The organism is Pseudomonas sp. MIS38, from assembly GCF_019891575.1.
GTDB classification, from domain to species: domain Bacteria; phylum Pseudomonadota; class Gammaproteobacteria; order Pseudomonadales; family Pseudomonadaceae; genus Aquipseudomonas; species Aquipseudomonas putida_A.
Genome location: NZ_JAFLXF010000009.1, coordinates 1 through 211000, shown reverse-complemented (window position 1 = coordinate 211000; position 211000 = coordinate 1). Strand labels below are relative to the sequence as shown.

Genomic DNA, 211000 nt, shown 5'->3' with positions numbered 1-211000 from the left:
CCTGTGGGAGCGGGCTTGCTCGCGAAGGCGTCAGATCAGTCAACATCGATGCTGAATGGGCCGGCCTCTTCGTGGGCAAGCCCACTCCCACCCTGGATCGCGACCAGCCCCGAATACTTCACCCACCGCCCACCCCTGTGGGAGCGGGCTTGCTCGCGAAGGCGTCAGATCAGTCAACATCGATGCTGAATGGGCCGGCCTCTTCGTGGGCAAGCCCACTCCCACAGTTTGATTTGTGTCAGGCATTAGAGAGTGGAACGGATGACATCGCCCAACCACTCCATGAACACCCGCACCCGCAGCGGCAAATGCCGTTGCCGTGCATACAGGATTGAAATCGCCATCGCCGGCGCGGTGAACTGCGGCAGCACAGTCAGCAGCTCACCGGTGTCCAGATGGGGCTGCATGCCGGTGCGCGGCACCTGAATCAGGCCGAAGCCGCCCAGGCACGCCGACTCATAGGCATCAGTGCTGTTGACCGTGACACTGCCGGCCATCGGCAGGCGCCGCACCTGTCCGTCCTGTTCATACACAAACCCTTCCGAGCGCGAACCGAGCACACCGACGTAATGCACCAGCCGATGCTGCGCCAGATCCTCCAGCGTCTGCGGCACGCCGTAGCGTTCGAGGTACGCGGGGCTGGCGCAGTTGATCATCGGGAAGTCGCCCAAGTGCCGAGCCACCACCGATTGATCCGGCTGCGCGCCGATGCGCACCACGCAATCGAAACCCTCGCTGAGCAGATCGACACGGCGGTCGGTGCTGCTGATTTCCAGCTCCAGATTCGGGTGCCGCGCCGTGAACTCCGGCAGCAACGGCATGATCAGGCGCCGCGCGAGGATGTTCGGCATGTCGACACGAATCCGCCCGCTCAGCGACGCCGGATCCTGCCGAAACAGACCCTCGATCTCGTCCATGTGCGACAGCAGATCCTTGCTGCGTTCGTACAGCACCAGGCCGTCCTGAGTCGCCTGCACCTTGCGCGTGGTGCGTTGCAGCAGGCGGGTGCCGAGCAGGGTTTCCAGGGCCTGCACATGTTCGGAAACCGTCGAGCGCGGCAACCCGAGACTCTCGCCGGCCAGGGTGAAACTCGACAGTTCGCTGACCCGGACGAAGGTGCGCAGCAGTTCCAGTTTGTTCATGAGGACACCCGTTGATTGTTCGGCTGAGTCGATCAGTGATTCCGGTTTCAGTCTGTTTATCACCCCATGGCGGATAAATAAACTTTGCTCATCACCACTCAACGCAATCGAGGATTTCACATGAGCCGCAAAATCGCATTGATCACCGGTGCCAGCCGTGGCCTGGGCAAGAACGCCGCCCTGCACCTCGCCGCCGAAGGCGTGGACATCATCGGCACCTACAACAGCCGCGCCGATGAAGCCCAGGCGCTGGTGGCTGAACTGGAACAACGCGGCGCCAAAGCCGTGATGCTGCAACTGGATGTCGGCCGCAGCGAAACCTTTGCCGATTTCGCCTCGCGGGTTGCGCAAGCGCTGCAGCAACTGGAGCGTCCGCGCTTCGACTTCCTGATCAACAACGCCGGGATCGGTGTGCACGCGGCGTTCGCCGAGACCACCCCGGAACAGTTCGACCTGCTGATGAATATCCAGCTCAAAGGGCCGTTCTTCCTGACTCAGCAACTGCTGCCGCTGATCAATGACGGCGGGCGCATCATCAACATCTCCAGCGGCCTGACCCGCTTCAGCCTGCCGGGTTATGCCGCCTACGCGGCGATGAAAGGCGCGATGGAAGTGCTGACCCGCTATCAGGCCAAGGAACTGGGCGCGCGGCAGATCGGCGTGAATATACTGGCGCCGGGCGCCATCGAGACTGATTTTGGTGGCGGTGCGGTGCGCGACAACGCGGCGTTGAACGCGATGGTCGCGAGCAATACCGCACTGGGTCGCGCCGGGCAGCCGGATGATATTGGGGGTGCGCTGTCGATGCTGCTGGCGCCGGGTGCGCAGTGGATCAACGGGCAGCGGGTCGAGGCATCGGGCGGGATGTTCCTCTAACCCCCCCATTCACTAAAAACTTTCTTGGTAAGAGCCTCTGTGGCGAGGGGATTTATCCCCGATGGACTGCGCAGCAGGCCCTTCTTTTCTGGATAAAAAGAGGGGCCGCTACGCGCCCCATCGGGGATAAATCCCCTCGCCACAGGTTTTGCATTCGCCACAGGTTGTGCTTATCCCGCGCATACCCGGCGGGTCACGAGGCGCTCGCGCACCACGTCATACCCCCAGTGATACACATAGGTGTACGGCAGGAAGAACAGCAACACGCCGATGTCGAGCAAGAACGCCTGCCACAGGCTGACCGACAACCACCAGGCGATCAGCGGCACGCCCATCACGATCAATCCGCCCTCAAACAGCAGCGCATGGACCACCCGCGTCCAGGCGTTGTGCGCGACGTTCAGGCGCTTGAGCATGCGGTCGAAAAAGCCGTTGAACAGCACGTTCCACGCCAGCGCCAGCAGAGCGATCAGCACGGTCACCGCGCCCATGTCCAGCAGCGGTTTGTCCATGATCCACGCCAGTAACGGGGTACAGATCAGGATCGCCAGAAACTCGAAACCGATGGCCTGGAAAATACGTTCAGTGATGGATTTGTTGGCAGTCATGGCCTGACTCCTTGAGTGAAGAGGGTTGCCATAATCCGCCCTCATACCGATACTTCATAACCAATAACCATCGATCAAGGCGATAGTTCATGGCTTCGCAAGAAGTGCTGTTGGCGTTCGTGCAAGCGGCCACTCAGGGTTCGTTTTCGGCAGCGGCGCGCAAGCTGGGGCGCAGTCAGTCGACCATCAGTGCGGCAGTGGCGAGTCTTGAGATCGATCTGGATCTGGTGCTGTTCGACCGCAGCAGCCGCAAACCGACGCTGACCCCGGCCGGTCATGTGATGCTGCAACGGGCCGAGGCGATTCTGGCGGCCACCAGTCGTATGGAAATGAGCGCCCGGCAACTGGCACAAGGCGTCGAGCCGAAGCTGACCGTGGCGATTTCCGACACCTACCAGTCAGCGCGATTTGAAGCGGCACTGGTCGGCTTCGAGCAGCGTTATCCGGACCTGGAACTGGAATGCTTGATCGCCGAGTGTGACGACCTGATCGAGTTGGTCCAGCGTGGCCGCGCACACTTGGCGTTTGCCGAAATGCAGGACACCTATCCACCGGATCTGGTGACCTCGACCGTCGCCGAGCGCACTGACCTGGCGCTGTTCGTCAAAGATGATCATGTGCTGACCCGTGTCGAACGGGTCGACCAGCAGGTGCTGGAGCAGCATCGCGAGTTGCGCCTGGCGACCATCGTCAATCCCTACGACAGCCGGGCAAAGGGCCGGGTGTGGTCGGCGCCGAGTTACCTGATGCTGATGGAAATGGCGGAGATGGGCTTTGGCTGGGCGGCGCTGCCGCGCTGGCTGGTGGCGCGTTTCGGTAATGGCTCGCTGGTGGAACTGACGGTGCGCGGCTGGCCGCGGCCGGTGTATGTCGATGCGTTGTGGTCGCGGATTTATCCGCCGGGGCCGGCGGGGAGCTGGTTACTGAGCAAGATGCTGGAATAGCGGCGCGCCCATTCGCGAGCAGGCTCGCTCCCACAGTTGGAATGCGATCGCCTGTGGGAGCGGGCTTGCTCGCGAAGGGGCCGGCACTGCCAATGAATTCCTGGGATCAATCCAGTTCGCTCAGCCGCCCCTCGATAAACCGCCGCTCCGGCTCTTGCCGGGTCAGTTCCAGTGCTCGCCGATACGCCGCCCGCGCCTGCTCCACCCGGCCCAACTGCCGACAAAACTCCGCCCGCGCCGAATGCGCCAGGTGGTAATCCTGCAACTCACCGCGATCCAGAATCCCCTCGATCAGCGTCAGCCCGGCCAGCGCCCCATCGCGCTTGGCCACTGCCACCGCGCGGTTCAACTCGATCACCGGCGACGGCACCGCCCGCAACAGCACGTCATACAGCCCGACGATCTGCTGCCAATCGGTTTCTGCCGGTGACGGCGCTTCGGCATGCACCGCGGCAATCGCCGCTTGCAGGCAATACGGCCCGAACCTTCGGGTGGTCAGCGCCCGCTCCACCAGCGCACAACCTTCAGCAATCAACCCGGCATCCCAGCGCGAGCGATCCTGGTCATCCAGCAGCACCAGTTCACCACTGGGTGACGTGCGCGCCGGCCGACGTGATTCGTGCAACAGCATCAACGCCAGCAGGCCCATGACCTCCGGTTCCGGCAGCAGCTCCATCAGCAACCGCCCAAGCCGAATCGCCTCGCGGGTCAGATCCTCACGGGTCAGCTCGGCGCCCATCGATGCCGAATAGCCTTCGTTGAACACCAGATAAATCACCCGCAACACGCTGTCGAGGCGCTCGGGCAGTTCGCTCAGGCTCGGCACTTGGTAAGGGATTTTTGCATCGCGAATCTTCGCCTTGGCACGGACGATGCGCTGGGCAATCGCCGCCGGTGCCGAGAGAAACGCGCGGGCGATTTCCTCGGTGGTCAGGTCACAGACTTCACGCAGGGTCAGCGGCACTTGCGCATCCGCCGCCAGCGCCGGGTGACAGCAGGTGAAGATCAGCCGCAGGCGGTCGTCTTCCACGTCTTCGCCACTCCAGTCGGCCTGTTCCAGTTCTTCGAGCTGCGCCAGCAACAGCGGCTGCGAGGCCTTGAACCGGGCGCGCCGGCGCAATACATCGATGGCCTTGAAACGCCCAGTGGACACCAGCCAGGTACGCGGATTGTCCGGTACACCGTCGCGCTGCCAGCGCTCGACCGCGACGAAGAACGCCTCGTGCAAGGCTTCTTCGGCGAGGTCGAAATCCCCGAGCAGACGAATCAGGGTCGCCAGAATCCGCCGCGAGTCTTCGCGATAGACCTGCTCGACCCGCGCCCGGACTTCAGACATTCAACTGCCGCACCGGACGCACTTCAACGCTGCCGACCCGGGCCGCCGGAATATTGCCGGCGACCTGAATCGCTTCGTTGAGATCCTTGGCATCGATCAGGTAGAAACCGGCCAGTTGCTCCTTGGTTTCAGCGAACGGGCCGTCGGTGATCGACAGCTTGCCGTTGCGCATCCGGACGGTGGTTGCGGTCTGCACCGACTCCAGCGCTTCGGCCGCGACCATCCGCCCGCTGCCCTGAATCGACTCGGCGTAGGCCCAGCACTCGGCGTCTTCCGGGCTGTCGGGCGAGTTGTGCAGCAGGCGCTCATCGCTGTAGACCAGGCATAAATACTTCATGGTTTTCTCCTGATTCGAACGGATCAACTATGGCTGAAGATCAGGGTTGTACATCGAACAGCGTGCTGCCGCTCATCGGATCGAACGGTGCCGACCAGTGCTCGTGAGCGATTTTCCACGTCCCGCCGACCTGCCGATAGCACGCGGTGGCGCGCATCCAGCAGCTCTGGGTTTCGCCCTTGTCGTTTGTGCCGCCGCAATGCGTTACCCAATGGGCGAAGGCGAGGTTGTCGGCGGTCTCGATGGCGATCTCGTGAAACTCGAAAACGTGCGGGCCGGAACACATCTCCATGCAGGCTTCCCAGTGGGCACGGTAGGCCGCTTTGCCCTTGAATTGCAGGGCCTTGATCGCATCGAAGGAGACGATGTCGTCGGTGTACAACGTCATGACCTTGTCGACGTTCTTGGTCATTACCGCGTCGCGGTAGGTGTTGATCAGGGTCTGGATTTCAGTCTGTGCGCTCATGGTGTTCTCCGTGGTTTTTGTGCTGAAGACACCCTTAGTCGTTCGGCCATCGTACGGATCGACAGACGAAACAAAAAATTTCCGCCGAACACAAAATCGCTAGAATCCGAGGCTCATCTTTGTAGGAAAAAGGAAATTCCCGTGTCAGCCCAACTCGTGCCGTACGACAGCCTGAACGCCTTGCAGCGTCAGCAGGTCGAGGCGATTGAAATCCATCCCGAGCAGATCAAATTTTCCGGCGACATTCACGGCGCGTTGCACACGCTGCTGTCCAGACCCGGCCCCGGCGTCAAAGGTTTCGCGCTGCTGGCCGATCAGGTGCCGGTGGCTTTTCTGCTGCTCAAGCGCCCACCGGTGTTGCCGGACTGGGCCGATGAACACAGCGCCACCCTGCACGCCTTGCAGGTCGATCACCGCGCCCAGGGCAAAGGTTACGGCAAGGCTTGCCTGCAAGCGTTGCCCGAGGTGGCGCGTGAAGCATGGCCGGAGATCAAGGGGCTGGAACTGTCGGTGGATGCCGATAACGATGCCGCCATCGCGCTGTACGCCAAACACGGTTTCGTCGACAGCGGCGAAGCGTACAAGGGCCGGATCGGTTACGAGCGGCGTATGGGACTGTTTTTCTAAGTCATCGAGGGATGCACGATGATCGATTCAATCGAAGCACTGGAAGCTATTTACGGCCTGCCCCACGACCGCGCGGTGCGCAAGCAGATCGGTTTTCTCAACGAGGATTATCAGGCGATGGTGCGCCTGTCGCCGCTGGTGATCATCAGCTCGGTGGGCGCCGACGGTCTCGACAATTCGCCGCGCGGTGACAAAGCCGGGTTCGTGCGGATCATTGACCAAAAAACCCTGGCCCTGCCGGACCGCCCGGGCAACAACCGCATCGATACCCTGCGCAATGTGCTGCACGATCCTCGGGTGTCGTTGCTGTTCATCATTCCGGGGATCGGCGAGACGTTGCGGGTCAATGGCACCGCGACCATCAGCGCCGATCCTGAGCTGCTGGAAAGCTTTGCGGTGAACGGCAAACCGGCGAAAACGGTGTTGCTGGTGACGGTAGAGGCGGCGTTTTTCCACTGCTCGAAAGCCTTTGTGCGCTCTGACGCCTGGAACCCGGAAACCCACCTGCCGCGCTCGGCCCTGCCCTCTGCGGGCGCGTTTCACAAGCGTTTGAACGACGGGCAGTTCGATGCCGAAACTTATGACCGCGAAGCACCGAAAAGAGTAAGCGACACTCTCTACTGACACCTATCAACGAGTCACCACTGCTCCCCTGTGGGAGCGGGCTTGCCCGCGAAGGCGTCGTGTCAGATAAATCATTGGCAACTGACACACCGCCTTCGCGAGCAAGCCCGCTCCCACATTGGGCTTGTAGCGATTTTCAGAGGGTCAGGATCATCTCGTGCCACGCCATCCCGCCATGGTCGGACTCCGACGGCTTGATGTAGGCAAAGCCGAACCCGGCATACAGCGCAATGTGCTTCTCCTTGCACATCAGATGAATCGTCGCCTTGTCCATCCCGCGCATGCGCTCGATGAACTCGGCCATCAGTCGCTTGGCCAGGCCCTGCCCCTGATAGTCCGGGTGCACCACCACCGACATGATCACCACGTTCGGCCCTTGCGGATCGTGACCGATCAGCTCCTTGAACGCCTCGTCGGACATCTGCACATCAAACGCCGCGCCCGAGTTGATGAACCCGGCGACTACGCCGTCTACTTCGGCGACGATGAAACCCTCGGGCCAGGTGGCGATGCGCGTGGCGATCTTCTCGCGAGTGGCGGCTTCATCGCCTTCGTAGGCAACGGTTTCGATGGCGTAGCAGCGATCCAGGTCGGTGGCGGTGACGTTGCGGATGACGGTGTTCATGGCAGCTCGAAAATCAACGGAGAAAAGTGCGCAAAGCATAAAGGAATAAGGTGTTCATATCGATCCGCGCGGGGGGCGTAAAGCCTGCGTATAAGCGCTTTTCTTCGTGCCGCTGACGGGCTATTCCTGCGCTGTGTCTCTGATCACCCTTGGGGGTAACCGCTTATGAGCAGCGTTGAAATCGGCCTGTTGATGGTGTTGGGCATCAGTACGTTCGGCTTTATCACCCTGGGCATCGACCTGTTGCGGGCGCGACGGCTGGGCAAGGGCAAGCGCGGTTGAACAACATGAGGCGGATCAGTGATCCGCCTCATCGTCATGGACTCAGGCTTTGCTGTCGACCGGTACGCAGATTTCCAGTTTGCCGGTGTGCTGTCGCGGATTGAAATCGGCGCTGTAGCGCTCCAGCTCCGGTGCATTCAGGTACACGTAGTGAGAGGTCGGCAGCCAGGTCTTGTAGATGTATTGCAGGGTTTGCGGCAACTGGTCGAGCGGGCCCTTGTGCTCGAACACCGCGTACTGCCGGGGCAGCACTTCGACCCACTGGTAGACCTTCTGGTCGAGGTCATCGAGCTTGCTGATTTCCACCCCGGCGATGTAGTCGAAGCCACCCTTGTCGTCGAAATTGCTGCAGACGCCGTAGGTCACTTCGTTTTTTTGTCCCTGTATCTTTCCCAGGTGCGGCAAGAACTTTTCCCACAGCGCGGGGATGTCCTTGGCCGTGTCCTGGGTAAATCGACCACGAAATCCCGCGATCAGCAGGAAGTGTCCATGTTCGAAGCGAGGTTCCGCCACTTCGACGCGTTTTTGCTCATCCATGACTCGACTCCTGGAACAAAATTAGGGGTTCGGCTGCTGAGTATAGAAGCCAAACCCGATTCACAATGTCACAAGGCGTGCAACTGGTCGGCAGCGCCGGAGCCAACGAACTCGTTATAACCGGATACGATCACGTAAACCGCGAAATAGCAGAAGATCGCCGCCGACGCCATGTAGGAATAGCGCAACAGCTTGTCGCCGAGCAACTTGCCGCCGTGGCTCGCGGCAAAGCACAGACCGGCCGACCACAGCAGGCCGGCGCAGAGAAAACCGCCGAGAAACAGCGCCGAGCTGAGCGGACCACCGCCACCGGAACGGGCGATCAGGGTGCCGCCAACCGCGGCGAACCACAGAATCGCGCTAGGCGAGGACATAGCGAGGAAGATCCCGCGGAAGAATTCCTTGCGATGCGAGTTCTGCCCGACATCCGCGGTCGCTGCCAACTGCGCTTCGTGGTGAATCGCCGAATAGATCATCTTCGCCGCAAAGTAGATCAGCAGCGCCGACCCGCCGATCCACAGCACCCAGCGCACGCTTTCGTACTGCAGCAGCACGGTCATCCCGGCCAGCGCCAGCACTGCGTAGATCAGGTCGCCGACGCAAGTGCCGAGGCCCAGCGCGAAGCCCTGAAAGTAACCGCGCTGCATCGCCAGGGTGATCATCGCGATGTTGGCTACGCCGATGTCCAGGCACAGCGAAAGGCTCAGCAAGAAGCCGCTGGTGAATTCCATTAAGCATTTCCTTGGAAAAAATTATTGTCGTGCACGCTGGACAGTCTGCCATCGCTGCCCTTATCTTCCGCCACAGGTCACCGCAGTGACCAGCGTCGCTCGGACGGTTCCGGGCGCTTACGTTATCCGAGGCAACAATGGCTGAACAAGGTTCGCCGCGCCGCTTTGCGCGCATAGATCGACTCCCCCCTTACGTTTTCAACATCACCGCCGAGCTGAAGATGGCCGCGCGGCGTCGTGGTGAAGACATCATCGACTTGAGCATGGGCAATCCCGACGGGGCCACACCGCCGCACATCGTCGAAAAACTCGTACAAGTTGCCCAACGTGAAGACACCCACGGTTACTCCACGTCCAAGGGCATTCCGCGCCTGCGCCGGGCGATTTCCAACTGGTACAAGGAACGCTACGCGGTCGATATCGACCCGGAAAGCGAAGCCATTGTCACCATCGGTTCCAAGGAAGGCCTGGCGCATTTGATGCTGGCCACCCTGGATCAGGGCGACACGGTGCTGGTGCCGAACCCGAGCTACCCGATTCACATCTACGGCGCAGTGATTGCCGGCGCCCAGGTGCGTTCGGTACCGCTGGTGCCGGGCGTGGACTTCTTCGATGAACTGGAGCGGGCGATTCGCGGTTCGATCCCCAAGCCGAAAATGATGATCCTCGGTTTCCCGTCCAACCCCACCGCGCAGTGCGTGGAGCTGGATTTCTTCGAACGGGTGATCGCCCTCGCCAAGCAGTACGACGTACTGGTGATTCACGACCTGGCTTACGCCGATATCGTCTACGACGGCTGGAAAGCCCCGTCGATCATGCAGGTGCCCGGCGCCAAGGACATCGCAGTGGAGTTTTTCACCCTGTCCAAGAGCTACAACATGGCGGGCTGGCGCATTGGTTTCATGGTCGGCAACCCGGAGCTGGTCAACGCCTTGGCCCGGATCAAGAGCTACCACGACTACGGCACCTTTACTCCGCTGCAAGTGGCGGCGATTGCCGCGCTGGAAGGCGATCAGCAATGCGTGCGCGACATCGCCGAGCAGTATCGCCAGCGCCGTAACGTGCTGGTCAAAGGCCTGCATGAACTGGGCTGGATGGTCGAGAATCCGAAAGCGTCGATGTACGTCTGGGCGAAGATTCCCGAGGCGTACGCGCATCTGGGTTCGCTGGAATTCGCCAAGAAGCTGCTGGCCGAGGCCAAGGTCTGCGTCTCGCCGGGGGTGGGTTTTGGTGAGTATGGCGATGATCACGTGCGCTTCGCGCTGATCGAAAACCAGGACCGGATTCGTCAGGCGGTGCGCGGGATTCGCGGGATGTTCCGGGCGGATGGCCTGGCCCCGAAAACCACTGCCTGACACCTACCCCCCCCCTGTGGGAGCGGGCTTGCTCGCGAAGACGTCGTGTCAGTCAACATTTTCAGCGACTGATACACCGCTTTCGCGAGCAAGCCCGCTCCCACAGGGGTAATGCATTCATCCTGATATCGTCGTGCACAAAAAAACCGCATCGCTGCGGTTTTTTTGTGTCTGCAAGAAGCTGCTTAGACGAACAGCGACAACAGCAGGATAAAGCCCAGGCCCACCACCGACAGAATGGTTTCCATCGCGGTCCAGGTCTTGAAGGTTTCGGCCACGGTCATGTTGAAGTACTGCTTCACCAGCCAGAAGCCGGCGTCGTTCACATGAGACAGGATCAACGAACCGGCACCGGTGGCCAGCACCAGCAGCTCACGGTTGACGCCCGGGATCATCCCCACCACCGGCACCACGATGCCCGCGCCCGTGATAGTCGCCACGGTGGCCGAACCGGTAGCAATACGAATCACCGCCGCCACCAGCCACGCCAGCAGGATCGGCGAAATCTGCGCGCTGACCGCCATGTGGCCGATCACGTCGCCCACACCACTGGTCACCAGCATCTGCTTGAAGCCACCACCGGCACCGATGATCAGGATGATCGCGGCGGTCGGCGCCAGGCTCGCGTCCAGCCACTTGAGCATCTGCTGCGAACCGATGCCCTGCTTGTGACCGAAGGTGTACAGCGACAGCAGCAAGGCCAGCAGCAGGGCCGAGATCGGGTGACCGATCATGTCCATCCAGGTGCGGAAGAAGTGACCGTCCGGCAGCGCCACGTCAGCGAAGGTTTTCAGCAGCATCAGGAACACCGGCAGCAGCACGGTGATCAGGGTGATGCTGAAGCTCGGCAACTTGGTTGAGTCGTCGCTTTCACGGGCCAGTTGATCGACCAGCTCCTGATTCGGCGTGCCGGGAATGTGCTTGGCGATGAAGGTACCGAAGATCGGACCGGCAATGATGGCGGTCGGCAGCGCAACGATCAGACCGTAGAGGATGGTCTTGCCGATGTCGGCGCCGAACACGCCGATCGCCAGCAGCGGGCCCGGGTGCGGCGGCACCAGACCGTGTACCGCGGACAGGCCGGCGAGCAGCGGGATACCGATCTTGATGATCGACACACCGGTGCGGCGGGCAACGATGAACACCAGCGGAATCAGCAGCACGAAGCCGATTTCGAAGAACAGCGGGATACCGACGAGGAACGCGGCGAACATCATTGCCCACTGCACCTTGTCCTTGCCGAAGGCGCGGATCAGGGTCTGCGCGATCTGATCGGCACCACCGGATTCGGCCATCATTTTGCCGAGCATGGTGCCCAGCGCGAGGATGATGCCGACGAAACCGAGTACACCACCGAAGCCGTCCTGGAACGCCTTGATGATGGTGCCGATCGGCATGCCGGACGTCAGGCCGAGGAACGCGGCCGCGATGGTCAGCGAGATAAAGGGGTGAATCTTGAATTTGGTGATCAGGATAATCAGGCCGATTACCGTGACCACTGCATCGAGCAGCAGGTAGGCGTCGTGGGACATGCCAAACATTGGGGGTGTCTCCTGGCTTGTTGTTGTTATTAAAGCGGGTTAAACAGAATTCGTGAGGACAGCGCTAGCTCTTTCAACACACTCATACCGCCTGTTTCAGACCATGGGCCTGCCACCAGACGTGCGCCTGGGCCGCCAGTTCTTCAACGCTGTGGATCGAAGCATTCAGTGCCAGGGTCAACGGCTCGCCGACTGGTGATTCGAGGGTGGCGAACTGGCTTTCGATCAACGTTGCCGGCATAAAGTGGCCTGGGCGATGCGATACGCGGTCGGCGGCGACTTCAGGGGTCAGCTCAAGAAACACGAAGCCCAGGCCCGGCAAAGCACTGCGCAGCACTTCGCGATAACTGTGTTTAAGGGCCGAGCAGGTCAGCACCGGGCGTTTACCCGATGCATCGACCCGACGCAGTTCATCGCACAGGCTGTCGAGCCAGCCGGCACGGTCGTCGTCGTTCAGGGGGATCCCCGCGCTCATCTTTTCGATGTTGGCGGCCGGATGAAAAGTATCGCCTTCAATGGCAGTGGCGCCGCTCAATTGGCACAGGGCCTCGCTGACGCACGTCTTGCCGCAACCGGCAACGCCCATGATGACCAGGGCGGTGATGGGATGACTCATATAACACCTCAGCGCGCAGACAGCGCTACCTTTGCTAGCTATGACTCTAGTGCACAGGCAGAAGTTGCCGACGCCTTCTTGTCGTTTTTTTGGGTTGCAGCAGGTTTGTTCCCAACGCCAAAAAGCGAAGATCAGGCAGGACCTCGCTTACGCATTTGCAGCTGCATCAGGACAGCGCTACCTTAGTGCCTTGATTTTTGTTTGGCAAGCCGCCCGATGACCACCCCTAAGAACGATAAAAATACCCGCACCACCGGCCGTCCCACCCTTAATGAAGTTGCCCGCCTCGCCGGCGTGAGCCCGATTACCGCCTCCCGCGCCTTGCGCGGGGTCAGCACGGTCGCCACGGAACTGGTGGAAAAAGTGCAGAAAGCCGCGCTTGAACTCAACTACGTGGTCAACCCTGCCGCCCGCGCATTGGCCTCGGCGCAGAGCCATTCAGTGGTGGTGCTGGTGCCATCGCTGTCCAACCTGTTGTTCATCGATACGCTGGAAGCCATTCATCGGGTGCTGACACCCAAGGGCTTCGAAGTGCTGATCGGCAACTTCCACTATTCGCGCGATGAAGAAGAGAACCTGCTGCGCAACTACATGGCTTATCAGCCGCGTGGTTTGCTGCTGACCGGGTTTGATCGCACGGAAAGTTCGCGGCGGATGATCGAGGCCAGCAATATTCCCTGCGTGTACATGATGGAACTGGACAGCGCTGCCGGCGTGAATTGTGTGGGTTTCTCGCAGCTCAATGCCGGCGAAACTGCTGCCGAACATTTGCTCTCGCGCGGTCGCAAGCGTCTGGCCTACATCGGTGCGCAACTGGATCAGCGCACCTTGTTGCGCGGTGAAGGTTTCCGCAAAGCCCTGCAAAAGGCCGGTCGCTACGACCCGGATCTGGAAGTGCTGACCCCGCGCGCCTCGTCCGTGGGCCTGGGCGGTGAGCTGTTCCTGCAACTGCTGGCAGCGCATCCGGATGTGGATGCAATCTTCTTCGGCAACGACGACCTGGCGCAGGGTGCGCTGCTGGAGGCGCTGCGCAACGGGATCAAGATCCCCGAGCAGGTGGCGATTCTCGGCTTCAACGATTTGCCGATGTCCGAACACATGGTGCCGCGCCTGAGCAGCATCAACACCCCACGCGAGGCGATCGGCCGGCGTGCGGCGGAGCAGATGTTGACGTTGATGGCGGGCAACAGCGTGGCGCGACCGGTTGAGGATATGGGTTTTGAATTGAAGATTCGCGAGAGCACCTGAAACCTCCTACAAGGATCGCCTGCACACTGCAAAATCCTGTGGGAGCGGGCTTGCTCGCGAAAGCGGTGGATCAGTCAGCACATACTTTTCTGACACACCGCCTTCGCGAGCAAGCCCGCTCCCACAGGAGATCTGTGTCGGGTTCAGTGGCCGAGCAATTCGACGAGGGCCAACGCGCCCTTTTGCAACGGCTGGCTCTTGAGCCACACCGCGTGCACCGGCAGTACCAGGCCGTTTTCGATGTTGCGAAAATTCAGTCGCTTCAAGCGCCCGCTGTCCAGCCACGGCTGCACCACCGACAACGGGAAATTGCCCCAGCCCAGCCCTGCCTCGACCATCTCCAGCGCAGTCTCCAGGGTGTCGGTGCGCCAATGCGATTCGGCCACCAGCGGCCGGGTTTCGCTGATCGGCAAGTCGCGACTGGCGACGAAGATCTGCCGCACATGCACCAGGTCTTCGAGAAACAGATCCTGCCCCTGCAACAACGGACTGTCCGCCGCCAGCGTGGCGATCATCCGTTCGCTGCCGACAAACTGAAAACGCTCCAGCACGTTCATGCTCAACCCGGCAAACGCCAGACACACGCTGACGCGGCCACTGTGCAGCATCGCCAGCACATCGTCCTGCGGCGCGGTCAGCACTTCGATGTCGAGCAAAGGATGACGCTCGGCAATCACCTTGATCGCGGCGAGCAAGCGGCGCCGGTCAATGTCCGCGACCACGCCAATCGACAGCTTGCTCTCCAGCCCCAGGGACAACTCCACCGCGTGCACCTGCAGTTGCTTAAGCTGCTCGGCAATCAGCCGCGCGTGGGGCACCAGTGACAGCGCCATCGCTGTCGGCTGCGGTTCGCGGTGGCTGCGATCGAACAAGGCATAGCCAAGCTCCGCCTCAAGGTTGCCGATGCCCATGCTGACCGCGGAAGGTACCCGGCCCAAAGCGCGGGCGGCTGCAGAGAAGGAGCCGCGCTCAATCACGGCGAGGAACAATTCGATGCTGTCGCTGTTGAAATTCAAACCACCACCTATCACCAAAACTGAAAGCTACTGACTTTTTCTGTCACGCCTATTGAAGCTATCTTTTGCCGTCTCCGCCAGTCTCGCTGGCCAACACGTTGCAAGAAAGAGGCAAATCTCCATGCAAGGCGTCAAACGCAAACTGGTCTACGTGTCGCTCTACGAAGTGATCGGCATGACCTTCTCCGCCCTCGGCCTAGCGCTGTTGTCCGGCACGTCGCCCGGCAGCACAGGCCCGCTGGCGGTGATCATCACCACCATCGCGGTGACCTGGAATTTCATCTACACCTCGCTGTTCGAGCACTGGGAAAGCCGCCAGCAGTCACGCACCCGCACGGTCAAACGGCGCATCGCCCACGCCGTAGGTTTCCAACTGACGCTGATCGTGTTCCTGATTCCGCTGATCGCCTGGTGGATGAACATCAGTCTGGTGCAGGCGTTCCTGTTGGATCTGGCGCTGATCATCTTCATCCCGTGCTACACGTTCGCCTTTAACTGGCTGTTCGATCGCCTCTTCGGCTTGCCGGCGTCGGCGCTGCCCGATTCGACTGCTGCGGCATAAATCGTTAATTGGTAAGCAGTTATTGCAAGAAATCGGCGGTTCTCCGAGGCTAACCGCCGAAATTCACAATCCATCAACTCCGATAGCAGGCTAAGCTTTTCCATCAATAAAAAATGGATCCGCAGATGACTGCTCACGCCCCCGCCGCCGCGCAAAACGACGGCATCGACCCGATACGCGCCGCCGAGATTTCCGCCCGCATCGACCGCCTGCCCGCCGTCGCCACCATCTGGCGATTGGTCGCGTTGTTGTCGATTGGCGGTTTCTTCGAACTCTACGATTTGTTCCAGACCGCCTACATCAGTCCGGGGCTGATCCGTGACGGGATATTCGCCACCGGCAATCAGGGCGTGTTCGGCTTCTCCGATCAGGCGGCGTTCGCGTCGGCGACCTTCCTCGGCCTGTTCCTCGGCGCGAGCCTGCTCAGTCCGTTGGCCGATCGATTCGGCCGTCGCGCGATCTTCACCTTTGCGCTGGTCTGGTACACCGTGGCCACGGTGCTGATGGGCATTCAAAGCTCGGCGTTGGGCATCATCTGCATGCGCTTTCTGGTGGGCATCGGCCTCGGTATCGAGCTGGTGACCATCGACGCCTACCTCTCGGAACTGGTGCCCAAACGCATGCGCAGTTCGGCGTTTGCCTTCGCGTTTTTCGTACAGTTTCTCTCGGTGCCGGCAGTGGCACTCATGTCCTGGTGGCTGGTGCCGCAGGCGCCGTTCGGTGTGTCCGGCTGGCGTTGGGTGGTGTTGGCGAGCGCGGTGTTTGCACTGTTCATCTGGTGGCTGCGCAAGCGTCTTCCCGAGTCGCCACGCTGGCTGGCGCAACATGGGCGTTTCGATGAAGCGAACAGGATTCTCGACGACATCGAAGCCCGCTGCGAGAAGGATTACCGCCAACCGCTGGACGCTCCAGAAACGGTGCCCGTCGATGTCGAGGGCAAGGGTCGCTTCGCCGACATCTGGCAGCCGCCATATCGGCGTCGCGCATTGATGCTGATCGTGTTTCACGTGTTCCAGGCGATCGGTTTCTTCGGTTTTGGTAACTGGCTGCCGGCGTTGCTTTCCGGCCAGGGTGTGAGCGTCACCCACAGCCTGATGTACGCGTTTATCATCACCCTCGCCTACCCGCTCGGGCCGTTGCTGTTCGTCAAGTTCGCCAACCGTTTCGAGAACAAATGGCAGATCGTCGGCTCAGCCCTCGGCGCGATGACCTTCGGCACTCTGTTCGCGTTGCAGACCAGCGCCTTCGGCCTGATCGTCTGCGGAGTGATGATCACCTTTTGCAATGCGTGGCTGAGCTTCAGTTATCACTCGTACCAGAGCGAACTGTTCCCGACCAACATCCGCGCCCGGGCGGTGGGCTTCTGTTATTCGTTCAGTCGCTTGTCGACGGTGTTCAGCAGCCTGTTGATCGGGCTGTTCCTCGACAACTTCGGCACGCCCGGGGTGCTCGCGTTCATTGTCAGCAGCATGCTGATCGTGATGCTGACCATCGGCTGGTTCGGCCCGCGCACGCGCAATCTGGCGCTAGAAAACATTGCCCACCGCTGAGGCTACACGGTCATCCTCTGCCGCCCGACGGCAAGGGATGACCGCTTTGTTGCACATGCCAGATCACTAACACGTTGAAATAAAAGAACTTTCTTTAAAGGCACGATAATTGCTAGGATATGCCCGTCAGCAATTATCCAAAGGTCTCCATCATGATGTTGGTCAGTGCCAAACAGCAGCAGCTCATCCACCTGCCCAAGCGGCTGGCGGATGACGCGACCACGACCGCCGCTGCCGGTCTGCAAAGCGGCCTGCACGGCGCCATGCTGCAATCGCTGCAGAACCAGGCCCAGTCGCAGGCGACCGACGCGACCTCCAAGGTTGAGGATTCGGCCACGCAGATCGCCACCCAGCAAGTGGCCGCCGCCACGCGCATCAGCGATAACGTCGACGAAGCCTTCGCCAAGACCCGTGTCGGCCTGCAAACCACCGACGCCACGGCGGCCGGCACCACCACCGGGACCTCGGCCACTGACGCGTTCAAGGACTACATGAGCAAGTCGCCGGAACAGCGCCTGCGCGACAGTATCCTTCAGAGCATGGGCATCACCGAAGACGACATCAAAGCCATGCCGCCGGAGAAACAACTGGCCATCGGCAAAGAGATCGCCGAGCGTCTGCAGGACAAGATGAAGCTGGCGCAAGCGGAAAAAGACAACGGCAATGACGTCAAGGACAGCGACAAACTGGCGAACAAGTTTCTCGCTTCGCTGTGACCTGAAGGTTGCTTAGAAACCAATGTAGGAGTGAGCCTGCTCGCGATTGCGGTGTGTCAGTCACTGGATCAGTAACTGACGCACCGCAATCGCGAGCAGGCTCACTCCTACCGTTGTTGATGGGTGTCAGTTCAGCTGCAACGTCGCATTGAACTGCCCGATCGCATCCACCACATGCCGTGATCCCTGCTGAATCTCCAGAATCACCTCCCCCGCCTCGTTCGCCAGTTCCACACCCAGCCCGGTGCGGCTCAGGCTTGACTGCATGCTCGACACCGCGCTCAGCGACAGGTCATGGTTTTTGCGCACCACTTCGACAATCTCCAGGGTCGCCTGACTGGTCCGTGCCGCGAGACTGCGCACCTCGTCCGCCACCACCGCAAAACCGCGTCCGTGTTCACCGGCTCGCGCCGCTTCGATGGCCGCGTTGAGCGCCAGCAGGTTGGTCTGGTCGGCGATGCCGCGGATGGTCTGGACGATGGTGCCGATGATGTCCGACTGCTTGCTGACCGCATCGATGCTCAGCGCCGCCTCATTTAGGTCGCGGGAAATGTCCTGAATGATCTGCACCGTCTGCTGCACCACCTGTGAGCCCTTTTGCGCGCAGGCGTCGTTTTGTACCGAGGTGCTGTGGGCCGATTCCGCGGCGTTCTGCAAGGTAGTCATCTGCTGGGTGATGTCGCTGGCGAACTTCACCACTTTGTACAAACGGCCCTTGGTGTCGAACAGCGGGTTGTACGAGGCTTCGAGATAAACCATCTGTCCGGACTTGTTCTTGCGCTCGAAACGGTGCGAGTGATATTCGCCGCGATTGAGCGATGCCCAGAATGCCTTGTATTGCGCCGACTCGGATTCGGAACGGTGACAGAACATGCTGTGGTGATGGCCAACGATTTCGTTGAGCGAGTACTGCATGGTTTTCAGAAAGTTGTCGTTGGCGGTAATCACGTTGCCGTCCGGGGTGAACTCGATCACCGCCATCGAACGGCTGATCGCCGCCAGCATGCTTTCTTCTTCGTGCTCTTTGTTGACCCGGGCGGTGATATCCGACGCGACCTTGATGACACTTTTGACTTGTTTGTCCGGGCCGTACACCGGCATGTAACTGGCTTCGAGCCAGATCTCCTTGCCGGACTTGTTCAAGCGCAGAAACGTGCCACTGATCGGCTCACCCCGGGCCAGGTCGCGCCACAATCTGGCGTACTCCTCGCTGCGGTAAAACGCTTCTTCGCAAAACACCCGGTGATGTTTTCCCCGCACTTCCTCAGCGCTGTAACCCATGGTCTTGCAGAAGTTTTCGTTGGCATCCAGAACAATGCCTTCGGGGGTAAATTCGATCATCGCCATCGAACGGCTGATCGCTTCGAGCTTGGCGTTGGCTTCGGTCAAGGCGCAGCTGAAACGCTCGATTTCCTGCAGGTCAGCCTTGTGATGTAGGTTGAACATGGTTGTATCACCTTCCGCGCGGTCTTTTGATTTGATGAAAGTCAGGTCTTTCAGCATCCACCACTACGTTCCACAGAACAGGCACACGCATTCCTCCACGGGAGGAAGTTGTCAGGTGATAAATGATGTTTTAATCCGAGGGTCCATGCAGCAACGCTCTAATCAAGACATCCTTCTCTTGATAGCCCAGCAGCGGGCCAGCCCTAACGTGCAGAAAACTTCCATGTACAACTTGCTCCTTGTTGGTTCAGTGTCCGGTGCCTTGGGTTGCGCACTCTGGCAGCGTTGAAATCACGGCTAACAGATGACGGTCGACATAGTTAGTTACAGCTAGCATAGCCAGCGCCATGCCGTGCGCAAGGCCACTAGTCGGCCAGTATCTGGCACTTTTTGCACAAGAAACGGTTCAGCGAGCTGTCGCGACTGCCGTCTCCGCCACCAGATCCAGCAATGCCTGCACCGTCGCTGACGGCGTCTGCCCCGAAGGCAGCACCAGCGAAAACACCCGTTCGATACGTGGCTGCAAGGCAATCACGCGCAAGCCCTGACGCTCGGCCGGCAAGGTCATTTCCGGCACCAGGGTCACGCCGAGATTTTCCCGCACCAACGTGAAGGCGCTGCTCCATTCGCGCACCTCGACCCGCACGTCCTGCAACTGCAACCCGGCTTCAGCGGCGAGGCTGCGGGCGTTGGTCGAGCAACCGCCGGTGGCCAGCACAAAGGGCAGCGCCGTCAGTTCTTGCAGGCTGACGCCCTGCTCGATCCCCCGCAGCGCCAAAGGGTGCCCTGCCGGCACGACCGCCACCCATTCATCACGGCCCAACGGCCCGGCATTGCGCTCGGGCGCCGGGTTGAGCACCACACCAACATCCACCAGACCGGCCGCCAGCAAGGTTTCCACCTCGTCGTCGCTGACCTCCAGCGCCACCACTTCGATCCCCGGATACAGCCGATTGAACTGGCGCAACAGCGGCGGCAGAAAACTCGCCAGCACCATGGGAAAACTCGCCAGACGAATTGTCCCGCGCAGCATCGGGCGCACGCTGTCGACGGTCTGGCGAATGGTCTCTAGGGCGCCGAGCATCAGCCGCGCCTGCTCGATCACCGGCAGGCCGATGGCGGTGGGCAAGGTCTGTCGGCTTTCGCGGCTGAACAGTTGCACGCCGAGGGTTTCCTCCATCAACGCCAAAGCCTGGCTCGCGCCGGACTGGGTCATGCCGACCCGCTCGGCCGCGCGGGTGATGTTGCCGTGATCGGCGACGGCGACCACCAGCCGCCAATGCATCAGGTTCATCATGGCAGTAGCTGTCCTTATGGCTGCTTTCTGAAAGATTAATTTTATCGAAGGTGCGGCGCACTATGACACTGGCGCCAAATCCCCACCAGAGAGCTGCCGATGAAGCTGTATTACGCCCCGCAAGCCTGTTCACTGGCGCCGCACATTGTGCTGCGCGAACTGAAACTGCCCTTCGTGCTGATCCGCGTCGACAATCGCAGCAAGCGCACGGCCAGCGGCGAAGACTTTCTCGCGATCAATCCCAAGGGCTACGTCGCGGCCCTGCAACTGGACGACGGCGCGGTGCTGACCGAAGGCCCGGTGATCCTGCAATATCTGGCGGATCTTCAACCACAGTCAGGGCTGGCGCCGGCGCCCGGCAGTTTCGAACGGCTGCGTTTGCAGGAGTGGCTGAATTTCATTTCCAGCGAGATTCACGGCAGCCTCGGCGCGCTGTTCGATGAGCGGTTGCCGGCCGAGGTGATCAAGGAGAAGTTGTTCAAGCGTTTTGCGGTGTTGGTCAGGGTGCTGGAGCAGCAGGAGTATCTGTTGCCGAGCGGCTTCAGCGTCGCGGATGCTTTGTTGTTTGTGGTGCTGCGCTGGGCCGGGTTGTTCGGGATCGAACTGGCGCAGTGGCCGGCACTGGCGCGGTTTCAGGCGCGCGTCGAGCAGCGGCCGACCGTGATCGCGGCGTTGGCGGCGGAAGCGGCGTAAGTCTTTAGATCATTCGCGAGCAAGCCCGCTCCCACACTGGATTTGTGGCGTGCACGATCCCCCTGTGGGAGCGGGCTTGCTCGCGAAGGCGTCCGTTCAAACAACGCAGATCAACCGGGAGAAACTCAAAGCCCCGCCGTCACCTTGCTCGCCACCTCACCCGGCACCCACGCCCTCCACACCTGCGGCTGATCGCGTAAAAATGCTTCGGCTACCTGCCGTGGTGGCTGGCGTTTTTCGCTCATCCCGGCCAGCGTCTGGTTCAGCAGATCAATCGGCAAATCGACTTTCTCGAAGAACGACACCAGCTCCGGGTATTGCGCCTTGAACGGCGCCGACACGCCAATCGCCAGGCTGGCCGGCATCGAGCGGGTGCCCTTGGGATTCGGGTTGTTGGCATCGGCCAGGGTTTTCCAGGCTTCAGCATCGAACGGTGGCTCTTCGAGCTTCACCAGTTTGAAGCGCCCGAGCAGCGGCGTCGGCGACCAGTAATAGAACAGCACCGGTTTGCCGCGTTTGATCGACGACGCCACCTCGGCATCCAGCGCCGCGCCGGAGCCGGTGCGGAAGTTGACGTAGCTGTCGGTCAGCGCATAGGCCTTGAGCTTCTGGCTGTTGACGATCTCCGAAGTCCAGCCGGTCGGGCTGTTGAGGAAGCGTCCACGGCGCGGGTCTTCCGGGTCGCGGAACACGTCCTTGTAGCGCGGCAGGTCGGCCACCGATTTCAGCTCCGGTGCCAATGGTTTGATCCCGCGCTCGGGGTCACCCTTGATCACGTATTCCGGCACCCACCAGCCCTCGGTCGCGCCCTTGACCGTGTCGCCGAGGCCGAACACCTTGCCTTCATTGGCAGCCTTGACCCACGCCGGACTGCGCCCGGCCCATTCCTCGCCGATCACCTGAATATCGTTTTTCGCCAGCGCCGCTTCCAGGCTGACGGTGCTGCCCGGCAGCGTGTCGGTCGGGTAGCCGTAACCTTTTTCGACGATCAGGCGCAGCACTTCGGTGATGAAACTGCCGCTTTCCCAAGTGATGTCACCGAAGTGGATCGGTGCGGTTTTTTCCGCCGCCGAAACAGCGCCGACGCTCAGGCTCAGCGCCAGTAACGAACGGCCGAGCAGGGTTTTGATTGATCTCATGCGGACCTCTTGTCTGTCAGGATTTGGTTGGCGCTGTGGCGGTCGCACAGGGCTTGGGAGCGGCTCATGTAAACGCTGACCGAACGCTGAGAGATGCCCAGTTCGGCGGCGATTTGCGGATAGGTCAGGCCATCGATCCGTGCCAGCAGGAAGGTCGAACGGACCTTGCCGGGCAGGCGTTGCAGGCTGTGATCGAGGCGTTTGAGGGTCTGGCTCAGTTGCGCGAGGTCTTCAGGCGAGATAGCGACCTCGACGTCGATCTGCTGCGCATGCCGGCGCTCCAGATCCGCCCGGCGCCAGCGCTGATAAAGCAAGCGCTGAGCAATCGTGGTGAGCATGGCGCGCGGTTCGCGAATCGCCGTGATACTGGGCGCCTGAAGCAATTGCGCGAAGGTTTCGGCAGCGATGTCTTCCGCGCCTGCGGAGTCGTGCAGATGTCGGCTCAGGTAAGTGCACAGCCAGCGGTAGTGGGCGCGGAACAGAGCGTCGAGATGATTGCGGTGAGCGGTGTCGGCGCCGGACATAAGGGCTCCTGGGTAAGGGTCGCTGAATGTCCGGTGATCCGGTGGCGCGATCGTAGCAAGGCGCCTTATGCATTAATAATATTTATATTTCATTTTTATATTCTTTTTGGAGATATAAGGCTGTTCAGCGCAAGCGGCCGTAGCCCAGCTCTTCAGCCTCACGTTGATAGTCGAGCAAGATCTGATAATCGCTTTCGCTGGCGGGCAAAACTTCAGGCAAGCCGAGGATCTGCGCCACATCAGGCAATTCGCGCAACGCCTGATTCATTACCCGGCGCAACTGTTCGATCTGCTCATCCGTAGCAGTCGCGGCGGTGATAAAAGGCAAGGTCGGGCTGAGCGCAGTGCGTGCCACAACTCGCAATCCAGTGACGTCTTCAGGCGCATGCCGAGCGAGGTACGCATAGGTCACGCTGTCGATCGCCGCCAGATCAGCGCGCCCCTCACGCACCCAACGCAGACTCTCGCGGTGCGCGCCACTGATGCCGAGCGCGCCGAAGAACTGCCCGTCGCGGTGCAGCGGCGCCAGACAATGGCGCAACAGGTTCATGCCGCTGTTGGAGTCGTCACTGTTGATCACCCCGCGACTGCCGCGAAAGTCCGCCAGGGTTTCGCGCGAATCGTCAGCACGGCTGAGGATCAGGCTGCAGTGATTGCCGGCAGTGGCGTCGGGCAATTCGTAGCGCGGGCGACCGACGATGCGTACTTGACCGCGCAGCAGGGTCATCAAGGGATAGCCGCAGGTCTGGGTCAGCAGCAGATCCGGCGATAACCAAAGCTCGGGGAGCGACAGGCTTGCGGCGTTCAGGCGGGAGTGGCCGAGATGTTCGAGAATGCGTGAGATCCAGCGTTCGTTGGCCAAGCGGATGGGCTCGGGGGCGGTGTACATCAGCAGTTCGAGATGGTGTTGGGTCATACACGTTATTTCCCTGCAAATACTTACCCCTGTGGGAGCGGCGGTGCGACGATTCGACTTGCTCGCGAAAGCGGTGTGTCAGACACCAGACATGTCACTGTTCTACCGCATTCGCGAGCAAGCTCGCTCCCACAGGGGTTTTGTGGTGTTTTTGAAGTCAGTGGAAAGGATGCTGCGGACTGTCGATCGGCCTGAATCCATGCTGCCGCCACAATTGCCCATAACCCTGCACCAGAAACCCGCCACTGCGCGCCACCCACTGCTCGCGGCGCATCCGGTAGGCCGCCGGCAAGTCGTACCACGCCAGCCCCGGCAGGTCGTGATGCACCAGATGGAAGTTCAGATTCAGAAACAGCCAGCGCCACGGCCAACCGGCCTCGTTGAGCACGGTGCGCTGCTCCGGCTGAACGTGCGGGCGGTGTTCATAGTAGGAGCGGATCATCGCGATCGACAGTGCCGGCACACTGATCAGCAGCAGGTAATGCCAGACCGGCAACACGCTGAAGCGCGCGATAAACCACAGCATCAACACGCTGAACGCACCGTGGGTCAGCCACATCAACCAGGCCTGACGCTCGCGTTTTTTCAGGCGTTGCAGTTCTTCGGCGGCCAACGCCAGTAAGGCCAGCGGCGCACCAAGCGCAAAACGCCCGAGTACGGTTTTGTTCAGCCAGTGCAGGCTGCGTTCGAATAGCGAACTGCCCTGCCAACGCGACGCTGTCAGGTAACGGCTTTCCGGGTCAACGCCGGGCACGGTCAGATGTTCATCGCGGTGATGCAGCAGATGGCTGTCGCGATACAAGGTGTACGGGTACCACACCGCAAAGGGTGCATAGCCGAGGATTTTATTGAAAAGCACCGAGCGGGTCGGATGCCCATGCAGCAATTCATGCTGAACCGACAGCCACAGCACCAACAGCGGAATCAGCAGCAATGTGCTCAAGCCGCGACCGAGCCACTGACTGTTGAGGATGATCGCGAACCAGCCGCCATACACGCCGATCAGCAGCAGCCACGTCGGCCACTCGGTGCGGGCGGTGAAGCGCTGGCGCAGGTTTTCGATCTGCTGGCGATGGTCGGCGTCGAAGTAATTCGGCATGGCGTGGCTCGGAACAGGAATCTTCCCCTTCTGTGCAACGAAGCCGAGCAATCTTGCAGATTATTTTTGCGCTGAAGCGGGAGCCCGGGGGACGGGCTCCCGAAGGACGTGATCAATGACCGAAAATATCGACCTTCTTGGCTTTCTTCTCTGCACGCTTTTCAATCGCCGTCTTCACCGGTTTCTTCTTCGCGGCTTTCTTTGAATCCATACCTTTGGACATGATGCGTACTCCACTCACAGGGATGTAGGCTCAGGTATACACCTATCGCGCGGCGCGCGTTCTTTTATAATCGGCGCTTTGCCCGCCGCCAGTCCGATCCCATGCCCGATACCCGATACGTCCTGCTCGACGAGCCTTTGTGGCCGTTGATGAACAAGTTTTACCGCCGCCACCAATCGTCGATGAAGGCGGTGCGCGATGCGCAGTTATGGGTGGCCCATCGAGAGGACATCGTTGCCGCATTGTGCTTGCGGCCGGTGGCGGGCGGGTACTGGTTGACCGGATTGTTTGTTGATCCGGGTTGCCGTGAGCAAGGGATCGCCGGAGAGTTGATCACGGCGGCGGTGAAGTATTTGCAGGAGCCGGTGTGGCTGTTCTGTCATCCGGACTTGCGCGGGTTTTACGAGCGGCGCGGTTTCAGTTTCGATCCCGCCCTGCCCTACGCACTGGCCGAGCGGTTGAGCCGGTATGCGCGGAGCAAGCCGATGATTGCGATGGGGCTGGAACCATAAAAATCAATTGTGGGATAGAGGTGTTCTCAGGATCAGTCGTCAGCCGTTGGATCGAGATCCGGGAACATCACTTCGGTAAAGCCGAACTTGCTGAAATCGGTAATCCGCGACGGATACAAGCGGCCGATCAGATGATCGCACTCGTGCTGCACTACCCGCGCATGGAAGCCTGACGCCACGCGTACGATCGGCTCGCCCTTGGGATCAAAGCCTTCGTAGCGAATCTGCTGAAACCGATCCACCGCGCCGCGCAGGCCGGGCACCGACAGACAGCCCTCAAAGCCCTCCTCGGTCAGCGGACTCAGCGGCGTGATCAGCGGATTGATCAGGATCGTCTGCGGTACCGCCTCAGCGTCCGGGTAGCGTTCGCTGTGCTCGAAACCGAAGATCACCAATTGCAGGTCGACGCCGATCTGCGGCGCGGCGAGGCCGACGCCACCGACACTTTCCATGGTCTGGAACATGTCATCGATCAGTTGCCACAGCTCGGGGCTGTCGAACATTTCCGGCGGCACCGGTGGAGCAATGCGCAGCAGGCGTTCGTCGCCCATTTTGAGGATTTCACGGATCATGGTCAGGCTTCGTCAGTGTCCGGCTTGAGCGAGTGGTCGCGCCCCAGGCCAGAGACATGTTGTTTGGGATGTTCATCGAGTTCGCCGGGGACTTTCTCGCCCTCGTCCTTGCCCTCGCTGGACATGTGTTCGATCACCGCATTCATCTCGGCGCCGAGCAGCAGCACCGCCGAGGAAATGTAGAAATACAGCAACAGCACGATGATCGCCCCGATGCTGCCATACATCGCGTTGTAGTTGGCGAAGGTTTTGACGTAGAACGCAAAGCCCAGTGAGGCGATGATCCACACCACCACGGCAAGTACCGAGCCGGGGGTGATGAAACGGAATTCCTGTTTGACGTCGGGCATCACGTAATAGATCAGCGCCACGGCGACCATCATCAGGATCACGATCACCGGCCAGCGCGCAATCGTCCACACAGTGACGATGAAATCTTCCAACCCTACCTGCGCGGCAATCCAGCCCATCACTTGCGGCCCGAGCACCATCAGTGCGGCCGCCACCAGCAACATGCCGGCAATGCCGACGGTGTAGAACACCGACAGCGGAAAACGCTTCCAGATCGGCCGGCCCTCGACCACGTCGTAAGCGGCGTTCATCGCACTCATCATCAGCCGCACACCGGCAGACGCGGTGTACAGGGCGATGACGATACCGACCGAAAGCAAGCCGCCCTTGGACTGCTGCAACTGATCGATCACCGGGTTGACCTGTTCCAGCGCCTGCGGCGGCAACACCAGTTCCGACTGCAGGCGCAGCCAGGTGAAGAAGTCCGGCAGATGCAGGAAACCGATCAGCGCAATCAGGAACAGAATGAACGGGAACAGCGAGAACAGCATCTGGTAGGCCAGTGCCGAGGCGTAGGTCGACATCTCGTCGTCGACGAATTCAGTGACCGTGCGCACCATCACCCGGTGCAGTGGCAGACCTTTCATGTCTGGAAAAATCATTCGCGTCTCCTTTCGCCGCATTACAGGTTGAAGTCGTGGCGACTCAGGGGCCGTTTTCTACATCACGGTAGCCTACTTGGCGACCTTCGTGGATGGCTGTCGGGTTTTGACACAAAAACGGCCATCCTTGGATGGCCGCTCGTGTGTTTCGTTCAAGGCGGAATTACGCCTTGTCGACACCTTTCTTGATGGCGTCTTTGGCTTTGCCGACAGCTTGCTGGGCTTCACCTTTTTTCTCTTGCAGTTTGCCTTCGGCTTGCAGCTTGGTGTTGTCGGTGGCTTTGCCGACGCCTTGCTTGACGTTGCCGACTGCTTCGTTGGCCATGCCTTTTACTTTATCGCCAGTGCTACTCATGGTGTTTCTCCTTGGTGCATTGAAGGGGAAAAGTCAGTACGTAATGATTGACTGGCCGGGTTTGCCACGAGTTTCATTTATTTTTGCCCTTCATTTCGTCGTGCCATGCAGGTTGGGCTTTATGTTTGCCCCGCAAGCCCCGAGAATGCGCACCTATGGGCGCCGTGCGCCAACGATCAGATCCCGCAGGAATGTTATGAAACTCGATAAAAAGCAGGCCATTGCCCGTCGCAACCAGGAACTGGGCGGCGCTGTGCTCGGCACCAACAACTGCCACTTCGCCGAATTGAACCGCAACCGCAACATCTGGTGGTTCGACCTGCCGGTGACGCGCCTCGCCGTCGGTCAGTACGAGTGGATTCACCTGCTGATGCACACCCCGGCCACCGACGAACTGCTGCACCTGAAAGTGCCGACGGTGTTCCTGCGCGAAAAGCTCGAAGGCCTGGTGATTCGCAACGAAGGCAAGCGCAAGGCGGCGTTGAGCCTGGAATTGAGTGCGGACAAGGATTCGTATCTGCAGGACATGCGTCCGGCGGGAACCAATGTGAATTTCGCGCCGTTCCGCCAGTAACCGAAAAGCTTCGCGAGCAAGCCCGCTCCCACATTTGACTGTATTCCAACTGGAGGAACGCGGTTGAATGTGGGAGCGGGCTTGCTCGCGAAGGCGCCATCACAGTCACTACAGATCCACCACCTACTCCAACAAAAAGCCCCGCATCTGCGGGGCTTTTTGCTTCAGGCGGCGGACTTGGCCTTGATCTTCTTCAGCTCTTCATCACGCAACTCACGACGCAGGATCTTGCCGACGTTGGTGGTCGGCAGCGCATCGCGGAATTCCACCGAACGCGGCACCTTGTAACCGGTTACGTTGGCGCGCATGTGCTCCATCACGGTTTCCTTGGTCAGGGTCACGCCCGGCTTGGCCACGATGAAAATCTTGATCGCCTCGCCCGACTTCTCGTCCGGCACGCCGATGGCCGCGCACTGCAACACACCCGGCAGGGTCGCCAGCACGTCTTCCAGTTCGTTCGGGTAAACGTTGAAACCGGAGACCAGAATCATGTCTTTCTTGCGATCAACGATGCGCATGTAGCCATCGGGCTGGATCAGCGCGATATCACCGGTCTTCAGCCAGCCTTCGCTGTCGAGGATTTCGTCGGTGGCTTCCTGACGCTGCCAGTAGCCCTTCATCACTTGCGGGCCCTTGACGCACAGCTCGCCGATTTCGCCCATGGGCTGCTCGACACCCGCATCGTCGATGACTTTGCACAGGGTCGACGGCACCGGAATGCCGATGGTGCCGATCTGAATGTTCTGGATCGGGTTGACCGTGGCCACCGGGCTGGTTTCGGTCATGCCGTAACCTTCGCAGATCGAGCAACCGGTCACCGCTTTCCAGCGCTCGGCCGCGGCCAGTTGCAGGGCCATGCCGCCGGACAGGGTGACTTTCAGGTTGGAGAAATCCAGCTTGCGGAAACCTTCGTTGTTGCACAGCGCGACGAACAGCGTGTTGAGGCCAACGAAGCCGCTGAACTTCCACTTCGACAGTTCCTTGACCATCGCCGGCAGGTCGCGCGGGTTGCTGATCAGGATGTTGTGGTTGCCGATCAGCATCATCGCCATGCAATGAAAGGTGAACGCATAGATGTGGTACAGCGGCAGCGGGGTGATCAGGATCTCGCAACCTTCATTGAGGTTGGAGCCCATCAGCGCCTTGCACTGCAGCATGTTGGCGACGAGGTTGCGATGGGTCAGCATCGCGCCCTTGGCCACGCCAGTGGTGCCGCCGGTGTACTGCAACACCGCGACATCGCTGCTGTGCGGATTGGCTTCGGCCACAGGCTGGCCCTGGCCCTTGCTCAGCACATCGTTGAACTTGACGGCTTTGGGCAGGTGATAAGCCGGGACCATCTTCTTCACGTACTTGATCACGCTGTTGATCAGCAGGCGCTTGACCGGCGGCAGCAGGTCGGCGACTTCGGTGACGATGACGTGCTTGACCCCGGTTTTTGGCACCACGGCTTCCGCCAGGTGCGCCATGTTGGCCAGGCAGACCAGCGCTTTGGCGCCGGAGTCATTGAATTGGTGTTCCATTTCCCGCGCGGTGTACAGCGGGTTGGTGTTGACCACGATCAGCCCGGCGCGGATCGCACCGAAGACGGCCACCGGGTACTGCAGAACGTTGGGCAGTTGCACGGCGATTCGATCACCGGGCTGCAAGTCGGTATGCTGTTGCAGATACGCGGCAAACGCACCGGACAATTCGTACAGTTCACCGTAGGTGATTGTCTTGCCCAGGTTGCTGAAAGCCGGCTTGTTGGCGAAGCGTTGGCAGGATTGCTTCAACACTGCCTGAATATTCGGGTACTCGTCTGGATTGATGTCGGCAGCAATTCCAGCCGGGTATTTATCCTTCCAAAAGTCTTCGATCATGGAAGCCCACTCCTCAGCAACGCGAATTCTTCACCGCATTTGATGCGATTATTATTGGTGTGTGTTTTGTATTGGTGAATCTGGCTTTTCTACAGGCCGAGAAGTCACAAAGCGCGCCGAGAGTAGCAGCTTTGCCGAGGGCCGACTAGAGCCAAAAGCGGCCTCCATGGTCACTTTAGTGACTCAAGACTTTCCAGCAGTCATTTTAGAGCAAAAATCCTATACCTCCCTGAAAGCCCCGGTTTTCCAGGCCTTGAAAGCAAAAGATCGCAGCCTTCGGCAGCTCCAACAGGGAATACATTTCCCAGGTAGGAGCTGCCGCAGGCTGCGATCTTTTCGCTTCTGCTCTTTAAGCGATATCGCGCAACTCCCGCCGCAGAATCTTCCCGACCGGCGTCATCGGCAACGACTCACGCAGTACGATGTGTTTCGGCACTTTGTAAGCGGTGAAATTCTCTTTGCAGTACGCCTTCAGTTCCTCGAGGCTGATCCCGGTTTCCCGCGCCACCACAAACAGTTTCACCGCCTCGCCCGAACGCTCGTCCGGCACGCCGATCACCGCGCAGTTGGCGACTTTCGGGTGGGCCATGACCACATCTTCGATCTCGTTGGGGTACACGTTGAAACCGGAGACGATGATCATGTCCTTCTTGCGATCGACGATGCGTACGAAGCCGTCCGGGTCGATCACCGCGATATCACCGGACTTGAACCAGCCCTCGGCATCCAGCACTTCGGCGGTGGCTTCGGGTTTGTGCCAGTAGCCTTTCATGATCTGCGGGCCCTTGATGCACAACTCGCCGCGCTCGCCCATCGGCTGCTCGACACCCTCGTCATCGATGACCTTCAGCAGCGTACCCGGCACCGGCAGACCGACCGTGCCCAGGCGCGACTGGTCGCCATACGGGTTGGTGCAGGCCACCGGCGAGGTTTCCGTGAGGCCGTAACCCTCGGTGATGCGGCAACCGGTGATCTGCTCCCAGCGCTCGGCGGTGGCCTTGACCAGCGCGGTACCGCCGGAGTTGGTCAGCTTGAGGCTGGAGAAATCCAGGGTCTTGAAGTCCGGGTGCTCCATCAGCGCGACGAACAACGTATTCAGTCCGAGCAACGCCGAGAAGCGCCAGTTCTTCAGCTCTTTGATGAAGCCTGCGATGTCGCGCGGATTGGTGATCAGCACGTTGTGGTTGCCCGATACCATCATGCACATGCAATTCGCGGTGAAGGCATAGATGTGGTACAGCGGCAGTGGCGCCACCATCACCTCCTGCCCTTCGCGCAGCAGCGGCTGACCGTCCGGCCCCAACTGTGCAAGACAGGCGCGCACTTGCTGCATGTTCGCCACGAGGTTGCCGTGGGTCAGCATCGCGCCCTTGGCCAGGCCGGTGGTGCCGCCGGTGTATTGCAACACGGCGATGTCGTCGAGACCGACTTTCAACGGCTTGATCCCCAGACCACGGCCCAGGCGCAGCGCACTCTTGAACGAGATCGCCTGCGGCAGCGAATAGTCCGGGACCATTTTCTTCACTTTGCTGACCACGGTGTTGATCAGCCAGCCCTTGGCGGTGGGCATCATGTCGCCCATCTTCGCTTCGATCAGGTACTGGATGTCAGTGTCCGGCAGCACTTCCTGGACCTTCTGCCCGAACATGTTCAGGTACACCAGCGCGCGGGCACCGGAATCCTTGAACTGGTGGCGCATCTCGCGCGCGGTGTACAGCGGGTTGGTGTTGACCACGATCAGCCCGGCGCGCAAGGCACCGAACACGGCAATCGGATATTGCAGCATGTTGGGCATCTGCACCGCGATGCGATCCCCCGGCACCAGATCGGTGTGGGCTTGCAGGTAACCGGCGAACGCCGCGCTGTAGCGCTCGAGTTCAGCGTAGGTCAGGGTCACGCCCATATTGCTGAAGGCCGGACGGTCCGCGAATTTCTTGCAGGAACGCTCAAACACCTCGATCACCGACTTGAACTCGCCCATGTCGATGTCCAGTGGTACGCCGGCGGGGCGTTTGTCATTCCAGAAATCAGGTTGCATTGTTCTTGTCCTCTTTACCTGAATCGATCCGGGAGCCGCTTTTCTGTGGTTTCGCGCTGATCCCTGAGGGCACAAAGCAAAAAGCGGAGCTTCACGGACACTAGCAGTTATGGCCATTGAGGCAAATATGGGCGATGGCGACATTGATCGTATGAATCTTCCTGCCGTGGCGTGAGCTGATCGGACGCGCTATACAATGCTACGACTGCGGGCCGATACCGCTCGATAAAAAAGGAATTGCCATGATCCACCGAGGCTTTTGGCTGGACGCGAGTGACCGCAGCCGCCTGTTCGTCAACCAGTGGTTGCCTGCCGCGCCCTTGAAAGCGCTGATCCTGCTGGCCCACGGCATGGCCGAACACAGCGCCCGCTACGAGCGGCTGGCGAATGCGTTCTGTGCTCAAGGCTATGGTGTGTACGCCCCGGATCTGCGCGGCCATGGCAAAACCGCCGAACACGGGACGCTCGGGCATTTCGCCGATGACGACGGCTGGTGCAAGGTGATCGGCGATCTGGCCAGCCTCAATCAGCACATCGGCCAGCAGCATCCCGACGTGCCAATCATCCTGCTCGGGCACAGCATGGGCAGCTACCTCGCTCAGGGTTACCTGCTGCATCACAGCGCCAGCCTGCATGGGGCGATTCTCAGCGGTTCGAACTTCCAGCCGGTGGCGCTTTACGGCGCGGCGCGACAAATCGCCCGTTTCGAAAAACTGCGCCAGGGCGGCAAGGGCCGCAGTGCGCTGATCGAGTGGTTGTCGTTCGGCTCGTTCAACAAAAAATTCAAACCGGCGCGCACGCCGTTCGACTGGCTGAGCCGCGACCCGGTCGAGGTCGATCTGTATGCCAACGACCCGTTGTGTGGCTTCCGCTGCACCAATCAATTGTGGATCGACTTGCTCGGCGGCTTGCAGCAGATCAGCAAAGCGTCCAATCTCGCCCAGATCGACCCGGGCCTGCCGCTGCTGGTGATCGGCGGTGAATGTGATCCGGTGAGCGAAGGCAAGCGTCTGACAGATCTGGCCGAAGCGTTGCGCTCGGCCGGCAGCCAGAACCTGCAACTGAAGATCTACCCGCAGGCGCGGCACGAATTGTTCAATGAAACCAATCGCGACGAAGTGGTTGCCGATGTGCTGACCTGGATCGACCAGGCGCTGAGCCATCGCCGCCCCCATCGCAGCGAATAATTTTTTGTGGATTCACTTTAATCCGTCACAGGAATCAAGACCGATGACCCAGGTTACCAACATCCCTTACGAAGCCCTCGAAGTCGGCCAGACCGCCAGCTACAGCAAGACTGTCGAAGAGCGCGACATTCAGCTGTTCGCCGCGATGTCGGGCGACCACAACCCGGTGCACCTGGATGCCGAGTTCGCCGCCGCCAGCATGTTCAAGGAACGCATCGCCCACGGCATGTTCAGCGGTGCACTGATCAGCGCCGCCGTAGCGTGCGAGCTGCCTGGGCCGGGCACTATCTACATCGGTCAGCAGATGAGCTTTCAGAAGCCGGTGAAGATTGGCGACACCCTGACCGTGCGCCTGGAAATCCTCGAGAAGCTGCCGAAGTTTCGCGTGCGCATCGCCACTCGCGTGTTCAACCAGCGCGATGAGCTGGTGGTGGATGGCGAGGCCGAAATTCTGGCGCCGCGTAAACAACAGACCGTGACCCTGCCGACTCTGCCGGCGATCAGCATCGGCTGATCATCAGGTACACAAAAAACAAAAGTGGGAGCGGGCTTGCTCGCGAAGGGGTCGTGTCAGCAACAGCATCGTTGCATGACACACCGCTTCGCGAGCAAGCCCGCTCCCACAGTTTTTTAGCGTGGCTTACGAACGAGCGCGAGCCTGGTTACGCAGGGCTTTCACCTGGTCGTGATTGCGTTGTACGCCGTGGTACTGACGCTCAACCAGGTCACGAATGCCGACCAGGCCGTGCTTGTTGATTTTCTCGATGGCTTCACGGTAAGCCTTCAGGGCGTGGTCTTCACCGCGCTCGGCCTCGTTCAGCACTGCCTCTTCGTCCTTGCCGGTGAACATGGCTTTGACGTCGACCCAGCGACGGTGCAGGTCACCGCTGACGCTGGTAGAGGTTTCCGGATCACCGCCCAGTTTACGCACTTCAGCCTGCAGTTCAGCGGCGGCAGTCGCGCAATCGGCAGAACGGGTCACGAACAGGGTTTTGAGTTCTGGATGCTTGATGTCTTCAGCGCAAGTCTTGAACCCTTCCTGGCCGTCCTTGCAGGTTTCGATCAGGTCGTTGAGTACAGAGATGGCTTCTTTATTCATGTCAGTCATTTTTCAATTCCTTGCGGTTGGTTGAAGATGCAAGGGTTATTGCAGTGTGCGTGCCAGCTTTTCACTCAAAAATAAATCGTTATTTTTCAATAAGTTAAAGATATTTGAACTATCTGTATCACGGTTATTTGCATGATCTGTCATTTGGCCTGCATGCAGAATGCCTGTATTTTCCTGACTGATTGAATCCAGATGACTGCCACTGATGAATCCTGAAAAGCTTGAGCTGTTGATCACCCGTGAAATGCCCTTCGGCAAGTACAAGGGCCGGATCATTGCCGACCTGCCGGGGCCTTACCTCAACTGGTTCGCCCGCGAGGGTTTTCCTCACGGCGAACTCGGCGGACTGCTGGCGCTGATGCAGGAAATCGACCATAACGGCCTGTCGGATCTGCTCGAACCACTACGCGCCAAACACGGCAAACCTGCCCCGCGCCACTGAAGCGCCCTCCTCCCTAGAGCCTCGACCATGCCTGATAACACCCGCCGTGCCCGTGACGAAGCGTTCTGGCAAACCTTCGCCGATCGTTACGAAGCGCAAACCGGCCCGCTGAACCTGGAGAACGGTTACTTCGGGCGCATGTCGCGCACAGTGATCGAGGACTATCAGCGCAATATCGAGCTGATCAACACCAGCAACTCGGTGTATGTACGCCAGCGTTTCGAACAGCACGACAGCCTGGAGATTCGTGCGCAACTGGCCGAGACCATCGGTGTGCGCGCGCAGAGCGTGGCTTTCACGCGCAACGCCAGTGATGCGCTGCAATCGCTGATCCGCAATTACAATCGCCTGCTTCCGGGCGATCAGGTGCTGATCAGCGACCTGGAATACGACACGGTCAAAGGTGCCATGCGCTGGCTGTCACGCCATCGCGGCGTCGACGTGATCGAGATCAACCACACTCACCCGGCCAGTTTCGACAGCCTGCTGGACAGTTACCGCGAAGCCTTCATCCGCTATCCGAAACTCAAACTGATGGCCCTGACCCATGTTACCCACCGCACCGGTCTGGTGATGCCGGTGCAGGCCATCGCCGAACTGGCGAAACAGCATGGCGTGGACATCATCCTCGACGGCGCTCACGCCCTTGGCCAGATCGAGTTCAATCTGGAAGCGATGGGCATCGCCTTCGCCGGTTTTAACCTGCACAAGTGGATTGGCGCGCCATTGACCCTGGGCTTTCTGTACATCGCCCCGCAGCGCCTGGCCGACATCGATCCGGACATGGGCGAAATGCACTTTCCGGCCACCGACATCCGCGCCCGCACGCCGTACAGCACGCCGAACATTCCGGCGCTGATGTCGCTGCCGCTGGCGCTCGAGGAGCACCGCTCGCTCGGCGGCGCTGCGGCCAAAAGCGCCCGGCTCAATTACCTGCGCAATCTGTGGGTCAGCGCGGTGCGGCACCTGCCGGGGATCGAGGTGATGACCCCGGACGATCCGCGCCTGTATTGCGGGATCACCTCGATGCGTTTCACTCGCCACGCCGATCAACAGGCAATGGTCGAGCGCCTGCTCAACGAGTACAACCTGTTCACCGTGGTACGCAACGGCGCAGCGAGCGGGCCGAGAATTCGCATCACGCCGGGGCTGACCACCACGGCGGCTGACATGCAGTTGCTGACCCGTGCACTCAACGAGCTGCGTTGATCGGTTCACACGGTGTACTTGTCGAAGTCCTCGGGTTTGATCTGCGACGAGGCGGCAAAGGTGTCGATGCCGATGGTCAAATGGCCGAAAAAGCCGTCCTCGTGAGAGTCGCGGCCGATCGGCCACACGGTCAGGGTCGAATCTTCGCCGCGCATGTTGCTGTAGTAGCTGTCATCGGCATTGTTCAAGGGTGTCGAGGCTCGCCCGCGATAGTCACGGGCATTGAGCACCGCGCGTGACACCACTTCGGGGAAATACAGCTGACCGACCCAGGCCACGTTGCGCTCCTCCAGATATTCACTGCCGCTGACCATGCGCACCGCCACATGAATGTGCAGCGCCCGACCGGCATAGAACCCCGGATAGATGGTGGTGAAGCGCACCCGCCCCTGCTGATCGCAGAACTGGCTGCCACGCAGATAGGTGTCATCGTCGGTGCGCGGCACCGAGCCGATGGCATCGGAGTCGACCTCCAGATCCGGATTGATCCGGCTCCACCCCGAATAGGCGCCTCGTGCATTGCAGTGCCAGATGTCCACCAGTGCCCCGCTTACCGGCTGGCCGGTCATCGCGTCGACGATGCTCAGGCGCAGCAGCAAGGGTAGCCCTTCGGCGCCTTCGCTGATGTTGCGCCGCAGCAATTTGGGATTGCGAAAGTACGGCCCGGCGATCTGCTCGGGGGCCAACTGATAGATCGATGGTGACGGTGCGGTTGAAGTGTCTCGTTCCATGACGCGTTCTCTTTTCCATAAGATGAACGCAGATTAACGGCGCACGAGCCCCGCGGTGCGGTAACTATGTGTCGCGCCGTTTCCATGAGTATTTTTGCCGGGCAAAAAAAAACGGTGCACCGACCAAGCGCACCGTAAAGCCGTAGAACACACAACGAAGTGTCAGGTAAAACGTTTAGTCCAGCAGCGCCAGGGCCTCGGCGGTGCATTCCTGAATGCGCGCCCAGTCGCCGTTCTTGATCCATTCGGGATCGAGCATCCAGCTACCGCCCACGCACATGACGTTTTTCAGCGCCATGTAGCTCTTGATGTTGGCCGGGCCGACGCCACCGGTCGGGCAGAATTTCACTTCGCCGAACGGGCCGCCGAGGGCCTTGATCGCTGCCACGCCACCGCTGACTTCCGCCGGGAACAGCTTGAAGCGGCGATAGCCCAGGCCATAGCCTTCCATGATGCCGGAGGCATTGCTGATGCCCGGCAGCAGCGGAATCGGGCTGTCGACGCTGGCTTCGAGCAGGTCACGGGTGATGCCCGGGGTGACGATGAATTGCGAACCCGCCGCTTCCGCCGCCGCGAGCATGTTGCGATCGAGCACGGTGCCGGCACCGGTCACCAGTTCCGGACGCTGCTCACGCAGGATCTGGATCGCCTTGAGCCCGAACTGCGAACGTAGGGTCACTTCCAGCGCGGTCAGGCCACCGGCGGCCAGAGCGTCGGCCAGTGGCAGCACGTCCTGTTCACGGGCGATGGTGATCACTGGCAGGATCCGCGCCTTGGCGCAGAGGCTGTCGATCAGGGCAACTTTGTCCGCCATGGAAACGGTCGGGGATGGATTTTTCATAGCGGCTGATCCTTGGCTCATGGGCACCAGTAAATCTCTAACGTAGGTTGCAGAAACGCGCGCACCGGCATGGCCGCGACGTCGTCGGATGCCAGTGCGGCATTCAGAGTGGTCAGTTTCGACTGACCGGAAATCGACAGAATCTTGTGCTTCGCCGAAGCCAGCAGCGCGCGGCTCATGGTCAGGCGTTGACGCGGCACACTCGGCGCCAGCATCGGCCAGCAGCGACGGCTGCCGTCAGCCTGCAAGGCTTCAGTCAGGTTCGGGCTGTCGGGGAACAGCGACGCGGTGTGACCGTCATCGCCCATGCCCAGCACCAGCACGTCGATCGGCGGCAATTCCGCGAGCAGACGGTCGGCCTGTTCCGCAGCCTGCTCGACGTTGGCCGCCGCGCTGTAGAGGCTGAGGAACTGCGCCTTGGCGGCCGGGCCTTTGAGCAGGTACTGCTTGAGCAGGCCGGCGTTGCTGTCGGCGTGTTCGACCGGTACCCAGCGTTCGTCGGCGAGGGTCACGACGACCTTCGACCAGTCCAGCTCCTGCTTGGCCAGGTGCTGAAAAAACGCCACCGGGCTGCGACCGCCTGAGACCACCAGCACCGCGTTGCCGCGTGCGGCGATGGCATCGCTCAACTGCTTGGCGACGTTCAGCGCCAGACCTTCGGTCAACAGCACCGGGCTCTTGAATTGGTGGGCATTCACGCCCGCGGGCAGTTTCACATCAGATATCGCCATACCACGACCTCCCGTCCCGCGTGATCAGTGCAATCGAGCTCATCGGCCCCCACGACCCGGCCGCATACGGCTTGGGCGCGTCACCGGACTTCTTCCAGCCGGCGATCAACTGGTCACACCACTTCCACGCGGCTTCGATTTCATCTTTACGGACAAACAGGTTCTGATTGCCGTTCATCACTTCCAGCAACAACCGCTCGTAGGCATCGGGGATCCGTGCGCTGCGCCAGGTGTCGGAGAAATTCAGTTGCAGCGGACCGCTGCGCAACTGCATGCCCTTGTCCAGGCCCTGCTCCTTGGTCATCACCCGCAAGGAAATGCCTTCGTCCGGTTGCAGACGGATGATCAGTTTGTTGCTGATCTGCAGGCGCTGTTCCGGCGCGAAAATGTAGTGCGACGGTTCCTTGAAGTGGATGACGATCTGCGACAGTTTCTGCGGCATGCGCTTGCCGGTGCGCAGGTAGAACGGCACACCGGCCCAACGCCAGTTGCGGATGTCGGCACGCAGGGCGACGAAGGTTTCGGTGTCGCTCTGGGTGTTGGAATTCGGCTCTTCGAGGTAGCCCGGCACGGACTTGCCTTCGCTGTGCCCGGCGATGTACTGGCCGCGCACCACCTGAGTGGTCAGGCCTTCCGGGCTGATCGGTGCCAGCGCCTTGAGCACTTTTACCTTTTCGTCACGGATGCTGTCGGCGGACAGGTCGGCCGGCGGGTCCATGGCGATCAGGCACAGCAGCTGCAGCAGATGGTTCTGGATCATGTCGCGCAGCTGGCCGGCCTTGTCGAAGTAGCCCCAACGGCCCTCGATACCGACCTTCTCGGCCACGGTGATTTCCACGTGGGAGATGTAATTCTGGTTCCACTGGGTTTCGAACAGACTGTTGGCGAAACGCAGGGCGATCAGGTTCTGGACGGTCTCTTTGCCCAGGTAGTGGTCGATGCGGTAGGTGCGGTTCTCCGGGAAGAACTGCGCCACGGCGTCATTCACCTTGCGCGAGGATTCCAGATCGGAGCCGATCGGCTTTTCCAGGACCACGCGGGTGTTTTCTGCCAGACCGACTTTCGCCAGGTTCTCGCAGATCGCGCCATACACCGCTGCCGGTGTGGCGAAGTAGGCAATCATGCGTTGCGCGCTGCCGGCCGCTTCGGCCAGCGCCACATAGTCTTCAGCCTTGAGGAAGTCGACGTGCAGGTAGCTCAGGCGCGCCAGAAAGCGCTCGGCCACGGCCTCGTCCAGCTCTTTGCCGACGTAACGGCGCAATTCGGCGGCGATGAACGCCAGGTGCTGCTGCTCGGAGCCGGGTTCACGGGCCAGCGCGATGATGCGCGTGTCCTCGTGCAACAGGTCGGCGCCATCGAGGTGATAAAGGGCAGGAAACAGCTTGCGCAGGGCCAGATCGCCCAGAGCGCCGAACAAGGCAAAGGTGCACGGTTCAACCGTAATCGAAGGCATGATGTTTGTTCTTTTATCAAGTTAAGCTACAAATACCTTTTTTCAAGGCATCACTCAAGGGAAAATGTAGTAATAACCACAACATTTTCGCAAAATACAGATTCCGAGTGGTGGTCGGTCGGAGCCACCAGTAGGATAGGCCACCGTTACGGGCCACATCAAAGGCCCAATTTGCATAGCCCGGCGCACCTTTGCGCAGGTGAATTAGGAATTCCATATGGACCGCGTGCGAAATTTACTGGAACAGATCCAGAGTCGCCTTGAAGAGCTGAACAAGGCCGAACGCAAAGTCGCCGAGGTGATCCTGCTCAACCCGCAGCAGGCCACCCGCTTCAGCATCGCCGCCCTCGCCCAGGCCGCATCGGTGAGCGAGCCGACGGTCAACCGCTTCTGCCGTTCGTTCGGTGTCAGCGGCTACCCTGAACTCAAGCTGCAACTGGCGCAAAGCCTGGCCAGTGGCGCGGCGTATGTCAGCCGCGCGGTGGAGGCCGATGACAATCCCGAGGCGTACACGCAGAAGATTTTCGGCAGCGCCATCGCCTCGCTGGACAGCGCTTGCCAGGCGCTCGATCCGAACCTGATCAGCCGCGCCGTCGACCTGTTGATTCAGGCCCGGCAGATCCACTTCTTCGGCCTCGGTGCGTCAGCGCCTGTGGCTTTGGATGCGCAGCACAAATTCTTCCGTTTCAACCTCGCCGTCACCGCCCATGCGGATGTGCTGATGCAGCGAATGATTGCTTCGGTGGCGCATACCGGTGAGCTGTTCGTGATCATTTCCTACACCGGCCGCACCCGCGAACTGGTGGAAGTGGCGCGCATCGCCCGGGAGAACGGCGCTTCGGTGCTGGGCCTGACCGCCGAGAATTCACCGCTGGCCAAGGCCAGTACCCTGAGCCTGAACATTCCGCTGCCGGAAGACACCGACATCTATATGCCGATGACCTCGCGGATCATTCAGTTGACGGTGCTGGATGTGCTGGCGACCGGCATGACGCTGCGTCGCGGGGTGGACTTCCAGCCGCATCTGCGCAAGATCAAAGAGAGCTTGAATGCCAGTCGGTATCCGGTGGGTGACGAGTTCAACTGAGTCATTGAAAGCTTAAAAGCCAACCCTCACCCCAGCCCTCTCCCCGAGGGAGAGGGAGCTGACCGAGGTGTCTTGCGCTATACATCGACCTGAAATATCCAGTCGATTATGGATTCAGCACCGCTCTTTCATTTCGGCGTAATTCTTCAGCATCCCCCGATCGGTCCCCTCTCCCTCCGGGAGAGGGCTAGGGTGAGGGTAGCGGTGAACTTGACGCACTCAAGCCGCCGCCCACGCCTGCAAACTCAAATGCGCCTTCTCCCCCGGCGCCAGATGCAGGCTGTCGGTACCGCCCGCCGCCGCTTCGACACAGACAAACTCCGTCACTTCATCCCAGCTCACGCCCAGCAACGGGCGCGAGCCCGGATGCCAGACCACCGTGTCGCCGCTGTCGCCGGTATCGATGCACAACTCGCGCTGCCAGGCGTGATCCTTGAGCTGTAATTCGCCGTCGTGCTGGAACACCCGCTGACAGCCGCCATCGACGCGCAACTCGCCTTCCTGCTGACACGACCGGCGGCTCAGTTGGTCATAACCCTGCGCACCTTCGAGCCCAGACAGCGCTATCTCACCGACATCACCAATACGCCAGTAAGCGTGCAAAGCCTGGCTCAATTGGCACGGCATGTCGTCCTGATGCTCGGTGCTCAGGCGTAATTCCATGCGCTCACCGAGGTGCGCATGCAGGTCAACCTGCCAATCGCACAACTGCAATTGCCAATGCAGTCGCACGCCATCTTCGGCGCTGCTGCTGTCGAGCAACTTCCAGTCGAGCAGTCGTGCCCAGCCATGGGATGGCCAGGCATTTTCGCTCGGATGGCGGCCATACCACGGCCAGCACACCGGCACGCCGCCACGAATGGCGCCAACGTGCGGCCACTTCGCCGCACACCACAACCACGGTTTCTGCCCGCGCGGCTGAAAGTGCAGCAACTGCGCGCCCTGCCGACTGAACACCGCCTGACACAGCGGATGGTCGATCACCAGCACATCGCGCATCTGATAGCGCTCCCAGGCAAACACCGGTCGTTCGCGCAGGGATTTGAAGAAGCGTTGCAGCGGATGCTCATGCATTGGCCACGGTCCTGAAAATCATGGGGGTACTCAATTACCTTTGTGCCCAGTGAGAGTGAACACTGTGGCGAGGGGATTTATCCCCGATGGGTTGCGAAGCAAACCCAAACCTGCAACCGTTTTCCCACTGACATATCGTATGCAATGGGTTCAGGGCCGCTTCGCGCCCCATCGGGGATAAATCCCCTCGCCACAGGTATAACATCGGACGTCTATCGCAAAAAAAAGCGGACAGCCTTGGCTGTCCGCAAATATGCGCACATAGAGAGGAGCTTATCGCAACAGCGTTAGAACGTAGACTGAATTTTCAGACCGGCGACCAATGCGTTGTCCACTTCATCCACACCACCCGGGTGAGTGATGTACTGCAGGTTAGGACGCACCGTCAGCCAGTTGGTGACGTGGAAGCCGTAGTTGATCTCGTAGTTGTATTCGGTTTCACGAATCGGCGAGAACACCGGATTGTCGTAGTCCGAAACACCGTTGGACGCATTCAGGAACTCGGCGTTTTTCTTCACGTCATCGTTGACATGAATACGCGCCGCACCGATACCCACGTCATCTTTAGGACGCGCGTCGAACGGGCCCTTGTAGACAAACATCACCGACTGGTAGTTGTCGATGAAGTTGGTGTCCTTGTCGTGGAAGGTCGCGTTGGCGGCGATGTTCAGACCGCGCGAAGCATCACCGTTGTGGCTGGTGAGTTGCTGCTGCGCGACGAACCAGTAGCCGTGTTTGCTGCTGTGGGTCTTGTACGCGTCGCCAGTGGTTGCAGCGTCGAAGCCGTTGACGTCTTCACGGACGTCATTGGCGTCAGCCGTGCTCTTGTAGTAACCGACGCGGTATTCGCCCGGCAGGCTGTTGACCTTCGGCGACCAGACCAGTTCGACTGGCAGAACAGTCCCTTTGGTGCCGCTGCCGCTGAGCTTGAAGCCGTTGCCGTGTTCCAGTTGCGACGGGTTCTGGTTGTAAGCACCGATCTGCGCGTAGAGCTCGTCGTTGATGTTGTACTTCACACGGATCGCGGCCTGGCTGACGGGCCAGTTGTACCAGATGTTGGTCGCCCAGTTACCCACTTGCGAGCCGCAGAACGCCAGGTTCTGGAAGTCGCACGGGAAGGTGTTGAAGTCTTCGCCTTCACCGAAGTAACCGGCCTTGACGTCCAGCTTGTTGTCGAAGAACTGGTGCTGAATCCACAACTGGGTCAGACGCACCATGTGGCCACGACCGTAGACTTCCTGCGAAGACGACAGAGTGCCAGCACGCGGATCGCCAACGCGGTCGTTGGAGATGTTTTGCCCGTTACGGTTGGTCAACTGGATCTTGGCCTGAGTGTTGTCCCAGCCCCAGAGTTTTTGCAGATCCAGCGCCACGCCCAGACCGAACTGATCGCTGTAGCGACCGGTCTTGTCGTCGTTGTAGCCGCCATGCAGGTTGGCGCCCATTTCCCCAACGTAGTCAGCCTTGATGTCGATACCCTGCTCGATCAGCTTGGTCCGCTCGCCACCCCAGTCACCGGTCATCCATTTCGAGTCGGAGCTGAAGGCATCCGCCGCCATGGCGTTACCGGCCAGCACCAATGCCGCCGCAGCTGAGACTTGGCAGATCAACCGGGCATTGACGTGTTTCTTTTTCATCCCTACATCCTCGTCTTTATTGTTATTAACTGTTTTTTTCCAACGCGGTTTACATAAATTGCGATGCTCGACAGGCCGAACACCACTTTTCCCCTGTGGGAGCGGGCTTGCTCGCGAAGGCGTCATGTCAGTCGCCATGTGTGCTGCCTGACACTCCGTTTTCGCGAGCAAGCCCGCTCCCACATTTTTGATCTTCAGCGCCCCTTGAACTGGGCGACGTTGGCGCCGTGCGCTTCGGTCTTCGGTTGCCCCGCAGTCCCCAGACGCTCGCCAGTCCTGGCATCGAACAACAACACTTTCGACGGATCGAATTGCAGGGTCAGGGTCTCGCCCACCTGCGGTGCCACGTCCGGCGCCAGGCGGCAGCAGACCTTGGTCTCATTCAGGTTGACGAACACCAGGGTGTCCGGACCGGTCGGCTCGGTGACCTGCACTTCGGCCTTGATGCTCGGCAGACCATTGCCCTCGCCGTTCGCCAGAACGATCTGTTCCGGGCGCAGGCCGAGGATCACTTCGCGATCTTCCAGCCCTGCATCCTGCATGCTCATCGGCAATTCGCAACGGGCCTGGCCGCTGTCAAGCAGTGCCAGCAGACGACCGTCCTTGCGTTGCAGACGCAGCGGAATGAAGTTCATCGGCGGCGAACCGATAAAGCTTGCGACAAACAGGTTGGCCGGATCGTTGTAGATCTCTTTCGGCGTGCCGAACTGCTGAATGATCCCGTCCTTCATCACCGCCACTTTGTCGCCCAGGGTCATCGCTTCGATCTGGTCGTGGGTCACGTAGACCGTGGTGGTTTTCAGGCGCTGGTGCATCAGTTTCATTTCGGTACGCATCTCGACGCGCAGCTTGGCGTCGAGGTTGGACAGCGGTTCGTCGAACAGATAGATCTTCGGCCGACGCGCCAGTGCACGGCCCATCGCCACACGCTGTTGCTGACCACCGGAGAGCTGACCCGGCTTGCGGTTGAGCAGGTGTTCGATCTGCAGCAGCTTGGCCACGCGCGCGACTTCTTCGTCGATCGCCGACTGGCTCATCTTGCGGATCTTCAGACCGAACTCGATGTTCTCGCGCACGCTCATGGTCGGGTACAGCGCGTAGGACTGGAACACCATGGCGATGTCACGATCCTTCGGGCTCATGCCGCTGACGTCCTGATCGCCGATCATGATCGCGCCACCGGTGATGGTCTCGAGGCCGGCGATGCAGTTCATCAGGGTCGATTTGCCGCAGCCCGACGGACCGACCAGGATCAGGAACTCACCGTCCTTGATCGACAGTTCGATGTTCTTCAGGGTGTCCGGCAGGCCGGCACCGTAGGTCTTGTTGACGTTGCGAAGTTCGAGCGTTGCCATGATTACCCCTTGACTGCGCCGGCCGTCAGCCCGCGCACGAAATACTTGCCTGCGACCACATAGACCAGCAGGGTCGGCAGGCCGGCGATCATCGCCGCTGCCATATCAACGTTGTATTCCTTGGCGCCGGTGCTGGTGTTGACCAGGTTGTTCAACGCCACCGTGATCGGTTGCGAATCACCGCTGGAGAACACCACACCGAACAGGAAGTCGTTCCAGATCTGGGTGAACTGCCAGATCAGGCAAACCATGATGATCGGGGTCGACATCGGCAGAATGATCTGCCGGAAGATCGTGAAGAAACCCGCGCCATCCAGCCGTGCAGCCTTGATCAGCGCATCGGGAATGCTCACGTAGTAGTTACGGAAAAACAGCGTGGTAAACGCCAGACCATAGACCACGTGCACGAATACCAGTCCGGTGGTGGTGCTCGCCAGGCCCATCTTGCCGAGCGTGAACGAGGCTGGCAGCAGCACGGTCTGGAACGGCAGGAAGCAGCCAAACAGCAGCAGACCGAAGAACAGCTGCGAACCGCGGAAGCGCCAGAACGACAGCACGTAGCCGTTCAACGCGCCGATGGCAGTGGAGATGACCACGGCCGGCACGGTGATCTTGATCGAGTTCCAGAAGTAACCGTCAACCGTGGCCCAGGCCTTGACCCAGCCGATGCCGCTGACCACGGTCGGCCAACTGAGCAGGTTGCCGGTGCTGATGTCTTCCGGGGTCTTGAAACTGGTCAGCAGCATCACCACCAGCGGAATCAGGTACAGCAGGACCGCGAGGATCAGCACCGCGTAGATCGCGACGCGACTCAGGCTGAAAGCGGGTTTGGCAGCGAGACTAGTCATTACGCTTGGTCCTCAGCTCGGAGTACAGGTAAGGCACGATGATCGCGAGAATCGCACCGAGCATCAGAATCGCACTGGCCGAGCCCATGCCCATCTGGCCGCGACTGAAGGTGAAGGAATACATGAACATCGCCGGCAGGTCGGAGGAATAACCCGGGCCACCCGCCGTCATCGCCGCGACCAGGTCGAAGCTCTTGATCGCGATGTGCGCCAGAATCATTACCGCACTGAAGAACACCGGACGCAGGCTTGGCAGCACGACTTTCCAGTAGATGGTCGGCATGCTCGCGCCATCGATCTGCGCGGCACGGATGATCGACTGATCAACGCCACGCAGGCCGGCGAGGAACATCGCCATGATGAAGCCCGAGGCTTGCCACACGGCGGCGATCACCAGGCAGTAGACCACGCGATCCGGGTCGATCAGCCAGTCCAGACGGAAGCCTTCCCAGCCCCAGTCACGCAACAATTTGTCCAGGCCCATGCCCGGGTTGAGCAGCCATTTCCACGCGGTACCGGTGACGATCATCGAGAGCGCCATCGGATACAGGTAAATGGTGCGGATAAAGCCTTCGCGACGGATGCGCTGGTCGAGGAACACCGCCAGCAGCACCCCGATCACCAGCGTAATGCCGATGAACATGCCACCGAACACCGCGAGGTTCTTGCTCGCCACCCACCAGCGATCGTTGTCGAACAGCCGCGCGTATTGCGCCAGGCCGGCCCACTTGTAGTTGGGCAGGAACGTCGAGGTGGTGAACGACAGCACGAACGTCCACAGGATGTAGCCATAGAAGCCCACCAGCACGATGAACATGCTCGGCGCCAGCACCAGTTTCGGTAGCCAGCGCTGCAGTGCATCGAACGGCGAGGCCTTGCTGAACACAGCAACAGAACTCATGGGGAAATCCAGTACGAGGGTAGAAAATTCACACGCTTTCCCCTTGTGGGAGCGAGCTCTGTGGCGAGGGGATTTATCCCCGATCGGCTGCGAAGCAGTCGCAAAACCTTTGCACGCGGTCTTTCTGGTACTCCACCGCTGCAACTTTCTGGGGCCGCTGCGCGAACCATCGGGGATAAATCCCCTCACCACAAAGCCCGCTCCCACAAAGAGGGGCCTACGCTACTGAGGGTTATTTGGCCGACTGAACCGCCGCGCCCAGTTTCTTGGCCGCATCGGCCGGGTCGGCTTTCGGGTCGTTGATGTAGTTGGTCACGACATCAAAGAACGCGCCCTGCACCGCCAGCGTGGTCGCCATGTTGTGCGCCATGCTCGGCTGCAGGCCACCGGACTTGGCGTCTGCCAGGAAGTCCTTGGCAGCGGTCTGCGCGCAAGAGTCGAAACCGAGTTTGTCCATGTTGTTCAACATGTCGTTACGTACCGGGATCGAGCCTTTGTTGATGCTGAAGACTTTCTGGAAGTTTTCACCCAGCACGACTTTGGCGATGTCCTGCTGACCGGCCGCAGTGCCTTTGTCTTTCTGCTTGAACACCGCGAGGGAGTCGATGTTGTAGGTGAATGCCTTGTCGGTGCCAGGGAACGCTACGCACTCGTAGTCCTTGCCGGCGACTTTCTTGGCGGCGGTCCATTCGGACTTGGCCCAGTCACCCATGATCTGCATGCCGGCCTTGCCGTTGATGACCTTGGCCGCTTCCAGGTTCCAGTCCTGACCCTTGCCGTCCTGGTCCATGTAGGTCGCGACTTTCTTCAGCTCGGTCAGCGCCTTGACCATTTCCGGACCGGTCAGCGCTTTGTTGTCCAGATCGACCAGGGCTTTTTTGTAGCCATCAACGCCCATGACCGAGAGCACCACGGCTTCGAACACGGTGCTGTCCTGCCAAGGCTGACCGCCGTGGGCCAGCGGGATGAAGCCCGCAGCCTTGAGCTTGTCGCCGGCGGCGTAGAATTCTTCGAGGGTGGTCGGGTTCTTGGTGATCCCGGCTTTCTTGAAGACTTCCGGGTTGATCCACAGCCAGTTCACCCGGTGAATGTTCACCGGTACGGCCACGTAATCACCGTCGTACTTCACGGTATCGGAGACTTTCTTGTCGAGCAGGCTGTCCCACTTCTCTTCTTTGGCCACGTCCTTCAGGACGTCGGTGTCGAGCAGACCGGTGGAAGCCCACTCCTGGATGTCCGGGCCCTTGATCTGGGCGACACCTGGTGGGTTGCCGGCAACGGCGCGGCTTTTCAGCACGGTCATGGCCGTGGCACCGCCACCGCCGGCGACAGCGCCGTCTTTCCAGGTGAAACCGTCTTTTTCAACTTGCGCCTTGAGCACATCGACAGCGGCTTTTTCGCCACCGGACGTCCACCAGTGCACGACTTCGACCGAACCTTTGGATTCGGCAGCGGAAACACTGAGAGGCAGAATTGCGAGCGGGAACAGGGAGGCGACAGAAATGACAGTAGCGAGGCGAGAAATCGCATTCATCTGAGATGTACCTTTCTTGTTGTTATGCATGCAAGTCTGGTGCTTGCGCTGCACAGGAGTTTAAACAGGGCGATTCCCTTCGCAGGTAACGAAGGGACGCGCAAATGTCACCACATGGTTACACAGGAACAGGCCGGGATATTTGCGCCAGAGCTGTCGCCATACTCGGTGACAAGGGTAGACGAGGGATCAATACCGCCTGCCAGGCATGATACAGATCGGGTTTGCCCGGCCAGATATCGGCGCTCGGACGGTTTTGCGGATCGAGTTCGTGATGCCAGCTGCCGTCGCAGCGATCGATGAAATGGCCTTCACAGAATTCCCAGAACCGCCGGTACCAGGTTTCGTATTGCGCATCACCGGTGCGTTTGAGCAAGGCGCTGGCCGCCGCGCTGGCTTCAGCATGGGTCCAGTGCAAGCGATGACGCACCACGGCTTTGTTGCCCCAGTCGAGGGTGTAAACGATCCCCGGCGCGCCATCGACGTCCCAGCCGTTGCGGCAGTTCTGTTCGAAGAGTTTTTGCGCATCGGTCGCCAGCCAGCCCGGCGTAAGCATCCCGGCCTGGACCCGCGCCGCTTCCAGATGCAACAGCAGCCGCGCCCACTCGAAACCGTGGCCCGGGGTGGTGCCGTAAGGGCGGAAGCCGTCAGCCGGATTGTCGTGGTTGTACTCGCGCAGCGGTTGCCAGTCGCGGTCGAAATGCTCGATGACCATGTAGCCGTTGGCGGCGGCGTGACCGTGGATCACCCGCTCGACGATGCGCTGCGCACGTACCAGCCAGCGCGGATCTTCAGTGACATCGGCCAGCGCGAGGAACGCTTCGGTGGCGTGCATATTGCTGTTGGCGCCGCGATAGGCCTCTTCTTCGCGCCAGTCGCGATTGAAGAATTCGCGCATGGCGCCCTCTTCTTCGCTCCAGAAATACGTGTCGATGATGTCGATCGCGTCATCCAGCAGCGCCTGGGCGCCGGGACGCTGCGCGACCAGCGCCGAGCTGGCCGCGAGCGCGACAAAGGCATGCAGATAGGCGTTCTTGCCGGTGTTGCCATCGCGGTGTTCAGCGACCGCAAACCAGCCGCCGTGCAGCGCATCCCGCAACGGGCCGCGCAGGGCCGCGATGCCGTGATCGACCAGTTCGGCAAACCCCGGCAGCCCCTGAATATGGGCCATGGCGAAACTATGGGTCATGCGCGCGGTGTTCATGGTTTCGGCTTGCGCATGCGCCGGCAGATGGCCGCGTTCGTCGAGGTTGCCGAAACCTTCGGGCAGTTTTGCCGCTCTGGCGAATGCCAGCAGGCGCAGACCTTCGTCGGCGAGCCATTGCTGGTGGGCAGGGGCATTCAGCCAACTGCTGAAGCCGGGTTGGAAGAGATCCATGGGGGGCCTTTTTTGTTGTTATGACTGCGGGGAGTCTAAACAACGGGTCGGGGTGGGCTTGTAACGAAGGGGGCGGGGTTTGTCACCAGGCTGTGACAAAGAGCAACCCCTCACCCCAGCCCTCTCCCAGAGGTAGAGGGGGCCGACCGAGGGGTATTGAAGAGTTACGCCGACCTGAAAGTTTTTCAGCGAATCCATAATCGACACGGTGTTTCAGGTCGATGTATGACGCAAGACAACTCGGTCAGTCCCCTCTCCCTCCGGGAGAGGGCTAGGGTGAGGGGCTCTTTTGATCTAATCCGCCGAACGCGGCAACTGCAGGGTCACGCGCAACCCGCCCTCACGCAAATTCTGCAACGTCACCTCACCGCCATGGCTGTGAGCAATGTTGCGCGCAATGCCCAAACCGAGACCATAACCCTGCTGCTGGCCGGCCAAGCGAAAGTGCGGCTCGAACACCTGCTCCAGCCGCTGCTCCGGTACGCCCGGGCCTTCGTCGTCGACGTGCAGGACGAACGCGCGCTCATCGTCGTCGATGTGCAGATGCGCGTTCTGCCCATACTTCAGCGCATTGTCGATCAGGTTGCCGATGCAGCGTTTCAACGCCAGAGGTTTGCCTGGATACGCCGCCAGCGCCTTGCCCTGCTGGGTCACGCGGCCATTGCCGTTGGGCGCCAGGTAAGGCTCCACCAGACAATCGAGCACATGATTGAGGTCGACCGGTTCGATGTTCTCGTGGATGTCGGTGTCTTTCACGCACTGCAGCGCGCCTTTGACCAACAACTCCAGTTCATCCAGATCGCGACCGAACTTGGCTTGCAGCTGCTCGTCTTCAAGCAGTTCGACGCGCAAGCGCAGACGGGTGATCGGCGTGCGCAGGTCATGGGAAATCGCGCTGAACAACTGGCTGCGTTCGGTCAGGTAGCGGCTGATACGCTCGCGCATGGTATTGAACGCACGGCCCACTTCCACCACTTCGCTGCCGCCGCCCTCGGCCACCGGCTCGACATCGGCACCCAGCGACAGATCCCGCGCCGCCCGCGCCAGACGCTTGAGCGGCCGGCTCTGCCAGTGCACCAGCAGGCCGATGAACAGCAGCAAAAAGCCGCTGGTAAGGACGATGAACCACACCTGCTGTGCCGGCAGGCCTTGCTCTTCGAGACTGGTGTAGGGTTCGGGCAGCAACGAGGCGATGTACAGCCATTCGCCCGGCGCCATTTGAATCTGCGTGACCAGCACCGGCGGATTCACCGGTTCCAGCGTCAGTGCGTAATGCGCCCACGAGCGCGGCAGCTCATCGAGTTTCAGCCCGGCATTGAAGATCCGCAGATCCTCGGGGCTGACGAAGGTTACCGAGATATCGGTATCGTGGCCCAGCGACTGGCGCAACACTTCGTCCACCGCTTGAATCACCGCAGCCTTGCGCGGGGTGATCGGCAGCACGTCCATACCCAGCGGCTTGTCGTTGAGCGTCACCACAAAACGGGTGCCGCCCATGCTGCGCAACTGGTCGAGTACCAGCGGCCGGTACGCCACCGGCAACGAGCGGAAATAGCTGACGCTGGCGGTCATCGAATGGGCCAGGCTGCGGGCGCTGGTGACCAGGCCTTCGAGCTGGGTGGCGCGCAGTTGCGAGACCCAGATCACGCTCGACAACGTCTGCGCAAACAACACCGCCAACAAGGTCAGCAGCAGCATCCGCCCAAGCAGCGAACGCGGCACCGGCACCTTGCTGGCGAGCCGGCGCAGCGACTCAGTGAGCATTGCCGGCAACCACATTGGCTGCCAGTTGGTAGCCGCTGCCGCGCACGGTGCGGATCAGTCGTGGCGGTTTTTCTGTATCGCGCAGACGTTGGCGCAAGCGGCTGACGGCCATGTCGACAATCCGGTCGAGCGGCATCAGGTCACGGCCACGGGTGGCGTTGCCGATGGTGTCGCGGTCGAGAATTTCCTGCGGATGATCGAGAAACAACTTCAGCAGCGCAAAGTCGGCACCGGAGAGAATCACCTCTTCGCCGTCGGTGTGGAACAGTCGATGACTGACCATGTCCAGCCGCCACTCGTCGAAGGCCAGTACGTCGCTACCGCTGCGTTCCTGACCGAACTGCGCGCGACGCAGCAGCGCCTTGATTCGGGCTTGCAGTTCGCGGGGGCTGAAAGGTTTGCCGAGGTAGTCGTCAGCGCCGAGCTCCAGCCCGATTACCCGGTCGGCTTCGTCGGAACTGGCGGTGAGCATGATGATCGGCACCTGCGCCTGGCGCGGATGCTGGCGCACCCACCGGCACAGGCTGAAACCGTCTTCATCGGGCAGCATCACATCGAGGATCACCAGATCGCTCGGCGCCTCGTTGAGTGCCTGGCGGAAACTGGCGCCATCGGCGGTGGCCCGCACCTGAAACCCGGCGCGGGTCAGGTAGGTTTCCAGCAACTCGCGTATTTCCTGGTCGTCATCGACCAACAATATCGACTTGTTGACTGAGCTCACTTCGAAGGCATCCTTGTTGTTGGAATTGGGGCGGATTATGCCTTAAGCATCGAACTTGCAAACACCACAGAACCACTGTGGGAACAAACCTGTGGTGAGGGGATTTATCCCCGATGGGTTGCGCAGCGACCCTGGAAAAACCGGGCCTGCTTCGCAGGCCATCGGGGATGAATCCCCTCGCCACAAAGGCTCGCTCCCACAATTGGATTGCATTTCAGGTCGGGATTGCTTGCTCCAGTGCCACACCGGCCCCCACCAGCCCGGAATACGGCGCCGTCACCAGCCACACCGGAATGCCCTTGAAGTAATCGCTCATGCAGCCCTTGTCGGCGAAGCTGCGGGCAAAACCGCTTTCGACGAAGAAATCGGCAAAGCGCGGAATCACCCCGCCAACGATGTACACGCCGCCACGCCCACCGGTGGTCAGCACGTTGTTGCCGGCCACGCGGCCGAGCCAGCAGCAGAACTGCTCCAGCACTTCCAGCGCGATCGGATCGCCAGCCAGGCCGGCTGCGGTGATCGCTTCCGGCGTATCGAGTGTCGGCTCATGCCCATCCACCGCGCAGATCGCCCGATACACCCGAGGCAAGCCGCCGCCGCTCAACGCAGTCTCGGCGCTGACGTGGCCAATCTCGTTGTGGATGTGCTGCCAGAGCTGGGTTTCACGCGGGCTGCTCAGCGGCAGATCAACGTGACCGCCCTCCCCCGGCAAGGCGGCAAACCGCCCTTCGCCCAGATCGAGCAAGGTGCCGACGCCCAGGCCAGTGCCCGGGCCGATCACCACCGCCGGGCGCAACGGCTCCGGCGTGCCTTCGCAGACCACGCGGAATTCACCGGGCTGCAAACGGGTCATGCCCAGCGCCATCGCCGAGAAGTCGTTGATCAGCAGCAGTTGCTCGACCTGCAAGGTCTGGCAGAACGCCGTGCGGCTCAGGCGCCAGTGGTTGTTGGTGAATTTGAATTCATCACCACTCACCGGCCCCGCCACCGACAGGCACACCGAACCGATCGAACCCGGCGCCAGACCGAGGCCGCTCAGGAACAGGCTGATCGCCTGTTCCGGGCTGGCGTGGTCGGCTGTCGCCAGCACCTGAACCGATTGCAGTTGCTGGTTTTTCCACAACGCGAACCGCGCGTTGGTGCCTCCGATATCACCGACCAAAGCCAGTTTCAATTAAGCGTCTCCAGGGCAGAAGTGAAGGCGCTGGCGCCCTGCTCCGCCGAGCTGAAGGCCAAACGCATGAAGCCAAACAGTTCGCGACCGCTGCCGATGTTGTTGCCCAACAGGCCTTTGGCAGGTTCGCGCGCTGCAAATTCGGCGGCGTCGACCTTGAGTTCCAAAGTGCCTTTGACGCCATCGACGCGGATGATATCGCCCTCTTGCACCCGCGCCAAAGCACCACCGACATAAGCTTCAGGACTGACGTGAATCGCCGCCGGGATTTTCCCCGACGCGCCGGACATGCGCCCGTCGGTGACCAGCGCGACTTTGAAGCCGCGATCCTGCAGCACGCCGAGGAACGGCGTCATCTTGTGCAGCTCGGGCATGCCATTGGAGCGCGGGCCCTGGAAGCGCATCACCGCGACAAAATCCTTCTCCAGCAGACCGGCCTTGAACGCATCGGCCAGATCCTGCTGATCCTGGAACACCATGGCCGGTGCTTCGACGATCTGGTTTTCCAATGCCACCGCAGAAACCTTCATCACACCGCGACCGAGGTTGCCTTCCATCACCCGCAAGCCACCCTCGGCGGAGAATGCACGGGCGACCGGGCGCAGGATGTTTTCGTCGAGGCTTTCGATCGGGCCTTCGCGCCACACCAGTTCACCGTTATCGAGGAACGGCTCTTTGGTGTAGCGGCTCAGACCGTGGCCAAGCACGGTGTTGACGTCTTCGTGCAGCAGGCCGGCTTCGAGCAGTTCGCGGATCAGGAACGACATACCGCCAGCAGCCTGGAAGTGGTTGATGTCGGCTTTACCGTTCGGGTAGACGTGGCTCAGGGTCGGCACGACTTCGGAGAGGTCGGCCATATCCTGCCAGGTCAGCTGGATGCCAGCGGCCATGGCGATCGCCGGCATGTGCAGAGTGTGGTTGGTCGAGCCGCCGGTGGCGTGCAGCGCGACGATCGAGTTGACCAGCGCTTTCTCGTCGACGATTTCGCCGATCGGCATGAAGTTGCCATTCTGCTTGGTCAGGCGCGTGACCTGATGCGCGGCTTCGCGGGTCAGGGCATCACGCAGCGGGGTGTTCGGGTTGACGAACGAGGCGCCCGGCAAGTGCAGGCCCATGACTTCCATCAGCAATTGGTTGGTGTTGGCGGTGCCGTAGAAGGTGCAGGTACCCGGGCTGTGGTAGGACTTCATCTCCGATTCCAGCAGCTCTTCGCGGGTCGCCTTGCCTTCGGCGTACTTCTGCCGCACGTCGGCTTTTTCCTTGTTGGAAATCCCCGAGACCATCGGCCCGCCCGGGACGAAGATCGTCGGCAGATGGCCGAAGCGCAGCGAACCCATCATCAGCCCCGGCACGATCTTGTCGCAGATGCCGAGCATCAGCGCGCCGTCGAACATGTTGTGCGACAGCGCCACCGCCGTGGACATGGCGATCACTTCGCGGCTCGGCAGGCTCAGCTCCATGCCCGGCTCGCCCTGGGTCACGCCATCACACATCGCCGGCGTACCGCCGGCGAACTGGCCGACCGAGCCGATTTCGCGTAGGGCGTTTTTGATCTGCTGGGGAAAGACTTCGTACGGCTGGTGCGCCGAGAGCATGTCGTTATACGAAGAAACAATGGCGATGTTCGCCGAGTTCATCATCCGCAAGCTGTGCTTGTCTTCGCTGCCGCACCCGGCCACGCCGTGGGCGAAGTTGGCGCATTGCAGCTTGCCGCGCATCGGCCCGTCGGTAGCGGCACCGCGAATCAGTGCAAGGTAAGCCTGACGCGTGGCGCGGCTGCGGGCGATAAGCCGTTCGGTGACCTCAAGGACGCGGGGATGCATGTGTAGAACTCCAGGCTAACGGATGTGGCGACCTGATTGTCTATGCTGATCAAACGCCGTTGTTGTTGGAATGACAGACGGCTTTTTTGACCATTCGGACCAGTTGATTCAGGTCACTCGTTGTAGATAAAACAAAATATTGCCACTAAAAAGGCTTGTTTTCTATTTTTATGCGAATAATCTTGTAATTCCAACAACAAAACGACGGCGGCGCTGTTCAATGACTCTTCGAATCGCAATCAATGGTTTTGGCCGCATCGGCCGTAATGTCCTGCGCGCACTGTATACCCAAGGCTATCGACAGGATTTGCAGATCGTCGCCATCAACGATCTGGGCGACAGCGCCATCAATGCCCATCTGCTCAAATATGACACCGTTCACGGCACATTCGACGCCGAAGTGGCTCACGACAACGAAAGCCTGACGGTCAATGGCGACCGCATTTCGGTCAGCGCGATTCGCAACCCGGCCGACCTGCCGTGGGCCGCGGAAAAAATTGATGTGGTGTTCGAATGCACCGGTCTGTTCACCGACCGTGCCAAAGCCGCCGCGCATCTTACTGCCGGCGCGCGCAAAGTCATCATCTCGGCCCCGGCCAAGGGCGCCGACGCCACGGTGGTTTACGGCGTCAACCACGACATTCTGCGCCAGTCGCACCAGATCATCTCCAACGCTTCGTGCACCACCAACTGCCTGGCGCCAGTGGCGCAGGTGCTGCACCGCGAGCTGGGGATCGAAAGCGGCCTGATGACCACGATTCATGCCTACACCAACGACCAGAACCTGACCGACGTTTACCACACCGACCCGTACCGCGCGCGTTCGGCCACGCAGAACATGATCCCGAGCAAGACCGGCGCCGCTGAAGCGGTAGGCCTGGTGCTGCCGGAACTGGCGGGCAAACTGACCGGCATGGCCGTGCGGGTGCCGGTGATCAATGTGTCGCTGGTGGATCTGACCGTGCAGTTGAAGAAGGAAGCCACGGCCGACGAGGTCAACGCGCTGATGAAGGCGGCCAGCCAGCACTCGAAAATTTTGGGTTACAACACGTTGCCGCTGGTTTCCAGCGACTTCAACCACAACCCGCTGTCGTCGATCTTCGATGCCAACCACACCAAAGTCAGCGGCAAACTGCTGAAGGTGCTGGCCTGGTACGACAACGAATGGGGCTTTTCCAACCGCATGCTGGATAACTGCCTGGCGCTCTGCAACGCGGAATAATCCCCTCCTCCCATGTGGGAGCGGGCTTGCTCGCGAAGGCGTCGTGTCAGGCAATTAATGTATCGACTGACTCACCACATTCGCGAGCAAGCCCGCTCCCACAGGTTTTTGATTTCAATCTGAAATCAACACTTGACCACTTGACTGGATGATAAGCATTATCATTCGCTCGAAATGGATCAGGTTCCCCCGTGAGTCAATCGCGCTTCAATCATGTCTTCCTCTCTCAGCGCACGTCCCTGCTGCGCACGATCGAGCGGATGGTCAACAACCACAGCACCGCCGAAGACCTGTTGCAGGAGACCTACCTGCGCGTCACGCGGGCGCTGAGCGAGCGCGCCATCGATCACCTTGAACCCTTCGTGTTCCAGACCGCGCGCAATCTGGCGCTGGATCACCTGCGTGCGCGCAAGATCCATTCGCGGACCATGGTCGATGACGTGCCACAGGACGTGGTGCACAGCGTCGCCGCCCCCGCCAGCAGCGCCGAAGACGCCGCCCACGCCGAACAATTGCTGGAGCGCCTGAACGTGAGCCTCAGTCAACTCAGCCCCCGCCAGCAGCAGATTTTCATCCTCAGCCGCCTGCACGGGCACAGCTACCAGGAAATCGCCGACGAGTTGAATGTGTCCCTCAGCACCGTGCAGAAGGAACTCAAGCTGATCATGTCGATCTGCATCGGTGTCGCCGAGCGCTTGAATGGCGACTGAGGCCAAAGGCGTTTGCTGTCATCCACAGGATCGACTGCACTGATCATTGGGCTTTGTTACCCTTGGCCGACTTTTACGCTTCACTTAAAAAACAGCCGTGCACAGACACTGCCGAGGAAACACCGTGACGGACACCCACCGCTCGCCTTCGCCCGCAACGGCGCAGGACGCCGCCCGTGCAATGGACCAGGCTCTGGACTGGCTCATCGTGCTCGGCAGTGCGGACGAAGAGCAGACCCGGCAATTTCACGCATGGCTGGCGGCCGATCCGTTGAATGCCGAGGCGTTCGCCAAGGCTCAGGCGATCTGGGACGGGCCGCAAGTCGCCCTATGCGCGCAAAGCCTCGCGGCCAAACCGGCGAAAGTCACCGTCCTCAAGCGGTTGCGTCCGCACTGGAAACCGTTGGCCACCGCTGCGGTGCTGATTCTGGGCCTGTTCAGTTTCAGCAATCTGCCGATGCGCCTGCAGGCCGATCACCTGACCGTGGTCGGCGAGCGTCAGCGCCTGCAACTGGAGGATGGCTCCAAAGTGTTGCTCAACACCAACTCGGCATTCTCCAGCACCATCAATGACCGGCAGCGCGTGGCGCGGCTGTATCAGGGCGAAGCGTTTTTCGAAGTGGCTGCCAACCGTGGCCAGCCGCTGCAAATCGATGCCGGCCCGGTGCAGGCCAGCGTGCGCGACACCGCGTTCGCCGTGCGCTATCTGGACGGCGTCGCGCAGGTCAATGTGCAACGCGGTGATGTCGATCTGCGCGCCACGCACAACGACGCACGAGTGCGTTTGAGCGCCGGCGAAAGCATTCGCATCGGCCCCAACGGTTTCGATCGTCCGGCCAAGCTCGATGCCGCCACCGATCTGGCCTGGGTTCAGGGCCGACTGGTGTTCGAGAACTGCCCGTTGAATCAGGTACTGGCCGAATTGCGCCGCTACTACCCGGGCTGGATCATCAACACCAACGAGCAGTTGGCCGACGTCAACGTCACCGGCAACTACCGCCTCGACCAGCCGCTGGACGTGGTGCGTTCCCTCGCCCACATCACCTCGGCGCGCCTGCAGGAATTCCCCGCGCTGGTGATCCTGAACTAAATGAGAATTATTTTTACTCGATAGCCAAAGCCCGTTCGTCTCGTTATAGCCAATGCAATTGATTCGCATCTTCGGAGACGGATCAGCACCTATAAAGATTCGTGCGACACGGAGCGCTATCGATGTCCTCTCGCCTTACCCGCCAGACTGCTTCCCCTTCCCGCGTATTGTCGCTGCTGACGGCCGCCATCCTCATGGCCGGCACCGCACCGCTGATGGCTGCCACCGAACAACCGGCGCGCAACATGGGTGATTATTCGTTCTCGATCGGCCAGCAACCGCTGGTGTCGGCGCTCAATGCCTTTACCAGCGTCACTGGTTGGCAGGTCGGCTTGCCGGCGGAACTGGGTCAGGGTGTTTCGTCGCCGGGCGTGCGCGGTTCGCTGCCGCCGGAAAAAGCCCTGGAGCGCCTGTTGGTGGGGACCAACCTGAGCTTCCGCAAGCTGAGCAACAACAACGTGGTGCTGGAAAAGCGCAATAACAGCGGCGCGCTCAATCTGGATCAGGTGACCATCAGCGCCACCCGCCAGGAACAGTCGGTCAACAGCGTGCCGGCCACCGTCACCGTGCAGACCCGCCAGGATCTGGATCGCAACAACGTCAACACCATCAAGGATCTGGTGCGCTACGAGCCGGGCGTGTCCGTCGGCGGCGCCGGCCAGCGTGGCGGTATCAGCGGCTATAACATCCGCGGCATCGACGGCGACCGCATCCTGACGCAGGTTGACGGCGTCGAAGTGCCGGACGGTTTCTTCAACGGCCCGTACGCCAAGACCCAGCGCAATTACGTCGACCCGGAAATCGTCAAACGCGTGGAAATCCTCCGGGGTCCGGCCTCGGTGCTGTACGGCAGCAACGCCATTGGCGGCGCCGTCAGCTACTACACCCTCGAGCCGGACGACATCATCAAGCCCGGCAAAGACGTCGGCGCTCGCTTCAAAACCGGTTACAGCTCCGCCGATGAGAGCTGGCTGAAATCCGCCACCGTCGCCGGGCGTGCCGAGCAGTTCGACGGCTTGCTGCACTTCAGCCAGCGCGACGGTCACGAAACCGATTCCTACGGCAGCAACAACGGCACGGGCCTGGCGCGCACCGCTGCCAACCCGGAAGACGTCAAGGCCACCAACGTCCTGGCGAAGATCGGCTGGAACTACAACGAAGATTCCCGTCTGGGCCTGACCTACGAGAAGTACAAGGACGATCGCGACACCGATCAGAAAAGTGCCTACGGCGGCCCGTACTTCAACGGCGCGCCGACCATCCCCAACAGCATGCTGCCCGGCGGCATGTACCAGTGGCGCACCGGCAATGACACCATCACCCGCGAGCGTTTCGGCCTCGAGCACAGCTTTGCCCTCGACAGCCTGCTGGCCGATAACGTGAAGTGGAGCCTCAATCACCAGATCGCCAAAACCGATCAGAGCACCGAAGAGTTCTACTATCCGATGACCCGTAAAGTGCTGCGCACCCGCGACACGGTCTACGAGGAAAAACAGTGGGTATTCGATGCGCAACTGGACAAGGCCTTCGCCATCGGTGACACCGATCACGTGCTGACCTACGGCACCACGATCAAGCAACAGAAGGTCACCGGCTCGCGCAGCGGCGACGGCAAGTGCCTCGCGGTCGGCCGTGGCTGCACCGCCATCGGCGCCACCAGCGCGGCGGATGTGCTGAAAAAATCCAGCGACTTCCCGGACCCGACCATCAACACCTACAGCTTGTTCGCTCAGGATCAGATCAGCTGGAACCAGTGGACCTTCCTGCCGGGCCTGCGCTACGACCACACCCAGCTAAAGCCGCACATCACCCAGGAATTCCTCAACACCGTGGCCGCCGACGGCAACGGCACGGTCAGCGACGCGAACAAGAGCTGGCACAAAGTCTCGCCCAAATTCGGCCTGACCTACGCCCTGACCGAAAATTACACCTGGTACGGCCAGTACGCCGAAGGTTTCCGCACGCCGACCGCTAAAGCGCTGTACGGACGCTTTGAAAACAGCACCACCGGCTACAACGTGGCGCCCAACCCGAACCTGGAACCGGAGAAAAGCAAAAGCTATGAAACCGGTCTGCGCGGCAACTTCGAACAAGGCTCGTTCGACGTGGCGGTGTTCTATAACAAGTACCGCGATTTCATCAACGAAGACGCGGTCACTCCCGGTTACGACGAGCTGACCTTCCAGTCGAGCAACATCAAGCACGCGACCATCAAGGGCGCCGAAGTCAAAGGTCGCCTGAACCTCGATGCGTTCGGCGCGCCGCAGGGCCTCTACACCCAAGGCTCGATCGCCTATGCCTACGGTCGCAACAACGACAACGGCGAGCCACTCAACAGCGTCAATCCGCTGACTGGCGTATTCGGTCTGGGTTACGACCAGAACAATTACGGCGGCCTGCTGAGCTGGACCGTGGTGAAGAAAAAGGACCGCGTCGACGACAGCAACTTCAAATCGCCGGATGGCGTCAGCAGCCAGTTCAAGACCCCGGGCTTCGGCATTCTCGATCTGGCCGGCTACTACAAAGTCACCGACGACGTCACCGTCAGCGGCGGCATCTACAACCTGACCGACAAGAAATACTGGCTGTGGGATGACGTGCGCGGTTACGACAGCGTCGGCGAAGCCTCGGTGACGCAACCGGCCAACCTCGATCGTCTGACCCAACCGGGCCGCAACTTCACGATCAATCTGGTCTGGGACATCTGATCCGGACGGCCCTGCGACGCGCATTGTTCAGCGCGTCGCAGGGCTTTTTTTTACGGTTTGGCACCTGCCCGTTCGTCTCGTTATCAAGCGCCTCTTTTATCAAGGACACCCCATGACCACATCGGAAAAAGCCCTGCGTTCACAACGCCTGAACCAGATCACCCACGAGCCGCACAGCAAGCTCGACGCCCTGGTCAAGGCCCACGCGCCGTTCGAGACCCGCGCCAACTTCGCGCGTTTCGTGGTCGCGCAGTACCTGTTCCAGTCGGAACTGGTCGATCTCTATAACAATGCCGAACTGACTGCCATCGTCCCGGATCTGCCGGCCCGTTGCCGCGCGGATGCGGCCAAGGCTGACCTGGCGGATCTCGATACCGATATCCCGCCACCGGTGGCCGGTGCGCTGAAAAACCCGAGCAAAGCCCGTGCATTGGGCTGGATTTTCGTCTCCGAAGGTTCGAAGCTCGGCGCTGCGTTCCTGATCAAACGTGCGGTGGCGCTGGAGCTGAGCGAAACCTTTGGTGCCCGTCACCTGGGTGAACCGGAAGGCGGCCGTGCCGAAGGCTGGAAAAGCTTCGTGCGCACCCTCGATTCCCTGCAGTTCACGGCCGAAGAGGAAGCCGAAGTCGAGCAAGGCGCAATCGACGCGTTCAACCGCTTCACCGTGCTGCTGGAACAGGCTTACGCCACAGAAGCCGAACCGGCCTGACCCAACACAAATCCCTACTGTGGGAGCGGGCTTGCTCGCGAAAGCGCTGTGTCAGCCACCTCATATGTCACTGACACACCGCTTTCGCGAGCAAGCCCGCTCCCACATGGGAACAGCGCGAGCCTGTAGAATCCCCGATTCGTCTCACTGTACTCCCCGAGCCCATGCCGCAACCCGCCACCTCAAAACTCGCCCGTCTGCTGTTCGGCCTGCTGGCCTACGTCAGCCTCGGCATTGGCCTGATCGCCATCGTCGTGCCCGGCCTGCCGACCACCGAGTTCATCCTGCTCGCCGCCTGGGCCGCGACTCGCAGCTCGCCGCGCCTGAGCGCCTGGCTGGAAAACCATCGGCTGTTCGGGCCGATCCTGAGCAACTGGCGCAACGGCAAGATCATCGCGCGCAAAGCCAAGGTCAGCGCCACGATCAGCATGCTGCTGTGCGCGACGTTGATGCTGGTAATGCTCGATCACGGCTGGCCGGTGTATCTGGCAATTGCCGGGATGAGTCTGGGCAATCTGTGGATCTGGTCGCGCCCGGAAGCGCTCCCCTCCTCTTCCTGACCTCCCACTATGCTTTGTGGATGTGGCTTTTGTGGTGAGGGGATTTATCCCCGATTGGCTGCGCAGCAGCCACTAAATCAGGCATCCGCAGAGTTTCAGTTAAAACTGGTTGTCAGGTTTTGGGCCTGCTGCGCAGTCCATCGGGGCGGTGCGATGTTTCGCTAAATCCCCTCACCACAAAGCCTCATCACCAGCATTTCCTCAGCGTTCATCAGGCTGAAACTTCCCTGTAATTAATCGCCTTTTCAGCACATTCCCCTGCGCAAACGTTTAGCGCTGACCGTTCGTCGGCAAGCGCCTCATGCCCTCTCGCTGCGCGCCGATGAGCAATGCATGGCGCTGAATGGATTTGGCGAACCGGGTAGTTCATCCCGTGGCCACCTGCTCATTCATTCACGAGATCGCCCCATGTTCGACTCTCTCTCCATTCGCCTGAAAATCGTCCTGCTCTCCGGCCTGTGCCTGCTGGGTGTGGTTGCGCTGATCGTCGGCATGAACATTTACCAGACCAACCAGAACGACGATCTGGTCAGTGACTCCAGCAGCAAGATGCTCACCGCCAGTGTGCAGAACCTGTTGCAGGCCAAGGCGGCCGAACAAGCAGTGCGGGTGCAGAAGACCTTTGGCGAAAGTCTGACGGTGATCACCGCGCTGGCCGATCAGATCAAGGACATGCGCGCACTGGCCGCCAAGCGTTCGCTGGACGCCGGGGCCCTGCGTGAAGAGTTGAACCAGAGCCTGAAAACCGCGTTCGAGCGCAACGACAAGGTGCTCGGCATCTGGCTCGCCTTCGAACCCAACGGCCTCGACGGCAAGGACAGCGAGTTCGTCAACGATGCCGCGCGTCAGTCCAATGAAGCCGGGCGTTTTGCAACTTACTGGAGCCGCGCTGCCGGCTCGGCGCTGAACACGATCATGGTCGAAGAAGACATGACCAAGACCACCCTCAGCGTCAGCGGCACGCCGTACAACAGCTGGTACACCTGCCCTCGCGACAACAAGCGTACCTGCCTGCTCGATCCGTATGCCGACACCGTGGGCGGCAAGGAAATGTTGATGACCACCATTTCCGTGCCGTTGATCGTCGACGGCAAGGCCATCGGCGTGGTCGGTGTCGACATCGCCCTCGATGCCCTGCAAGCGGCGGCGGTGGAGTCCCAACGCAACCTGTTCAACAACGCCGGGCACATGCTGATCGTTTCGGGCAGCGGCGTGCTCGCTGCTGACAGTTCCGATGCGACCAAGGTTGGTAAAAAGATCAGCGATACCCTCGGTGCCGATGGCAAGGATCTGCTGCAACTGGTCAGCAGCGGCACGCCGAAGATTCTCGAACAGGGCGAGCTGATTCGCGCGGTGTATCCGGTCGATCCGATTGGCAACTCGCGGGCCTGGGGTGTGGTCATCGACTTGCCGAAACAGGTGCTGCTAGCCGACTCGGTCAAGCTGCAAGCGGTACTCGACGATGCGCAGGAAACCGGTGTGCTCACTGCGTTGCTGGTGGCTGTGGTGGCCGGTCTGGTCGGTCTGCTGCTGATCTGGCTCACCGCCTCGGGCGTGACCCGGCCGATCAACAGCGTCGCCGAGATGCTGAAGAACATCGCCAGCGGTGAAGGCGATCTGACCCAGCGCCTGAACTACAGCAAGAAGGATGAACTGGGCGAACTGGTGAACTGGTTCAACCGCTTCCTCGACAAGCTGCAACCGACCATCGCCCAGATCAAACAGAGCATCACTGAAGCGCGTGGCACTGCTGATCAGTCATCGGAAATCGCCCGCCAGACCAGCGAAGGCATGCAGGTGCAGTTCCGCGAAATCGATCAGGTCGCCACCGCCTCCAATGAAATGAGCGCCACCGCCCACGACGTCGCCAACAGCGCGTCGAACGCGGCCAACGCCGCCAAGGGCGCCGATCAGTCGGCCAGGGACGGCATGTCGATCATCGAGCGCAGCACCCGCGACATCAATCAACTGGCCGATGAAGTCAGCAAAGCGGTGACCGAAGTCGAAGCGCTGGCGGTCAACAGCGAGCAGATCGGTTCGGTGCTGGAAGTCATCCGCAGCATCGCCGAACAGACCAACCTGCTGGCGCTCAACGCCGCCATCGAAGCCGCCCGCGCCGGGGAAAGCGGTCGTGGTTTCGCGGTGGTGGCCGACGAGGTGCGCAACCTCGCCAAGCGCACTCAGGATTCGGTGGAAGAAATCCGCATCGTCATCGAACGCATCCAGACCGGCACCCGTGGCGTGGTCGCGACCATGCATTCGAGCCAGACCCAGGCGCACAACAACGCCGGGCAGATCCGGCAGGCGGTGGATGCGCTGGGCAAGATCAGCGATGCGGTGACGGTGATCAGCGACATGAACCTGCAGATCGCCAGCGCCGCCGAACAGCAGAGCGCCGTGGCCGAAGAGGTCAACCGCAACGTCTCGGCGATTCGCACCGTGACTGAAACCCTGACCGAGCAGGCCACCGAGTCGGCGGCGATCAGCAGCCAGCTCAATGCCCTGGCCAGTCAGCAGATGAAGCTGATGGATCAGTTCCGCGTCTGAAATCCACCACAGTCCCCTTGTGGGAGCGGGCTTGCTCGCGAATACGGTGTGTCAGTCACTTTATATGGCGCTGATACACCGCATTCGCGAGCAAGCCCGCTCCCACAGGGATTTGTGTTGACTCAGGAGATGAGGGTTTTCATCTAAGCCGAGATTTTTTTGCACTATCATCGCCCTCTCTCCCGGAGGGCCTTCGATGACTGATTTACTCACGTCCATTCAAGCCGCACTCGGCTTGCCCCACACGCCGATTCCGTTCACCGCCAGTGGCGCCCTGCCCTCGGCGTTCGCCGTCAGCGACCTGGCCTGCGCGAGCATCGGCGCTGCCGGTCAGGCCGTCAGCGAACTGCTCCGGCAACAGACCGGGCACTTGCCCGCCGTGGAAGTTGATCGGCGTCTGGCGTCGTTCTGGTTTGCCACCTCGTTGCGGCCGATCGGCTGGGAGATCCCGCCGCTGTGGGATCCGATTGCTGGCGACTACGCAACCGAAGACGGCTGGATCCGCCTGCACACCAACGCCCCACATCACCGTGCTGCGGCTGAAAGCGTGCTCGGTGCCTGCGCCGATCGCGCTGCCATGGCGGCGAAAGTCGCGCAGTGGAACAGCGCCGATCTGGAACAAGCGGTGGTCGAGGCCAACGGCTGCGCCGCCGAAATGCGCAGTTGGGCGCAATGGCAGCAGCATCCGCAAGGGATGGCAGTGAATGCCGAGCCGCTGGTGCATTTCATCGATTCGCAGGATGAAAAGGCCAACGCGTGGCAAGGCTCGGTGGCGCAACCGCTGGCCGGGCTCAAGGTGCTCGACCTGACCCGCGTGCTCGCCGGCCCCACCGCCAGCCGTTTTCTCGCGGGCCTCGGCGCCAACGTGCTGCGCATCGATCCGCCGAGCTGGAACGAGCCGGGTGTCATTCCCGACATGACTCTTGGCAAACGCTGTGCGCGGCTGGACCTGCAGCAACCGAGCGATCGCGCGGTGTTCGAAATCCTGTTGAAGGACGCCGACATTCTCCTGCACGGCTACCGTGCCGATGCCCTGGAACACCTCGGTTTCGGCGCCGAACGCCGTCGACAACTGGCGCCGGGGCTGATCGACGTCAGTCTCAATGCCTACGGCTGGAGCGGCCCATGGCAGAACCGCCGTGGCTTCGACAGCCTGGTGCAGATGAGCAGCGGCATCGCCGAGGCCGGACAGCGCTGGAAACAGGCTGACAAACCGACGCCGCTGCCGGTGCAGGCGCTGGATCACGCGACCGGGTATCTGATGGCGGCGAGTGCGATCACATTGCTCACTGAACGTTTGCGCAGCGGTCGCGGCGGTTCTGCACGCTTGTCACTGGCGCGCACCGCCAAACTGTTGATCGAACATGGGCCTGGGACGAGCGAAGCGTTGCGCGCCGAGGCTAAACAGGATCAAGACTCACGGGTGGAGCAGACCCCGTGGGGGCCGGCGCACCGCTTGCTGGCACCGGTGACGATCAGCGGGACGCCGCTGCAGTGGGCGTTGCCGGCTACTGAATTGGGTTCGCATCGCGCGCAGTGGTGATGACCATTCGGGCCTCTTCGCGAGCAAGCCCGCTCCCACAGGGGAATGCATTTCAAATGTGGGAGCGGGCTTGCTCGCGAAGAGGCCCGCACTGACACCACCGATGCACAATCAATCCACCTACAGCGACAACACCCCGCTGTACAAACCATACGCCGCCAGCCCCGCGCCGATCAGCACGCAGGCGAAAATGCCTTTCTCGACAGGGGTGAACAGCGGCTCGCCCTGCTCATGCTTGGCCTTGGCAAACAGCACCACCCCCGGTGCATACAGCAGCGCCGACAGCAGCAGGTATTTCACCCCGCCGGCATACAACAGCCACACCGCGTAGCACAGGGCGATGCCGCCAATCAGCAAGTCCTTGGTGCGTTCGGCCGAGGCATGTTCATAGGTTTCGCCGCGCCCGCTGAGCAACACCGCATACGCCGCCGACCACAGATACGGCACCAGTATCATCGACGAAGCGAGGTAGATCAGGCTGGTGTAGGTGCCGGCAGAAAACAGTGTGATCAGCAGGAATAGCTGAATCATCACGTTGGTCAGCCACAACGCATTGACCGGCACATGGTTGGCGTTTTCCTTTTTCAGGAACGCCGGCATGGTCTTGTCCCGGGCCGTGGCGAACAGGATTTCGGCGCAGAGCAGCGCCCATGACAGCAATGCGCCGAGCAGCGACACCGCCAGACCGAGGCTGATCAGCAGCGCGCCCCACGGCCCGACGATGTGTTCCAGCACCGCCGCCAGCGACGGGTTTTGCAACCTGGCCAATTCGGGCTGGCTCATGATCCCCAGCGACAGCACGTTGACCAGCACCAGCAGCGCCAGCACCCCGAGGAAACCGATCACCGTGGCGCGCCCGACATCGGTGCGTTTCTCCGCCCGCGCCGAATAGACGCTGGCGCCCTCGATGCCGATGAACACGAACACCGTGACCAGCATCATGTTGCGCACCTGATCCATCACCCCGCCGAAGCTCGGGTTGCTGCGGCCCCAGATGTCGCGGGTGAAAATGTCGGCCTTGAACGCCACGGCGGCAATCACGATGAACATGATCAGCGGCACGATCTTGGCGACCGTGGTCACCTGATTGATGAACGCCGCCTCCTTGATCCCGCGCATCACCAGAAAATGCACCGCCCACAACAGCACCGACGCGCAGCCGATGGCGATCGGCGTATTGCCCTGACCGAATACCGGAAAGAAGTAACCGAGGGTGCTGAACAGCAACACGAAATAACCGACGTTGCCCAGCCACGCGCTGATCCAGTAGCCCCAGGCGGACGAGAAACCCATGTAGTCGCCAAACCCGGCCTTGGCGTAGGCATAGACCCCCGAGTCCAGCTCGGGCTTGCGGTTGGCCAGGGTCTGGAACACGAACGCCAGGGTTAGCATGCCGATGGCGGTGATCCCCCAGCCGATCAGGATTGCCCCGGCATCGGCGCGGGCCGCCATGTTCTGCGGCAGGGAAAAAATCCCCCCGCCAATCATCGAACCCACCACCAGGGCGATCAACGCACCCAGTCGCAGCTTTTGCGTCGGTTGCGACATTCTTGTCTCCCTTCATTCATTTGTAACAACTATTAACTAAACGCCTGATACCAGACGACGTTTATCAGGTAATACCGAGAAACACTCGTTTATATATAGCGACTGACGCTAACGACTAGCACGCTAAGACAGTTTTGTGCGCGAATCCTAATAAATTAATTCTGTACTGAAAACAGATGGCGAAAATTTGCCAAAAGCTGAAAAGGAACTAGCGTGATAACTCTAAAGTAATAAGACCAATTCCCAACCACATCAGGCAAAAGCCTCTAGGACGGGCTTTCCAGGCGATAGCGTTATGCCTCCACTTGTTTCATAAGTCATTCATTAACAATGGAATGTGGCCATGCACTGATCTATGTCAGCTGATTGAACAGACAACAGATCTACGCTGTGAACTCTTCTCTCCTGCAATGGAGTCATGCAATGTCTGAAGCTCCCGGAAAACTACGACTCGGTGCACTGGTTGCCTTGGTAGTCGGCTCAATGATTGGTGGCGGGATATTCTCTTTGCCACAAAACATGGCCGCGAGCGCCGACGTCGGCGCGGTACTGATTGGCTGGGCCATCACCGCTGTCGGCATGCTCACCCTCGCTTTTGTCTTTCAAACCCTCGCCAATCGCAAGCCTGACCTGGACGGCGGTGTCTACGCCTACGCCAAGGCCGGATTTGGCGACTACATGGGTTTCTCGTCCGCCTGGGGTTACTGGATCAGTGCCTGGCTGGGCAACGTTGGCTACTTTGTTCTGTTGTTCAGTACCCTCGGGTATTTCTTTCCGATTTTCGGCGAAGGCAACACGGTAGCGGCGGTGATCGGCGCCTCGGTGCTGCTGTGGGCCGTGCACTTTCTGGTACTGCGCGGGATAAAGGAAGCGGCGTTCATCAACCTGGTGACCACCGTCGCCAAGGTCGTGCCGCTGCTGCTGTTCGTGCTGATCGCGGTATTCGCCTTCAAACTGGACATCTTCACCGCCGACATCTGGGGTGTGAAAAACCCGGATCTGGGCAGCGTAATGAACCAGGTGCGCAACATGATGCTGGTCACCGTGTGGGTGTTCATCGGCATCGAGGGCGCGAGCATCTTCTCGGCGCGGGCGGAAAAACGCTCGGACGTCGGCAAGGCCACCGTCATCGGTTTCATCACCGTGCTGCTGTTCCTGGTGCTGGTCAACGTGCTGTCGCTGGGCATCATGACCCAGCCGGAACTGGCCAAACTGCAGAACCCGTCGATGGCCGCCGTGCTTGAGCACGTGGTTGGTCATTGGGGCGCGGTGCTGATCAGCGTCGGCCTGATCATCTCGCTGCTGGGCGCGCTGCTGTCGTGGGTGCTGCTGTGTGCGGAGATCATGTTCGCCGCCGCCAAAGACCACACCATGCCCGAGTTTCTGCGCAAGGAAAACGCCAATCACGTACCGGTCAACGCCCTGTGGCTGACCAACGCGATGGTCCAGCTGTTCCTGATCATCACCCTGTTTTCGGCCAGCACTTACCTGTCGCTGATCTACCTCGCCACTTCGATGATTCTGGTGCCGTACCTGTGGTCGGCGGCCTATGCCCTGTTGCTGGCGGTGCGCGGCGAAAGCTACGAAGGCTTCGCGGCCGAACGACGCAAGGATCTGATTATCGGCGGCATCGCGCTGATCTACGCGGTGTGGCTGCTGTATGCCGGCGGGGTCAAGTATCTGCTGCTCTCGGCCCTGCTCTACGCACCCGGCGCGATCCTGTTCGCCAAGGCCAAGCTGGAACTCAAACAACCGATTTTCACCAACGTCGAGAAGCTGATTTTCGCCGCAGTGGTCGTGGGTGCCCTGGTGGCTGCCTACGGTCTCTACGACGGCTTCCTGACCTTGTAACCCTTGATTTGTAATCTGGAGGATCACTGCAATGACCACGGAAAAAGTTAAGTACGGCGTCCATTCCGAAGCCGGCAAACTGCGCAAAGTCATGGTTTGCTCCCCAGGTCTGGCCCACCAGCGCCTGACCCCGAACAACTGCGATGAACTGCTGTTCGATGACGTGCTCTGGGTCGCCCAGGCCAAGCGCGACCACTTCGACTTCGTGACCAAGATGCGTGAGCGCGGGATCGACGTACTGGAAATGCACAACCTGCTGACCGACATCGTCGCCATCCCGGAAGCGCTGGACTGGATTCTCGAGCGCAAGGTCACCGCCGACTCGGTGGGCCTGGGCCTGATCAGCGAAGTCAAATCCTGGCTGAAAAGCCTTGAGCCGCGACACATCGCCGAATACCTGATTGGCGGCGTATCCGCCGACGATCTGCCGGACAGCTTCGGTGGCAAGACCATCCAGATGTTCCGCGACTTCCTCGGCCACTCCAGCTTCATCCTGCCGCCGCTGCCGAACACCCAATTCACCCGCGACACAACCTGCTGGATCTACGGTGGCGTGACGCTGAACCCGATGTACTGGCCGGCGCGACGTCAGGAAACCCTGCTGGCCACTGCCATCTACAAATTTCACCCGCAGTTCACCAACGCCGATTTCGAAATCTGGTACGGCGACCCGGACAAGGATCACGGCAGCTCGACCCTCGAGGGCGGCGATGTGATGCCGATCGGCAACGGCGTGGTGTTGATCGGCATGGGCGAACGCTCGTCGCGTCAGGCCATCGGCCAACTGGCGCTGAACCTGTTCAAGAACAAAGCGGTGGAAAAAGTCATCGTCGCCGGCCTGCCGAAGTCCCGCGCCGCGATGCACCTGGACACCGTGTTCAGTTTCTGCGATCGCGACCTGGTGACGATTTTCCCGGAAGTGGTCAACCAGATCGTCGCCTTCACCCTGCGTCCTGACGAAAGCAAACAGGGCGGCATCGACATCCGCCGCGAAGAAGGCAGCTTCCTCGACACCGTGGCCAAAGCCCTCAACCTGCCGAAGCTGCGCGTGGTGGAAACCGGCGGCAACAGCTTCGCCGCCGAACGCGAGCAATGGGACGACGGCAACAACGTGGTGGCCGTGGAACCGGGCGTGGTCATCGGCTACGACCGCAACACCTACACCAACACCCTGCTGCGCAAGGCGGGCGTGGAGGTCATCACCATCAGCGCCGGCGAACTCGGCCGTGGTCGCGGCGGCGGCCACTGTATGACCTGCCCGATCATCCGCGACCCGATCGATTACTAAACCTCTGAGCCTTGGCCGCGACTTATAAAGCGCGGCCAGGGGGATAACCGACACCGAAGGAGATCCATCATGGCTTTTAACATCCACAACCGTAACCTGCTCAGCCTGGAACACCACACCCCACGCGAGCTGCGTTACCTGCTCGACCTGTCCCGCGATCTGAAACGCGCGAAATACACCGGCACCGAACAGCAACACCTCAAGGGCAACAACATCGCCCTGATCTTCGAAAAAACCTCGACCCGCACCCGTTGCGCGTTCGAAGTGGCGGCCTATGACCAAGGCGCCAATGTCACCTACATCGACCCGAACTCGTCGCAGATCGGCCACAAGGAAAGCATGAAAGACACGGCCCGCGTGCTGGGTCGCATGTACGACGCCATCGAATACCGTGGTTTCAAACAGGAAATCGTCGAAGAGCTGGCGAAGTTCGCCGGGGTGCCGGTGTTCAACGGCCTGACCGACGAATATCACCCAACGCAAATGATCGCCGACGTGCTGACCATGCGTGAACACGCCGACAAGCCGATCCACGAAATCAGCTACGCCTACCTCGGCGATGCGCGCAACAACATGGGCAACTCGTTGCTGCTGGTCGGCGCCAAGCTCGGCATGGACGTGCGCATCTGCGCGCCGAAAGCCCTGTGGCCGCATGACGATCTGGTCGATCGCTGCAAGAAATACGCGGAAGAATCCGGCGCGCGCATCACCCTGACCGAAGACCCGAAAGCCGCAGTCAAAGGCGTCGATTTCATCCACACCGACGTCTGGGTGTCGATGGGCGAGCCGGTTGAAGCCTGGGCCGAACGTATCCAGCAACTGCTGCCGTACCAGGTCAACAAAGAGCTGATGAAAGCCACCGGCAACCCGCGCACCAAGTTCATGCACTGCCTGCCGGCGTTCCACAACAGCGATACCAAGGTCGGCAAACAGATCGCCGAACAGTATCCGCACCTGGCCAACGGTATCGAAGTCACCGACGACGTGTTCGAGTCGCCCGCCTGCATCGCCTTCGAGCAAGCGGAAAACCGCATGCACACGATCAAGGCGATCCTGGTCTCGACCCTGGCTGATCTGTAACTGAAATAGCTCCCACTGAAGGAACCGAATCCCAATGTGGGAGCGGGCTTGCTCGCGAAAGCGGTGTGTCATTCAACAGAGATGTCGACTGATCCGCCGCCTTCGGGAGCAAGCCCCCTCCCACCAAGGCCCCCGGTTCCGGCAGTGCGACCGAGTCGTTTGCCATTCCTCTGTTTTAGAAGGACATGCACCATGCGTATCGTCGTAGCTCTGGGCGGTAACGCCCTGCTCCGTCGTGGCGAGCCGATGACCGCTGACAACCAGCGCGCCAACATCCGCATCGCCACCGAGCAAATCGCCAAGATCCATCCCGGCAATCAACTGGTCATCGCCCACGGCAATGGCCCGCAAGTCGGCCTGCTGTCGCTGCAGGCAGCGGCCTACACCTCCGTCACCCCTTACCCGCTGGACGTGCTCGGTGCCGAAACCGAAGGCATGATCGGCTACATCATCGAACAGGAACTGGGCAACCTGCTGGACTTCGAAGTGCCGTTCGCCACCCTGCTGACCCAGGTTGAAGTCGACGCCAAGGACCCGGCCTTCCAGAACCCGAGCAAACCGATCGGCCCGGTCTACGACAAAGCCGAAGCGGAAAAACTCGCCGCCGAGAAAGGTTGGGCCATCGCTCCGGACGGCGACAAGTTCCGTCGTGTGGTGGCAAGCCCACGGCCAAAACGCATCTTCGAGATCCGTCCGATCAAGTGGCTGCTGGACAAGGGCAGCATCGTGATTTGTGCGGGTGGCGGCGGCATTCCGACCATGTACGACGAGCACCGTAACCTCAAGGGCATCGAGGCGGTAATCGACAAGGATCTGTGCTCGTCGCTGCTCGCCGAGCAACTGGAAGCCGACTTGCTGGTGATCGCCACCGACGTCAACGCGGCGTTCATCGACTACGGCAAGCCGTCGCAGAAAGCCATCGCCGAAGCGCACCCGGATGAACTCGAACGCCTCGGTTTCGCCGCTGGCTCCATGGGGCCGAAGGTGCAGGCAGCCTGCGAATTCGCGCGCCATACTGGCAAGGTCGCGGTGATCGGTTCGCTCGCGGACATCGAAGCGATCGTCCAGGGCACTGCCGGCACACGCGTCAGCACGGCGAAGCCGGGCATCAGCTATCGATAATTAGAAACTCAAGGGCAGGCCCAGGGGGCTGCCCTTCTCCCATGCCTTGATCAGGAGAAACCCATGGCCATATTCAACCCCGGTCATTTGCACATCGAGCGACATGCGTTGACGCCAGATGACGTCAGTTACGACCTGTGTCTCGACTATGAAGTGTTCACCGATCCGCAAAAAGGCAAAGGGATACAGTTCACCCTGCACGGCAATATGCAGGGCAAGGACATGAAAGAGACCTTCTTCCTGCCCAAGGAAGAGGCTTACAACTTCGCCCGCGACGTGACCCGGATTGCCGAGAAGTACGGGATTCCAAAGACTCACAGCCAGATCGGTTCGGTGCACAAACATTACGATCTGATGTTTGAGGACATCCGGCAGAAGTTGAATATGCAATCCGGGGATCCAGTCAATCTCGAGCACTTCGAGTAACCCCAAAAGCCCCCTCACCCTAACCCTCTCCCGGAGGGAGAGGGGACTGACCGAGTTGCTCGCTCAAGGTACACCGACCTGAAATAGCGAGCCGAACTCAAGTTTTGAAAAGCCCCCAATCTGCTCCCTTTCCCCTCGCCCCTCTGGGGAGAGGGCTGGGGTGAGGGGTAGATCTCCAGCACGACAACAATCTCAAGATTTCACCCCAGTCCCCCATCAAGGCATACTTGCCCCCCTCCGCATTCCAGAACACTGAACCGCCCCATGCGTATCCACGTCAGCTTCATCGACCGCGTCGGCATCACCCAGGAAGTCCTGGCGATCCTCGGTGGGCGCAATCTCAATCTGGATGCGGTGGAGATGATCCCGCCCAACGTCTACATCGATGCACCGACCTTGAGCCCGCAAGTGCTCGAAGAGCTCAAAGATGCGTTGTTCCGGGTGCGCGGCGTGGAGGCCGTGGTGGTGGTCGACATCCTCCCCGGCCAGCGGCGGCACTTGCAGCTTGATGCACTGCTCGCGGCGATGACCGATCCGGTACTGGCCCTCGATAGCGCCGGCAAGGTGCTGCTGGCCAACCCGGCACTGATCGCGCTGTACGGGCGTGAACCGGCGGGGGAAAGTGTCTCGGAACTGTTCAACGATCCCGGCCTGCTGGAAACCCTGCTCGAACAAGGCTTCCGCCTGCCGCTGCGGGAAATCACCGTCAATGGCCAGACCCTGCTGCTGGACGCCACGCCGATCACCGACGCCGGCGCGCTGCTGACCCTTTATCAGCCAAACCGCATCGGTGAACAGCTCTCGGCATTGCACCATGACCACGCCGAAGGCTTCGATGCGCTGCTCGGCGAATCCCCGGCGATCCGCACGCTGAAGGCCCGCGCGCAACGAGTCGCAGCCCTCGACGCACCGTTGCTGATTCAAGGCGAAACCGGCACCGGCAAAGAACTGGTGGCCCGCGCTTGCCACGCGATCAGTGCGCGGCACAGTGCGCCGTTTCTCGCGCTGAACTGCGCGGCGCTGCCGGAAAACCTCGCCGAGAGCGAACTGTTCGGCTACGCCCCAGGCGCCTTCACCGGCGCGGCGCGTGGCGGCAAACCGGGGCTGATGGAACTGGCCAACCAGGGCACGGTGTTTCTCGACGAGATCGGCGAGATGTCGCCGTACTTGCAGGCCAAGCTGCTGCGCTTTTTGAACGACGGCAGCTTCCGCCGGGTCGGCGGCGATCGTGAAGTGAAGGTCAACGTGCGGATCCTCAGCGCGACCCACCGCGACCTGGAAAAAATGGTCAGCGAAGGCCTGTTCCGCGAAGACCTGTTCTACCGTCTCAACGTGCTCAACGTCGAAGTGCCGCCGCTGCGCGAGCGTGGTCAGGACATTCTGCTGCTGGCGCGTTACTTCATGCAGCAGGCCTGTGCGCAGATTCAGCGCCCGGTCTGCCGCCTCGCCCCCGGCACCTATCCGGCGCTGCTCGGCAACCGCTGGCCGGGTAACGTGCGCCAGTTGCAGAACGTGATCTTCCGCGCGGCGGCGATCTGCGAAAGCAGCCTGGTCGATATCGGCGACCTCGACATCGCCGGCACCTCGGTGGCGCGGCAGACCGACAGCGACGTCGACAGCCTTGAACAAGCCGTCGAATCCTTCGAAAAATCGCTGCTGGAAAAACTCTACGTCAGCTACCCCTCAACCCGCCAACTGGCCAGCCGCCTGCAGACCTCGCACACGGCAATCGCCCATCGCCTGCGCAAGTACGGCATCCCCAATAAACCGTAAGCCGCACGCGGTCAAAAATGTGGGAGCGGGCTTGCTCGCGAATGCGGTGGGCCATTCAACAGGGATGTCGACTGACCTGACGCTTTCGCGAGCAAGCCCGCTCCCACAGGGGGTTCATGTGACGGATTCGAAATCCGTTCAAAACCGACCTCCATCTGTACTGAAAGCGCTACAGCGGAACGATATCGATACACCATCCTCCGGCCGCCGCTGTGCAAGGCTTTGATCCGCTTCAGCTTTTCTCCCCGCCCCAAGCTGTAGCGATTTCGCTACAGAAGCCTCGCCCCCACCACAACCCGAAACACATAACCATTTGATTTATATAGATAAATACAATCTGGCCGCGTTCTTGCTAAGTAACCGTTCATAAAATCAGGGCTTTCCCGCCCAAGCCCTCCACCGCGTCCACCAGACGAGTCTGGCCCCCTTAGGAGTTTCCATGAGCGAGTTGCGTTTTACTGAAGATCACGAATGGCTGCGCACCGAAGCTGACGGCAGCGTTACTGTCGGCATCACCGCTTTCGCGCAGAACGCTTTGGGCGACGTGGTGTTCGTGCAACTGCCTGAGCTGCAGGCTTACGAAAAAGGCGCTGAAGCCGCCACCGTGGAATCGGTGAAAGCCGCCAGCGGCGTGTACATGCCGCTCGACGGTGAAGTTGTGGAAGTGAACCCGGCACTGGACGGCAGCCCGGAACTGGTCAACGAAGATCCGCTGGGCGAAGGCTGGTTCTTCCGCTTCCAGCCAAGCGACGCCGCCGCTGTCGGCAAACTGCTCGATCAAGACGCCTACGACCGCCTGATCAAAGCCCAAGCCGAAGCCTGAGGAGTAACGACATGACCCAAGTAAACCTCAGCACTGCCAACGAATTCATCGCCCGTCACATCGGCCCGCGCGCCGGTGACGAGCAAGCCATGCTCAACAGCCTCGGCTTCGACTCGCTCGAAGCGCTGAGCGCCAGCGTCATCCCGGAAAGCATCAAGGGCACCAGCGTGCTCGGCCTGGACGACGGCCTGAGCGAAGCCGATGCCCTGGCGATGATCAAATCGATCGCCGGCAAAAACCAACTGTTCAAGACTTACATCGGCCAGGGCTACTACAACTGCCACACGCCGTCGCCGATTCTGCGCAACCTGCTGGAAAACCCGGCCTGGTACACCGCTTACACCCCGTACCAGCCGGAAATTTCCCAGGGCCGTCTCGAAGCGTTGCTGAACTTCCAGACCCTGATCAGCGACCTCACCGGCCTGCCGATCGCCAACGCTTCCCTGCTCGACGAAGCCACCGCCGCTGCCGAAGCCATGACCTTCTGCAAGCGCCTGAGCAAAAACAAAGGCAGCCACCAGTTCTTCGCCTCGATCCACAGCCACCCGCAAACCCTCGACGTGCTGCGCACCCGTGCCGAGCCGCTGGGCATCGACGTGGTGGTTGGCGATGAGCGTGAACTGAGCGACGTCACGCCGTTTTTCGGCGCGCTGCTGCAATACCCGGCGAGCAACGGTGACCTGTTCGACTACCGCGAACTGACCGAGCGCTTCCACGCCGCCAACGCGCTGGTGGCGGTCGCTGCCGACCTGCTGGCCCTGACTTTGCTGACCGCTCCGGGCGAGTTCGGCGCCGACGTCGCTATCGGTTCCGCGCAACGCTTCGGCGTGCCGCTGGGCTTCGGTGGCCCGCACGCGGCCTATTTCTCTACCAAGGATGCGTTCAAGCGCGACATGCCGGGCCGTCTGGTCGGAGTGTCGGTTGACCGCTTCGGCAAACCGGCCCTGCGTCTGGCGATGCAGACCCGCGAGCAACACATCCGCCGCGAGAAGGCCACCTCGAACATCTGCACCGCACAAGTGCTGCTGGCCAACATCGCCAGCATGTACGCCGTGTACCACGGCCCGAAAGGCCTGACCCAGATCGCCAACCGCGTGCATCACCTGACCGCGATTCTGGCCAAGGGCCTGAGCGCACTGGGCCAGACCGTCGAGCAGACAAGCTTCTTCGACACCCTGACCATCGCCACCGGCGCACACACCACCACGCTGCACGACAAGGCACACGCCGCGCAGATCAACCTGCGAGTCATCGATGCCCAGCGTCTGGGCCTGTCGGTGGACGAAACCACCACTCAGGCTGACATCGAAACCCTGTGGGGCCTGTTCGCCGATGGCAAGGCCCTGCCGGACTTCGCTGCGCTGGCCGCGTCGGTGCAAAGCACCATCCCGGCTGCACTGGTACGTCAGTCGCCGATCCTCAGCCACCCGGTGTTCAACCGTTATCACTCGGAAACCGAGCTGATGCGCTACCTGCGCAAACTGGCGGACAAGGACCTGGCACTGGATCGCACCATGATCCCATTGGGCTCGTGCACCATGAAACTCAACGCCGCCAGCGAAATGATCCCGGTGACCTGGGCCGAATTCGGCGCCCTGCACCCGTTCGCTCCGGCCGCACAAAGCGCCGGCTACCAGCAACTGACCGATGAGCTGGAAGCGATGCTCTGCGCCGCCACCGGTTACGACGCGATCTCGCTGCAACCGAACGCCGGTTCGCAAGGTGAGTACGCAGGCCTGCTGGCGATTCGCGCGTACCACCAGAGCCGTGGCGACGAGCGCCGCGACATCTGCCTGATCCCGTCGTCGGCCCACGGCACCAACCCGGCCACCGCCAACATGGCTGGCATGCGCGTGGTGGTGACCGCGTGCGATGCGCGCGGCAACGTCGATATCGAAGACCTGCGCGCCAAAGCCATCGAGCACCGCGAACACCTCGCGGCGCTGATGATCACCTACCCGTCGACCCACGGCGTGTTCGAAGAAGGCATCCGCGAAATCTGCGGAATCATTCATGACAACGGCGGCCAGGTGTACATCGACGGCGCCAACATGAACGCGATGGTCGGCCTCTGCGCACCGGGCAAGTTCGGCGGCGATGTCTCGCACCTGAACCTGCACAAAACCTTCTGCATCCCGCACGGCGGTGGCGGCCCGGGCGTAGGCCCGATCGGCGTCAAGTCGCACCTGACCCCGTTCCTGCCGGGCCACGGCCAGATGCAACGCAAAGAAGGTGCGGTCTGCGCAGCACCGTTCGGCAGCGCAAGCATTCTACCGATCACCTGGATGTACATTCGCATGATGGGCGGCGCCGGTCTGAAGCGTGCTTCGCAACTGGCGATCCTCAATGCCAACTACATTTCCCGTCGCCTCGAAGAGCACTATCCAGTGCTGTACACCGGCAGCAACGGTCTGGTGGCGCACGAATGCATCCTCGACCTGCGTCCACTGAAAGACAGCAGCGGCATCAGCGTCGATGACGTTGCCAAGCGCTTGATCGATTTCGGCTTCCACGCCCCGACCATGTCGTTCCCGGTCGCCGGTACGCTGATGATCGAGCCGACCGAAAGTGAATCCAAGGAAGAACTGGACCGCTTCTGCGACGCCATGATCCGCATCCGCGAAGAAATCCGCGCGGTGGAAAACGGCACGCTGGACAAGGACGACAACCCGCTGAAAAACGCTCCGCACACCGCAGCGGAGCTGGTCGGCGAGTGGACCCACCCGTACAGCCGCGAGCAAGCGGTATACCCGGTGGCGTCGTTGGTCGAAGGCAAATACTGGCCGCCGGTCGGTCGCGTCGACAACGTGTTCGGCGACCGCAACCTGGTCTGCGCCTGCCCGTCGATCGAAAGCTACGCTTAAACGGATGCGGGGCAGGTTTACCTGCCCCGATTTCAGCAAAACCATAGATCCCAATGTGGGAGCGGGCTTGCTCGCGAATGCGGTGTATCAATCGCCATCAATGTTGCCTGACACACCGCATTCGCGAGCAAGCCCGCTCCCACAGGGGATTTGTGTCCAGCCTCGAGCTTGCGCCAATTCCTATAACAAGAAACCGGAGAACCACTCATGTCGTTAAGCGTGTTCGACCTGTTCAAGATTGGCATCGGCCCTTCCAGCTCCCACACCGTCGGCCCGATGCGAGCCGCTGCGCGCTTCGCCGAAGGCCTGCGCCGCGACGACCTGCTGTCGGCAACGACCTCCGTCAAAGTCGAGCTGTACGGCTCGCTTGGCGCCACCGGCAAGGGTCACGGCAGCGACAAAGCCGTGCTGCTCGGCCTTGAGGGCGAACACCCGGACACCGTCGATACCGAAACCGTCGCCGCGCGTCTGCAGGAGATTCGCGGCAATGGCCGGCTGAATCTGCTCGGAGAACACAGCATTGCGTTCAACGAGAAAGAACACCTGGCGATGATCCGCAAGCCGTTGGCCTACCACCCCAACGGCATGATCTTTCGTGCCTTCGATGCTGCCGGTATTCAGATCCGCAGCCGCGAGTACTACTCGGTCGGTGGTGGTTTCGTCGTTGATGAAGATGCGGCCGGTGCCGACCGCATCGTCGAAGACGCGACACCGCTGACCTTCCCGTTCAAAAGTGCCAAGGACTTGCTCGGCCATTGCGCCACCTACGGTCTGTCGATCAGTCAGGTGATGCTGACCAATGAAAGCGCCTGGCGCCCGGAGGCGGAAACCCGCGCCGGTCTGCTGAAAATCTGGCAAGTGATGCAGGACTGCGTTGCCGCTGGCTGTCGCAACGAAGGCATTTTGCCGGGCGGGCTGAAGGTCAAACGCCGGGCGGCAGCGCTGCATCGACAACTGTGCAAGAACCCGGAATCGGCCCTGCGCGATCCGCTGTCGGTGCTGGACTGGGTCAACCTCTACGCCCTCGCCGTCAACGAAGAAAACGCCAACGGTGGTCGTGTAGTCACCGCGCCGACCAACGGCGCGGCCGGGATTATTCCGGCGGTGCTGCATTACTACATACGCTTTATCCCGGGTGCGAACGATGACGGCGTGGCGCGCTTTCTGCTGACCGCCGCCGCGATCGGCATTCTGTACAAGGAAAACGCCTCGATCTCCGGCGCCGAAGTCGGCTGTCAGGGCGAGGTCGGCGTGGCTTGCTCGATGGCCGCCGGCGCGCTGTGTGAAGTGCTTGGCGGCAGCGTGCAGCAAGTCGAGAACGCGGCGGAAATCGGCATGGAACACAACCTCGGCCTGACCTGCGACCCGATTGGCGGGCTGGTGCAGGTGCCGTGCATCGAGCGCAACGCGATGGGTTCGGTGAAGGCCATCAACGCGGTGCGCATGGCCATGCGCGGTGACGGGCAACACTTCGTCTCCCTCGACAAAGTCATCCGCACCATGCGCCAGACCGGCGCCGACATGAAAAGCAAATACAAAGAGACCGCCCGTGGCGGTCTGGCAGTCAACATCATCGAATGCTGATTTATGTCCTCGCCCTTTGGGAGAGGACCGCACTTAGCCCCCTCTCCCTCCGGGAGAGGGCTGGGGTGAGGGACTTTTGATCTTGATCTAAATCTAGCCCCATGCCCCCAAACTCAAACTTTCAAGGAGCCACGCATGTCCACCGAACAACTGTCGAAAACCCCGCTGCACGCTCTGCATATCGAACTCGGCGCCCGCATGGTGCCGTTCGCCGGCTACGACATGCCGGTGCAATACCCGCTGGGCGTGATGAAGGAACACCAACACACCCGTGAACAGGCCGGGCTGTTCGATGTCTCGCACATGGGCCAGATCCGCCTGACCGGCGCCAATGCCGCCAAGGCCCTGGAAACCCTGGTACCGGTGGACATCATCGACCTGCCAGTGGGCATGCAGCGCTATGCGATGTTCACCAACGACAACGGCGGCATCCTCGACGACCTGATGGTCGCCAACCTCGGTAACGACGAGCTGTTCCTGGTGGTCAACGCCGCGTGCAAGGATCAGGATCTGGCGCATCTGCAAAAACACATTGGCGATCAGTGCACCATTACGGAGCTGTTCGAAGCGCGCGCGCTCCTGGCGTTGCAGGGTCCGGCGGCGGTCACCGTGCTGGCGCGCCTGGCCCCTGAAGTCGCAAAAATGACTTTCATGCAGTTCAACCGCGTGCAACTGCTGGGCGTGGATTGCTTCGTCAGCCGTTCGGGCTACACCGGTGAAGACGGTTTCGAAATCTCGGTGCCCGCCGCCGATGCAGAAAAACTCGCCCGCGCCCTGCTGGACGAACCGGAGGTTCAGGCCATCGGCCTCGGCGCCCGCGACTCGCTGCGCCTGGAAGCCGGCCTGTGCCTGTACGGGCACGACATGAACACCGAGACCACGCCGATCGAAGCCAGCCTGTTGTGGGCAATCTCCAAGCCACGCCGTGCCGACGGCGCGCGGGCCGGTGGTTTCCCGGGGGCAGAGACAGTTTTTGCTCAGCAGCAGAATGGCGTCGCGCGCAAACGCGTCGGTCTGCTGCCACAGGAACGTACGCCGGTGCGTGAAGGCGCAGAAATCGTCAACGACGCGGGCGAAATCATCGGCAGCGTGTGCAGCGGCGGCTTCGGCCCGACCCTGGGCGGGCCGTTGGCGATGGGTTACCTCGACAGCGCTTATGTCACCCTGGATACGCCAGTCTGGGCCATCGTTCGTGGGAAAAAGGTGCAAATGCTTGTAAGCAAAATGCCATTTGTTCCACAACGCTACTATCGTGGTTGATTGACTGTTTCTATAAGTAACGCGATTGCGTTATGCGTGCACTAATGTGTAACGCAATCGCCACAAAAAAGTGCATTTTCTAACATTTGATTCGATTATGAACTTTACTTATAACGTTCGAAAACTTTTGAACAAGCTAATCGTCTAAGCCGCACTAGCAGACTGACTAACTGCCAGCAGGGACAGTAAAACCGGGGCCTTCGCGGGGCTTGTTTTTTCTCACGTAGTTGGCGTAGAGTTTGTCCACTGTGTTTGCATGGGTCAGCTTGGAATCGTGACCTGGGCAGTAGCCTACAAGTTAGCTACATCCCGCTCGACGTCTTCTTACTCTCCTGCAACCAGCCCCAGTACTCTTTCATGAGAAAGAGGCTGTCATCAATTTATGCGTCAAAGGAAATAAGAAATGTCCCAACGTCAGAGCGGTACCGTCAAGTGGTTTAACGACGAGAAAGGTTTTGGTTTTATCACTCCAGAAAGCGGTCCGGATCTGTTCGTGCATTTCCGCGCTATTCAGGGCAACGGCTTCAAGAGCCTGAAAGAAGGCCAGAAAGTGACCTTCGTTGCTGTGCAAGGCCAGAAAGGCATGCAGGCTGATGAAGTACAAGCAGAAGGTTAATCTTCTGTAACGAAAAAGCCCCTGATATTGATATCAGGGGCTTTTTTGTGCGCGCGAATCCGTAAAATGGCGCTTCATTTCGTGCCCAGAGGCTGCCATGTCGAAAAACCTGCTCACTCCCCAGGGCGACTTTCCTGCTGTTGGCCTCGGCCGGCGCCTGGCCGCGATGTTCTATGACTTCCTGTTGTGCACTGCCCTGCTGATCGTCACCGGATTCGTCTACAAGTTGATCCAGGCAGCGATCATCGGTGAAGAACGCCTGCGCGTGCTGACCGACGCCGGGAAAATGGATGGCGATCCACTGTATTCCACGGTGCTGCTGCTGGTGCTGTTTGCTTTCTTCGCCAAGTTCTGGACCCACGGCGGGCAGACACTGGGCATGCAGGTGTGGGGCATACGCGTACAGAACGCCGATGGCAGCGCGATCAGCCTGTGGCAGGCGCTGCTGCGCTTCATGGTATCGATCGCTTCGTGGCTGTGCGCAGGGCTTGGATTCTTCTGGTCGCTGTACGACAAGCAGAAGCGCACCTGGCACGACATCTATTCCGATACCCGCGTGGTGCGGATTCCGAAGAAGACCAAATAGTTTCCAGACACCAGATACCAATGTGGGAGCGGGCTTGCTCGCGAAGGCGGTGTATCAGTCACCTTTTGCATCGACTGATACACCGCCTTCGCGAGCAAGCCCGCTCCCACAGGTTTTGCGTGTTGCCTCAACGAGCTTAAGCGTTACCCGCCAGCTTCATCCGCGCCGCCTGGGTGAAATCCAGCATGCGCTTCAACGGACGGATCGCCTGCGGAATCAACGCCGGATCGACAAAGATCTCGTTCGTCCCTTCCTTCAGGCTCTTGAGCGTGCGCTCAAGGGTGTTCATGGCCATCCACGGGCAATGTGCGCAACTGCGGCACGCCGCGCCGTTACCGGCGGTTGGCGCCTCGATGAAGACCTTGTCCGGGCACAGCTGCTGCATCTTGTAGAAGATGCCACGGTCGGTGGCGACGATCAGGGTCTTGTTCGGCAGGCTTTGCGCGGCTGCGATCAACTGACTGGTGGAACCTACTGCGTCCGCCAGTTCGATCACCGAGGTCGGCGACTCCGGATGCACCAGAATCGCGGCGTCCGGATACAGCGCCTTCATGTCTTCGAGCTGCTTGGACTTGAACTCTTCGTGGACGATGCAGGCACCGTCCCACAGCAGCATGTCAGCGCCGGTCTTGCGCTGGATGTAGGTGCCCAGGTGCTTGTCCGGGCCCCAGATGATGGTCTCGCCGTTGTCCATCAGGCTTTCGACGATCTCCAGTGCGCAGCTCGACGTTACCACCCAGTCAGCACGGGCTTTGACCGCGGCCGAGGTGTTGGCGTACACCACCACCGTGCGCTCCGGGTGCTGATCGCAGAACGCCGAGAACTCGTCCACCGGGCAACCGAGGTCCAGCGAGCAGGTCGCGTCCAGGGTCGGCATCAGCACGCGTTTTTCCGGGTTGAGGATCTTCGCGGTCTCGCCCATGAACTTCACGCCGGCGACCACCACGGTCTTGGCCGGGTGAGCGTTGCCGAAGCGCGCCATTTCGAGGGAGTCGGACACACAGCCGCCGGTTTCTTCGGCCAGGGCCTGAATCACCGGATCGCAATAGAAGTGGGCCACCAGCACCGCGTCCTGAGCCTTGAGCTCGGCGGCGATGGCGGAACGGTAGTAGGCCTCTTCCTCGGCAGTCAGCGGTTTGGGCTGTTTGGCATCGAGGTGGGCTTGAACCAGAAGGCGTTCGGAAATCTGCGTCATGTTCGCAAGACCTGCAGGCGCTTTCGCGCGAAAGTCGAGTATACACCCGGCTCCGGACCACTTGAGGGTGCCGCCGGGAGAGTGAGTATTATCAGGCACGGACAGCGTTGAAGCTGCGCAAGGCTACAGAATATCCCGTTGATACAAAAGATGATTCTGACCTGTGTCAGCGCAGGCAACGATCAAGGGAGAGGTGCCTGAATCGCAAGCAAAAAAAAACCCGGAAATCCTCACTTTCGTGGGCCTTCCGGATTTTCTAAACCGCCAAATATGGTGGGTCGTGTGGGATTCGAACCTACGACCAATTGGTTAAAAGCCAACTGCTCTACCAACTGAGCTAACGACCCGCTGTGTGGTGGCGCGTATAATACTGATTTTTAAGGACTATTCAACACCTTTTTGAAAAAAATCAAAAATAAGGTGTTGGATCGCTTACACCGGCCGCTGCGAAGCCTTCTGCACGCAGGCGGCAGCTGTCGCATTTGCCGCACGCGCGGCCTTCATCGTCCGCCTGATAGCAGGAAACGGTCAGGCCGTAATCCACGCCCAGCTTCACGCCCGCCTGGACGATCTGCGCCTTGCTCAGGTTCTGCAGCGGTGCCTGAATGCGGAAACCGTTGCCCTCCACACCCGCCTTGGTCGCCAGGTTGGCCATGCGCTCGAACGACTCGATGAACTCCGGACGGCAATCCGGGTAACCGGAATAGTCCACCGCGTTGACCCCGATAAAGATGTCACGCGCGCCAAGCACTTCAGCCCAGCCCAGCGCCAGCGACAGGAACACCGTGTTGCGCGCCGGTACGTAGGTCACCGGGATGCCCTCGCCCAGCTCTTCCGGGATGTCGATGCTGGTGTCGGTCAGCGCCGAGCCGCCCATGCCGTTCAGGTTCAGGCCGATCACTTTGTGCTCGACCACACCCAGATCGCGAGCGACGCGCGCGGCGGCATGCAGCTCTGCATGGGAGCGCTGGCCGTAATCGAAACTCATGGTGTAGCAGGCGAAACCTTCGGCTCGGGCCATTGCCACGACCGTGGCCGAATCCAGACCGCCCGACAGTAAAATCACTGCACGCTGTTCGGTGGTGTTCAGTTGTTCAGTCATCTCAGCGCCCCGGCTCGTCATTCCAAAGATACTTGTGCAGCTGCAATTGCAGACGCACCGGCAGGTTGTCTGCCACCACCCAGTCCGCCAGATCCCTGGCATTGAGGTCATGATGACTTGGGGAAAACAGCACTTCACCCGCACGTTGATCGAGACCGTACTGGATCAGTTTGGAAACCGCCCAGTCATAGTCGTCCCGCGAACAGATGACAAACTTCACCTGATCGTTGGGCGTCAACAGTTCGATGTTTTCGTAGCGGTTGCGGTGCGCCTCTTTGGAATCCGGTGTCTTCAAGTCGACCACGCGACTGACGCGCGAATCTACCGCCGAGATATCGAGTGCACCACTGGTTTCCAGTGACACTTCGTAACCAGCATCACACAATTGCTTGAGCAACGGGATGGCATTGGGCTGCGCCAGCGGTTCACCGCCAGTCACACAGACGTAGCGCGGGCGAAACCCGGCCACTTGTTCGAGGATATCGTCGAGGGTGCGGATCGTACCGCCGCTGAACGCATAGGCGCTGTCGCAGTATTGGCAACGCAATGGGCAACCGGTCAGGCGCACAAAAACCGTGGGCAGCCCGGCAGTCCGCGTTTCCCCCTGCAACGAGTAGAAAACTTCGGTAATTCTCAATGTGTCTTGCATAGTCGCCACGGGCGTAACAGCTAAACAGGCTGTCCGCCTCCGTCAGGCACTTCAGACAACCCCGCCAACGCGTAGATCACCAGAAGCGTGTTTCAGAAAAAGGGCGTGAATTCTAACGAAAAAACCCGCGACAAGCGCGGGTTTCTTCCAAACGGGTCAAACACACTTACATGCGTTGCAGATCGCGTTGGGCCAACTGAGCAGCGGAGGTCCCCGGGTATTGGGAAACCACCTGTTGCAGAATGCCTTTGACCTTGTCGGTGTGACCGAGGCGGCGCTCTACATCAGCCAGCTTGTACAGCGAATCCGGCACTTTGGCGTGCTTGGGATAGAGCTGCGACACCTTGGCAAAAGCCTGACCTGCACCTTGCAGATCGCCCTTGGCCAGGTTCACTTCGCCCAACCAGTACTGGGCATTGCCCGCGTATTGGCTGTTCGGGTATTTGCGCAGGAATGCCGAGAAAGCCTGGCTGGCCTTGTCGAAATCCTTGGCTTTGATCAGGTCGAAAGCGGCATCGTAATACAGCTTTTCCTTGGCCGGATCACCCGGTTCGCTACTTGCAGCAGGTGCCTGGGCAGCAGCCCCGGCGCCAGCGGCAGCACCGGCAGCAGCACTTGCATCGCCACCGGCAGAAGAATTCTCAGGAGTCGCGGCAGGTGCAACACCGGATCCTATGCGCCGATCAAGATCCTGGTATCGCTCCAGGGATTCCTGTTTCATGCGCGCAACCTGATTCTGCAGTTCTTCGATCACACCTTGCTGGCGCGATATCTGATCCTGCATCTGTTGCAGTTGGTTGAACAGCATGCCCTGTGCCGAGGCAGGGGCCGAAGCCGCTCCCCCGGCATAGGCGCCGTTCGTACCGTAACCCGCAGGCGGATAACTGCTCCCGCTATTGTTATAACCGGAGTTGTCATCGACCACAGGAACCGCAGCCCACGCCGCAAGCGGCGCGAGGCTGAGAGCCAGAACAGTTACAGCACGACGGCACGTTCGCATATCGAATTACTTACGCAGTTCGACGCGACGGTTTTGAGCCCAGGACTGCTCGTCGTTGCCGGTAGCAACTGGACGCTCTTCGCCGTAGGAAACCAGTTCCAGCTGAGCTGGGGAAACACCTTGCAGTACCAGGTAGCGCTGAACGGCTTTCGCACGACGCTCGCCCAGTGCCATGTTGTACTCACGAGTACCACGTTCGTCGGTGTTGCCTTCCAGAACAACGCGAGCGCCGTTTGCTTTCAGGTCTTTGGCGTGAACGTCCAGAGCGCGCATGGCTTCTGGCTTCAGGTCCGAGCTGTCGTATTCGAAGTAGAAGGTGGTGATTGCGCGCAGAGCAGCTTCTTCGCTCAGGGAACCGTCAACGGCACCAGTGTTTGCGCCGTAACCAGCGTTTGGATCAACAGCGCCTTCACCGGCGTTGTCGCCGCCTTTGGACGAGCAACCTACAGCTACAGCCATGGCCAGAGCCAGCGCAGCAAATTTACCAAACTTCAGCATTTCCATCGTGAAACTCCTAATGAACCCCAGTGTGTTAAGTAAAACGTAAAGCGCCGCGTCAGTTCAGGTAAGGGGACCAGGACGGTTCTCTGACTTCGCCTTGTGCGGTAGGAAGCGGGAGCCTCACGCGTCCATTAATGGACACGAGCATCAAGACTCCCCGGCCCTGCTGGCGGGTGGCGTAGATTACCATGGTGCCGTTGGGCGCAACAGTAGGTGACTCGTCCAGAGTGCTATCAGTGAGGATCTTTACACTACCTCGCTGCAAATCCTGGGCCGCCACCTTGAAATTGGTGAAACCATCCTGGCGATGGATCATCACCAGCGTCTTTTCATCAGCCGACAGCTTCGGGTTGGCGTTGTAGTTGCCAATGAAGGTCACACGCTCGGCACCACCGCCGCTGGCGCTGGTTTTGTAGATCTGCGGCTTGCCGCCACGGTCCGAGGTGAAGTAGATGGTCGAACCATCCTTGCCCCAGTACGGTTCGGTGTTGATGCCAGGGCCTGCCGTCACGCGAGTGATCTGACGCGAACCCAAGTTCATCACATAGATATCCGGGTTGCCGTCTTTCGACAGTACGAAAGCCAGGCGATTGCCATCTGGCGACCAGGCTGGTGCGCCGTTCAGGCCTTCGAAGTTGGTGATCTGCTCACGGCGACCGGTGTCGATGTTCTGCATGAAGATCCGTGGACGCTTCTGCTCGAACGACACGTAGGCGATGCGCTTGCCATCCGGTGCGAAACGTGGCGACAGGATCGGCTCGCGCGATTGCAGCAGAGTTACCGCACGGGCACCGTCGTAGTCCGAACGCTGCAGGGTGTAGCGAGTGTTCTTCTCGGAGAAACGCTCGGCTGTCACGTACAGCAGACGGGTCGAAAACGCACCTTTGATACCGGTGAGTTTTTCGAACGACTGGTCAGAGATGAAGTGCGCCATGTCACGCAGTTGCTCGGTGGTACCTGAGACACTGCCGTCAGCCACTTTCTGCTCGGTGGCCACGTTGAACAGTGCCCACTGCACCTGCAGACGACCGCCTGCTGGAGCAATGCTGCCGACCATCATGTATTGAGCACCCACCGCCTTCCAGTCACGGAAGATGATTTCGCTCGGCTGGCTTGGCTGGCTGATCATGTTTTGCTTTGGAATCGGCGAGTAGTAGCCCGAGTTCCGCAAATCGTTACCAATGATTTCGGCCATGTCGTCCGGCAGAACGGCACCGCCCTGCATGCCGAACGGTACGACGGCGATCGGGGTGGCCCGATCGCTGCCGCTGGTGACCAGAATGTTCTTTTCATCAGCCATCGCGATCCCTGCCATGCAGCAGATCACGACCAGCATTCCTCGAAGAAGGTTTCTCACAAGGCTAGATCCTCAGGTGTGAATGTCATCTTGAATGAACGATACGGAGCGAAATCGCTCGGCTTCATTCCCTGCATTTCTGTCAAACGTCCAATATTCTTCACTGCCGCAACTGCCGACGCATCGAACGGACCATCGCCACTGGACTTGGCCACACTGACCGAAGTCACCGTACCGTCCGGCAACATGCCGATTTGCAGCACGACCGTCATGCCTTTGCGTGCCGAAGGCGGACGCGCCCAACCTTCCGCTGCTCGCGCACGAATCAGGTCATCGAAACTGCCCGCGACTTCGTCACCCTGTTCATCGGCCAAGGCCTGCTGACGCTGTGGCGTGTCGGAAAGCAAATCTGCCAGGGCCTGAGCCTTTTTCTCTTCAGCGGATTTACGTGCCGCCTCCTGCGATTTCTTCTTCGCAGCATCGGCAGCAGCTTTCTTCTTCGCTTCGTCGGCGACTTTCTTCTTCGCCTCTTCAGCTTCAGCTTTCTTCTTGGCGTCTTCGGCGGCTTTCTTCTTCGCGTCTTCGACGATCTTCTTCTTGGCTTCTTCAGCGGCCGCTTTCTTGGCCTCTTCTTCAGCCGCCTTCTTGGCTTCTTCTTCGGCTTTCTTCTTGGCTATATCAGCCAATTGTTTCTCTTCTGCCTTCTTGGCCTCGGCTTTCTTCGCATCGTCGGCTTTCTTGGCTTCATCAGCCTTTTTCGCCTCGTCCGCTTTCTTCGCCTGATCGGCCTTCTTGGCTTCCTCGGCCTTTTGAGCCGCTTCTTCTTTCTTTTGTTCCGCAGCCTTCACCGCTTCCTGCTCGACCTTTTTCTGTTCCATCTGCTCGACTTCGGTCTGGCGCGCGGCGGATTTCTTCGCCTCACCCGCAATCTTCTGATTGGTCTGGGTGGTTGCCTGACTTTTCGATTTCAGTTGGTACAGGGTCGCCTGGACAATCGGCTTGGCCGGCGGCAACTCGGGTGTAAAGGCGAAACTGACGAACAGCATGCCGAACACCAGCACGTGCAGGACAATCGCCAGAACACTAGGCCAGAAGTAGCTTTCCGAGGCGGACGGCTCTCGCTGTTGCTGCATCAGGGGGCCTCGGTAATCAAACCAACATTACCGACCCCGGCTTTCTGCAACCCGCCCATGGCACCCATCACGGCGCCGTAGTCGACCGACTTGTCGCCACGGATAAAGACCTGGGTACGCTTGCCACCTTCGGTGCCGGCACGAATGATCTTGGTCACCGCGTCAGTCATCTGCGGCAGCGTCATTGCCCTGTCCTGCTGCTTTTCAGTATCGACTTCGCTGCCAAGGTTCCAGTAGTAGGTCTTGTCAGCCTTGATCGAAATGGTCAGCACCTGAGTGTTGTTGTCCTGCGGCAAGGCTTCGCTGGAAACCTTGGGCAGATCCACTTTCACGCCCTGATTGAGCATCGGCGCGGTCACCATGAAGATAACCAGCAGCACCAGCATCACGTCGATGTATGGCACCACGTTCATCTCGGCGACCGGCTTGCGCTTGTTTCGGGCTCGAGCGATTAAAGCCATCGGGAAATACCTGCTTATTCTTCGCTGGTGTGCACTTTGCGGTGCAGGATCGCCTGGAACTCATCGGCGAAGGTGTAGTAGCGGCTCAGCAAGGTTTCGCTGCGGGCAGAGAAACGGTTGTAAGCGATAACGGCCGGGATCGCGGCGAACAGGCCGATCGCGGTGGCGATCAGGGCTTCGGCGATGCCTGGGGCCACAGTGGCCAGGGTCGCTTGCTGGGCGCTGGCCAGACCGCGGAAGGAGTTCATGATGCCCCACACGGTACCGAACAGACCGATGTACGGGCTGACCGAACCAACGGTGGCGAGAAACGGCAGGCTCTGCTCCAGCTTCTCTTCTTCGCGGGAGATGGCAACGCGCATGGCACGGGCCACACCTTCCATCACCGCTTCGGGATCGACGCCTGGCTGCTGACGCAGACGGGAGAACTCCTTGAAACCGGCACGGAAGATCTGCTCCACACCCGAATCCGGATCCGGGTTGCTGCCGGCCTGACGGTACAGCTTGGACAGATCGATACCCGACCAGAAGCGCTCTTCGAAGCTCTCCAGGGCGCGTCGACCGGCGCGCAACAGATTGCTGCGCTGAAAGATCATGATCCATGAGGTCACCGATGCGGCCACCAGGGTCAACATTACCAACTGCACCACGATGCTGGCATTGCTGACCAGGCTCCACATGGAGGAATGGTCGACGACGTTAGCTTCCACGCTTTATCTCCTGCTTTGAGTGTGTACCCGTGCCGCCCGCGTCGGCAAAGGCCGCACGCAAGGATTCGGGCATGGCCCGGGGTTTCAAACTGTCGGTGCGCACGCAGGCCACCAGAAACTGCCCTTCACAGAGCAGCACATTATCCGTGGCCCGCCTGACCTGCTGTTTGAAGCGCAGGCTGGCACGGTTCAATTCGATTACATCAGCGCTTACCAGCAGTTCGTCGTCCAGTCGCGCCGGCGCGTGGTAGCGCGCTTCGCTGGAATGCACGACAAACAACAGGTCCTCCCCGGCCAGTTCCGACTGGGCAAAGCCCAGCGTCCGGAGCCGCTCGGTTCGAGCCCGTTCCATAAACTTGAGGTAATTAACGTAATACACGATGCCGCCCGCATCGGTGTCCTCGTAATAAACGCGACAACGATGTGCGAACGGCTCAAGCCCGTTTTGCGCGCGCATACTCTAGTGCTTACTCCTCGGGTTGCCAATCCGGCCAGGCAACTGTTTTTTCAGTGTTTAAGGCTTTACCGCAAAAGTACCGTCCTGTGACAGTACAAACGCTGAATAAATCGCCAATAAATGTGTATCAATCGTCCAAGGCATCGAGAAACTCGTCTGCCACGGGCATTTCACCCATTCGTGACGGAATGTTTAAACCGAAATGCAGGTACGCATGCCGTGTCACCACCCTGCCCCGTGGCGTACGCATGATGTAACCCTGTTGAATCAGGTACGGCTCCAGCACATCTTCGATGGTATGGCGCTCTTCACTGATCGCCGCCGCCAGACTGTCGATACCCACCGGGCCGCCATCGAACTTCTCGATCATGGTCAGCAGCAGGCGCCGGTCCTGATGGTCGAAACCGTGTTCATCGACGTCCAGCAGGTTCAACGCCAGATCGGCCACCGACTTGGTGATATGGCCCTTGGCGCGCACTTCGGCAAAATCGCGCACCCGACGCAGCAGACGATTGGCGATTCGCGGCGTACCACGGGCACGACGAGCGATTTCGAAAGAACCCTCCGGATCCAGTGGCAGACCGAGAATCGCCGCAGACCGACTGACAATCGTTGCCAGATCAGCTGTGCTGTAGAACTCAAGACGCTGGACGATACCGAAGCGGTCACGCAACGGGTTAGTCAGCATGCCGGCACGAGTAGTAGCGCCCACCAGCGTGAACGGTGGCAGATCCAGCTTGATCGAGCGCGCCGCCGGCCCTTCGCCGATCATGATGTCGAGCTGGAAGTCTTCCATCGCCGGGTACAGCACTTCTTCGACAATTGGCGACAGGCGATGGATTTCGTCGATGAACAGCACGTCGTGCGGTTCCAGATTGGTCAGCAGTGCCGCCAAATCTCCCGGACGCTCAAGCACCGGACCGGACGTGCTCTTGATCGACACGCCCATTTCCTGGGCAATGATGTTGGCCAGCGTGGTTTTACCCAGACCCGGCGGGCCGAAGATCAGCGTGTGATCCAGTGACTCACTGCGACCCCGCGCCGCCTGGATGAACAGTTCCATCTGCTCGCGCACGGTCGGCTGGCCAATATAGTCGGCCAGACTGACCGGGCGAATGGCCCGATCCTGGACTTCTTCGCGCTCGCGCGGGCTGTGCGCGGCGGCGATCAGACGATCAGCTTCAATCACTTAAATCATTCCCTTCAGGGCACGGCGGATCAGGTCTTCACTGCTCAAATTCTTGTCCTTGATGGCGGTAATCGCCTTGCTCGCTTCCTGCGGCTTGTAGCCCAGGGAAATCAGCGCACTGACCGCATCGTTTTCAGCGGTGTTGACCGGCGCCGGGCCGTCCGGCTGGTTCGGCACCAGAGCGAACATGGCCGGCGAGGTTTCCCAGGCCTTGAAGCGATCCTTCAGTTCGACCAGCAGGCGCTCAGCGGTTTTCTTGCCGACCCCCGGGACCTTGGTCAGCGCCGAAGTGTCCTGGGATTGCACGCAGCGGATCAGTTCATCGACTTCAAGGCTCGACATCAAGGCCAGGGCCAGTTTCGGCCCGACACCATTGAGACGGATCAACTCGCGAAAAAAGTCTCGCTCACGCTTGCCGGCGAAACCATAGAGTAACTGCGCGTCTTCGCGTACGACCAAATGGGTGTGCAGCGTCAGCGGTTCACCGACCGACGGCAGACGATAAAGGGTGGTCATGGGCACTTCCAGCTCATACCCGAGGCCGTTTACATCCAGAATCAGGTGCGGCGGCTGTTTCTCAGCCAGGGTGCCGCGCAAGCGTCCAATCACGTTTCAGATCCTTGAGCGTTGGCCAGCCGTGGGCTGGCGACAGATGGAAGGCGGGAATCGGGCCGACGACCCAGGCGCGAAATCCGCATTCCGCAAAAATGATTGCTGATGCTATCAGAGACGCAGGCGCCCGCCACGACTGCGTGCGGTACCCAGGCCATGCGGCAGCAGGCTGGAACGGGTGTGCGCATGACAAATCGCGATGGCCAGCGCATCCGAGGCATCGATCTGCGGTTTGCTGGTCAGCTTGAGCATGTGCATGACCATCATCTGCACCTGTTCTTTATTGGCGGCGCCGGTGCCGACCACAGCTTGCTTGACCTGGGTGGCGGTGTACTCGGCAATCTCCAGGCACTCTTCAGCGCCAGCCACAATCGCCGCGCCACGAGCCTGCCCAAGTTTGAGCGCCGAGTCGGCGTTTTTCGCCATGAACACTTTTTCGATGCCCATGGTCACCGGGCCATAGGTCTGAATGATTTCACGCACGCCGCGATAAACGATTTGCAGCCGCTCATGCAGCTCGCCGGCGCCGGTACGGATGCAGCCCGAGGCCACATAGATGCAGCCGCCGCGTCCGGTATCGCGAACAATCCCGTAACCGGTGATGCGCGAGCCGGGGTCGATACCCAGAATTAAAGTCATAACGCCTGCGGAGTCGGTAAAAACAAGAAATTCAAAACAGCGAATAACCAATGTGGGAGCGGGCTTGCTCGCGAAGGCGGTGTGTCATTCAGCATTGATGCTTGCTGATACGCCGCCTTCGCGAGCAAGCCCGCTCCCACATTGAAGCCTAGTCGCTCTTAACCGAGCTGAGCGGCCACGTCTTCCGGAATGTCCGCGTTGGAGTAGACGTTCTGCACGTCATCCAGATCCTCGAGCATGTCGATCAGCTTGAGCACCTTCTCCGCGCCTTCAAGATCCAGTTCGGCGCTGGTGGTCGGCTGCATGACGATTTCTGCGTCGTCCCCCTTGAACCCGGCCGCTTCCAACGCGTTACGCACCGCGTAGAAGCTGGTGAACGAAGTGAACACATCGATCGAGCCGTCTTCATGGCTGACCACGTCGTCGGCATCGGCTTCCAGCGCCGCCTCGGTCAGGGCGTCTTCGTCAACGCCCGGGGCGAAGCTGATCTGCCCTTTGCGTTCGAACAGGTAGGCTACCGAACCGTCGGTGCCAAGGTTGCCGCCACATTTGCTGAACGCATGACGCACGGCAGCTGCGGTACGGTTGCGGTTGTCGGTCATGCACTCGACCATCACCGCCACGCCGCCCGGGCCGTAACCTTCATAGGTCAGCTCTTCAACGTTGTCCGCTTCGGTCGCACCGGCGCCACGCGCAACGGCGCGGTCGATGATATCGCGGCTCATGTTCGCACTGAGGGCCTTGTCCAGGGCCAGGCGCAGACGCGGGTTGGAACCCGGGTCGCCGCCGCCCTGACGGGCCGCAACGGTCAGCTCACGGATCCACTTGGTGAAGATCTTGCCTCTCTTGGCATCCTGACGTTCTTTGCGGTGCTTGATGTTCGCCCACTTGGAATGACCTGCCATAACTCGCTCCGAATTCTCTTGAAACGTTGCCCGCCCTGCTCACGCAGTGGCCAGCCAACAAAAAATCTCGACCTGCTCTCTATAGAAAGAAAAAAGGCGCATCCGAAGATGCGCCTTCAGGCCCGTCTTACTCAGCCTTTGGCGTTTCGCGCAAACGAATGTGCAGCTCGCGCAGCGCCTTGGCATCCACCACACCCGGCGCTTGCGTCATGACGTCCGCAGCACTCTGGGTTTTCGGGAAAGCGATCACTTCACGGATCGACTGGGCGCCGGTCATCAGCATCACCAGACGGTCCAGACCGAAGGCCAGACCACCGTGCGGCGGCGCACCGTACTTCAGCGCGTCGAGCAGGAAGCCGAATTTCTCTTCCTGTTCCGCCTCATTGATACCCAGCAGACGGAACACCGCTTGTTGCATTTCCTTGCGATGGATACGGATCGAACCGCCACCCAGCTCGGTGCCGTTGAGCACCATGTCGTAGGCGCGGGACAGAGCGCCGGCCGGATTGGCTTCCAGCTCTTCTGGGGAGCACTTCGGCGCGGTGAACGGGTGGTGCAGCGCCGAGAAGCTGCCGTCGTCGTTTTCTTCGAACATCGGGAAGTCGACGACCCACATTGGCGCCCACTTGCAGGTCAGCAGGTCGAGGTCGTGACCGAGCTTGATACGCAGCGCGCCCAGGGCTTCGCTGACGATCTTGGCCTTGTCGGCACCGAAGAACACGATGTCGCCGTCAACCGCACCGACGCGATCGAGGATCACGTTCAGGTTGGCTTCAGGGATGTTTTTCACGATCGGCGATTGCAGACCTTCAACACCGGCAGCGCGCTCGTTGACCTTGATGTACGCCAGGCCCTTGGCACCGTAGATGCCGACGAACTTGGTGTAGTCGTCGATCTGCTTGCGCGGCATGCTCGCCCCGCCTGGAACGCGCAGTGCAGCGATACGGCATTTCGGATCGTTGGCCGGGCCGCTGAACACCTTGAATTCGACTTCTTTGAGTTGATCGGCAACGTCGACCAGTTCCAGCGGGTTACGCAGGTCCGGCTTGTCGGAACCGTAACGACGCATGGCTTCTTCAAAGGTCATGTGCGGGAATTCGCCGAATTCCAGATCCAGCACTTCCTTGAACAGGTTGCGGATCATGCCTTCGGTCAGGCCCATGATGTCTTTTTCGTCGAGGAAGCTGGTCTCGATGTCGATCTGAGTGAACTCAGGCTGACGGTCGGCACGCAGGTCTTCGTCGCGGAAGCATTTGGCGATCTGGTAGTAACGGTCGAAACCGGCAACCATCAGCAGTTGCTTGAACAGCTGAGGCGATTGCGGCAGCGCGAAGAACGAACCGGCGTGAGTACGGCTCGGCACCAGGTAGTCGCGGGCGCCTTCCGGAGTCGCACGGGTCAGAATCGGCGTTTCCACGTCGAGGAAACCGTTCTCGTCGAGGAAGCGACGGATGCTGGTGGTCATGCGCGAACGCAGACGCAGCTTCTCGGCCATTTCCGGACGACGCAGGTCCAGGAAGCGGTAGCGCAGGCGGGTTTCTTCGCCGACGTCGGAGTATTCGTTGAGCGGGAACGGCGGGGTTTCCGACTCGTTCAGCACTTCCAGCTCGTAGCCCAACACTTCGATCATGCCCGACGCCATGTTGGCGTTGGTCGCACCGGCCGGACGCAGACGCACCTTACCGGTGATCTTCACGACGTATTCGCTGCGCACGCGATCGGCGGCGGCGAAGCTCTCGGCGCGATCCGGATCGAACACCACCTGAGCCAGACCATCACGATCACGGATATCGAGGAAAATCACCCCGCCGTGGTCGCGACGACGGTGAACCCATCCGCAAAGGGTAATTTCCTGGCCTTCCAGGCTTTCGTTCAGTTGGCCGCAATAATGGCTGCGCATCATGGTAGTGGTTTCGCTTCTCGTAATTCGAAATTCGGTGGAGATCCCGTCGCACTCAAGCACTGCAGAATCTCACGCGTGTCGTTCGACCTGGGCCTGAACCCTAGTCAGATTTGTCGCCACCGGCCAGATTCTTCTTGGCTCCGGTCTTGAAATCGGTTTCGTACCAACCGCTGCCGCTGAGGCGAAAACCCGGCATGGACAGCTGTTTCTTGAGCTCTGGCGCCTGACAGGCAGGGCAGTCGACCAGCGGTGCCTCGCTGATCTTTTGAATGGCTTCCAACTGATGACCACAGGAAGCACATTGATAATCGTACATCGGCATGGGGGTGTCTCGGCGATCAGATTGCCACCGCGCGCAGGGCTTTGCGGCGAAAGAGCGGGATTATATCCATTAAATGCGGGCTGTGCAGCCGTAAGACTGCACAGCCCGCCACGTCATTTCAAGTATTGCCCGTTCAGGGCATGACGGCTGCCGGGGTATCGCGCAGGCCATTCATCACGCACACCACCCGTACCAGACCACTGAAGTTTTTCACCCCGCCGTGGCGCAGGTGCACTTCGCGGTCCACATGTGACAGCAGCGTGCTGACCGAACAGCCGTTGTGCCCGGCCATGTCACCAAGAATGTTCCAGTAAACCTGCTCGAGCCTCAAGCAAGTGGCAAAGCCGTTCAAACGCACTGATCTGGCCAGCGGCCGGATCAGCTCAAAATCGAAATCGCTGACAAACGGATCGACCTTCATTTCCCGTTGCGAACCGACGTGCTCGCATCGCCTGTCTCCACCTACCATATCGCTGACACTCCTTTGTCATCGCTGCTTTTATAAAGACAACATCCTGTGCCTTCATAAAAACGCAGACGCAAAGTCAGCGCCAGATGACTAGTTGCCCAGCAGCGTAGGATAAGCCGACATGTTCAGTAAGATTTGAAACAGTATGCGGACATCCACACCTGCGGACGTCCGCGCACCGGACTATCAGGCCTCGAGCAACGCGCGCAACATCCACGCGGTCTTCTCATGCACCTGCATGCGCTGGGTCAGCAAGTCGGCCGTCGGCTCGTCACTGACCTTGTCCAACAGCGGGAAGATGCCGCGAGCGGTGCGAGTGACCGCTTCCTGGCCGTCGACCAACTGCTTGATCATGTCCTCGGCACTTGGCACCCCGACTTCTTCTTTAATAGAGGAGAGACGCGCGTAAGTCGCGTAGGCACCCGGCGCAGGAAAACCCAGAGCGCGGATACGCTCGGCGATCAGATCCACCGCCAGCGCCAGCTCGTTGTATTGCTCTTCGAACATCAGATGCAGGGTCCTGAACATGGGACCTGTGACGTTCCAGTGGAAGTTATGGGTTTTCAGATACAGCACGTAGGTGTCCGACAGCAGCCGCGACAGCCCCTCGACGATGGACTTGCGGTCTTCTTCACTGATACCGATATCGATTGCCATGTTTACCCCCTAAGGCGATTGAATTCATCCAACAGGTGCAGACCCACTCTAGCAAGGCAGCCGCCACCTCGCAGCCGACAATCTTCACTCGCCATGCGACAAATCGACCGGGCAGGTGCCGCTGGCCGGGGTAATTTGAGTAGCTGCAGGCTTTGCTGTTAAATAGGCAGTGTGTCGCTACGCCCCATTTTTCGGGGGTGTCGCGCATAGGCTGATGCCGGGCACGTGTCCAACGCCTCTTTATTGTTCCGAAGCGAACCGTGCGCCTTCAGCTCTTCCTTGTGAGCCGTCATAACGTGAGCCAATCAAAATGTTGAAAATCGTCCACCTGCTAATGGGCGCAGCGGCCTTGCTGCTGTCGTTCATACCTAGCTTGAAATCCGAAGCCGTTCCTTACCTGCAACAACCCGATGCACTTTACCTGGCCTTTTTCGGCCTGCTGAATCTGGTCATCGCTCCAGTGATTCCTTACTGGAACAAAGGCCCGCGCCAGCATCTGCAAAATCTGGTCAGCGCTCTTCTCGTGCTGACTGTCGTCCTGCAAACCCTGACCCTGATCGCACCGATGCCAGTCATCGCCGGTCAACCGGCGGTGTTGTTCAGCCTGGTGATCGCTCTGGTTGCCGTGGTCCTGCATCTGGCCATCAGCTTCTACAAGTCTTCACCGGCCGCCGCACCGACTACCTATGACATGAGCAACCGCGATACCGGTACCGTCAAGTGGTTCAACACCTCCAAAGGCTTCGGCTTTATCTCCCGGGATTCCGGCGATGATATTTTCGTGCACTTTCGTGCAATCCGTGGCGAAGGCCACCGCGTACTGGTCGAAGGCCAGCGCGTTGAGTTCTCGGTGATGAACCGGGATAAAGGCCTGCAAGCCGAGGACGTGATCGCCGCCCTGCCGCGTCGCTGATCCAAGGCAATAAAAAACCGCGAACAGCCAGGCTGCTCGCGGTTTTTTTACGCCTGCATAAAGGTGTCGGCATCAGTAATGCGGTGGTGGCGCCTCTTCCTCGAAAGAATCGAACTGCCCGACCATCTCCTCCTGACGCTTGAGCAACGCCGCCATTTGCAACTGCAGGCGCTCGATCACCCGCTGCTGCGCCACCAGTTCGTCGTTCAACGCCTGAATGGTGTCATCCTGAAAAGCCAGACGGCTTTCCAGATCGGTGACGCGTTCTTCAAGGTTCATGGTTCAACCCTCCAGAAACGTGAAGTGTTCGGTCAGCACCAGACGCAGCCGCTCACGAATGCTCGCGACCTGCTCGGCGCTGTAGGGTTTGGCCGGGTGTTTGCCCCAGACCGGCGCCGGCCATGCCGCGTCGTCACGCTTGCGCACGATCACATGCATATGCAACTGGCTGACAACGTTGCCCAGCGTCGCGACGTTCAGCTTGTCGGCATCGAACAAGTCCTTGAGCAACTCGGCCAGCGCCGTGGTTTCCTGCCACAACTGCTGCTGGTCGGCGACATCCAACTGAAACAACTCGCTGATATCGTCGCGACGAGGCACCAGGATGAACCACGGGTAATTGGCATCGTTGGACAGCAGCAGCCGGCAGAGCGGGAAATCGCCGATGGTCAGGGTGTCCTGTTGAAGTCGTGAATCTAAAGCAAACACTGCGTGCACTCCCGGCTGATCTACACAATTCAGCTTAGCGGCCATCCAGACAGGCATGACGCCAAGCGACAGGCAGGCAGCATACCTGCGAATGCGCCGGGCTTCACGATGAGCGTGCCAGGACAGACATTGCTCAACGCTCCTGCATGCGACATTTTCGGGCGGCACGCACCATGACGGAACCGACTGCGCGGTGCAGCACAATGAAATGACCAGAAAAGCCCAAAGCGTTCATCCCCTGCTCCCGCTCAAACTGTATGAATCCGGAACAACTGGAAAATTTTTTGCACCAAAACCGCACAGCGCGTCTACGCTCAGTGCGTCGGGCATCCGCCGAATACTCACCGGCGGGGTGAACCGGTAACGTTTTTCGTTGTCCCGCGCACGAACCTGCTCGACAACACCAAGCAAGGGATGGCGTCAAGCCCTGATAAAGAAGGGCTTGAGGCCCAGTATTTATGAGGTTTTTACAGCGAGTGACGAGTGTTCAGAAAAATAACCGCATAGAGAAAGCGGTTTGTGCACGCTTGTTGCATTCGTACCCATATGGACTATAAGCGCACCACGGGAAGTGGGAGCCTTAGGCCCACCAAAAACAGTGGCAGGGTTGCCCGATGGAGATTCAAGTGTTTTGCCAGGGACTCTTTTTTAGCGATGCAAAAGGCTAGAAAAACAGCGAGAAAGTTGTCGATCCGATTGCATCGGTACTGTGAATTTGCGACATCTACAAAGCCATCTGCGACAGCGTCGTAAAGAAGGTGAAAGGTTGGATTAGCAAGTATCGCCAACATTGTCGGCGTGATATAAGTTTGCGCCGACACAAAAAGAAAGAGCCGCCCAGATAATAAAACAGGTGGGACGGCAGTACTCTTCTAAAAACCAAAGGAGCAAATCACGATGCGCGTGATGAAGTGGAGCATGATCGCCCTGGCTGTTGCAGCAGGCACCTCGCAGTTCGCAATGGCATCTTCGCAGGATGACGCCAAAGGGTTCCTGGAAGACCAGAGTCTGAATCTGAAAACCCGTATGGAATACATGAACCGCGACTTCCGTAATGGTGCCGGTAACATCCAGACAGGTCCAACGACATACAAGAGCGGTTATCGCCAGGACACCGGGATCAGCCAACTGCTGACCTACGAATCGGGCTTCACTCAAGGCACCATCGGTTTTGGTCTCGACGCGATGGCCATGGGTACCGTGAAGCTGGATGGTGGTGAGGGTCGTTCGGGCAACGGTCTGTTTGCCCGTGATAGCGATAATGAACCAGAAAAATCGCAGGGCAAAACCGGCGCAGCGGTGAAGTTCCGCCTCTCCGACACTACTCTGAAGTACGGCCGTCAATTCGTTGCCAGCCCAGTGTTCGCTACCGACGACAGCCGTTTGCTGCCTGAAGTTGCCGAGGGTACCTTGATCACCAGCAAAGAGATCAAAGGTCTGGAACTGACCGCTGGTCGCTTTACCGCGCTGAGCTCGCAAACCGGGATGGGCAAGGACAGCATCAACGGCAAGCACACTCCAGGCTTGACCAGCGCCGACATCGCTGGCGCAACCTACCAGTTCACCGATAACTTCGTTGCCGGTGTCGCTGCATCTGACGTTGACGACTACTTCAAGAAGCAATACATCAACGCCAACTACACCTTCCCGATCGCAGACGATCAATCGCTGAACATCGACTTCAACGGTTATCGCACCAAGGATCAGGGTCAGGCGCTTTACGGCAAGCTCGACAACAAGCTATGGAGCCTTGCGGCAGCTTATAGCATCGGTGCGCACAAATTCACCATCGCTCACCAGCGCTCCACTGGCGACACCAACTACCTGTACGGCGTGGACGGTAACAGCACGATCTTCGTAGCCAACTCCATCCAGATCTCCGACTTTATCGGTCGCGACGAACGTTCCTGGCAGGCTCGCTACGACCTGAACATGAAGACCTACGGCGTTCCTGGCCTGAGCTTCATGGCACGTTACGTCAAAGGCGACAACATCAAGACCACGGCTGACACCGAAGGCAAGGAAAACGAGTTCAACTTTGAAACCAAATACGTACTGCAGGAAGGTCCAGCCAAGGATCTGTCGTTCCGCCTGCGTAGCGCGATCTATCGCGCAAACGGTGCGTACAATGCTGACTACACCGCAGACAACAATGACGTGCGTGTAATCGTTGAGTATCCGCTGCACATCCTGTAATTGGGATGTAAATTCGCGTTACTCCAGAGCAGCGCTCAAAAAAAACCGCCCACCTGAAGCAGGTGGGCGGTTTTTTTTCGCTCATAATTTCCTTGGAATAAAATTAGCCAACTATCAATTAGCCTGCAAACTTTGAAACCGCCAAAAAACCCAAGAGCGGAGCACATCTCTTGGGCCTGATAACAACTAACTGACCCTCTGGCCAGAAATCAATGTTGTTACTGGGTAGCGCCTTCCTGCACAACACGAATCACACGCTGTGGAAACGGAATATCAATACCGGCAGTTTTCAAACGGTCACGCGACTGTTCGTTAAACATGAACATCACGTCCCAATAGTCTGCAGTTTTAACCCACACACGCAGGGAAACAGTGATCGAACTGTCACCCAACGTCGAAATGACCGCTTGTGGCGCAGGGTCCTGCAATACGCGCTCATCCTTGGCCAGATCCAGCAGCACCTGACGGGCCTTTTGCAGATCTGCTTCGTAATCCACACCCACGTCGAACACCACTTTGCGGGTTGGCTGACGGTTGGTATTGGTGATGATGCCGTTCGACAGATTGCCGTTCGGGACGATGATGGTCTTGTTGTCACCGGTACGCAGCACGGTGTGGAAAATCTGGATGCTGTCGACCGTACCCGCCACACCTTGCGCTTCGATCCAGTCACCGATGCGGAATGGACGGAACAACAGAATCAACACGCCGCCGGCGAAATTCGCCAGGCTACCTTGCAATGCCAGACCGATCGCCAGACCGGCCGCACCGATCGCGGCCACGAACGAGGTGGTTTCCACGCCGATCATCGAGGCCACACTGACGATCAGCAGCACCTTGAGAATGATGTTCGCCAGACTGCTGATGAAGCCTTGCAGCGCCAGGTCGGCATTGCGCAGGGCCAGCAGACCGCCGAGTTTTTGCGTGACCTTGTTGATCAACCACCAGCCGATGGCCAGGGTAATCACTGCCAGCAGCACGCGACTGCCGTATTCCATGATCATCGGAATCCACGCCTGGGACGCCTTGACCAGGTTGTCTACCTCTGCATTCAAATCCATCTTCCATCTCCTGATGTCCGGCTACCCGGCTGTACACAAATTAAAAGTGGGAGCGGGCTTGCTCGCGAAAGCGGTGTGTCATTCAACAATGAGTTGCCTGACACACCGCTTTCGCGAGCAAGCCCGCTCCCACAGCCATCTGACCGGACTTAGTCGCGGAAGTTGTTGAACTGCAGTGGCATGCCGAATTCCTTGGCGCGCAGGGCCGCGATGGCTTCCTGCAGGTCATCACGCTTCTTGCCGGTCACACGCACCTGCTCGCCCTGAATGGCGGCCTGTACCTTGAGCTTGGCGTCCTTGATGTGAGCGACGATCTTCTTCGCCAGCTCCTTGTCGATGCCTTCCTTGAGGATCGCGTCCTGCTTCATCAGCTTGCCCGAGGCGTAAGCGTCTTTTACTTCAAGGCACTGCACATCGATCTTGCGCTTGGTCAGGGCCAGCTTCAGTATCTCGATCATCGCTTCCAGCTGGAACCCGGCTTCAGCGGTCAGGTTGACGGTCAGGTCCTTTTCCTTGAACTCGAAGCTGCCTTTGCCTTTCAGGTCATAGCGACGATCGAGTTCCTTCACGGCGTTCTCGACCGCGTTGGTCAGCTCGTGTTTGTCCAGTTCGGATACCACGTCGAACGACGGCATGTAGTCTCTCCAATAAAAAGGCGCGCTCGATAAGGAGGGAGCGCGCTTGGCTTGCGGTTAAAATCCGGCTCATTATAACGGGTCTTTTCCCACCGATACGGCGAGCCTTGCATGCCAGTACCTTACCGAGTGAAAAACTGATGTCCACCCCCTGGCACGTTCTCGGCGCCGGTAGCCTCGGCACCCTGTGGGCCACCCGTCTGGCCCGGGCCGGGCTGCCGGTGCGGCTGATCGTGCGTGATGCCGAGCGCTTGCGCAGGTATCAGGTGGCCGGCGGCCTGACGCTGGTCGAACACGGCGCAGCCACGACCTATGCCGTCCCTGCGCAAACGGCGGACGACCCGGAGCCGATCCGCCGCCTGCTGGTCGCCTGCAAAGCCTATGACGCCGAAAGCGCCGTCGCCCGCCTCGCCCCGCGCCTGAGCGCAGATGCCGAGCTGATCCTGCTGCAGAACGGTCTCGGCAGTCAGGACGCGGTCGCAGCGTTGGTTCCGCAGGCACGCTGCATCAGCGCCTCCAGCACCGAAGGCGCGTTCCGCGACGGCGACTGGCGCGTGGTGTTTGCCGGCCATGGTTTTACCTGGCTGGGCGATGCCAGCCATCCGGTAGCGCCAATCTGGCTGGACGATCTTGATGCGGCGAAAATCCCCCACGAGTGGAGCACCGACATCCTCACCCGGCTGTGGCGCAAACTGGCGCTCAATTGCGCGATCAATCCGCTGACCGTGCTCCATGATTGCCGTAACGGCGGGCTGGAGCAGCATCAATGCGAAGTCGCCACGCTGTGTGCGGAACTTGCCGAATTGCTGGAGCGTTGCGGTCAACCGGCAGCCGCGGTCAATCTGCAACAGGAAGTCGAGCGGGTGATCCACGCCACCGCAGCCAACTACTCGTCGATGTATCAGGACGTGGCGAACCAGCGCCGCACCGAAATCAGTTACCTGCTGGGCCACGCCTGCAAAGTCGCCACCCGTCACCAGTTGAACCTGCCACACCTCAATCAATTGCAGCAACGTCTGGTCGGCCATCTGCGCAGCCTTGGATTGCCCAGCGACTGAGCAGCGGCTACGCTGGCCACTTGTTCCTTTGCTGCGATAAACCTGATGCCATTGCGCCAGCGCCTTGAAAACCTGCCGGTCGGCCAGAAACTGCTGGCCGCCCTGCTGGTGTTGCTGACCACCGTCCTGCTGGTCGCCAACCTGACCTTTATCAGCGCCGCCTATTACATCTCCCAGGAAAGCATGGCGCCGCAAGCTTTGCAGACCATCGGCCGGCTGATCTCCAACCCGAGCCTGGTCGCACAAGCCCTCGAGTCGCCACAAAGCGCCGAACGCCTGCTCAAGGAACTCGACAGCTATTCGCCGCTGCGCGCGGCGGCGTTGTATGACGGCAAGGGTGACCGCATCGCCCAGGTGCAGCGTGGCGACAAGCTCAATCTGCCGGAACGCTATCGGCACATCGAAGCCTGGCAACTCACCGAGTTTCGCAGCAATCAGTTGATCACTCTGCCCCGTCCCGGCACCGCGCCCGGGCACTTGCTGCTGGTCGCCAGCAGTGAACTGCCGATGGCGTTCTACACCGGCACCCTGACTGCCAGTCTCGGCATCCTGATTTTCAGTGTGCTGCTATGGCTGGTGATTGCGCGGCAGATCAAACGCCTGATCACCCGCCCGATCCATGAGCTGGAAGAGCTCTCGCGTCAGGTCACTCGCGAAGAGAACTATGCCCTGCGTGCCTCACGCGGCAACCACGATGAAATCGGCAGCCTCGCCGAGGCGTTCAACACCATGCTCTCGCGCATCGAGGCTCGCGAACAGCAGCTCAAGCGGGCCCGCGATGACTCGCAGGCAGCTTACGATCAGGCTCAGGGGCTGGCCGAGGAAACCCGCCACACCAACCGCAAACTGGAACTGGAAGTCCAGGTTCGGAGCAAGATCGAGAAGAAGCTCACCGGCTTCCAGAACTACCTCAACAGCATCATCGACTCCATGCCCTCGGCGCTGATCGCTCTCGACGAACAGCTCTACGTGACCCAGTGGAACCAGGAGGCCAGCGCCCTTTCCGGAACGCGCCTGGATGAGGCGCTGAACCAACCGATCTTCCTCGCCTTCGAACCGCTCAAGCCGTTTCTGCCACAACTCAAGCAAACGGTCGAAGAGCACACCGTGGCGAAGATCGAACGGGTGACCTGGTTCAAGGATGACGAACCCAAGCACTACGCCCTGACCTTTTATCCGCTGATGGGCGGCGCCGGGCGCGGTGTGGTGATCCGTATCGACGACATCACCCAGCGCCTGTCGCTGGAAGAAATGATGGTGCAGTCGGAGAAGATGCTCTCGGTCGGTGGCCTCGCCGCCGGCATGGCCCATGAGATCAACAACCCGCTGGGCGCGATCCTGCACAACGTGCAGAACATTCGCCGGCGGCTGTCGGCGGATCTGCCGAAGAACCTCGAAACCGCCGAACAGCTCGCCATCGAACTGGACACCGTCAACCGTTACCTGCAAAGCCGCGAAGTACCGAAACTGCTCGACGGTATTCAGCAGGCCGGCGCCCGCGCGGCAAAAATCGTCACGCACATGCTCAGTTTCAGCCGGCGCAGCACCCGGCAAATGGCCCCGTGCGATCTGCCCGCGCTGATCGATCAAGCGGTGGAAATTGCCGGCAACGACTTCGATCTGGCGATCGGTTTCGACTTCAAGGGCCAGGCGATCATCCGCCAGTTCGACCCGGCGCTCGGCCCGGTTCCGGGCACCGCCAACGAACTGGAACAAGTGCTGCTCAACCTGCTGAAAAACGCCGCGCAAGCCATTCACCAGCGCGAAGACGACAGCGAGCCGGGGCGGATCATTTTGCGCACCAAACTGAACCCGCCATGGGCCGAGATCCAGGTCGAGGACAACGGCATCGGCATGAGCGAGAGCGTGCGCAAGCGCACCTTCGAGCCGTTCTTCACCACCAAGGAAATCGGCCAGGGCACAGGGCTGGGGCTGTCGGTGTCGTACTTCATCATCACCAACAACCACAAAGGCCAGATGGAAGTGCAATCCGCGCCGGGCCAGGGCACCTGCTTCACCTTGCGCCTGCCACTGACCCAACCGGCGGCCATCGCCGCCGAAACCAATCAACTACCGAGGTAACCCATGGGCTTTCGCTTGTCGAAGATCTACACCCGCACCGGCGACACCGGCGAAACCGGCCTGGGCGATGGCCGCCGCGTCCCCAAGGATCACCCGCGGATCGAAGCGATTGGCGAAGTCGACACACTGAACAGTCAGGTCGGTGTGCTGCTGGCCGGGTTGATCGCCGAGCGCGAGGCGTTCCCGGGATTGAATGAACTGATCGACGTGCTCGCCCCCTGTCAGCATCGGTTGTTTGACCTCGGCGGAGAGCTGGCGATGCCGGAATATCAGGCGCTGAACACGGCAGAAATCGAGCGCCTGGAAGCGGCGATCGATGTGTGGAACGAGGAATTGGGGCCGCTGGAGAATTTCATTCTGCCCGGTGGGTCGATGCTGATTGCCCAGGCCCACGTGTGCCGCAGTCTGGCGCGCAGTGCCGAGCGCCGTTGTCAGCATTTGAATGCAATTGAGCCGTTGGTCGGGGTTGGTTTGGCGTATATCAATCGGTTGTCGGATCTGTTGTTCGTCGCCGCAAGGTTGATTGCGCGGCGGCAGGGGATTGCGGAGATTTTGTGGCAGCCTGCTGCGAAACCTTCAGAAATCTAGCGCCTGAACGGACGCCTTCGCGAGCAAGCCCGCTCCCACAGTTGATTGCATTCATCCAGTTGGAATGCAGTCAAATGTGGGAGCGGGCTTGCTCGCGAAGAGGCCATCAGCCTCACAACATAATCAAGCTTCCGGCCAGAACGCCCGAATCCCCGCCACACCCTGCGCGCCAACACCCCAAGCCTTCTCGCGCTCCGCCGGGCCAACCCCGCCGAGCAAGAACACTGGCTTGCCAAAGCCCTCGATCAACGCCGCAGCCTGCTCCCAGCCCAACGGCTGCGCATCCGGATGGGTCAAGGTTGGTTGAACCGGCGACAAGGTGACGAAATCCACCCCCATCTGCTCAGCCAGCGCCAGCTCTTCGGCGTTATGGCACGAAGCGGCCAACCAACGCTCAGCTGGCAGCGGCCGCCCTGCTGCGGCGTATTTGCGAAGTTGCGCGGCAGTGATATGCCAACCGGCCGACGGGAAATCGCCGAGCCATTCGAACGGCCCCTTGATCATCAACTGCGCCTTGCCGGCACACAGACCGGCTGCATCCACTGCCAGATCGCGGTATTTGGGGTCATAGCCGTTCGGCGCGCGCAACTGGATCAGTTTGATCCCGCCGGCAATCGCCTTCTGAATGCCGCGCAGCAAGGCCGGGGCTTCCAGATCGTCCGGGGTGATCAGGTATTCGCCGGGCAGACGCGCCGCGGCCACGATCGGCTGATTGGCCGCCGGGAACTCGTAGTTCAGCAGATCCTTGGCGGTCACCCAGGCCAGTGGCTGACCTTCGGCACCGTGCGGCTCACCGGTGAACTGAGACACTTCCCAGACATCCAGCAGTACCTGCTTGTCCGGGTAATCGTGGCGCACCTTGATCAGTGGACGAGCGGCGCCAACGACAATGCCCAGCTCTTCCTGCAGCTCGCGCGCCAAGGCGCTTTCGACCGATTCGTCAGCCTCGACCTTGCCGCCGGGAAATTCCCACAAGCCGCCCTGATGCTGGGTGTCGGCACGACGGGCGATGAGGATTTTGCCGCTGTCGTCACGAATGACGGCAGCCGCGACGTGTACACGTTTCACGGATTCAACTCCTCCAGTCCAGCCTTTTGCCACGCCTTGAAGGCGGGCCATTGGTAGACGGTTTCAACATAGGCTTCATCAACCGCCGGCAACTGCACCTGGTAAGTCCGCAGGCGCACGGCAATCGGGGCGAAGAACGCGTCAGCCAGGCTCACCCGGCCAAACAGATACGGCCCAGGCTCCGTGGCGGCAGCACGGCATTCAGCCCACAGCGCGAGCATGCGTTCGATATCGACCTTCACCTCTGGCGGCACCGGGTTGAGCGGGGCGTCGTGGCTCAGGTTGAACGGCATGTGATTGCGCATGGCGAAAAAGCCACTGTGCATCTGCGCGCAGGCGGACCGCGCCTGGGCACGGGCGAACAGGTCGGTTGGCCAGAGCTGTTCGGACGGGAACTGCTCGGCCAGGTATTCGGCGATCGCCAGAGAGTCGGCGATGGTGCCGCGAGAAGTTTGCAGCAGCGGCACCTTGGCGGTCGGCGAATGCTTGAGCAGCTTCTCGCGGGTGTCGGGCTTGCCGAGTTTGATCAGTTCTTCGCTGTAGGGTGCGCCGGTCAGCTCCAGCGCCAGAGCGGCGCGCAGGGACCAGGAGGACAGCAGTTTGTCGCCGATGATCAGGTGCAGGGACATGGTGTGGCGCCTTTTCGTCAGTGGAAAGCTTCAAGACTTAGAGTGACTGGGCCGACGCTTTCGCGGGCAAGCCCGCGAAGAGGCCGGCAGCCCACCCTCACCCTTTGGATCAGGTGCGGTATTCGGCGTTGATCTTCACGTACTCATGCGACAGGTCGGTGGTCCAGATGGTTTCGCTGCAATCACCGCGACCCAGTTCGATACGGATGGTGATCTCTTCCTGCTGCATCACCGCCGAACCCTGTGCCTCAGTGTAGGTCGCTGCGCGTGCGCCACGGCTGGCGATGCACACGTCGCCGAGGAACACGTCGATCTTGCTCACATCCAGATCCGGCACGCCGGCACGGCCGACGGCGGCGAGAATGCGGCCCCAGTTCGGATCGGAGGCGAACAGCGCAGTCTTGATCAGCGGCGAGTGGGCCACGGTGTAACCGACGTCCAGGCATTCCTGATGATTGCCGCCACCGTTGACTTCAACGGTGACGAACTTGGTCGCGCCTTCGCCGTCACGCACGATGGCCTGGGCCACGTCCATGCACACTTCGAACACCGCCTGTTTCAGCTTGTTGAACAGCTCGCCTTCGGCACGGGTGATTTCCGGCAGTGCAGCCTTGCCGGTGGCAATCAGCATGCAGCAGTCGTTGGTCGAGGTATCGCCGTCGATGGTGATGCGGTTGAACGACTTGTTCGCGCCGTCGAGCATCAGGTTGTGCAGTACGTCGCGGGAAACTTTGGCATCGGTGGCGATGTAGCCGAGCATGGTCGCCATGTTCGGACGAATCATGCCTGCGCCTTTGCTGATACCGGTGACGGTGATGGTCACGCCGTCATGCTGGAACTGGCGGCTGGCACCCTTGGGCAGGGTGTCGGTGGTCATGATGCCAGTGGCGGCAGCTTCCCAGTTGTTTTCCGACAGATCATCCAGTGCGGCCTGCAGCGCGCCTTCGATCTTCTCGACCGGCAGCGGCTCACCGATCACGCCGGTGGAGTACGGCAGGATCTGGCTGGCATCGACACCTGTCAGCTCGGCCAGTTTGGCGGTGGTGCGCTCGGCAGCCGCCAGGCCCGGCTCACCGGTACCGGCGTTGGCATTGCCGGTGTTGGTCAGCAGGTAACGCACGTCGTTGTGCACGCGTTTTTTCGCCAGGATCACCGGCGCGGCGCAAAAGGCGTTCAACGTGAACACACCGGCCACGGTCGAACCTTCGGCGCAGCGCATCACTACCACATCCTTGCGCCCGGGGCGCTTGATGCCGGCCGAGGCAATACCGAGTTCAAAACCGGCAACCGGGTGCAACGTTGGCAAAGGACCAAGACCAACAGCCATGAATGCGCTCCTTACTCAATGATGTCAGCACCGCTCAGAGGGATGGCGGTGGTGTAAATGGCAAAACGCCGCGACGGCAGGAGCCGGTCGCGGCGCGGGTATTTCAGCGATTGAAACGGGGGGTTACTGGATCTGCCCGTGGCAATGCTTGAATTTCTTGCCCGAACCGCAGTAGCACAGTTCGTTGCGACCCAGCTTCTGCTCGTTGCGCACCGGCGCGGTGGCGAGGGCGACATCGACCTCTTCACCCAATACTTCCGGCTGCTCCAGACCAGGGGCCTCGGCGTGTTCGAACTGCATGCGCGCGGCCAGTGCTTCGGCTTCCTCACGCAGGCGTTGCTCTTCGGCTTCCGGATCTTCGCGGCGCACCTGAACGTGCGACAGCACACGGATCGAGTCGCGCTTGATCGAATCCAGCAGCTCGGAGAACAGCGTGAACGACTCGCGCTTGTATTCCTGCTTCGGGTTCTTCTGGGCGTAGCCACGCAGGTGGATGCCGTGACGCAGGTGATCCATGGTCGACAGGTGGTCTTTCCACAGGTCGTCGAGCACGCGCAGAACGATCTGCTTCTCGAACGAGCGCAGTGCTTCGGCACCGGCCTGATCTTCTTTCTCGTTGTACGCCGCCATCAGCTCGACCATCAGCTTCTCGCGCAGGGTCTCTTCGTACAGGTGATCGTCTTCGTCGAGCCATTGCTGGATCGGCAGTTTCACCCCGAAGTCGCTGGCAATCGACGCTTCCAGACCGGCCACGTCCCACTGCTCTGGCAGCGATTGCGGCGGAATGTGCGCGCTGACGGTGGCGTTGAGCACGTCCTGACGGAAATCGGCGATGGTTTCACCGATGTTGTCGGCGGCCAGCAACGTATTACGCATGTGATAGATCACTTTACGCTGTTCGTTGTTGACGTCGTCGAACTCGAGCAGTTGCTTGCGGATGTCGAAGTTGCGACCTTCCACCTTGCGCTGCGCCTTCTCGATCGCGTTGGTCACCATGCGGTGCTCGATCGCTTCGCCCGGCTGCATGCCCAGGGCTTTCATGAAGTTCTTCACCCGGTCAGAGGCGAAGATGCGCATCAGGCTGTCTTCCAGCGACAGGTAGAAGCGGCTGGAACCGGCATCGCCCTGACGGCCGGCACGGCCACGCAGCTGGTTGTCGATACGACGGGATTCGTGACGCTCGGAGGCGATCACCTGCAGACCGCCGGACTCCAGCACCTGCTGGTGACGCTTCTGCCAGTCGGCCTTGATCTGGGCGATCTGCTCGGGGCTAGGGTTTTCCAGCGCCGCGACTTCCACTTCCCAGTTACCGCCCAACAGGATGTCGGTACCACGACCGGCCATGTTGGTGGCGATGGTCAGGGCGCCCGGACGACCGGCTTGCGCGATGATCTCGGCTTCTTTTTCGTGGAACTTGGCGTTCAGCACCTTGTGTTCGATGCCTTCCTTGTTGAGCAGGTTGGACACATGCTCGGAAGTTTCGATGGTCGCGGTGCCCACCAGGATCGGACGGCCCTGGGCCATACCTTCCTTGATGTCGTTGATGATCGCCGCGTATTTCTCTTCGGCGGTCAGGAACACCAGGTCGTTGAAATCTTTACGCGCCAACGGTTTGTTCGGCGGAATCACCATGACCTGCAGGCCGTAGATCTGGTGGAATTCGAACGCTTCGGTGTCGGCGGTACCGGTCATGCCGGACAGCTTGGTGTACAGACGGAAGTAGTTCTGGAACGTGGTCGAAGCCAGAGTCTGGCTCTCGGCCTGAATGTTCAGACCTTCCTTGGCTTCGATGGCCTGGTGCAGGCCTTCGGACAGACGACGACCCGGCATTGTACGACCGGTGTGTTCGTCGACCAGTACGACCTGACCGTCCTGCACGATGTATTCGACGTTGCGGTGGAACAGCTTGTGCGCACGCAGACCCGAGTAGACGTGGGTCAGCAGGCCCAGGTTATGCGCCGAGTACAGGCTCTCGCCTTCGGCCAGCAAGCCGACGCCGGTGAGCATTTCTTCGATGTACTGGTGACCGGCTTCGTTGAGTTCGACCTGACGGGTCTTCTCGTCGATGGTGTAGTGACCGGCCTTGGTGACCTGGCCTTCGACTTCTTCGACGTGCAGTTCCAGCTGCGGGATCAGTTTGTTGATCTCCATGTACAGCTTGGAACTGTCCTCGGCCTGACCGGAAATGATCAGCGGGGTACGGGCTTCGTCGATGAGGATGGAGTCGACTTCGTCGATCACGGCAAAATTGAGTTCGCGCTGGAATTTCTCTTCCATGCTGAACGCCATGTTGTCGCGCAGGTAGTCGAACCCGAATTCGTTGTTGGTACCGTAGGTGATGTCGGCAGCGTAGGCGGCGCGCTTCTCTTCCGGCGGCTGGAACGGCGTCACGACACCGACGGTCAGGCCGAGGAATTCATACAGCGGACGCATCCAGTTGGCGTCACGGCGGGCCAGGTAGTCGTTCACGGTTACAACGTGCACGCCCTTGCCGGACAGCGCGTTGAGGTAAACGCCCAGGGTCGCTACGAGGGTTTTACCCTCACCGGTACGCATTTCGGCAATCATGCCTTCATGCAGGGTCATGCCGCCGATCAACTGGACGTCGAAGTGGCGCATGCCCATGACGCGCTTGCCGGCTTCACGGGCGACCGCGAAGGCTTCAGGTAACAGCTTGTCGAGGGATTCCCCTTTGGCGATACGGGCCTTGAACTCATTGGTCTTGGCGCGCAATTGATCGTCCGAAAGGGCCACCATTTGCTCTTCGAAGGCATTGACGAGCTGCACCGTCTTGAGCATGCGTTTGACTTCACGCTCGTTCTTGCTTCCAAAAAGTTTCTTTAACAAAGGCGCAAACATATCGGCAGGATCTTCCACACTAAAGGGATGGAGGGCGGCCCCGTGAGTCGCCCGTGCAGCCCTCATGGCCGCATGCGAACGAGCATTCTACCCGGAAACGGTGGTGAGGAAAGTGGCGATATTCCACGATGCTGGCACTGCGCTTTGACGGGGCTCACTTAAAATAAGGGCGTTTTGCTCAACTTCAACCCATCAAGGCAAGAAGTTAGTTGTTGATTTAATGGGTAAAGCAGGGACAAAAGCAATGGGCGAGTGGTTCCGTTGCTTTCTGCTAACATGGCGCTTCTGTTACTTCAGGTGTTCGATCATGGCATTTCGCCCCCTTACAGCCAGAGCGCCCGCCGTTCTGCTACGCGAAGCCAAGCCGCTCAAAGCCATTCTTGGTCATGCCCAACGCCTCGCTCATCTGCAACGCCTGCTTGAAAGCCAGCTGCAACCTGCCGCCCGCGCACATTGTCATGTGGCCAAGTGGCGTGAAGGCGAACTGTCGCTGGTGGTCACCGACGGCCATTGGGCGACACGCCTGCGCTACCAGCAAAAACGCCTGCAACGGCAATTGCAGCTGTTCGAAGAGTTCGCCAACCTGACGCGAATCAAATTCAGCGTGCGACCACCGATCGTCCAGCCTGGGGCTGTCGGGCACACGATGGACCTGTCGAGCAATGCGGCGGCGACCATTCAGTCCACGGCCGACGGGATCAGCGATCCCGCTCTGCGTGCGGCACTTGAGCGCCTGGCGGCACACGCCAAAGACAAATCCTGATCTCAATCCAGAAAACTGCCACTTATCTAATGTGGGAGCGGGCTTGCTCGCGAAGGTGTCCTTTCAGTCAACATTATTGTTGACTGGCAGACCGCTTTCGCGAGCAAGCCCGCTCCCACAGTCTGGATCAACGCCGTTTGCTGCCACCGAGCAACGACCCCATCAAGCCGCGCACCAGTTGTTTACCCAGATTGTTCGCGGCCTGACGCATCGCCGATTTCAACGCCTGCCCCGCCGCCGTGCCCAGAAACTCTCCGGCACGATCAGCCAGGCTCGGCTCTTCGGCTGCCGGCTTACCCGCAGGCGCATCCGCCTCCGGCGCCAGATCCTTGCGGCCCATCAGGATTTCATACGCCGACTCACGATCGATCGGTTTGTCATATCGGCCCTTGAACGGCGACCCGGCGATCAGCATCGTGCGTTCGGTTTCGCTCAACGGCCCGATCCGCGACTGTGGCGGCGCCACCAGCACCCGCTGGACCATCTCCGGCGTGCCTTTTTCCTGCAGCGTCCCGACCAGTGCTTCACCGATGCCCAGCTCGGTCAGTACCGACAAGGTGTCGAACGCCGGATTTGGCCGGAAGCCATCAGCTACCGCTCGCAGGGATTTCTGTTCCTTGGCGGTGAACGCACGCAAGCCGTGCTGAATCCGCAGGCCAAGTTGCGCGAGCACGTCATCCGGCAGGTCGCCCGGCGACTGGGTGACGAAATACACGCCGACACCTTTCGAGCGAATCAGCCGCACCACCTGTTCCAGACGCTCCTGCAACGCCTTGGGCGTATCGCCGAACAACAAATGCGCTTCATCGAAGAACAGCGCCAGCAGCGGTTTGTCGGCATCGCCGCGCTCCGGCAATTGCTCGAACAGCTCGGCCAGCAGCCACAGCAGGAACGTCGCGTAGACCTTCGGTGCCTCATGCACCAGACGGCTGGCATCGAGCAAATGAATCCGCCCACGACCATCGGCGGCCGGTTGCAGAATGTCTTCGAGTTGCAGCGCCGGTTCGCCGAACAACGCTTCAGCGCCCTGCTGCTCCAGGGTCGCCAGCCGGCGCAACAGTGCCTGGCTGGAACCGGTGGTCATCAGCGCGGCGTCTTCGCCCAACAGTTGCGGGTTGTCCTTGAGGTGATTGAGCAGCGCCTTGAGGTCTTTCAGGTCGAGCAGCAACAGGCCTTCGCGGTCGGCCACTTTAAACGCCGCGTACAGCGCCGACTGCTGGCTGTCGGTCAGCTCCAGCAGGCTGCCGATCAGCAGCGGGCCCATTTCACTCAAAGTCGTGCGCAACGGATGACCGGACTCCCCGTGAATATCCCACAGTGTCACCGGATAAGCCTGCGGTTTGTGGTCGAGCCAGGGCATCCCGGCGATGCGCTCGGCGACCTTGCCCTGCGGATTGCCGGCGGCGCCCAGGCCGCACAGATCGCCCTTGATGTCGGCGGCGAATACCGCGACCCCGGCGTCACTGAATGCTTCGGCAAGGCGTTGCAAAGTCACGGTCTTGCCGGTCCCGGTCGCACCGGCGATCAGCCCGTGGCGGTTGGCCAGGCGCATGGCCTGAGCAATCGGTTGCCCCGCCAGATCGGCGCCGATAACGAGTTGCGATGTGTCAGGCATTTTGTCACCTATGGTTAATCTTTAATCCGCTGTGGCCGATAGATAAGGGCGAGAACCTGACTGAAAAGTCGGTCGGACATTTCCCTAAGGAGAGTCGGAAATATCAGTTTGTTTCACCCTTGCCCATATTGCGCGTCTTTATAAAAGCACGCCCAGGACATTAAGACCTTAGCGGAACCCCAAGCCATGAACAAAAACCTGCGCTTCAGCCATAAAATTTTGCTTGCCGCCGCCCTCATCGTCATCGCCGCTTTCGCCTCGTTCACGCTGTACAACGACTGGCTGCAACGCAACGCGATCCGCGATGACCTGAACAACTATCTCAACGAGATGGGCGAAGTCACCGCCGATAACATCCAGACCTGGCTCAACGGGCGCATTCTGCTGGTCGAGAACGCCGCTCAGAATATTGCCATCAATCCGGACCCGGCCAACGTCGCCAGCCTGCTGGAACAGAAATCCCTGACCTCGACGTTCATGGCCACTTACCTGGGCGATGCCACCGGTCACTTCACCATCCGTCCGGACGTGAAGATGCCGGACGGTTTCGATCCTCGGGTGCGCCCTTGGTATAAAGGGGCCGAGAGCAGCAGCGCGTCGACCCTGACCGAACCGTACATCGACGCCGCCACCGGCCAGTTGATCATCTCCATCGCCACCGCCTCGAAAAAGGCCGGTCAGAGCGTCGGCGTGGTGGGCGGCGACCTGAGCCTGCAAACCCTGGTCGACACCCTTACTGCGCGAGACTTCTCCGGCATGGGCTACGCCTTCCTGGTCAGCGCCGACGGCAAGATCCTCGTGCACCCGGACAAGGCACTGGTGATGAAATCACTCAAAGAAGCCTATCCGCAGGACACCCCGCGCATCAGCAGCGACTTCAGTGAAATCACCGTCGATGGCAAGACCCGCATCGTCAGCTTCGCGCCGATCAAAGGCCTGCCGTCGGTCAACTGGTACATCGGGCTGTCGGTGGACAAGGACAAAGCCTTCTCGATGCTCAGTGAGTTCCGCACCTCGGCGGTGATTGCCACGGTGATTGCGGTGGTGATCATCATCGCGTTGCTGGGCATGCTGATTCGCCTGCTGATCCAGCCACTGCACGTCATGACCCGCGCCATGGAAGACATCGCCGACGGCGAAGGCGACCTGACCAAGCGCCTGACCATCGTCAATAACGATGAGTTTGGCGTGCTGGGTACCGCATTCAACCGTTTCGTCGAGCGTATTCACGGCTCGATCCGCGAAGTGTCGTCGGCCACCGGCCAGGTCAACGAGGTTGCGCTGCGCGTGGTCGCGGCGTCCAACTCGTCGATGTACAACTCCGACCAGCAAGCCTCGCGCACCAGCAGCGTCGCCGCCGCGATCAATCAACTGGGCGCCGCCGCCCAGGAAATCGCCCGCAACGCCGCGCAAGCCTCGAACCAGGCCAGTGACGCCCGCGGCCTCGCCGAAGACGGCCAGCAAGTGGTGGATCGCAGCATCAAGGCGATGAATCAACTGTCGAGCATGCTCAGCGCCTCCAGCAGCAACATCGAGTCGCTGAACAGCAAAACCGTGAACATCGGGCAGATCCTCGAAGTGATCACCAGCATCTCCCAGCAGACCAATCTGCTGGCGCTCAATGCCGCCATCGAAGCGGCGCGTGCGGGTGAGGCCGGACGCGGTTTTGCCGTGGTCGCCGACGAAGTGCGCAACCTGGCGCACCGCACTCAGGAATCGGCGCAGCAGGTGCAAACCATGATCGAGGAGCTGCAAGTCGGCGCCCGTGAATCGGTGAGCACCATGAGCGACAGCCAGCGCCACAGCCAGGACAGCGTGGAAATCGCCAACCTCGCCGGCGAACGCCTCAACAGCGTGACCCAGCGTATCGGCGAAATCGACGGGATGAACCAGTCGGTAGCGACCGCGACCGAGGAGCAGACGGCGGTAGTCGAGTCGATCAACGTCGACATCACCGAGATCAATACGCTGAACCAGGAAGGCGTCGAGAACCTGCAGGCGACGTTGCGCGCCTGTTCGGATCTGGAGCAGCAGGCTTCGCGCCTGAAGCAGCTGGTCGGTAGCTTCCGCATCTAAGATCAAAAGCCTCCCCCCTCACCCCAACCCTCTCCCCCCAAGGGGCGAGGGGAAAGGGAGCCGATCTTCAAGCTTTTCAAGACCTGAGTTCGACTCCGACTTTCAGGTCGATGTATCAAGCCAAAACACCACGGTCAGTCCCCTCTCCCTCAGGGAGAGGGTTAGGGTGAGGGCCGTTTCAGCTCTACCGCTTATTCCCGACCGAACATCTATTCTGGATAAAGGTCAACCAAGGGAGTGCAACGCAGCGGAGGGTTGATCACTGTGCATATCGCCGACATCACCATGTTCTACGCCCCGGCCAGCGGCGGCGTACGCACCTATCTGGATGCCAAGCATCGCCGGTTGGGAGGCAAAACGGGCATTCGTCATAGCCTGCTGATTCCCGGCGCGCATTTCGGTGAAAACGACGGTATCTACACCGTGCCCGCACCCGCCCTACCCTTCGGCAAAGGCTATCGCTTCCCGCTGCGCCTCGCGCCATGGCGCAATGTCCTGCAGGGTTTGCAGCCGGATCTGATCGAAGTCGGCGACCCGTACCTCACCGCGTGGGCGGCGCTGGATGCACGGCGCCAGCTGGATGTACCGGTGATCGGCTTTTATCACTCGGACCTGCCGCTACTGGTCGGCAATCGCATGGGCCATTGGGTCACGCCGAACGTCGAGGCGTACGTCACCAAGCTCTATGGCAACTTCGATCGAGTGCTGGCGCCCAGCCAGGTGATGGCCGACAAGCTCACTGGTCTGGGAGTGCGCAATGTATTCGTGCAGCCATTGGGCGTGGATCTGCAAACCTTTCACCCTGACGCCCGCGACAACGGCCTGCGCGCCGAACTGGGAATTGCCGAAGACACGCGCCTGCTGATCTTTGCCGGGCGCGGTTCCAAAGAGAAGAACCTGCCGGTGCTGCTCAAATGCATGCAGCGCCTCGGCCCACGCTATCACCTGCTGCTGGTTGGCTCATCGATGCCGGCCGTGGTTCCGGACAATGTCAGCGTGATCGACGGGTTCTGTCCCGCCGCCACCGTGGCCCGGTTGATGGCCAGCGCCGACGCCCTGATCCATGCCGGTGACCAGGAAACCTTTGGCCTGGTGATCCTTGAAGCCATGGCCTGCGGGATTCCGGTAGTCGCCGTGGCGGCCGGGGCGTTTGAAGAGATCGTCACCGAAGACTGCGGCTTGCTTTGTGCGCCGAACAACCCGCAAGCCATGGCCAATGCCGTGCGCGAGCTGTTCAGTCGCGGCTGCGTGAAACTCGGCCAACAGGCGCGGCAACACGTTGAACGGCGTTATTCCTGGGACAGTGTGGTCGACAGCTTGCTCGGTCACTATCACGCGGTGCTCGGTCACTCGCTGCCAAGGGTGGCCAATGGCTGATTCCTTGAATGACCGCGCAGTGCTGCTGGTGCTGCACGACGTGGCACCGTCGACGTGGGCGGATTATCGGCCATTTGTCGAGGCGGTCGACGCAATGGGCGGCGTGCCGATGACCTGGCTGGTCGTTCCGGATTTCCATGGCCACGATGCGCTTGAGGATCATCCCGCGTTTTGCCGAATGCTCGGCGAGCGGCTGGCCCGTGGCGATGAACTGGCCTTGCACGGCTATTACCATGACGACCGCGAGCCAGCGCCAGCCACACCCCGCGACTGGTTCATGCGCCGAATCTACACCCACGAAGGGGAGTTTTATCGCCTGTCCCGCGAAGCCGCCCTGGCGCGACTGCGCGACGGCATCGAACTGTTCCGGCGCAATGGCTGGCCGTTGCACGGCTTCGTCGCCCCGGCCTGGTTGATGAGCGAGGGCACGCGCCAGGCCCTTCGCGAAACACCATTGAGCTACACCAGCGACCCGCAACATCTTTATCAATTACCGGATTTCACCGCCATCAACGCCCCGGGTCTGGTGTGGAGTGCGCGCAGCGCCTGGCGCCGGGGCCTGTCAAAAATCGTCAGCGAGCAACGCGAACAGCAGTGGCGCGACGCCGCGGTGATTCGTCTAGGCTTGCACCCGGTAGACATGCGCCACGCCTTCGCGCGTGATTACTGGCTACGAACCCTTGAACGGCTGCTGGCAGAAGGACGCACGCCCATGACCAAAATCGACTGGCTCACTGAGCAACGCGAGCGAATGGAGCGCGCTGCATGAGTCGCGGCATTGTGTTGTTGATCGGCCTGCTCGCTGCTGTACTGATCCCGGTGTTGCTCGGCGGCGGCGAGATCGGTGCGCGCCTGCAAAATTTCCCCCTGCAATGGCTGCTGATCATGTTCGGCATGATTCTGCTCTGCTGGGGCATCAACACCCTGCGTCTGCGCCTGCTGCTGGGTGATCAGCGCGATCAGGTAACGCCGCTGAAAAGTCTCGGCGTGGTCATGGCCGCCGAGTTCGCCTACTGCGCCACCCCCGGCGGCAGTGGCGGACCGCTGACGATCATGGCGTTGCTGGCGCGCTGCGGCGTACGCCCGGCCCGTGGCAGCGCAGTGTTTGCCATGGATCAGTTGAGCGATCTGCTGTTCTTTCTCTGCGCCCTGAGCGGCATCCTGATTTACGCGTTGTTTCAGCATCTCAGTGACCGCCTGGAGTGGTTGCTGATGGTCAGCGCCGTGTCGCTGTTCGGTGGGCTGTTCAGTTGCGTGCTGCTGGCGCGCTACCACCGCCGCCTGATCCTTCTGAGCGGACGCCTGCTTGCCCGCCTCAACGTGCAACCGGCCACGCGTCGGCGCTGGGCGCGCAAGCTGCTGCATTTTCTCGACGCATTTATCGACACCCTCAAGTTGCCGTGGCAAACCCTGGTCAAGGTGTTCGCCCTGACCTGCATGCACTGGCTGCTACGCTACAGCGTGTTGTATCTGGCCCTGCGCGGACTGGGCGCGGATCTGCAGTGGGCCTGGAGTTTTCTGGTGCAGATGCTATCGCTGGGGGCTGGTCAAATGAGCCTGTTGCCCGGTGGTGCGGGCGCCGCAGAGCTGACCTCGGCGGCGCTGCTGGCGCCGATGGTCGGCAAATCCACTGCGGCGGCAGCGATTCTGATCTGGCGGGTGGTGACGTTCTATTTCTATCTGGTGGTGGGCGGCCCGGTGTTTCTATTGATGCTGGGGCGGCCGCTACTCAAGAAGCTGTTGAAGATCAGGCAGGCTTCTCAGGTTCGTCCGCCTGCTCCTTGAGCTGCTCCCACAGCTCGGCGGCGCCGGGAAACTCGGTGCCGTCTTCCGGGCTCAGGTCATCCGGGTCGTAGCGGCTCAAACAGCCCTCCCCCACGGTGGCCGGCGCTTTCGAAGTGGCTTTGTCCAATGGGTCGCTCACGGGCAGTTCCTCAAGGGCTGAAACGAAAAAAGGGCCTGGGACGATTGAACGCCCAGGCCCTTCTTTATTCAAGTACGCGCAGGTTCGATCAGAACACCACGGTCTTGTTGCCGTGCACCAGCACACGGTCTTCGAGGTGATAACGCAAGCCTCGGGCCAACACCATCTTCTCGACGTCACGGCCGAAACGCACCATGTCTTCGATGCTGTCGCTGTGGCTGACACGCACCACGTCCTGCTCGATGATCGGACCGGCGTCCAGCTCTTCGGTCACGTAGTGGCAAGTCGCGCCGATCAGCTTCACGCCGCGCAGCGACGCCTGATGGTACGGCTTGGCGCCGACGAACGACGGCAGGAAGCTGTGGTGAATGTTGATCACCTTGTGCGCGTATTCGCGGCACAGCGCCGGCGGCAGGATCTGCATGTAGCGCGCCAGCACCACCACTTCGGCATCGTGCTGTTTGACCAGACGCGAGACTTCGGCGAACGCCGGCTCCTTGTCCTGCGGATTGACCGGGACATGGTAATAAGGAATGCCGTGCCACTCGACCATGCTGCGCAGGTCATTGTGGTTGGAAATCACGCAGGAGATTTCGCAATCGAGCTCGTCGCTGTGCCAGCGGTGCAGCAAGTCGGCCAGGCAGTGGGATTCGCGGCTGGCCATCAGCACCACGCGTTTCTTCTGCTCGGTGTCGGTGATGCGCCAGTCCATCGAGAACTCTTCGGCGATCGGCGCAAACTTCTCGCGCAGCACTTCAATACCGAACGGCAGCGAATCGGCGCGGATCTCGTGACGCATGAAGAACCAGCCGTTCTGATTATCCGAGTGGTGGCTCGCTTCGGTGATCCAGCCGTTGTGGGATGCCAGAAAGTTACTGACTTTGGCAACGATGCCAACGCGGTCAGGGCAGGAAATCACCAACCGAAAGGTGCGCATGGGGGGAAAACTCCAGAACTTCGCAAAGGCGGCCATTCTAGCGACTGTGCGCGGAAACTGCAGTATTGATGACCACATGTCCGCAGGCAGGCCCGATTCGCGGCGTCTGAAGCCACGCGCGGCGAAACCATAGTCCTGCAGTGAAGCTGTTCGGCCAGATAATTGTGAATATTCGTGATGACTGCATCACATTATTTAAATGACCATTCAATTTACCGGTTATTCCTTGCAACTAATTCAAATAAAAAAACCGGTTAAATGTTTACTTGATGAAACAGCCTGACTATTATTGCGGCACTGTCCCCTGCCATTCAACACATCTGCATAAGGTAGTTACCATGTCCTTGATCAACGAATATCGCGCCACCGAAGAAGCAATCAAAGAGCTGCAAGCGCGTTTGAAGAACCTGTCGCAAGACGACAAACTGCAAGCCGAGCTGGAATTCGAAGGCAAACTGCGTACCCTGATGGGCGAATACTCCAAGTCCCTGCGCGACATCATCGCCCTGCTGGATCCGGAATCGAAAACCAAAGGCACCCGTGGCGCCGCAGTAAAAACTACCGGCACCAAGCGCGCGCGCAAAGTTAAACAATACAAAAACCCGCATAACGGCGAAGTCATCGAAACCAAAGGTGGCAACCACAAGACTCTGAAAGAGTGGAAAGCCAAGTGGGGCGGTGACGTGGTTGAAGGCTGGGCTACCCTGCTGGGCTAAGCCGCAACGCCTGTCGCAGACTGATTCTGCGGCCCATGAAAAACGCCAGCATACGCTGGCGTTTTTTTATGCCCGGCATTTCATGGGCACACTATGTTCGATTTCAAAGATTCAAACGTTTGCGCAATGCCTGGACATAATTCTGCCACTCATTGAGCACTTGATTCTGTATCGGCGTAGCACTAAGCGCCCATTGCTGCGCGGCCTCGGCAAAAGATTGCAGGGTATTAGGCGCGCCCATTTGCGGCTCGGACAAACGCTGCTGACAGAATATTCTCCAGCGTTCTTGCTCCTCGAAATTCAACGTGTCGGGAAAGTTGCGTGCGCGATATCGAAAGAGTAATTCCGGCAGACGTTCATCATCGAACGGCCAGTGCTCTTGCGCTAATTGCGCCGGATCCGCCGTTCTCACTTGCTCGCATAGACGCCGATCGCGATCACCGATAAATCCATCGTACAACTGCTGTTCCGGATCTTCGCTGGGCGTGAAGTCTTCGCTGGCGTAAATCGCCGCGACTTTATCTTTCCAAACTTGTTGTGCGTCACTTAGCCGCAGTGCACGTGCCTGATACAGCGCCATGTCCAGGCCCAGACGCTGCTGATCGTCGGCACGCAACACCGACAACGGCGCCACCACCGGGCAGCGATTGATGTGAATCAGTTTCAGCGGCACCGGCAGTTCACCCTCGGCGAGGTCGTCGCGGCGGGTGTACAGGCGCCGGCGCAGGGTTTCGGCGTCCAGGTCCAGCAAGCCTTGCGGATCAAGGTGCAGGTCACAGACGATCAGCGCATTGCGATTACGCGGATGCCAGGCCAATGGCAGCACCACACCGACATAGTGTCGCGCCGCCGAGAAGCGTCCGGAGATATGCACCAGCGGTTGCAGCAGGCGAATCTGATCCATGACCTTCTGTTTGCTGCGCAATTGAAACAGCCAGTCATACAACTTCGGCTGTTTCTCGCGGATCAACCGCGCCAGCGCAATGGTAGCGCGCACGTCCGAGAGCGCTTCGTGCGCATGCCCATGGTCGATGTGGTTGGCCGCCGTCAGGCGTTCGAGCTTGAGGGTGACCTTGCCTTCGTCGTCGGTCGGCCAGACCAGGCCATCCGGGCGCAACGCATACGCGGCGCGCACCACATCGATCAGGTCCCAGCGACTGTTGCCGCCTTGCCATTCACGGGCGTACGGGTCGAAAAAATTGCGGTACAGGCTGTAGCGGGTCATCTCGTCGTCGAAACGCAAGGTGTTGTAACCCGCACCGCAAGTGCCGGGCGCCGCCAGTTGCGCGTGTACGCGGGTCATGAAGTCGGCTTCGCTCAAACCCTGTTCGGCGAGACAGCTCGGGGTGATACCGGTAATGGCGCACGCCGCCGGGTGCGGCAGGATGTCTTCGCTGGGCTGGCAGTAGAGGTTGACCGGTTCGTCGATTTCATTGAGGTCGTGGTCGGTGCGAATCCCGGCGACCTGCAGCGGACGGTCGTTGCGCGGATTGATGCCGGTGGTCTCGTAGTCGTACCAGAAGATTGAAGTCACGGGCGGTTCCTGAACTGAAGATCGGCAAAGTCTAGGCGTTGAACCGCGGTCGCGGCCAGCGCTGTGTCATTCAACCACCGCGCATCACACGATGTGCAATACATAGTTATGTCGTTTTCCCCCAAGAGGCTGCTAGCATCGGACCGACTTCGCATCCCGATCCGGCCCCATCAGGTAGCCCATGCTCGAGAACACAGCACTGCCACGGAAAGCACCGCTGAACCCGCCACTCGATACCCGCTATCAAGTGGAAACCCCGGAGGGCATCGACCTGCCGTTGCGCCCGGCCGGTCTGATGGTGCGCAGCCTCGCCTTCGGCATCGACCTGGGCATTCGCGGGGCCATCCTCGGCGCGCTGTTTCTGCTGCTGGCGTTTCTCGGCCAGCTCGGCATGGGTCTGGGTTCGCTGCTGCTGTTTGCCGTCAGCTGGTGGTACATGGTGCTGTTCGAAGTGTTGCGTCAGGGCCGTTCGCCGGGCAAGCAATGGATGGGCCTGCGGGTGATCCACGATGACGGCACACCGATCGGCTGGTCGGCCTCGCTGCTGCGTAACCTGCTGCGTTTTGTCGATCTGCTGCCGTTCGGCTATTTCCTCGGCGCCATCAGTTGCCTGCAACACCCGACCTTCAAACGCCTGGGCGACATCGCAGCCGGCACGCTGGTGGTCTACAGCGAACGCGCCCTGCTCCGCCCGCAGTTACCTGACGCCCAGCCACGCAGCTCGCCCGTGCCGCTCAACCTCGGCGAACAACGCGCCTTGCTCGCCTTCGCCGAACGTCAGGCTGAACTGTCGCCGGCGCGGGTCAATGAGCTGGCCGCGCTGCTCGCCCAACCGCTGCACATCTCGGCGCCCAAAGCGGTCAGCGAACTCAATGGTATCGCCCGCGGCTTGTTGGGTCCGACATGAAGCAGAGTCTTTTCGAAGCTCGTCACAAGGCCGAATGGGAGCGCTTCACCCTGGCCCTCGAACGCCTCGAACATGGCAAGGACACCTCGCAGGCAGCCAGTTTCCCCAAGGCTTATCGACGCCTCTGCCAGCATCTGGCGCTGGCGCAGGAGCGCGGTTACAGCAGTTTTCTGATCGACTCGCTGCAACAACTGGTGTTGCGCGGCCACCAGCAGCTGTATCGGCACCGCAGTCGATTCGGCGCCAACCTCTTGGGTTTCATCCTCGCTGACTTTCCTCGACTGGTGCGTGCCGAATGGCCGTTTGTGCTGGCCGCTGGTCTGGTGTTTTTCGGCAGCCTGATCGGCTTTGCCTTGCTGGTGTATGCCTTTCCCGAACTGATCTACAACCTGATCCCCGCCGAACAGGTGCGCGACATGCAGAGCATGTACGACCCGGTGGCCGGGCACCTCGGGCGCTCGGCCGAACGGGCGGCCAGCGAAGACTGGGTGATGTTCGGCTATTACGTGATGCACAACATTGGCATCGCCTTTCAGACTTTCGCCAGCGGTTTGCTGCTGGGCGTCGGTAGCGCGTTCTTCCTGTTCTATAACGGCTTGATCATCGGCGCGGTGGCCGGGCACCTGACCGAAATCGGTTTTGGCCAGACGTTCTGGTCGTTCGTGATCGGCCACGGCGCCTTCGAGCTGAGCGCCATTGCCCTGGCGGGCGCGGCGGGGCTAAAGCTCGGCTGGGCAGTGATCGCACCGGGGCGGCTGACCCGTGGTGAAGCGCTGGTGCAGGCGGCGCGCAAAAGCGTGCTGCTGGTGTGTGGGGTCATGCTGTTCCTACTGATCGCAGCGTTCATCGAAGCGTATTGGTCGTCGAAGACCGGGGTCACACCGCCGATCAAATATGCGGTCGGTGCCGCGTTGTGGCTCGCAGTAGCGGCCTATCTGCTGTTCGCCGGAAGGACACGCCATGCGCCTGAGTGACGCCACCGTGGCGATCCGCCCGCGCAGCACTTGGGAAGCCATGGACCTGGGCGTGCTCATGAGCCAGCAGCATCGACGCCTGCTGATGACCAGTTGGGCCATCGTCACCCTGCCGCTGTTCGCGGTGCTGACGTTGTTGCTATGGGATTCGCCGTCGCTGGCGGTATTCATTTTCTGGTGGCTGAAACCAGCCTACGAACGCCTGCCGCTGTACATCCTGTCCAAAGCCCTGTTCGGCGAAACACCGACACTGAAACAGGCCCTGCGCGAATTTCCACGGTTGCTCAAGCCGCAACTGCTGGCCAGCCTGACCTGGCGCCGGCTGAGCCTGAGTCGCAGCTTCCTGCTGCCGGTAGTGCAACTCGAAGGTCTCGACGGCACGGCCCGTCAGCAACGCTTGCAGGTGTTGCTGCAACGCAATGCCGGCGCCGCGCAATGGCTGACGATCATCGGCATGCATCTGGAGACCGCACTGTGGATCGGTCTGATGGTGCTGTTCTATATGCTGCTGCCACAGCAGATCGAAACCGACTGGGACTGGCAATCGCTGATCCTCGACGCCGATCACCACTGGCGTTGGCTGGAGCACCTGACCAACGCTTTCTACGCGCTGGTGCTGGTGGTCTGGGAACCGATTTATGTCGCCTGCGGTTTCAGCCTGTATTTGAACCGGCGCACCGCACTGGAAGCGTGGGACATCGAGCTGGTGTTCCGCCGTTTGCGCCAGCGCCTGAACAGCAGCGCTCTGGGTTTGCTGCTGGCGGTCTGTCTGTGGCTGCCGGCGGTGCCACCGGTATGGGCGGATGCCCCGGCCAACGCCCCGGAGGCGCCACGCCTGTTGCACCAACCGCTGACCAGTCAGGCTGCGCACGACAGCATCAAGGCGCTGCTCGAACAACCACCGTTCAAGAACAAGGAAAGCGTGACTCGTTATCGCTTTGGGGACGACCCGGCAGCCCCGGCCGAAGCCAAACCCGGTGAGGCGCCGCAATGGCTGAAAACCCTGCTCGGCTGGCTCGACGGTCAACGCTTCAATGCCTTGGCGGTGTTGATCGAAGCGCTGTTGTGGGGTGCCTTGCTCGCGGCTCTCGGATGGCTGATCTGGCGCTATCGCGAATTCCTGAGCACCTTCGTCAGTCGCCGGCCGAAGCTGCCCGCCCGCATCAGGCCACCTGCACCGCAGCAAGCGTTAGGCCTGGACCTGAGCCCGCAAACCCTGCCCGATGATATCGCCGCCAGTGCCGAACAACTCTGGCAGACCCAGCCACGCGCCGCGCTGGGCCTGCTCTATCGCGGATTGCTCAGCCGTCTGCTGCACGATTTTGCCCTGACCTTGAAACCTGCCGACACCGAGCATCAGGTGCTGCTGCGGGTCGAGCAATTGCAGCGCCCTGAACTGCTGGCGTTCAGTCGCACCCTGACACAGCACTGGCAGAACATGGCCTACGGGCACCGCGTACCGGCGGCACATCTGCAACAGGAACTGTGTGACGGCTGGCGTGCCCTGTTCGGCTCGGGAGCGCGCGCTTGAACCGGCGCAACGCGTGGCTGCTCGGCGGGCTGATCGTCGCCCTGCTCGCGGCGTTGAGCATTTATCTGTACCTAAAGGCCCGGCCCTATCAGGAAGTGATCGATCACGGCCCCTCGCCCCAGGCGCAGGCCAATCCTTATCTGGCGGCAGAACTGTTTTTGCGCGAGCGCGGCCTCAACGTCAGCCACGCCGAAACGCTGGCGGTGCTGCCCGACATCGATCCGCGTCGGCACACCCTGCTGTTGTTCGGCGAACGTTCGCGCATGACCCCGCGGCAGGTCGATCAGGTGTTGAACTGGGCCCGCGCCGGTGGGCGCCTGGTGTTCGTGGCCGAAGCGCTGTGGGACAAGCAGGCCAGACAAAGCGATGATCTGTTGCTGGATCGGGTGCAGTTGCACCAGTCCCTGAGCAAGGACCTCAAGGAGCCGCCGGCGGAGCTGGCCGATGATCCGTACCCGAATCTGACCAAGCTCTACCTGGAAGATGAGGACGCGCCGGCCTACGCCGGTTTCGACACCGCGTTCCATCTGGACGATCCGAAAAATCTCGCCCAGGCCTGGGCCAACAGCGCCAAGGCCACGCACATGATGCAACTGCCGTACGGCCTCGGCTCGATCACCGTGGTCACCGATGCCGAACTGTGGAAAACCCCGGCCATCAGCAAGCACGACAACGCCTGGCTGCTCTGGTACCTGAGCGCCGACACCGACGTCACGCTGATTTTCAACACCGCACACGATGGTCTGCTGACCTTGCTCTGGCGTTACTTCCCGCAAGCCATCGTCGCCCTGCTGGCACTGATCGGCCTCGGCCTGTGGCACGTTGCTGTGCGCCATGGACCACTGCAGGCACCCGCCCCGAGTGGCCGCCGGCAGTTGCAGGAACACCTGCGCGCCAGTGCCGATTTCATCCTGCGCCACAACGGTCAGCACACGCTGTTGCAAGCCCTGCAACAGGACGTGCTGCGCCGCGCCCGCCGCCGCTATCCCGGCTTCGACCAATTGAACGTGGCTGAGCAATGGCTGGTGCTGTCGCGCCTGACCCGACAGCCGACCCGCGCCATCAGTCAGGCCCTCAGCCCGGTACCGAAACAGCGCCTGAGCAGCGCTGATTTCAGTCGCCAGGTGGCCCACCTGCAAACCTTGAGGAACACGCTATGAGTGAACAGATCGAGCCCGGCAGCGCCAGCCACGCCGCCCAGCAACGCCAGCGTGCCAGCCAGTTGGCGCAAGCGCTGCGCGGTGAATTGCAGAAGGCCCTGATCGGCCAGAACAGCGTGATCGACGATGTGCTGACCGCGTTGATCGCCGGCGGCCACGTGCTGCTCGAGGGCGTTCCGGGGTTGGGCAAGACCTTGCTGGTGCGGGCGCTGGCGCGTTGTTTCGGCGGCGAATTCGCGCGCATCCAGTTCACTCCGGATCTGATGCCCAGCGATGTGACCGGCCATGCGGTGTACGACTTGCACACCGAACAGTTCAAGCTGCGCAAGGGGCCGTTGTTCACCAACCTGTTGCTGGCCGACGAGATCAATCGGGCACCGGCGAAAACCCAGGCGGCGTTACTCGAAGCGATGCAGGAACGGCAAGTCACTCTCGAAGGCCGGGCGCTGCCGATCGCCCAGCCGTTCATGGTGCTCGCCACCCAGAATCCCATCGAGCAGGAAGGCACTTACCCCTTGCCGGAAGCCGAGCTCGACCGTTTCATGCTCAAGGTGCGCATGGATTACCCCGAGACCGAACAAGAGTTGAACATGGTGCGTCAGGTCAGCCGCTCGACCCGCGCCGACATGCTTGATGTGCAGCCGCTGCGCACGGTCCTGCAAGCCAAGGACGTGCAGGCCTTGCAACGCATCGCCAGTGACCTGCCGATCGACGATCAGGTGCTCGATTACGCCGTGCGGCTGGCGCGCAGCACCCGCTCCTGGCCCGGCCTGACCCTCGGCGCCGGGCCGCGTGCCTCGATTGCGCTGGTGCGCTGCGCCCGCGCCCGTGCGTTGCTGCGCGGCGGCGAGTTCGTGATTCCCGATGACATCAAGGGTTGCGCGCTCTCTGTGCTGCGCCATCGGGTGCGAGTGGCGCCGGAGCTGGACATCGAAGGTCTGCAGGTCGATCAGGTGCTGCAACAATTGCTCGACCAAGTGCCGGCGCCGCGCTTGTGAAACCGTCACGCCTGCTGCTGATCTGGCTCGCGATTCTGCTGGCCGTCGGCACGCTGCTGGGCACGCTGCAAGCCCTCGACATCGACGTACCCGCCACGCTGTTGTCGATCAACTGGGGCTTGCTCCTGGCCCTGCTGGTGCTGGCGATCATCGATGCGCTGCGCCTGAACAACCTGCCCTCGCCGCGCATCCAGCGGCAGATGCCCGGCAGCCTGGCACTCGGCCGTTGGAGCGAGGTGCGGCTGCAGCTCAGCCATGACTTCATCGAGCCGGTCGCGGTGGAGATTTTCGACCACGTGCCACAGGGCCTGAGCTTCGAAAACCTGCCGCTGGCGATTGAACTGCAACCCGGGCAATTCAGCGCGGTCGGCTACCGTCTGCGCCCGCTCAAGCGCGGGCACTTCAGCTTCGAACAGTGCGAAATCAACCTGCCCAGCCCGTTCGGTCTGTGGACAGGCAAACGCCTGCTCGCCGTGAGCGGCGAGATCCGCGTCTACCCGGACTTCGCAAAGCTCTACGGTGGGCAGTTGTTGGCGGTGGACAACTGGCTCAGCCAGCTCGGTGTGCGCCAGCGCCAGCGTCGCGGGCAGGGTCAGGAATTTCATCAGTTGCGCGAATTTCGCGAAGGCGACAGCCTGCGCCAGATCGACTGGAAAGCCACCGCCCGCCAGCGCACGCCGATTGCCCGCGAGTATGAAGACGAGCGTGATCAACAGATCATGTTCATGCTCGATTGCGGCCGGCAAATGCGCAGCCAGGATGGTGAGCTGTCGCACTTCGACCATGCGCTGAACGCGTGTCTGCTGCTGAGCCATGTCGCGCTGCGTCAGGGCGATGCCGTAGGGCTGAGCACCTTCGCCGTCGCGCAACCGCGCTTTCTTTCGCCGATCAAGGGTGCCAGTCAGCTCAAGGTCCTGCTCAACGCCGTTTATGATCTGGACAGCAGTCAGCGTCCTGCCGACTATTCAACCGCGACCAGCCAGCTGTTGGCCCGGCAGAAACGCCGGGCGCTGATCGTGCTGCTGACCAACCTGCGTGACGAGGACACCGAAGACCTGCTCGCCAGCGTCAAACGTCTGAGCCTGCAACATCAAGTGCTGGTGGTCAGCCTGCGCGAGGAAGCCCTCGACCGCCTGCGCAATGCCCCGGTACAAACGCTGCCCGAAGCACTGGCCTATTGCGGCACGGTGGATTACCTCAATGCCCGGGCCGAGCTGCATGAGCAGTTGAATGCTCATGCAGTTCAGGTGCTGGATGTGCGTCCCAGCGGGCTAAGCACGGAGTTGCTGAGCCGATACCTGAGCTGGAAGCGATCCGGTGTTTTCTAAGATCACTCATAACCGATGAGCGACAACTTCATATAGGCATGCTCATACTTGATCCTCCCCGAACACTCACCACGATGGTGTCCCGTGCAGGCAGGATGAATTTGACCTCCGTGTAGCCCTGCGCATCGGTGCGAGTTGGAGCGATTTCAATATCGCGAAAACGCCAGAAAACTACCTCCCCCTGAATGGGAACATAGCTTCGATTTGTAACAAGCGCGCGCATGTGGGCTTGCCCGCCAATGCCGATTTGCCCGTGAAGTCTTTTCAGCTCAAAAATCAGCGGCCTCGTAGAAGGATCAAACACTTCAAACACCAATGACTGTGAGCCACCCAAAACAACCGTTGCCTGCAACTCATGCAGTCCTGTTTCAATCGGTCTGAAATCAACGCGCGACTTTCCATCCGGCCCCGTGAAAGTAGCCGGCAACGTCAATTCCGGATAATTCCAGATGACCCTGACGCCTGCCAGGGCCCGGCCATCGTGACGCGACACCACCCGGACCTCGGCCGTTGCATCTTTGCCCAGATCGATATTTGTATCGGGACTGGTCAACGACTCAATCACCGGCACTATGCCGTAATACCCCAGTTGCGCCATATCCCAGCCACCCAGCCCGCCTCGGACAATGGCCGATAAAACTCCCTGCGAGTCAGCCGGATAGGTAAAGGTCAAACGGGCAAGCCCCTCCTCATCCGTCACCGATGGCGTCAAGGCAGTCCCGGCAAAATCCCACCGCACTTGCACACCCGCCAGCGGCAAACCGGTACGTGCCGAGACCACTTTGGCAATGGCATGCGCGCGCTCCTCATTGGGTGGCAACCGTGAATCTTCCGGTTCGTACAGTTCGCTGATTACTCGCGGTTCCTCAAGCGTATACGGCAGATCAACCGATTCCGAATGCGCCGCCTCTCCCACCCTCGCCGTTACTACCGCCGCGCCCGGTGTCTGCGGTTTGAAGCGCACAATGGCGACACCATAAAAGTCGGTCAGACTGGTGACCGTCCCCAGATCCTCGTTGCGCCATGTCACCAATACCCCGGCGATACCTTGACCGGAAACGGACGACACCACTTTTACCTGCTCGACCAGTTCCTGCTCCCATTCCACCACTTGCTGAACGCTGCTACTGGTGAGGATTTTCCACACCTGCACGCCCGCCCCCAGCGACATCGCATTGGCCGGTGACAGGCTGGCGAGGCGCTCCGCTCCCAGGCGCAGCGCGAAGCCACCGTCCTTCAGGTCGGCGCAACGCAGGGAATAGCGCAAACCGATTGCCGAGGGCAGGCGTGATGCGCCGAGCGCAGGTTCGAAACTCAGACCCAGTTCCGCAGGGCCGGTGCCGGTCAAGCCCAAGGTCAGTTCCTGGTCGAACAACGGGCTGCCATCCGGAAGCAGTACTTCGATGGCATGTGAGCCATTGCGGCGCGGAAAGTACGTGTGACTGCCCCATGGATGTTCATCATGCCCATCGAAACGCACCCGTACATCCTCCCAAGGGTTACGGGCAAGCGCCGTAAAGGACAGGGCACGTTGCTCTTCATAGCCATCGAACGGGCTATGCACATTGGCCACGACGTTCTGCTGACCGTGACTGCTCGGCACCAGGCCAAACCCGGACCAGCCCAGTTCGTCGCTGACGACGCTGTCTGAACTGTCAGCGGATTTCCACTGCACCGTCACCTGCGCCACCGCTTGCCCGGTGAATGCCGAAACCACCCTGACCCAGCTCCAGGCTTTATCCTTGCCGATGACGGCGTCAACCGCTGACTCACGCCAGTCTTCGATTCGCAACTTGTTGTGAGCGAGCTGCATCGGATTGGTGCTCATGGAGCGATCCAGGGCAGACAAGAAAAGCCCCACACTAAAGGCGCCGGAGACCTTGCTCGAGGTGAAATCCAGACTCCAGCCAACACCACCGTCACTGATTTTTTGAGCTTGATCGAGTGGCGGTTCAATGCTCGCTTCCAGGTCATCAGCCGGGGTGCCTTGCCACACCAGCGTTGCCTGCAAACCCACCAGCGGGCTCAAGGCATTGGGCAGATAGCGCAAGGTGTGCGTGGCCCCGATGCAAGGAAACATTCTCTGACTGGCGTTTGTCGCAGTCACCTGATCCAGCATCAACGTCAGTTCATCCATAAGCTCTGTGGAGATCAGCCGACCGAACAACTCCCGGGGCGCGGTAAGTCCGGGGCTGCTCAAGGTCAGGCTGAACAGGCTGCTGGTACTCGACGCGACCTGCGAACTGAAGCGCCATTCCAGCCCCAATGGCCCAAGCCTCAACGGCTTGTCGATATCCGAGACGATCAAGCCGTTCCCCGGCGGCTCACCACGCCATTGCAGCGTGACCATCTCTCCATTCAGCGGACTGCCGGGCGTGATTTCTATCCGCAAGGTGTGCGGCTCACCGCGCCAGCACAGCAAGCCCAATTCGGTCAGGTCAACCTCATTGCCGTCAAACAGGATCTTGATCTTGCCTTTCCAGGGGCTGCTCTGCAGCGCCTTCACTGCAAACGGTCGCTCCACCGGCACCGCTTCGTCATGCGCCCGCACGCGAGCGGTCACCACCAGCTCACCGTCGCGGCTCGGTTGATACAACACGCTGGCCCAGCCACCGATCCCCGATCGGGTGGCAATCGTGCCTTCGGGAGTCTGCCAGTCCACCCGTGCATTGTTGACCGGATCGCCGTTGCCGCCGGTGACCATATGCACCACCTGCACCCGCAACAGAACACTTTCGCCTTCGTCCACCACGGGAAATTTGTTGGCCTCCTGAACGTCGCCAATGCGCACCAGATTGCGGGCCAGTGACATCGGTTTTCTGTTGGAAGGCAACAGCAGCTTCGAACACAGCAACTGCAAGTGGAAGCGACCGTCGAGTTTGTCCTGGCAGATCAACTCCCAGTTCAGGTCTGTTGTGCCTACAGGTATCGAGGCTTCCAGCTCCGGGCGCAGTTGCACGCCCAACTGTGCGGCGCTGTCGCCATCCCAACGCAGTGCCATCGTGGAACCACGTAACACTTCAGGCACCCGAACGCTCAGTTGATAGGTCGAGCCACGGTTGGGATAGCCGGTCTTCTGCGCCCAGGGCAAGGCGTTGCTGTCTACCACCGCCAGAACGTCCTTCCATGGATCGGTCGCCAGCACCTGAACGTCCAGCGTCGCGGTTTCCACCCCACTGGCATAGTAGGGGCTTGCCACCGAAGCCTGGATAGCACGTTTTCCAGCAGCCGTTGGCAGATACTCGAAATACGCCCAGCCCTCGGCGTCGGTCGGTGTCGTGCTCAGCACCCCCAGCCCTTCGGTGGTCCAGGTCACCGTGCGCCCGGCCAGAAACTGACCGGTGTACCAGGAGGCCACTCGTACCCCCAGACGCACCGATTGCGTCAACTCCAGCACCGGGAAATACGCGGCCTCCAGCACCTCACGGAACACCAGCCGGTGATGCCCCAGCGAGACCTGCATCGAATACGGCTCGGCGGTGTACTGGTTCACCAGTTGCACCGTGAACAGGTAAGGATCCTGAGCACCGATCAGCGGGCACTGCAGCATCCACGGTGAGTCCAGCGGTTGATCGACGCCCCAGTCAGGCGTTGCGAAAACCGCGCCTTGTGGATTGTCATCGCTCACCAATGCAGCTTTGGTGTGCAGCCAGGGGCTGTCGGGGTCGGGTACGAACGCAAGCTGGTGCTGGAAGCTGCCGTCCGCGCCCAGGCAGAGGTGAACCAGCTTGCCAGATGACGATTGCTCCGCGTCCACCTTCACCGTCTGCATCCGCGCGGGCTCAAGTTCCACGCCCAGGCGAATGCGGGTAACCAAAACCAGAGAGTTATAGTCCTCGGGATCAGCATTACCCGGAGCGACCACTGTGACGCGAATCTTGTCCTGGCGCTGCAACGGCAGATCGAGCTCGGCGTTGTACTTGAGCGGTCTGAATTCCAGCGGCAACCCTTGAGTGATCCGTGCCTGGTCCTCTTCAAGGTTACGAGGGCTGCCGGGCGGCAACGGGATTTCTCTAAGGGTGGCTCCACTGTCATCAGTGAATATCATGCGGCCCGCTTCGGTATGCCGCGTTTCATACAGGAAACTCAGCACATACCTGGCTCCGGCGCTCGGCGTTACAGGTACGGTCATTTCCTGAAAGGCAGAGGCAAGGTTTGCTACTGAAAGCATCCTGATCTGTGTGCCTTCGTACGGCTCGCCCACGACCGTAACCCAGCGGCTGTTAACCGGCCCCTTTTCCCAATGGCTCAAGGCCTCACGGAAATCACCATTGAGCACCAGACTGTCATTAGCCTGAATGACGGGTTCAACCATGATGGCCTGCTCCTTTGATATTGCCTGACTGGCGGGACGTGATCGCCCGGGTGACCAGATCTTTGACAGCGAGGGTAAACGTCGGCTCACCGGCCTTGGCCGTGTAGCGGACGCGCAGAATGATGTCGGTGAGTGATTTGAGCATCGGCGCCTGCCGCTCGCTCTGCGGCCAGGGAAAGTGCAATTGCCAGCGCGAGATCGCGCCGGTGTTCTCGAAAGGGTTGAGCAAGCCTTCGTCCGGTTTGCCGGCGTTCATGCCGGTGTCGGCGATCCCCACGGACAAACCGATCTGCTGGCCACTGCGCAGATTGAACAGCACCTCGACCGGCGCCACCTTGCCCGCCGGCTGATGCAGGTACTCGACCGAGCGCGCCGAGCCCTGGGTAGCGGTCATGCTGCCGACCTGCAGCAGCGTCGCCTGTACATCCTGATAAGGTCCGAGCAGTACGGGCAGGTCGACCTCGACCAGATTGAGCAGCCGGCAATACTCGCCCGGGTGATCGCGATCGAATGACAACTGCGTCAGCTGGAACTCCAGCACGCCCTTTTTGATCAACTCGGCCAGCGCCTGGGTCCAGTCGGAGAATCCCGTCTGCGGATCCACCTTGTCATCGAACAGTCGTCGCAGCGAAATGGTCTTGACCCGCTCCAGACGGCGCTCATGGCTTTGCAGGTACAGACGATCCATGCGCAACAGGTACTCGCGCAAGTGTTCACCGGCAGTCAGTCCATGACGGTTGTCCAGCCAGACCTGCGGCAAGGCCTCAGCGGTTTCGTAATCGCCGGTTTCCGCACTCAATGACGACCGGGCACTCAGGCACAGACTGACCACCGCATCGTAAGCCTGATAGTGCAAGGCCTTGAGCTGGCCCAGCAGCCAGCCGAACAATTCTGCGTTGGTCGCGCGTTTCTTCAGGTAGTTGTAGAGCGCCAGTGCCTGACCGTTGGCCCGCAGGGTTTGCTCCAGACTCGTTCTGGCGGCATCGAGGGCGAATGTCTGCGCAGTGATCTGCTCGGCGATTGCCCCGACCTCGGCCAGTGCCTGATCTCGTTGCAACTCCCACTCTCTGCGGCGCAGGCGGTAGCTTTCGGTGATGGCTTGTTTATCCGCGTCGATCTGCAACAGCATCGCGCTGATTTCCAGACCAAAGACCACAGCATCCGCAGCTTTTTCCAAACGATGCCCACCGACAGCCGTGCCGCCAATGTTCGGCGCAGCCGCCAATGCCGCGCCTACAGACTTGATCGCGTGCAGCCCGGTGTTGATCCCTTTGACCATCGCCAGTTTGTCCATGATCTGGTATTCGGCATCGCTGATGTGTTCGTCGTACCAGGCTTTGTATCGATCGGCCCGTTGCTGGGCCATGGCCTGACTCTGGCCGAGGGCCGTGAGGCTGGCTTCAAGCTGGGCAATGGATTGCTCTTGAACCGTACGGGCGTATTCGCCCAGCTCCTTGAGGTGCTCTTGCTGCAGTTCTTCCTGTTCCGCCCGGTCGCGCTGTTCCAGCAGACGCAATACCTGGCTGCCGTACTCCTGCAGTGTCTGCACGGCGCGCAGCGCCGCCTCGTAGCTGACGCGCCAGCGAAAGGCCCCCACCACCAGACGTCCGCCCATCGGCCGTGGCATGCCCACCCCGCCAGCGGCCAGATCGCGCAACAATTGATTGGGATCGGTGGGCGGGCTGAACAGCGGAACGTCCAGTGGCTTGCCGTCCAGGGTCAGGTTGTTGCGCAAGTTGCTCAGGCGCTGCCCCGGCAAGTCGAACAGCTCAAGCAACTGCTCATTGATCGGCAGTTTGAACGACTCGTTCGCCAGCAGGCCCATCAACGGTGACGCTTCGGCGGCTGGAGGAATGTCAGCCAGGGAAAACTGCAGCTCCTGCTCGAACTGCTCAAGCGCCGGGCGGCTCGTGCTCTGGTTAAGCAAGGCCTCTACCGTCTGCGCTTGCCAACGGGTTACTGCCCGGGCGGAAGGCGGCTTGCCCATCAGAAACTGCGCCTGCACGTAACACAGTTTCGCCGCCACCAAGGCATCCCGAGTGAGCTGGCGGTAGTACCAGTCGCCCCACGCCACAAGGTTCTTCACATACTCGGTGAACACCAGAATCTGGTAGTGCTGGGGTGCGGCATAGGCAATCGCGTCCGGATCGGTCGGCAGCAAGGCTTCGACGCCCACATTCCCCACAGCGGCCAAAGGCCGGCAACGCCAGTATTCAGGCCTCGGTGGCGCATTCCCTGGTTTTTCCGGGTCTCGCGAATCTTGCGGATCGAACACGTAATGGGACCAGCTTTGCGCTTCCAGGTAGCGATCCTCGGCCCGCAGTCGAGCCGCCACCAGATGCGGCAGATGAAAAAACAGCTCCCAGAAATACAGACCGTTGGCCCCGTCGAACGCCCCGTTCGGCTCGGCGATCGGGCCCGCGGCTGGAGGCGGTTCCGTCAGGAACTGGGTCTCCCAGTCGAGTACGGCATCCACGGAAATATTGCTCAGTTGCACCAGCTCCGGGCCGAACAGCGAGTTCAAGCGCGCGCGCTGCAACATTCCGGACTGCCTGAAACCGATGAACTGCGCTGCATCCAGCGCGTTCTTTTCCAGAGTCGGCGGTACGAAACGGGTGATCTTGGTGAGTGAGACTGTAAAGGTCTTGCTGCCTTGGTCCTCGCCGCTCAAGGTAAATTCGGCCAGCCCGGTAAATCCGCCTTTCGCGCGTTGCAGTTTCATCCATTGAGTAGCCCAACCACCCGAGACGGGCTGCAGGCCTTTGGTTTCTCTTGGGTCATCTCCGGCCGGATTGTTCAGCTTCAAGGTAAAATCGACCTTCTCATCTCCAACCGGAGACCGCGCCCGGCACAGGCCTCTAACCCACAGAAAGTCGTCTGTTCCTACCTCCGAAAACACCGCCTGCAGCCCGTAATAAGCCGTCAGATCCCCCGAGGTCTCACTCTTGATCTCGACCACCGGCTGATTTTTCGGCGTCAGTGCATGCTGCAAGGTCAGGACATCGGTGAAGCGATGACTGGCCAGATATACAAGCCAGTTGCCGTCGTCTTCAGGCAACGGACGAAAGAACACATCACGGGTGGTGCTCACCCTCAGACCCGCCGGGCTGATAAGCAATACGCCCAGGCGACCCTTGGGGTGAATTGCATCGGAAAACGTTGTTGCAATCAGCCGGGAATCAAGGCTCCTGTCGCTGTTGTTGGTGTCCTCATCAGCGCTATACAAGCTCAGCGGTGCCGACCATTCTGCATTTTGGCTCATGAACGCCAGGTTGATATCCAGCCTGGGGGCCAAATAGCCCTCGCTCCCCTTGATACCCACCGGGTCGCGCCACTCAGCCCACACCAGACACAAACGCCCGCCCCAAAACAACGGCCGCATGTCCAGAACCCTATTCCCCACCGGAATGTCGACAGGTTGCCATTCACTCCATGCCGCCGGGTTGACCGGATTACCGGAAGCGGTGAGCTCGATGTCGGCCTTGCGCCAGAAATACTGAAACGGCTGCACCCGCTGCCGGCCGACGAAATAGTAAGTGGCATTGCTTGCCGAGTCGCCATCCAGACAGGCGCTGATGACATCCAGGTTGCAGGTCTGCTCGAATGCCTTGAGGTATTGCTGCGAGGCACGCTGCACCGAATCGCCGGTCAGCCGCGCCTGATTCAAGTCATTTTCCAGTGCCTTGAACAGGCGGGTCTTGCGCTGCCGCACAAAGGGGTTGATGAAGTTTTCCGGGTAGACCGCGATCAACGCCAGCGCCGCCCAGTCGGGGTAATTGCTGTACAGCTCCCAGAGCTTCAGCTCATGCGCCGGAAAAGCCGTGTTTTTATAGCCCGGCTCAAGCTTGCGATACGCTGCATGAATGAATTGCTGCGCGCAACTGGTCGCCTCGGCGACCCACGAACTTTGCACCGGATAGTTATCCAGCGGGTCCATGCGCAACAGCTCGAACAGATCCTGCGGCGTTTTCACGAAGGAGTAGCGGGTCCTGGCAGCCTGACCGATGCAGTAATCGACCAGTGCTGCGCGGCGTTTTTCCAACAATGGAGCCAGATTGCGTTGAGTCATGGTCTTGTCCTGCATCCTGAGGTGAACGCTGCGTCAACCAACACGGTCATTGGTGAGTCAGTGCTTCGGTGAAGGTGATAGGGTCAAAAAGTGCTTCTTTGTCACTGGCATCGCAATGCGCGCTGACAATGAACTTGCCGCCGGACGTGCTCGACACGTACACCCGTGTAACGCCCTCGAAGTCGGCGTAGTTCTGCCCGGGACGAATCACCGCCGAGCCGCTACTGCCGCTCGCAGGTTCGGCGGACCAGCGCACCAGACGGTTGCGCCCGGGGTTTCGATATTCGTCGCGCAGCGTGGCGTAAAGCTCGACTTCCTGCCCCGCCGGAACCGGTTCCAGCGGCACCTGGGCAGTTAATGGTGCGGGGAAGGACAGCGTCTTGGGATCATCGGAGATATTGATCGTCGGGGCCTGTTGTGCGTCGATCAGGTCAAGCCAGAACAGTGGCGTTTCCTGCCCCATGACCTTGCCCGGCAGATACTCGACCGTCACCTTTCCATCGACGTCAGTGGCGTTGGGCACAATCGTGCCGAGGCTCACTTGCCAGTACACATTGACGCCACTCAGTGGCTTGTCATCGGCGTCCGTCAACGTCACGGTCAACAAGACTTTCTCTTCAGGTTTGCCGGCCACCACCTCGGTCTTGTCCACTTCACATTTCATTTTGACCAGTGGTTGCGCCACCTCATCGGCAAAGGCAACCACCGATTCACGGGTGGCTGAAAGGCTGAGCAGCGCGCGTTCGGCGGCGAATCGATACTTGTCCTTGTCTACGTCCTCCGGCAGATTTCCCACGAGGAAAATCGTCAGGGCGTCCATGCCGCTGTGCCGGGCCAATACGCGGATGCGCATCAGCAAATCGAGCTGGGGCAAAGTCTTGAGGATCTTCAGTTCAGGATCGATGTGGCTGACGCACTCGCGCACCTCCTGCACGCTCCAGTCGAAAAACGCCGCCAGCCGCAACGCTGCCGCATCCTGTGCCAGCCGCAATGCATGGCCTGTCAAAGGGTCGGGCAATGCGTTGACCTGACGCAGGTAGTCGAGCAGCTTGCCAGCCGGTTGCTCGCTCAACTCGAAGGCCCGTCCCAGCGCGCTCAGGTAATACAGGGTGCGGATCGACAGCAGGTGCCGATCGTCCTGAGCCATCCAGGCCGTGTGGCCGTATTGCAGAAAGTCTTCGAGCAATACCGCAGACAGTTCCAGCTTGCTCGCCACCGCACTGCGCCGTCGCACATCAGCCAGCAAGCTCAGCAGCGGGTCGGGTTGCTCTGCGGCGCGCGCAGCGGGACTGAGTGCCTCAGTTGCATCACGATCGGCACGCGCGCTGACCTGCGACAACAACTGATAAACCGTGGCCTGCGCCCAGGTCAGCACGAGCAATCCGCGTTCGGTATCAAGGCCGGTGTACACCGCCAGACACTCCCGGGCGACCGAGACCTGCGCCTCCCGCGCCTGCAACAGCACGCCGAGCATTCGCTCGACGAGAATGCCCCGCACACTGGCGTCGTTCTCGCCCAGCCCTTCCCTGATTGCCTGGTCGAACCTTACCCGGGCACGGTTCAGGTAGTCGGTCTCGGGTAATTGCAGGTCGATGACCAGACCCGTCGGGTCGACCAGTTCGGTCAACAACCGCAGCCAGTCCAGCCCCTCCAGTGAGGGAACGCCAGCCATCGACAGCCCGGCATTGTTGAACAGCGCGGCAGGCAGCAGGTTGCGGATCTGCTCGAACAACTGCTGCTCAGCCTGCGTGGCAACCGCCAGGGCCTGCAGCGGTGCAACTTGCTGCAGCATCCACAGCACGGGAATCTCGCGATCCTTGCACCAGGACACACAGGAGTGCAGTGCATAAATCAGATTGAGCACGTCCGGTGTGGTTTCGCTATTGAGCCGTGCGTGCACCCGCGGCAAACCTGCCAGCCCGTCAACCCAGCTCTCGCCGCCCAACAGTGTCAGCATCAGCACGCCTTCGACCGGGGTAATGCCCAGCAGCCGTGGCAATTTCACCAACCGGTAGAAACTCGATATGACTGCCGTGGTGCGCCTCAGCGTGCCGCTGAACCCGTGCGCCCGTTCGATCGCTACTGCCAGGTAGGCATACGTCTGCAGATCGATGCCCAAGCCGCTGCACAACTGGCTGATCGTCAGCTCCGCGACACCCTGCACCGGCAGCGTCGCAAACGTTGCGCCATCCAGCAGCAGGGGCTGGCGATAATTGCCCTGGCCGTTGAAGGTGCGATCGAACAGTGACAGGGCATTGGCACGCCCGTAAATCGAGATTTCATCGATAAATGCCGCGAAATCCTCTGCCGAACAGCCATAGCGTTCACGCAGTGACTGAAACAGGCCCAGCGCATGCACCTGATGGGTAGAAATCCACCACGGATCTTCCGGTATTGCGTGACGGGCCTCTGCCCTGATCGCCGCCGTCAACAACGCATCCACCTGCTCGCTCGGTAACTCCAGCCATCGATCCAGGCGCAACTTGCGATTCATTCGTTCGTAGCGGTCAATGATGGTCGGGGCTTGTGTCAAACGATGCAGAAAGGCTTCGCTGCCTTGCCGGTAATCAATGTCGAGCGCCGGAATGGTTGCAGCGTTGAGATACACCGAGCCGGATCGCTGACTCTCGTCAGCGCCCGGTTGCGCGCTGTCATACACGCTGACGTTGGCCGAACGCGTCGGGGCGAATTCGCGAATCGACAGCAACGCCTCGATATCCCGGGTGTCCAGCCCCGTTCGCTCGCCAAAGAATTTCACCTGATCGAGATTTATCCAATCGGTCCCACGCGCTCCAAAGTTGCATTGGTAATAGTCGTCCCTTGCGTCGGTATCGCCAGGTTCTATCGGAGCCTCTGTCAACAATTCACGCTGATAAGGCCCCAGCCGCGACGCATGGGTAAAGGCACGCCCGGCATCGTTGTCCCATGCCTCGGGCTGCAGGAAGTAGGGATAGGCCAGATCCACCATGTGGGCGATATTACCCACCGACAGGCCATGTTCACGGGCGACAAAATCAAGCGTGACCCAATGCTGGTAGTACGGCAGGCCGTTGGGGTAACGGGTCTGGATCAGTGCCTCTTCGAGATCCGGAGCGCTATCGTTTTCCTCGATAAACGCTTCGAGCACCGGGACGATGATGTCCAGCGCCGACACTGCCTGATGCACGGCATTGAAGTCGACCAGCAGCTTTTTCAGATCCCGACGGCGCTCATGCAAATCGAGTTTTTCGTCGCCGCCAATGGCGTGGATTTTGTCCTGGATCCAGCGCAACAACTCGATCAGGTAAGCCACCGGAGATGCGATTGACTCCAGGGCCTGCGGTGGGCACAACCCATCGAAATTGGTCGAGAACAAACTCTCGTAGCTCGGCCCCGCGACCATCGACAACAGACCGCTGTCGGGGTGCGTGACCCGGGCCTGCGGACCGCGCAACGAATGTTCGATGAACTGGCGCCGGACAAACACCGCCAGACTGTTGGCCCTGCGTAAAAAGGCCCGCGCGTCGTCGGGATTCATCCGGTAGTGGCTGACCAGTCCCCGAACGCCTTGCTCAACCAGCGGAAAAATCGAACCACCATTTTCGAGGTAATTGCAAAAATCGGTATAGGTTTCGCGCTGTTCATCGCTGAACACTTGTCTCAGCAACTGCTGCACTGGACGGATCACAGGCTCGGTCATGGTCTTGCTCCCGGTGGAATCGAAATCACCTCGAAACGCTTGCTTTCGACCCAGTCGGACTTGGTCGAGCCATCCGCAGCGTCGGTGATGGTCTGTTGGAATCGGCACCAGTGGCCGCCTGGACGCAAGGCGTGCGATGCCTCGCCGCGCCAGCCTTGATCGGTGACGGCAATGTCTTCGCTCAAGACTTGATCAGGGTCGTACCAGGTCACCACGCGCCCCACGCCCGTGCGGCCTTTACCGAGGAAGCGAAGCGGATTTTCTTTCCAGCTTCCCGGCGTCGGCTCATCGATAGCGGGCAGGTAAGTGCCGAGCTCCACTGGATGTGCAGCCGAGGGGGCAGACTCGAAGCCATCACACGACGACACCGCCACCAGTTGCGCAGTGCCGTCGGACTGCTCCGTTTCAAGCGTCAGCGACCAGGTACGATCCTCGAGCACCGGAGCGCTTACGCGTACCGAACCCTTGCTGCCCGTCAGCGTCACCAGCACTGTGTCACCGGGGTAGCCGAAGCCGGACACAACAACCCGACGACCGACGTGCACACCTCGCCCGGGGCTTTCGATAACCGGCGCGGCGGGCACCACCTTGAAACTGCGCGCAAGGCTTTCCTTCGACTCATGATCGTCGAAGAATTGCCGGGCCTTCACCTTGTAGTTGCCGACCGGCAACGTTACGTCGGCAAACCAATCGCCCTTGGCGCCTATCGAGATTTTATCGAGCAGGATTTCGCTCGGACTTTCACGCCAGATCGTCACGTGGCCAAGGGGTTCGCCGGTGCCACGAAGCGTCGAGGTGCGCGCCAGCGATTGATGCTCCTGCGGCACCGTGATGACCGGCGGCACCAGCACGACAAAAAAACTGCGCACAGCGCTGGGCAGAGAGGGTCTGCCGGCGATGGTTTGCACGGCATCGATCTGGTATTTGCGGAACTCGAGTTTTTTCAGCTCGATGAACCAGTCGCCATGAGCGGTCAGCCGTTTCGGCTCACCCAGATTCCGCCCGAATTGCGCGTCCCGCAGTTGCAATATGGCATCGTTATAACCGTCGATGCCGTGCACGGTCATGTCGTAGTGGGTGTCTGCGTTTTCCTCCGGCGCGGTGATGACCGGTTTCTCCGGGCTGACCGAGAACGTTTGCGAGGCTGGCGGCGACGGACGCCCGGCGACGGTCTGGATCACCGTCACGGTGTGCTGCTCGTCCGGAGCAAACCCGGCGTCGCGCTTGAAGGTCCATGTGCCACTGCTTCCATCAGGTTTGTGCTCGGTCGCACTGTCGCTGTACTTCAGGCTCAGTGTCGCGCCGGGCCAGCAGGTGCCGGAGATTTTCGGCGAGAGTCCATCGTCTTCGACGGCAGTGATGATGGGTGCCAGCAGCGGCACAGAGATGGTTATTTCCACCGGATCGGAGGCGAAAGCGTCTCTGGACTGCACCACCAGGACGATTCTGCTGGTATTCGGCTGCCAGGGTGTCGATGCCTCTGCCGTCCAGCCCTGGCCCGTCACGGGCGCGGGTGGTGCAATGGCGGCGCCGCTCTGCTTGTCCGTCACTTGCACTGTGGCGCCGGCTATCCCTCTGCCAGTGATACGCGGCTTGTAGTCGACAACGGTAAAAGCCAGCTCGGTCGGCGGTGGGAAACGGTCTATATTGATGACCAGCTCAACAGCGTCCGACACCGCCGCACCGAGCCTCTGCACCACACGCACGGTGCGGGTCGAACCCGGTGCCCACGCCTCGAAGGCACGGGTCAACCAGCCCTGATTCGTGACCTGCGTCGATGGAGCGAGCGCAGCGCCGGTCGCCTTGTCGGTGACCTCGACAGATGCCCCTGCAATACCTTCGCCGATGAATGTCGGAGTGTAGAGGTCATTGGTGTATCTCACAGCAGAGGGCGGTGGAAGTTTCGATGAAGCCTTGAAATGGTATTCCTGCGAGGGAATCGAGCCACCAGCAATGTCGTCAACCTTCTGCACGACCTTCAGATCGTAGTCGCCGATGGGCCAGTACTGTGAAGTCGTTCTCCAACTGCCTGCGGTCACGACAACGGCAGGTGGCGGCGTAGCTCCTGTCGGACCTCGGACAATCGTGATCTCGACCGTGGCGCCGGTAAAACCTGCGCCGGAAAACTCGATGGTGGTGAGGGTTGGATAGGTGACGCTGACGGACGTCAATGTTGGAGGGCGGATTTTGAACGTTCGCGCCAGGCTGCGTCCGGATGGCCGACCTTGAAACGTTTGTTCCGCGGCGATCGTACAACTGCCCGGGAGCAACTGCCGCGACGCGTACGTGAGCCACTTTCGATTAGTACCTACCGTTGCCCTGCCAACGACTTCCGTTGTCCTGTCCAGATAAACGACCACGGCAGCCCCAGCTGTCCCGTCTCCTTCGAATAAAGGTGTACGTGTCTCATAATCGCCTGTAGCAGGAGCCAGAATTATCGGAATACCAAACTCTACAACGGTGATCGGCACCTCATTCGACCATTGCAATGGTTGATTGTAAGCCCTTGACTCGGCTACCAGAACAATTCTGCGAAGCGGAAGTTCTACGTTCAGTTTCACATTGAATCGATTGTTTTCAACAGTGGTGCTGCCGTATAGAATCACCCCGCTGCCGGCTTCGTAAATCCGTATTTCCGTGCCACTGTGCCCCTCTCCAGAAATAATCGGCAGACGTTCATTGACCAGCACATCATCGCTGGCTGGCGAAGTGATTTTCACGGTTTTTGCTACGGTGACGGGTACCAGCGCCGACTCATCCGACCGCAATAAATTGACAATCTGCAGAGCGCCAAACTGATGTAACCCTTCCTCAAGATGATCGACTTGAACCGACCAACTACCGTCCCCCGAAGCAGTTCCTCTCCAGGTTCTATTGTTAGGTACCCGGTATACTTCGATGCTGGCGTCAGAATATGCACCCCACCCGGAAATAACGGGGTTGGGGCCCACCAGTGCCGGAGGGGCATTGACAGTTATGGGCTTGATAACGCGAAACTTCCCGGAAAAACCCCAATCAGACCACACACCCTGTGCATCGAATTGGGTATGTATTTCGCAGTCCGGCCCTTGTTCGAAATCATCAAGGGTGAACTCATAGTAGTAACCGTTGTGCGTACCCGTGATTTCCCGTTTATAGCCCGGGTTGTAAATATGGACTTTCCATTTGCCATTGCGATTGAATCCGAAATCGCAACGAACTCGTAATGGCATTTTTTGCATGGTTCCAGATAGCGGGACGGAAAACGTTGGGGCAGCCCATCCGGTTACAACGGGATCATCTGGTTCGTCGCTCATGACATGTGAACTCCTGGACTGTTTGACGGGCTGGTCTTGCTCCGTTTTGTATCCCCATTGAGGAGTAAGCCACACCTGTAAAATCTGACAGTCCCGACGAACGGTAGCCTTCCACCACCGTGTATTTCTTGGTGTGTCTCCTGCGTGTCGAGAGGCTACAACGCCTTGCGCCTTTGCCTACAGATCCGCCAGAATCCGCCGGCTTGTGCGCTTTGCCGATGCCCCGTAACGTGGTCCGTGCCGCTGCCAATCAGTGGTCGGGTTTAGTCGCCCGGGGGTTTCACCAATGTGCATAAGCGTCATCAAGTCGGGTATTCCCTATCCCCGCACTCGATGGTGGCTGTTCGCAGGGCGCCTTCGGGCGCGCCGGTTTTTGGTGATGGTTTCCCCCGGTCGACTAACCTGCGTTCAGCCGCCACCCTCTCGTTTAGTCGCGAGATCGTGCTGGCATCACTTAAGGGAAAATCACCATGTTCAAAGCAACCCCTAATCCGCCCGAAACAAATCCTGCCGATACCTCGCCCTACGAATCCCCCGATTCACGAAAGCTCCACGAAGCCGCCGAGCGCGCCCTCGACCACTACCTCAAACCCGAACCGCCCTCGCGCAATTCAGTGGATCGTGGCATGCAGATGTTCCGGGTCGCGCCTGACATCAACCCCGAAGCGATCGCCATCCAGACCTACGAAACCTTTTCGTCGGTGAGCATTCTGTTGCTGGATCTGGCGGTCAGCCTGGAAGACAAACCACGGCATCTGGCGATGGCGATTTATCAGTTGAGCGAGATGGGGTTACTGCTGGCGGAGAAGACGCTGGACAGTGAGCGGGCGATTGCTGTGGGTTAGCCTTTGGAGAAGCGTTGTCTGGGCTGATGCCTTCGCGGGCAAGCCCGCTCCCACAGGGATTTGTGGTGTGCACAAATGCTTTAATCAACCCCGGACACTGTGGGAGCGGGCTTGCCCGCGATGGCAATTAGGCGAGCGTTGCCGAAGTCAGGCCGAGGCCGGCAATGGCTGGAAGCTGAAGTACTGACGCAACGCCTCGACCAGTTGCGCATATTCCGGGGGTGGACGCTGCAGGCTGAACCCGGCGTCGTAATGCAGGGGCGTCGCGTCTTCGTGGCACCACAGGCAGCACGCCGTGAGGTCGATGACCTGCTGGCAGCCGTCGCTGAATGGCAGTTTGAGACGCAGACTGAAATCGACGCCGATCATCATCGGCAACTGGCTGATGAGCATCAGCCCGTCCTCGGACACGTTGCCCAGAAAACCGATGGGTTTGTCGGTGACGCTGTTGTACACCCGCAGGAAGTACGGCAACTGGTGCCGTTCAATTCGACGATCGGTAAACATGCGCAGTACGCCATGCAAGGCTCCATCACAGAGCCGCACCTTTGCTTCGGAACGTGCCTGCCCTGCAGACGCGCTCTCCCCGCTTCCGGTGTGACGGTCGCCAATACGCCATCACCTCAACCTCTACCAGTCGCAGGTGTTGCCCCGGCCCAAAATCAGGCTCTGAACCGGATCACTGGACTATAGCTCAGCTTGTACAGTCGGCCAGCGTTTGTATGACAACCAGCATCAGAAACGTTGCGGACTTGGTACTGCCGCTGCACTGCGAGTCGGGTAATGTCCCAGGCTCTGCAGGGTTTCCAGGCGGGCGCGCGCACGGAAGGCGTATTCGCTGTGGGGGTACGAGGCGATGATGAACTGATAGGTCTGCGCCGCGTCGATGTACATTTTTTGCCGTTCCAGGCACTGGCCGCGCATCATCGACACTTCCGGCCACACATACGGCCGGGCCCGGCTGGCTCGTTCAACCTTGGACAGTTCGAGCATCACCTGCTCGCAATTGCCCCGGTCGTAGGCGCTGTAGGCGTTGTTCAAATGATGGTTCATCGACCAACGGGTGCAGCCCGTGACGGCGAGGACGCTGAGGGCAAGGGCGGCAATGGGCAACAATCGCATGGGGAGGTTCTCCTGTCTTGAGGTCTGTATCGACCTTGCGCGAAAAATCTTCAATGCCGCCCTCGTCAGCGTGGTATCAGTGCGGGGCGTCCTCGGGAGGAGTGGCATCGCCCTTCGGTGCAGATGGGGTTGACTCCAGATGGATGGTCACTACCGGTGACCTTGGCGAAACCGTGCCGTCCGGGCTTCTTTCAACGACATAAAAACCGAATTTGCTCAGATCCAGGAACGTATTCCATCTCCCGTTGCTACTGATCAATTGGCCAAACAGCGGATTCAATGAATCCCTGGTGCTGTAGGCGACCGAGAAACTTCCGGGTGTTCCTGTTCCCTCCACTCGAAAACGGACACCTGGCGTGTCGCCATCTTTTGGGCTTTCAATCACTGGCGGTTCCAGCGCCTGGCGTGTTTCTTTTTCAGCTGTCATGTCGTTAGCCTCGCAGCCCCGCCACCATTGGCGGGATTCAATCTGTATATCGATCGAAAAACCGCGTGCCACCTGTAAGAAATACCAGTACCGACCAGCGGTAGCGGTTGCCGGTCACAGTCGTTGAAAAAAACCACGTTCAATAAAGAAAACAATAAGTAGTGCAAACGAACAATGACTACACCCCAAGAGCATAGTAGCCTCTGCTAGCGCTTGAACTCAGGAGTCTTTGCATGTCCGTCCGTCGTACCAAAATCGTCGCTACCCTTGGCCCGGCCAGTAACTCGCCGGAAGTTCTCGAACAGCTGATTCTGGCTGGTCTGGACGTTGCCCGTCTGAACTTCTCCCACGGCACCCCCGACGAGCACAAGGCTCGCGCGAAGCTGGTGCGTGACCTGGCGGCCAAGCACGGCCGTTTCGTCGCCCTGCTGGGTGACCTGCAAGGCCCGAAAATCCGTATCGCCAAATTTGCCAACAAGCGCATCGAGCTGAAGATCGGTGACAAGTTCACCTTCTCCACCAGCCATCCGCTGACCGAAGGCAACCAGCAAGTGGTCGGCATCGACTACCCGGATCTGGTGAAAGACTGCGGCGTGGGCGACGAGCTGCTGCTCGACGACGGCCGCGTAGTGATGCGCGTCGAAACCGCCACCGCTACCGAGCTGCACTGCGTCGTGACCATCGGCGGCCCGCTGTCCGACCACAAAGGCATCAACCGTCGCGGTGGCGGCCTGACCGCACCAGCCCTGACCGAAAAAGACAAGGCCGACATCAAGCTCGCCGCGGAAATGGAAGTCGACTATCTCGCCGTGTCCTTCCCGCGTGACGCGGCTGACATGAACTACGCCCGTCAACTGCGCGACGAAGCCGGCGGCACTGCCTGGCTGGTGGCGAAAATCGAACGCGCCGAAGCCGTGGCCGACGACGAAACCCTCGACGGCCTGATCAAGGCGTCTGACGCAGTGATGGTTGCCCGTGGCGACCTCGGTGTGGAAATCGGCGACGCCGAGCTGGTGGGCATTCAGAAGAAGATCATTCTGCACGCACGCCGCCACAACAAGGCGGTGATCGTCGCGACCCAGATGATGGAGTCGATGATCCAGAACCCGATGCCGACCCGCGCCGAAGTGTCCGACGTGGCCAACGCCGTGCTCGACTACACCGACGCCGTGATGCTCTCGGCCGAATCCGCTGCCGGCCTCTACCCTCTGGAAGCCGTGCAGGCGATGGCGCGCATCTGCGTCGGCGCTGAAAAGCACCCGACCAGCAAGACGTCCAGCCACCGTATCGGCAAGGAATTCGAGCGCTGCGACGAAAGCATCGCCCTGGCGACCATGTACACCGCCAACCACTTCCCGGGCGTGAAAGCGATCATCGCCCTGACCGAAAGCGGTTACACCCCGCTGATCATGTCGCGCATCCGCTCCTCGGTGCCGATCTACGCGTTCACCCCGCACCGCGAAGCCCAGGCTCGCGCAGCGATGTTCCGTGGCGTGTACACCGTTCCGTTCGACCCGGCTTCGCTGGCCCCGAACGAAGTCAGCCAGAAAGCGATCGACGAGCTGGTCAAGCGCGGCGTTGTGGAAAAAGGCGACTGGGTCATCCTGACCAAGGGCGACAGCTACCACACCACCGGTGGCACCAACGGCATGAAGATCCTGCACGTTGGCGACCCGCAGGTCTGAGTGATTCGCTGAAAACCAAAAGCCCCGGCATGCGAATGCCGGGGCTTTTTTATTACCGTTAACACCTGTCGGGCGAATCTACAACTGTCAGACCTGACAGTTGTGCCACTGACGCTGGAAGCTTTTAATCGAAACTCGTCCGATCATTAATCTTCAGAGTTTTTACGCTTTTCTATCGTGCAATGAACTGACGACCTGTTTTTCCGCAATTGCACGAGGTCGAAAAAATGATTAGTCAAAAAACTTACGGCGGGATGCTCGATACCGATTTCGGCGACAAAGGAATTGTGACGATAGTCAACGGAAATCCGGATTACGGAACTGTCCATATCCAAAAACTGATGGTAACTGATTCCTGGATTTATTTCGGCGGGCGTTCCGCCAGAGGCGATTCCGTCTACATCACCATGGGCCGCCTGGATCTAAAGGGCAATCCTGATCCGAAGTATGGCGAGAACGGTTTAGTCCAATACCTTCTTCCCGGGTTTGGTGCTCTTTCCTCATTTGCTTTGCAAACTGATGGCAGGATTATTGTTCACGCCGATCATGCTTCGAGCACTTCCAACTTTTCCTATTTTTACCGATTGGAAGAAGATGGATCACTGGATAAAACGTTTGGGGAAGATGGCCTGTTTAGTCTGGAATTATTGGAGGACCACGACTCGCCTTCCATGGAACAAAGTCAACTTCTGGAAAACTCTGCCGCTGGTCAGACGGATATGGTGATCTTGAGTGATGGCAAGATCCTCACGTTTCATCGCAACGGATGGATCATACGCCTGACGCCCGAGGGAAAACCGGACAAAACATTCTCCGCTAAAGGTTATATCTATATCAAAAACCCCCATAACCCAACGAGTCTATTGCGGAGCTTGCTGGTTGACGACAAGCAAGAGAAATATGTGGTTGGAGGCTTGACGCTCGCCGCATCAAGTCACCATGCCATGCTTGCCTGCTTTCATAAGAATGGCGAGCCCGATGAATCGTTTGGCCGGATGAAAAATGGCTTCGTGGTGTTCGATGTGCGTGCATCGGAATTCAATCAACTTGTGCGACAGAACAACGGACGGATTCTCGGGGTTGGTACAGCGGGCGCATTTCCAGATATTCAAGCGTTGTTGATCAGCTCCGAGCCCAATGGTGAACCGAACATTCAATTCAATCAGGGTCAACCATTGCTGACGTCCCTGGACAAGGAAACACAATGGGAGGCCAGCGCCTTTCAAGAGAACGGCCGATCGGTCGTTGTGGGGTCGGCAGGCACTTTCAAACCCATGACTCACCAGCTTGTCGTAGCCCGCTTTAACAGCAACGGGACACCAGATACCAGCTTTGGCAATGGACAGGGTTATGTCAAACAGACGCTGCCATCCTTTGGAAAAGGAAGGTATATGGCGAGAGTTGCCCTGCAACCCGATGATGAAAAAATTCTCGTGAGCGCCATCCCGCTCGTCCCGAAAGACGAGGAACCTGGAAATCCGGTGATCTTGCGGTACTTGCCTAACTGAAGTGCATTCCTCGCTGATAGCAGTTAGGCAAACGTCCTATTGCACGGGAGTTAATGTCTTGCCTCATCAAAGCCCCGGTATGTGAGTGCCGGGGCTTTTTGCATTCTGAGCCAAAAGATGTGATGCCCGTCCTGCCCTCATCGCTGGCAAGCCAGCTCCCACAAGACTCGGCGGCGATCACGGATTTTGCATCCACCACAAAAACTGTGAGAGCTGGCTTGCCAGCGATGAGGCCGTCCAGATCAGCGAAGATCTCAGTGCCGCTTGATAAACCCGGTCAACGCCGCTAATGCCTCCGGTGAGCGCAACCGCTGGGTGAACAGTGCGCCCTCCTCCTCGATCACCTTACGGATCAATTCGCGATCCGGCGCTCGCATCAATTGCTTGCTGATACGCACCGCTTCGGCCGGTAGCTCGTCGAAACGCAACGCCATCTCCCGCGCCTTGTTCAGTGCCGCTTCGCCGCTGCCCAACGCCTCGCTGGCAATGCCCCACTGCGCCGCCTGTTCACCGCTGAATCCTTCGCCGAGCAGCAACAACTCCGCCGCTTTGGCTTGGCCAAGCAAACGCGGCAGGATCAGGCTGGAGCCGAACTCCGGACACAAACCGAGATTGACGAACGGCATGCGCAAGCGAGCATCGCGGGCGACGTAAACCAGATCGCAGTGCAGCAGCAACGTGGTGCCGATGCCCACCGCTGCGCCGGCCACAGCGGCGATCACCGGTTTGCGGCATTCGAGCAGGTTGAGCATGAAGTGGAACACCGGGCTGTCGAGGTCGCTCGGCGGTTGCTGGATGAAGTCGGCGATGTCGTTGCCGGCGGTGAAACACTCGGCGCTGCCGGTGATCAGCACGGCGTTGATGTCAGGATCGTTGTCGGCCTGCTTCAGGGCTTCGGCGAGGCGACTGTACATCGCGCGGGTCAGGGCGTTTTTCTTGTCCGGGCGATTGAGTCGCAGGGTGAGCAAACCGCGTTCGCGTTCGAGCAGGATGGCTTCGGTCATCAGCGTTACTCAACATTAAAAAGGCTGACAGAGTTCTTTTGTGGTGAGGCTGGATTGCTGTGGTGAGGGGATTTATCCCCGATTGAGTGCGCAGCACTCACAAAATCCCGGGGCCGCTACGCAGCCCATCGGGGATAAATCCCCTCACCACAGGAGTTCACCTTCACACGAGATTCAGCGCTCAACCGCGGGACAAAAACACATCGGCCAGCAGTTGATTGCGCGGCAGTCCGGCCAGGTACAGACGCTTGGCAAACGCATCGACGCTGGCAGTCGAGCCGCAGACTAAGGCCAGGGTTTGCCGGGAAACAAGGCGCAGTTGCGCCAAAGCGGCGGCTGAGTCGGCCGCCGTCCACAGCTCGACGCTGAGGTTTTCGCGCTGCGCAGCAAGCGCCGCCAGGGGTTTGGCCAGATAGTGCTCGCGCTCGTCATGGGCCAGGTGAATGACGCGGATGGCGCCCTGATGATCCTGGCGCAAGGCTTCGCGCAGCACGCCGAACAATGGCCCCAGCCCGGTACCGGCCGCCAGCAGCCACAGCGGGCGCGAGTGCCAGTCCGGGTCGTAATGCAGCGCGCCGCCACGCAGTTCGCCGAGGCGGATCGGGTCGCCGATCTGCAGGCGCCGCGCCGCATCGCTGAATTCGCCGGGCTGGCGACAGTCGAGGTGAAATTCGAGAAAACGGTCTTCCTGCGGCAGGCTCGCCAGCGAATACGGCCGGGCGATATGGTTGATCCACAGCACCAGATGCTGCCCGGCGCTGTAGCGCAGTGGTCGCTGCGGGGTCAGGCGCAAACGCAGGACGTTATCGCTGAGCCAGTCCAGCGCCTCGACCACCGCCGGGCGCCCGTCGGTGACGGGGTCGAAGGTGTGTACCTGCAAATCTTCCGTGACCTGACACTGACAAGCCAGCCGCCAGCCTTGCTGGCGCTGTTCGGCGCTCAAGGCATCCGGGCGACTGTCGGCGGGCAAGCCGCTCACGCACTGCACCAGACAGGCATGGCAACTGCCGGCGCGGCAGCTGTAAGGCACCGCGACGCCGTGCTGATTCAGCGCGTCGAGCAAATTGCTGCCCGCCGCCACCGGCCATTGCCGATCACCGACGCGAAGTTCAGGCATCCACATTCTCCCATGCCGCTGCACAACGATTGCGCCCGTCGCGCTTGGCCCGGTACAGCGCCTGATCGGCACGCTGCAAGGCGTCGTCCAGATCATCGCCCAGCCCCAGCAAGGTCATGCCTGCCGACAGACTCAGGCTGCGCACATTCAGGCCCACCAGTTCGACGTCGGTGAAGGCGATGCGCAGACGTTCACAACAGGCCGTCAGGCGTTCGGCATCGCAGTCGGGCAGCAACACCACGAACTCCTCGCCACCGTAACGCGCCAGCACGTCGCCGTCACGCAGGCAGGCACCCGCCACGCCAGCGAACGCCTGCAACACCTGATCGCCCGCGGCATGGCCGTGCAGGTCGTTGATGCGTTTGAAGTGATCGAGGTCGATCAGCGCCAGACCATGCACCACGCCTGGCTCCATCTCCGCCAGTTCCCGTGAGGCCAGGCGCAGAAAATGCCGGCGATTGAACAGCCCGGTCAGCTCATCGGTGGCCACCAGATCTTCGAGCTGGCGCATCATCCCGCGCAGGGTGTCCTGATGCGCCTGCAAGGCAAACCGGCGCTGGCGCATGCGTTGCCGTGAAACCTGGACGAAGCGTGCATAAATCACCAGCCACGCCAGCACCATCGCCAGAATGCACACCTGCAACGCCGCCAGCGCCGGATCCGGCAGACGGAAGTGGTAGCCGTCCCAGAGGGTGATCGCACAGAAACTGAAGAACACCAGCAGCGCGCAACGAATGAACGCGCGCCGGGTTAAATGAAACAGGCCGAACAGCAGGATCAGCACGTAGAACACCAGAAACGCGCCGCGTGCTTCATCCAGATGGGCGATCAGCCAGGTCTGCCAGCCGAGCCCGAGCAGCACTTGCGCTTCGGTCAGGCTGGGGTCGGCAAAGCGCTGGTTGCGCCCGGACCAGAACAGCGTAAACAACGTCGCCTGGCAGATCACCACCAGCGCGCTGCCGATGGCCACGCTGTTCAATGATTGCGGGTAATGCCCGGTGAAAAACGCCAGCCACAGCAGCAGCAAAGCCAATCCATAGGTGGCTGCGGCGAGGGCAAAGCGCTTGAGCAAAAGACGTTGAATGGCGTTATGGGTCAATCGTTGACTCACCGTGCGATAGGAGGCTGACCGAGTGTCCTACTCTACAGACCGGATGCCACTTTAGAGGGGCGGTCGATAAATGACCACCGATTTTCGGGCTCGAAAATTGACGTCAAAAGTGTGGCCTCAAAAGCCCCTCACCCTAGCCCTCTCCCCGAGGGAGAGGGAACTGACCGCATTGTTTATTTGAGATACGCCGACCTGATACATCATGCCGAACTCAGGTTTTGAATTCGCCACAAATCGGCTCCCTCCCCCCCCTCGCCCCCTTGGGGGAGAGGGCTGGGGTGAGGGGGTGGGTATTGAAGTGCAAACCCGATGTTCGATATTCGCCCAACCATGCGACCAACGAATGACTGCCGACGCGTGTATGCCCCGAAGAGGCGCGGTATACTGCCGCGCCTTTTTAGCGTCGCGCCAGCAGCCCCGGCGTGCCTTGAAAGGTGCTTGCGACCGACCGATGCACCCAAGCTGCAAGCACCTTATTGAATGTTCCCGTCTTTTAGAGGAGCGCGACTCATGACCGTGATCAAGCAAGATGACCTGATTCAGAGCGTTGCCGACGCCCTGCAATTCATTTCCTACTACCACCCCGTGGACTTCATCCAGGCGATGCACGAAGCCTACCTGCGCGAAGAATCGCCAGCGGCCCGTGATTCGATCGCGCAGATCCTGATCAACTCGCGCATGTGCGCCACCGGCCACCGGCCGATCTGCCAGGACACCGGCATCGTCACCGTGTTCGTGCGTGTGGGCATGGACGTACGTTGGGATGGCGCGACCATGAGCCTGGACGACATGATCAACGAAGGCGTGCGCCGCGCCTACAACCTGCCGGAAAACGTCCTGCGTGCCTCGATCCTCGCCGACCCGGCGGGCGCTCGCAAAAACACCAAGGACAACACCCCGGCAGTCATCCACTACTCCATCGTCCCGGGCAACACCGTGGAAGTGGACGTGGCGGCCAAGGGCGGCGGTTCCGAGAACAAGTCGAAAATGGCCATGCTCAATCCGTCCGACTCGATCGTTGACTGGGTGCTCAAGACCGTTCCGACCATGGGCGCTGGCTGGTGCCCACCGGGCATGCTGGGCATCGGCATCGGCGGCACCGCCGAGAAAGCCGCAGTGATGGCCAAGGAAGTGTTGATGGAATCCATCGACATTCACGAACTGAAAGCCCGTGGCCCACAGAACCGTATCGAAGAGATCCGTCTGGAGCTGTTCGAGAAGGTCAACCAACTGGGCATCGGCGCCCAGGGCCTCGGTGGCCTGACCACCGTGCTCGACGTGAAGATCATGGACTACCCGACCCACGCCGCCTCGCTGCCGGTGTGCATGATCCCGAACTGCGCCGCCACCCGTCACGCGCACTTCGTGCTCGACGGTTCCGGCCCGGCCTCGCTGGAAACGCCATCGCTGGACGCCTACCCGGAAATCGTCTGGGAAGCCGGCCCGTCGGCCCGTCGCGTCAACCTCGACACCCTGACCCCGGAAGAAGTGCAGAGCTGGAAGCCGGGCGAAACCGTCCTGCTCAACGGCAAGATGCTCACCGGTCGCGACGCGGCGCACAAGCGCATGGTCGAGATGCTGAACAAGGGTGAAACCCTGCCGGTGGATCTGAAAGGCCGCTTTATCTACTACGTCGGCCCGGTTGATCCGGTCGGTGACGAAGTGGTTGGCCCGGCTGGCCCGACCACCGCGACGCGGATGGACAAGTTCACCCGTCAGATCCTTGAGCAGACCGGCCTGCTGGGCATGATCGGCAAGTCCGAACGTGGCCCGACCGCGATCGAAGCGATCAAGGACAACAAGGCCGTGTACCTGATGGCCGTGGGCGGCGCCGCTTATCTGGTGGCCCAGGCCATCAAGAAGTCCAAGGTGCTGGCCTTCGCCGAGCTGGGCATGGAAGCGATCTACGAGTTCGAGGTCAAGGACATGCCGGTCACCGTCGCGGTGGACAGCAACGGTGAGTCGGTACACATCACCGGCCCGGCGATCTGGCAACAGAAGATCGCCGAAAGCCTGGCGGTAGAAGTGCAGTAAGCGTTTCGCAGCTGTAAAAAGGCCGGCCCGTCATATGACGGGCCGGCTTTTTTTGTGCCCGCCTGTCCGTGCGGGGCACCCTGCACATTAATGGCTCTTTGGCACCTGTCAGATCTGACAGGTTACGAGATCTCCACTTGTTGGTAGCGTCTGTCCACGCACGTGCTTCGCGTGTGAAATGGATCCGACCATGGCTGATCAAGAGCTGAGCATCATCACCCCGTCCATCGCCAGCAGCGCCTCGATCACCACGATCGGCAAAAGCTGGGGGGCGGTTGGCGCCACTGGCGCGGCTTCATTTGAACTGCCACTGCCCCTGTCCGCCGGACGTGGCTGGGATCCGCAACTGTCGCTGACCTACAGCAGTCAGGCCGGCAACGGGCCGTTTGGCGTCGGCTGGAACCTGGGTATTGGACAGATCAGCCGTCGTACCCAAAAAGGCGTGCCGCGGTATAGCGATCTCGATGAAATCATCGGTGATGACGGTGAAGTGTGGCATCCCGAACTGAACAGTGATGGCACACCGAAGTCGCGTCCCGAAGACAGCTACAACGCAATTTCCGTCGGCGCTCATCACGTGGTGCGCTTCTGGCCCCGGGTAGAGAGAGATTTTACCCTGCGCGAACGCTGGCAGCCCGTCACTGCAGACGGTAAACCTGAGGGGCCGCCCTTCTGGCTGATCCACGGCGCAGACGGCTCCCTGCAGGTATACGGCAAGACCAGCGCCTCGCGCCGCGCCGATCCGGACGATCCACTGCGCGTCGGCAGCTGGCTGCTGTGCGAAAGCATGAACCCGCAGGGCGAGCACATCTGCTTCGACTATCTGGCCGATGATCAGGACCCCGACCCGACTCACGACTACCGCGCCCAGCGCTACTTGCGCGCGATTTTCTATGGCAACGTCACAGCCAGCCAGCATTTGTATAGCTGGACCGTGGAGGATCCGGCCGAACTGGATTGGCATTTCCATCTGCTGTTCGATTACGGCGAGCGCACCCGTTCACTGACAGAGGCCCCGGTGTACGGTGGCGACAGCCTGGCAGTCTGGGATAAACGCCGGGATCCGTTTTCCACCTTCGGTCAGGGTTTCGAACTGGGCACGCGGCGGCTGTGCCGGCAAATCCTGATGTTCCATAACTTCTCGCGGCCTGCCGGTGAGGATCCGCTGCTGGTGCGGCGGCTGCTGCTGGAATACCCGTCGCCCGCTGATCCGTGGACTTACAACCGGATCACCGCCGCCCACTATCAGGCCTTCGATGCCAGCGGTGCGCTGGAGACGACGCCGCCGGTGGAGTTTGATTACTCACCCTTCGAGATCAATAAAACCCCGTCACGGATGTTCGCCGAAGACACCATGCCGGGCCTTGAGGATGGACAGTTTTACCAGTGCGTCGATCTGTACGGCGAAGGTGTACCGGGATTTCTCTGCCGCTACGATCAGTGCTGGTATTACCGCGAACCGCTGCGCGCAACGTCGGGGTCAGACGCCATCACCTACGCTTCCTGGATCGAGCTTGAGCAGATCCCGGTGGCCAGGCACGACGCCGCCCAGCAGTTCTTGCTCGACCTGACCGGTAACGGGCGGCTGGACTGGATCGCGGCCTTACCGGGCAGCAGCGGGTATCGCACGTTGAATGCTGACCGCAGCTGGGCGCCGTTCATCGCGTTTACCGGCATGCCGCTGGAGTTTTTTCACACCCTTTCGCAGCTCGGCGACCTGGGAGGCAACGGCCTCAACTCGCTGGCAATGATCGGTCCGCGCGCGGTGCGCTTGTATGCCAACCAACGGGAACAGGGTTTTTCCGGCGCCGAAGACGTGCCTCGCAAAGACGATGAGGACAGTTTGCCGCTGTTCGGCAACGCCCCCACAGAACTCGTATTTCTGGGCAACATGCTCGGCAGTGACATGAGCGAGCTGTGCCGGATCCGGTACAACGAAATCAAATGCTGGCCCAATCTGGGGCATGGCAAATTCGGCGAAGGCCGGGTCATCAGTGCCCTGCCCTTCCGGTATGACCAATTCAACGCAGAGCACATCCGGATCGCCGATATCGACGGCTCCGGCGCGCCGGCCTTGCTGTGCCTGAAACCTTCAGGCTTCGAGATCTACCTCAATCGTGGGGGCAATGGCCTGGAACAGACGCCTGTCTTCGTGCCGTGGCCGGAAGGCGTGAGCTACGACCGCCTGTGCCAGGTCAGTTTCGCCGACCTGCAAGGCCTGGGTTGTGCCAGCCTGATCCTGACGGTACCGCACATGAACCCCGAGCACTGGCGCTACGACTTTGTCGCGGCCAAGCCTTACTTGCTGACCGCTACCAACAACAATATGGGCTGCGCCACGCAGGTGGTCTATCGCAGCTCTGCACAGGAATGGCTGGATGAAAAACAGCAATGGCTTACCGATCATCCCGACGAAACGCCGGTGTGCCATCTACCGTTCGCGCTTCAAGTCGTCGCCCGGCAACGCCAGCTGGATGAAATAACCGGCAATTGCCTGACGCAATCATGCTTCTATCGCGAAGGCGTCTACGACAGCATCGAGCGTGAGTTTCGGGGTTTCGGTTACCGGGAACAGACCGACAGCGAAAGTGCCACGGGCGATGACGAGCTCGGCTTTACAGCACCGGTGCGCGTCTGTACCTGGTACCTGACCGGGCAGGCGATGGATCGGCCAAGACATGGCTACTTCGACGGTGACAGTGGTGCCGTTGACTTGCGACCAACCGTATTCAGCCGCTATCACGACAGTGATGAATGCGATGAACCGGTCACGCCAGACGACGAAGACGTACGCTATAAAATCGCTCGCGCGCTGGTCGGCGCCGTCGCCCGCATCGAAACCTGGACCGCCACTGACGAGCCAGCCAATGCACGGCTCTACGCTGTAGAAGAATTTCGTTACCTGGTGCGTGATGTCCGGCCCGCCAACTTGCGAGAGCCGGCGAGCGTGCTGCTGGTACAGACCCTGGAAAAAATCAGCTATCAGTACGATGGTTTCATTGACGACCCGTTATGCCGCCATGAAGTCTTGCTCGCCAGCAGCGAATACGGCCACGCCACTCACAGCCTGACCATCAGTTACGCGCGACGGCGCCTGCCCGGCGATCCTCCGCCTTTCAGCGACCCCGACGAACAACAGTGGTGGCGGGACGCGCATGACATGGCGCAGCGGTTTTTTTATCTCAACGAAACGCGCGCGCGCTCGATTGATCTGGACGAGAAGCTCTATGAATGGCGACTGGGCCTGCCTTGGCAGCAACGCAGCAATGCCCTGGTACTGCCCAAAGGTGATCTGCCATCGGGCCTCAACCCGCAACAGCTGACATGGGAATTACTTAACGAGCATGTAAGCTCGCCCGAGTGGAATGCCCTGCGGGTGCTGACCGGGCAAACCGTGCAGCGCTATATCAACAAAGAGGACGGCAGTCTGCTGCCCGACGGCTCGGCGCAATTCGAAGCACTGAAAGGGCCGCTGGAAATGGCGAGCTTCGACAAGACGGCCCTCGCCGCCTACGACATTCTGCCGCCACCGTTCGATATCCTTCAGGAGCTGGCGAAAATCGGTTACACACTGATGCCGCTACTGTTCGATGACACGGCGGTAAACGCGGACGCAGAAAGCCTCTGGTCCGCGCATTACACCTACGCGAAGTACGCCGATGCCAAGGGTTTCTTCCGGGTACTTGAATACCGCGAAACCCTGAGCCACGGCTGGACCAAGGCGCGGTACGACGAGTATTGGCTGCTGGTCATCAGCGTCGAACTGCCGGATGGCTGTATCACCCGCTGCGAATACGATTACCACGCCCTGCAACCGGTGCGCATCATCGATGCCAACGAGAATATTCAGGAAGCGCTTTACGAGCCGTCCGGCCAACCCTTGGCGACCAGTTTTCACGGCACCGAAAACGCTGTCGCCGCCGGTTTCCGCCCGCTCAGCGAATACGTGCGCCCGGTAGATCCAAGTCCGGACGCTGCCATTGCCGACCCGCAAGCGGCCGTGCAAAAAGCCGCCAGCACCTTGCGCAAGGATTTGTTCAGCTGGATGGGACAGTTGCCTGCGGCGGTCGATGCAACGCCGCAGCTGCTTGAGCAATGGCTGGCCAGCGGTGATGTGTTGCCGAGCCTGCACATTCGCGCCAGCGCGCGACGGCGGCTGGCGCAATTGACGTCGCCGACTCCCGCCGAACAGGCCCTGCGCGAACTCATCAGCACGGTTGCACGCAAACCGGTGCACAGCGTGGCGCTGAGTGCCGACCGTTACCCGAATGATCCGATTGCGGCATTGGTGCAGATCATCATCAGCTACGTGGACGGCTTTGGCCGCGCGTTGCAAACCCTGCAACGGGTCGAGCCCGGAATCGCCTGTGCGGTCGCTGCCGATGGGTCGCTGATCGTCGATCGCGGGCAGCTGCGCGAGGAGCACGCCGATCCACGCTGGCGGGTCAGCGCGCGGGTCGAGTACAACAACAAAGGGCTCGCGGTGCGACAATTCCGGCCGTTTTTTGCCGACACCCATGGCTACGTCAATGATCAATCCCTGCGGCGGTACGGCTACTTCGATCAACTGTTCTATGACCCGCTCGGGCGTCTGGTCAAGCTGATCAACGCCAAGGGCTATTTTTCCCGCGAGACCTATCATCCGTGGTATCAGGCCAGCGAAGACTTCAACGACACCGATGAATCCGCTGTGCCGGAATCGACATCACCATGGACGCTGCACTGATGAGCGCCAACCTCCATCGGCGTACACCGTCGCTCGTCGTGATCGACAGTCGCGGCTTGCCACTGCGTCAGATTGCCTATCTGCGCGTATTGGCCGAAGACCCTGCCGAAGCCTTGTTGACTCGCCAACAGCACGACATTGCCGGGCGTCTGGTGGCGCAGTTCGATCCACGCTTGAGCGGCCCGAGTACCACCCATGTTTACGATCTCAACGGCCAGCCACTCAAGGTCAGCAGCGTCGATGCCGGCTGGCGCCTGAGCCTGCCCGGGCTGGCCGGACAAGCCTTGCAGCGCTGGGACGCGGGCGGCGTGCACTGGAGCAGCCGCTACGATGAGTTGCTGCGCCTGGTGGCGATCAGCAACAGCGTCGACCCGCTCAGCGACACCTTCACCTATGCCGATGCCAGTGCCCCGCCCGATCACAACCAGCGCGGTCAATTACTGGAACAGTTCGACCCGTCCGGCAGCCTGCACCTGGACAGCTACAGCCTGGCCGGGCAGCCACTGCGCGAAAGCCGCACCTTTACCGACGCCCGGGTGTTTGTCAGCCAGCGCATTTTCAGCCCGTTGGGCGCGATGCTGGAGCAGACCGACGCCGGCGGCCACCGCCAGCAATCGCGCTACGACGTCGCCGGTCAGCTCAAGCAGTTGCAACTGCTGCTGGCCGGCGACCACGACTGGCAGGACGTGTTGCTCGACACGCACTTCAACGCCGTCGGACAAATCATCGAACAACAGACCGGCAATGGCATTGCCAGCTATTGGGACTACGAACCATCCACTGGGCGCCTGCAGCGGCAGTGGGCGCAAAAAGGTGCGCAGCCGCCCCTGCAGGACATCAGCTATGAGTACGATCCGGTCGGCAACCCGACACGCATCCTCGACCACGTGTTCACGCCCAGCCACTTCGCCAACCAGCGGGTCGACGGCGAACGTGCGTTCCGTTACGACTCGCTGTATCGGCTGACCAGCGCCAGCGGTTACGACGACGCGGCCCCCAGCGACCTCCCCGGCCGACCGCAACCGAGCGACCCCAACGACCGGCGCAATTACCTGCAGACCTACCGCTACGATAACGGCGGCAACCTGACGCAACTGTGCCATGTGCGCGACGGTGCCTGTCAGACCCGTCAGATGTGTATCGACCCTGCAAGCAATCGCGGTGTGCGCTGGAAAGAAGGTGATCCCGCACCGGATTTCGATCAGCTATTCGACCGCCACGGCAATCTGATGGCCCTGCAACCGGGACAGGCACTGCGCTGGGACGCCCGCGATCAACTGGCCTCGGTGACTCTGGTTCAACGCGAAAACGGCCTGGATGACGCCGAGTTCTATCACTACAGCCAAGGCGCGCGCGTCTACAAACGCCATGACACCTACAGCGGTTCCAACCGGCATTTCCACGAAGTGCGCTACCTGCCCGGACTGGAGATCCGCAGCAAGGACAACGGTGAGGAGCTGCACGTCATCAGCCTCGCCGCCGGCGCAGGCCATGTCAGTTGCCTGCATTGGCTGAGCGGCAAACCGCCGGGCATCGCCGACAACCAGTTGCGTTACACCCTCGATGATCACCTGGGTTCATGCGTAATGGAACTGGACCAGCAGGCACGCCTGATCAGTCACGAAGGCTATTACTCGTTCGGCGCGACCGCGTGGATGAGCGCCGACTCGGCTGTCGAGGTTGACTACAAGACACTGCGTTATTCAGGCAAGGAAATGGATGTCAGCGGTTTGTATTACTACGGTGCGCGGTATTACGCGCCATGGTTGCAACGCTGGGTCAGTGCGGATCCGGCGGGAGATGTGGACGGGCTGAACCGGTATGCGTACGTCGGCAACAATCCGCTGCGCTATGTGGATCCTGACGGAAACAACAGAGCGGAAAGTGTGATCATGCTGTATTCAGCATTTCTTTCGAGCGTCCAGGGCCACTCCACGCAGGTTGTGGGGCAAATTCACAACATTCTCCATGAGGAAGGTGTGGCAATGAATCTGGCACTGAACATGGTAGGCGAAGTCGTGAGAGGGGTCGTCGGCTATGAGGGCGGTGCCGCAGGCGGCGATCTGCTTGACCTGGTCATTCCCAATATGCCTGACACCACACCCTACACCACGACCGGAGGGGTGATCGGCGGCAATATTGGCGGCGATTCCGCCACGGCCATGATAGATCCGATAGCCAACAGCGCCGGGATCGGAATGGGTCCACTGATTCCGCAGACCTCGCGGATCTCGGTCAACGCGATTGATCATGGGCTGGGCATCAGAGATGCCGTCAAGGAAATCAGCTCCTGGCGAGACGTGAAGGATGAGCTGATTCATCCGGGCCTTGATGCGGTACTCAACCCCTCCTTCATGATGGGCCGGCTCATGGCTTCGTGGATATCGATCATTCCCGCAGCACTGAATATGTTTGCCCGGGCAATAGAGGCAGAAGACATCAAAAACCGCCTTGATCCGGTAAAGATCCAGAAAATAGAAAAAATGCTCAAGGACTGGAAATCGGCGGTAGAACAACGTGCCGGCTGGGCTGAAAATGCATTCGATGCACTGGGCACGGACATTGTGTACCCGGCCGACTCGCTGCCAAATATCAACCATATGACATCGGCAGAGACCCTGGCCCCCATCTCTCGCTCAGACTTGCGCCGGTTGACCAATTTTACTCTTTCCAACATCAAGCGCTCTCAAGACATGATGACGTCGTACAAAGAGATGGGGACTACCGACAATCAGTTCTTGCTGGCGCAGCGCCGAACCCGGAAAAAGGCAGCCTGAATGATCCGCTTCACGGAAGTGCGGGCATGAATCCTTCAGTGCATTGGCGTACTCCTGCTCTGTCGGCTCACGATCCCAGAGGGCTGCCGGTCAGAAACGTGGCTTATCTGCGGGCGGTGGTGGGCGCCGAAGTCGAATGCCAGATCAACCGTCAACGCCACGACTCCAACGGCCGCCTGATCGAACAATGGGACCCGCGCCTCCCCGTGCCCTGCCTGACCACGGCTTACCGTCTGGACGGCGACCCCCTGAAAATCGACAGCGTCGATTCCGGCTGGCGCGTAAACCTGCCCGGTCTGGCCGGTGAGGTGTTGCAACGCCACGACCAGCGCGGCAAGCAATGGCGCAATCGCTACGATCCGATGATGCGGTTGATCGCCGTCGATGAAAATGCGCAAGTCGATGTCGAGCGCTACACCTATGCCGACCACAATGCCGACCCCGGGCATAACCTGCGCGGTGAACTGAGCGAAAGCGCCGACCCGGGCGCCACGGTGGTGGTCGACGGCTACAGCCTGCAGGGCAAGGCAGTGAGTGAAACCCGTACGCTGTCTGGCGAGACGGCGGCTTTCATCACTCGTACGGATTTCGACGCGCACGGCAATGTGGTGCAAGTCACCGACGCCGGTGGTCACCGGCAACGCTCGAGCTACGATGTCGCCGGCCAGTTACATCAGGTATCGCTGTGGATAGCCGGGGCTGACGCGGCACAACCGGTGGTCGACGCTGCCACGTACAACGCCTCCGGCCAACTGCTCGAACAACGGGCCGGCAATGGTGTGCGCAGCCGCCGCGTGTACGATCCCGCTGACGGTCGCCTGCTGAATCAGCTGGCCTGCAAGGATCAGGAAAAACCGCTGCAGGACTTACACTACACCTATGACCCGGTCGGCAATGTCCTGCGTATCGAGGATCGCACCCTGGCCACGGTGTATTTCGCCAATCAGCGCGTCGATGGTGATCGTCATTTTGTCTACGACTCACTGTATCGGCTGAGCGAAAGTCGCGGCTTCGAAGGCCAGATCCCGCAACAGTCGCCAGGTTTGCCGCAACCGATTGAGCCCATCGACCCGGGGCGGCGTTTCAACTACAGCGAGCAATATCACTACGACGCGGGAAATAACCTCGTTGAACTGGTGCATGTGCGCAAGGGCCACAACTTCACGCAACAGATGAAAATCGCCCCTGACAGCAATCGGGGGCTGCGCTGCCAACCCGCTGACCCCGAACCGGTGTTCGGCGACTACTTTGACCGCCACGGCAACCAGCTGAAACTGCAGCACGGCGGCCTGCCTCTGGCGTGGGACAGTTACGATCAACTGGCCCGCGTCACCCTGCTGCAACACAGCAACGGCCTGCCCGACGACGATGAAATCTATCGCTACAGCCAGGGTCAGCGCGTTTACAAATGCACGCTGAGGCATACGCCGTCGATCACCGATCGCCGCGAGGTACGTTACCTGCCAGGGCTGGAAATCCACAGCCGCAGCGACGGCCAGCAACTGCATGTCATCGTGCTGCCCGGCGCGCGTTGCCTGCATTGGCTCAGCGGTCAACCGGCGGATATCGAAGCCGATCAACTGCGCTTCAGCCTCGACGAACACCTCGGATCCTGCTCGCTGGAACTGGACCGCCACGCTGGCGTGATCAGCCTGGAGCATTATTACGCCTTCGGCGGCACGGCCTGGTGGGCAGCCCGCTCAGCCGTGGAAGCGGATTACAAAACGATCCGTTACTCGGGCAAGGAAATGGATGCCAGCGGTTTGTACTACTACGGCGCGCGGTATTACGCGCCATGGCTGCAACGCTGGATCAGTGCTGATCCGGCCCGGGACGTGGACGGACTGAACCTGTACGCTTTTGTCGGCAACAACCCGGCGATCCATGTCGACCGGACGGGCACCTACAAGGTTATTTTCGATCTGGCCAAACGAGCGGTCGGCCTGCTCGACAAAGCCGAAACAGCGGCCGATCAATTACACAACCTGAGTCGCGAGTTCGACGATTTGATCCCCGAAGGCGCAGACATCGAAGACCTGCGCAAAACCATGACGTTCGGCAAATTTCTCAAGTCCCGGCAGGGCATCAAATCGGCTCTTTACGGTGCGGGGAAAGGGCTCGCCATCGGTGGACTTATAGGCACGGCGCTACCAGGAGTTGGCAATGCCATCGGCAGTGGTGTGGGGACGCTGGCGGGCATGGTCGTTTTCCCGTTGCTGCGCTATTACTTTTTCAAGAAAGGCTTGAAACTCGCGCAAACGCTGCGCACCCAGGAACTCAAGAATGGCCTGCAAACCCTCGGTGATACCGTCACCCGCGTGGTTGATAGCACCACTGATCTGCTAAATGGCGGCACGGAGGTGGTGGAAAGCATCAAAAACATGACCAATATCCTCAACGCATATCACAAGCGGACACTGGCGCTGTTCCACAACCAGTTGGAGACCCTTGCCCTTGACAAACAACGCGAGGTCATCAAACTCATAAGAAGCGGACTCGACCCGTTCGACGCCATCAGCAAGGTGCTGGAGACGGCACAAGCGGTCATGGATGACGCCCCCGACATCGGCGCAGACGTGAACAATCGCCTGCAACAACTGCAGAGCAAAGTCACTGAGAATTCAAGGCTTAAACCCATCCCCAAGCCCCGGACGAAATACATTCAGCGGGTGTCTGCCGGCGAAACGTACGTGTGACGTCAAAGGCCGTCCGAACAGTGCGCCGAGCCACTTCGGCGCATGCTATCGTGCCCGCCCGTCCCCTTATCCATTAGCCCAGCATGCTGCCGACTTCCCGTACCCTGCGTTTGTCGTTGTACACCCTGCTGATCATTGCCGGCGCGGCCATCGCTGCGACCCTTGCCATCCGCCACGCCGAACGTCAGGCGCTGGAGGAAGACGCCACCCGCGCCAGCCAGCAATTGGCGCTGTATGCCAACTCGCTGCACACCCTGATCGACCGCTATCGCGCCCTGCCCGCCGTGCTGGCGCTGGACCCGCAATTGCGCAGCGCGCTGGCCGGGCCGGTGGGTGCTGAACAACAGAACGCGCTGAATCTGAAGCTGGAGCAGATCAACGGCGCGGCGCAGTCCTCGACCCTTGAACTGCTCGATCACACTGGCCTCGCGGTGGCCGCCAGCAACTGGCGCCTGCCGAGCAGTTACGTCGGCCACAACTACGGATTCCGGCCGTACTTCAGCCAGACCCGCACGCAGGGCAGCGGACGCTTTTATGCGGTGGGCGTGACCAGCGGCATCCCCGGCTATTTTCTGTCCAGCGCGGTGCTCGGCGACAATGCCGAGTTCCTTGGCGCGATGGTGGTCAAGCTGGAGTTCCCCGAGCTTGAGCGCGAATGGAGCCAGGGCAGCGACACGCTGCTGGTCAGCGATGCACGCGGGATCATCTTCATCGCCAACCAGCCCGGCTGGCGCTATCGCTCGTTGCGGCCGCTGGACAGCCGCGACATGGACGAGATCAAGCGCACGCGCCAGTACGACAAACAATCGCTGATCCCGCTGACGCATTTGTCGCTGCGTCACTTCGACGACAACAGTGACCTGCGCCGGGTCGAAGGCCCGGACGGAACGGCGGACTACTTGTGGGAATCGCTGCCGCTGGCCACCGAAGGCTGGACCCTGCACCTGTTGCGCCGCCCGCAAGTGGCTTTCGAAGACTTACGCAACGCCGGGCTGGCCGCCGCAGGTGTATGGCTGGCGCTGGTGTTTTTGCTGCTGTTCCTCAATCAGCGCTGGCGCCTGTCGAAAGTCCGTCAGCGCAACCGCGAAGAACTCGAACAACTGGTCGAAGAACGCACCCGCGATCTGCGCACCGCGCAGGACGGTCTGGTGCAATCGGCCAAGCTCGCGGCGCTGGGGCAAATGTCCGCCGCACTGGCCCACGAGATCAATCAACCGCTGACCGCGCAACGCATGCAGTTGGCGACGCTGCGCCTGCTGCTCGAACATGGCCGCGTCGATGATGCGTACAAGGCGCTCAAACCGGTGGACGACATGCTCACGCGCATGGCATCGCTCACCGGTCACCTGAAAACCTTCGCCCGCAAGAGCCCCAGCGGCCTGCGCGAACGGCTGGATCTGGCGACCGTGGTCGATCAGTCGCTGCAACTGCTCGATGCGCGCCTACGCGACGAACAGGTCAGCCTGGTGCTGCACCTGACGCGTCCGGCCTGGGTGCGTGGTGATGCAATACGCCTCGAACAGGTGCTGATCAATCTGCTGCGCAATGCCCTCGATGCAATGCAGGGCAAACCGTGCAAGCGCCTGGAAATTCGCCTGGAGGTGGACGAACAACTGTGGCGCCTGAGCGTGATCGACAATGGCGGCGGGATTGCCGAACAGCACCTGAACCAGGTGTTTGACCCGTTCTTCACCACCAAACCGGTGGGCGACGGTCTGGGCCTGGGGCTGGCGGTATCCTTTGCCATCGTGCATGAATCCGGCGGGCGTCTGAGCGTTGAAAATGGCGAGGCCGGCGCGGTGTTCAGCCTGACCCTGCCGATCGATCTGGAGGCACACATATGATGCTCAACTCGGTGATGGTGGTCGATGACGAGAGCAGCATTCGCAGCGCCGTCGAGCAATGGCTGAGCCTGTCGGGGTTCGCGGTGCAGCTGTTCAGCCGCGCCGAAGATTGCCTCGCCGCGCTGCCGGCGCACTTTCCCGGGGTGATCCTCAGCGATGTGCGCATGCCCGGGCTCAGTGGTCTGCAGTTGCTCGCCGAAGTGCAGAAACGTGATGCCGATCTGCCGGTGATTCTACTGACCGGTCACGGCGATGTGCCGATGGCGGTCGAAGCCATGCGTGACGGCGCCTACGACTTCCTCGAAAAACCGTTCAGCCCGGAAACCCTGCTCGGCAGCCTGCGCCGGGCGCTCGACAAGCGGCGGCTGGTCCTGGAAAACCGCGCCCTGCACGAGCAGGCCGACCACCGCGCCAGACTCGATGCGACGCTGCTCGGCGTGTCCCGTGGCATGCAGACTTTGCGTCGACAGGTGCTGGATCTGGCGGCGCTACCGGTCAACGTGTTGATCCGCGGTGAAACCGGCAGCGGCAAGGAACTGATCGCCCGCTGCCTGCATGATTTCGGCCCGCGCACGGACAAGCCTTTCGTGGCGCTGAACTGTGCGGCGATCCCCGAGCAGTTGTTCGAAGCGGAATTGTTTGGCCATGAAAGTGGTGCGTTCACCGGGGCCTCCGGCAAGCGCATCGGCAAGCTGGAATACGCCGATGGCGGCACGTTGTTCCTCGATGAATCGAAAGCATGCCGCTGGCTCAGCAAGTGAAATTGCTGCGGGTGTTGCAGGAGCAGAAGCTGGAGCGCCTCGGTTCGAACCAGAGCATTCGTGTCGATCTGCGGATCGTCGCCGCGACCAAACCTGATCTGCTGGATGAGGCCCGGGCCGGACGTTTTCGCGAAGACCTGGCGTATCGCCTGAACGTCGCCGAGCTGCGCCTGCCGCCGTTGCGCGATCGTCGCGAAGACATTCCGCTGCTGTTCGAATCGTTCGCCTTCAGCGCTGCCCAGCGTCTGGGCCGCACTTTCCCGCCGTTGAGCGGGGCGCAATTGAGTCACCTGCTCAGCCACGACTGGCCGGGCAACGTGCGGGAACTGGCGAATGTCGCCGAGCGCCAGGTGCTGGGGCTGGATGAGCCGGTGCAGGGCATCGATCCGGGCCAGTCCCTCGCCGCTCAGCAGGAAGCCTTTGAAGCGCAATGCCTGCGCGCGGCGCTGACCCGGCACAAGGGCGATGTGAAAGCGGTGCTGGAAGAGTTGCAACTGCCGCGCCGGACCTTCAATGAAAAGCTGCAGCGGCATGGGTTGAGCCGGGAGATGTTTGTTCCGGGCAGCTGAGTTTTGCAGTGTTTGATCGGGCCTCTTCGCGGGCAAGCCACGCTCCCACAGGGTTTTGTGCTGAACACAAAATGTGTGAACACCACCGACCACTGTGGGAGCGGGCTTGCCCGCGAAGAGGCCCGCAAAGGCAACATTTATCCATCCGCCTGAATGAGCAATTTTCCGCTCACCACAATCCAGCCATAAGCGGATTTCCGCTCATAAAATCCTGCCGCCCCCTCTAAACCGGCCCTCCCCCCGTTGGCACAGCTCCTGCTATAGCCCAGACAGGCTGCGTTCCAACGCGCTCCACAAAAACAATTAAACGAAGGATCCTTCAATGGATAACTCCAACGCCCTGCCCCTTGGGTCGGCTGCCGCGCCCGCCAAAGAAAGAACCACCGCCAGCCGGATCAAATCGATCTTCAGCGGCTCGGTCGGCAACATGGTCGAGTGGTACGACTGGTACGTCTACGCCGCTTTCTCGCTGTACTTCGCCAAGACCTTCTTCCCCGCCGGCTCCACCACCGCGCAACTGATGAACACCGCCGCGATCTTCGCCGTGGGCTTCCTGATGCGTCCGATCGGTGGCTGGCTGATGGGCCTGTACGCCGACAAGGTCGGTCGCAAGAAAGCCTTGATGGCCTCGGTCTACCTGATGTGCTTCGGCTCCTTGCTGATCGCCCTCAGCCCGAACTACGAGACCATCGGCATCGGCGCGCCGATCCTGCTGGTCTTCGCGCGCTTGCTGCAAGGCCTGTCAGTCGGCGGCGAGTACGGCACCTCGGCCACCTACCTGTCAGAGATGGCGACCAAGGAACGTCGCGGCTTCTTCTCCAGCTTCCAGTACGTGACCCTGATCTCCGGCCAGCTCATCGCGCTAGGCGTGCTGATCGTGCTGCAGAACATGCTGACCACTGAACAGCTGTACGCGTGGGGCTGGCGTATTCCGTTCGCCATCGGCGCACTGTGCGCGATCGTTGCGTTGTACCTGCGTCGCGGCATGGAAGAGACCGAGTCGTTCACCAAGAAAGAGAAGTCCAAGGAAAGCGCGATGCGCACCTTGATGCGCCACCCGAAAGAACTGCTGACCGTGGTCGGCCTGACCATGGGCGGCACGCTGGCGTTCTACACCTACACCACCTACATGCAGAAATACCTGGTGAATACCGTCGGCATGAGCATCTCCGACTCGACCACCATTTCTGCCGCCACGCTGTTCCTGTTCATGTGCCTGCAACCGATCATCGGTGGCCTGTCGGACAAGATCGGGCGGCGTCCGATCCTGATCGCTTTCGGCGTACTCGGGACGATCTTCACCGTGCCGATCCTGATGACCCTGCACACCATCCAGACCTGGTGGGGCGCGTTCTTCCTGATCATGGCGGCACTGATCATCGTCAGCGGCTACACCTCGATCAACGCCGTGGTGAAAGCCGAACTGTTCCCGACCGAAATCCGCGCGCTGGGCGTCGGTCTGCCGTACGCACTGACCGTGTCGATCTTCGGTGGTACCGCCGAATACATCGCGCTGTGGTTCAAGAGCATCGGCATGGAAACCGGTTACTACTGGTACGTGACCGCGTGCATCGCGGTGTCGCTGCTGGTGTACATCACCATGAAAGACACGCAGAAACACTCGCGGATCGTGACTGACTGAGGAATGAGTCAGTTCAGCCATTGTGATGGTGGCTGTTATGGCCTCATCGCGAGCAGGCTCACTCCTACATTGATTGGTGTACGCCGCCCTTTGTAGGAGTGAGCCTGCTCGCGATTGGGGCGACTCGGTATCAGGACAATTCAGCAACTACCGGCGGCTTGCCATAACGCTTCTGCGCATACGACGCGCCGACAATCATCACCAGCAGAATCCCCGCCAGCACCGCCGACGAGCCGATGGTGCCGAAGTCCAGGCCACCCTTTTCATGGGACTTGGTCATCAGGTCACCCAGGGTCGCACCGAACGGCCGGGTCAGCACGAACGCCACCCAGAACAACAGCACCGACGAAATCTTCGTGAAGTATTTGAGCGCCACGACCACGGCAATGGTCGAGCCGATCAGCAGCGCGCCACCGGCAAAACCCAGGCCCGAATCATCGGCCAGGTAATCGCCGAGCGCAGTGCCCAGGGTGTTGGAAAACAGAATCGCCATCCAGTAGAACATCTCGCCACGGAAGGTCTGCACCTTGCTGACGTTCAACGAGTCGCCGCTCAAGCGCCAGGCCGTGAAGATCGCCAACAGAATCGCAATCAGGATCATCGACCCGGTGGCGTAGCCCAGTTCAAGGGTGCGGTCCATGAAGTCGGACATGGTGGTGCCGGCGGTGCTGGTCGACAGAATCACGATCCAGTACAGCAGCGGCTTGTAGGTCTTGGCCATCAGTTGGCTGATCAGCGTCAGCACGAACACGCTGATCAGGATCAGCGAGCTGAGGGCGTACCCGACGTTGAGGGTCATCGACAGCAAGTCCCCCGCGGTTTCCCCCAGGGTCGTCGCGCAGATTTTCATGACCCAGAACGCCAGGGTGATTTGAGGCAGTTTGTTCATCGCAGGCAAAGCTCCAGTGTGGGACGGCCGGTTCTTGGTTTTCTGGCCGTGGGCAGACTGGCGTCGCACCGGTGAAAAACCGGTCGGCAACAGATGAAAAATCCGTCATATCGCGAAAAACAGCGATTAATCCCCCATTAATGCTGCCCCGGCATCCTGCCACTACCTGATCGATGACCCGCGCGGCGTTCGCTCCCGACAGTGGAAGCCCATTCAATGCGTCGTCCTTAATATCAAGTTAATCGATTGTTTTTAGCATTTATTTGCGCTTTTTTATCAATTTAGTTGGCGTAGCATTAAACCCATGCAAGACACACCCGCCAACGAATCTGGAGTCACTCACATGAAAACCAAACTGATCCTCGCTTTCGCCTTGTCCGTAATGGCCACCAACACCTTTGCTGCCGACGGTTTTGATCGCACTGGCTCGGCTGTCGCTGCCGATGGTTACGACCGCACTGGCTCGGCCGTCGCTGCCGATGGTTACGACCGCACTGGCTCGGCCGTCGCTGCCGATGGTTACGACCGCACTGGCTCGGCAACTGTCGCTGCCGATGGTTATGACCGCACTGGCTCGGCCGTCGCTGCCGATGGTTACGACCGCACTGGCTCGGCAACCGTCGCCGAGGATGGCTACGACCGCACCGGTTCGGCGACCTTTGCTGAAGACGGCTACGACCGCACCGGTTCGGCTGCCTTCGCCGCTGACGGCTACGACCGCACCCAATCCGCTTCGATCAGCTGATTGCAGTTGTAAAGCGCACAGCCCGGCTTCGGCCGGGCTTAGTCATTTCTGGGGCATGGCAAATATCCCCTGTGGGAGCGGGCTTGCTCGCGAAAGCGCCGGGTCAGTCAACCACTGTGGCAACTGAAAGATTGCATTCGCGAGCAACCCCGCTGCCACAAAGGGGATTGCATCAACTGGAATATCTTTGTGTGACTGGAAAATGCTGTTTCAGACTTGCACTATTGCCTTCTACAAACGCCCTCCAGGAACCCCCAGCCATGTCCGATGACATCCACTTCTACGAACCCGCCAACGGCCACGGTCTGCCTCACGATCCGTTCAACGCCATCGTCGGCCCGCGTCCCATCGGCTGGATTTCTTCGCAGGATGCCGACGGCCAGCTGAATCTTGCGCCTTACAGCTTCTTCAACGCGTTCAACTACATTCCGCCGATCATTGGTTTTTCCAGCATCGGGCGCAAAGACAGCCTGAACAACATCGAGCAGACCGGCGAGTTCGCCTGGAACCTCGCCACCCGCCCGTTGGCCGAGCAGATGAATCAGAGCTGCACGATGGTCGCGCCTGAGGTCAACGAGTTTGAATTGGCCGGGCTGACGCCCGTGGCGTCGAAGGTGATTGCGGTGCCACGGGTAGCCGAAAGCCCGGTGTCCTTTGAGTGCAAGGTCACACAGATCATTCAGTTGCAGCGCGCCGATGGCGAAACGGTGCCGAGCTGGCTGATTCTCGGCGAAGTGGTCGCCGTGCATATCGCCAAATGGCTGTTGAAGGACGGGATCTACGACACCGCCGCGGCAGAACCGATTCTGCGCGGCGGCGGGCCGGCGGATTATTTCCAGTTGGGGCCTGAAGCCCTGTTCAAGATGTGGCGCCCGGGGGCGGGCAAGTAAGCGCAGTTACCAGATCAGCTCGGCGTCATCAGTGACGCCCTTGAGGCGGTCCAGCTCATTGATGGCAGCCTCATCGGCAGCGATGGCGCCGGGGAACACCTGATCACCCAGCAGTTTGTGAAAGCGTGGCGCACCGCCATCGACCAGGGCCTTGACCGCGATTGCCGCGTGGTAACCCTTGTTGCCGCCCAACTCGACGGGGACGACTGCGGAGACTGCTTCGAAGTGTTCAAACTCTTTACGTGCCATGGCACACATCCTGGCTCAGATGAATAAGCCGGACATTAAACCCTCAACCGGCGAGTTTGTGTATCGGTGCCGGGCATTGTCCGAGCGCCTGCGCCGCCGACACTTCTTTGAAGGTGTGGAAATCCAGGCTGTTGACCACCAGATCCTGAACCAATTCGGCAAAGATCTGCATCGACGGGCTGTTGAAATACGCGGTCATCGCCTGTTGATGGCTCCAGAAACCGGAAACCAGCCACAGGTCCGGATCGCATTGCGAATGCTGCAGGGCAAAGTTCAGGCAACCGGGGGCGTTGCGTGACGGTTCGATCAAGGCACTGAGGCGTACACCCAGTTCGGCGGAGCGTCCGGCGCGCGCTCGAACGAAGGCCATATGACTGACGGGAATCTGCTTGGACATGTTCAACCCTCCCAGGGAGTCGCGTGGCAGCCGGGGGACGGGCTGCGACAGGATCCAAGGTTAAGGGCCGGGCGCAAGGTGCCGTTAGTCGATTCCTGCCGCTGCGTTGCACAATCCTGCGAGACTGCACACAAAGCTCGTAACAACCTGCAAAACAGCGTCACACCACTGTCATACGGCGTTTCAAGCAAGTTTTCCGCCCTGCATCCTGCTATGACTGGGCACGCCGGCAATGCAATGCAGAATCAGGCAAGCATTTGACAGGATGTGTCTACCGCTGGCGCTTGCACAAACATATGCTCTGCCCCATTCCAGATTCCTTGCCGAGGATGCCGTGCATGACGTCATTCGATCGTTTCCAGTCTCCGCCCGATGCCGACATGGAAAAACAGCGTGCAGAACTCGCGGCGATCATCCGCCGCAACACCACGGACGACGGCAGTTATCAGACCGCCATCGGCTCGCTGTTCATGTCGCGCCATACCCAGTCCCACGACTTCGCCCCGGTACTTGCGCAACCGGCGCTGTGCATCATGGCTCAGGGCCGCAAAGAGGTGCGCCTGGCGGATGAGTTCTTCAATTACGACCCGCTGAATTACCTGGTGGTCTCGGTCTCCATGCCGCTCAGCGGACGGGTGGTGAATGTCTCGCCGGAGGATCCGATTCTCGCCGTGCGCCTGGACATCGACCCCGCGGAAATCACCGCACTGATCGCCGACGCCGGCCCCATGGGCGTGCCGACCCGACCGACCGGGCGCGGCCTGTATGTGGAAAAGATCGACAGCGCGATGCTCGACGCGGTGTTGCGTCTGGCGCGACTGCTGGATGCGCCGAAAGACATCGCCATGCTCGCGCCACTGATTCGCCGGGAGATTCTTTATCGCCTGCTGCGCAGTCCGCAGGGCCATCGCTTGTATGAAATCGCGATTGCCAACAGCCAGAGCCACCGCATCAGCCAGGCGATCAAATGGCTCAACGGCAACTTCGAACAGCCGCTGCGCATCGATGATCTGGCGAAAGAGGTGAACCTCAGCGTCTCGACCTTGCATCACCGTTTCAAGGCGATGACGGCGATGAGTCCGTTGCAGTACCAGAAGCAATTGCGCCTGCAGGAAGCGCGGCGCCTGATGCTGGCCGAAGGGCTGGAAGCGTCGGCGGCGGGCTATCGCGTGGGCTATGAAAGCCCGTCACAGTTCAGCCGCGAGTACAGCCGCTTGTTTGGTGCACCGCCGTTAAGGGATCTGGCGCGGTTGCGGCAGTCGGTCTGATCCGGCATCTGCGGTGAGGCTTATGGCCCTATCGCGAGCAGGCTCACTCCTACAGTTGGAATGCGTTCCCCTGTAGGAGTGAGCCTGCTCGCGATGGCGTCGGCAAAGCCAACATCAAATCCGGATCAAGCCCCCAACACCCGACACGCCTCGCTCGGCAACGTCACCGACACCGGATGCCCGATCCCCAAACCGATCCCCTGACACGGCGTACTCAACGCGGTGAACGTCACCCCGGAACACTCCACCGTGGTCTCGATGGTCGCGCCGATATCGCGCACGAACGTCACCTTGCCGAGCAAGCGATTGCCCGCCGTGGCTTGTGGCGCGGACAGTTGCAGATCCTCCGGACGAATCAGCATCTTCACCTTCTGCCCCGCTTCGATGCTGCTGCAGATCGGCACTTGCAGCGCATCACCGCCCGGCAAACTGACCTTGCCGTCACCCAGCGCCGTGGCCGGAAAAATGTTGCCCGAACCGATGAAGTCGGCGACGAACTCGTTGGCCGGGTGCCGGTAGATTTCGATCGGCGTGCCCACCTGCTGCACCTTGTGCTCGCCCAGCACCACGACGATGTCGGCCATGGTCATGGCTTCGCGCTGGTCGTGGGTGACCATGATCGTGGTGATGTTCAAACGCTGTTGCAGCTGACGTATTTCCACCTGCATCGACTCGCGCAGCTTGGCGTCCAGCGCCGACAACGGTTCGTCGAGCAGGAGGATTTTCGGCCGCGAGGCGATGGCCCGGGCAATCGCCACCCGCTGCCGTTGCCCGCCGGAGAGTTTCGCCACCGGTCGGTCGATCATCGCCTGCAACTGGATCAACTCCAGCAATTCCACCACCCGCGCCTGCTGCTCGGCCTTGCTCACGCCGCGCAGTTTCAGCGGGTAGGCGATGTTCTCGCCGACGGTCATGTGCGGGAACAGCGCCAGCGACTGGAACACCATGCCGAAGTTGCGCAGGTGCGCCGGGGTGTGGCCGATGTTCTCGCCATCCAGGCGAATCTCGCCGCCGGTCAGGGTTTCCAGCCCGGCGATCATCCGCAGCAAGGTGGTTTTGCCGCAGCCCGAGGGGCCGAGAAAACACACCAGTTGGCCTTCCGGCAAATGCAGATTGACGTCCTGTACCGCGCAAGCCGAGCCGTAGAATTTCTCGACGTTTTCCAGAATCAGACCAGTCATGTTGCACCTCAAATCAAAAGGAAACGCCGCCCTCGCCCACCAGCTTCTCCAGCGCCCAGATCAGGACGAAGTCGATCAGTACGATCAGCACGGCAAACGAGAACACGGTAGGGTCGAGCGATGACACGGTGCGGCTGTACATCCAGATCGGCACGGTCATGACGTCGATGGTGTAGAGGAAATAGGTCACGGTGAATTCGTTGAACGAGACGATGAACGCCAGCAGCATCCCCGCCAGAATCCCCGACTTCATCAACGGCACCACCACGTCGACAATCGCCCGCAGCGGTGAAGCGCCGAGCATCCGCGCCGCCTCTTCGACTTCGCTGCCGATGGAGAGCATGGCGGCGGTGCAGTTTTTCACCACGAACGGCAGCGCCAGAATCACGTGGGCAATCACTAGCCGCGAAGTGGTCAGGTGGAACGGCAGGCTGTCGAACACCAGCAGCAACGCCAGTCCCAACACCACCATCGGAAACACCAGCGGCAGCGACATCAGTTGCAGCGCCACGGCTTTGCCACGGAACTCGCAACGGGTCAGCGCATAGGCGGCAGGCACCGCGATCAGCGTGGCGAAAACCATGGTCAGGCACGACACCAGCAGGCTGGTAGCCATGGCCTGACCGAGACTCAGCACGTCGCTGGCGTCTGGCGAGACGAAGGTGTGCCAGGCCGCCTTGTACCATTGCAGGCTGTAGCTGCTCGGCGGGAAGTCGAGGTTCGACGCACCGCTGAACGACATGACGATCATGGTCAGGATCGGCAACACCGCCAGCAGCAGAATGAACCCGGAGAGGATCCCGGCGAACTTGCCGGTGTCGCCAGGCAGCAGCGCCATGCGCTTGTTGGTCAGGGTACTCATTGCGAAGCCTCCAGCAGACGCCGACGACGGCCGGTGATGTATTCAGACAGGGTCATGATCGCCAGCGTGGTGACGATCAGCACCACCCCGGCCGCCGATGCCGCGGGCCAGTTCATCAGCGGCGCGATCTGGTCATGCACCATCACCGCGAGCATCGGCACACGGCGGCCACCGAGCAGCAACGGCACGACAAAACTGCTGGCGTTGTAGGCGAACACCAGCGTCGCCCCGGTGATGATCCCCGGCAGACTCATCGGCAACACCACCTGACGGAACACCTGAAAACGGCTGGCACCCAGTGTCGCCGCCGCCTCTTCGTAGGTACGCGCAACACCACGCATGGCGCTGGCAATCGGCAGCACGGCCAATGGGAACGCGGTCTGCACCAGGCCCATCAGCACGCCGTTCTGGTTGTACAGCAGCATGATCGGGCGCTTGATCAGGCCCAGGCCCATCAGCGTCTGGTTGAGCATCCCGCCCGGGCCGAGAATCACCAGCCAGCCGTAGCTTTGCAGCAGCAGGTTGACCAGCAGCGGCAGCAACACTGCGGCAAGGAAGATCCGCCGCACGAACGGCGAGGTCAGCCGTGACATGGTGTACGCCACCGGGATCGCCAGCAGCACCGCGATCACTGCACTGATCAGCGCCAGACGCAGGGTCAGCAGCAGCGATTTCAGATAGTAGGGTTCGAGCAATTGCGCGTAGCTGGCGAGGCTGAACCCGCTCCATTCCGCGCCTTTAGTGCCGACGCTCATGCGCAGCACCAGCAGGCTGGCGGCGATCAGCACACCGAGAAACAGCATCGACGGCGTGAGGAAAAACCACGCCCGGGCGGTCGGCGAAATACCGCGCGCCGGGCGCACGGCGGCGGCACCGACCGGTTGGGTCAGGGATTGATGTTCCATAGCAATGATCTCGTCAATGGAAAGCTAATCTCGCAAACACCTCAATCTCCTGTGGGAGTCATTTTTTGTGGTGAGGGGATTTATCCCCGACCGGCTGCGAAGCAGTCGCAAAACCATCGTGCGCGGTACATTTGATGCACCGTATTTGCTGATCTTGGGGCAGCTACGCTGCCCATCGGGGATAAATCCCCTCACCACAGGACTCGCTCCCACAGGGGGCCCGTGGTGTTCGGGAGGCCGGCGTCAGGAAGAAAAAATTTCCGTATAGCGACGAATCCATTGGTCATGCACGGTCGCCAGGAAGGCGTTGTCGTGCATGATCGCCTTCTCGGCAATCTGCTCCGGCGTGAGGATGTACGGGCTCTTGCGCGCTTCCGCGGAGATGATCGCCTTGGCGTTGACCGGGCCGTTGAAGATGTCTTCGGCCATCTTGCCCTGCACCAGCGGGTCGAGAGAGTGGTCGATGAAGGCGTAGGCCAGGTCGGTGTCGCCCGGACGGTTCTTCGGCATCACCGAGAGCATCAGGTCGGTGTAGAAACCTTCCTTCATGCCGAATGTGGCACCGAGGCCGTAGTTCGGATCGCGGATCTGCTTGGGGAAGAATGCCGGGGCGTACAGCCCACCCATGTCCAACGACCCGGTGCGGAACAGTTCGGCGATCTGGTTCGGGTTCTCGCCGAGGGTGACCACGCGATCTTTCAGCTCTGCGAGTTTCTTGAAGCCCGGCTCGATGTTGTGTTCGTCACCGCCGGCCAGTTTCGCGGCGATGATGATCAGGTCCATCGCCTCGGTCCAGTTCGGCGGCGGCAGGAAAATGTTCGGCGCCAGATCGGCATCCCACAGCGCGGCATAACTGTCCGGTGCCTGTTTGAGGGTGCGAGTGCTGTAGACCAGACTGTTGCACCACAGCAGGTAACCGATGCCGTGCCCGTTGGCGCCGGTGCGGTATTTTTCCGGTACATCGATCAGGTTGGGAATCCGGTTCAGGTCGGGTTTTTCCAGCAGCCCGGCGGCGGCCAGACCTTCGGCGCCGACCCCGGCCAGGGTGATGATGTCGTACTGCGGACGATCACCGCCGGCCTTGAGTTTGGCGACCATTTCCGAGGTGCTGCCGGTGCGGTCGGCGATGACCTTGGCGCCGGTCTTGGCCTCGAAGGTGGCGGCAATGTTGCGCAGTGCGGCGAGGCCGGTATCATCCGACCAGGTCAGCAAACGCAGGGTCTTGCCGGCGAACCGCGTGTCGCTGGCGCTGGCGCTGGCCCGGATGAAGGGCATGCTCAGGGCCGCCGCCGCTACCGAGGCGACGCCCACGGTTTTAATGAATTGACGCCTGTTCAGATCGTGCTCGCCCATGACGGACTCCCTTTGTTCTTTTAAGTATGAGGTTGGTCGCAACCGTTGCATCCGCGCGGCCGGATCCGCTGCAGGCCTTGTATTAAAAGGCCTGCAGCGCTGCCGACGGGTTCATCCTGAGGTCGTGCAATACACCTGACTATCGATAAAAACTCATCGAAGCCATGACACCGACGCATGCCTCGTTGCGAGGCATGCGCTCACCTTTTTCGGGCGTTCAAAGCGCCCGGATCACGTGTTTGATTTCCTGAAACGCGGCCAGGCCCCACGGCCCCAATTCACGACCGATGCTGCTCTGCTTGTAACCGCCCCACGCCGTCTGCGGGAAGATCACTTGCGGCGCGTTGAGCCATACAAGCCCCGCCTGCAGGGCGTTGGCGACGCGGTCGGCAGTCTCGGCGTTACGCGTCACCACACTGGCGACCAGCCCGAACTGGCTGTCGTTGGCCAGGGCAATCGCCTCGGCTTCGCTGCTGAAACTGCGCACGCAGAGCACCGGGCCGAAAATCTCTTCACACCACAACGCACTGTCGAGGGGCACGTCGGTGAACACTGTCGGCTGCAAAAAATAGCCGCGTGGCAGATCCGCCGGACGATTACCGCCGCACACCAGCTTCGCCCCGGCACTCAAACCGCGGTCGATGTGGCCGAGCACGCGCTGGTATTGCGCCTGATTGACCAGCGCGCCCATCTCCACGTCCGGGTCGAACGGATCGGCCACGCGAATCGCTTGTGCGCGCTTTTGCAGACGCTCAAGAAACTCATCGGCCAGCTCATCGGCGACCAGCACCCGGCTGGTGGCCGAACACATTTGCCCGGCGTTGAAGAAACCGCCGCCGCAAGCCAGTTCCACCGCCAGTTCCAGATCGGCGTCTTCGAGCACCAGCAACGAAGATTTGCCACCCAGTTCCAGGCTCACGCCCTTCACCGTTTCGGCGGCACGCTGCATTACTTGCACACCGACGGCGTTGCTGCCGGTGAAGGAAATCTTGGCGATGCGCGGGTCCGCCGACAGCGGCGCACCGACCGCCAGACCGGTGCCGCAGACCAGGTTGAACACACCGTCGGGCAAGCCGGACTCGGCAATGATCGCCGCCAGTTCCAGCTCCGGCAGCGGCGTGACTTCCGACGGCTTGAGCACCACGCAGCAACCGGCGGCCAAGGCAGGCGCAAGTTTCCACGCGGTGGTGACCATCGGGAAATTCCACGGCACGATCAGCCCGACCACACCGCACGGTTCACGACGCAGACGCGCGCTGAAGTCATCGCTGGGCAGCGCCACGTTGCTGTCGAGTTGTGCGTCGAGGCCTTCGGCCAATTCGGCGTAATACTCGAACGTGGCGATCACATCATCGACGTCGATCGCCGCTTCGAATTGCGGTTTGCCGTTGTTGCTCGACTGCAGCTTCATCAGATGATCGCGGCCGTTGCGCACGCCATTGGCGATGTTGCGCAGGATCGCACCGCGCTCGGCACCGCTGGTTTTCGACCAGCGCTTGAACGCTTCAGTGGCCGCGCTGACGGCCAGATCGACCGCGCTTTCATCGCCGCCATTGACCGTGGTCAGCAGTGCTTCGGTGGCCGGATTGATCACCCGCAGGTGTTCACGCCCGGCCGACCATTGACCGTTGATGTACAGGCCATCGAGTGTGGTTGGGAAATTGATCATTGGGCCACCGCCTGCATCCATTGGCTCTGGTCGATTTCGATCACGGTCGGGCCCTGACGATCGGTGGCGGCACGCAGCGCGCCGCGCAGCTGTTCAACCGAACTGATCGCTTCGGCGGCGCAGCCCAGGGCCTTGGCCACGCCGATGAAATCCGGGGTGTAGATATCGACGCCGACCGGTTCGATGGCGCGGTTGACCATGTATTTTTTGATCTCTTCGTAGCCTTGGTTATTCCACAGCAGGATGATCACCGGCGTACGCGCTTCAACCGCGCTGGCCAGTTCCGGCAGGGTGAACTGCAAGCCACCGTCGCCGATCAGGCACACCACTGGCGGACGAGCACCGTCCTCGACGCTACCGCCGAGCCACGCGCCAATCGCCGCCGGCAGGGCGTAACCGAGGGTGCCGTAACCAGTGGACGAGTTGAACCAGCGCCGTGGTCGCTCCGGGTTGAAGGTGAGGTTGCCGGTGTAAACCGGTTGTGTGGAATCGCCGACGAATACTGCGTCCGGCAACTCGTGCAGTACGGTTTCCAGAAAACGGGTCTGGGCCAGGGTTGGCACGTCCCAGTTCGCGGCCAGCTCATCGCGCAGACGTGCTGCCCGCACCTGACCCCAATCGTTGCGCCGCTCGGCCAGCGCCTGCTGCGACAGTGCGCCGAGCAGCGCTTGTGCGGCGTTGCGCGAGTCGGCGACCAAGGCCACGTGCGGCGGATAGTTGCGCACGGTCTGGTCGGCGTCGATGTCGATGCGCAGCAACTTGCCGGGGATTTCAAAGCCGCCGGCGAAGGTCACGTCGTAATCGGTTTCGGCCAGTTCGGTACCGATCGCCAGCACCACGTCGGCATCGGCCACCAGTGCGCGAGTGGCGACCAGGCTTTGCGTCGAGCCGATCAGCAGCGGATGGCTGGAGGGCAACATGCCTTTGGCGTTGATGGTCAGCGCCACCGGGGCGTCGAGCAGCTCGGCCAGCTCAGTCAGTTCGGCGGCGGCATCGATGGCACCGCCACCGGCGAGAATCAGCGGACGCCGAGCGCCGGCCAGCAACTCAGTCATGCGCCGTACGGCAGCCGGTGCAGCCCCGGCGCGGTCGATGTGCACCGGAACGCTGGCGAGCAGCTCATCAGCCTCTTCTACCAAAACATCCAGCGGAATCTCGATGTGCACCGGACGCGGACGCCCGGCCTGAAACAGTGCGAAAGCACGGGCCAGCACGCCGGGCAATTCCGCCGCCGACATCAGGGTGTGGGAGAACGCCGCGACGCCACCGACCAGCGCGCTCTGGTTCGGCAACTCGTGGAGCTTGCCGCGACCGCCGCCCAACTGGCTGCGGGTCTGCACGCTGGAGATCACCAGCATCGGGATCGAGTCGGCGTAGGCCTGGCCCATCGCGGTGGTGATGTTGGTCATGCCTGGGCCGGTAATAATGAAGCACACACCCGGTTTGCCGCTGGTGCGCGCATAGCCGTCAGCCATGAAACCGGCGCCCTGTTCATGCCGTGGAGTGACGTGGTTGATGCTCGAACGGGCCAGCCCGCGATACAGTTCCACGGTGTGCACCCCGGGAATGCCGAACACCTGCTCGACCCCGTAATCCTCGAGTAACTTGACCAGTACTTCGCCACACGTCGCCATGTCGATTGCCCTTCTTGTTCGTTTGAGACACAAGGCCTTTGTGTAGGAGTGAGCCTGCTCGCGATGGCGTCTTCACATTCAACATTACGGTGACTGACACACCGCTATCGCGAGCAGGCTCACTCCTACAAAGGGCCCCTTCAATGAGCTCATTGAACGGGCGGCAGGTAGCGGCAACAATCGATTAAAAGTCATACTAGCCATGTCCTCACGTCATACCTTGGATCCACATGAAACGACTGCCTCCCCTGCCCGCCCTGCACACGTTTCTGATTACTGCGCAGTGCTGCAACTTCACCCGGGCGGCCGAGCAGTTGCACATCACTCAGGGCGCGGTGAGCCGGCAGATTGCCGGGCTGGAAGCTCATCTGGGGTATGAGTTGTTCATCCGTCTGGCCCGAGGCCTGGAACTGACCGCCGAAGGACGTGAATGGCTGCCCCGGGTGGAAAAGATCTTCGGCTTGATCAGCGAGGCCACCGAGCAGATCGGGCGCAAGCGGCAAACCCTGCAACTCAAGGCGCCCAGCTGCGTGATGCGCTGGCTGGTGCCGCGCCTGCTGCAATGGCAAAAGGAACGCCCGGACGTGCCGGTCAAACTGACCACTACACTGGCCCATGGCGTCGACTTTCAGCGCGAGCAATTCGATGCGGCGGTGATCTACGGCACGCCGCCGGACAACTCCTCGACCGCGCTGCATCTGTTCGATGAGCAACTGACACCGGTCTGCTCGCCAGCATTATTGAAAGGCCCACCGGCGCTGAGCGAACCGGCCGACCTGCAACAGCATCTGCTGCTGCATCCGACCCGCGACACCCAGGACTGGACGGTGTGGCTGACCGCCGCCGAATTGCAGTTGAGCAACGTCAACATGGGGCAGCATTTCGAGACGCTGGATCAGGCGATGTCGATGGCGTCGCATGGGACGGGTGTGGCGATTGGCGACTGGTCGCTGATCGGCGATGACCTGCGCGCCGGACGGCTGGTGATGCCGTTTGATCTGAAGGTGAAGACGGGGCTGGGCTACTACGTGGTGATGCCACAAGGCGGCGAGGCGTCGCCGCAATTGGAGGAATTGATGATCTGGCTGGTGGAACAGGCGCATACCCGCTGAAGTACACAGATCCCTCCTGTGGGAGCGGGCTTGCTCGCGAATGCAGTGTGTCAATCACTTCAAATGTCGCTGACACACCGCCTTCGCGAGCAAGCCCGCTCCCACATTTGGTCTGCGTCGTTGCTTAATACCCGACCGTAAACCGCTGACGCGAATGCTTCGGCGTTTCCACTTCGTCAATCAGCGCAATCGCGTAATCGGCGAAGGTGATCCAGCTGCGACCTTCAGCACTGAACAGCAAATGGTCCTTGCCAACGCGGAAGGTACCGGTGCGCTCACCTTCGACGAACTCTGCCGATGGCGAGAGGAAAGTCCAGTCCAGATCCTTCTCCTGACGCAAGGCATCAAGAAACGCCGCGCCAGCGCTGGCCTCGGTTTTGTACTCAGCGGGGAAACCGGCGCTGTCGATCACTCGGGTGTCGTCCGGCAGCAACAGCGAACCGGCACCGCCGACCACCAGCAGACGCTTCACGCCCGCCTGCTTCACCGGGCCGACCAGAGCGCTGGCCGATACCGTGGCGAAGTGCGCGGCGCTGATCACCACGTCGTGACCGGCCACCGCAGCTTGCAGCGCTGCCGAATCCAGCACATCGACATTCTTGCTGACCACACCGGCACGCGCGCCGATCTTCGAGGTGTCGCGGGCGATGGCAGTGACGCTATGCCCGCGACGCAGGGCTTCTTCCAGCAGTTGGCTACCGGCACGGCCGGTGGCACCAATGATTGCGATCTTGCTCATGACATTCTCCAGTTGGCTTGAGAGTTTCAACGACGGCATAAATCTAATCTTGAAGCGGTATTCCCTGTGGCGAGGGAGCTTGCTCCCGCTGGAGGGCGAAGCACTCCCCGCCTGTTTCAGATACAACGTATTGGCGGGTTTTGCGCCTGCTGCGCAGGCGGGCGGGAGCAAGCTCCCTCGCCACAAAAGTCCTCTCGACCTCTGTTTCAGATCAATCGGGTTACCACTTCATCTCGCCCTTGGCGACTTTGGCACTCAGTTCCAGCGAACTTTCTTCGCCGAGTTTCGGGTAGCGCTTCTGCATGGCCTTGATCAGTGCGGCGGAATCCTTGGCCTTGGCGGTTTCTTCATCGAAAGCCTTAATGTAGTCGGCGGTGAATTTCACGCTGACCAAAGAGCGGCTGCTCTCGCCCAGGTAGTGACCCGGCACCACGGTTTTCGGCTTCAGGGTTTCGATCGAGTGCAGGGTTTGCAGCCAGTCGGCGTGGGATTGCGCGGTCTTGGTATCGGCCATCCACACATGAATATTCTCGGCGACCACAACGCCACCGACCACGGCCTTGAGCGACGGAATCCACACGAAGCTGCGATCCGGTTGTTTGCCTCCAAGACCGATCACCTGCAATTTCTGTCCTTCGAGCATCAGGCTATCGCCCTTGAGCACGCCCGGCACGATGGTTTTGGCCGGTACGTCGGCGCCCATTTTCGGGCCCCAGAAGGCGAGTTTGCCGGCGACGGTTTTGTTGATGTGATCCACGGTCGGCTGCGAGGCCAGCACTTCGGCGTCGGGGAAGGCCTGGGTCAGGGTGTCGAGGCCGAAGTAGTAATCCGGGTCACCGTGGCTGATGTAAATGGTGGTCAGGTGCTTGCCGCTGGCGCGGATCTTCTCCACCACCTGCTCGGCCTGGGCCTTGCCGAATTGTGCATCGACCAGAATCGCGTCTTTCTCGCCGCTGACCAGCACCGAAGTCACCGGGAAAATCGCGTGGGTGCCCGGGTTGTAGACATCCAGGGTCAGATTGGCGGCAGCGGCGTGGGCCGCGAAACCGAGGGTGGCGGTGGCCAGCAAAACGCGCTTGAGGGTAGTGAAGCCGATCATCTGTTGCTCCGTGATCCGAATGCCGTGTTTGGCGATGGGACAGAGCTTAGTTGCCTGACTCGGTACAAAAAATGCGATGCTTGGACATAGTTTGTTTCTGAAAGCGGGCAAATCATGGATCGTCTTCAAGCAATGCGCGTGTTTGTCACAGTGGTGGATCTGGGCAGCCAGTCGGCGGCAGCCGATCATCTGGACCTGTCACGGCCAGTGGTGTCGCGCTATCTGGCGGAGCTGGAAGACTGGGTCGGCGCGCGCCTGATGCACCGCACCACACGCAAATTGAGCCTGACCGCCGCCGGCAGTGAAATCCTGCCGCGCTGCCGGCAGATGCTCGAACTCTCGACCGACATGCAGGCCGCCGTCAGCGAACCCGACGAGGCACCGCGCGGACTGCTGCGCATCAGTGTCAGTACGTCGTTCGGTCAGGCGCAACTGGCCGATGCGATGGCGGCGTACGTCAAACGCTACCCCGGGGTCAGCATCGACATGCAGATGCTCGACCGCACGGTGAATCTGGTGGATGAGCGCATCGATCTGGCGATCCGCACCAGCAATGACCTCGATCCGAACCTGATCGCCCGGCGCCTGACCGTGTGCCGCTCGGTGGTCTGCGCCGCACCGGCTTATTTGCGCGACAACCCGCCACCGCAACGGGTCGAGGACCTGAGCCGACACAACTGCCTCACCCACTCCTACTTCGGCAAGAGCCTGTGGCATTTCGAGGAGGACGGCGAGCCCGTGTCGGTGCCGGTGCAGGGCAACATCAGCGCCAACGAGGCCAGCACTCTATTGCGCGCAACCCTGGCCGGTGCGGGCGTGGCGATGCTGCCGACCTATCAGGCCGGGGTGCATGTGCATGCCGGGGAACTGGTGCGCCTGCTGCCGGGTGCCGAGCCACGGCAGATGAACATCTACGCGGTGTACGCCTCACGCAAGCACATGCCGGCGGCGTTGCGCAGCATGCTGGATTTTCTCGTCGAACGATTCCCGGAAAATCCCGAATGGGATATGGGCCTGTAAATCCGATGCCCCTGTGGGAGCGGGCTTGCTCGCGAAGGCGGTGTATCAGTCTGGATTCTCATCGACTGACACCACGCCTTCGCGAGCAAGCCCGCTCCCACAGGGGGGATGTCACATAGGCCGAATCCGTGGCTGGCAACTCTATGCCGCTGACCTATGCTGAAAGTAATACCGCAGGGTATGCGTTCAGAGGTCTACGCCATGAACATCAGAACAAGAAGGTACTTCGCGATTTTCATCACCTGCGCTGCCACGCTGGCGCTATACGGCACCGCGGCCTGGCGGGTCGAGCAACTGCGACAACTGCCGCGCGAATACGCCAGCTGCAATTTCGAGCGCTGTATTCCGCACAACGCGACGCTTAATGCGTTGCGCTGATCGACCTGAGCTGGCATGCAGTCTTGTGGGAGGGGGCTTGCTCCCGAATGCGGTGTGTCATTCAGCATTGTTGCAAACTGATAGACCGCTTTCGGGAGCAAGCCCCCTCCCACAGGAGACCGCAGGGTCTACAAGATCACTGATCGGCCTTCAGCCGGTCACGAAACGCCTTTGGCGAAATGCCCACCCTGCGCCGGAACAGGCGCGTGAAGTTGGTCGGATCGGAAAACCCCAACAACTCCGACATCTCATAAATGGTCATGCTGGTGTAGGTCAGCAAACGTTTGGCTTCCAGCAACTGGCGTTCGTGCATGATCTGCAGCGCCGGCTGCCCAGCCAGTTCCCGGCAGGTGCCGTTGAGGTGTGACACCGAAATCCCCAGACGATGGGCGAGGTCTTCGACCTTCACATGCTGGCGGTACGTCTCCTCCACCAATTGAATGAACCCGTTGAGGTACTCGCGCTGGCGTTGCGGCCGCTGGCTGGCGTTATGGCGCACGAGCGCCTGACGGCTGACCCAGACCATGATCACGCTGACCAGCGAATGCATGAGCATTTCCCGCGCGGGTTGATGGCCGTTGTACTCGGCCTGCAACGCTGAAAACAGACTGTTCAGGTACTCCGCGTCCTTGCCCGCCGGGTAGTGCTCGGCCTGGGCCAGTGCGTGCACCGAGTTGCCCAGTTGCGCCTGCAGGTGATTGATCAGCGGATTGGCGAGGGTGACGACAAATCCTTCGACGTCCTCGGAAAAGCGAAAGCCATGCACCGACAACGGTGGCAGGACTTGAATCGCGGGTTGGTTGAGCTGCGTGCGTTGACCTTCGATTTCAAGCTCTGCCTGACCTTTGAAGACGAAGAGCAACTGGCACAAATCGGCGTGGCGGTGGGGTTTGATTTCCCATTGATGTTCGCGGCTGCGTTTGGAAATGGTTTCACAGTGCAGCAAGTCAGGGGTCGGCCAGTCCAGGCTTTCACCGTAGAGCTTGAACACCGGAATCGAAGGCAGGTCAGGCTTGTTCATCACTTCAATCCAGGCCTCGAGGTTGCGGGCGATAATCGCACCGATTGGCAGAATGTACAGGTATCGGCTCAGTTTTCACCTTCAATTGACAGACCCGCAAGGGAAAAATGCAAGCACTCGATCCATAAAAATCATTCACCGGCGCCTGTCGCGTGAAGCTTGCGAGTCATAAAAACAATGAAAACGCTGAAAACCCAAGTCGCCATCATTGGCGCCGGTCCGTCCGGATTGCTCCTCGGTCAGTTGCTGCACAACGCCGGCATCGACACCCTGATTCTCGAACGCCAGACACCCGACTATGTCCTCGGACGAATTCGCGCCGGCGTGCTTGAACAAGGCATGGTAGAGCTGTTGCGCCAGGCCGGCGTAGGCGCGCGCATGGATGCCGAAGGGCTGGTGCACGCCGGCTTCGATCTGGCACTGGATGGGCGTCTGGCACACATCGATCTGCAGGGTTTGACCGGCGGCAAAACCGTCATGGTTTACGGTCAGACCGAAGTCACGCGCGACCTGATGGCCGCTCGTCGGGAGGCTGGCGCACTGTCGTTTTATGAAGTGAGCCATGTCGTTCCTCACGGCATGAAAAGCGACGAGGCCTTTGTCACCTTCGAAAAGGATGGCGAAACCTGGCGCGTCGATTGCGATTACATCGCCGGTTGCGACGGCTTTCATGGCGTGGCCCGGCAGTCAATTCCCGAGGACTGCCTGAAGATCTTCGAACGGGTCTATCCGTTCGGCTGGTTGGGGATTCTCGCTGACACCCCGCCAGTGCACGAAGAGCTGGTCTACGCCCGGCACGAACGCGGCTTCGCCCTGTGCAGCATGCGTTCGGCCACCCGCACCCGTTATTACCTGCAAGTGCCGGCCGAGGAGAACGTTGCCGACTGGTCCGACGAGCGCTTTTGGGCTGAGCTGAAAACCCGTCTGCCCGCCGCGCTTGCCGAGAAACTGGTGACTGGCCCGTCGATTGAAAAAAGCATCGCGCCGCTGCGCAGTTTTGTCGTCGAGCCGATGCAGTACGGACGGATGTTTCTGCTCGGCGATGCCGCGCACATTGTACCGCCCACCGGCGCCAAGGGCCTGAACCTGGCCGCCAGCGATGTCAGTACGCTGTTCAACATTCTGCTGAAGGTTTATCGCGAAGGGCGCACCGATCTGCTGGAGAAATACTCGGAAATCTGCCTGCGCCGGGTATGGAAAGCCGAACGTTTCTCCTGGTGGATGACCTCGATGCTGCACCGCTTCGACGAGCACGATGATTTCAGCCAACGGATCAGCGCCTCGGAACTGGACTACTTTGTCAGTTCAGAAGCGGGTCGAAAAACCATTGCAGAAAATTACGTCGGACTTCCGTACGAGGCTATCGAATAGCCTGCTACCGACTTACACTGGCGAGCATCCACCCGCGCGCAATGGCCGTGCGGGTCCATCACTGCCCGCAGGCTCGCCCGTGACCAATCTCAATCACCCTGAAACGCCCAAACCGGCCATTCGCAGCGTGCTGGTCGCGTTGATGATGGCGATTTTTCTCGGCGCGCTGGACCAGACCATCGTCGCCGTCTCGATGCCCGCCATCTCCGCACAGTTCAAGGACGTCAGCCTGCTGGCCTGGGTGATTTCCGGGTACATGGTGGCAATGACCGTGGCGGTGCCGATCTACGGCAAACTCGGAGATTTGTACGGGCGACGCAAACTGATGCTGTTCGGCATGGGCCTGTTCACCCTCGCCTCGCTGTTCTGCGGCATGGCGCAAAGCATGGAACAACTGGTGCTGGCGCGGATTCTCCAGGGCATCGGTGCCGGCGGAATGATTTCGGTCAGTCAGGCAATCATCGGCGACATCGTTCCGCCGCGCGAACGCGGGCGTTATCAGGGCTACTTCAGCAGCATGTACGCGGTGGCCAGCGTCGCCGGGCCAGTGCTCGGCGGCTATATGACCGAATACCTGTCGTGGCGCTGGGTGTTCCTGATCAATCTGCCACTGGGGCTGGGCGCCTGGTGGGTTGCCAATCGCAATCTGCGCGGGCTGCCGATTCCGCAGCGCAAACCGATCATCGACTACCTCGGCACGCTGTTGATGATCATCGGTTTGACCGCCCTGCTGCTGGCCATCACTCAGGTCGGTCAGGGCCATTCGTGGCGCAGCAGCGAAGTGCTCGGTTTGTTCGCCTGCGCGGTGCTGGTGCTGGCGGTGTTCGTCTGGCATGAACGCCGGGCGCGTGAGCCGCTGCTGCCGATGCACTTGTTCACCAACCGCAACGCGTTGCTGTGCTGGTGCACGATTTTCTTCACCAGTTTTCAGGCGATCTCGCTGATCGTGCTGATGCCGCTGCGCTTTCAGAGCGTCACCGGCGCTGGGGCGGATGCGGCGGCATTGCACTTGCTGCCGCTGGCGATGGGCCTGCCGATCGGCGCTTATTTCGCCGGACGCCGTACTTCGGTGACCGGTCGCTACAAACCACAGATTCTGACCGGCGCGCTGCTGATGCCGATCTCGATTCTCGGCATGGCGTTCAGCCCACCCGATGCGACGCTGGTCAGCAGCCTGTTCATGCTGCTCAGCGGGATTGCCGGCGGCATGCAGTTCCCGACTTCACTGGTGGGTACGCAGAACTCGGTGGAGCAACGCGACATCGGCGTCGCCACCAGCACCACCAATCTGTTCCGCTCGCTGGGCGGCGCGGTGGGTGTGGCGTTGATGTCGGCGCTGTTGCTGGCGTTGTTGCAGGATTCGAGTTTCGCCCATCTGGCGAGCAACTCGCTGCTCAGCGAAGGGCATTCGGGCAATGTGCTGCTCGACGGTTTGAACGCCGCACCGGGCGATGCGCAGAACGCCTTGCGCGCCGAGCTTTCGGTGACGTTCCGGCATCTGCTGTGGGTGAGTACCGCGGTGTCGCTGCTGGGGCTGGCAGCGGCAATTGCGATGCCGAACAACCTGCTGCGCGGGCGCGAGCACGGCGCCAAATAACAGCAACACCTTGATCCCCTGTAGGAGTGAGCCTGCTCGCGATGAGGGTGTGTCAGTCGACATCACTGTTGAATGACACTCCCTCATCGCGAGCAGGCTCACTCCTACAAAGGCAGTTCACTCAGGGGCTGTAGTAACCCACCGCCACCAGAAAATGCCCGACCTTTTTCAGGTAGGCATGCTTGTCCTCGACCTTGCCGGTCACCGGGTTTTTCCAGCGGTATTCGTATTCGCCGTCGTCCTGTTTGGCGATCAGCGCCAGAATCGGCTCGCCCACTGGTTTGCCTTCCGGGTCCTTGATCTTGCTGAAATCGGTGTTGATCAAGCGCAGGTTGGTGCCGTGGGCAACGTAGCGTTGGGTGTCCAGATCGACCACGAACACATACAGGTCATCCTGCAGATAACCGCCCTTGAGCGAGTTGATGGCCGTCAGGGTGCCCTTCTCGTTTTTTCCCAGATCGGTTGCAGCCTTGTCGAGAAGTGCCTTTGCCTGCTCGGCTGAAGCACGCGGCAGGTAATAACCGACGGCCAGAATGCGCTGACCGATGCGCTGGTAATACACATGTTTGCGCTCGACTTTGCCGTCCGCCCAGTTCTGCCAGCGGTATTCGGCCTGTTGAATGCCGTTGCCTTCCGGCACTAGCAAGGCGTCCTTGAAGGCCTTCTGCAAATCCGGCGCAAGCACTTCGCTGACGTCACGGCCGATCAAGGCTGAGGACGGCCCGCCGCTGGCGAGCATCACGCCTTTGGTGTCGACCACGAACACGTAGCGATCCTTGTCGACGAACTCGCCCTGACGGCTGAACGCGGCGAAGGCCTTGTCGCCATTGTCGTGGTAATAGGCCAGCGCCTTTTCCAGCAAAGCGATGGCAGCCTTGCTGTCGTCCTTTTGTGTAGTGGCGGCGTTGACCTGCCCCGCCCCCACAAAAATCATCACCCCGAGCCACGCCACTTTATGCAAAAACCCCATAACGCATCCCTCGTTCTTGTTGGTGTTTCAAGAGCGTAGACGGCTTGGGGTCGGACGGAGCGCCGAATCCTGTAGCGAGGGGATTTATCCCCGATGGGCTGCGCAGCAGCCCTGATGGAGAGAACACATATTTTCTGACACACCGAGCTAATGGTTTGGGAGCTGCTGTGCAGCCCCATCGGGGATGAATCCCCTCACCACAAAGGTCCCTGGCTACAGTTCATCAGGCCCTATGGCCGGGCATTGATCTGCTGCTGCAGGTTCTGGATCTGCGCCTGCAGGGTGTTGAGGTTGCGGGTCATCTGCCCGCGGAATGCGTCGAACTCGGCGGTATTGCCGCCACCCTGCGCAGCGGCCGGACGGTTGTCCTGTTCACTCTTGAGAACGACGATTTCCTGCTCCAGACGCTCGATCGCCGCGCTCGGATTGCCTTGCTTTTTCAGCGCGGTGATATCAGCGCCGAGGCTTTTCAGCTGCGCGTCATAACTCTTGAGCTGCGCATCGACCTTGCCGGTGTCGGCCGGGGCGCTTTTCAGGGTCGCCAGTTCGGCGCTCAAGGCTTTGACCTGAGCCTGCAACTGGCTATTGGCGTTCTGTTGTTCGGTGGTCTGCGCGGTCATCTGCGCCAGACGCTTGTCCAGATCGCTGGCCTGACCGACCACGCCTTGCTGCTGTTTGCTCTGATCCAGCAACTGGGTTTCCAGCTGTTTGATCTGCAACTTCAAGGCCTCGCTGTCGCTGTTGACGTTGCTCTGGCTGGCGACGACTTTGCCGGAAATGTCCTGCAGGCGCCCTGCCGCTTCCTCGCTGATGCGTGCAAAGCTTTCCTGGGTCGCGACCAATTGCTGCTCCATCAGCGAAATCTGCTGAAAGCTCCACCAGGCCAGACCGATGAAGGCAAAGAACAACGCGCCGACCAGTGCCCACAGCGGCCCGGTGCTCGCAGCCTTGACCTTGACCACCGGCGGCGTGCGCGAGTGCACCGAGGTGCGGGCGCTGGGCGGAATGTCATCGTCGTCAAAGGTGTCGGCCCGCAGGCTCGGTACATCGTCGAAATCGTCGTTGGCATCGTTACGCATGGACATTGAGGCAACCTTTGTGGAACGCGGTGATGGCTAAATGCTGCGAAGTATAACCGCCGCAGCCGCAGGGATTGACCCTCAAGCGGCAGTGCGGTTCATTGCCGGCCGGGCGACTTGTATCAACGGATGTCCTGAGCTTTCCACCAGCCACAGAACTCGTCGAGGGCCGACCACAGGCTGACTTTCGGATCGTAGTCCAGATAATGCCGGGCGCGACTGATGTCGAGGGTGAAATTTTTCTTCATGACTTGCATGCCCAATCGCGACAGGGTCGGCTCCGGGCGTCCCGGCCAGAGTTTGCACACGCCTTCGTTGAGCGCAGCAACGCTGTAGGCCAGACCGTACGAGCGGTATTTGCTGACCTGCGGCACTTCCATTTTGCGCATCACATAATTGACCACATCCCACAGCGGCACCGGCGCGCCATTGCTGATGTTGTAGGCCTTGCCCAACGCGGAACCGGCCGCCAGCAGGCTGCTGAGCAGCGCTTCGTTGAGGTTCTGCACGCTGGTGAAATCGACCTTGTTCAGGCCGTCGCCAATGATCGCCAGACGCCCCTTGCGCTGCATGTTCAGCAGGCGCGGGAAAATGCTCATGTCGCCGGCGCCAGTGACGAAACGCGGGCGCAGGGCAATGGTTTCCAGACCGAATTCCTGCGCGCCAAAGACCTTTTGCTCGGCCAGGTATTTGGTCGCCGCGTAGTGATGTTTGAAGCGCTTGGGCACTTGCTCTTCGGTCAGGCCGAGGTGATCGCGGCCATCGAAATAGATCGACGGCGACGACAGATGCACCAGCCGCCGCACGCGCTGCTTGAGGCAGGCTTCGACGACGTTTTCGGTGACCTGCACGTTGCCCTGATGAAAGTCCTGATAGCGCCCCCACAAGCCGACGGCACCGGCACAGTGCACCACGGCTTCGACGTCGGCGCAGAGGTCGCGCACCAGATCCGCATCGGTGAGATCGCCCGGGACGAACTCGGCGCCACGGCGCACCAGATGCTCGACGCTTTCGGCCCGGCGACCGTTGACCCGCACGTCCAGGCCCTGCTCCAAAGCGAAACGCGCAAAGCGTCCGCCAATGAAGCCGCTTGCGCCGGTGACCAGAATTTTCATGTAACGCTCCGATGTCTTTCGTTTACCTGATACGTCTTTCTTGACGCTGACCATCAGCCCAAGGGCACCAGCCAGCGCGGTGAAGAACGTAGCAATTGCTCGGTCAGCAAGGCCAGCAGCTGACCGCCATTGCGCCAATGATGCCAGTACAACGGCACATCGATCGGTTTATCTGGCAACAGTTCGCGCAATACGCCGCGTTGCAGTTGATCGCGCACTTGCAGTTCCGGCACCAGGCCCCAACCAAACCCGGCTTCGGTCAGACGCACAAAACCTTCGGAGGACGGGCACAAATGATGCTCGAAACCACCATCGACACCGAGCGATGCGAGGTAGCGATGCTGGAGAAAATCGTCCGGGCCGAACACCAGCGCCGGGGTGCGCGGCAGCTGCTCGGCGCGCACCCCGTCGGGGAAATGCCGCTCGATAAACGCCGGACTGGCCAGCGCCCGATAGCGCATCGCCCCGAGCAACACGCTACGCGCACCGGCCACCGGGCGCTCGCTGGCACAGACACACGCCGCCACTTCCCCGGCACGCATGCGCTTGAGGCCGACGGTCTGATCTTCCACCACCAGATCCAGCAATAAATGCTGCTCGGCGCAGAAATCGCCCACGGCCTCGGCCCACCAGGTGGCGAGGCTGTCGGCGTTGATGGCGATGCGCAAACGCTCCGGCAGGCCTTCTTCGTCGAGCGCCGGCACTAGGGTCTGCAAGTCACGTTCGAGCAGGCGCACCTGCTGCACATGGTTGAGCAGCCGCCGGCCAATCTCGGTCGGCGATGGCGGCGTGCCGCGTACCAGCACCGGTTGGCCGACCCGCGCTTCCAGCAATTTGATCCGCTGGGAAATCGCTGATTGCGACAAGCCCAGCACCTGCGCGGCGCGTTCGAATCCGGCCTGCTCGACCACAGCGGCCAGCGCGGAAAGTAATTTATAGTCGAACATCAGTTTTCCTAATGAGCGATCAGCACTATTGGTTTTTCTTATACCGCTTTCGACCGGAGAATAGCCAGCAAGCACTCTTTATCAAGGAACACAGCAATGGCTGGCGAAACCTCACTCACAACTCTGCTGCGTAGCATGAGCCCGCAGCTCAATGCCGGTGAATACGTGTTCTGCACCCTGCGTGACGGCCAGTTGCCGAGCGGTGTGGAGATTGTCGGCAGCTTCCGCGAGCAGGAAGGCCTGACCGTGATCCTCGAACGCTCTCAGGCTGAACACGCCGGGTTCGCTTTTGATTATGTGGCGGCGTGGATCACCCTCAATGTGCATTCGGCGCTCGAAGCCGTTGGCCTGACCGCCGCGTTCGCCAGCGCGCTGGGCAAGGCCGGAATCAGTTGCAACGTGATCGCCGGTTATTACCACGACCATTTGTTTGTCGGTCAGGCCGACGCCGAGCGCGCCATGCACGTGCTGCGCGATCTGGCAGCCAACGCGGAGTAAATCTTATGTGGCAAAGCTATGTGAACGGCCTGCTGGTGGCCTTGGGGCTGATCATGGCGATCGGCACCCAGAACGCTTTTGTGCTGGCGCAGAGTCTGCGCCGCGAACATCACCTGCCGGTGGCGGCGTTGTGTGTGGCGTGCGATGCGCTCCTGGTGGCGGCCGGGGTGTTTGGTCTAGCCACCGTGCTGGCACAGAACCCGACATTGCTCGCGGTGGCACGCTGGGGCGGCGCAATTTTTCTGATCTGGTACGGCAGCCAGGCGCTGCGCCGGGCGTTCTCGAAACAGAGTCTGGATCAGGGTGAAAACCACACCGTACGCTCGTTGCGCGCGGTGATGCTCAGCGCGCTGGCAGTGACACTGCTCAACCCGCACGTTTATCTGGACACGGTGTTGCTGATCGGCTCGCTGGGGGCGCAGCAGTCGGTGCCGGGCGCTTATGTCGTGGGCGCCGCGAGCGCGTCGCTGCTGTGGTTTTTCACCCTCGCCCTCGGTGCCGCATGGCTCGCGCCGTGGCTGGCTCGGCCGAGTACCTGGCGAATTCTCGATCTTCTAGTGGCAGTGATGATGTTCACGGTGGCAGGGCAATTGATATTGGCGCAGTGATTTATTCCAAACAGCTCTGGAACCTCTATCCCACACAGTTGTTGCGTGGTTAAGCCTTGACCCCGGTGCTATGATCCGAACCCTGCGCCGCAAAGAGTAAAAACTCGTCGGTGCATTTCTGGCCGCCCGTGATCGGCCTTGCGCTCACCGCAACAGACCTGATTAGGAGAATCATCATGGCTTTCGAATTGCCGCCGCTGCCTTACGCACACGATGCCCTGCAGCCGCACATTTCCAAGGAAACCCTGGAATTTCACCACGACAAGCACCACAACACCTATGTCGTGAACCTGAACAACCTGGTGCCAGGCACCGAGTTCGAAGGCAAGACCCTGGAAGAGATCGTCAAGACTTCCTCGGGCGGCATCTTCAACAACGCCGCTCAGGTCTGGAACCACACTTTCTACTGGAACTGCCTGGCGCCAAACGCCGGCGGTCAACCAACCGGCGCACTGGCTGAAGCCATCAACGCAGCTTTCGGTTCGTTCGACAAGTTCAAGGAAGAGTTCAGCAAAACCTCGATCGGCACCTTCGGTTCCGGCTGGGGCTGGCTGGTGAAAAAGGCTGACGGTTCCCTGGCCCTGGCCAGCACCATCGGCGCCGGTAACCCGCTGACCAGCGGCGACACCCCGCTGCTGACCTGCGACGTCTGGGAACACGCTTACTACATCGACTACCGCAACCTGCGTCCGAAGTACGTTGAAGCGTTCTGGAACCTGGTCAACTGGAAGTTCGTCGCTGAGCAGTTCGAAGGCAAAACCTTCACCGCTTAAGCTACGCGCCAGATAAAAAACCCGGCTACGGCCGGGTTTTTTTATGCCTGCTTTTTTTTCACGATGAACGATGGCTCCGGCCGCTTGCCGGTGCAGCACAGCGGGCTACCATCAAATCAGCGAAAATTTGTTCCAGACTGCTCAAGTTGAGGGCCGAAACTACCGACACAGTACAAATAGAGCTGAGACTCCAGACAGCAGTATTTCGGTCAAGGCCACGGGCAAATGTTCCGAGGCTTGATTGTCCCTTTGACTGCCAACACGGGATTGCCAATACTCATGGCAACTTGACGCTACCCGCACGGAACAAGGAATAACCCTTTGAAGCTGGAACTCAAGAACAGCTTGTCGGTGAAGTTGCTCCGGGTCGTGCTCCTTTCGGCATTGATCGTCGGCGTGGTCTTGAGCTGCGCCCAGATTGTTTTCGATGCCTATAAAACCCGCCAGGCGGTGGCCGGCGACGCTCAGCGCATCCTCGACATGTTCCGTGATCCCTCGACTCAGGCGGTCTACAGCCTGGACCGGGAAATGGGCATGCAGGTGATCGAAGGCCTGTTCCAGGACGACGCGGTGCGCCAGGCTTCCATCGGCCATCCCAACGAAGCGATGCTCGCGCAGAAATCCCGTGAGTTGCAGCACTCCAACAGCCGCTGGCTGACTGACCTGATTCTCGGTCAGGAACGCACCTTCACCACCCAATTGGTCGGTCGCGGTCCCTATAGCGAGTATTACGGCGACCTGAGCATCACCCTCGACACGGCCACCTATGGCGAGAGTTTCATCGTCAGTTCGGTGATTATTTTCATTTCCGGCGTCTTGCGCGCCCTGGCCATGGGCCTGGTGCTGTATCTGGTCTATCACTGGCTGCTGACCAAGCCGCTGTCGCGGATCATCGAGCACCTCACCGAAATCAATCCCGATCGCCCCAGCGAGCACAAGATTCCGCAGCTCAAGGGTCACGAAAAGAATGAACTCGGCATCTGGATCAACACCGCCAACCAGTTGCTCGAATCGATAGAACGCAACACGCACCTGCGCCACGAAGCGGAAAACAGCCTGTTGCGCATGGCCCAGTACGACTTCCTCACCGGCCTGCCGAACCGCCAGCAATTGCAGCAGCAACTGGACAAGATTCTGGTCGACGCCGGCAAGCTGCAACGCCGGGTCGCAGTGTTGTGCGTGGGGCTGGATGATTTCAAAGGGATCAACGAGCAGTTCAGCTACCAGACCGGCGACCAGTTGCTGCTGGCGCTGGCCGACCGCCTGCGCGCCCACAGCGGTCGCCTCGGCGCCCTCGCCCGTCTGGGTGGCGACCAGTTCGCGCTGGTGCAGGCCGATATCGAACAACCTTATGAAGCGGCAGAGCTGGCGCAGAGCATCCTCGATGATCTGGAAGCGGCGTTCGCCCTCGACCATCAGGAAATCCGCCTGCGCGCGACCATCGGCATCACCCTGTTCCCCGAGGACGGCGACAGCACCGAGAAGCTGTTGCAGAAGGCCGAGCAGACCATGACGCTGGCCAAGACCCGCTCGCGCAATCGCTATCAGTTCTACATCGCCAGTGTCGACAGCGAGATGCGTCGCCGTCGCGAACTGGAAAAAGACCTGCGCGATGCGCTGATTCGCGACCAGTTCTACCTCGTCTATCAGCCGCAGATCAGCTACCGCGATCACCGCGTGGTCGGGGTCGAAGCGCTGATTCGCTGGCAGCATCCGGAACACGGTCTGGTGCCGCCGGACCTGTTCATTCCGCTGGCCGAACAGAACGGCACGATCATCGCCATCGGCGAGTGGGTGCTGGATCAGGCCTGCAAGCAATTGCGCGAATGGCACGATCAGGGCTTTGTCGATCTGCGCATGGCGGTCAACCTGTCCACCGTGCAACTGCACCACGCCGAGTTGCCGCGAGTGGTCAACAACCTGCTGCAGATCTACCGCCTGCCGCCGCGCAGCCTCGAACTGGAAGTCACCGAAACCGGCCTGATGGAAGACATCAGCACCGCCGCCCAGCATCTGCTGAGCCTGCGCCGCTCCGGCGCGCTGATCGCCATCGACGACTTCGGCACCGGCTACTCATCACTGAGTTACCTGAAAAGCCTGCCGCTGGACAAGATCAAGATCGACAAGAGCTTCGTTCAGGATCTGCTGGATGACGACGATGATGCGACCATCGTTCGCGCGATCATTCAACTGGGCAAGAGCCTGGGCATGCAGGTGATCGCCGAAGGCGTGGAAACTGCCGAGCAGGAGTCCTACATCATCTCCGAAGGCTGTCACGAAGGTCAGGGTTACCACTACAGCAAACCGCTGCCTGCCCGGGAACTGACGGCCTACCTCAAACAGGCGCAGCGTAGCAACGCGGCGATCCTTTGATGCCGCGCATAACAACCGGCTAAATAAGAAATATTTCCAGCCACAGCCCTTTACACATAATGCGAAAGATTTGCATTATGTCGCAGCTTTGCGCACCCCCGCGCCCTGTCCATTCCATTACCGAAGCAGGATGTTCGCCATGATTCGTATGCCTCTGGCTACCGCCAGTCTGCTGGCCATCGCTATTTCTCTCGCCGGTTGCGGCGAAGGCAAAGACAAGGCTGCCGCCCCGGCCGCGCCGACGCCGGCCGCCAGCACCGCCGCCGCTCCAGCACCTGCCGCTGCCGGTAAAGTCGATGAAGCCGCCGCCAAGGCTGTGGTCGCGCACTACGCCGACATGGTCTTCGCCGTCTACAGCGATGCCGAATCCACTGCGAAAACCCTGCAAACCGCGGTCGACGCGTTCCTCGCCAAACCGAACGCCGACACTCTGAAAGCCGCCAAGGCTGCCTGGGTCGCTGCGCGCGTGCCTTACCTGCAGAGCGAAGTGTTTCGCTTCGGCAACACCATCATCGACGACTGGGAAGGTCAGGTGAACGCCTGGCCGCTGGACGAAGGCCTGATCGACTACGTCGACAAATCCTACGAGCACGCGCTGGGCAACCCGGGCGCCACCGCCAACATCATCGCCAACACTGAAGTGCAGGTCGGCGAAGACAAGGTCGATGTGAAAGACATCACCCCGGAAAAACTCGCCAGCCTCAACGAGCTGGGCGGTTCCGAAGCCAACGTTGCCACCGGCTACCACGCCATCGAATTCCTGCTCTGGGGCCAGGACCTGAACGGCACCGGCCCGGGCGCCGGCAACCGTCCGGCGTCGGACTACCTGGAAGGCGCTGGCGCCACCGGCGGTCACAATGATCGTCGCCGTGCCTACCTGAAAGCCGTGACCCAACTGCTGGTCAGCGACCTGGAAGAAATGGTCGGCAACTGGAAGCCGAACGTGGCTGACAACTACCGCGCTACCCTGGAAGCCGAGCCGGCTGAAAGCGGCCTGCGCAAAATGCTCTTCGGCATGGGCAGCCTGTCCCTGGGCGAACTGGCGGGCGAGCGCATGAAGGTTTCCCTGGAAGCCAACTCCCCGGAAGACGAACAGGATTGCTTCAGCGACAACACCCACAACTCGCACTTCTACGATGCCAAAGGCATTCGTAACGTGTACCTGGGCGAATACACCCGCACCGATGGCACCAAAATGACCGGTGCCAGCCTGTCGTCGCTGGTGGCCAAGGCCGACCCGGCTGCCGACACCGCGCTGAAAGCCGATCTGGCCGCTACCGAAGCGAAAATCCAGGTCATGGTCGATCACGCCAACAAGGGTGAGCACTACGACCAGTTGATCGCTGCGGGCAACACCGCCGGCAACCAGATCGTGCGTGACGCCATCGCCGCACTGGTCAAGCAGACCGGTTCGATCGAAGCCGCCGCCGGCAAGCTGGGCATCAGCGACCTGAACCCGGACAACGCTGATCACGAGTTCTGATCAACGCTGACTGCACAAGAAGGCGACCTCCGGGTCGCCTTTTTCATGCCTGCCGTACACAAAACCCTGTGGGAGCGGGCTTGCTCGCGAAAGCGGTGTGTCAGTCAATTCATCTGTGTCTGACCCACCGCTTTCGCGAGCAAGCCCGCTCCCACAAGGGGGACTGCGTTTCTCCAAATCACTGCGCCATATCAAGCAAACGATAATTCCTCTTATTCAAACTCACTCGCCCTGTTAGACTTTGCGCCTTTGTTTTCGCCCGTCCGCAGGATGTCTGATGCCCTCGCTGCCGCTTCGCTTGTCCGCACTGTTTCTGGCCCTGGGCCTGAGTGCCTGCGATGACGCCCCGCGTTTTACCAAGGCTGAGCCGGGTGAAGCGCGTTCGGGCGGAGCGGCGACTGTGCGCAAGACCGATCAGAATGCGTTCTCGTTGCCTTCGGCCAATCTGCCGCCGTCGCGCCGGGTCGACTTCAGTGTCGGCAACAGCTTTTTCCGCAGTCCGTGGGTGATCGCCCCGTCGACCACCACCGCCCGCGATGGCCTCGGCCCGCTGTTCAACACCAACGCCTGCCAGAACTGCCACATCAAGGATGGTCGTGGACATCCGCCAACGCCGGATGCGGCGAACGCGGTGTCGATGCTGGTGCGTCTGTCGATTCCCGATTCGCCGGCCTATGCCAAAGTCATCGAGCAAGTCGGCGTGGTGCCCGAGCCGGTCTACGGCGGCCAGTTCCAGGACATGGCCGTGCCCGGGGTCACCCCGGAAGGCAAGGTGCGCGTCGAGTACACCCCGGTGCCGATCCGTTTCAAGGACGGCACCGAAGTCGAGCTGCGCAAACCGGTTCTGCAATTCACTCAGTTGGGCTACGGCCCGATGCACCCGGACACGCGTTTCTCGGCCCGCGTCGCACCGCCGATGATCGGCCTCGGCCTGCTCGAAGCCATTCCCGAAGAAGCGATCCTCGCCAACGCCGCCGCGCAGGCCAAAGAGAACAACGGCATTAAGGGTCGCGTAAATCGGGTCTGGGACGATGAGTTACAGAAAACCGTGGCCGGCCGTTTTGGCTGGAAAGCCGGACAACCGAATCTCAATCAGCAGAATGTCCACGCGTTTTCCGGGGACATGGGCCTGACCACCAGCCTGAGACCCTTCGATGACTGCACCGACGCGCAAACCGCGTGCAAGCAGGCGCCGAATGGCAATGGCCCGGACGGCGAGCCGGAAGTCAGCGACAACATCCTGCGTCTGGTGCTGTTCTACACACGCAACCTCGCAGTGCCGGCACGTCGTGGCGTCAACGACCAACAAGTGCTGGCCGGCAAAAACCTGTTCTTCCAGGCTGGCTGCCAGTCCTGCCACACACCGAAATACACCACCGCCGCCAACGCCGCCGAACCTGAACTGGCCAATCAAGTGATTCGCCCGTACAGCGACCTGCTGCTGCACGACATGGGCGACGGTCTGGCCGACAACCGCACTGAATTCAAGGCCTCCGGCCGCGACTGGCGCACCCCGCCGTTGTGGGGGATCGGCCTGACGCAAGCGGTCAGTGGTCACACTCAGTTTCTGCATGACGGCCGCGCCCGCAACCTGCTCGAAGCCGTGCTCTGGCATGGCGGCGAAGCGCAGCAGGCGCAGCAACAGGTTTTGTCTTTCAACGCCGAGCAGCGTGCTGCGCTGCTGGCGTTCTTGAACTCACTTTAAACACTTAAAAGAATCGGGAGCCCGACATGTTCCGTCCCAAGTTGTTGTTCACCAGCCTTGCCGCACTCGCCCTCGGCGCCTGCTCGCCGCAGGACCCGCAAGCAGTCACGTCGGCGGCCATCGCCAAATCGGTGATCCTGCCGACTTACACCCGTTGGGTCGAAGCCGACAAGCAACTGGCGGTCAGCGCCCTCGCCTACTGTCAGGGCAAGGAAACCCTGGAAACCGCTCGCGCCGACTTCCTGCACGCGCAGAAAGCCTGGGCCGAGCTGCAACCGCTGCTGATCGGCCCATTGGCCGAGGGCAACCGTTCGTGGCAGGTGCAGTTCTGGCCGGACAAGAAAAACCTCGTTGGTCGTCAGGTCGAGCAACTGGTGGTCGCCCAGCCGCAGATCGACGCCGCCGCTCTGGCCAAATCCAGCGTGGTGGTGCAGGGCCTGTCGGCTTACGAATACATCCTGTTCGATGAAAAACCGGACGTCGCCAATGCTGATCAGAAGGCCAAATACTGCCCACTGCTGATCGCCATCGGCGAGCGTCAGAAGCAACTGGCCGAAGAGATTCTGCAGAGCTGGAACAACACCGACGGCATGCTCGCGCAGATGAGCAAATTCCCCAACCAGCGCTACGCCGACTCTCACGAAGCGATCGCCGATCTGCTGCGTGTGCAGGTCACCGCCCTCGACACCCTGAAGAAAAAACTCGGTACGCCGATGGGCCGTCAGAGCAAGGGCGTGCCGCAGCCGTTCCAGGCTGATGCGTGGCGCAGCCAGTCGTCGCTGACCGCGCTGGAAGCCAGTCTGGCTGCAGCCAAAACCGTCTGGGAAGGCGTCGACAACAAAGGCCTGCGCGGTCTGCTGCCGGCCGAGCAGAAGCCCCTGGCGGACAAGATCGACGCCGCCTACGCCGCGTCGCTGAAACTGTTCGACAGCAGCCAGCGCTCGCTGACCGAAATGCTTCAGGACGACGCAGGTCGTCAACAACTCAACGATCTCTACGACAGCCTCAACGTCGTCCATCGCCTGCACGAAGGCGAACTGGCCAAGGCGCTGGGCATCCAACTGGGCTTCAACGCCAACGACGGTGACTGATGAGGGCAAGTGCCATGCTGCGACGCCAGGCTCTGACTTTAGGTAGTTTGCTGCTGGGAGCAGTGACACTGGGCGGCTGGACGCTGTTCAAGCGCAAGGATCAGAGCCCGCTGTTGCTCTCGGCGCGCGATGACACCGACGGCAAGCATTACGCCGTCGGTTATCGGCTGGACGGTACGCGGGTGTTCGCCACCGAGGTCGGCCAGCGCTGCCACGACATCATCAACCACCCGACGCTGCCGATCGCGCTGTTCGTCGCCCGCCGCCCGGGCACCGAGAGCTACCTGATCGATCTGCGCGACGGGACGTTGCTGCAAACCGTGACGTCGCAGCCGAACCGGCATTTCTACGGTCACGCCGTGGTGCACAAGGACGGCGAATACCTGTACGCCACCGAGAACGACACCACGGATCCGGGGCGTGGCCTGCTCGGGGTGTACAAGTTCGAAGGCGAGCGGCTGGTGCACAGCGGCGAGATTTCCACCCATGGCCTCGGCCCGCATCAGGTGTCGTGGATGCCCGATGGCGAAACCCTGGTGGTGGCCAACGGCGGGATTCGGACCGAGGCCGAAAGCCGCGTCGACATGAACCTCAACGCCATGGAACCTAGCCTGGTGCTGATGCAGCGTGACGGCACCCTGCTGAGCAAGGAAACCCTTTCCCAACAGATGAACAGCGTGCGTCACCTGGGCATCGCCAGCGACGGCACCATCGTCGCCGGCCAGCAGTTCATGGGCGCCTCGCATGAGCGTTCCGAGCTGTTGGCGATCAAGCGTCCGGGCCAGCCCTTCGTGGCATTCCCGGTGCCAGAGCATCAGTTGCAGTCGATGGGTCATTACACCGCCAGCGTCGCAGTGCACAGCGATCTGCGGCTGGTGGCGCTGACCGCGCCGCGTGGCAATCGCTTCTTCATCTGGGACCTGGACAGCGGCGAAGTGCGCCTCGACGCGCCGCTGCCCGATTGCGCCGGTGTTGGTGCGGTGAAGGACGGCTTCGTCGTGACCTCGGGTCAGGGTCGTTGCCGCTACTACGATTGCCGCCAGGATGAGCTGCTGGCCAAACCGCTGGAATTGCCGGCGGGGCTCTGGGACAACCATCTGCACTTGATCGCATAACCCACCTGTTCTGAGTACGACTCATAACCTGTGGCGAGGGGATTTATCCCCGATCGGCTGCGCAGCAGTCGCAAAACCATCGCACACGGTTCAATTGACAGACCGCGGTTTCAGGTTTTGGGGCGGCTTCGCCACCCATCGGGGATGAATCCCCTCACCACAGGTTCAGTGTTTAGACTTCCTCACTCCGTCCTCACTGTAATAACTGCCAGTTGGAATCCCCACCTGACTCGGAGTAATGTGCCCGCCTGTCTCACCTGATTTATCCAAGGAACTGGAAATATGCTGCGTCGCCGCATGCTGATCATGTTGGGTGTTGTCTTGCTGGTCGTCCTGGTATTGGGCGGGTACAAAGCCTTTTCGATCTACACCATGATCCAGGGCTTCTCCAAACCAAAACCGCCGATCAGTGTCGCCGTGGCCCGCGCCAGCGAACAGCCGTGGCAGATGCGTTTGCCCACCGTCGGCTCGCTCAAGGCCTTGCAAGGCGTCGAGCTGAGTCTTGAAGTCGCCGGCACCGTCACCGAACTCAAATTCGAATCCGGACAGAAGGTCAAGGCCGGGCAACCGCTGCTGCAGCTCGACAGCGCGGTCGAGACCGCCCTGCTGGAAACCGCCAAGGCTGACCTGGGACTGGCGCAACTGGATTTCGGTCGCGGCAGCCAACTGGTCGACAGCCGCGCGATCTCCAAAGGCGAGTACGACCGTCTCTCCGCCGTGTTGCAAAAGAACAAGGCCACGGTCAATCAGCTCAACGCTTCGCTGGCGAAAAAACGCATCCTCGCGCCGTTCAGCGGCACCATCGGCATCCGTCAGGTGGATGTCGGCGACTACCTCGCCAGCGGCACCAAAATCGCCACCCTGCAGGATCTGAGCAGCCTCTACGCCGACTTCTATGTGCCGGAGCAATCGGTGCCGAAACTGGCCATCGGTCAACCGGTACAGATCGGCGTCGCGGCCTATCCCGGGCAGAACTTCCCCGGCGCCATCAGCGCGATCAACCCGATTGTCGAGAGCACCACGCGCAATATTCTGGTGCGCGCGACCCTGGCCAACCCCGACGGCAAATTGCTGCCGGGCATGTTCGCCAGCCTCAACGTGTTGCTGCCCGATCCGCAGAAACACATCGTGGTGCCGGAAAGCGCGATCACCTACACCCTCTACGGCAACTCGCTGTACGTGGTCGGACAAAAGAAGGCCGAGGACGGCAGCGTCGAAAAAGACGACAAGGGCCAACCGGTACTGATCGCCGAACGTCGCTTCATCGAGACCGGTGAGCGCCGCGATGGCCTGGTGATGATCAACAAGGGCGTGCAGAGCGGCGAACAAGTAGTGACCGCCGGCCAGATCAAACTGGACAACGGCGCACACATTGCCATCAGCGACGACAAGACCCTCGGCGAGCAGAACAGTCCGCCTCGCGCCGACTGATCAAGGAATCCCCATGGCTTTTACCGATCCGTTCATCCGCCGCCCGGTGCTCGCCACCGTGGTCAGCCTGCTGATTGTGCTGCTGGGTTTCCAGGCCTGGAGCAAACTGCCGCTGCGCCAGTACCCGCAAATGGAAAACGCCCTGATCACGGTGACCACCGCCTACCCCGGGGCCAACGCCGAGACCATTCAGGGCTACATCACCCAACCGATGCAACAGAGCCTGGCCAGCGCCGAGGGCATCGACTACATGACCTCGGTCAGTCGCCAGAACTTCTCGGTGATCTCGATCTACGCGCGCATCGGTTCCAACACCGACCGTCTGTTCACCGAACTGCTGGCCAAGGCCAATGAGGTGAAGAACAAACTGCCGCAGGACGCCGAAGACCCGGTGCTGAGCAAGGAATCGGCCGACGCCTCGGCGCTGATGTACATCAGTTTCTTCAGCAAGGACTTGAGCAACCCGCAGATCACCGACTACCTGTCGCGGGTGATCCAGCCGAAACTGGCGACCCTGCCGGGCATGGCCGAGGCGGAGATTCTCGGTAATCAGGTATTCGCCATGCGCCTGTGGCTCGACCCGGTGAAGCTCGCTGGTTTCGGCCTCAGCGCCAGCGACGTGACCAACGCCGTGCGCCAGTACAACTTCCTCTCCGCCGCTGGCGAGGTGAAGGGCGAGTACGTGGTCACCAGCATCAACGCCAACACCGAACTGAAGTCCGCCGAAGCCTTCGCGGCGATCCCGCTCAAGGTCAGTGGCGACAGCCGCGTACTGCTCAGTGATGTCGCGCGGGTCGAGATGGGCGCGGAAAACTACGATTCGATCAGTTCGTTCGGCGGCACGCCGTCGGTGTACATCGGCATCAAGGCCACGCCGGGCGCCAACCCGCTGGATGTGATCAAGGAAGTGCGCAAGCTGATGCCGGAGCTGGAAGCGCAATTGCCGCCCAACCTCAAGAGCGAGATTGCCTACGACGCCACCCAGTTCATCCAGGCCTCGATCGACGAAGTGGTGAAAACCCTGTTTGAAGCGGTGCTGATCGTGATCGTCGTGGTGTTCCTGTTCCTCGGCGCGTTGCGCTCGGTGGTGATCCCGGTGGTGACCATCCCGCTGTCGATGATCGGCGTGATGTTCTTCATGCAGATGATGGGCTACTCGATCAACCTTCTGACCCTGCTGGCGATGGTGCTGGCCATCGGTCTGGTGGTAGATGACGCGATTGTGGTGGTGGAGAACATTCACCGGCATATCGAGGAAGGCAAGACGCCGCTGGAGGCCGCGCTGGAAGGTGCGCGGGAAATCGCCATGCCGGTGGTGTCGATGACCATCACCCTGGCGGCGGTGTATGCGCCGATCGGCTTCCTCACCGGGCTGACCGGGGCCTTGTTCAAGGAGTTCGCCCTGACCCTGGCCGGCGCCGTGGTGATCTCCGGGATCGTCGCCCTGACCCTGTCGCCGATGATGTGCGCCCTGCTGTTGCGCCACGAGGAAAACCCCAGTGGCCTGGCGCACCGCCTCGACCGCATTTTCGACGGTCTCAAGCGCCGCTACCAGAGCATGCTCCACGGCACATTGAACACGCGGCCGGTGGTGCTGGTGTTCGCGGTGATCGTGTTGTGCCTGATCCCGGTGTTTCTCAAGTTCACCAAGTCGGAACTGGCGCCTGACGAGGATCAGGGCATCATCTTCATGATGGCCACGGCCCCCCAGCCGACCAACCTCGATTACCTGAGCACTTACACCGACGAATTCATTAAGATCTTCAAGGAGTTTCCGGAGTACTACTCCTCGTTTCAGATCAACGGCTACAACGGTGTGCAGGCGGGCATCGGTGGCTTCCTGCTCAAGCCGTGGAACGAGCGCAGCCGCACGCAGATGCAGATCCTGCCCGAGGTGCAAGGCAAACTGGCGAGTATCCCCGGCCTGCAGATTTTCGGCTTCAACCTGCCCTCCTTGCCCGGCACCGGTGAAGGTTTGCCGTTCGAATTCGTGGTCAATACCGCCAACGACTACGAATTGCTGCTGCAAGTGGCCGACCGGATCAAGAAACGTGCGATGGAGTCGGGCAAGTTCGCCTTCGTCGACCTCGACCTGGCGTTCGACAAGCCGGAAGTGGTGGTCGATATCGACCGTGCCAAAGCCGCGCAGATGGGCGTGTCGATGCAGGATCTGGGTGGCACCCTGGCGACGCTGCTGGGTGAGGCGGAAATCAACCGATTCACCATCGAAGGCCGCAGTTACAAGGTGATTGCCCAGGTTGAACGACCGTACCGCGAAAACCCCGGCTGGCTGAACAACTACTACGTGAAGAACACCCAGGGCGAGCTGCTGCCGCTGTCGACCCTGATCAAGGTCAGCGACCGGGCGCGACCGCGCCAGCTCAACCAGTTCCAGCAACTCAACGCGGCGAAGATTTCCGGATTCCCGCTGGTCAGCATGGGCGAAGCCATCGACACCGTGCTGCAGATCGCCCGGGAGGAAGCGCCAGCCGGGTTTGCCTTCGACTATGGCGGCGCCTCGCGCCAGTACGTGCAGGAAGGCAGCGCTCTATGGGTAACCTTCGCCCTGGCGCTGGCGATCATTTTCCTGGTGCTTGCAGCGCAGTTCGAGAGCTTCCGTGATCCGCTGGTGATTCTGGTGACGGTGCCGCTGTCGATCTGTGGTGCGTTGATTCCGCTGTTCCTTGGCTGGTCGAGCATGAACATCTACACCCAGGTCGGGCTGGTAACCCTGATCGGGCTGATCAGCAAGCACGGGATCCTGATCGTCGAGTTCGCCAACCAACTGCGCAAGGACAAGGGCCTGACCGCGCGCGAAGCGGTCGAGGAAGCGGCGGCAATCCGCTTGCGCCCGGTGTTGATGACCACGGCGGCGATGGTGTTCGGCATGGTGCCGTTGATTCTGGCGACCGGTGCGGGCGCCGTGAGCCGGTTCGATATCGGCACCGTGATTGCAACGGGGATGTCGATCGGCACCCTGTTTACGCTGTTTGTGCTGCCGTGCATCTACACCCTATTGGCGAAACCCGATCCGAAATAACAGCGATTTACCCTTGTGGGAGCGGGCTTGCTCGCGAAAGCGTCAGGTCAGTCAACAGCCATGCTGAATGTGCCGGCCCCTTCGTGAGCAAGCCCACTCCCACCCTTGATCGCGGCCAGCCCCCCAATCCTTCATCCACCACAGTCCCCTG

Annotated in this window: 175 protein-coding genes, 1 tRNA gene and 5 pseudogenes; 84 read left to right on the top strand and 97 right to left on the bottom strand. The window is 60.5% G+C overall.

The features are described 5' to 3' along the window. Window positions 1-245: 245 nt before the first annotated feature. Window positions 246-1142, bottom strand: coding sequence for a LysR family transcriptional regulator (locus tag J1G18_RS13135; protein ID WP_223007816.1), 897 nt, complete (start codon window positions 1140-1142; stop codon window positions 246-248). A gap of 120 nt (window positions 1143-1262) precedes the next feature. Here J1G18_RS13135 and J1G18_RS13130 point away from each other — a divergent pair, with 120 nt between their 5' ends. Continuing rightward, entirely contained in the window at window positions 1263-2018 is a 756-nt protein-coding gene (locus J1G18_RS13130; protein WP_103519776.1) for an SDR family NAD(P)-dependent oxidoreductase, read from the top strand. Between the two features lie 170 nt (window positions 2019-2188). Here the strand turns inward: J1G18_RS13130 and J1G18_RS13125 are convergent, their stop codons facing one another. Continuing rightward, a complete protein-coding gene (locus tag J1G18_RS13125) occupies window positions 2189-2626 on the bottom strand; it encodes a multidrug/biocide efflux PACE transporter (protein ID WP_210558848.1) in 438 nt (145 codons plus the stop codon). An 89-nt stretch (window positions 2627-2715) separates the two neighbouring features. Between J1G18_RS13125 and J1G18_RS13120 the strand changes: the two genes are divergently transcribed. Further along, on the top strand, window positions 2716-3570 hold the full coding sequence (locus J1G18_RS13120; protein WP_223007815.1) for a LysR family transcriptional regulator: 855 nt from the start codon (window positions 2716-2718) through the stop codon (window positions 3568-3570). A 106-nt stretch (window positions 3571-3676) separates the two neighbouring features. Here J1G18_RS13120 and J1G18_RS13115 read toward each other — a convergent pair whose 3' ends face one another. The 3 genes from J1G18_RS13115 to J1G18_RS13105 are packed head-to-tail and all read right to left on the bottom strand — an operon-like array spanning window position 3677 to window position 5709. Then, entirely contained in the window at window positions 3677-4906 is a 1230-nt protein-coding gene (locus J1G18_RS13115) for an RNA polymerase sigma factor (protein ID WP_223007814.1), read from the bottom strand. Beyond that, window positions 4899-5243, bottom strand: a complete 345-nt coding sequence (locus J1G18_RS13110) for a YciI family protein (RefSeq protein ID WP_134787154.1) — start codon at window positions 5241-5243, stop codon at window positions 4899-4901. The genes J1G18_RS13115 and J1G18_RS13110 overlap by 8 nt, the downstream gene beginning before the upstream one ends. A 40-nt stretch (window positions 5244-5283) precedes the next feature. Continuing rightward, complete coding sequence (locus J1G18_RS13105) at window positions 5284-5709, bottom strand: YybH family protein (protein WP_027612596.1); 426 nt, start codon at window positions 5707-5709, stop codon at window positions 5284-5286. A 141-nt stretch (window positions 5710-5850) separates the two neighbouring features. On the opposite strand from J1G18_RS13105, the gene J1G18_RS13100 reads away from it, so the two are divergent. Then, window positions 5851-6336, top strand: a complete 486-nt coding sequence (locus tag J1G18_RS13100; RefSeq protein WP_103368946.1) for a GNAT family N-acetyltransferase — start codon at window positions 5851-5853, stop codon at window positions 6334-6336. Between the two features lie 18 nt (window positions 6337-6354). Then, the gene (locus J1G18_RS13095; RefSeq protein WP_223007813.1) at window positions 6355-6960 is read left to right on the top strand and encodes a pyridoxamine 5'-phosphate oxidase family protein; all 606 of its coding nucleotides are present in this window, start codon (window positions 6355-6357) and stop codon (window positions 6958-6960) included. A gap of 136 nt (window positions 6961-7096) precedes the next feature. On the opposite strand, the gene J1G18_RS13090 is transcribed toward J1G18_RS13095, so the two are convergent. The 3 genes from J1G18_RS13090 to J1G18_RS13080 form a co-directional block, all read right to left on the bottom strand. Continuing rightward, window positions 7097-7585 (bottom strand): GNAT family N-acetyltransferase, encoded by a 489-nt coding sequence (locus tag J1G18_RS13090; protein ID WP_139054352.1) that lies wholly within the window; start codon window positions 7583-7585, stop codon window positions 7097-7099. A 324-nt stretch (window positions 7586-7909) separates the two neighbouring features. Next, entirely contained in the window at window positions 7910-8404 is a 495-nt protein-coding gene (locus J1G18_RS13085) for a GyrI-like domain-containing protein (RefSeq protein WP_223007812.1), read from the bottom strand. Between the two features lie 68 nt (window positions 8405-8472). Then, complete coding sequence (locus J1G18_RS13080) at window positions 8473-9135, bottom strand: LysE family translocator (RefSeq protein WP_223007811.1); 663 nt, start codon at window positions 9133-9135, stop codon at window positions 8473-8475. 137 nt (window positions 9136-9272) lie between these two features. On the opposite strand from J1G18_RS13080, the gene alaC reads away from it, so the two are divergent. Beyond that, the gene (gene alaC / locus J1G18_RS13075; RefSeq protein ID WP_098965217.1) at window positions 9273-10490 is read left to right on the top strand and encodes an alanine transaminase; all 1218 of its coding nucleotides are present in this window, start codon (window positions 9273-9275) and stop codon (window positions 10488-10490) included. A gap of 185 nt (window positions 10491-10675) precedes the next feature. On the opposite strand, the gene J1G18_RS13070 is transcribed toward alaC, so the two are convergent. Together J1G18_RS13070 and J1G18_RS13065 are read right to left on the bottom strand one after the other, a co-directional pair. Beyond that, complete coding sequence (locus tag J1G18_RS13070) at window positions 10676-12031, bottom strand: GntP family permease (RefSeq protein ID WP_097085886.1); 1356 nt, start codon at window positions 12029-12031, stop codon at window positions 10676-10678. 82 nt (window positions 12032-12113) lie between these two features. Next, window positions 12114-12647: a gluconokinase gene (locus J1G18_RS13065; protein WP_027612589.1), complete on the bottom strand. Its 534-nt coding sequence runs from the start codon at window positions 12645-12647 to the stop codon at window positions 12114-12116. 216 nt (window positions 12648-12863) lie between these two features. Here J1G18_RS13065 and J1G18_RS13060 point away from each other — a divergent pair, with 216 nt between their 5' ends. After that, the gene (locus tag J1G18_RS13060) at window positions 12864-13895 is read left to right on the top strand and encodes a LacI family DNA-binding transcriptional regulator (protein WP_139054351.1); all 1032 of its coding nucleotides are present in this window, start codon (window positions 12864-12866) and stop codon (window positions 13893-13895) included. 143 nt (window positions 13896-14038) lie between these two features. Here J1G18_RS13060 and J1G18_RS13055 read toward each other — a convergent pair whose 3' ends face one another. Further along, a complete protein-coding gene (locus tag J1G18_RS13055; protein WP_098965219.1) occupies window positions 14039-14911 on the bottom strand; it encodes a LysR family transcriptional regulator in 873 nt (290 codons plus the stop codon). Window positions 14912-15032: 121 nt separating this feature from the next. On the opposite strand from J1G18_RS13055, the gene J1G18_RS13050 reads away from it, so the two are divergent. The 3 genes from J1G18_RS13050 to J1G18_RS13040 all read left to right on the top strand — a co-directional run bounded on the left by J1G18_RS13050 (window position 15033) and on the right by J1G18_RS13040 (window position 17739). Further along, on the top strand, window positions 15033-15473 hold the full coding sequence (locus J1G18_RS13050) for a PACE efflux transporter (protein ID WP_098965220.1): 441 nt from the start codon (window positions 15033-15035) through the stop codon (window positions 15471-15473). Window positions 15474-15598: 125 nt separating this feature from the next. Next, window positions 15599-17023, top strand: a complete 1425-nt coding sequence (locus J1G18_RS13045; protein ID WP_223007810.1) for an MFS transporter — start codon at window positions 15599-15601, stop codon at window positions 17021-17023. A 155-nt stretch (window positions 17024-17178) separates the two neighbouring features. Then, complete coding sequence (locus J1G18_RS13040; protein ID WP_223007818.1) at window positions 17179-17739, top strand: hypothetical protein; 561 nt, start codon at window positions 17179-17181, stop codon at window positions 17737-17739. Between the two features lie 126 nt (window positions 17740-17865). On the opposite strand, the pseudogene J1G18_RS28425 reads toward J1G18_RS13040, so the two are convergent. The 3 genes and pseudogenes from J1G18_RS28425 to J1G18_RS13030 form a co-directional block, all read right to left on the bottom strand. After that, window positions 17866-18294 (bottom strand): annotated as a pseudogene (locus tag J1G18_RS28425) (methyl-accepting chemotaxis protein); the annotation flags it as partial. Window positions 18295-18408: 114 nt separating this feature from the next. Further along, window positions 18409-19185 (bottom strand): annotated as a pseudogene (locus J1G18_RS28420) (PAS domain-containing protein); the annotation flags it as partial. A 406-nt stretch (window positions 19186-19591) separates the two neighbouring features. Continuing rightward, a complete protein-coding gene (locus J1G18_RS13030) occupies window positions 19592-20482 on the bottom strand; it encodes a LysR family transcriptional regulator (RefSeq protein ID WP_139054347.1) in 891 nt (296 codons plus the stop codon). 99 nt (window positions 20483-20581) lie between these two features. Between J1G18_RS13030 and gstA the strand changes: the two genes are divergently transcribed. Then, window positions 20582-21175 (top strand): glutathione transferase GstA, encoded by a 594-nt coding sequence (gene gstA / locus J1G18_RS13025; protein ID WP_098965225.1) that lies wholly within the window; start codon window positions 20582-20584, stop codon window positions 21173-21175. Window positions 21176-21300: 125 nt separating this feature from the next. On the opposite strand, the gene J1G18_RS13020 is transcribed toward gstA, so the two are convergent. The 4 genes from J1G18_RS13020 to J1G18_RS13005 form a co-directional block, all read right to left on the bottom strand. Continuing rightward, window positions 21301-22314, bottom strand: coding sequence for an ABC transporter substrate-binding protein (locus J1G18_RS13020; RefSeq protein ID WP_027612580.1), 1014 nt, complete (start codon window positions 22312-22314; stop codon window positions 21301-21303). Then, window positions 22311-22838, bottom strand: coding sequence for a sigma-70 family RNA polymerase sigma factor (locus tag J1G18_RS13015; RefSeq protein ID WP_027612579.1), 528 nt, complete (start codon window positions 22836-22838; stop codon window positions 22311-22313). The genes J1G18_RS13020 and J1G18_RS13015 overlap by 4 nt, the downstream gene beginning before the upstream one ends. Before the next feature lie 124 nt (window positions 22839-22962). Continuing rightward, a complete protein-coding gene (locus J1G18_RS13010; RefSeq protein ID WP_098965229.1) occupies window positions 22963-23754 on the bottom strand; it encodes a phosphate/phosphite/phosphonate ABC transporter substrate-binding protein in 792 nt (263 codons plus the stop codon). Between the two features lie 157 nt (window positions 23755-23911). Further along, window positions 23912-24853 (bottom strand): fatty acid desaturase, encoded by a 942-nt coding sequence (locus J1G18_RS13005; protein ID WP_223007809.1) that lies wholly within the window; start codon window positions 24851-24853, stop codon window positions 23912-23914. Window positions 24854-25177: 324 nt separating this feature from the next. Here J1G18_RS13005 and J1G18_RS13000 point away from each other — a divergent pair, with 324 nt between their 5' ends. After that, window positions 25178-25588: a GNAT family N-acetyltransferase gene (locus J1G18_RS13000; protein ID WP_223007808.1), complete on the top strand. Its 411-nt coding sequence runs from the start codon at window positions 25178-25180 to the stop codon at window positions 25586-25588. Between the two features lie 32 nt (window positions 25589-25620). Here J1G18_RS13000 and def read toward each other — a convergent pair whose 3' ends face one another. From def to J1G18_RS12985, 3 genes are all read right to left on the bottom strand, one after another. Beyond that, window positions 25621-26160: a peptide deformylase gene (gene def, locus J1G18_RS12995; protein WP_202368831.1), complete on the bottom strand. Its 540-nt coding sequence runs from the start codon at window positions 26158-26160 to the stop codon at window positions 25621-25623. Window positions 26161-26162: 2 nt separating this feature from the next. Next, window positions 26163-27113: a YihY/virulence factor BrkB family protein gene (locus J1G18_RS12990; RefSeq protein WP_098965233.1), complete on the bottom strand. Its 951-nt coding sequence runs from the start codon at window positions 27111-27113 to the stop codon at window positions 26163-26165. Window positions 27114-27276: 163 nt separating this feature from the next. Then, window positions 27277-27468, bottom strand: coding sequence for a CsbD family protein (locus J1G18_RS12985; RefSeq protein ID WP_027612573.1), 192 nt, complete (start codon window positions 27466-27468; stop codon window positions 27277-27279). A 196-nt stretch (window positions 27469-27664) separates the two neighbouring features. Here J1G18_RS12985 and J1G18_RS12980 point away from each other — a divergent pair, with 196 nt between their 5' ends. After that, window positions 27665-28042: a hypothetical protein gene (locus tag J1G18_RS12980; protein ID WP_007969330.1), complete on the top strand. Its 378-nt coding sequence runs from the start codon at window positions 27665-27667 to the stop codon at window positions 28040-28042. Window positions 28043-28206: 164 nt separating this feature from the next. Here J1G18_RS12980 and fadD1 read toward each other — a convergent pair whose 3' ends face one another. Together fadD1 and fadD2 are read right to left on the bottom strand one after the other, a co-directional pair. Next, window positions 28207-29904, bottom strand: a complete 1698-nt coding sequence (fadD1, locus tag J1G18_RS12975) for a long-chain-fatty-acid--CoA ligase FadD1 (RefSeq protein ID WP_003227414.1) — start codon at window positions 29902-29904, stop codon at window positions 28207-28209. A gap of 349 nt (window positions 29905-30253) precedes the next feature. Continuing rightward, on the bottom strand, window positions 30254-31942 hold the full coding sequence (fadD2, locus tag J1G18_RS12970) for a long-chain-fatty-acid--CoA ligase FadD2 (protein ID WP_223007807.1): 1689 nt from the start codon (window positions 31940-31942) through the stop codon (window positions 30254-30256). A 242-nt stretch (window positions 31943-32184) separates the two neighbouring features. Between fadD2 and J1G18_RS12965 the strand changes: the two genes are divergently transcribed. Then, window positions 32185-33129: an alpha/beta hydrolase gene (locus tag J1G18_RS12965; RefSeq protein ID WP_123588697.1), complete on the top strand. Its 945-nt coding sequence runs from the start codon at window positions 32185-32187 to the stop codon at window positions 33127-33129. 43 nt (window positions 33130-33172) lie between these two features. Continuing rightward, window positions 33173-33643, top strand: coding sequence for a MaoC family dehydratase (locus J1G18_RS12960; RefSeq protein ID WP_003227420.1), 471 nt, complete (start codon window positions 33173-33175; stop codon window positions 33641-33643). 126 nt (window positions 33644-33769) lie between these two features. Here the strand turns inward: J1G18_RS12960 and J1G18_RS12955 are convergent, their stop codons facing one another. Further along, a complete protein-coding gene (locus J1G18_RS12955) occupies window positions 33770-34237 on the bottom strand; it encodes a ferritin-like domain-containing protein (RefSeq protein WP_003227422.1) in 468 nt (155 codons plus the stop codon). A 205-nt stretch (window positions 34238-34442) separates the two neighbouring features. On the opposite strand from J1G18_RS12955, the gene J1G18_RS12950 reads away from it, so the two are divergent. Beyond that, the gene (locus J1G18_RS12950; RefSeq protein WP_003227425.1) at window positions 34443-34679 is read left to right on the top strand and encodes a DUF3820 family protein; all 237 of its coding nucleotides are present in this window, start codon (window positions 34443-34445) and stop codon (window positions 34677-34679) included. A gap of 27 nt (window positions 34680-34706) precedes the next feature. Beyond that, window positions 34707-35888, top strand: a complete 1182-nt coding sequence (locus tag J1G18_RS12945; RefSeq protein ID WP_223007806.1) for an aminotransferase class V-fold PLP-dependent enzyme — start codon at window positions 34707-34709, stop codon at window positions 35886-35888. Window positions 35889-35893: 5 nt separating this feature from the next. Here the strand turns inward: J1G18_RS12945 and J1G18_RS12940 are convergent, their stop codons facing one another. From J1G18_RS12940 to zwf, 4 genes are all read right to left on the bottom strand, one after another. Then, a complete protein-coding gene (locus J1G18_RS12940; RefSeq protein WP_098965238.1) occupies window positions 35894-36619 on the bottom strand; it encodes an intradiol ring-cleavage dioxygenase in 726 nt (241 codons plus the stop codon). 175 nt (window positions 36620-36794) lie between these two features. After that, on the bottom strand, window positions 36795-37460 hold the full coding sequence (locus J1G18_RS12935) for a bifunctional 4-hydroxy-2-oxoglutarate aldolase/2-dehydro-3-deoxy-phosphogluconate aldolase (protein ID WP_003227433.1): 666 nt from the start codon (window positions 37458-37460) through the stop codon (window positions 36795-36797). Between the two features lie 17 nt (window positions 37461-37477). After that, on the bottom strand, window positions 37478-38191 hold the full coding sequence (gene pgl, locus J1G18_RS12930; protein ID WP_223007805.1) for a 6-phosphogluconolactonase: 714 nt from the start codon (window positions 38189-38191) through the stop codon (window positions 37478-37480). Continuing rightward, window positions 38178-39644 (bottom strand): glucose-6-phosphate dehydrogenase, encoded by a 1467-nt coding sequence (gene zwf, locus J1G18_RS12925; RefSeq protein ID WP_027612566.1) that lies wholly within the window; start codon window positions 39642-39644, stop codon window positions 38178-38180. The genes pgl and zwf overlap by 14 nt, the downstream gene beginning before the upstream one ends. Window positions 39645-39870: 226 nt before the next feature. Between zwf and J1G18_RS12920 the strand changes: the two genes are divergently transcribed. Beyond that, window positions 39871-40731, top strand: coding sequence for a MurR/RpiR family transcriptional regulator (locus J1G18_RS12920; protein ID WP_169842436.1), 861 nt, complete (start codon window positions 39871-39873; stop codon window positions 40729-40731). Window positions 40732-40950: 219 nt separating this feature from the next. Here the strand turns inward: J1G18_RS12920 and J1G18_RS12915 are convergent, their stop codons facing one another. The 11 genes from J1G18_RS12915 to edd all read right to left on the bottom strand — a co-directional run bounded on the left by J1G18_RS12915 (window position 40951) and on the right by edd (window position 54940). After that, on the bottom strand, window positions 40951-41805 hold the full coding sequence (locus J1G18_RS12915) for a D-hexose-6-phosphate mutarotase (protein WP_003227443.1): 855 nt from the start codon (window positions 41803-41805) through the stop codon (window positions 40951-40953). Between the two features lie 287 nt (window positions 41806-42092). Next, window positions 42093-43442: a carbohydrate porin gene (locus J1G18_RS12910; protein ID WP_027612565.1), complete on the bottom strand. Its 1350-nt coding sequence runs from the start codon at window positions 43440-43442 to the stop codon at window positions 42093-42095. Between the two features lie 194 nt (window positions 43443-43636). After that, window positions 43637-44797 carry an ABC transporter ATP-binding protein gene (locus tag J1G18_RS12905; protein WP_223007804.1) on the bottom strand — a complete coding sequence of 387 codons (1161 nt, stop codon included), beginning with the start codon at window positions 44795-44797 and terminating at the stop codon, window positions 43637-43639. A gap of 2 nt (window positions 44798-44799) precedes the next feature. Then, entirely contained in the window at window positions 44800-45645 is an 846-nt protein-coding gene (locus J1G18_RS12900; RefSeq protein ID WP_007969317.1) for a carbohydrate ABC transporter permease, read from the bottom strand. Further along, complete coding sequence (locus tag J1G18_RS12895) at window positions 45638-46546, bottom strand: carbohydrate ABC transporter permease (RefSeq protein ID WP_007917874.1); 909 nt, start codon at window positions 46544-46546, stop codon at window positions 45638-45640. Before J1G18_RS12895 ends, J1G18_RS12900 begins: the two co-directional genes overlap by 8 nt. Before the next feature lie 232 nt (window positions 46547-46778). After that, window positions 46779-48080 carry an ABC transporter substrate-binding protein gene (locus J1G18_RS12890; RefSeq protein WP_027612563.1) on the bottom strand — a complete coding sequence of 434 codons (1302 nt, stop codon included), beginning with the start codon at window positions 48078-48080 and terminating at the stop codon, window positions 46779-46781. A 118-nt stretch (window positions 48081-48198) separates the two neighbouring features. Further along, complete coding sequence (locus tag J1G18_RS12885; protein WP_223007803.1) at window positions 48199-49458, bottom strand: AGE family epimerase/isomerase; 1260 nt, start codon at window positions 49456-49458, stop codon at window positions 48199-48201. Window positions 49459-49752: 294 nt separating this feature from the next. Then, window positions 49753-51222, bottom strand: a complete 1470-nt coding sequence (locus J1G18_RS12880) for an ATP-binding protein (RefSeq protein WP_098965246.1) — start codon at window positions 51220-51222, stop codon at window positions 49753-49755. Beyond that, window positions 51212-51943 (bottom strand): response regulator, encoded by a 732-nt coding sequence (locus tag J1G18_RS12875; protein ID WP_007917879.1) that lies wholly within the window; start codon window positions 51941-51943, stop codon window positions 51212-51214. The genes J1G18_RS12880 and J1G18_RS12875 overlap by 11 nt, the downstream gene beginning before the upstream one ends. Window positions 51944-52157: 214 nt before the next feature. Beyond that, on the bottom strand, window positions 52158-53117 hold the full coding sequence (locus J1G18_RS12870) for a glucokinase (RefSeq protein WP_223007802.1): 960 nt from the start codon (window positions 53115-53117) through the stop codon (window positions 52158-52160). Further along, complete coding sequence (edd, locus tag J1G18_RS12865; RefSeq protein ID WP_047599558.1) at window positions 53114-54940, bottom strand: phosphogluconate dehydratase; 1827 nt, start codon at window positions 54938-54940, stop codon at window positions 53114-53116. The genes J1G18_RS12870 and edd overlap by 4 nt, the downstream gene beginning before the upstream one ends. Window positions 54941-55160: 220 nt before the next feature. Between edd and gap the strand changes: the two genes are divergently transcribed. The 9 genes and pseudogenes from gap (at window position 55161) to J1G18_RS12825 (ending at window position 66029) form a co-directional block, all read left to right on the top strand. Next, complete coding sequence (gene gap / locus J1G18_RS12860; protein ID WP_223007801.1) at window positions 55161-56162, top strand: type I glyceraldehyde-3-phosphate dehydrogenase; 1002 nt, start codon at window positions 55161-55163, stop codon at window positions 56160-56162. A 191-nt stretch (window positions 56163-56353) separates the two neighbouring features. Then, a complete protein-coding gene (locus J1G18_RS12855) occupies window positions 56354-56872 on the top strand; it encodes an RNA polymerase sigma factor (RefSeq protein ID WP_027612557.1) in 519 nt (172 codons plus the stop codon). A gap of 124 nt (window positions 56873-56996) precedes the next feature. Next, a complete protein-coding gene (locus J1G18_RS12850; protein WP_134787170.1) occupies window positions 56997-57962 on the top strand; it encodes a FecR family protein in 966 nt (321 codons plus the stop codon). A 122-nt stretch (window positions 57963-58084) separates the two neighbouring features. Beyond that, window positions 58085-60670, top strand: coding sequence for a TonB-dependent receptor (locus J1G18_RS12845; protein ID WP_223007800.1), 2586 nt, complete (start codon window positions 58085-58087; stop codon window positions 60668-60670). Window positions 60671-60782: 112 nt separating this feature from the next. After that, window positions 60783-61379: a biliverdin-producing heme oxygenase gene (locus tag J1G18_RS12840; RefSeq protein WP_223007799.1), complete on the top strand. Its 597-nt coding sequence runs from the start codon at window positions 60783-60785 to the stop codon at window positions 61377-61379. Window positions 61380-61543: 164 nt separating this feature from the next. Then, complete coding sequence (locus J1G18_RS12835) at window positions 61544-61939, top strand: YbaN family protein (RefSeq protein ID WP_097085930.1); 396 nt, start codon at window positions 61544-61546, stop codon at window positions 61937-61939. A gap of 333 nt (window positions 61940-62272) precedes the next feature. Next, a pseudogene (locus tag J1G18_RS28415) lies at window positions 62273-63580 on the top strand (chemotaxis protein); the annotation flags it as partial. 150 nt (window positions 63581-63730) lie between these two features. Continuing rightward, window positions 63731-64486 carry a methyl-accepting chemotaxis protein gene (locus J1G18_RS28410; RefSeq protein ID WP_371260381.1) on the top strand — a complete coding sequence of 252 codons (756 nt, stop codon included), beginning with the start codon at window positions 63731-63733 and terminating at the stop codon, window positions 64484-64486. Between the two features lie 196 nt (window positions 64487-64682). Beyond that, the gene (locus J1G18_RS12825; protein ID WP_223007797.1) at window positions 64683-66029 is read left to right on the top strand and encodes a CoA transferase; all 1347 of its coding nucleotides are present in this window, start codon (window positions 64683-64685) and stop codon (window positions 66027-66029) included. 120 nt (window positions 66030-66149) lie between these two features. Here the strand turns inward: J1G18_RS12825 and arcD (J1G18_RS12820) are convergent, their stop codons facing one another. Further along, a complete protein-coding gene (gene arcD / locus J1G18_RS12820; RefSeq protein ID WP_134787175.1) occupies window positions 66150-67577 on the bottom strand; it encodes an arginine-ornithine antiporter in 1428 nt (475 codons plus the stop codon). A 423-nt stretch (window positions 67578-68000) separates the two neighbouring features. Between arcD (J1G18_RS12820) and arcD (J1G18_RS12815) the strand changes: the two genes are divergently transcribed. From arcD (J1G18_RS12815) to J1G18_RS12760, 12 genes are all read left to right on the top strand, one after another. Beyond that, entirely contained in the window at window positions 68001-69428 is a 1428-nt protein-coding gene (arcD, locus tag J1G18_RS12815) for an arginine-ornithine antiporter (RefSeq protein ID WP_047599542.1), read from the top strand. Between the two features lie 31 nt (window positions 69429-69459). Then, entirely contained in the window at window positions 69460-70716 is a 1257-nt protein-coding gene (gene arcA, locus J1G18_RS12810; RefSeq protein WP_139054332.1) for an arginine deiminase, read from the top strand. A 69-nt stretch (window positions 70717-70785) separates the two neighbouring features. Beyond that, entirely contained in the window at window positions 70786-71796 is a 1011-nt protein-coding gene (locus J1G18_RS12805) for an ornithine carbamoyltransferase (RefSeq protein WP_003227481.1), read from the top strand. A gap of 192 nt (window positions 71797-71988) precedes the next feature. Beyond that, the gene (arcC, locus tag J1G18_RS12800; RefSeq protein WP_135296418.1) at window positions 71989-72918 is read left to right on the top strand and encodes a carbamate kinase; all 930 of its coding nucleotides are present in this window, start codon (window positions 71989-71991) and stop codon (window positions 72916-72918) included. Between the two features lie 63 nt (window positions 72919-72981). Beyond that, a complete protein-coding gene (locus J1G18_RS12795; RefSeq protein WP_223007796.1) occupies window positions 72982-73344 on the top strand; it encodes a DUF5064 family protein in 363 nt (120 codons plus the stop codon). 264 nt (window positions 73345-73608) lie between these two features. Next, window positions 73609-75117 carry a sigma-54-dependent transcriptional regulator gene (locus tag J1G18_RS12790; protein ID WP_095137042.1) on the top strand — a complete coding sequence of 503 codons (1509 nt, stop codon included), beginning with the start codon at window positions 73609-73611 and terminating at the stop codon, window positions 75115-75117. 439 nt (window positions 75118-75556) lie between these two features. Then, on the top strand, window positions 75557-75940 hold the full coding sequence (gene gcvH, locus J1G18_RS12785; protein ID WP_027612543.1) for a glycine cleavage system protein GcvH: 384 nt from the start codon (window positions 75557-75559) through the stop codon (window positions 75938-75940). Between the two features lie 11 nt (window positions 75941-75951). Continuing rightward, the gene (gcvP, locus tag J1G18_RS12780; protein ID WP_410477711.1) at window positions 75952-78804 is read left to right on the top strand and encodes an aminomethyl-transferring glycine dehydrogenase; all 2853 of its coding nucleotides are present in this window, start codon (window positions 75952-75954) and stop codon (window positions 78802-78804) included. Between the two features lie 207 nt (window positions 78805-79011). Next, window positions 79012-80388: an L-serine ammonia-lyase gene (locus J1G18_RS12775; protein ID WP_223007795.1), complete on the top strand. Its 1377-nt coding sequence runs from the start codon at window positions 79012-79014 to the stop codon at window positions 80386-80388. Window positions 80389-80523: 135 nt separating this feature from the next. Further along, window positions 80524-81648 carry a glycine cleavage system aminomethyltransferase GcvT gene (gene gcvT / locus J1G18_RS12770; RefSeq protein ID WP_223007794.1) on the top strand — a complete coding sequence of 375 codons (1125 nt, stop codon included), beginning with the start codon at window positions 80524-80526 and terminating at the stop codon, window positions 81646-81648. A 403-nt stretch (window positions 81649-82051) separates the two neighbouring features. Beyond that, a complete protein-coding gene (locus J1G18_RS12765; RefSeq protein ID WP_007934683.1) occupies window positions 82052-82264 on the top strand; it encodes a cold-shock protein in 213 nt (70 codons plus the stop codon). Between the two features lie 97 nt (window positions 82265-82361). Beyond that, window positions 82362-82850, top strand: coding sequence for an RDD family protein (locus tag J1G18_RS12760; RefSeq protein ID WP_115989038.1), 489 nt, complete (start codon window positions 82362-82364; stop codon window positions 82848-82850). Window positions 82851-82986: 136 nt separating this feature from the next. Here J1G18_RS12760 and nadA read toward each other — a convergent pair whose 3' ends face one another. From nadA to J1G18_RS12665, 19 genes are all read right to left on the bottom strand, one after another. Next, the gene (nadA, locus tag J1G18_RS12755; protein WP_003227499.1) at window positions 82987-84045 is read right to left on the bottom strand and encodes a quinolinate synthase NadA; all 1059 of its coding nucleotides are present in this window, start codon (window positions 84043-84045) and stop codon (window positions 82987-82989) included. A 271-nt stretch (window positions 84046-84316) separates the two neighbouring features. Beyond that, a tRNA-Lys gene (locus tag J1G18_RS12750) sits at window positions 84317-84392 on the bottom strand. A gap of 62 nt (window positions 84393-84454) precedes the next feature. Beyond that, window positions 84455-85147, bottom strand: a complete 693-nt coding sequence (gene queC, locus J1G18_RS12745) for a 7-cyano-7-deazaguanine synthase QueC (RefSeq protein ID WP_097085949.1) — start codon at window positions 85145-85147, stop codon at window positions 84455-84457. A gap of 1 nt (window position 85148) precedes the next feature. After that, window positions 85149-85796, bottom strand: coding sequence for a 7-carboxy-7-deazaguanine synthase QueE (gene queE / locus J1G18_RS12740; protein ID WP_027612537.1), 648 nt, complete (start codon window positions 85794-85796; stop codon window positions 85149-85151). Between the two features lie 166 nt (window positions 85797-85962). After that, window positions 85963-86796: a tol-pal system protein YbgF gene (gene ybgF / locus J1G18_RS12735; RefSeq protein ID WP_097085952.1), complete on the bottom strand. Its 834-nt coding sequence runs from the start codon at window positions 86794-86796 to the stop codon at window positions 85963-85965. 6 nt (window positions 86797-86802) lie between these two features. Next, the gene (gene pal, locus J1G18_RS12730) at window positions 86803-87300 is read right to left on the bottom strand and encodes a peptidoglycan-associated lipoprotein Pal (protein WP_003178634.1); all 498 of its coding nucleotides are present in this window, start codon (window positions 87298-87300) and stop codon (window positions 86803-86805) included. A 52-nt stretch (window positions 87301-87352) separates the two neighbouring features. Then, window positions 87353-88633 carry a Tol-Pal system beta propeller repeat protein TolB gene (gene tolB / locus J1G18_RS12725; RefSeq protein WP_164747834.1) on the bottom strand — a complete coding sequence of 427 codons (1281 nt, stop codon included), beginning with the start codon at window positions 88631-88633 and terminating at the stop codon, window positions 87353-87355. A 17-nt stretch (window positions 88634-88650) separates the two neighbouring features. Then, window positions 88651-89727, bottom strand: a complete 1077-nt coding sequence (gene tolA, locus J1G18_RS12720) for a cell envelope integrity protein TolA (protein WP_097085954.1) — start codon at window positions 89725-89727, stop codon at window positions 88651-88653. Continuing rightward, window positions 89727-90179, bottom strand: a complete 453-nt coding sequence (gene tolR / locus J1G18_RS12715) for a protein TolR (RefSeq protein WP_161794900.1) — start codon at window positions 90177-90179, stop codon at window positions 89727-89729. The genes tolA and tolR overlap by 1 nt, the downstream gene beginning before the upstream one ends. A gap of 23 nt (window positions 90180-90202) precedes the next feature. Beyond that, the gene (gene tolQ / locus J1G18_RS12710; protein WP_007912733.1) at window positions 90203-90898 is read right to left on the bottom strand and encodes a protein TolQ; all 696 of its coding nucleotides are present in this window, start codon (window positions 90896-90898) and stop codon (window positions 90203-90205) included. Continuing rightward, on the bottom strand, window positions 90888-91355 hold the full coding sequence (ybgC, locus tag J1G18_RS12705; protein WP_027612533.1) for a tol-pal system-associated acyl-CoA thioesterase: 468 nt from the start codon (window positions 91353-91355) through the stop codon (window positions 90888-90890). The genes tolQ and ybgC overlap by 11 nt, the downstream gene beginning before the upstream one ends. Window positions 91356-91482: 127 nt before the next feature. Next, on the bottom strand, window positions 91483-92544 hold the full coding sequence (gene ruvB / locus J1G18_RS12700; RefSeq protein ID WP_003227521.1) for a Holliday junction branch migration DNA helicase RuvB: 1062 nt from the start codon (window positions 92542-92544) through the stop codon (window positions 91483-91485). Next, window positions 92545-93153, bottom strand: a complete 609-nt coding sequence (gene ruvA / locus J1G18_RS12695) for a Holliday junction branch migration protein RuvA (protein ID WP_003227522.1) — start codon at window positions 93151-93153, stop codon at window positions 92545-92547. Between the two features lie 114 nt (window positions 93154-93267). After that, window positions 93268-93795, bottom strand: coding sequence for a crossover junction endodeoxyribonuclease RuvC (gene ruvC / locus J1G18_RS12690; RefSeq protein WP_007962095.1), 528 nt, complete (start codon window positions 93793-93795; stop codon window positions 93268-93270). Window positions 93796-93953: 158 nt separating this feature from the next. Next, on the bottom strand, window positions 93954-94700 hold the full coding sequence (locus J1G18_RS12685; protein ID WP_007912738.1) for a YebC/PmpR family DNA-binding transcriptional regulator: 747 nt from the start codon (window positions 94698-94700) through the stop codon (window positions 93954-93956). Window positions 94701-94827: 127 nt separating this feature from the next. Continuing rightward, the gene (aspS, locus tag J1G18_RS12680; protein WP_003227530.1) at window positions 94828-96603 is read right to left on the bottom strand and encodes an aspartate--tRNA ligase; all 1776 of its coding nucleotides are present in this window, start codon (window positions 96601-96603) and stop codon (window positions 94828-94830) included. Window positions 96604-96703: 100 nt separating this feature from the next. Continuing rightward, window positions 96704-96925: an FmdB family zinc ribbon protein gene (locus J1G18_RS12675; protein ID WP_003227532.1), complete on the bottom strand. Its 222-nt coding sequence runs from the start codon at window positions 96923-96925 to the stop codon at window positions 96704-96706. Between the two features lie 133 nt (window positions 96926-97058). After that, window positions 97059-97394, bottom strand: coding sequence for a ribbon-helix-helix domain-containing protein (locus tag J1G18_RS12670; RefSeq protein ID WP_027612532.1), 336 nt, complete (start codon window positions 97392-97394; stop codon window positions 97059-97061). 186 nt (window positions 97395-97580) lie between these two features. Then, window positions 97581-98051, bottom strand: a complete 471-nt coding sequence (locus J1G18_RS12665) for a Dps family protein (protein WP_007912745.1) — start codon at window positions 98049-98051, stop codon at window positions 97581-97583. 310 nt (window positions 98052-98361) lie between these two features. On the opposite strand from J1G18_RS12665, the gene J1G18_RS28230 reads away from it, so the two are divergent. Next, window positions 98362-98964 (top strand): cold-shock protein, encoded by a 603-nt coding sequence (locus J1G18_RS28230; protein ID WP_027612531.1) that lies wholly within the window; start codon window positions 98362-98364, stop codon window positions 98962-98964. A gap of 72 nt (window positions 98965-99036) precedes the next feature. On the opposite strand, the gene J1G18_RS12655 is transcribed toward J1G18_RS28230, so the two are convergent. After that, window positions 99037-99243: a SlyX family protein gene (locus tag J1G18_RS12655; RefSeq protein ID WP_007962092.1), complete on the bottom strand. Its 207-nt coding sequence runs from the start codon at window positions 99241-99243 to the stop codon at window positions 99037-99039. A 3-nt stretch (window positions 99244-99246) separates the two neighbouring features. Next, window positions 99247-99672, bottom strand: coding sequence for an HIT family protein (locus J1G18_RS12650; protein ID WP_027612530.1), 426 nt, complete (start codon window positions 99670-99672; stop codon window positions 99247-99249). Between the two features lie 897 nt (window positions 99673-100569). Between J1G18_RS12650 and J1G18_RS12645 the strand changes: the two genes are divergently transcribed. After that, window positions 100570-101868, top strand: coding sequence for an OprD family porin (locus J1G18_RS12645; RefSeq protein WP_096795090.1), 1299 nt, complete (start codon window positions 100570-100572; stop codon window positions 101866-101868). Between the two features lie 218 nt (window positions 101869-102086). Here J1G18_RS12645 and J1G18_RS12640 read toward each other — a convergent pair whose 3' ends face one another. Then, on the bottom strand, window positions 102087-102929 hold the full coding sequence (locus J1G18_RS12640) for a mechanosensitive ion channel family protein (RefSeq protein WP_096795091.1): 843 nt from the start codon (window positions 102927-102929) through the stop codon (window positions 102087-102089). Window positions 102930-103078: 149 nt separating this feature from the next. After that, a complete protein-coding gene (locus J1G18_RS12635; RefSeq protein WP_003227548.1) occupies window positions 103079-103564 on the bottom strand; it encodes a YajQ family cyclic di-GMP-binding protein in 486 nt (161 codons plus the stop codon). Window positions 103565-103704: 140 nt separating this feature from the next. Here J1G18_RS12635 and J1G18_RS12630 point away from each other — a divergent pair, with 140 nt between their 5' ends. From J1G18_RS12630 to J1G18_RS12620, 3 genes are read left to right on the top strand one after another with little or no spacing between them, the layout of a single operon-like run. Then, the gene (locus tag J1G18_RS12630) at window positions 103705-104622 is read left to right on the top strand and encodes a putative 2-dehydropantoate 2-reductase (protein WP_223007793.1); all 918 of its coding nucleotides are present in this window, start codon (window positions 103705-103707) and stop codon (window positions 104620-104622) included. A 45-nt stretch (window positions 104623-104667) separates the two neighbouring features. Then, on the top strand, window positions 104668-106704 hold the full coding sequence (locus J1G18_RS12625; RefSeq protein ID WP_223007792.1) for a HAMP domain-containing sensor histidine kinase: 2037 nt from the start codon (window positions 104668-104670) through the stop codon (window positions 106702-106704). A gap of 3 nt (window positions 106705-106707) precedes the next feature. Next, window positions 106708-107292 carry a cob(I)yrinic acid a,c-diamide adenosyltransferase gene (locus J1G18_RS12620; protein WP_223007791.1) on the top strand — a complete coding sequence of 195 codons (585 nt, stop codon included), beginning with the start codon at window positions 106708-106710 and terminating at the stop codon, window positions 107290-107292. Window positions 107293-107415: 123 nt separating this feature from the next. Here J1G18_RS12620 and J1G18_RS12615 read toward each other — a convergent pair whose 3' ends face one another. The 4 genes from J1G18_RS12615 to secA form a co-directional block, all read right to left on the bottom strand. Then, window positions 107416-108360, bottom strand: coding sequence for a Nudix family hydrolase (locus J1G18_RS12615; protein WP_135296428.1), 945 nt, complete (start codon window positions 108358-108360; stop codon window positions 107416-107418). After that, complete coding sequence (locus tag J1G18_RS12610) at window positions 108357-108989, bottom strand: glutathione S-transferase family protein (protein ID WP_098965281.1); 633 nt, start codon at window positions 108987-108989, stop codon at window positions 108357-108359. The genes J1G18_RS12615 and J1G18_RS12610 overlap by 4 nt, the downstream gene beginning before the upstream one ends. A 109-nt stretch (window positions 108990-109098) precedes the next feature. Then, window positions 109099-110316 (bottom strand): bifunctional glutamate N-acetyltransferase/amino-acid acetyltransferase ArgJ, encoded by a 1218-nt coding sequence (gene argJ / locus J1G18_RS12605; protein ID WP_095137026.1) that lies wholly within the window; start codon window positions 110314-110316, stop codon window positions 109099-109101. Window positions 110317-110439: 123 nt separating this feature from the next. Then, window positions 110440-113175 (bottom strand): preprotein translocase subunit SecA, encoded by a 2736-nt coding sequence (secA, locus tag J1G18_RS12600; RefSeq protein ID WP_027612522.1) that lies wholly within the window; start codon window positions 113173-113175, stop codon window positions 110440-110442. Between the two features lie 307 nt (window positions 113176-113482). Between secA and J1G18_RS12595 the strand changes: the two genes are divergently transcribed. Next, window positions 113483-113938: a DUF721 domain-containing protein gene (locus J1G18_RS12595; RefSeq protein ID WP_096795098.1), complete on the top strand. Its 456-nt coding sequence runs from the start codon at window positions 113483-113485 to the stop codon at window positions 113936-113938. Between the two features lie 127 nt (window positions 113939-114065). Here J1G18_RS12595 and J1G18_RS12590 read toward each other — a convergent pair whose 3' ends face one another. Continuing rightward, window positions 114066-115553 (bottom strand): helicase HerA-like domain-containing protein, encoded by a 1488-nt coding sequence (locus J1G18_RS12590; RefSeq protein ID WP_096795099.1) that lies wholly within the window; start codon window positions 115551-115553, stop codon window positions 114066-114068. A 186-nt stretch (window positions 115554-115739) separates the two neighbouring features. Between J1G18_RS12590 and J1G18_RS28405 the strand changes: the two are divergent. From J1G18_RS28405 to J1G18_RS12570, 5 genes and pseudogenes are all read left to right on the top strand, one after another. Then, window positions 115740-116771 (top strand): annotated as a pseudogene (locus tag J1G18_RS28405) (cache domain-containing protein); the annotation flags it as partial. A gap of 93 nt (window positions 116772-116864) precedes the next feature. Beyond that, window positions 116865-117629: a methyl-accepting chemotaxis protein gene (locus J1G18_RS28400; RefSeq protein ID WP_371043227.1), complete on the top strand. Its 765-nt coding sequence runs from the start codon at window positions 116865-116867 to the stop codon at window positions 117627-117629. Window positions 117630-117914: 285 nt separating this feature from the next. Continuing rightward, the gene (locus J1G18_RS12580) at window positions 117915-119006 is read left to right on the top strand and encodes a glycosyltransferase family 4 protein (RefSeq protein WP_177416215.1); all 1092 of its coding nucleotides are present in this window, start codon (window positions 117915-117917) and stop codon (window positions 119004-119006) included. Then, window positions 118999-119775 (top strand): DUF2334 domain-containing protein, encoded by a 777-nt coding sequence (locus tag J1G18_RS12575; RefSeq protein WP_223007790.1) that lies wholly within the window; start codon window positions 118999-119001, stop codon window positions 119773-119775. The genes J1G18_RS12580 and J1G18_RS12575 overlap by 8 nt, the downstream gene beginning before the upstream one ends. Then, window positions 119772-120791 (top strand): YbhN family protein, encoded by a 1020-nt coding sequence (locus tag J1G18_RS12570; protein ID WP_096795101.1) that lies wholly within the window; start codon window positions 119772-119774, stop codon window positions 120789-120791. Before J1G18_RS12575 ends, J1G18_RS12570 begins: the two co-directional genes overlap by 4 nt. Here the strand turns inward: J1G18_RS12570 and J1G18_RS12565 are convergent. Continuing rightward, window positions 120754-120930: a hypothetical protein gene (locus J1G18_RS12565; protein ID WP_177325631.1), complete on the bottom strand. Its 177-nt coding sequence runs from the start codon at window positions 120928-120930 to the stop codon at window positions 120754-120756. The genes J1G18_RS12570 and J1G18_RS12565 overlap by 38 nt on opposite strands. A gap of 88 nt (window positions 120931-121018) precedes the next feature. Next, window positions 121019-121867, bottom strand: a complete 849-nt coding sequence (gene purU / locus J1G18_RS12560) for a formyltetrahydrofolate deformylase (protein WP_003227580.1) — start codon at window positions 121865-121867, stop codon at window positions 121019-121021. A 338-nt stretch (window positions 121868-122205) separates the two neighbouring features. Here purU and mvaT point away from each other — a divergent pair, with 338 nt between their 5' ends. Next, the gene (gene mvaT, locus J1G18_RS12555) at window positions 122206-122583 is read left to right on the top strand and encodes a histone-like nucleoid-structuring protein MvaT (protein WP_003227581.1); all 378 of its coding nucleotides are present in this window, start codon (window positions 122206-122208) and stop codon (window positions 122581-122583) included. A 103-nt stretch (window positions 122584-122686) separates the two neighbouring features. Here mvaT and sbcB read toward each other — a convergent pair whose 3' ends face one another. Then, on the bottom strand, window positions 122687-124117 hold the full coding sequence (sbcB, locus tag J1G18_RS12550) for an exodeoxyribonuclease I (RefSeq protein WP_139054318.1): 1431 nt from the start codon (window positions 124115-124117) through the stop codon (window positions 122687-122689). A 181-nt stretch (window positions 124118-124298) separates the two neighbouring features. On the opposite strand from sbcB, the gene J1G18_RS12545 reads away from it, so the two are divergent. The 6 genes from J1G18_RS12545 to J1G18_RS12520 are packed head-to-tail and all read left to right on the top strand — an operon-like array spanning window position 124299 to window position 131015. After that, window positions 124299-125024 carry an RDD family protein gene (locus J1G18_RS12545; protein WP_223007789.1) on the top strand — a complete coding sequence of 242 codons (726 nt, stop codon included), beginning with the start codon at window positions 124299-124301 and terminating at the stop codon, window positions 125022-125024. Next, the gene (locus J1G18_RS12540; RefSeq protein ID WP_096795152.1) at window positions 125021-125998 is read left to right on the top strand and encodes a stage II sporulation protein M; all 978 of its coding nucleotides are present in this window, start codon (window positions 125021-125023) and stop codon (window positions 125996-125998) included. The genes J1G18_RS12545 and J1G18_RS12540 overlap by 4 nt, the downstream gene beginning before the upstream one ends. Beyond that, entirely contained in the window at window positions 125985-127529 is a 1545-nt protein-coding gene (locus J1G18_RS12535; protein WP_223007788.1) for a DUF4129 domain-containing protein, read from the top strand. The genes J1G18_RS12540 and J1G18_RS12535 overlap by 14 nt, the downstream gene beginning before the upstream one ends. Continuing rightward, window positions 127526-128689, top strand: coding sequence for a DUF4350 domain-containing protein (locus J1G18_RS12530; RefSeq protein ID WP_223007787.1), 1164 nt, complete (start codon window positions 127526-127528; stop codon window positions 128687-128689). The genes J1G18_RS12535 and J1G18_RS12530 overlap by 4 nt, the downstream gene beginning before the upstream one ends. Continuing rightward, a complete protein-coding gene (locus tag J1G18_RS12525) occupies window positions 128686-129687 on the top strand; it encodes an AAA family ATPase (protein ID WP_134787197.1) in 1002 nt (333 codons plus the stop codon). The genes J1G18_RS12530 and J1G18_RS12525 overlap by 4 nt, the downstream gene beginning before the upstream one ends. Next, window positions 129684-131015, top strand: coding sequence for a DUF58 domain-containing protein (locus J1G18_RS12520; RefSeq protein WP_223007786.1), 1332 nt, complete (start codon window positions 129684-129686; stop codon window positions 131013-131015). Before J1G18_RS12525 ends, J1G18_RS12520 begins: the two co-directional genes overlap by 4 nt. Window positions 131016-131043: 28 nt before the next feature. Here the strand turns inward: J1G18_RS12520 and J1G18_RS12515 are convergent, their stop codons facing one another. Genes J1G18_RS12515 through J1G18_RS12500 form a run of 4 tightly spaced genes read right to left on the bottom strand, consistent with a single transcriptional unit; the run spans window position 131044 to window position 146374 of the window. After that, window positions 131044-135330, bottom strand: a complete 4287-nt coding sequence (locus J1G18_RS12515) for a hypothetical protein (RefSeq protein WP_223007785.1) — start codon at window positions 135328-135330, stop codon at window positions 131044-131046. Then, window positions 135323-139399 carry a neuraminidase-like domain-containing protein gene (locus J1G18_RS12510; protein WP_223007784.1) on the bottom strand — a complete coding sequence of 1359 codons (4077 nt, stop codon included), beginning with the start codon at window positions 139397-139399 and terminating at the stop codon, window positions 135323-135325. The genes J1G18_RS12515 and J1G18_RS12510 overlap by 8 nt, the downstream gene beginning before the upstream one ends. A gap of 46 nt (window positions 139400-139445) precedes the next feature. Continuing rightward, a complete protein-coding gene (locus J1G18_RS12505; protein WP_223007783.1) occupies window positions 139446-143078 on the bottom strand; it encodes a Tc toxin subunit A in 3633 nt (1210 codons plus the stop codon). Further along, window positions 143075-146374: a hypothetical protein gene (locus tag J1G18_RS12500; RefSeq protein WP_223007782.1), complete on the bottom strand. Its 3300-nt coding sequence runs from the start codon at window positions 146372-146374 to the stop codon at window positions 143075-143077. Before J1G18_RS12500 ends, J1G18_RS12505 begins: the two co-directional genes overlap by 4 nt. Window positions 146375-146844: 470 nt before the next feature. On the opposite strand from J1G18_RS12500, the gene J1G18_RS12495 reads away from it, so the two are divergent. Then, entirely contained in the window at window positions 146845-147219 is a 375-nt protein-coding gene (locus J1G18_RS12495) for a DUF6124 family protein (protein WP_223007781.1), read from the top strand. Between the two features lie 147 nt (window positions 147220-147366). On the opposite strand, the gene J1G18_RS12490 is transcribed toward J1G18_RS12495, so the two are convergent. The 3 genes from J1G18_RS12490 to J1G18_RS12480 all read right to left on the bottom strand — a co-directional run bounded on the left by J1G18_RS12490 (window position 147367) and on the right by J1G18_RS12480 (window position 148768). Then, complete coding sequence (locus J1G18_RS12490) at window positions 147367-147726, bottom strand: PilZ domain-containing protein (RefSeq protein WP_095137007.1); 360 nt, start codon at window positions 147724-147726, stop codon at window positions 147367-147369. Between the two features lie 228 nt (window positions 147727-147954). After that, complete coding sequence (locus tag J1G18_RS12485) at window positions 147955-148341, bottom strand: tetratricopeptide repeat protein (RefSeq protein ID WP_098965300.1); 387 nt, start codon at window positions 148339-148341, stop codon at window positions 147955-147957. 76 nt (window positions 148342-148417) lie between these two features. Further along, window positions 148418-148768 (bottom strand): hypothetical protein, encoded by a 351-nt coding sequence (locus J1G18_RS12480; protein WP_223007780.1) that lies wholly within the window; start codon window positions 148766-148768, stop codon window positions 148418-148420. Between the two features lie 233 nt (window positions 148769-149001). Between J1G18_RS12480 and pyk the strand changes: the two genes are divergently transcribed. Both pyk and J1G18_RS12470 read left to right on the top strand, forming a co-directional pair. Further along, the gene (pyk, locus tag J1G18_RS12475) at window positions 149002-150453 is read left to right on the top strand and encodes a pyruvate kinase (RefSeq protein ID WP_003227610.1); all 1452 of its coding nucleotides are present in this window, start codon (window positions 149002-149004) and stop codon (window positions 150451-150453) included. Between the two features lie 227 nt (window positions 150454-150680). Then, complete coding sequence (locus tag J1G18_RS12470; RefSeq protein ID WP_223007779.1) at window positions 150681-151961, top strand: hypothetical protein; 1281 nt, start codon at window positions 150681-150683, stop codon at window positions 151959-151961. A gap of 254 nt (window positions 151962-152215) precedes the next feature. Here the strand turns inward: J1G18_RS12470 and J1G18_RS12465 are convergent, their stop codons facing one another. The 3 genes from J1G18_RS12465 to J1G18_RS12455 form a co-directional block, all read right to left on the bottom strand. Then, window positions 152216-152965: an enoyl-CoA hydratase-related protein gene (locus J1G18_RS12465; RefSeq protein WP_223007778.1), complete on the bottom strand. Its 750-nt coding sequence runs from the start codon at window positions 152963-152965 to the stop codon at window positions 152216-152218. Between the two features lie 181 nt (window positions 152966-153146). Further along, window positions 153147-154082 (bottom strand): iron-sulfur-binding ferredoxin reductase, encoded by a 936-nt coding sequence (locus tag J1G18_RS12460; protein WP_135296441.1) that lies wholly within the window; start codon window positions 154080-154082, stop codon window positions 153147-153149. Then, the gene (locus tag J1G18_RS12455; protein WP_135296442.1) at window positions 154075-155181 is read right to left on the bottom strand and encodes a GGDEF domain-containing protein; all 1107 of its coding nucleotides are present in this window, start codon (window positions 155179-155181) and stop codon (window positions 154075-154077) included. Before J1G18_RS12455 ends, J1G18_RS12460 begins: the two co-directional genes overlap by 8 nt. Before the next feature lie 522 nt (window positions 155182-155703). On the opposite strand from J1G18_RS12455, the gene J1G18_RS12450 reads away from it, so the two are divergent. The 7 genes and pseudogenes from J1G18_RS12450 (at window position 155704) to J1G18_RS12420 (ending at window position 172242) form a co-directional block, all read left to right on the top strand. Beyond that, window positions 155704-157227: a fumarate hydratase gene (locus J1G18_RS12450; protein ID WP_223007777.1), complete on the top strand. Its 1524-nt coding sequence runs from the start codon at window positions 155704-155706 to the stop codon at window positions 157225-157227. Between the two features lie 190 nt (window positions 157228-157417). Then, window positions 157418-161953: a SpvB/TcaC N-terminal domain-containing protein gene (locus J1G18_RS12445; RefSeq protein ID WP_223007776.1), complete on the top strand. Its 4536-nt coding sequence runs from the start codon at window positions 157418-157420 to the stop codon at window positions 161951-161953. Further along, on the top strand, window positions 161953-164730 hold the full coding sequence (locus J1G18_RS12440; RefSeq protein WP_223007775.1) for an RHS repeat domain-containing protein: 2778 nt from the start codon (window positions 161953-161955) through the stop codon (window positions 164728-164730). The genes J1G18_RS12445 and J1G18_RS12440 overlap by 1 nt, the downstream gene beginning before the upstream one ends. Before the next feature lie 26 nt (window positions 164731-164756). Continuing rightward, window positions 164757-167426, top strand: coding sequence for an RHS repeat-associated core domain-containing protein (locus tag J1G18_RS12435; protein ID WP_223007774.1), 2670 nt, complete (start codon window positions 164757-164759; stop codon window positions 167424-167426). Window positions 167427-167509: 83 nt separating this feature from the next. After that, on the top strand, window positions 167510-169270 hold the full coding sequence (locus tag J1G18_RS12430) for an ATP-binding protein (protein ID WP_223007773.1): 1761 nt from the start codon (window positions 167510-167512) through the stop codon (window positions 169268-169270). Continuing rightward, window positions 169270-170600, top strand: a pseudogene (locus J1G18_RS12425) (sigma-54-dependent transcriptional regulator). Before J1G18_RS12430 ends, J1G18_RS12425 begins: the two are co-directional and overlap by 1 nt. A gap of 322 nt (window positions 170601-170922) precedes the next feature. Continuing rightward, the gene (locus tag J1G18_RS12420) at window positions 170923-172242 is read left to right on the top strand and encodes an MFS transporter (RefSeq protein WP_098965312.1); all 1320 of its coding nucleotides are present in this window, start codon (window positions 170923-170925) and stop codon (window positions 172240-172242) included. A gap of 130 nt (window positions 172243-172372) precedes the next feature. Here the strand turns inward: J1G18_RS12420 and J1G18_RS12415 are convergent, their stop codons facing one another. Next, window positions 172373-173131 carry a hypothetical protein gene (locus J1G18_RS12415; protein ID WP_223007772.1) on the bottom strand — a complete coding sequence of 253 codons (759 nt, stop codon included), beginning with the start codon at window positions 173129-173131 and terminating at the stop codon, window positions 172373-172375. 343 nt (window positions 173132-173474) lie between these two features. Between J1G18_RS12415 and J1G18_RS12410 the strand changes: the two genes are divergently transcribed. After that, window positions 173475-173876 (top strand): heme utilization protein, encoded by a 402-nt coding sequence (locus tag J1G18_RS12410; RefSeq protein WP_223007771.1) that lies wholly within the window; start codon window positions 173475-173477, stop codon window positions 173874-173876. A gap of 260 nt (window positions 173877-174136) precedes the next feature. Next, entirely contained in the window at window positions 174137-174766 is a 630-nt protein-coding gene (locus J1G18_RS12405) for a flavin reductase family protein (protein ID WP_223007770.1), read from the top strand. Window positions 174767-174772: 6 nt separating this feature from the next. On the opposite strand, the gene J1G18_RS12400 is transcribed toward J1G18_RS12405, so the two are convergent. Both J1G18_RS12400 and J1G18_RS12395 read right to left on the bottom strand, forming a co-directional pair. Beyond that, a complete protein-coding gene (locus J1G18_RS12400; protein WP_007965872.1) occupies window positions 174773-175015 on the bottom strand; it encodes a hypothetical protein in 243 nt (80 codons plus the stop codon). A 43-nt stretch (window positions 175016-175058) separates the two neighbouring features. Beyond that, window positions 175059-175412, bottom strand: a complete 354-nt coding sequence (locus J1G18_RS12395) for an antibiotic biosynthesis monooxygenase family protein (protein WP_095136993.1) — start codon at window positions 175410-175412, stop codon at window positions 175059-175061. Window positions 175413-175750: 338 nt separating this feature from the next. Between J1G18_RS12395 and J1G18_RS12390 the strand changes: the two genes are divergently transcribed. Next, window positions 175751-176680, top strand: coding sequence for an AraC family transcriptional regulator (locus tag J1G18_RS12390; protein ID WP_027612494.1), 930 nt, complete (start codon window positions 175751-175753; stop codon window positions 176678-176680). A gap of 125 nt (window positions 176681-176805) precedes the next feature. On the opposite strand, the gene J1G18_RS12385 is transcribed toward J1G18_RS12390, so the two are convergent. The 6 genes from J1G18_RS12385 to J1G18_RS12360 all read right to left on the bottom strand — a co-directional run bounded on the left by J1G18_RS12385 (window position 176806) and on the right by J1G18_RS12360 (window position 184284). Further along, on the bottom strand, window positions 176806-177861 hold the full coding sequence (locus J1G18_RS12385; RefSeq protein WP_096795111.1) for an ABC transporter ATP-binding protein: 1056 nt from the start codon (window positions 177859-177861) through the stop codon (window positions 176806-176808). A 13-nt stretch (window positions 177862-177874) separates the two neighbouring features. Beyond that, window positions 177875-178723 carry an ABC transporter permease gene (locus J1G18_RS12380; protein WP_096795112.1) on the bottom strand — a complete coding sequence of 283 codons (849 nt, stop codon included), beginning with the start codon at window positions 178721-178723 and terminating at the stop codon, window positions 177875-177877. Continuing rightward, a complete protein-coding gene (locus J1G18_RS12375) occupies window positions 178720-179628 on the bottom strand; it encodes an ABC transporter permease (RefSeq protein ID WP_223007769.1) in 909 nt (302 codons plus the stop codon). Before J1G18_RS12375 ends, J1G18_RS12380 begins: the two co-directional genes overlap by 4 nt. Window positions 179629-179871: 243 nt before the next feature. Further along, a complete protein-coding gene (locus tag J1G18_RS12370) occupies window positions 179872-180981 on the bottom strand; it encodes an ABC transporter substrate-binding protein (protein ID WP_223007768.1) in 1110 nt (369 codons plus the stop codon). 217 nt (window positions 180982-181198) lie between these two features. Then, on the bottom strand, window positions 181199-182650 hold the full coding sequence (locus J1G18_RS12365) for an aldehyde dehydrogenase family protein (protein WP_223007767.1): 1452 nt from the start codon (window positions 182648-182650) through the stop codon (window positions 181199-181201). Then, a complete protein-coding gene (locus J1G18_RS12360; protein ID WP_223007766.1) occupies window positions 182647-184284 on the bottom strand; it encodes a 5-guanidino-2-oxopentanoate decarboxylase in 1638 nt (545 codons plus the stop codon). The genes J1G18_RS12365 and J1G18_RS12360 overlap by 4 nt, the downstream gene beginning before the upstream one ends. A 230-nt stretch (window positions 184285-184514) precedes the next feature. Between J1G18_RS12360 and J1G18_RS12355 the strand changes: the two genes are divergently transcribed. Further along, a complete protein-coding gene (locus J1G18_RS12355) occupies window positions 184515-185396 on the top strand; it encodes a LysR substrate-binding domain-containing protein (RefSeq protein WP_027612487.1) in 882 nt (293 codons plus the stop codon). Window positions 185397-185520: 124 nt separating this feature from the next. Here J1G18_RS12355 and J1G18_RS12350 read toward each other — a convergent pair whose 3' ends face one another. Further along, window positions 185521-186135, bottom strand: coding sequence for an NAD(P)-dependent oxidoreductase (locus J1G18_RS12350; RefSeq protein WP_134787210.1), 615 nt, complete (start codon window positions 186133-186135; stop codon window positions 185521-185523). Between the two features lie 220 nt (window positions 186136-186355). Beyond that, the gene (locus J1G18_RS12345) at window positions 186356-187234 is read right to left on the bottom strand and encodes an MBL fold metallo-hydrolase (protein ID WP_223007765.1); all 879 of its coding nucleotides are present in this window, start codon (window positions 187232-187234) and stop codon (window positions 186356-186358) included. A gap of 114 nt (window positions 187235-187348) precedes the next feature. Here J1G18_RS12345 and J1G18_RS12340 point away from each other — a divergent pair, with 114 nt between their 5' ends. Together J1G18_RS12340 and J1G18_RS12335 are read left to right on the top strand one after the other, a co-directional pair. Further along, window positions 187349-188254, top strand: coding sequence for a LysR family transcriptional regulator (locus tag J1G18_RS12340; protein ID WP_223007764.1), 906 nt, complete (start codon window positions 187349-187351; stop codon window positions 188252-188254). Window positions 188255-188455: 201 nt separating this feature from the next. After that, entirely contained in the window at window positions 188456-188632 is a 177-nt protein-coding gene (locus J1G18_RS12335) for a hypothetical protein (protein ID WP_007964044.1), read from the top strand. A gap of 136 nt (window positions 188633-188768) precedes the next feature. Here J1G18_RS12335 and J1G18_RS12330 read toward each other — a convergent pair whose 3' ends face one another. Continuing rightward, complete coding sequence (locus J1G18_RS12330) at window positions 188769-189653, bottom strand: helix-turn-helix domain-containing protein (RefSeq protein ID WP_223007763.1); 885 nt, start codon at window positions 189651-189653, stop codon at window positions 188769-188771. Between the two features lie 177 nt (window positions 189654-189830). On the opposite strand from J1G18_RS12330, the gene pobA reads away from it, so the two are divergent. Next, complete coding sequence (gene pobA / locus J1G18_RS12325; RefSeq protein ID WP_223007762.1) at window positions 189831-191024, top strand: 4-hydroxybenzoate 3-monooxygenase; 1194 nt, start codon at window positions 189831-189833, stop codon at window positions 191022-191024. Window positions 191025-191103: 79 nt separating this feature from the next. Continuing rightward, entirely contained in the window at window positions 191104-192621 is a 1518-nt protein-coding gene (locus J1G18_RS12320) for an MDR family MFS transporter (protein WP_098965330.1), read from the top strand. Window positions 192622-192742: 121 nt separating this feature from the next. On the opposite strand, the gene J1G18_RS12315 is transcribed toward J1G18_RS12320, so the two are convergent. The 4 genes from J1G18_RS12315 to J1G18_RS12300 all read right to left on the bottom strand — a co-directional run bounded on the left by J1G18_RS12315 (window position 192743) and on the right by J1G18_RS12300 (window position 196732). Next, window positions 192743-193591: a cache domain-containing protein gene (locus tag J1G18_RS12315; protein WP_223007761.1), complete on the bottom strand. Its 849-nt coding sequence runs from the start codon at window positions 193589-193591 to the stop codon at window positions 192743-192745. A gap of 230 nt (window positions 193592-193821) precedes the next feature. Then, window positions 193822-194676: an ATPase gene (locus J1G18_RS12310; RefSeq protein ID WP_097086018.1), complete on the bottom strand. Its 855-nt coding sequence runs from the start codon at window positions 194674-194676 to the stop codon at window positions 193822-193824. A 116-nt stretch (window positions 194677-194792) separates the two neighbouring features. Continuing rightward, window positions 194793-195785, bottom strand: coding sequence for an NAD-dependent epimerase/dehydratase family protein (locus J1G18_RS12305; RefSeq protein WP_098965333.1), 993 nt, complete (start codon window positions 195783-195785; stop codon window positions 194793-194795). Between the two features lie 53 nt (window positions 195786-195838). Beyond that, entirely contained in the window at window positions 195839-196732 is an 894-nt protein-coding gene (locus J1G18_RS12300; protein ID WP_095136979.1) for a LysR family transcriptional regulator ArgP, read from the bottom strand. A 96-nt stretch (window positions 196733-196828) separates the two neighbouring features. Here J1G18_RS12300 and J1G18_RS12295 point away from each other — a divergent pair, with 96 nt between their 5' ends. The 10 genes from J1G18_RS12295 (at window position 196829) to J1G18_RS12250 (ending at window position 210849) form a co-directional block, all read left to right on the top strand. Further along, window positions 196829-197230 (top strand): ACT domain-containing protein, encoded by a 402-nt coding sequence (locus J1G18_RS12295; RefSeq protein WP_098965335.1) that lies wholly within the window; start codon window positions 196829-196831, stop codon window positions 197228-197230. Between the two features lie 5 nt (window positions 197231-197235). Beyond that, window positions 197236-197838 carry a LysE/ArgO family amino acid transporter gene (locus J1G18_RS12290; protein ID WP_134787215.1) on the top strand — a complete coding sequence of 201 codons (603 nt, stop codon included), beginning with the start codon at window positions 197236-197238 and terminating at the stop codon, window positions 197836-197838. Between the two features lie 176 nt (window positions 197839-198014). Next, on the top strand, window positions 198015-198611 hold the full coding sequence (locus tag J1G18_RS12285; protein WP_003227660.1) for a superoxide dismutase: 597 nt from the start codon (window positions 198015-198017) through the stop codon (window positions 198609-198611). Between the two features lie 321 nt (window positions 198612-198932). Continuing rightward, window positions 198933-200984 carry a putative bifunctional diguanylate cyclase/phosphodiesterase gene (locus J1G18_RS12280; protein WP_096795124.1) on the top strand — a complete coding sequence of 684 codons (2052 nt, stop codon included), beginning with the start codon at window positions 198933-198935 and terminating at the stop codon, window positions 200982-200984. Window positions 200985-201123: 139 nt separating this feature from the next. Beyond that, entirely contained in the window at window positions 201124-202467 is a 1344-nt protein-coding gene (locus tag J1G18_RS12275) for an imelysin family protein (protein ID WP_134787216.1), read from the top strand. Between the two features lie 277 nt (window positions 202468-202744). Next, complete coding sequence (locus J1G18_RS12270; RefSeq protein ID WP_223007760.1) at window positions 202745-204172, top strand: di-heme oxidoredictase family protein; 1428 nt, start codon at window positions 202745-202747, stop codon at window positions 204170-204172. Window positions 204173-204198: 26 nt separating this feature from the next. Further along, a complete protein-coding gene (locus tag J1G18_RS12265; protein ID WP_134787218.1) occupies window positions 204199-205263 on the top strand; it encodes an imelysin family protein in 1065 nt (354 codons plus the stop codon). A gap of 14 nt (window positions 205264-205277) precedes the next feature. Next, window positions 205278-206378, top strand: a complete 1101-nt coding sequence (locus J1G18_RS12260) for a DUF1513 domain-containing protein (RefSeq protein WP_223007759.1) — start codon at window positions 205278-205280, stop codon at window positions 206376-206378. 282 nt (window positions 206379-206660) lie between these two features. Continuing rightward, complete coding sequence (locus J1G18_RS12255) at window positions 206661-207809, top strand: efflux RND transporter periplasmic adaptor subunit (RefSeq protein WP_097086027.1); 1149 nt, start codon at window positions 206661-206663, stop codon at window positions 207807-207809. Window positions 207810-207822: 13 nt separating this feature from the next. Continuing rightward, window positions 207823-210849 (top strand): multidrug efflux RND transporter permease subunit, encoded by a 3027-nt coding sequence (locus J1G18_RS12250; RefSeq protein WP_096795129.1) that lies wholly within the window; start codon window positions 207823-207825, stop codon window positions 210847-210849. The last annotated feature ends 151 nt before the right edge of the window (window positions 210850-211000 follow it).

What these genes read in the sequence shown, in the direction of transcription:
- J1G18_RS12350 (WP_134787210.1), bottom strand. Translation starts at nt 186,135, where the DNA reads ATGAGCAAGATCGCAATCATTGGTGCCACCGGCCGTGCCGGTAGCCAA.
- J1G18_RS12295 (WP_098965335.1), top strand. Translation starts at nt 196,829, where the DNA reads ATGGCTGGCGAAACCTCACTCACAACTCTGCTGCGTAGCATGAGCCCG.
- J1G18_RS13135 (WP_223007816.1), bottom strand. Translation starts at nt 1,142, where the DNA reads ATGAACAAACTGGAACTGCTGCGCACCTTCGTCCGGGTCAGCGAACTG.
- J1G18_RS12980 (WP_007969330.1), top strand. Translation starts at nt 27,665, where the DNA reads ATGAAACTCGATAAAAAGCAGGCCATTGCCCGTCGCAACCAGGAACTG.
- queC (WP_097085949.1), bottom strand. Translation starts at nt 85,147, where the DNA reads ATGACTGAACAACTGAACACCACCGAACAGCGTGCAGTGATTTTACTG.
- J1G18_RS12505 (WP_223007783.1), bottom strand. Translation starts at nt 143,078, where the DNA reads ATGACCGAGCCTGTGATCCGTCCAGTGCAGCAGTTGCTGAGACAAGTG.
- J1G18_RS12540 (WP_096795152.1), top strand. Translation starts at nt 125,021, where the DNA reads ATGAAGCAGAGTCTTTTCGAAGCTCGTCACAAGGCCGAATGGGAGCGC.
- edd (WP_047599558.1), bottom strand. Translation starts at nt 54,940, where the DNA reads ATGCATCCCCGCGTCCTTGAGGTCACCGAACGGCTTATCGCCCGCAGC.
- J1G18_RS12465 (WP_223007778.1), bottom strand. Translation starts at nt 152,965, where the DNA reads ATGACCGAAGCCATCCTGCTCGAACGCGAACGCGGTTTGCTCACCCTG.
- J1G18_RS12590 (WP_096795099.1), bottom strand. Translation starts at nt 115,553, where the DNA reads ATGCCTGACACATCGCAACTCGTTATCGGCGCCGATCTGGCGGGGCAA.
- J1G18_RS12570 (WP_096795101.1), top strand. Translation starts at nt 119,772, where the DNA reads ATGAGTCGCGGCATTGTGTTGTTGATCGGCCTGCTCGCTGCTGTACTG.
- J1G18_RS12895 (WP_007917874.1), bottom strand. Translation starts at nt 46,546, where the DNA reads ATGAGTTCTGTTGCTGTGTTCAGCAAGGCCTCGCCGTTCGATGCACTG.
- J1G18_RS12985 (WP_027612573.1), bottom strand. Translation starts at nt 27,468, where the DNA reads ATGAGTAGCACTGGCGATAAAGTAAAAGGCATGGCCAACGAAGCAGTC.
- J1G18_RS12365 (WP_223007767.1), bottom strand. Translation starts at nt 182,650, where the DNA reads ATGATCAATTTCCCAACCACACTCGATGGCCTGTACATCAACGGTCAA.
- J1G18_RS12410 (WP_223007771.1), top strand. Translation starts at nt 173,475, where the DNA reads ATGAAAACCAAACTGATCCTCGCTTTCGCCTTGTCCGTAATGGCCACC.
- J1G18_RS13030 (WP_139054347.1), bottom strand. Translation starts at nt 20,482, where the DNA reads ATGATGAACCTGATGCATTGGCGGCTGGTGGTCGCCGTCGCCGATCAC.
- J1G18_RS12430 (WP_223007773.1), top strand. Translation starts at nt 167,510, where the DNA reads ATGCTGCCGACTTCCCGTACCCTGCGTTTGTCGTTGTACACCCTGCTG.
- J1G18_RS12285 (WP_003227660.1), top strand. Translation starts at nt 198,015, where the DNA reads ATGGCTTTCGAATTGCCGCCGCTGCCTTACGCACACGATGCCCTGCAG.
- J1G18_RS13125 (WP_210558848.1), bottom strand. Translation starts at nt 2,626, where the DNA reads ATGACTGCCAACAAATCCATCACTGAACGTATTTTCCAGGCCATCGGT.
- gcvT (WP_223007794.1), top strand. Translation starts at nt 80,524, where the DNA reads ATGTCCACCGAACAACTGTCGAAAACCCCGCTGCACGCTCTGCATATC.
- queE (WP_027612537.1), bottom strand. Translation starts at nt 85,796, where the DNA reads ATGCAAGACACATTGAGAATTACCGAAGTTTTCTACTCGTTGCAGGGG.
- def (WP_202368831.1), bottom strand. Translation starts at nt 26,160, where the DNA reads ATGATCCGTGAAATCCTCAAAATGGGCGACGAACGCCTGCTGCGCATT.
- J1G18_RS12790 (WP_095137042.1), top strand. Translation starts at nt 73,609, where the DNA reads ATGCGTATCCACGTCAGCTTCATCGACCGCGTCGGCATCACCCAGGAA.
- J1G18_RS12305 (WP_098965333.1), bottom strand. Translation starts at nt 195,785, where the DNA reads ATGAAAATTCTGGTCACCGGCGCAAGCGGCTTCATTGGCGGACGCTTT.
- J1G18_RS12955 (WP_003227422.1), bottom strand. Translation starts at nt 34,237, where the DNA reads ATGACTGACATGAATAAAGAAGCCATCTCTGTACTCAACGACCTGATC.
- J1G18_RS12795 (WP_223007796.1), top strand. Translation starts at nt 72,982, where the DNA reads ATGGCCATATTCAACCCCGGTCATTTGCACATCGAGCGACATGCGTTG.
- J1G18_RS13120 (WP_223007815.1), top strand. Translation starts at nt 2,716, where the DNA reads ATGGCTTCGCAAGAAGTGCTGTTGGCGTTCGTGCAAGCGGCCACTCAG.
- J1G18_RS12940 (WP_098965238.1), bottom strand. Translation starts at nt 36,619, where the DNA reads ATGGAACGAGACACTTCAACCGCACCGTCACCATCGATCTATCAGTTG.
- gcvH (WP_027612543.1), top strand. Translation starts at nt 75,557, where the DNA reads ATGAGCGAGTTGCGTTTTACTGAAGATCACGAATGGCTGCGCACCGAA.
- J1G18_RS12345 (WP_223007765.1), bottom strand. Translation starts at nt 187,234, where the DNA reads ATGATCGGCTTCACTACCCTCAAGCGCGTTTTGCTGGCCACCGCCACC.
- J1G18_RS12580 (WP_177416215.1), top strand. Translation starts at nt 117,915, where the DNA reads ATGTTCTACGCCCCGGCCAGCGGCGGCGTACGCACCTATCTGGATGCC.
- mvaT (WP_003227581.1), top strand. Translation starts at nt 122,206, where the DNA reads ATGTCCTTGATCAACGAATATCGCGCCACCGAAGAAGCAATCAAAGAG.
- J1G18_RS12270 (WP_223007760.1), top strand. Translation starts at nt 202,745, where the DNA reads ATGCCCTCGCTGCCGCTTCGCTTGTCCGCACTGTTTCTGGCCCTGGGC.
- J1G18_RS12380 (WP_096795112.1), bottom strand. Translation starts at nt 178,723, where the DNA reads ATGAGTACCCTGACCAACAAGCGCATGGCGCTGCTGCCTGGCGACACC.
- J1G18_RS12470 (WP_223007779.1), top strand. Translation starts at nt 150,681, where the DNA reads ATGATTAGTCAAAAAACTTACGGCGGGATGCTCGATACCGATTTCGGC.
- J1G18_RS12420 (WP_098965312.1), top strand. Translation starts at nt 170,923, where the DNA reads ATGGATAACTCCAACGCCCTGCCCCTTGGGTCGGCTGCCGCGCCCGCC.
- J1G18_RS13050 (WP_098965220.1), top strand. Translation starts at nt 15,033, where the DNA reads ATGCAAGGCGTCAAACGCAAACTGGTCTACGTGTCGCTCTACGAAGTG.
- ybgC (WP_027612533.1), bottom strand. Translation starts at nt 91,355, where the DNA reads ATGCGCGCGCAAAACGGGCTTGAGCCGTTCGCACATCGTTGTCGCGTT.
- J1G18_RS13000 (WP_223007808.1), top strand. Translation starts at nt 25,178, where the DNA reads ATGCCCGATACCCGATACGTCCTGCTCGACGAGCCTTTGTGGCCGTTG.
- J1G18_RS12935 (WP_003227433.1), bottom strand. Translation starts at nt 37,460, where the DNA reads ATGAAAAATCCATCCCCGACCGTTTCCATGGCGGACAAAGTTGCCCTG.
- J1G18_RS12915 (WP_003227443.1), bottom strand. Translation starts at nt 41,805, where the DNA reads ATGCATGAGCATCCGCTGCAACGCTTCTTCAAATCCCTGCGCGAACGA.
- J1G18_RS12525 (WP_134787197.1), top strand. Translation starts at nt 128,686, where the DNA reads ATGAGTGAACAGATCGAGCCCGGCAGCGCCAGCCACGCCGCCCAGCAA.
- J1G18_RS12885 (WP_223007803.1), bottom strand. Translation starts at nt 49,458, where the DNA reads ATGGATCTCTTCCAACCCGGCTTCAGCAGTTGGCTGAATGCCCCTGCC.
- J1G18_RS12635 (WP_003227548.1), bottom strand. Translation starts at nt 103,564, where the DNA reads ATGCCGTCGTTCGACGTGGTATCCGAACTGGACAAACACGAGCTGACC.
- J1G18_RS12595 (WP_096795098.1), top strand. Translation starts at nt 113,483, where the DNA reads ATGGCATTTCGCCCCCTTACAGCCAGAGCGCCCGCCGTTCTGCTACGC.
- gap (WP_223007801.1), top strand. Translation starts at nt 55,161, where the DNA reads ATGACTCTTCGAATCGCAATCAATGGTTTTGGCCGCATCGGCCGTAAT.
- J1G18_RS28230 (WP_027612531.1), top strand. Translation starts at nt 98,362, where the DNA reads ATGTTGAAAATCGTCCACCTGCTAATGGGCGCAGCGGCCTTGCTGCTG.
- J1G18_RS12515 (WP_223007785.1), bottom strand. Translation starts at nt 135,330, where the DNA reads ATGGTTGAACCCGTCATTCAGGCTAATGACAGTCTGGTGCTCAATGGT.
- ruvC (WP_007962095.1), bottom strand. Translation starts at nt 93,795, where the DNA reads ATGACTTTAATTCTGGGTATCGACCCCGGCTCGCGCATCACCGGTTAC.
- J1G18_RS12355 (WP_027612487.1), top strand. Translation starts at nt 184,515, where the DNA reads ATGAAACGACTGCCTCCCCTGCCCGCCCTGCACACGTTTCTGATTACT.
- J1G18_RS12450 (WP_223007777.1), top strand. Translation starts at nt 155,704, where the DNA reads ATGACCGTGATCAAGCAAGATGACCTGATTCAGAGCGTTGCCGACGCC.
- J1G18_RS12390 (WP_027612494.1), top strand. Translation starts at nt 175,751, where the DNA reads ATGACGTCATTCGATCGTTTCCAGTCTCCGCCCGATGCCGACATGGAA.
- J1G18_RS13010 (WP_098965229.1), bottom strand. Translation starts at nt 23,754, where the DNA reads ATGACCCAACACCATCTCGAACTGCTGATGTACACCGCCCCCGAGCCC.
- J1G18_RS12675 (WP_003227532.1), bottom strand. Translation starts at nt 96,925, where the DNA reads ATGCCGATGTACGATTATCAATGTGCTTCCTGTGGTCATCAGTTGGAA.
- gstA (WP_098965225.1), top strand. Translation starts at nt 20,582, where the DNA reads ATGAAGCTGTATTACGCCCCGCAAGCCTGTTCACTGGCGCCGCACATT.
- J1G18_RS13130 (WP_103519776.1), top strand. Translation starts at nt 1,263, where the DNA reads ATGAGCCGCAAAATCGCATTGATCACCGGTGCCAGCCGTGGCCTGGGC.
- J1G18_RS12535 (WP_223007788.1), top strand. Translation starts at nt 125,985, where the DNA reads ATGCGCCTGAGTGACGCCACCGTGGCGATCCGCCCGCGCAGCACTTGG.
- J1G18_RS12485 (WP_098965300.1), bottom strand. Translation starts at nt 148,341, where the DNA reads ATGCGATTGTTGCCCATTGCCGCCCTTGCCCTCAGCGTCCTCGCCGTC.
- J1G18_RS12900 (WP_007969317.1), bottom strand. Translation starts at nt 45,645, where the DNA reads ATGACTAGTCTCGCTGCCAAACCCGCTTTCAGCCTGAGTCGCGTCGCG.
- J1G18_RS12665 (WP_007912745.1), bottom strand. Translation starts at nt 98,051, where the DNA reads ATGGCAATCGATATCGGTATCAGTGAAGAAGACCGCAAGTCCATCGTC.
- J1G18_RS12765 (WP_007934683.1), top strand. Translation starts at nt 82,052, where the DNA reads ATGTCCCAACGTCAGAGCGGTACCGTCAAGTGGTTTAACGACGAGAAA.
- J1G18_RS12545 (WP_223007789.1), top strand. Translation starts at nt 124,299, where the DNA reads ATGCTCGAGAACACAGCACTGCCACGGAAAGCACCGCTGAACCCGCCA.
- J1G18_RS12825 (WP_223007797.1), top strand. Translation starts at nt 64,683, where the DNA reads ATGACTGATTTACTCACGTCCATTCAAGCCGCACTCGGCTTGCCCCAC.
- ybgF (WP_097085952.1), bottom strand. Translation starts at nt 86,796, where the DNA reads ATGCGAACGTGCCGTCGTGCTGTAACTGTTCTGGCTCTCAGCCTCGCG.
- J1G18_RS12500 (WP_223007782.1), bottom strand. Translation starts at nt 146,374, where the DNA reads ATGAGCGACGAACCAGATGATCCCGTTGTAACCGGATGGGCTGCCCCA.
- J1G18_RS12290 (WP_134787215.1), top strand. Translation starts at nt 197,236, where the DNA reads ATGTGGCAAAGCTATGTGAACGGCCTGCTGGTGGCCTTGGGGCTGATC.
- arcA (WP_139054332.1), top strand. Translation starts at nt 69,460, where the DNA reads ATGACCACGGAAAAAGTTAAGTACGGCGTCCATTCCGAAGCCGGCAAA.
- J1G18_RS12905 (WP_223007804.1), bottom strand. Translation starts at nt 44,797, where the DNA reads ATGGCAACGCTCGAACTTCGCAACGTCAACAAGACCTACGGTGCCGGC.
- J1G18_RS12275 (WP_134787216.1), top strand. Translation starts at nt 201,124, where the DNA reads ATGATTCGTATGCCTCTGGCTACCGCCAGTCTGCTGGCCATCGCTATT.
- tolA (WP_097085954.1), bottom strand. Translation starts at nt 89,727, where the DNA reads ATGCAGCAACAGCGAGAGCCGTCCGCCTCGGAAAGCTACTTCTGGCCT.
- J1G18_RS12495 (WP_223007781.1), top strand. Translation starts at nt 146,845, where the DNA reads ATGTTCAAAGCAACCCCTAATCCGCCCGAAACAAATCCTGCCGATACC.
- J1G18_RS12445 (WP_223007776.1), top strand. Translation starts at nt 157,418, where the DNA reads ATGGCTGATCAAGAGCTGAGCATCATCACCCCGTCCATCGCCAGCAGC.
- J1G18_RS12265 (WP_134787218.1), top strand. Translation starts at nt 204,199, where the DNA reads ATGTTCCGTCCCAAGTTGTTGTTCACCAGCCTTGCCGCACTCGCCCTC.
- gcvP (WP_410477711.1), top strand. Translation starts at nt 75,952, where the DNA reads ATGACCCAAGTAAACCTCAGCACTGCCAACGAATTCATCGCCCGTCAC.
- J1G18_RS12400 (WP_007965872.1), bottom strand. Translation starts at nt 175,015, where the DNA reads ATGGCACGTAAAGAGTTTGAACACTTCGAAGCAGTCTCCGCAGTCGTC.
- J1G18_RS12405 (WP_223007770.1), top strand. Translation starts at nt 174,137, where the DNA reads ATGTCCGATGACATCCACTTCTACGAACCCGCCAACGGCCACGGTCTG.
- argJ (WP_095137026.1), bottom strand. Translation starts at nt 110,316, where the DNA reads ATGGCTGTTGGTCTTGGTCCTTTGCCAACGTTGCACCCGGTTGCCGGT.
- J1G18_RS12610 (WP_098965281.1), bottom strand. Translation starts at nt 108,989, where the DNA reads ATGTCCCTGCACCTGATCATCGGCGACAAACTGCTGTCCTCCTGGTCC.
- J1G18_RS28400 (WP_371043227.1), top strand. Translation starts at nt 116,865, where the DNA reads ATGTACAACTCCGACCAGCAAGCCTCGCGCACCAGCAGCGTCGCCGCC.
- J1G18_RS12640 (WP_096795091.1), bottom strand. Translation starts at nt 102,929, where the DNA reads ATGGATTTGAATGCAGAGGTAGACAACCTGGTCAAGGCGTCCCAGGCG.
- pal (WP_003178634.1), bottom strand. Translation starts at nt 87,300, where the DNA reads ATGGAAATGCTGAAGTTTGGTAAATTTGCTGCGCTGGCTCTGGCCATG.
- J1G18_RS13110 (WP_134787154.1), bottom strand. Translation starts at nt 5,243, where the DNA reads ATGAAGTATTTATGCCTGGTCTACAGCGATGAGCGCCTGCTGCACAAC.
- J1G18_RS12910 (WP_027612565.1), bottom strand. Translation starts at nt 43,442, where the DNA reads ATGAAAAAGAAACACGTCAATGCCCGGTTGATCTGCCAAGTCTCAGCT.
- J1G18_RS13090 (WP_139054352.1), bottom strand. Translation starts at nt 7,585, where the DNA reads ATGAACACCGTCATCCGCAACGTCACCGCCACCGACCTGGATCGCTGC.
- J1G18_RS12805 (WP_003227481.1), top strand. Translation starts at nt 70,786, where the DNA reads ATGGCTTTTAACATCCACAACCGTAACCTGCTCAGCCTGGAACACCAC.
- J1G18_RS12385 (WP_096795111.1), bottom strand. Translation starts at nt 177,861, where the DNA reads ATGACTGGTCTGATTCTGGAAAACGTCGAGAAATTCTACGGCTCGGCT.
- J1G18_RS12340 (WP_223007764.1), top strand. Translation starts at nt 187,349, where the DNA reads ATGGATCGTCTTCAAGCAATGCGCGTGTTTGTCACAGTGGTGGATCTG.
- J1G18_RS12620 (WP_223007791.1), top strand. Translation starts at nt 106,708, where the DNA reads ATGGGCTTTCGCTTGTCGAAGATCTACACCCGCACCGGCGACACCGGC.
- J1G18_RS12335 (WP_007964044.1), top strand. Translation starts at nt 188,456, where the DNA reads ATGAACATCAGAACAAGAAGGTACTTCGCGATTTTCATCACCTGCGCT.
- tolB (WP_164747834.1), bottom strand. Translation starts at nt 88,633, where the DNA reads ATGCTGGTCGTGATCTGCTGCATGGCAGGGATCGCGATGGCTGATGAA.
- pyk (WP_003227610.1), top strand. Translation starts at nt 149,002, where the DNA reads ATGTCCGTCCGTCGTACCAAAATCGTCGCTACCCTTGGCCCGGCCAGT.
- arcD (WP_134787175.1), bottom strand. Translation starts at nt 67,577, where the DNA reads ATGTCGCAACCGACGCAAAAGCTGCGACTGGGTGCGTTGATCGCCCTG.
- J1G18_RS12630 (WP_223007793.1), top strand. Translation starts at nt 103,705, where the DNA reads ATGTCCACCCCCTGGCACGTTCTCGGCGCCGGTAGCCTCGGCACCCTG.
- J1G18_RS12415 (WP_223007772.1), bottom strand. Translation starts at nt 173,131, where the DNA reads ATGAACAAACTGCCTCAAATCACCCTGGCGTTCTGGGTCATGAAAATC.
- J1G18_RS12330 (WP_223007763.1), bottom strand. Translation starts at nt 189,653, where the DNA reads ATGAACAAGCCTGACCTGCCTTCGATTCCGGTGTTCAAGCTCTACGGT.
- J1G18_RS12510 (WP_223007784.1), bottom strand. Translation starts at nt 139,399, where the DNA reads ATGACTCAACGCAATCTGGCTCCATTGTTGGAAAAACGCCGCGCAGCA.
- J1G18_RS13040 (WP_223007818.1), top strand. Translation starts at nt 17,179, where the DNA reads ATGTTGGTCAGTGCCAAACAGCAGCAGCTCATCCACCTGCCCAAGCGG.
- J1G18_RS12655 (WP_007962092.1), bottom strand. Translation starts at nt 99,243, where the DNA reads ATGAACCTTGAAGAACGCGTCACCGATCTGGAAAGCCGTCTGGCTTTT.
- J1G18_RS12575 (WP_223007790.1), top strand. Translation starts at nt 118,999, where the DNA reads ATGGCTGATTCCTTGAATGACCGCGCAGTGCTGCTGGTGCTGCACGAC.
- J1G18_RS12310 (WP_097086018.1), bottom strand. Translation starts at nt 194,676, where the DNA reads ATGTCCATGCGTAACGATGCCAACGACGATTTCGACGATGTACCGAGC.
- J1G18_RS13070 (WP_097085886.1), bottom strand. Translation starts at nt 12,031, where the DNA reads ATGTTTGGCATGTCCCACGACGCCTACCTGCTGCTCGATGCAGTGGTC.
- aspS (WP_003227530.1), bottom strand. Translation starts at nt 96,603, where the DNA reads ATGATGCGCAGCCATTATTGCGGCCAACTGAACGAAAGCCTGGAAGGC.
- J1G18_RS12395 (WP_095136993.1), bottom strand. Translation starts at nt 175,412, where the DNA reads ATGTCCAAGCAGATTCCCGTCAGTCATATGGCCTTCGTTCGAGCGCGC.
- arcD (WP_047599542.1), top strand. Translation starts at nt 68,001, where the DNA reads ATGTCTGAAGCTCCCGGAAAACTACGACTCGGTGCACTGGTTGCCTTG.
- zwf (WP_027612566.1), bottom strand. Translation starts at nt 39,644, where the DNA reads ATGCCTTCGATTACGGTTGAACCGTGCACCTTTGCCTTGTTCGGCGCT.
- J1G18_RS13005 (WP_223007809.1), bottom strand. Translation starts at nt 24,853, where the DNA reads ATGCCGAATTACTTCGACGCCGACCATCGCCAGCAGATCGAAAACCTG.
- J1G18_RS13080 (WP_223007811.1), bottom strand. Translation starts at nt 9,135, where the DNA reads ATGGAATTCACCAGCGGCTTCTTGCTGAGCCTTTCGCTGTGCCTGGAC.
- secA (WP_027612522.1), bottom strand. Translation starts at nt 113,175, where the DNA reads ATGTTTGCGCCTTTGTTAAAGAAACTTTTTGGAAGCAAGAACGAGCGT.
- J1G18_RS28410 (WP_371260381.1), top strand. Translation starts at nt 63,731, where the DNA reads ATGCAGGTGCAGTTCCGCGAAATCGATCAGGTCGCCACCGCCTCCAAT.
- J1G18_RS12890 (WP_027612563.1), bottom strand. Translation starts at nt 48,080, where the DNA reads ATGAATGCGATTTCTCGCCTCGCTACTGTCATTTCTGTCGCCTCCCTG.
- J1G18_RS12370 (WP_223007768.1), bottom strand. Translation starts at nt 180,981, where the DNA reads ATGGGCGAGCACGATCTGAACAGGCGTCAATTCATTAAAACCGTGGGC.
- J1G18_RS13045 (WP_223007810.1), top strand. Translation starts at nt 15,599, where the DNA reads ATGACTGCTCACGCCCCCGCCGCCGCGCAAAACGACGGCATCGACCCG.
- fadD1 (WP_003227414.1), bottom strand. Translation starts at nt 29,904, where the DNA reads ATGATCGAAGACTTTTGGAAGGATAAATACCCGGCTGGAATTGCTGCC.
- J1G18_RS12840 (WP_223007799.1), top strand. Translation starts at nt 60,783, where the DNA reads ATGACCACATCGGAAAAAGCCCTGCGTTCACAACGCCTGAACCAGATC.
- J1G18_RS12625 (WP_223007792.1), top strand. Translation starts at nt 104,668, where the DNA reads ATGCCATTGCGCCAGCGCCTTGAAAACCTGCCGGTCGGCCAGAAACTG.
- J1G18_RS12960 (WP_003227420.1), top strand. Translation starts at nt 33,173, where the DNA reads ATGACCCAGGTTACCAACATCCCTTACGAAGCCCTCGAAGTCGGCCAG.
- J1G18_RS12490 (WP_095137007.1), bottom strand. Translation starts at nt 147,726, where the DNA reads ATGTTTACCGATCGTCGAATTGAACGGCACCAGTTGCCGTACTTCCTG.
- J1G18_RS12460 (WP_135296441.1), bottom strand. Translation starts at nt 154,082, where the DNA reads ATGCCTGAACTTCGCGTCGGTGATCGGCAATGGCCGGTGGCGGCGGGC.
- J1G18_RS12950 (WP_003227425.1), top strand. Translation starts at nt 34,443, where the DNA reads ATGAATCCTGAAAAGCTTGAGCTGTTGATCACCCGTGAAATGCCCTTC.
- J1G18_RS12315 (WP_223007761.1), bottom strand. Translation starts at nt 193,591, where the DNA reads ATGGGGTTTTTGCATAAAGTGGCGTGGCTCGGGGTGATGATTTTTGTG.
- J1G18_RS12375 (WP_223007769.1), bottom strand. Translation starts at nt 179,628, where the DNA reads ATGGAACATCAATCCCTGACCCAACCGGTCGGTGCCGCCGCCGTGCGC.
- fadD2 (WP_223007807.1), bottom strand. Translation starts at nt 31,942, where the DNA reads ATGCAACCTGATTTCTGGAATGACAAACGCCCCGCCGGCGTACCACTG.
- J1G18_RS13115 (WP_223007814.1), bottom strand. Translation starts at nt 4,906, where the DNA reads ATGTCTGAAGTCCGGGCGCGGGTCGAGCAGGTCTATCGCGAAGACTCG.
- J1G18_RS12645 (WP_096795090.1), top strand. Translation starts at nt 100,570, where the DNA reads ATGCGCGTGATGAAGTGGAGCATGATCGCCCTGGCTGTTGCAGCAGGC.
- J1G18_RS12300 (WP_095136979.1), bottom strand. Translation starts at nt 196,732, where the DNA reads ATGTTCGACTATAAATTACTTTCCGCGCTGGCCGCTGTGGTCGAGCAG.
- J1G18_RS12480 (WP_223007780.1), bottom strand. Translation starts at nt 148,768, where the DNA reads ATGACAGCTGAAAAAGAAACACGCCAGGCGCTGGAACCGCCAGTGATT.
- J1G18_RS12945 (WP_223007806.1), top strand. Translation starts at nt 34,707, where the DNA reads ATGCCTGATAACACCCGCCGTGCCCGTGACGAAGCGTTCTGGCAAACC.
- J1G18_RS12250 (WP_096795129.1), top strand. Translation starts at nt 207,823, where the DNA reads ATGGCTTTTACCGATCCGTTCATCCGCCGCCCGGTGCTCGCCACCGTG.
- purU (WP_003227580.1), bottom strand. Translation starts at nt 121,867, where the DNA reads ATGCGCACCTTTCGGTTGGTGATTTCCTGCCCTGACCGCGTTGGCATC.
- J1G18_RS13015 (WP_027612579.1), bottom strand. Translation starts at nt 22,838, where the DNA reads ATGTCCGGCGCCGACACCGCTCACCGCAATCATCTCGACGCTCTGTTC.
- J1G18_RS13065 (WP_027612589.1), bottom strand. Translation starts at nt 12,647, where the DNA reads ATGAGTCATCCCATCACCGCCCTGGTCATCATGGGCGTTGCCGGTTGC.
- J1G18_RS12670 (WP_027612532.1), bottom strand. Translation starts at nt 97,394, where the DNA reads ATGGTAGGTGGAGACAGGCGATGCGAGCACGTCGGTTCGCAACGGGAA.
- J1G18_RS12440 (WP_223007775.1), top strand. Translation starts at nt 161,953, where the DNA reads ATGAGCGCCAACCTCCATCGGCGTACACCGTCGCTCGTCGTGATCGAC.
- J1G18_RS12760 (WP_115989038.1), top strand. Translation starts at nt 82,362, where the DNA reads ATGTCGAAAAACCTGCTCACTCCCCAGGGCGACTTTCCTGCTGTTGGC.
- arcC (WP_135296418.1), top strand. Translation starts at nt 71,989, where the DNA reads ATGCGTATCGTCGTAGCTCTGGGCGGTAACGCCCTGCTCCGTCGTGGC.
- J1G18_RS12835 (WP_097085930.1), top strand. Translation starts at nt 61,544, where the DNA reads ATGCCGCAACCCGCCACCTCAAAACTCGCCCGTCTGCTGTTCGGCCTG.
- J1G18_RS12965 (WP_123588697.1), top strand. Translation starts at nt 32,185, where the DNA reads ATGATCCACCGAGGCTTTTGGCTGGACGCGAGTGACCGCAGCCGCCTG.
- J1G18_RS12880 (WP_098965246.1), bottom strand. Translation starts at nt 51,222, where the DNA reads ATGCTCACTGAGTCGCTGCGCCGGCTCGCCAGCAAGGTGCCGGTGCCG.
- J1G18_RS13085 (WP_223007812.1), bottom strand. Translation starts at nt 8,404, where the DNA reads ATGGATGAGCAAAAACGCGTCGAAGTGGCGGAACCTCGCTTCGAACAT.
- J1G18_RS13095 (WP_223007813.1), top strand. Translation starts at nt 6,355, where the DNA reads ATGATCGATTCAATCGAAGCACTGGAAGCTATTTACGGCCTGCCCCAC.
- alaC (WP_098965217.1), top strand. Translation starts at nt 9,273, where the DNA reads ATGGCTGAACAAGGTTCGCCGCGCCGCTTTGCGCGCATAGATCGACTC.
- J1G18_RS12990 (WP_098965233.1), bottom strand. Translation starts at nt 27,113, where the DNA reads ATGATTTTTCCAGACATGAAAGGTCTGCCACTGCACCGGGTGATGGTG.
- J1G18_RS12685 (WP_007912738.1), bottom strand. Translation starts at nt 94,700, where the DNA reads ATGGCAGGTCATTCCAAGTGGGCGAACATCAAGCACCGCAAAGAACGT.
- J1G18_RS12435 (WP_223007774.1), top strand. Translation starts at nt 164,757, where the DNA reads ATGAATCCTTCAGTGCATTGGCGTACTCCTGCTCTGTCGGCTCACGAT.
- J1G18_RS13020 (WP_027612580.1), bottom strand. Translation starts at nt 22,314, where the DNA reads ATGAGATCAATCAAAACCCTGCTCGGCCGTTCGTTACTGGCGCTGAGC.
- J1G18_RS13105 (WP_027612596.1), bottom strand. Translation starts at nt 5,709, where the DNA reads ATGAGCGCACAGACTGAAATCCAGACCCTGATCAACACCTACCGCGAC.
- pgl (WP_223007805.1), bottom strand. Translation starts at nt 38,191, where the DNA reads ATGGCGATATCTGATGTGAAACTGCCCGCGGGCGTGAATGCCCACCAA.
- J1G18_RS12845 (WP_223007800.1), top strand. Translation starts at nt 58,085, where the DNA reads ATGTCCTCTCGCCTTACCCGCCAGACTGCTTCCCCTTCCCGCGTATTG.
- pobA (WP_223007762.1), top strand. Translation starts at nt 189,831, where the DNA reads ATGAAAACGCTGAAAACCCAAGTCGCCATCATTGGCGCCGGTCCGTCC.
- nadA (WP_003227499.1), bottom strand. Translation starts at nt 84,045, where the DNA reads ATGACGCAGATTTCCGAACGCCTTCTGGTTCAAGCCCACCTCGATGCC.
- J1G18_RS13060 (WP_139054351.1), top strand. Translation starts at nt 12,864, where the DNA reads ATGACCACCCCTAAGAACGATAAAAATACCCGCACCACCGGCCGTCCC.
- J1G18_RS12255 (WP_097086027.1), top strand. Translation starts at nt 206,661, where the DNA reads ATGCTGCGTCGCCGCATGCTGATCATGTTGGGTGTTGTCTTGCTGGTC.
- J1G18_RS12360 (WP_223007766.1), bottom strand. Translation starts at nt 184,284, where the DNA reads ATGGCGACGTGTGGCGAAGTACTGGTCAAGTTACTCGAGGATTACGGG.
- J1G18_RS12775 (WP_223007795.1), top strand. Translation starts at nt 79,012, where the DNA reads ATGTCGTTAAGCGTGTTCGACCTGTTCAAGATTGGCATCGGCCCTTCC.
- J1G18_RS12260 (WP_223007759.1), top strand. Translation starts at nt 205,278, where the DNA reads ATGCTGCGACGCCAGGCTCTGACTTTAGGTAGTTTGCTGCTGGGAGCA.